Source organism: Pseudoxanthomonas sp. X-1 (assembly GCF_020042665.1).
Taxonomy (GTDB): domain Bacteria; phylum Pseudomonadota; class Gammaproteobacteria; order Xanthomonadales; family Xanthomonadaceae; genus Pseudoxanthomonas_A; species Pseudoxanthomonas_A spadix_A.
Map to the genome: position 1 here is coordinate 4,091,406 of NZ_CP083376.1, position 206,095 is coordinate 4,297,500.

The 206,095-nt window shown below is 70.5% G+C and carries 160 protein-coding genes, 2 rRNA genes, 2 pseudogenes and 2 riboswitches (2 of these 166 only partly in view); of the genes and pseudogenes, 59 read left to right on the plus strand and 105 right to left on the minus strand.

The window, feature by feature from the left end; translation table 11 throughout:
- Window positions 1-1,193, minus strand: partial view of an outer membrane protein transport protein gene (locus tag LAJ50_RS18395; protein ID WP_165424186.1) — the 5' portion only. 160 nt of this gene lie to the left of the window's left edge; only the first 1,193 of its 1,353 coding nucleotides appear in the window; its start codon is at window positions 1,191-1,193; its stop codon lies off the left edge, out of view.
- A 227-nt stretch (window positions 1,194-1,420) separates the two neighbouring features.
- Here LAJ50_RS18395 and LAJ50_RS18400 point away from each other — a divergent pair, with 227 nt between their 5' ends.
- The 3 genes from LAJ50_RS18400 (at window position 1,421) to LAJ50_RS18410 (ending at window position 3,496) form a co-directional block, all read left to right on the plus strand.
- Window positions 1,421-2,113, plus strand: coding sequence for a rhomboid family intramembrane serine protease (locus LAJ50_RS18400; protein ID WP_130552375.1), 693 nt, complete (start codon window positions 1,421-1,423; stop codon window positions 2,111-2,113).
- Between the two features lie 64 nt (window positions 2,114-2,177).
- Window positions 2,178-2,501: a DUF1820 family protein gene (locus LAJ50_RS18405; RefSeq protein ID WP_130552376.1), complete on the plus strand. Its 324-nt coding sequence runs from the start codon at window positions 2,178-2,180 to the stop codon at window positions 2,499-2,501.
- 5 nt (window positions 2,502-2,506) lie between these two features.
- Window positions 2,507-3,496, plus strand: a complete 990-nt coding sequence (locus LAJ50_RS18410) for a D-2-hydroxyacid dehydrogenase family protein (protein WP_138655386.1) — start codon at window positions 2,507-2,509, stop codon at window positions 3,494-3,496.
- Between the two features lie 87 nt (window positions 3,497-3,583).
- On the opposite strand, the pseudogene LAJ50_RS18415 reads toward LAJ50_RS18410, so the two are convergent.
- Both LAJ50_RS18415 and LAJ50_RS18420 read right to left on the minus strand, forming a co-directional pair.
- Window positions 3,584-4,951 (minus strand): annotated as a pseudogene (locus LAJ50_RS18415) (S41 family peptidase); the annotation flags it as partial.
- A gap of 342 nt (window positions 4,952-5,293) precedes the next feature.
- Entirely contained in the window at window positions 5,294-6,568 is a 1,275-nt protein-coding gene (locus LAJ50_RS18420) for a peptidoglycan DD-metalloendopeptidase family protein (protein ID WP_255613097.1), read from the minus strand.
- Between the two features lie 178 nt (window positions 6,569-6,746).
- On the opposite strand from LAJ50_RS18420, the gene LAJ50_RS18425 reads away from it, so the two are divergent.
- Both LAJ50_RS18425 and LAJ50_RS18430 read left to right on the plus strand, forming a co-directional pair.
- Window positions 6,747-7,427 carry a hypothetical protein gene (locus LAJ50_RS18425; protein ID WP_075077230.1) on the plus strand — a complete coding sequence of 227 codons (681 nt, stop codon included), beginning with the start codon at window positions 6,747-6,749 and terminating at the stop codon, window positions 7,425-7,427.
- 218 nt (window positions 7,428-7,645) lie between these two features.
- On the plus strand, window positions 7,646-9,376 hold the full coding sequence (locus tag LAJ50_RS18430; RefSeq protein WP_138654752.1) for a M28 family metallopeptidase: 1,731 nt from the start codon (window positions 7,646-7,648) through the stop codon (window positions 9,374-9,376).
- Between the two features lie 72 nt (window positions 9,377-9,448).
- Here LAJ50_RS18430 and LAJ50_RS18435 read toward each other — a convergent pair whose 3' ends face one another.
- The gene (locus tag LAJ50_RS18435; protein ID WP_138654750.1) at window positions 9,449-10,174 is read right to left on the minus strand and encodes a pseudouridine synthase; all 726 of its coding nucleotides are present in this window, start codon (window positions 10,172-10,174) and stop codon (window positions 9,449-9,451) included.
- 374 nt (window positions 10,175-10,548) lie between these two features.
- Window positions 10,549-11,922 carry an outer membrane protein transport protein gene (locus tag LAJ50_RS18440; protein ID WP_138654748.1) on the minus strand — a complete coding sequence of 458 codons (1,374 nt, stop codon included), beginning with the start codon at window positions 11,920-11,922 and terminating at the stop codon, window positions 10,549-10,551.
- 333 nt (window positions 11,923-12,255) lie between these two features.
- On the opposite strand from LAJ50_RS18440, the gene LAJ50_RS18445 reads away from it, so the two are divergent.
- Entirely contained in the window at window positions 12,256-12,699 is a 444-nt protein-coding gene (locus LAJ50_RS18445) for a thioredoxin family protein (RefSeq protein ID WP_224096383.1), read from the plus strand.
- Window positions 12,700-12,704: 5 nt separating this feature from the next.
- Here LAJ50_RS18445 and LAJ50_RS18450 read toward each other — a convergent pair whose 3' ends face one another.
- Genes LAJ50_RS18450 through LAJ50_RS18460 form a run of 3 tightly spaced genes read right to left on the minus strand, consistent with a single transcriptional unit; the run spans window position 12,705 to window position 15,632 of the window.
- Entirely contained in the window at window positions 12,705-13,301 is a 597-nt protein-coding gene (locus LAJ50_RS18450) for a class I SAM-dependent methyltransferase (protein ID WP_130552384.1), read from the minus strand.
- Between the two features lie 16 nt (window positions 13,302-13,317).
- Entirely contained in the window at window positions 13,318-14,976 is a 1,659-nt protein-coding gene (gene ubiB / locus LAJ50_RS18455) for a ubiquinone biosynthesis regulatory protein kinase UbiB (protein ID WP_138654758.1), read from the minus strand.
- Between the two features lie 26 nt (window positions 14,977-15,002).
- Window positions 15,003-15,632 (minus strand): SCP2 sterol-binding domain-containing protein, encoded by a 630-nt coding sequence (locus LAJ50_RS18460; protein WP_138654744.1) that lies wholly within the window; start codon window positions 15,630-15,632, stop codon window positions 15,003-15,005.
- A 377-nt stretch (window positions 15,633-16,009) separates the two neighbouring features.
- Here LAJ50_RS18460 and LAJ50_RS18465 point away from each other — a divergent pair, with 377 nt between their 5' ends.
- The gene (locus LAJ50_RS18465; protein WP_224096384.1) at window positions 16,010-16,495 is read left to right on the plus strand and encodes a GNAT family N-acetyltransferase; all 486 of its coding nucleotides are present in this window, start codon (window positions 16,010-16,012) and stop codon (window positions 16,493-16,495) included.
- An 11-nt stretch (window positions 16,496-16,506) separates the two neighbouring features.
- On the opposite strand, the gene LAJ50_RS18470 is transcribed toward LAJ50_RS18465, so the two are convergent.
- The 3 genes from LAJ50_RS18470 to oleC all read right to left on the minus strand — a co-directional run bounded on the left by LAJ50_RS18470 (window position 16,507) and on the right by oleC (window position 19,381).
- Window positions 16,507-16,662, minus strand: a complete 156-nt coding sequence (locus tag LAJ50_RS18470) for a DUF1328 domain-containing protein (protein WP_130552387.1) — start codon at window positions 16,660-16,662, stop codon at window positions 16,507-16,509.
- Window positions 16,663-16,739: 77 nt separating this feature from the next.
- Window positions 16,740-17,738 (minus strand): 2-alkyl-3-oxoalkanoate reductase, encoded by a 999-nt coding sequence (oleD, locus tag LAJ50_RS18475; protein WP_138654740.1) that lies wholly within the window; start codon window positions 17,736-17,738, stop codon window positions 16,740-16,742.
- Window positions 17,735-19,381 (minus strand): olefin beta-lactone synthetase, encoded by a 1,647-nt coding sequence (gene oleC / locus LAJ50_RS18480; protein WP_138654738.1) that lies wholly within the window; start codon window positions 19,379-19,381, stop codon window positions 17,735-17,737. The genes oleD and oleC overlap by 4 nt, the downstream gene beginning before the upstream one ends.
- Before the next feature lie 161 nt (window positions 19,382-19,542).
- Between oleC and LAJ50_RS18485 the strand changes: the two genes are divergently transcribed.
- A complete protein-coding gene (locus LAJ50_RS18485; RefSeq protein ID WP_138654736.1) occupies window positions 19,543-19,923 on the plus strand; it encodes a YkgJ family cysteine cluster protein in 381 nt (126 codons plus the stop codon).
- A gap of 98 nt (window positions 19,924-20,021) precedes the next feature.
- Here the strand turns inward: LAJ50_RS18485 and LAJ50_RS18490 are convergent, their stop codons facing one another.
- Window positions 20,022-20,978, minus strand: coding sequence for an alpha/beta fold hydrolase (locus tag LAJ50_RS18490; protein WP_138654756.1), 957 nt, complete (start codon window positions 20,976-20,978; stop codon window positions 20,022-20,024).
- Window positions 20,979-21,094: 116 nt separating this feature from the next.
- On the opposite strand from LAJ50_RS18490, the gene LAJ50_RS18495 reads away from it, so the two are divergent.
- The gene (locus LAJ50_RS18495) at window positions 21,095-21,835 is read left to right on the plus strand and encodes a UPF0149 family protein (protein ID WP_138654734.1); all 741 of its coding nucleotides are present in this window, start codon (window positions 21,095-21,097) and stop codon (window positions 21,833-21,835) included.
- 167 nt (window positions 21,836-22,002) lie between these two features.
- Here LAJ50_RS18495 and LAJ50_RS18500 read toward each other — a convergent pair whose 3' ends face one another.
- From LAJ50_RS18500 to LAJ50_RS18510, 3 genes are all read right to left on the minus strand, one after another.
- Complete coding sequence (locus LAJ50_RS18500; protein ID WP_130552392.1) at window positions 22,003-23,019, minus strand: 3-oxoacyl-ACP synthase III; 1,017 nt, start codon at window positions 23,017-23,019, stop codon at window positions 22,003-22,005.
- Between the two features lie 148 nt (window positions 23,020-23,167).
- A complete protein-coding gene (locus LAJ50_RS18505; RefSeq protein WP_130552393.1) occupies window positions 23,168-23,479 on the minus strand; it encodes a DUF4156 domain-containing protein in 312 nt (103 codons plus the stop codon).
- Window positions 23,480-23,748: 269 nt separating this feature from the next.
- A complete protein-coding gene (locus tag LAJ50_RS18510) occupies window positions 23,749-26,622 on the minus strand; it encodes a pitrilysin family protein (RefSeq protein WP_138654732.1) in 2,874 nt (957 codons plus the stop codon).
- Window positions 26,623-27,165: 543 nt separating this feature from the next.
- On the opposite strand from LAJ50_RS18510, the gene LAJ50_RS18515 reads away from it, so the two are divergent.
- From LAJ50_RS18515 to LAJ50_RS18530, 4 genes are all read left to right on the plus strand, one after another.
- Window positions 27,166-27,615 (plus strand): hypothetical protein, encoded by a 450-nt coding sequence (locus LAJ50_RS18515; RefSeq protein WP_130552835.1) that lies wholly within the window; start codon window positions 27,166-27,168, stop codon window positions 27,613-27,615.
- Window positions 27,616-28,119: 504 nt separating this feature from the next.
- Window positions 28,120-28,599 (plus strand): tRNA (uridine(34)/cytosine(34)/5-carboxymethylaminomethyluridine(34)-2'-O)-methyltransferase TrmL, encoded by a 480-nt coding sequence (gene trmL / locus LAJ50_RS18520; protein WP_138654730.1) that lies wholly within the window; start codon window positions 28,120-28,122, stop codon window positions 28,597-28,599.
- A gap of 56 nt (window positions 28,600-28,655) precedes the next feature.
- Window positions 28,656-29,117, plus strand: coding sequence for a MarR family transcriptional regulator (locus LAJ50_RS18525; protein WP_130552833.1), 462 nt, complete (start codon window positions 28,656-28,658; stop codon window positions 29,115-29,117).
- Window positions 29,118-29,191: 74 nt separating this feature from the next.
- The gene (locus LAJ50_RS18530) at window positions 29,192-29,617 is read left to right on the plus strand and encodes an organic hydroperoxide resistance protein (RefSeq protein WP_130552832.1); all 426 of its coding nucleotides are present in this window, start codon (window positions 29,192-29,194) and stop codon (window positions 29,615-29,617) included.
- A 262-nt stretch (window positions 29,618-29,879) separates the two neighbouring features.
- Here the strand turns inward: LAJ50_RS18530 and LAJ50_RS18535 are convergent, their stop codons facing one another.
- Window positions 29,880-30,359 (minus strand): Lrp/AsnC ligand binding domain-containing protein, encoded by a 480-nt coding sequence (locus LAJ50_RS18535; protein ID WP_130552831.1) that lies wholly within the window; start codon window positions 30,357-30,359, stop codon window positions 29,880-29,882.
- Window positions 30,360-30,452: 93 nt separating this feature from the next.
- On the opposite strand from LAJ50_RS18535, the gene LAJ50_RS18540 reads away from it, so the two are divergent.
- Both LAJ50_RS18540 and LAJ50_RS18545 read left to right on the plus strand, forming a co-directional pair.
- On the plus strand, window positions 30,453-33,401 hold the full coding sequence (locus tag LAJ50_RS18540) for an L-glutamate gamma-semialdehyde dehydrogenase (protein ID WP_138654728.1): 2,949 nt from the start codon (window positions 30,453-30,455) through the stop codon (window positions 33,399-33,401).
- A gap of 623 nt (window positions 33,402-34,024) precedes the next feature.
- Window positions 34,025-34,390 carry a helix-turn-helix domain-containing protein gene (locus LAJ50_RS18545; protein ID WP_224096385.1) on the plus strand — a complete coding sequence of 122 codons (366 nt, stop codon included), beginning with the start codon at window positions 34,025-34,027 and terminating at the stop codon, window positions 34,388-34,390.
- Window positions 34,391-34,481: 91 nt separating this feature from the next.
- On the opposite strand, the gene LAJ50_RS18550 is transcribed toward LAJ50_RS18545, so the two are convergent.
- From LAJ50_RS18550 to LAJ50_RS18570, 5 genes are all read right to left on the minus strand, one after another.
- Window positions 34,482-35,501, minus strand: a complete 1,020-nt coding sequence (locus LAJ50_RS18550; RefSeq protein ID WP_130552828.1) for an NAD(P)H-dependent glycerol-3-phosphate dehydrogenase — start codon at window positions 35,499-35,501, stop codon at window positions 34,482-34,484.
- Window positions 35,502-35,556: 55 nt separating this feature from the next.
- Window positions 35,557-36,075, minus strand: coding sequence for a protein-export chaperone SecB (gene secB, locus LAJ50_RS18555; RefSeq protein WP_130552827.1), 519 nt, complete (start codon window positions 36,073-36,075; stop codon window positions 35,557-35,559).
- 115 nt (window positions 36,076-36,190) lie between these two features.
- Entirely contained in the window at window positions 36,191-36,625 is a 435-nt protein-coding gene (locus tag LAJ50_RS18560) for a rhodanese-like domain-containing protein (protein ID WP_130552826.1), read from the minus strand.
- Between the two features lie 57 nt (window positions 36,626-36,682).
- Complete coding sequence (locus LAJ50_RS18565; RefSeq protein WP_138654754.1) at window positions 36,683-37,093, minus strand: hypothetical protein; 411 nt, start codon at window positions 37,091-37,093, stop codon at window positions 36,683-36,685.
- A gap of 51 nt (window positions 37,094-37,144) precedes the next feature.
- Window positions 37,145-37,603, minus strand: coding sequence for a YiiD C-terminal domain-containing protein (locus LAJ50_RS18570; RefSeq protein WP_138654724.1), 459 nt, complete (start codon window positions 37,601-37,603; stop codon window positions 37,145-37,147).
- A 16-nt stretch (window positions 37,604-37,619) separates the two neighbouring features.
- Here LAJ50_RS18570 and LAJ50_RS18575 point away from each other — a divergent pair, with 16 nt between their 5' ends.
- The 3 genes from LAJ50_RS18575 (at window position 37,620) to LAJ50_RS18585 (ending at window position 40,761) form a co-directional block, all read left to right on the plus strand.
- Window positions 37,620-38,387 carry a uroporphyrinogen-III synthase gene (locus LAJ50_RS18575; RefSeq protein ID WP_224096387.1) on the plus strand — a complete coding sequence of 256 codons (768 nt, stop codon included), beginning with the start codon at window positions 37,620-37,622 and terminating at the stop codon, window positions 38,385-38,387.
- A gap of 62 nt (window positions 38,388-38,449) precedes the next feature.
- Complete coding sequence (locus LAJ50_RS18580; RefSeq protein WP_224096388.1) at window positions 38,450-39,502, plus strand: uroporphyrinogen-III C-methyltransferase; 1,053 nt, start codon at window positions 38,450-38,452, stop codon at window positions 39,500-39,502.
- Complete coding sequence (locus tag LAJ50_RS18585; protein WP_343227914.1) at window positions 39,499-40,761, plus strand: heme biosynthesis HemY N-terminal domain-containing protein; 1,263 nt, start codon at window positions 39,499-39,501, stop codon at window positions 40,759-40,761. Before LAJ50_RS18580 ends, LAJ50_RS18585 begins: the two co-directional genes overlap by 4 nt.
- Before the next feature lie 3 nt (window positions 40,762-40,764).
- Here LAJ50_RS18585 and LAJ50_RS18590 read toward each other — a convergent pair whose 3' ends face one another.
- The 3 genes from LAJ50_RS18590 to LAJ50_RS18600 form a co-directional block, all read right to left on the minus strand.
- Complete coding sequence (locus LAJ50_RS18590) at window positions 40,765-41,628, minus strand: DUF4349 domain-containing protein (protein WP_171044709.1); 864 nt, start codon at window positions 41,626-41,628, stop codon at window positions 40,765-40,767.
- A gap of 210 nt (window positions 41,629-41,838) precedes the next feature.
- Window positions 41,839-43,056 (minus strand): MFS transporter, encoded by a 1,218-nt coding sequence (locus tag LAJ50_RS18595; protein WP_224096389.1) that lies wholly within the window; start codon window positions 43,054-43,056, stop codon window positions 41,839-41,841.
- A gap of 371 nt (window positions 43,057-43,427) precedes the next feature.
- Window positions 43,428-44,708, minus strand: a complete 1,281-nt coding sequence (locus LAJ50_RS18600; protein ID WP_138654688.1) for an acetyl-CoA C-acetyltransferase — start codon at window positions 44,706-44,708, stop codon at window positions 43,428-43,430.
- Window positions 44,709-44,919: 211 nt separating this feature from the next.
- Here LAJ50_RS18600 and LAJ50_RS18605 point away from each other — a divergent pair, with 211 nt between their 5' ends.
- Window positions 44,920-45,804 carry a hypothetical protein gene (locus LAJ50_RS18605; RefSeq protein ID WP_138654686.1) on the plus strand — a complete coding sequence of 295 codons (885 nt, stop codon included), beginning with the start codon at window positions 44,920-44,922 and terminating at the stop codon, window positions 45,802-45,804.
- Window positions 45,805-45,909: 105 nt separating this feature from the next.
- On the opposite strand, the gene LAJ50_RS18610 is transcribed toward LAJ50_RS18605, so the two are convergent.
- The 7 genes from LAJ50_RS18610 to glnA form a co-directional block, all read right to left on the minus strand.
- Window positions 45,910-46,539 carry a superoxide dismutase family protein gene (locus LAJ50_RS18610; protein WP_138654685.1) on the minus strand — a complete coding sequence of 210 codons (630 nt, stop codon included), beginning with the start codon at window positions 46,537-46,539 and terminating at the stop codon, window positions 45,910-45,912.
- 51 nt (window positions 46,540-46,590) lie between these two features.
- Window positions 46,591-47,178: a superoxide dismutase family protein gene (locus LAJ50_RS18615; protein ID WP_138654683.1), complete on the minus strand. Its 588-nt coding sequence runs from the start codon at window positions 47,176-47,178 to the stop codon at window positions 46,591-46,593.
- A gap of 112 nt (window positions 47,179-47,290) precedes the next feature.
- Complete coding sequence (ntrC, locus tag LAJ50_RS18620; protein WP_138654681.1) at window positions 47,291-48,715, minus strand: nitrogen regulation protein NR(I); 1,425 nt, start codon at window positions 48,713-48,715, stop codon at window positions 47,291-47,293.
- On the minus strand, window positions 48,705-49,808 hold the full coding sequence (locus LAJ50_RS18625) for an ATP-binding protein (protein ID WP_130552817.1): 1,104 nt from the start codon (window positions 49,806-49,808) through the stop codon (window positions 48,705-48,707). Before LAJ50_RS18625 ends, ntrC begins: the two co-directional genes overlap by 11 nt.
- 38 nt (window positions 49,809-49,846) lie before the next feature.
- Entirely contained in the window at window positions 49,847-51,304 is a 1,458-nt protein-coding gene (amt, locus tag LAJ50_RS18630) for an ammonium transporter (RefSeq protein ID WP_138654679.1), read from the minus strand.
- 21 nt (window positions 51,305-51,325) lie between these two features.
- A complete protein-coding gene (locus LAJ50_RS18635) occupies window positions 51,326-51,664 on the minus strand; it encodes a P-II family nitrogen regulator (protein WP_130552815.1) in 339 nt (112 codons plus the stop codon).
- Between the two features lie 335 nt (window positions 51,665-51,999).
- On the minus strand, window positions 52,000-53,409 hold the full coding sequence (glnA, locus tag LAJ50_RS18640; RefSeq protein ID WP_130552814.1) for a type I glutamate--ammonia ligase: 1,410 nt from the start codon (window positions 53,407-53,409) through the stop codon (window positions 52,000-52,002).
- Window positions 53,410-53,632: 223 nt separating this feature from the next.
- Here glnA and LAJ50_RS18645 point away from each other — a divergent pair, with 223 nt between their 5' ends.
- A complete protein-coding gene (locus LAJ50_RS18645; RefSeq protein WP_138654677.1) occupies window positions 53,633-54,427 on the plus strand; it encodes an undecaprenyl-diphosphate phosphatase in 795 nt (264 codons plus the stop codon).
- 416 nt (window positions 54,428-54,843) lie between these two features.
- Here LAJ50_RS18645 and LAJ50_RS18650 read toward each other — a convergent pair whose 3' ends face one another.
- From LAJ50_RS18650 to LAJ50_RS18685, 8 genes are all read right to left on the minus strand, one after another.
- Entirely contained in the window at window positions 54,844-55,458 is a 615-nt protein-coding gene (locus LAJ50_RS18650; protein WP_138654675.1) for a YbhB/YbcL family Raf kinase inhibitor-like protein, read from the minus strand.
- Between the two features lie 58 nt (window positions 55,459-55,516).
- Window positions 55,517-56,545, minus strand: coding sequence for an alpha/beta fold hydrolase (locus tag LAJ50_RS18655; protein WP_138654692.1), 1,029 nt, complete (start codon window positions 56,543-56,545; stop codon window positions 55,517-55,519).
- Between the two features lie 32 nt (window positions 56,546-56,577).
- Entirely contained in the window at window positions 56,578-57,372 is a 795-nt protein-coding gene (locus LAJ50_RS18660; RefSeq protein WP_138654673.1) for a lysophospholipid acyltransferase family protein, read from the minus strand.
- A gap of 77 nt (window positions 57,373-57,449) precedes the next feature.
- A complete protein-coding gene (locus tag LAJ50_RS18665; RefSeq protein ID WP_138654671.1) occupies window positions 57,450-57,881 on the minus strand; it encodes a hotdog fold thioesterase in 432 nt (143 codons plus the stop codon).
- Window positions 57,882-57,909: 28 nt separating this feature from the next.
- Window positions 57,910-59,919, minus strand: coding sequence for a phospholipase D family protein (locus LAJ50_RS18670; RefSeq protein ID WP_224096390.1), 2,010 nt, complete (start codon window positions 59,917-59,919; stop codon window positions 57,910-57,912).
- Complete coding sequence (locus LAJ50_RS18675) at window positions 59,916-60,509, minus strand: YceI family protein (protein WP_224096391.1); 594 nt, start codon at window positions 60,507-60,509, stop codon at window positions 59,916-59,918. Before LAJ50_RS18675 ends, LAJ50_RS18670 begins: the two co-directional genes overlap by 4 nt.
- Window positions 60,500-60,976, minus strand: a complete 477-nt coding sequence (locus LAJ50_RS18680; protein ID WP_138654669.1) for a histidine phosphatase family protein — start codon at window positions 60,974-60,976, stop codon at window positions 60,500-60,502. The genes LAJ50_RS18675 and LAJ50_RS18680 overlap by 10 nt, the downstream gene beginning before the upstream one ends.
- A gap of 27 nt (window positions 60,977-61,003) precedes the next feature.
- A complete protein-coding gene (locus tag LAJ50_RS18685) occupies window positions 61,004-61,633 on the minus strand; it encodes a ParA family protein (protein ID WP_130552808.1) in 630 nt (209 codons plus the stop codon).
- Between the two features lie 128 nt (window positions 61,634-61,761).
- Here LAJ50_RS18685 and LAJ50_RS18690 point away from each other — a divergent pair, with 128 nt between their 5' ends.
- Complete coding sequence (locus tag LAJ50_RS18690; RefSeq protein ID WP_138654666.1) at window positions 61,762-63,249, plus strand: AAA family ATPase; 1,488 nt, start codon at window positions 61,762-61,764, stop codon at window positions 63,247-63,249.
- Between the two features lie 159 nt (window positions 63,250-63,408).
- Window positions 63,409-64,155: a hypothetical protein gene (locus tag LAJ50_RS18695; protein WP_138654664.1), complete on the plus strand. Its 747-nt coding sequence runs from the start codon at window positions 63,409-63,411 to the stop codon at window positions 64,153-64,155.
- Between the two features lie 37 nt (window positions 64,156-64,192).
- On the opposite strand, the gene LAJ50_RS18700 is transcribed toward LAJ50_RS18695, so the two are convergent.
- Together LAJ50_RS18700 and LAJ50_RS18705 are read right to left on the minus strand one after the other, a co-directional pair.
- Window positions 64,193-65,290, minus strand: coding sequence for a hypothetical protein (locus LAJ50_RS18700; protein ID WP_138654662.1), 1,098 nt, complete (start codon window positions 65,288-65,290; stop codon window positions 64,193-64,195).
- Between the two features lie 42 nt (window positions 65,291-65,332).
- Complete coding sequence (locus LAJ50_RS18705; protein ID WP_138654660.1) at window positions 65,333-66,250, minus strand: AEC family transporter; 918 nt, start codon at window positions 66,248-66,250, stop codon at window positions 65,333-65,335.
- A gap of 167 nt (window positions 66,251-66,417) precedes the next feature.
- Between LAJ50_RS18705 and LAJ50_RS18710 the strand changes: the two genes are divergently transcribed.
- Together LAJ50_RS18710 and ilvA are read left to right on the plus strand one after the other, a co-directional pair.
- On the plus strand, window positions 66,418-70,131 hold the full coding sequence (locus LAJ50_RS18710; RefSeq protein ID WP_138654658.1) for an indolepyruvate ferredoxin oxidoreductase family protein: 3,714 nt from the start codon (window positions 66,418-66,420) through the stop codon (window positions 70,129-70,131).
- Between the two features lie 104 nt (window positions 70,132-70,235).
- A complete protein-coding gene (ilvA, locus tag LAJ50_RS18715; RefSeq protein WP_130552802.1) occupies window positions 70,236-71,780 on the plus strand; it encodes a threonine ammonia-lyase, biosynthetic in 1,545 nt (514 codons plus the stop codon).
- Window positions 71,781-72,223: 443 nt separating this feature from the next.
- On the opposite strand, the gene LAJ50_RS18720 is transcribed toward ilvA, so the two are convergent.
- Genes LAJ50_RS18720 through egtB form a run of 3 tightly spaced genes read right to left on the minus strand, consistent with a single transcriptional unit; the run spans window position 72,224 to window position 74,774 of the window.
- A complete protein-coding gene (locus tag LAJ50_RS18720) occupies window positions 72,224-72,502 on the minus strand; it encodes a DUF3253 domain-containing protein (protein ID WP_138654656.1) in 279 nt (92 codons plus the stop codon).
- Entirely contained in the window at window positions 72,499-73,485 is a 987-nt protein-coding gene (egtD, locus tag LAJ50_RS18725; RefSeq protein ID WP_138654654.1) for an L-histidine N(alpha)-methyltransferase, read from the minus strand. The genes LAJ50_RS18720 and egtD overlap by 4 nt, the downstream gene beginning before the upstream one ends.
- On the minus strand, window positions 73,482-74,774 hold the full coding sequence (gene egtB, locus LAJ50_RS18730) for an ergothioneine biosynthesis protein EgtB (protein ID WP_138654652.1): 1,293 nt from the start codon (window positions 74,772-74,774) through the stop codon (window positions 73,482-73,484). The genes egtD and egtB overlap by 4 nt, the downstream gene beginning before the upstream one ends.
- A gap of 71 nt (window positions 74,775-74,845) precedes the next feature.
- Here egtB and LAJ50_RS18735 point away from each other — a divergent pair, with 71 nt between their 5' ends.
- A complete protein-coding gene (locus LAJ50_RS18735; protein WP_138654650.1) occupies window positions 74,846-76,021 on the plus strand; it encodes an aminotransferase class V-fold PLP-dependent enzyme in 1,176 nt (391 codons plus the stop codon).
- A 728-nt stretch (window positions 76,022-76,749) separates the two neighbouring features.
- Here LAJ50_RS18735 and LAJ50_RS18740 read toward each other — a convergent pair.
- The 8 genes and pseudogenes from LAJ50_RS18740 to LAJ50_RS18775 all read right to left on the minus strand — a co-directional run bounded on the left by LAJ50_RS18740 (window position 76,750) and on the right by LAJ50_RS18775 (window position 86,182).
- The gene (locus tag LAJ50_RS18740; RefSeq protein WP_138653857.1) at window positions 76,750-78,213 is read right to left on the minus strand and encodes a glycine betaine ABC transporter substrate-binding protein; all 1,464 of its coding nucleotides are present in this window, start codon (window positions 78,211-78,213) and stop codon (window positions 76,750-76,752) included.
- Between the two features lie 11 nt (window positions 78,214-78,224).
- Window positions 78,225-78,968 (minus strand): ATP-binding cassette domain-containing protein, encoded by a 744-nt coding sequence (locus tag LAJ50_RS18745; protein WP_171044623.1) that lies wholly within the window; start codon window positions 78,966-78,968, stop codon window positions 78,225-78,227.
- A 60-nt stretch (window positions 78,969-79,028) separates the two neighbouring features.
- Entirely contained in the window at window positions 79,029-80,174 is a 1,146-nt protein-coding gene (locus tag LAJ50_RS18750; protein ID WP_138653803.1) for an acyltransferase, read from the minus strand.
- Window positions 80,175-80,206: 32 nt separating this feature from the next.
- A pseudogene (locus tag LAJ50_RS18755) lies at window positions 80,207-81,400 on the minus strand (lytic murein transglycosylase); the annotation flags it as partial.
- Window positions 81,401-81,795: 395 nt separating this feature from the next.
- Window positions 81,796-82,392, minus strand: coding sequence for a DUF938 domain-containing protein (locus tag LAJ50_RS18760; RefSeq protein WP_138653805.1), 597 nt, complete (start codon window positions 82,390-82,392; stop codon window positions 81,796-81,798).
- A 12-nt stretch (window positions 82,393-82,404) separates the two neighbouring features.
- Window positions 82,405-83,904 (minus strand): ATP-binding protein, encoded by a 1,500-nt coding sequence (locus tag LAJ50_RS18765; RefSeq protein WP_138653807.1) that lies wholly within the window; start codon window positions 83,902-83,904, stop codon window positions 82,405-82,407.
- 5 nt (window positions 83,905-83,909) lie between these two features.
- A complete protein-coding gene (locus LAJ50_RS18770; protein WP_138653809.1) occupies window positions 83,910-84,353 on the minus strand; it encodes a response regulator in 444 nt (147 codons plus the stop codon).
- A complete protein-coding gene (locus LAJ50_RS18775; protein ID WP_138653811.1) occupies window positions 84,350-86,182 on the minus strand; it encodes an ATP-binding protein in 1,833 nt (610 codons plus the stop codon). Before LAJ50_RS18775 ends, LAJ50_RS18770 begins: the two co-directional genes overlap by 4 nt.
- A gap of 303 nt (window positions 86,183-86,485) precedes the next feature.
- On the opposite strand from LAJ50_RS18775, the gene LAJ50_RS18780 reads away from it, so the two are divergent.
- Window positions 86,486-88,093 carry a glucan biosynthesis protein D gene (locus LAJ50_RS18780; RefSeq protein ID WP_138653813.1) on the plus strand — a complete coding sequence of 536 codons (1,608 nt, stop codon included), beginning with the start codon at window positions 86,486-86,488 and terminating at the stop codon, window positions 88,091-88,093.
- A gap of 334 nt (window positions 88,094-88,427) precedes the next feature.
- Here the strand turns inward: LAJ50_RS18780 and LAJ50_RS18785 are convergent, their stop codons facing one another.
- From LAJ50_RS18785 to LAJ50_RS18820, 8 genes are all read right to left on the minus strand, one after another.
- The gene (locus tag LAJ50_RS18785) at window positions 88,428-88,874 is read right to left on the minus strand and encodes a universal stress protein (RefSeq protein WP_130552789.1); all 447 of its coding nucleotides are present in this window, start codon (window positions 88,872-88,874) and stop codon (window positions 88,428-88,430) included.
- Window positions 88,875-89,570: 696 nt separating this feature from the next.
- Window positions 89,571-91,781 carry a DNA helicase II gene (gene uvrD / locus LAJ50_RS18790; RefSeq protein ID WP_130552788.1) on the minus strand — a complete coding sequence of 737 codons (2,211 nt, stop codon included), beginning with the start codon at window positions 91,779-91,781 and terminating at the stop codon, window positions 89,571-89,573.
- 256 nt (window positions 91,782-92,037) lie between these two features.
- Window positions 92,038-93,543: a tryptophan halogenase family protein gene (locus tag LAJ50_RS18795; RefSeq protein ID WP_138653815.1), complete on the minus strand. Its 1,506-nt coding sequence runs from the start codon at window positions 93,541-93,543 to the stop codon at window positions 92,038-92,040.
- A 22-nt stretch (window positions 93,544-93,565) separates the two neighbouring features.
- Entirely contained in the window at window positions 93,566-94,582 is a 1,017-nt protein-coding gene (locus LAJ50_RS18800; protein WP_138653864.1) for a cupin-like domain-containing protein, read from the minus strand.
- Complete coding sequence (locus tag LAJ50_RS18805; protein ID WP_130552785.1) at window positions 94,582-95,277, minus strand: SapC family protein; 696 nt, start codon at window positions 95,275-95,277, stop codon at window positions 94,582-94,584. Before LAJ50_RS18805 ends, LAJ50_RS18800 begins: the two co-directional genes overlap by 1 nt.
- Before the next feature lie 15 nt (window positions 95,278-95,292).
- Window positions 95,293-96,843, minus strand: coding sequence for a tryptophan halogenase family protein (locus LAJ50_RS18810; RefSeq protein WP_138653817.1), 1,551 nt, complete (start codon window positions 96,841-96,843; stop codon window positions 95,293-95,295).
- A gap of 213 nt (window positions 96,844-97,056) precedes the next feature.
- Window positions 97,057-100,143 (minus strand): TonB-dependent receptor, encoded by a 3,087-nt coding sequence (locus LAJ50_RS18815; RefSeq protein ID WP_138653819.1) that lies wholly within the window; start codon window positions 100,141-100,143, stop codon window positions 97,057-97,059.
- 285 nt (window positions 100,144-100,428) lie between these two features.
- The gene (locus LAJ50_RS18820; protein WP_130552782.1) at window positions 100,429-101,049 is read right to left on the minus strand and encodes a TIGR00645 family protein; all 621 of its coding nucleotides are present in this window, start codon (window positions 101,047-101,049) and stop codon (window positions 100,429-100,431) included.
- A 112-nt stretch (window positions 101,050-101,161) separates the two neighbouring features.
- Between LAJ50_RS18820 and LAJ50_RS18825 the strand changes: the two genes are divergently transcribed.
- The 4 genes from LAJ50_RS18825 to LAJ50_RS18840 all read left to right on the plus strand — a co-directional run bounded on the left by LAJ50_RS18825 (window position 101,162) and on the right by LAJ50_RS18840 (window position 106,628).
- Entirely contained in the window at window positions 101,162-101,854 is a 693-nt protein-coding gene (locus LAJ50_RS18825; RefSeq protein WP_138653821.1) for a glutathione binding-like protein, read from the plus strand.
- Between the two features lie 131 nt (window positions 101,855-101,985).
- Complete coding sequence (locus LAJ50_RS18830; RefSeq protein WP_138653823.1) at window positions 101,986-104,214, plus strand: S9 family peptidase; 2,229 nt, start codon at window positions 101,986-101,988, stop codon at window positions 104,212-104,214.
- A 261-nt stretch (window positions 104,215-104,475) separates the two neighbouring features.
- Window positions 104,476-106,263 carry a DUF885 domain-containing protein gene (locus LAJ50_RS18835; protein WP_171044629.1) on the plus strand — a complete coding sequence of 596 codons (1,788 nt, stop codon included), beginning with the start codon at window positions 104,476-104,478 and terminating at the stop codon, window positions 106,261-106,263.
- Complete coding sequence (locus tag LAJ50_RS18840) at window positions 106,260-106,628, plus strand: VOC family protein (RefSeq protein ID WP_224096392.1); 369 nt, start codon at window positions 106,260-106,262, stop codon at window positions 106,626-106,628. Before LAJ50_RS18835 ends, LAJ50_RS18840 begins: the two co-directional genes overlap by 4 nt.
- A 9-nt stretch (window positions 106,629-106,637) precedes the next feature.
- Here LAJ50_RS18840 and LAJ50_RS18845 read toward each other — a convergent pair whose 3' ends face one another.
- Window positions 106,638-107,090 carry a hypothetical protein gene (locus LAJ50_RS18845; RefSeq protein WP_138653827.1) on the minus strand — a complete coding sequence of 151 codons (453 nt, stop codon included), beginning with the start codon at window positions 107,088-107,090 and terminating at the stop codon, window positions 106,638-106,640.
- Between the two features lie 147 nt (window positions 107,091-107,237).
- Between LAJ50_RS18845 and LAJ50_RS18850 the strand changes: the two genes are divergently transcribed.
- From LAJ50_RS18850 to aroE, 5 genes are all read left to right on the plus strand, one after another.
- Window positions 107,238-108,206 (plus strand): bestrophin family protein, encoded by a 969-nt coding sequence (locus LAJ50_RS18850; protein WP_138653829.1) that lies wholly within the window; start codon window positions 107,238-107,240, stop codon window positions 108,204-108,206.
- A gap of 23 nt (window positions 108,207-108,229) precedes the next feature.
- Entirely contained in the window at window positions 108,230-108,418 is a 189-nt protein-coding gene (locus tag LAJ50_RS18855; RefSeq protein WP_130520872.1) for a bestrophin family ion channel, read from the plus strand.
- A gap of 74 nt (window positions 108,419-108,492) precedes the next feature.
- Window positions 108,493-109,485, plus strand: a complete 993-nt coding sequence (hemB, locus tag LAJ50_RS18860; protein ID WP_138653831.1) for a porphobilinogen synthase — start codon at window positions 108,493-108,495, stop codon at window positions 109,483-109,485.
- A gap of 4 nt (window positions 109,486-109,489) precedes the next feature.
- Window positions 109,490-109,837, plus strand: coding sequence for a hypothetical protein (locus tag LAJ50_RS18865; protein ID WP_138653833.1), 348 nt, complete (start codon window positions 109,490-109,492; stop codon window positions 109,835-109,837).
- A 48-nt stretch (window positions 109,838-109,885) separates the two neighbouring features.
- Window positions 109,886-110,725, plus strand: a complete 840-nt coding sequence (gene aroE / locus LAJ50_RS18870) for a shikimate dehydrogenase (protein WP_138653835.1) — start codon at window positions 109,886-109,888, stop codon at window positions 110,723-110,725.
- 5 nt (window positions 110,726-110,730) lie between these two features.
- Here the strand turns inward: aroE and LAJ50_RS20240 are convergent, their stop codons facing one another.
- Entirely contained in the window at window positions 110,731-110,865 is a 135-nt protein-coding gene (locus tag LAJ50_RS20240) for a hypothetical protein (protein WP_255469393.1), read from the minus strand.
- A 374-nt stretch (window positions 110,866-111,239) separates the two neighbouring features.
- Window positions 111,240-112,418, minus strand: a complete 1,179-nt coding sequence (locus tag LAJ50_RS18875; protein WP_138653837.1) for an OsmC family protein — start codon at window positions 112,416-112,418, stop codon at window positions 111,240-111,242.
- Between the two features lie 238 nt (window positions 112,419-112,656).
- On the opposite strand from LAJ50_RS18875, the gene LAJ50_RS18880 reads away from it, so the two are divergent.
- Together LAJ50_RS18880 and LAJ50_RS18885 are read left to right on the plus strand one after the other, a co-directional pair.
- Window positions 112,657-115,719, plus strand: coding sequence for a TonB-dependent receptor (locus tag LAJ50_RS18880; protein WP_171044625.1), 3,063 nt, complete (start codon window positions 112,657-112,659; stop codon window positions 115,717-115,719).
- A gap of 32 nt (window positions 115,720-115,751) precedes the next feature.
- Window positions 115,752-116,738, plus strand: a complete 987-nt coding sequence (locus LAJ50_RS18885) for a DUF1684 domain-containing protein (RefSeq protein ID WP_171044626.1) — start codon at window positions 115,752-115,754, stop codon at window positions 116,736-116,738.
- 6 nt (window positions 116,739-116,744) lie between these two features.
- Here LAJ50_RS18885 and LAJ50_RS18890 read toward each other — a convergent pair whose 3' ends face one another.
- The 4 genes from LAJ50_RS18890 to LAJ50_RS18905 form a co-directional block, all read right to left on the minus strand.
- The gene (locus LAJ50_RS18890; RefSeq protein ID WP_138653843.1) at window positions 116,745-117,386 is read right to left on the minus strand and encodes an exopolysaccharide biosynthesis protein; all 642 of its coding nucleotides are present in this window, start codon (window positions 117,384-117,386) and stop codon (window positions 116,745-116,747) included.
- Window positions 117,387-117,474: 88 nt separating this feature from the next.
- Window positions 117,475-120,921, minus strand: a complete 3,447-nt coding sequence (locus LAJ50_RS18895; RefSeq protein ID WP_130552771.1) for a PAS domain-containing hybrid sensor histidine kinase/response regulator — start codon at window positions 120,919-120,921, stop codon at window positions 117,475-117,477.
- 431 nt (window positions 120,922-121,352) lie between these two features.
- Window positions 121,353-122,627 carry a HAMP domain-containing sensor histidine kinase gene (locus LAJ50_RS18900; RefSeq protein ID WP_138653845.1) on the minus strand — a complete coding sequence of 425 codons (1,275 nt, stop codon included), beginning with the start codon at window positions 122,625-122,627 and terminating at the stop codon, window positions 121,353-121,355.
- Complete coding sequence (locus LAJ50_RS18905) at window positions 122,617-123,312, minus strand: response regulator transcription factor (RefSeq protein WP_130552769.1); 696 nt, start codon at window positions 123,310-123,312, stop codon at window positions 122,617-122,619. Before LAJ50_RS18905 ends, LAJ50_RS18900 begins: the two co-directional genes overlap by 11 nt.
- Window positions 123,313-123,528: 216 nt before the next feature.
- Between LAJ50_RS18905 and LAJ50_RS18910 the strand changes: the two genes are divergently transcribed.
- Both LAJ50_RS18910 and LAJ50_RS18915 read left to right on the plus strand, forming a co-directional pair.
- The gene (locus tag LAJ50_RS18910) at window positions 123,529-124,254 is read left to right on the plus strand and encodes a phosphatase PAP2 family protein (RefSeq protein WP_224096393.1); all 726 of its coding nucleotides are present in this window, start codon (window positions 123,529-123,531) and stop codon (window positions 124,252-124,254) included.
- A gap of 2 nt (window positions 124,255-124,256) precedes the next feature.
- Window positions 124,257-125,930: a phosphoethanolamine--lipid A transferase gene (locus LAJ50_RS18915; RefSeq protein ID WP_138653868.1), complete on the plus strand. Its 1,674-nt coding sequence runs from the start codon at window positions 124,257-124,259 to the stop codon at window positions 125,928-125,930.
- 710 nt (window positions 125,931-126,640) lie between these two features.
- Here the strand turns inward: LAJ50_RS18915 and zapE are convergent.
- The 14 genes from zapE to LAJ50_RS18980 all read right to left on the minus strand — a co-directional run bounded on the left by zapE (window position 126,641) and on the right by LAJ50_RS18980 (window position 148,307).
- Window positions 126,641-127,729: a cell division protein ZapE gene (gene zapE / locus LAJ50_RS18920; protein ID WP_343228054.1), complete on the minus strand. Its 1,089-nt coding sequence runs from the start codon at window positions 127,727-127,729 to the stop codon at window positions 126,641-126,643.
- An 11-nt stretch (window positions 127,730-127,740) separates the two neighbouring features.
- A complete protein-coding gene (locus tag LAJ50_RS18925) occupies window positions 127,741-128,412 on the minus strand; it encodes an alpha/beta fold hydrolase (RefSeq protein WP_138653847.1) in 672 nt (223 codons plus the stop codon).
- 50 nt (window positions 128,413-128,462) lie between these two features.
- Window positions 128,463-132,152 (minus strand): ABC transporter permease, encoded by a 3,690-nt coding sequence (locus tag LAJ50_RS18930; protein ID WP_138653849.1) that lies wholly within the window; start codon window positions 132,150-132,152, stop codon window positions 128,463-128,465.
- A 17-nt stretch (window positions 132,153-132,169) separates the two neighbouring features.
- Window positions 132,170-133,048 carry an ABC transporter ATP-binding protein gene (locus tag LAJ50_RS18935; protein WP_130552764.1) on the minus strand — a complete coding sequence of 293 codons (879 nt, stop codon included), beginning with the start codon at window positions 133,046-133,048 and terminating at the stop codon, window positions 132,170-132,172.
- A gap of 204 nt (window positions 133,049-133,252) precedes the next feature.
- A complete protein-coding gene (locus LAJ50_RS18940) occupies window positions 133,253-133,765 on the minus strand; it encodes an SgcJ/EcaC family oxidoreductase (protein WP_171044627.1) in 513 nt (170 codons plus the stop codon).
- A gap of 112 nt (window positions 133,766-133,877) precedes the next feature.
- Window positions 133,878-134,663, minus strand: coding sequence for a hypothetical protein (locus tag LAJ50_RS18945; RefSeq protein ID WP_138653853.1), 786 nt, complete (start codon window positions 134,661-134,663; stop codon window positions 133,878-133,880).
- A gap of 8 nt (window positions 134,664-134,671) precedes the next feature.
- Complete coding sequence (locus LAJ50_RS20245; RefSeq protein ID WP_255469396.1) at window positions 134,672-134,803, minus strand: hypothetical protein; 132 nt, start codon at window positions 134,801-134,803, stop codon at window positions 134,672-134,674.
- Window positions 134,804-134,869: 66 nt separating this feature from the next.
- Window positions 134,870-135,346 carry a nuclear transport factor 2 family protein gene (locus LAJ50_RS18950; protein WP_138653855.1) on the minus strand — a complete coding sequence of 159 codons (477 nt, stop codon included), beginning with the start codon at window positions 135,344-135,346 and terminating at the stop codon, window positions 134,870-134,872.
- Between the two features lie 154 nt (window positions 135,347-135,500).
- A complete protein-coding gene (locus tag LAJ50_RS18955) occupies window positions 135,501-137,027 on the minus strand; it encodes a DUF6065 family protein (RefSeq protein ID WP_224096394.1) in 1,527 nt (508 codons plus the stop codon).
- Between the two features lie 18 nt (window positions 137,028-137,045).
- A complete protein-coding gene (locus LAJ50_RS18960) occupies window positions 137,046-140,780 on the minus strand; it encodes an autotransporter outer membrane beta-barrel domain-containing protein (protein ID WP_138655409.1) in 3,735 nt (1,244 codons plus the stop codon).
- A 636-nt stretch (window positions 140,781-141,416) separates the two neighbouring features.
- Window positions 141,417-141,944, minus strand: a complete 528-nt coding sequence (locus tag LAJ50_RS18965) for an ECF-type sigma factor (protein WP_130552760.1) — start codon at window positions 141,942-141,944, stop codon at window positions 141,417-141,419.
- A 41-nt stretch (window positions 141,945-141,985) separates the two neighbouring features.
- Window positions 141,986-144,931, minus strand: a complete 2,946-nt coding sequence (locus LAJ50_RS18970; RefSeq protein ID WP_224096395.1) for a serine/threonine-protein kinase — start codon at window positions 144,929-144,931, stop codon at window positions 141,986-141,988.
- 166 nt (window positions 144,932-145,097) lie between these two features.
- A complete protein-coding gene (locus tag LAJ50_RS18975) occupies window positions 145,098-146,759 on the minus strand; it encodes an MFS transporter (RefSeq protein WP_138653716.1) in 1,662 nt (553 codons plus the stop codon).
- 123 nt (window positions 146,760-146,882) lie between these two features.
- Window positions 146,883-148,307, minus strand: a complete 1,425-nt coding sequence (locus tag LAJ50_RS18980) for a hypothetical protein (protein WP_224096396.1) — start codon at window positions 148,305-148,307, stop codon at window positions 146,883-146,885.
- A 272-nt stretch (window positions 148,308-148,579) separates the two neighbouring features.
- On the opposite strand from LAJ50_RS18980, the gene acs reads away from it, so the two are divergent.
- The 6 genes from acs (at window position 148,580) to LAJ50_RS19010 (ending at window position 158,761) form a co-directional block, all read left to right on the plus strand.
- The gene (gene acs, locus LAJ50_RS18985; RefSeq protein WP_138653714.1) at window positions 148,580-150,523 is read left to right on the plus strand and encodes an acetate--CoA ligase; all 1,944 of its coding nucleotides are present in this window, start codon (window positions 148,580-148,582) and stop codon (window positions 150,521-150,523) included.
- A 117-nt stretch (window positions 150,524-150,640) separates the two neighbouring features.
- The gene (locus LAJ50_RS18990; RefSeq protein ID WP_130552756.1) at window positions 150,641-151,309 is read left to right on the plus strand and encodes a response regulator transcription factor; all 669 of its coding nucleotides are present in this window, start codon (window positions 150,641-150,643) and stop codon (window positions 151,307-151,309) included.
- Window positions 151,310-151,430: 121 nt separating this feature from the next.
- Window positions 151,431-153,137, plus strand: a complete 1,707-nt coding sequence (gene aceK, locus LAJ50_RS18995; RefSeq protein ID WP_138653712.1) for a bifunctional isocitrate dehydrogenase kinase/phosphatase — start codon at window positions 151,431-151,433, stop codon at window positions 153,135-153,137.
- A 239-nt stretch (window positions 153,138-153,376) separates the two neighbouring features.
- Window positions 153,377-154,759: a magnesium transporter gene (gene mgtE, locus LAJ50_RS19000; RefSeq protein WP_138653710.1), complete on the plus strand. Its 1,383-nt coding sequence runs from the start codon at window positions 153,377-153,379 to the stop codon at window positions 154,757-154,759.
- A gap of 213 nt (window positions 154,760-154,972) precedes the next feature.
- A complete protein-coding gene (locus tag LAJ50_RS19005; protein ID WP_138653708.1) occupies window positions 154,973-157,678 on the plus strand; it encodes a bifunctional acetate--CoA ligase family protein/GNAT family N-acetyltransferase in 2,706 nt (901 codons plus the stop codon).
- 135 nt (window positions 157,679-157,813) lie between these two features.
- A complete protein-coding gene (locus LAJ50_RS19010; RefSeq protein WP_138653706.1) occupies window positions 157,814-158,761 on the plus strand; it encodes a hypothetical protein in 948 nt (315 codons plus the stop codon).
- Window positions 158,762-158,913: 152 nt separating this feature from the next.
- On the opposite strand, the gene LAJ50_RS19015 is transcribed toward LAJ50_RS19010, so the two are convergent.
- Window positions 158,914-160,332, minus strand: coding sequence for an alpha/beta hydrolase (locus tag LAJ50_RS19015; protein WP_138653704.1), 1,419 nt, complete (start codon window positions 160,330-160,332; stop codon window positions 158,914-158,916).
- A gap of 206 nt (window positions 160,333-160,538) precedes the next feature.
- Between LAJ50_RS19015 and LAJ50_RS19020 the strand changes: the two genes are divergently transcribed.
- The 6 genes from LAJ50_RS19020 to LAJ50_RS19045 all read left to right on the plus strand — a co-directional run bounded on the left by LAJ50_RS19020 (window position 160,539) and on the right by LAJ50_RS19045 (window position 167,331).
- Complete coding sequence (locus LAJ50_RS19020) at window positions 160,539-161,615, plus strand: alpha/beta hydrolase (RefSeq protein ID WP_224096397.1); 1,077 nt, start codon at window positions 160,539-160,541, stop codon at window positions 161,613-161,615.
- Between the two features lie 2 nt (window positions 161,616-161,617).
- The gene (locus LAJ50_RS19025) at window positions 161,618-163,270 is read left to right on the plus strand and encodes a long-chain-fatty-acid--CoA ligase (RefSeq protein ID WP_138653702.1); all 1,653 of its coding nucleotides are present in this window, start codon (window positions 161,618-161,620) and stop codon (window positions 163,268-163,270) included.
- A gap of 209 nt (window positions 163,271-163,479) precedes the next feature.
- On the plus strand, window positions 163,480-163,956 hold the full coding sequence (locus LAJ50_RS19030) for a hypothetical protein (RefSeq protein ID WP_138653700.1): 477 nt from the start codon (window positions 163,480-163,482) through the stop codon (window positions 163,954-163,956).
- 300 nt (window positions 163,957-164,256) lie between these two features.
- Window positions 164,257-165,222 (plus strand): TerC family protein, encoded by a 966-nt coding sequence (locus tag LAJ50_RS19035; RefSeq protein WP_138653698.1) that lies wholly within the window; start codon window positions 164,257-164,259, stop codon window positions 165,220-165,222.
- Window positions 165,223-165,317: 95 nt separating this feature from the next.
- Window positions 165,318-166,118, plus strand: coding sequence for a rhomboid family intramembrane serine protease (locus LAJ50_RS19040; protein ID WP_138653696.1), 801 nt, complete (start codon window positions 165,318-165,320; stop codon window positions 166,116-166,118).
- A gap of 25 nt (window positions 166,119-166,143) precedes the next feature.
- A complete protein-coding gene (locus LAJ50_RS19045) occupies window positions 166,144-167,331 on the plus strand; it encodes a glycoside hydrolase family 18 protein (protein WP_138653694.1) in 1,188 nt (395 codons plus the stop codon).
- On the opposite strand, the gene LAJ50_RS19050 is transcribed toward LAJ50_RS19045, so the two are convergent.
- From LAJ50_RS19050 to LAJ50_RS19065, 4 genes are all read right to left on the minus strand, one after another.
- On the minus strand, window positions 167,315-167,731 hold the full coding sequence (locus tag LAJ50_RS19050) for an acyl-CoA thioesterase (protein ID WP_138653692.1): 417 nt from the start codon (window positions 167,729-167,731) through the stop codon (window positions 167,315-167,317). The genes LAJ50_RS19045 and LAJ50_RS19050 overlap by 17 nt on opposite strands.
- An 84-nt stretch (window positions 167,732-167,815) precedes the next feature.
- Window positions 167,816-170,788, minus strand: coding sequence for a diguanylate cyclase (locus LAJ50_RS19055; protein WP_138653690.1), 2,973 nt, complete (start codon window positions 170,786-170,788; stop codon window positions 167,816-167,818).
- Between the two features lie 156 nt (window positions 170,789-170,944).
- Complete coding sequence (locus tag LAJ50_RS19060) at window positions 170,945-171,964, minus strand: ribonucleotide-diphosphate reductase subunit beta (RefSeq protein ID WP_138653688.1); 1,020 nt, start codon at window positions 171,962-171,964, stop codon at window positions 170,945-170,947.
- 172 nt (window positions 171,965-172,136) lie between these two features.
- A complete protein-coding gene (locus tag LAJ50_RS19065) occupies window positions 172,137-174,554 on the minus strand; it encodes a ribonucleoside-diphosphate reductase subunit alpha (protein ID WP_138653686.1) in 2,418 nt (805 codons plus the stop codon).
- 186 nt (window positions 174,555-174,740) lie between these two features.
- Window positions 174,741-175,040, minus strand: a riboswitch (cobalamin riboswitch).
- 229 nt (window positions 175,041-175,269) lie between these two features.
- On the opposite strand from LAJ50_RS19065, the gene LAJ50_RS19070 reads away from it, so the two are divergent.
- The gene (locus LAJ50_RS19070) at window positions 175,270-176,178 is read left to right on the plus strand and encodes a ZIP family metal transporter (protein WP_205957709.1); all 909 of its coding nucleotides are present in this window, start codon (window positions 175,270-175,272) and stop codon (window positions 176,176-176,178) included.
- Here LAJ50_RS19070 and LAJ50_RS19075 read toward each other — a convergent pair whose 3' ends face one another.
- The 3 genes from LAJ50_RS19075 to LAJ50_RS19085 are packed head-to-tail and all read right to left on the minus strand — an operon-like array spanning window position 176,179 to window position 177,928.
- Window positions 176,179-177,033 carry a sterol desaturase family protein gene (locus LAJ50_RS19075; RefSeq protein ID WP_138653684.1) on the minus strand — a complete coding sequence of 285 codons (855 nt, stop codon included), beginning with the start codon at window positions 177,031-177,033 and terminating at the stop codon, window positions 176,179-176,181.
- Window positions 177,034-177,045: 12 nt separating this feature from the next.
- Window positions 177,046-177,342, minus strand: coding sequence for a hypothetical protein (locus LAJ50_RS19080; protein WP_171044615.1), 297 nt, complete (start codon window positions 177,340-177,342; stop codon window positions 177,046-177,048).
- Window positions 177,343-177,394: 52 nt separating this feature from the next.
- The gene (locus LAJ50_RS19085) at window positions 177,395-177,928 is read right to left on the minus strand and encodes a hypothetical protein (RefSeq protein ID WP_171044614.1); all 534 of its coding nucleotides are present in this window, start codon (window positions 177,926-177,928) and stop codon (window positions 177,395-177,397) included.
- 175 nt (window positions 177,929-178,103) lie between these two features.
- On the opposite strand from LAJ50_RS19085, the gene ompR reads away from it, so the two are divergent.
- The 4 genes from ompR to LAJ50_RS19105 all read left to right on the plus strand — a co-directional run bounded on the left by ompR (window position 178,104) and on the right by LAJ50_RS19105 (window position 183,506).
- Window positions 178,104-178,823, plus strand: a complete 720-nt coding sequence (gene ompR / locus LAJ50_RS19090) for a two-component system response regulator OmpR (protein ID WP_138653682.1) — start codon at window positions 178,104-178,106, stop codon at window positions 178,821-178,823.
- Window positions 178,820-180,076, plus strand: a complete 1,257-nt coding sequence (locus tag LAJ50_RS19095) for an ATP-binding protein (RefSeq protein WP_130552737.1) — start codon at window positions 178,820-178,822, stop codon at window positions 180,074-180,076. Before ompR ends, LAJ50_RS19095 begins: the two co-directional genes overlap by 4 nt.
- Window positions 180,077-180,097: 21 nt before the next feature.
- On the plus strand, window positions 180,098-180,994 hold the full coding sequence (locus LAJ50_RS19100) for an alpha/beta hydrolase (protein ID WP_138653680.1): 897 nt from the start codon (window positions 180,098-180,100) through the stop codon (window positions 180,992-180,994).
- A 274-nt stretch (window positions 180,995-181,268) separates the two neighbouring features.
- Complete coding sequence (locus LAJ50_RS19105; RefSeq protein ID WP_138653678.1) at window positions 181,269-183,506, plus strand: TonB-dependent siderophore receptor; 2,238 nt, start codon at window positions 181,269-181,271, stop codon at window positions 183,504-183,506.
- A 343-nt stretch (window positions 183,507-183,849) separates the two neighbouring features.
- Here LAJ50_RS19105 and LAJ50_RS19110 read toward each other — a convergent pair whose 3' ends face one another.
- The 7 genes from LAJ50_RS19110 to LAJ50_RS19140 form a co-directional block, all read right to left on the minus strand.
- Window positions 183,850-184,863: a patatin-like phospholipase family protein gene (locus LAJ50_RS19110; protein WP_138653676.1), complete on the minus strand. Its 1,014-nt coding sequence runs from the start codon at window positions 184,861-184,863 to the stop codon at window positions 183,850-183,852.
- 123 nt (window positions 184,864-184,986) lie between these two features.
- Window positions 184,987-186,297, minus strand: coding sequence for an arsenic transporter (locus tag LAJ50_RS19115; protein WP_130552733.1), 1,311 nt, complete (start codon window positions 186,295-186,297; stop codon window positions 184,987-184,989).
- Between the two features lie 189 nt (window positions 186,298-186,486).
- Entirely contained in the window at window positions 186,487-186,900 is a 414-nt protein-coding gene (arsC, locus tag LAJ50_RS19120; RefSeq protein ID WP_130552732.1) for an arsenate reductase (glutaredoxin), read from the minus strand.
- Window positions 186,901-186,947: 47 nt separating this feature from the next.
- On the minus strand, window positions 186,948-187,295 hold the full coding sequence (locus tag LAJ50_RS19125; protein WP_130552731.1) for a helix-turn-helix domain-containing protein: 348 nt from the start codon (window positions 187,293-187,295) through the stop codon (window positions 186,948-186,950).
- Between the two features lie 160 nt (window positions 187,296-187,455).
- Complete coding sequence (locus tag LAJ50_RS19130) at window positions 187,456-188,466, minus strand: TIGR00266 family protein (RefSeq protein WP_138653674.1); 1,011 nt, start codon at window positions 188,464-188,466, stop codon at window positions 187,456-187,458.
- Between the two features lie 189 nt (window positions 188,467-188,655).
- Window positions 188,656-190,875 (minus strand): TonB-dependent receptor, encoded by a 2,220-nt coding sequence (locus LAJ50_RS19135; protein ID WP_130552729.1) that lies wholly within the window; start codon window positions 190,873-190,875, stop codon window positions 188,656-188,658.
- Window positions 190,876-191,007: 132 nt separating this feature from the next.
- Window positions 191,008-191,634: a nicotinamidase gene (locus tag LAJ50_RS19140; RefSeq protein WP_130552838.1), complete on the minus strand. Its 627-nt coding sequence runs from the start codon at window positions 191,632-191,634 to the stop codon at window positions 191,008-191,010.
- 157 nt (window positions 191,635-191,791) lie between these two features.
- On the opposite strand from LAJ50_RS19140, the gene LAJ50_RS19145 reads away from it, so the two are divergent.
- Window positions 191,792-192,487, plus strand: coding sequence for an MgtC/SapB family protein (locus LAJ50_RS19145; RefSeq protein ID WP_130552728.1), 696 nt, complete (start codon window positions 191,792-191,794; stop codon window positions 192,485-192,487).
- Window positions 192,488-192,514: 27 nt separating this feature from the next.
- Here the strand turns inward: LAJ50_RS19145 and LAJ50_RS19150 are convergent, their stop codons facing one another.
- Window positions 192,515-193,258: a sulfite exporter TauE/SafE family protein gene (locus LAJ50_RS19150; RefSeq protein WP_130552727.1), complete on the minus strand. Its 744-nt coding sequence runs from the start codon at window positions 193,256-193,258 to the stop codon at window positions 192,515-192,517.
- Window positions 193,259-193,342: 84 nt separating this feature from the next.
- Between LAJ50_RS19150 and LAJ50_RS19155 the strand changes: the two genes are divergently transcribed.
- Window positions 193,343-194,242 (plus strand): LysR family transcriptional regulator, encoded by a 900-nt coding sequence (locus LAJ50_RS19155; protein WP_138653672.1) that lies wholly within the window; start codon window positions 193,343-193,345, stop codon window positions 194,240-194,242.
- Between the two features lie 78 nt (window positions 194,243-194,320).
- Here LAJ50_RS19155 and LAJ50_RS19160 read toward each other — a convergent pair whose 3' ends face one another.
- The 6 genes from LAJ50_RS19160 to LAJ50_RS19185 form a co-directional block, all read right to left on the minus strand.
- Window positions 194,321-195,208 (minus strand): fructose bisphosphate aldolase, encoded by an 888-nt coding sequence (locus LAJ50_RS19160; RefSeq protein ID WP_165424204.1) that lies wholly within the window; start codon window positions 195,206-195,208, stop codon window positions 194,321-194,323.
- 155 nt (window positions 195,209-195,363) lie between these two features.
- Entirely contained in the window at window positions 195,364-197,655 is a 2,292-nt protein-coding gene (metE, locus tag LAJ50_RS19165) for a 5-methyltetrahydropteroyltriglutamate--homocysteine S-methyltransferase (RefSeq protein WP_138653670.1), read from the minus strand.
- Between the two features lie 233 nt (window positions 197,656-197,888).
- Window positions 197,889-198,202, minus strand: a riboswitch (cobalamin riboswitch).
- Between the two features lie 112 nt (window positions 198,203-198,314).
- Complete coding sequence (locus tag LAJ50_RS19170) at window positions 198,315-199,829, minus strand: histidine kinase famiy protein (RefSeq protein WP_235872686.1); 1,515 nt, start codon at window positions 199,827-199,829, stop codon at window positions 198,315-198,317.
- Between the two features lie 142 nt (window positions 199,830-199,971).
- Window positions 199,972-200,721, minus strand: a complete 750-nt coding sequence (locus LAJ50_RS19175; RefSeq protein ID WP_130552723.1) for a response regulator transcription factor — start codon at window positions 200,719-200,721, stop codon at window positions 199,972-199,974.
- A 298-nt stretch (window positions 200,722-201,019) separates the two neighbouring features.
- Window positions 201,020-201,574: a hypothetical protein gene (locus LAJ50_RS19180; RefSeq protein WP_138653668.1), complete on the minus strand. Its 555-nt coding sequence runs from the start codon at window positions 201,572-201,574 to the stop codon at window positions 201,020-201,022.
- Window positions 201,575-201,742: 168 nt separating this feature from the next.
- Window positions 201,743-203,836 carry a catalase gene (locus LAJ50_RS19185; protein ID WP_138653666.1) on the minus strand — a complete coding sequence of 698 codons (2,094 nt, stop codon included), beginning with the start codon at window positions 203,834-203,836 and terminating at the stop codon, window positions 201,743-201,745.
- A gap of 159 nt (window positions 203,837-203,995) precedes the next feature.
- Between LAJ50_RS19185 and LAJ50_RS19190 the strand changes: the two genes are divergently transcribed.
- Complete coding sequence (locus LAJ50_RS19190; RefSeq protein ID WP_171044613.1) at window positions 203,996-204,814, plus strand: YdcF family protein; 819 nt, start codon at window positions 203,996-203,998, stop codon at window positions 204,812-204,814.
- A 510-nt stretch (window positions 204,815-205,324) separates the two neighbouring features.
- Here the strand turns inward: LAJ50_RS19190 and rrf are convergent.
- Both rrf and LAJ50_RS19200 read right to left on the minus strand, forming a co-directional pair.
- Window positions 205,325-205,439, minus strand: a 5S ribosomal RNA gene (gene rrf, locus LAJ50_RS19195).
- 192 nt (window positions 205,440-205,631) lie between these two features.
- Window positions 205,632-206,095, minus strand: a 23S ribosomal RNA gene (locus tag LAJ50_RS19200); it runs 2,403 nt beyond the window's last position.

Below are 206,095 nucleotides of genomic sequence, written 5' to 3' on the forward strand. Positions count from 1 at the left end.
GTCAGGCCCAGCGACAGCCACTTGCGGGTGTTGTCCGGCACGCGCACGTCGCGGTACCGCGCCTGGGTCGGCGTCTGGTCGTAGGCCAGGCCGCCGCGGAAGGTCAGCGTGTCGCTGTACTTGTAGTCCGCGCCGATCGAGCCGAAGGTGGTATCGCGGTAGTTGAACACCAGCGTGTTGTCGGCCTGGGCCGAGTCGAAGTCGACGGTGATCTTGTCGAACTTGCTCCACGCCGTGCGGCTCACATCGGCCATGACCGTCCAGCGGTCGTTGATGATGTGGGTGAAGCTGGCCGTGGCGCTGGCCGGCATGATGATCTTGGCGCTGCCGCCGGTGTTGACGTACTGGCCCGGCGCGGCCACGCCCAGCACCGCCTTGGCGAACGGCGGCACATCGAAGGTGGCCTTGCCGTTATCGATCTTGTGGTCCACGCGCGAGCGGTAGGTGAAGCCGATGTGAGTGTTCTCATCGACGCTGAACAGGCCGCCCAGGGTGAAGCCGACCTCGGTGCTGTCGCCCTTGACACGGGCGAAGCCGTCCTGGCTGCCGGGCGTGACGCCCGGCACGCGCTGGGCATAGAGCGCAGTGCCGAAGTCGATGGCGTTGGTCAGATCCACGTCCAGGCGCTCGGCGAACACCGAGGCGCCGAAGGACACCCACGGATTGACGTCGTAGGAGAACGCCAGGCCGGCGTCGATGGTCTGCAGCTCGGTCTTAATGCCCTGGTAGCGGCCGACCCAGTCGCGGTCGTATTCGGTCTTGAAGCCGAACGGCACGGTCAGCGAGGCGCCGAAGTGCATGTTGTCGCCGACCGGCATGGCGAAGTACACCGCCGGCAGCGCGGCGATCGTGCCGGCATCGCCGCCGTCGCCGCCGCTCACCGGGGCGCCGGTGCCCGGGCCGGTCGCACCGACGTAGCGGCCGGAGCCCTTGAAGTCGGCGCTGAAGCTGATCGCGCTGGCGCCGATGGACAGCTGGCGACCATCCAGCAGGCGCATGGCGGCAGGATTGTTGGCCACCACGGCGATGTCGCCGGGGGCGCTGGCCGAACCGGCGAACGCGCGGCCCTGGCCCTTGGCGCTGTTTTCCTTCAGCTGGAAGGCGGCGGCGTGGGCGTGGCCACTGGCCAGGGCGCCGGCGACGCCGGCGGCCAGGAGCGAGACTCTGAGCAGATTCGAGGACAGCATGTGCATGGACTCCGGAAGACGAAAAAAGAAACGCCTGCGCCGCGACACGGGCCGGAGGCCGCCTGGCGGCCTCCGACATCCATGCGCCGGAAACTCCCTCCCGACATACGACGCCGTATGCAAGTATATCTCCGCAATCTGACCGGGCCGTCAGGTGGCCGATTAGATTTTAGTCGCGTGCGCGCCGACGATGGCGCCCTGCCTTCCCCGCCTACCGAAGACCCTTCCTGATCGTGTTCGTCGCCACGCCTTCCCGCCGCAAGCCCTCCGTGCGCTGGGCCACGCCCGTGCTGTTCGCCCTGCTGTGGCTGGCCTTCCTGTGGGCCATCACCCGCCCGGTCGGCATGTACCGTGGCCTGCTGCTGCAGTGGGGCGCGCTGACCGGCGGCCTGGACAGCCTGCAGGAATGGCGCACGGGTCTGACCGACGGCTCGCTCCTGCGCCTGTTCACCGCGCTGTTCCTGCACGCGGACTGGGCGCACCTGCTCGGCAACCTGGTGTTCCTGCTGATCTTCGGCCTGCCGGCCGAGCGGGCGATGGGGCCGTGGCGCTTCCTGGCGCTGTTCCTGCTGGGCGGGGCGGTGTCCAACCTGGCGGCGGTGCTGGCCATCGGCGCGCCGGACCGGGTGATCATCGGCGCCAGCGGCGCGGTGTCGGCCGTGATCGGCGCCTATCTGGCGCTGTTTCCCGGCGCCAAGCTGGGCGTGGTGGTGCCGCTGGGCCTGTTCCTGCAGTTCGTGCGCGCCCCGGCCGCCGTGCTGATCGGGGTGTGGGCGGTGCTGCAGGTGGTGTTCGCCTACATCGGCCCGGCGTTCGGCGCGGTGGCGTGGTCGGCGCACGTGGCCGGGTTCCTGTTCGGGATCGTGTTCGCGCTGTTCGTGCGCGCCGCCATCGCCCGGCGCCTGCGCCGGCGCTACGGCTTCTAGGTTGCAAAGCCCGGCCCGCGCCCAGATCTTGCCGCACTCCTTCCGTCGCCTCCCGCACGCCGCAATGTCCAAGCCGCTCTACAAGGTCACCTTCCTCAACCACGGCAAGGTCTACGAACTCTACGCCCGCCGCGTGGCCAGCTCCGACGCACTGTGGGGCTTCACCGAGGTGGGCGAGCTGGTGTTCGACGTGCACGACGGGCTGGTGGTGGACCCGACCGAGGAACGCCTGCGCGAGGAGTTCGGCAACACCCGCGTGCTGCACCTGCCGATGCAGAGCATCGTGCGGGTGGAGGAAGTGGAGAAGAAGGGCGCCAGCGCGATCCGCGACGCGGCCAGCGGCGAGAAGGTTGTGACGCCCTTCCCGCTGCCCGGCAAGCCGCGCTGATCGTGATGCGCGTGCTCATCGCCGACGATTACCAGCGCGCCACCGCGGCGCTGCCGGCGCTGGCCGCGCATGCGCAGGGGTTGGACGTGCAGGTGCTCGGCGCGCTGCCCGAGGCGCTGGAGGCGCGTGCGGCGCTGCTGCAGCCGGCGCAGGCGCTGGTGCTGATCCGCGAACGCACGCGCATCGACACGGCCCTGCTGGCGCGCCTGCCGCAGCTGCGCCTGATCAGCCAGACCGGCAAGGTCGGCGCGCACGTGGACCTCGCCGCATGCACCGCCCACGGCGTGGCGGTGGTCGAAGGGGCCGGCTCGCCGATCGCGCCGGCCGAGCTGACCTGGGCGCTGGTCATGGCCGCGATGCGGCGCCTGCCCGCCTATGGCACGGCGCTGAAGGCCGGCCGCTGGCAGGACACCGGCGATGCGGTGCTCGGCCGCGCGCTGCACGGCCGCACGCTGGGCGTGTGGAGCTACGGCAGGATCGGCCGCCTCGTCGCCGGCTACGGCCGCGCGTTCGGCATGCGGGTGCTGGTGTGGGGCGGCGAGGCCGCGCGCACCGCCGCCCAGGCCGATGGATTCGACGTGGCGGCCTCGGTGGAAGCGCTGTTCGAACACAGCGACGTGCTCAGCCTGCATCGGCGCCTGGCGCCCGCGACGCGCCACCAGGTCGATGCCGCGCTGCTGGCGCGCATGAAGCCCGACGCCCTGCTGGTCAACACCAGCCGCGCCGAGCTGATCGCCCCCGGCGCGCTGCTGGCCGCGCTCGAGGCCGGCCGCCCGGGCATGGCGGCGCTGGATGTGTTCGAGCATGAGCCCGCGGTGCCCGAGCGCGAGCCGCTGCTGACCCATCCGCGCGTGCTGGCGATGCCGCACCTGGGCTACGTCGAACAGGACAGCTACGCGCTGTACCTGGGCACGGCGCTGGACAACGTGCGGGCCTTCGCGGACGGGACACCGCGCAATCTGGTCAATCCCGAAGCGCTGACGCGCAACCGCTGATCCCGGCCCGCCCTGTGGGAGCCGGCATGCCGGCGGTGGGGCCGGACCGGGAAAGCCTCATCGCCGGCATGCCGGCTCCCACCAGGCCTAGGGCGTCGCCGGGACTTCGGCGGGCTTGGCCGGCGTGGGGGCGACAGGCTTGGCAGGCGCAGCGGCGGCCGGCTTGTCGGCGGCTTCCGGCGCCGGCGCCTTCGGTGCGGGCTTGGGCTTGGCGGCGGCGGCCTTGGCGTCGGCCGCCTTCTGCGCGGCCGCGATCGAACCCGGATGCTTCAGTTCGGCCAGCGCCTGATCGATCGGCTTGTCGCCGTTGAGCACATCGCCGGCGGCATAGCCCTCGGCGCCCTCCTGGTCGCCGCGCAGGTGACCGGGCAGCGTGGCCTCGCTGTAGTCGGCCAGCGAAGGCGGGATGTCGCGGTCGGCCGGCTCGTCGGGCTTGAGCACCACGTCGGGCACGATGCCGGTGGCCTGGATCGACTTGCCGCTGGGCGTGTAATAGCGCGCCGTGGTCAGCTTGACCGAATCGCCGTTGTCCAGCGGCAGTACGGTCTGCACCGAGCCCTTGCCGAAGGTGCGGCTGCCGATGATGCGCACGCGGTCGTTGTCGCGCAGCGCGCCGGCCAGCACTTCGGCCGCGCTGGCCGACCCGGCGTCGACCAGCACCACCACCGGCACGCCCTTGAGACGATCGCCCGGGGTGGCGTCGAACTTGGCGTCGCTGATGGCGATGCGGCCGCGCGTGGTGACGATGGTGCCCTTGTCCAGCAGATCGTCGGCCACCTGCACCGCGCTGGTCAGCAGGCCGCCCGGGTTGCTGCGCAGGTCCAGCACCACGCCCTTGAGCGGGCCCTTGGCCTTGAGCCCGTCGACCGCCTTCTGGAAGTCCGCGCCGGTGTCGGCCTGGAAGGCGCTGATGCGGATGTAGCCATAGCCCGGCTCGAGCAGGCGCGAGCGCACGCTGGCCACGCGGATGGTCTCGCGGGTCAGGGTCTTGTCGAACGGCTTGGCGACCTTGTCGCGCACGATGGTCAGGGTGACCTGGGTGCCGACCTTGCCGCGCAGCGGCTCCATCGGATCGTTCAGGCCGCCCAGCGGCTTGCCGTCGATGGCCACGATGATGTCGCCGGACTGCAGCCCGGCGCGCGCGGCCGGGGTGCCGTCGATGGGCGAGATCACCTTGAGCGTGCCGTCGGGCTGGGCCAGCAGTTCCACGCCGACGCCGTCATAGGCACCGTTGGCCTGCTCGTCGAAGTCCTTGGCGTCTTCCTTGTCCAGATAGGCGCTGTGCGGATCCAGGTCCAGCAGCAGGCCGCGGATGGCCGAGTGCATCAGTTTCTCGTCGTCCACCGGTTCGACATAGGCCTGCTTGACCGCGTTGAACACCGAGACGAAGCGCCGGATCTCGTCCAGCGGCACCTCGGAGGTCTTGGCCTCGGTGCCGTCGGGATCGTCGCTGGACGGCACGGCCGGCGCGTCGTCGTCTCCGTCCTGCGCCGGTTTGGCGGGCTTGGACGGCTGTGGCGCAGGCTGCGGGGCGGCCGGCGCGGGTGCGGACTGCGGCGCGTCCTGGGCGGCGGGCGCGGCCTGCTGGGCCAGGGCCGGCGCGATCGCCAGCAGCAGGGACGACAGCAACAGGGACACACGCATGCGGCGACTCCGGGTGGATCGTAGGGATCAGACGCCCGGATTATGCGGGAAGCCGGAGTGAGCGGAGGGCGTGAGGCGTGAGCGAGGGCCGGCGCGCGCAGTGGGCGCGGCTTCGACTCACGCCTCGAGCCTCTTCGCTCGCTCCTCGCCCCCTTACCGCCGCTGCAGCCACGTCCCCGGATCCACCGGCGACCCGCCCTTGCGCAGTTCGAAGTACAGCGCCGGCGTGCCCCAGCCGCCGGAGCTGCCGACCTTGGCGATGGCATCGCCCTTCTTCACCGTGGCGCCGACGTCGCGCAGCAGCGCCTCGTTGTGCGCGTACAGGCTCATGTAGCCGTTGCCGTGATCGATGATCAGGATCAGGCCGTAGCCGGTCATCCACTCGGAGAACACCACCGTGCCATCGGCCACCGCCGAGACGGTCGAACCCACCGGCGCGCCGATCAGCACGCCCTGGCTGGTGCGGCCATCGGGCAGCTGCCCGCCGAAGCGCGCCAGCAGGTTGCCCGAGGTCGGCCAGCCCAGCCCGCCCACCTTCAGCGCCGGCGCGCTGGCCACCACCGGCGGCGGCGGGGCGGCCTTGCGCGGCGGCGGCGGCGCGCGGCCTTCGGCCTTCGCTTCGGCACGGTCCCTGGCCGACTGCTCGCGGGCGGCGGCCTCGCGCGCGGCCTGCTCACGGCGTGCGCGCTCCGCGGCGGCGCGACGTTCGGCCTCGGCCCGCGCGGCGGCCGCGCGCAGGTTGGCCAGCAGGGTCTCCAGGGCCTTGGCGTCGCGCCCGAGCGCCTCGGCGCGGTCGCTGCGGTCCTCGTAACGCTCGTCCAGCTGGGCGACCAGCGCGGCCTGGGTTCCACGGTCGCGCTGCAGCTGCGCCACCTGCACCTGCTGGCGCTTGTGGGCGTCCTGCAGCGCCGCACGACGCGCCTGGATCTCGCGTTCGACGGCCTGCAGTTCCTGCAGCTGGCCGGTGAGCGCGGCGATCTTGCCGGCCACGTCGCCCTGCACGTAGCGGTGGTAGACCAGGGCGCGGTTCGCATCGGCCACGCTGTCCTGCGACAGCAGGACCTTCAGCGGCGCGTTGCTGCCGGCCATGTAGGCCGCGCGCAGCAGCTGTTCCAGTTCGGCGCGCTGGCCGGCCAGGCGCTTCTGCATGCCCGCACGCCTGGTCTGCAGCCCGGCCAGCGCGTCTTCCTCCTTGCGCAGCGCGGCCTGGGTCTGGGTGAGCTGGCGACTGGACTTGCCGACCTGTTCATCGGCCGCGCGCAGCCTGCGCGAGGCCTCGCCGCGCTGGCCCTCCAGGTCACGGCGCTCGGCGGCGATGGACTTGAGCTCCTTGCGGACCTTCTCCAGCTTCTTCTGCGCCTCGTTCTGGCTTTGGGCCCACGCCGGGGCCCAGGCGCCCGTGGCCAGGACCAGCAGCGCCGCCAGCACGATGCCGCGGGCAGGCTTGGAACGAAGCGACTGGGGCACGGATGCATCTTCGGCAACGGATCAGGCCCCGATTGTAGCCAGCCCCGGCGCGGCATCCTGTCCAGGCCCGGCTTGCGTTTAAACCCTGGCGGACCTCGCGGCATCCAAGCCCGTACATCACCCGCACAGGAACCGCACCATGACCGTCTCCTTCTCCCGCCCCGCCCTGACCGCGCTGGGCCTCGCCCTGGCCCTGGCCGCCGGCGGCGCCAGCGCCCAGCAGTCCATCGACAAGGTCCTCGGCAGCATCACCGCGCAGGCCGGCCAGGCCTACGGCGATCTGGAAACGGTCAACGGCAGCATCACCATCGAGGCCGGCGCCACGGTCAAGGAAGCCGGCACCGTCAACGGTTCGATCAAGGTCGACGACAAGGCCGTCACCGGCGACCTGGAGACGGTCAACGGCAGCCTCAAGCTGGGCCGCCAGGTTACCGTCAACGGCAGCCTGGAGACGGTCAACGGCAGCGTCTTCGTCGACCAGGGCGGCAAGATCGCCAAGGGCATCGAGAACGTCAACGGTGCCATCGGCATCGTCGGCACCGAGGTCGGCGGCGGCATTGAGACGGTCAACGGCGATCTCACCGTCGGCGCCGGTTCGCATGTGCGCGGCGGCATCAAGATCGAGCGCAACCAGGGCTGGTCGAGCCGCAAGCAGGAGGGCAACCCGCCGCGCGTGATCATCGGCCCCAATGCCGTGGTCGACGGCGCGCTGGTGTTCGAACGCCCGGTCAAGCTGTACGTGCACAGCAGCGCCAAGATCGGCCCAGTGACCGGCGCCACGCCGATCGCCTACAGCGGCAACACCGCCCCGGCCGAGTAACAAGCGCGCCCTCGTCGTTCCCAACGGCGGGAACCCAGCGCCCAGCTCCTCTCTCGGCGAAAGCGCTGGGTTCCCACCTTCATTCCGACGACCGCGCCATCGCCATTGCCGGCCGACCTCCCGCGCCGCCTGTCCGCATCGACAGGCGAAGCGCGCGGTGGGCCGGCCGCGTCTGGCTAGAATCCCGGGTTCCCGTACGTCACCCGCAAGGAACCCGCATGTCCCGCATGCTGCTGCTGGGCCTGGCCACGCTGACCGCGCTGGCCGCCTGCAAGAAGCCGGAAGCGCCGCCGGCGCCGGCCGCGTCCGCCCCCGCCACCACGCCCGAGCCCACCCAGGCCGCGGCCGCGCCGCACGCCTTCTCGCCGAAGATCGAGGCCGGCGACTTCGGTGAACTGGTCAAGACGCTGTCCTCCGATGCCTTCGAGGGCCGTGGCCCCGGCACGCCGGGTGAGGACAGGACGGTGGCCTACATCACCGAGCAGATGCAGCGCATCGGCCTGAAGCCCGGCAACGGCGACAGCTGGACGCAGGACGTGCCGATGGTGGAAACCACCGCCGACCCGTCAACCGCGCTGACCATCACCGAGGCCGACGGCAGCACGCAGACGCTGGCCTTCGGCGACCAGATGGTGATCGGCACGCGCACCGGCAAGCCCGAGATCGACGTCAAGGACAGCGAGCTGGTGTTCGTCGGCTACGGCGTGGACGCGCCCGAGCGCAAGTGGAACGACTACGCCGGGACCAAGAGCTGGAAAGGCAAGACCGTGGTGATGTTCGTCAATGACCCCGGGTTCCACACGCACGACGAAAAGCTGTTCGACGGCAACCGCATGACCTACTACGGCCGCTGGACGTACAAGTTCGAGGAAGCCGCGCGCAAGGGCGCGGACGCGGCGATCATCGTCCACGACAGCGAGGGCGCCAGCTACGGCTGGGACGTGGTCAAGAATTCCTGGTCGGGCACGCAGTACGACCTGCCGGCCGCGGACGATCCGCAGCCGCGCATCCCGGCGCAGGGCTGGATCACCGGCGAGGTGGCGCGCGCGCTGTTCGCCAAGGCCGGGCTGGACCTGGACCAGGCCTACAAGGACGCCTCCAGGCCCGGGTTCAAGCCGGTGCCGCTGAAGGCCAAGGTGTCCTTCAACCTCAAGAGCACCATCGGCCAGGCCAAGTCGCGCAACGTCATCGGCGTGCTGCCCGGCAGCGAGCGCCCGGACGAGGCCGTGCTGTACATGGCCCACTGGGACCACCTGGGCAAGCACGACAACGAGGACGGCGACAACATCTACAACGGCGCGGTGGACAACGCCACCGGCGTGGCCGGCATCCTGGAGGTGGCCGATGCCTTCGCGCACCAGGAGCCGAAACCGAAGCGCTCGGTCGTGTTCCTGGCGGTGACGCTGGAGGAGTCGGGCCTGCTGGGCTCGAAGTACTACGTCGCCCATCCGACCTTCCCGCTGAACAAGATCGCCGGGGTGATCAACATCGATGCGATGTCGGTGGCGGGCAAGGCGCGCGATGTCACCGTGACCGGCATGGGCGCCTCGCAGCTGGAGGACCTCCTCAAGCCGCTGGCCGAGGCCCAGGGACGCACGCTGCACGCCGAAGCCTCGCCGCAGAACGGTTCGTACTTCCGCTCGGATCACTTCAACTTCGCCAAGGCTGGCGTGCCGGCGCTGTACGTGGACGGCGGCGAGGACCTGCTCGAGGGCGGGCAGGCCGCCGGCAAGGCCGCCGCCAAGGAATACGGCGAGCAGCGCTACCACTCGCCGGCCGACGAGTACGACCCGGCGACCTGGAAGCTGGACGGCACCGTGCAGGACCTGGAACTGGTCTATGGCGTGGGCCGTGAACTGGCCGGCGGCGACCAGTGGCCGAACTGGTACGACGGCAATCCGTTCAAGGCGGCGCGCGATGCGATGATGAAGGCGCCGGCCAAGCGATAGGCCAACGCTTCGAGCCAGGAAGAAGGCGCCGCACGGCGCCTTTTTCTTTTCCGCCGCCGAAGGCGCCCGCGCTCAGCGCGCGTCGCGGTCCCAGCCGAACAGGTCCAGCGCGCGGAGGAACTGCGCGTCCAGCGGCGCCAGCGCCTCGATGCGCGCGCCGCTGTGCGGATGCAGGAACGCCAGCCGGCGCGCGTGCAGCAGCATGCGGTGCACGCCGCGCATGCGGAAGGCGCGGTTGTGCCGGCCCTCGCCATGGCTGGTGTCGCCGATCAGCGGATGGAAGGCATGCTTGAGGTGCCGGCGGATCTGGCGGAAGCGCCCGGTGTGCGGGCGCGCGCGCAGCAGCGCGTAGCGCGAGGTGTCGAAACCGCCGGACGGGACATCCAGTTCGCCCGTGGCCAGGCGCACGAAGCCGGTGCTGGCCGGCTTCTTCTCCGGCTTGCCCGGGCCACCGTCGAGCGCATGGTCGATGGTGAACGCATCCCCGGGCCAGCCGCGACAGACGGCCAGGTAGTCCTTCTCCACCTCGCGCGACATGAAGCCCTGGCCCAGCAGCGAGGCGGTGTCGCGGTCGAAGGCCACCAGCAGGCAGCCGCTGGTGCCGCGGTCCAGGCGATGGATCAGGAAGATCGGCCGATCCAGCTGCGCGCGCAGCAGGTCGGCCAGGAAGACCTCCTCGCCGCGGGCCAGGCCGCTGTCGTGGACCATCAGCCCGGCCGGCTTGTCGACCACGGCCAGGTGAGCGTCCTCGTAAAGCAGCGCGAGAGGCGGCAAGGGCGAATCGGAAGCGAAGCTCATCACGCCATTGTCCTCGGCCGACTGGCATGGCGCGAGTCGGGTTGCCCGGCCATCAAGGAGTCCTTGCAGAATGCCGCCCCGATCCCGTGAGAGCCGCGATGGCGGCGATGGGGCGTTCCCGGTAGAGCCTCATCGCCGCCACGGCGGCTCCCACCGAAGCGCGGGCGCGGCCAATCCTCTCCCATCAAAAGGTCGGCCATCAATGCCTGACCGCGCCGAGGAAGCGCGCCATGTCGGGGCAATGCCGGCCACTGCGGTGGTGTACCAGCCTCGTACTCCAGTGAAGAACCAGAAACCAACAAAAAGGGCGATGCCGGATGGCATCGCCCTTGTCGTCGCCAGGCATATGACGCCCCGGCGCGTGCGGCCTGCGCTTAGAAGTGCAGGCCCATCTTCACGCCGACGGCCATGGCGCTGTTGTCCTTGAAATCGCCGGCGTAGCTGTGCGCGCCGGTTTCGGCGGTGGCATCGCCCAGCCAGAAGTACTTCACGCCGGCGCTCAGGTCGATCTTGGGCGTGGGGCTGTAGCGCAGGCCGAGGCCGACGTTCCAGTAGCCATCGGTCGGGCCCAGGGTGGTCACCGGATTGCCGGCGCCGCCGTCCCAACCCACCGAGAACGAACCGGACACCGTGTCGGTCAGCTTGCGGCCCAGGCCCAGGTTGGCCGACCACTGGTCCTTGGAGTAGTCCACCAGGTTGAAGCCATCGGGCTTGCCGATCAGCGGGCCGACGGCCTCGGCGAGCTGGCCGAACTGGGCCGGACGCACCGCGAACTTGGACCACTGCACCCAGCGCACGTTACCGAACAGCACGGTGTCGGCCATGATGCCGGTCTGGAAATCCAGGTTGACCGACTGCGGCGTGGTGATCGAGGTGGTACCGCCGCCCAGGCCGCCCAGCGAGCCCAGCGTCCCGGCCAGCGCCTGGCCGGTGGCCGGCGGGATGCGACCGGCCAGCACCAGCTGCTGGATCAGGCCCGCCAGCTGCGCGCGGTTGGCGCCCAGCGCGGTGACCAGCGGCATGGACTCGTTGGCGTTGATGTCGTAGTCGATCTCCGAGCGGTAGGTCAGCGAGACCTGCAGGGCGATCTCCGGCTTCTGGTAGGCCACGCCGGCCAGCCAGCCCCAGTCGCGCTTGGACGGGATCGACAGGTCGTAGCCGTTGAAGGCCGAGTAGGTCGAACCGCGCAGCGACACCTGGCCCTTGATCTCCTGGTACACGCCGCCGGCGTAGAGGTTCCAGTTCTCGGTCGGCTGGAAGCCCAGCAGCGCCGACAGGCTCTTGGTGCGCACTTCCACGTCGGTGTCGCCGGTGATGCCGGCATTGAGGCCATAGGCGGCCAGCTGGCCGTTGCTGATGACGCTGGGGCCGGTCACGATCGGCAGGCCGCTCAGCACCACGTCGCGCGGGTTGGCGGTGAAGGCGTTGGCGCCGTGGTACTCGGCCGACGCGCCGAAGGGCTCGTCGTAGATGAAGCCGAAGGAAAACTTGTCGGTGGCCTGGAACTTGATCGCGCCGCCGACGAAGTTGTAGCTGTTGGCCACGTTGCCGGTGTCGGTGCCGTTCTTGTCCTTGCCGTCCACCTTGGGATTGAGGAAGCTGCCGCCGTACTCGGCGTAGTTGCCCGGCTTCAGGAACGGCGCGATGGACTGGCCGGAGCGGTCAAGCGCCGAGGCGAAACCCGCCCCGCTGGCGGCGGCGCAGATCGCGCCCACGGTGATGGCCAGCGCATTCTTCTTGTTCAACATGTATCCCCTCCGGATCCACGAGTTTGTCGGTGACTTGCATGCAGGTACGGCATGCGTCCTTGATTGATTTCAACTGCAACTTTGCGACCGCCGCGTGCCTAGCCCTCGCCGTACGCCACGGTACGGCGCATTCTGGCCCAGCCAGCGGGCCCAGGCTACTTACAAGAACAAAAGATTTACATTTTGACGTTCGACTTTAGTCGTAGCCGGCGGACACCCACGACTGCCACGCCGCGTTCCACGCATGCGCGCGCCGGGCCATTGACGGCGGGGACCCGTGCCGCCAACCATCGCCCTTCCCTTCCCCACGGTCCACGCCCCATGAAGCGCTTGATGTCGACCCTGCTGTTGCTCGCCGCCACCGGCGCCGCCCTGGCCGCCGACCTGCCTTACAACCCGCAAGCCGATGCCAAGGCCGAGGTCGCCCAGGCGCTGGCCGCCGGCAAACAAGCGCGCAAGCCGACCCTGCTGATCTTCGGCGCCAACTGGTGCGGCGACTGCCGCGCGCTGGACACCTCGCTGCACAGCGAGAAGAACGCCGCGCTGGTCAAGCAGCACTTCGAGGTGGTCAAGGTCGACGTCGGCAACTGGGATCACAACCTGGACATCGCCAACACCTATGGCAATCCCATCGAGAAGGGCATCCCCGCCGCGGTCGTGGTCTCGCCCGCGGGTAAGGTCGTCTATGCGACCAAGGCCGGCGAACTGGCCAACGCGCGCAAGATGAGCGACGAGGGCATCTACGACTTCTTCAGCAAGGTCGCCAAGGGCGGCTGACGCGCTCAGCCGGCGGCGCGCACGGCGACCAGTTCGCCCTTGCCCACCGGCAACAAGGCGCAGGTGAACGCCGCATCGGCGCGCAGCCCGGCCTCGAACGCCGCCAGCTCGGCGGCGTGCGAGACCGCGTTGTCCACCACCAGCGTGCCGCCGGGCCGCAGCACCCGGCGCAGGTCCGGCCACCAGGCCAGGTAGCGGTCGCGGTCGGCGTCCAGAAACATCAGGTCGACCGAGGCTTCGCCGGCCGAGGCCAGCCAGACGCCGGCGTCGGCCTGCAACGCGTCGATCGTCCCGGCCAGGCCGCTGCGCGCGAAAGTGAGCTGCGCCAACCGCCACTTGTCGGGCGCGAACTCCAGCGTGGTCACCCGCCCGCCGATGGCGGCGGCCGCTTCGGCCAGCCACAGCGTGGAATAGCCGTTGGACGTGCCGATCTCCAGCACCCGGCGCGCCTGGGTGGCCCGCACCAGGACCGCCAGGAACTCGCCGGTGTCCGGAGTGATGTTGAGCATGCGCGCGCCGCGCGCCTGCTGGACCGCGTCGTTGCGTTCGCCGTGGGCGAACAGCTCGGCCTTCAGCGCCTGCAGGGCGTCGCTGTCGTGCATAGTCATGCGCGCGGTGTCAGCGCCGCAGCCATGCCGAAAGCAGCGCCAGGGTGCCGGCCGCGCCGGTGAACCAGGTCCACAGCGGCACGCCCCACAGGCTCGGGCCGCCGACGCCGAAGGCGTGCAGCACCGCGGCCACCACCAGCAGGCCCGCGCCGCCGATGGCGGTGACCACCCGCCGCTGCAGACGCTGCAGGGTCAGGTTGAGCGCGGCCAGGTCCTTCGAGCGCATCGACAGCTCGTGCTGGCCGTCGACCTGCTGCTTGAGCCAGGCATGCACCAGCCGCGGCATGTCCGGGGCGTGGGTCATGATCTCCGGGAGGCGCTTGCGCAGTTCGTTGACCGCGTGCAGCGGGCTGTAGCGCTTGACCAGGATGCGCTGCAGCACCGGCTTGGCTACCGCCCAGATGTCCAGCTGCGGGTCGAGCTGGCGGCCGACGCCTTCGATGTTGAGCAGGGTCTTCTGCAGCAGGATCAGCTGCGGCTGCAGGGTCAGCTCGTACTTCTGCGCGGTGCGGAAGAGCTTGATCAGCACCTGCGCCAGCGAGATCTCCGACAGCGGCCGGGTGAAGTACGGCTCGCACACCCCGCGCGCGGCCGCCTCCAGCTCGTCGATGCGCACGGTGGCCGGCATCCAGCCGGCCTCGACGTGCAGCTCGGCGATGCGCCGGTAGTCCTTGTTGAAGATGGCCATGAAGTTCTCGGCCAGGTAGTACTGGTCCTGCTTCGAGAGCTGGCCGACGATGCCGAAATCCAGCGCGATGAAGCGCGGGTCGTCCTTGCGCAGCGGATCGGGATCGACCCAGATGTTGCCGGCGTGCGCATCGGCGTGGAAGAAGTTGTCGCGGAACACCTGCGTGTAGAACACGCGCACGCCCTTGGCCGCCAGCGCCTTGCGGTCGATGCCCGCCGCGTCCAGCGCGACGATGTCGTCGGAAGGAATGCCGACCACGCGCTCCATCGTCAGCGCGCGCTCGGCGGTGTGGGTCCAGATGATCTCCGGCACGTACAGGTCGGGCGAGTCCTGCCAGAAGCGACGCATCACGCTGGCGTTGGCGCCTTCGCGCTGCAGGTCCAGCTCGGCGGCGAGGGTGGCCTCGATCTCGGCGACGATCTCCTTGGGCCGGATCTTGTCGGCGGACGGATGCGCGTAGTCCACCAGCGCCGCGCCGGACTTGAGCAGCGCGATGTCGCCGGCGATCTGCGCCTCGATGTCCGGGCGCAGCACCTTGACCACGACCTCGCGGCCGTCGTGCAGCGTGGCCGCATGCACCTGCGCGATCGAAGCCGAGGCCAGCGGCGTGGTGTCGAAGTGGGCGAAGGCCACGTCGATCGGCACGCCCAGCGCCTGCTCGACGATGGCCTGGGCGCGCTGGCCGTCGAAGGGCTTGACCCGGTCCTGCAGCAGGGTCAGTTCCTGGGCCACGTCCGGCGGGATCAGGTCGCGGCGGGTGGAGAGGATCTGGCCGAACTTGACGAAGATCGGCCCCAGTTCCTGCAGCACCAGGCGCAGGCGCGCGCCGCGGCTGAGCGCGGCCACGTCGTCGCGCGCGCGCGGCACGAACGGCCGCGCCAGCCTGAGCCAGGGGCCGGCCGGCGTGTCCTCCAGCAGTGCGTCCAGGCGGTAGCGGATCAGCACGCGGCCGATCTTGTTGGCGCGCAGGGCCGCGCGCACGCTCTTCATCCCGGGCCACGCCAGGCTCATGCGCGCGCCGCCAGGCGGGACAGGCGCGCGGCCAGGCGCTCGACGTCGTCGCGCAGGCCGTCGACCTCGTCGTGGAAGGCCTCCAGCTCGGCCTTGGCGACCACGTCGCGCGACTCCTCGGTGACGAACTCGGCGACGCTGCCGGCCAGTTCGCTGCCGGTCTCGCGCAGGCGCAGCAGGGCGCCGCGCACCGCGCCGGCAATCTGCACCCCCAGCACCGGGCCGAACACGCTCACCAGCGGCTGCGCCCAGTCCGGGTCGAAGCGCTTGGCCAGCGTCTGCAGGCGCCGCGCCAGGTCCGCATCGCCGGACACGCGCAGCTTGCCCACCGGCGCGGCATCGTCGCGGCGCAGGAACGGCAGCTGGCCCAGCAGCCCGCCCAGCGTGCTGCGCACGGCCAGGTCCGGCTCGCTGGCCGGATCGACCGGCCCCACGTGGAGACGCTGGGCCTCCACCGCGATCTCCAGCGCCAGCGGCGGCGACTCCAGCGCGATGGCGATGCGCCGGCCGGCCAGTGGCGCCAGCGCGTCACGCGTGTCCGGGTCGAGCGCGACGGCACGGTTGAGCGCGGCTTCCAGCGCGCGGCCGGCCAGCGGTTTGAGGGCATCGAAGGGGGTGGGCGACATGGCGGGCATTCTAACCGGGGGATGCGCACGGCCCGTGCGAGGACGAGGGCGCGCGATGCGTCCGAAGCGAAAAGCGAGCGATGCGAGGCCGGGCACGGCCGCCGCACCTGCCCGAGCGCAACCTGGGGACGAGCCATCCACGCCGAGCCTGACCCTCGGCACGGCCGCTCGGCTGAGTGACTTCAGCTTCCCAGGCGCAGGGCTGGGCAGCGGCAAGCGGCCCGGGCCATGCTGTGCGCCCTCCAAGCAGCTGTGAAGCGAGCGATGGTCAAGGCGCGTATGGAAAATCTCTTGGGAGACCGCTCGGTCCAGCACCCTTGGGTATTCCAAGACCTTGCATGTTCAAACGGCCAGCTTCGCCTTCAGGAGGTTTACAGGTGAGCGAGTCCACGCCGCTGCGCGATGTCGCCCCGGCCGATCTGCCGGCCCTGCTGGCGCTCAACAATGCCCACGCCGCGGCGCTGTCCTGGCAGACGCCTGCGCAGTTCGCGCAGCTGATTGGGATGGCGTGCTTCGCCCGCACCTGCGGCGAGGCGGATGCCCTGCTGATCGCGCTGGACCAGGACGCGGCCTACGACAATCAGAACTTCGCCTGGCTGTCGGCGCGCTTCGAACGCTTCGTCTACATCGACCGGATCGTGGTGGCCGAACACGCGCAGGGCCGCGGGCTGGCCGGTACGCTATATGACGCGCTGAAACACCAGGCGCGCCTGCAGGGACAGACGCGCCTGGTGTGCGAGATCAATCTGGAGCCGCCCAATCCCGGCTCGGTCGCCTTCCACCAGCGATTGGGCTTCGAGCGGGTCGGCCAGGCCGATCTGCCCAGCGGCAAGCGGGTCGGCTACTTCGCCTGCCCGCTCTGAGCAGCGGCGGTCTACGCTTTCTTGCGGAAGAACGAGACCACGGCCAGGATCAGGAACACCACGAACAGGATCCAGGCGATGCTGGACGCGGTACCGGCGATGCCGCTGAAACCGAGCACGCCGGCGATCAGCGCAATGACCAGAAAGACGATGGCGTAATGAAGCACGGCGGTGATTCCTCTGCGGCGCGCCGGATCGGCGTGTGGCCAGCCTGTGGCCTGGCGCATCGCGGCCGCGTGAGGATTCAGCCGGATTTACTCCACGCGTTCTTCAGGCGGGCCAGGCCTTCGGTCATCGACACGCGCGGCACGTAGCCGAAGTCGCGGCGCGCCGGCTCCATGCTGTACCAGTGCGGCGTGCACAGCTGCTCGGCCAGGAAGCGGGTCAGCGGCGGCTCGCCCTTCAGCGGCAGCGCCTTCCACAGCACTTCGCAGGTCGCGCCGATGCGGTAGGCGGTCTTGAACGAGAGCGACTTGCGTACCGGCGGGGTGCCGGTGGCGGCCAGCAGCGCGTTCAGGACCTCGCGCATCGGCAAGGGCTCGCCGTTGGAGATGAAGTAGGCCTTGCCGGCGCAGACCGCGCCCGGCGCCAGATGGTCGAACGCGTCCAGATGCGCCTGCGCGGCGTTGTCGATGTACGTGGTGTCGACCTTGTTCATGCCGTCGCCGACCAGGCGCAGGCGGCCGCTGCGCGCGCGTTCGACCAGACGCGGCAGGATCTGGTGATCGCCCGGCCCCCAGATCAGGCGCGGACGCAGGGCGATGGTGGCCAGCGAGGCGTCGTTGGCCGCCAGCACGCGCTGCTCGGCGATGGCCTTGGTGGCCGCGTATGGCGCCTGGAAATCCTCACCGTAGGGCACCTGGTCGGCGCTCAGCCCCTCGACCGGATGGGTCGCGCGATGGGTGACGCTGGGCGTGGAGGTGTAGACCAGCCTGGGCGTGCCGTGCGCGCGGCAGGCGGCGATGACGTTGTCGGTGCCGACCACGTTGGCCTGGTGATAGCTGTCGTAGCTGCCCCAGGCGCCGGCCTTGGCCGCGTTGTGGAACACTGCCTCGACGCCGGCCACCGCATGGCGGACCGCATGCGCATCGGCCAGGTCGCCCTGGATCTGGCCCACGCCCATCGCCGCCAGCGCCGGGTAATGCCCGCGCTGGAAGCTGATGACCTCGTGCCCGCGCTCGACCAGGCCGCGGCACAGCGCCTGGCCGAGAAATCCACCACCTCCGGTGACCAGCAGCTTCATGCGGGCGCGACTCCTTGTTCGGTCGCCCAGATCGCCAGCTTCTCGCGGCCGATCTTGGCGTTGTGGCGGATGTCCACCGGGAATCCCGGATGGCGCAGGAAGGCGGCGATGCCGCGCAGATGCGCGTGGCGCTGGGCGATGGAGCGCAGGTCGGCGGCGATCGCGTCGGCGCGCTGCGGCGAGACGCCCGGCAGCAGTTCGAAGCACAGCACCGGCACCTGCGCGCCGGGCGCACCGACACCGACCAGCGCGGTGCGGCGCACCTCGCCGTGCACGTTGAACACTGGCTCGGCCTGTTCGGTGTAGAGCGGCCCGGCGGCGGTCTCCACGCGTTGGGTCTTGCGGCCGCAGAACCACAGCCGGCCCTCGGCGTCGAAGTAACCGACATCGCCCATGCGATGCACCACGCGCGTGCCGCCGTCGGCCAGCGTCTCGCGGATCTTGGCGGCGCGCGTGGCGGCGTCGCGGTTGAAGTAGCTGTCGGTCGCGGTGGGGCCGGCGACCGTGATCTCGCCGACGTGGCCGGGCGGGAGTTCTCGCACGCCGCGCCACTCGGGAATGGCCGCATCGTCGATGGCGATGATGCGTACCAGATTGGGCTCGACCGGGCGGCCGACGCAGGTGCCGGCGCCGGCCTCGGTGGCCTGCCGGGTGGCGTCCAGCTCACGGCCTTCGATCACCGCGACCGGCAGGCATTCGGTGGCGCCGTACGGCGTCCAGAACTGGCCATCGTCCGGCAGCAGCGCGCGGATCTTCTCCACGATGTCCGGCGGCACCGGCGCGCCGGCGGAGGTCACCCGCTTCACCGTCGGCAGCGGATGGCCGTACTCGGCCAGCACCCGCATCAGCGCCGGCGAGCCGAACAGCTGGGTCACGCCGAAGCGGCGGATGGCCGCATGCAGCTTGGCCGGCTCTGCCTTGGCCGGGCGCGTGGGATCCATGTCGGGGATGACGCTGGTCAGGCCCAGCGCCGGATCGAACAGCGCGAACGGCGGAAAGGTCGGCAGGTCCACGCCGCCCGGCACCATGCCGAACGCCTTGCCCAGCAGTTCGATCTGGCCGACGAAATGCCGGTGCCGGTACACCACGCCCTTGGGCACGCCGGTCGAGCCGCTGGTGAACAGGATGCCGGCCACGTCCTCGCCGTCGGTGGTGGCCAGCTGCGGGCCGGCGCCGGCGCCGTCACGTTCGACCTGGGCCAGGGTCACGCCGCCCCAGCCCAGCCTGGGACCGACGGTGACGATCCTGGTCGCGCTGCGCGCCCAGCCCAGCAGCAGGCGCGCGGCCTGCGCCAGCGGGATGCCGATGAAGCCTTGCGGCTGGGCCTCGTCCAGGCACTGCTTCAGCGCGCGCCGGTCGATGCCCGGATCGACCAGCACCGGCACCGCGCCGGCCTTGAACAGCGCGAACATCAGCAGGAAGAACGCCGGCGAGGGCCGCACCATCACCACCGTGCGCGTGCCGCGGCCGATGCCGTGCCGGGCCAGGCCCGCGGCGATGGCGTCGCTGCGCGCGTCCAGCTGCGCATAGGTCAGCGCGATGTCGTAGCGCCCGCCGCGGCCCGGGCAGCGCAGCGCGATCTGGTCGGGGCGCTCGCGCGCCAGTTCGGGCAGCCGCGCGGCGATGTTGCAGACGGTGGTCATCGCGCCATTGTCGCCGATGGCGGTGCCGCGGACGCGCAGGCCCGGGCCGTGAAGCGCCGGGTGCCGCCCGCCCGAGCCAGGCCGGCGCTTGCGCGCGGCGGCGGTTCGGGCAGAATCCGCGCCCTTGCCCGACCTCGCCGCGCGCCGCCCGGCAGTCCCCCATGCATCCCTGCCTCAGCTGCGGCGCCTGCTGCGCCTACTTCCGCGTGAGCTTCCACTGGAGCGAGGCCGAGCCGACCCTGGGCGGACACGTCCCCATCGAACTGACCGACTCCCTGCGCACCCACGAGCGCGTCATGCGCGGCACCTCGCAAAGCCATCCGCGCTGCATCGCCCTGGACGCGGACATCGGCCGCTACAGCCGCTGCACCATCCACGACCGGCGCCCCTCGGTGTGCGCGGCGGTGCCGGCGTCGCTGGAGTTCGGCCAGCGCAGCGCGCAGTGCGACAAGTCGCGGCTGGCGCACGGCCTGCACGCGCTGACCGAGGCCGACTGGATCGGCGTCAGCGACATCGAGCGCAATCCGCTGCCCGCGGACTGAGGAACCCTCAGCTTTCTGGGTGGGAGCCGCCACGGCGGCGATGGGGCCTTGCCGGTAGAGCCCCATCGCCGCCGTGGCGGCTCCCACCGAGCGCACCGCTAGGCGAGTCCCGTCACCGGATGCGCATCGAGGAAGGCACGGATCTGCGGCACCAGCACCGCGTGCTTGTCTTCCAGCACGTAGTGGCCGGCATCCTCGAAGGCGACCAGCTGCGCCTCCGGCAGCGCCTTGCGGAAGCCGTCGAGGAAATGCCGGTCGAACACGAAGTCCCGCAGCCCCCAGCCGATGAACGCAGGGCGATCGGCGAAGGACGGCAATGCGCGCCCGGCGGCCTCCAGCAAGGGCCAGGCGCGGTCGGCGGGCGAGAGCGGAATGTCCTGCATGAAGCGCACGGTCGAGATGCGGTGCGCCCAGCTGTCGTACGGCGCCACATACGCCCGACGCACGTCGGAAGGCATCTTCTTCTCCACGCCCACGCGCGAGGCGCCGCCGGAGAAGGCGTTGAACGCGCGGATGAGGAATGCGCCGAACAGCGCATCACGCCCCAGCGCGATCTGCCACGGCATCGCCTTGGCCGCCGGCAGCGGGAACGCGGCGGTGTTGGTGATCACCAGCCGCCTGACCTGCGCCGCATGCGCCAGCGCCCAGCCGAAGCCGATCATGCCGCCCCAGTCGTGCACCGCCAGCGTCACCGGCGTCGCATCGTCGATGCCGGCGTGCCGCAGCAGCGCCTGCAGGTCGTCCACGCGCGATTGCAGGGTGTAGTCGTAGGCCGGCGCGCGGCCGTGCGCGTCGGGCCGGCCGTGCGGATGACGCAGCCCGCCGCCATCGTCGGGCTTGTCGCTCAGGCCCATGCCCACGTGGTCGGGCACGATGCAGCGATAGCGATCGCGCAGGCCCGCCACCAGATGACGCCAGTAATAGCTCCACGACGGATTGCCGTGCAGCATGACCACGACCTCGCCCTCGCGCGGGCCTTCGTCCAGGTAGTGCAGGCCGATGCCGGGGCGTACCTCGAAGCGGTGGCTGCTGAAGTCGTAGTCGGGGAAGCGCACGCAGGTCCTTGAGGGCCGTTCGCGGGTGCGCATTGTAGCGGCCGGCCATCGCGTCACGACACGCGCGCGCCCGATGCGCTCTACCATGCGGGTCCTGTCCCTCGCCCACCTCCGCCATGTCCACGCCAACCGCCGCACCCGCCTACCTCGACGACGCCCAGATCGAGCAGCTGTCCGATCTGCTCGACCAGCGCGCGGTCCCGTTCAAGGGCTTCAACCTGGAGGCGCTGGACGGGTTCCTGTCGGCGCTGGCCGTCTCGCCGTCCCCGGTGCCCGAGGACGAATGGCAGCCCGTGGTCTGGGGCGGCAAGGCACCGCGCTGGGACGACACGCAGGCCGCGACGCAGGTCCAGCACCTGCTGATGGGCCACTGGAACATGGCCCAGGCGCGCACGCGCCATGACGAGGACACCCTGCCCGACCATCTCGCGCCGCTGCTGTGGCTGCCCGAGGACCCGGAGCTGACCGGCGAGGAGGCCCTGCACGAGGACGAGCTGGATGTCGGCCGCGACTGGGCGCTGGGCTTCTTCACCGCGGTGGAGCTGCGCGAGGCCGAATGGGACCAGTGGCTGGACGACAACGAATGGATCGAGGAGATCTTCGACCAACTCGATCGCCTGGCCAGCGGCGAGGCGATCAATCCGGACGATCCGAGCGCGCCGGGCACGCCGATCGGCTATCAGGAGCGGCTGGCGATCGTGGCCAGCCTGCCGGGCATGCTGGCCGACCTCAACCACCACCGCATCGACACCCTGACCCCGCGCACCCCGATCCGCCGCGACACCGCCCCCGGCCGCAACGATCCGTGCACCTGCGGCAGCGGGAAGAAATACAAGAAGTGCTGCGGCGCGCAGTAAGCGCGGCAACGGCTCGGTGCGCCTGCCAGCCAGGCGCCAGCGCGCGGCATCGCCACAGCGACGCAGGGCACGCGCAAGTCGATCAGCCTTTCGTGCGACCGCGCCGCTCGGCGCGGATCGCCTGGTCTTGCGGAAGCTAGCGCGGACGCAGCGGTCCGCGCCTCACCTCACCACACCACTTCGGCCATCGTGCAGTTCAGGCCCGAGCCGATGCCGAGCAGGGCGATGCGGTCGCCCTTCTTCAGGCGGCCCAGCTCCTTGAGCTTGCTCAGCACGATCGGCACCGAGGCCGGGCCGATGTTGCCGTGCTCGCCGAAGATGGTCATGACCTTCTTCGGGTCGATGCCGAAGGTCTTGATGAAGGCCTGGGTATGCGGCTGGCTGACCTGGTGGATGATGAACTGGTCGATCTCGTCCACCGCCCAGCCCAACACCTGGCGCGCGGCGACGAAGGTCTTCTGCGCCAGCTTCATGCCCTCGATCAGCAGCATCTTGGTATCGGTGACCATGCGGTCCAGGTTGCCGCGGCACAGCTTGTTCCACTCGGTCGCCGAGCGGGTCACGCCGCCCTTGTAGACCGGCGCGTCGGGCACCAACTCGCGGCGCGCCATGACCATGGCCACCGAGCCGCAGCCCAGGGTCAGGGCGGCCAGCTCGTCGCGGAACTCGGCCTCGGTGACGGTGGGCGAGGTCATGCGCTCGAGCGTCTTTTCGTAGACCAGGTTGGCGGTCTCGCCGTCCACGACCAGGGCGTACTCGATCTCGCCGCGCTCGATCATGCGCGCGGCGATGTCCATGCCGTTGATGAAGGCCAGACAGGCGTTGGCCACGTCGAAGGCCATGCAGTGGTCGCCCACGCCCAGGTTGCCCGACACGATCGAGGCCGTGGACGGCTCCAGGAAGTCGCGGCTGACCGAGGTATTGACCAGCAGGCCCAGGCGCTCGGCGCCGATGCCGGCGTCGGCCAGCGCCTTCTTCGCCGCCAGGGTGGCCGCGTCGGAAGACTGCACCTCGTCGTCCCACAGGCGGCGCGCATGCACGCCGGCCACGTCGTTGAGCACGTCGGTGCGGATGCCCAGCCGGTCGAAGGTCGGCTGTAGGCGCGCGTTGATTTCCTTGGAGGTCAGCACATGCGGCGCATCGACATGCGCCAGTCCCGCGATGGAGACGTTCTGGAAAAGCATTGGACGAGTGCCCAGGCTTGAGGCGAAGGGGCGCCAAGGGTAGCGGGTTCCTGCCCTTAACGCATCTTTGACGCACCGCGCAATGACGCGTGCGCGCCCCTTACGTCGCCGTACGGGCGCGGATCGTGACCCTATTCAGTCGGAACTGTCAGCGACAGCGCAGGCCGGCGAAGCGCTGCTCGCCGTCGGCGGGCGCGCTGAGGGGCTGGATGGTGTCGGCCTGCAGGCTCAGGGCCTCGTTGCGGGCCAGGGTTTCCAGCTCGTCGCGGACCTTGAGCTCGTTGCGCTCGTAGAAGGCCACCTTGTCCTTCACCGAGACCGAGATCTCGCCCAGCTTCTGGCAACTGCTCGGCGCGCCGGCCGGCAGCACCTTGATCGCGCTGGCCTGCGGAGTCAGTTCCACCCAGGTGCAGGCGGTCAGCACGGGCAGCAGGGCAGCGGACAGGACGAGCAGGCGCATGGAGGCTCCGGTCGAAGGCAAGGACGGAAGGAAGGCCTGCATGGTGCCGCAGCCTTGATGAATGGGGAAGGCGAAGCCCGGAGTGGGAAGGGGGGAGCCGCCATGGCGGCGATGGGGCTTTCCCGGGAAGGCCCCTCGCCGCCATGGCGGCTCCCACATAGAGGTGCCGCAGAAAGCCCCACAGGAGCTCCTGCGGAACGCTCCGGCAACAAGACAAAGCCCCGGCCCGCGCGGGGCGGGCCGGGGCTGGGGTCATGCCGACCGGCGGCTTACTTGGACGGCTTGGCGCTGACCGGCTTGCCGTCGGCGTCGACCACGCTGACCTCGCCCAGCTTCAGCGCGCGCACCGGGGCCTCGATCTTGGACAGATCGCCCACGATCACCCACGTCAGGGCATTCGGATCGATGCCCTTGGCCGCGGCGTTGGCCTGGTCGGGCGTGAACGCGGCGACCTGCGCGTTGCGCACCTGCACCCAGTTGTCCGGGCGCCCGTAGCGCACGATGCTGCCGATGGTGCCCATCACCGCCGAGGCGGTCTCGTAGGCACCGGGCTGGCTGCGCAGCTCGTTGGCCACGACCTTGTCGACCTCGGCCGCGGTCGCCGGCGCCTTGCCGTCGGCGTAGTCGGCGATCTCGCGCTGCATCTCGGCCACCGACTCGGCGGTCTTGTCGATCTGCACCGGGGCGATGGACAGGAACGGGCGCTGGCCCAGCGCGCCGGCCAGCACGGTGCGGGCACCGTAGGACCAGTGCTTGTCCTCGCGCAGGTTCATGTTCAGGCGCGAGGTGAACGAGCCACCCAGGATCTCGTTGCTCATCTCCAACTTGACCGCGCCGGGATCCTTGCTCGAAGGCAGCAGCTCGCCGGCGTAGATGTTGGCCTGCACCGCGCCAGGCTGGTCGATCAGGTACACGCGCGGCTTGGCCGGACGCTTGGCCTGCGGGATGTCCACCCCAGCCTTGGCCACGCCTTCGCCCTTCCAGTCGCCGAAGTACTTGTCCAGCACCGGCACGATCTGCGCCAGCGTGGTGTCGCCGACCACGATCACCGTGGCCTTCTCCGGGCGCAGCCACTGCTGCTGGTAGTTCAGCAGGTCCTGGCGGGTGAGCGAGGTGATCGCCGCTTCCGTGCCCGAGCCGGTGAACGGGATGCCATAGGGATGCGTGTCGCCGTACAGCAGCGGCGGCAGCACGCGCAGCGCGGCGGTCTGCGGACGCGCCTTCTCCTGGGCGATGCCGGCGATCCACTGCGCCTTGACGCGGTCAATCTCGGACTGCTCGAAACGCGGTGCGCGCAGCATGCTGGCGAACAGACCCACCGAGGCGTCCAGGTTCTCCTTCAGCGCCGACAGCGAGGCGGTGGCGCCGTCGAGCGAGGCGCCGGATTCCAGCGACGCGCCCAGCTCCTCGGCGCGCGACTTGAACGCCAGCGCGCCCAGGTCGCCCGCGCCTTCGCCCAGCATCTTGTTGGTGAAGCCGGCCGTGCCCAGCTTGCCGCCGTGGTCGCTGGCGTAGCCGCCGTCGAAGTCGTAGGCGATGTCCACCACCGGAATCTCGTGGCGCTCGGCCAGCACCACGGTGCTGCCGTTCTTGAGCGTGGCCCGCTGCAGGGCCGGGAACTTCAGCGCCGGGAAGCTCTCCACCTTGGGTACGCCGGCCTTGCGGTCCACGGTGCTGGCCAGGGTGGTGTACTTGGGATCGGGCTTGGGCGCGTTGAACGGCGTCGGCTTGGCGGAAGGCTCTTCCACCAGCGGCGTGCGCGTGCCGGGCTTGACCACGAAGGTGTGGCTCGGGTTGCCCAGCCACTTGGCGGCCGCGGCGCGCACGTCGGCTACGCTGGCCGCTTCGATGTTGGCCAGCGACTCGCGGAAGCAGCCCGGATCGCCGGTGAAGGTGGCGCACGAGGCCAATGCGTCGGCCTTGCCGCCGAAGCCACCGATGCGCTCGATGCCGCGGATGAAGCCGGCGCGGTAATTGGTCTTGGCGCGGGCCAGCTCCTCGGGCGTGGGGCCTTGCTTGATCAGGCGCTGCAGTTCCTCGTCGATCACCGCCTCGACCTTGGCCGGATCCACGCCCTGCTTGACCAGCGCGTTGACGTAGAAGTTGCCGCCCAGCTGCGAGCCGTAGTTGGCCGTGCCGATGTTGTCCACCAGCTTGTCCTGGTGGGTCAGACGCGCGTCGAGCCGCGAACTGGCGCTGCCGCCCAGCACGTCGGAGACCAGGTCGAGCAGGTCGGCATCCTTGGTGCCGAACTGCGGCACGTTCCACATGCGCCGCACCATCACCTGCGGCACCTTGTCCTCCAGTTCGGTGCGGCCGGACTGCTTGAGCACGGCCACGTCGACCTTGGGCTGGGCCATGGTCGGCGTGGCGGGGATATCGCCGAAGTACTTGGCCGCCTTCTCCTTGGCCGTGGCCAGGTCGATGTCGCCGGCCAGCACCAGCACGGTGTTGTTGGGGCCGTACCAGGTCTTGAACCAGGTCTTGACGTCGTCCAGCGAGGCGGCGTTGAGATCGTTCATCGAGCCGATCGTGGTGTGGTGGTACGGGTGGCCCACCGGATACATCGTGCGCGCGATGACCTCGCGCAGCTGGCCGTAGGGCTGGTTCTCGCCTTGGCGCTTCTCGTTCTGGACCACGCCGCGCTGCTCGTCCAGGGTCTTCTGGTCGATCGCGCCGACCAGGTGGCCCATGCGGTCGGACTCCATCCACAGCGCCATGTCCAGCGCGGTGGTCGGCACGTTCTCGAAATAGTTGGTGCGGTCGGTGTTGGTGGTGCCGTTCATGTCGGTGGCACCGGCCTGCTCGAACGGGGCGAAGAACTCGCCCGGCGCGTTCTCGCTGCCGTTGAACATCAGGTGTTCGAACAGATGCGCGAAGCCGCTGCGTCCGGCCGGCTCGTCCTTGCTGCCCACGTGGTACCACAGGTTCACCGCCACGATCGGCGCCTTGCGGTCGGTGTGCACGATCACGCGCAGGCCATTGGGCAGGGTGAACTGCTCATAGGGAATGTCGACCTTGGCCGGCGCGGCGGCGGCGGCAACCGGCGCCTGGGCGAGCGCACCCGTGGCCACGCCGCCAAGCAGTGCGGTGGAAAGGGCCAGGGACAGCAGGCGGATCTGGGGACGCGTCGAAATGCGCATGGAACTCCTTGTGGATGCAGGTCCCGCGGCGGCGTGATGCCGGGCGGGTGGACGAGGAACAGCCCCGCGATGCTAGGCGCGGGCGCCGGGGTTTTCACTAGGCCACAAGCCATGCGGGCGCTGACGATGGCGACAGCTACAGGCGTACGGCCTGCTACCGCATGCGTTCCGGCCGGAATCGCGGGGTGTGCGCCCGCTCCCCCCGTCGCAGGTTTGACGCTCGATCTGGGCCCGGCCGGGGAGGCCATCGGCGGTTCAAGCCTGTCCGATCCAAACCTTCGGACAGTTTTGCGCATCGGAGCAGGTGTTCGCGGACACCGCCGCGGACACCGGACACTCAGCCAGCCGCGTAGGTCCCTTTAAAAACAAGGATTTGGAGTTGGCACGCGTCCTGCGTTGCTACTCGCCGCGGAACACCGCCCACCCTTAACTTGAACAGTTACTGAATAGAAGCGAAGTCCGATCACTTCGCGCTTGACCGAACTGATTAGGTGTTTTACTTTACTACCACACCACCTGACGACATCACTACGGAGACCCACCATGAACACCAACACCCTGCTCCCGCTAGCCGCCGCCTCCCTGTTCGCCCTGTGCGCCGGCTCCATGCTCCTGTCCCGCCCTGGCGCACTGGAATCCGCGCCGGTCGCCCAGGCCAGCCAGTCCGCCCACGTCGTCGACCTGCCGACCGTCAGCGTCCGCCCGGACCCGGCCGACCTGGCCTATTTCAATGCCACCCGCAGCGCCCGCGTGGTCGACCTGCCGGCGGTGAAGGTCACCCCGGACCTGGGCGACCTGGCGTACTACCAGGCCTCGCGCGGCGCCGAGCGCGTGGTCACCCTGGCCGCGGTCACCGTGCGCCCGGCCGCCGAGGACGTGGCCTACTACGTCTCGCATCAGGCCGGTCAGGTCGCCGCCGTGCAGGCCCAGCAGGTCAACACCCAGCTGGCCACCCAGGCCGCCAGCCTGGTGAGCGGCGCGGCCGCCCGCTGAGCCCAGTCGCACCGTCCTTCTGCAGTACGTAACACCCGGGCATTCGCCAAGGGCTGGAAGCTCCCAAGGCTGGTTGACGATGGCAGCGCTCGCGCGGGTTGTCGCACGCCGTACGCAACACCCCTCGACGCGGGCGCTCGGCAGGCCCCTCGATGCTGAGCAAGTCTCGCAAGGCGCCATGCACCTGGCCGATCCATTGAGCCAGCGCAGGGTTTTTGGATTTAACGCTTCATCCTGTCGACTGCACGGCTCGTCCGGCGCCTCGTCTGGGCGTTGCGGCGAAGTCGCGCAAGCGCCGCACGCAACCCCGACCGCTTGCCGAATCGCGTGATGCGAGCCTCGCTCGCAAGACCTTCCGCGTGATGCGAGCTTCAGCGCGCGCGCCTCGAGGTCGGCAGGCAGCCTAGACTTGGCGGCCCCGTCGCCCCTCGGCTCACGCAGCATGGTTCCTTCGCTTTTCGGCGTTTTCCGCCACACGGTGGCCCCCTGTCGCCCGGGCGCCGCATGAGCGCGCCATTCCAGCTCGATGTGCTGCTCTACCAGCCGGAGATCCCGCCCAACACCGGCAACGTGATCCGGCTGTGCGCCAACACCGGCGCGCGCCTGCACCTGATCCGCCCGCTCGGGTTCGCCCTGGAGGATCGCCAGCTCAAGCGCGCCGGGCTGGACTATCACGAATACGCCGCGCTCCAGGTCCACGACGACCTGCCGGCCGCGCTGGCCACGATCGCGCCGCGCCGCCTGTTCGCCCTCAGCACCCGCGGCCGCCAGCGCTACGACACGATCGAGTACGCCCCGGGCGACGCCTTCCTGTTCGGCCCGGAGACCCGCGGCCTGCCGGCCGACGTGCTGGACGCGCTGCCGGCCGAACAGCGCCTGCGCCTGCCGATGCGGCCGGACAACCGCAGCCTCAACCTGTCCAACACCGTGGCGATCATGGTGTTCGAAGCCTGGCGCCAGCAGGGGTTCGTCGGCGGTGCCTGAACCCCGCCAAAACTTATCACTTGCAATTCAATCGCGCACGATGTAATTTACGTCCCATGGACTCCCCGAACACATCCCGCGACCTGCTGCAGCTGGACAACCAGCTGTGCTTCGCGCTGTATTCGACCAACCTGGCGCTCAGCCGCACCTACCGTGGCCTGCTGGCCGCCCTAGAACTGACCTACCCGCAATACCTGGTGATGCTGGTGCTGTGGGAGCGCGACGGGCAGACCGTCTCGGCCATCGGCGAGAAGCTGTTCCTGGATTCGGCCACGCTGACGCCGCTGCTCAAGCGCCTGCAGTCGGCCGGCCTGGTGACCCGCACCCGCGCCGCGCAGGACGAGCGCCAGGTCGAGATCCACCTCACCGACGCCGGCCGCGCCCTGCGCAGCCGTGCGCAGTCCGTGCCCGAAGGCCTGTTCTGTGCCATGGACTGCTCCCCCGACCAGCTGCGCGCGCTCAAGGCGCAGCTGGAAGACCTGCGCGACAAGCTCGCGCGTGCCACCCCCACCGCTTGAACCGCTCCACCCTCCCCGACGTCGTCCCCATGAAATCGCACGCGATTCAATCGCAAACAACCCAGGAGTTCACCATGAAACCCGACAAGATCCTCTACACCGCCACCGCCATCGCCAAGGGCGGCCGCGAAGGCCGCGGCATCACTCCGGACGGTCCGCTGGACCTGCAGCTGTCCACGCCGAAGGAGCTCGGCGGCGGCGGCGGCCCCGGCACCAATCCCGAGCAGCTGTTCGCCATCGGCTACGCGGCCTGCTTCATCGGCGCGATGAAGGCCGTGGGCGCGCGCGAGAAGATCAAGGTGCCCGATGACGTGGCCATCGAGAGCAAGGTCGGCATCGGCCCGGCCGGCAGCGCGTTCGCCATCGCTGTCGAGCTGAAGATCGAGCTGCCGGGCCTGGATCGCGAGACCGCGCAGAAGCTGGTCGAGACCGCGCACCAGGTCTGCCCGTACTCCAACGCGACCCGCGGCAACGTGGACGTGGTGCTGACCCTGGTCTGATCGACCCGCACCGCTCCGCAACCGGACACGGCGCCCAAGGGCGCCGTGTCCTTAACTGTTTTTGTGTTTTTTGGGAGCCGCTATGGCGGCAATGGGCTTTACAGGGAAGGCCTCATCGCCGCCATGGCAGCTCCCACCAGGCGGGAGAACTGCGGCGCCTCACCGCTGTCGTCCCCGCGAAAGCGGGAACCCAGCGACTTTCGCAATCAGCGCACAAGGCACGGATTCCCGCCTGCGCGAAATAACGGCTCGTCCTGCCGTCTTAAATGTCCAGATACAGGTCCGCGCTGTTCTTGACCTCTTCCATCACCGCATAGGTGCGGGTCTCGCGCACGCCGGGCAGCTTCCACAGCACGCGGCCGGCGATGTCGCGGTAGTCGGCCATGTCGGCCGCGCGCAGCTTGATCAGGTAGTCGAAGCCGCCGGCGACCAGGTGGCATTCCATGACCTCGGGCTGGTCGCGGATGGCGGCCTGGAACTCCTCCAGGATGTGCGGCGTGGTGCGGTCCAGCAGCACCTCGACGAAGACCAGCATGCCGGCGCCGAGCTTGTGCGGGTTGAGCCGCGCGCGGTAGCCGATGATGTAGCCCTCTGTCGTCAGCCGCTTGACCCGCTCCAGGGTCGCGGTGGGCGACAGATGCACGCTGTCGGCCAGCTTGAGGTTGGTGATCCGGCCGTCCTGCTGGAGCAGGGCGAGAATTCTGCGGTCGGTCCGGTCCAGCGCGGCAGGAAGTTGGCTCATCCGCGGATCATAGCCCGCCTAACGGAGATTCATCCGGCGCAGCGGCGCTCAGAATGCACATCCTCAAGTCCATTCTGCGCCAGGCGGTCATTTATGCGGTTGCCCATCCCCTACCGGCCCGAGGCCGATGTGCTCGCCCCGCTGCTGCAGCGCCTGCAGGACCTGGACTGGGCCCTGGCCAGCGGCGATGCGATCGGCTGGATCGGCCAGGTCCGCGCGTCCAAACCGTCGGCCTTCGCCATGGAAACGCTGCTGCGCGAGTTCCCGCTGTCCAGCGCCGAGGGCCTGGCCCTGATGCGCCTGGCCGAGGCCTTGCTGCGCGTGCCCGATGCCGACACCGCCATGACCCTCACCGCCGACCAGCTGGGCCGCGCCGATTTCTCCGGCGCCTCGCAGTCGTGGCTGGCCACCCTGTCCAACCAGGCCATCAGCCTGTCCAAGAAGATGCTGGGCGAGGACGGCCAGAAGGCCGGGTTCCTGGCCCGGATGGGCGCCAAGGCCGTGGTCGCCGCGACCGTGCGCGCGGTGCAGCTGATGGGCAAGCAGTTCGTCATGGGCGAGACCCTGGACGAGGCGCTGGACGATGCCCGCAAGCAGCGCAAGGCGCGCAAGGGCCTGCGCTTCTCCTACGACATGCTGGGCGAGGGCGCGCGTACCGACGCCGACGCGCAGGCCTACATGCGCAAGTACCACGCCGCCATCGCCGCGCTGGCCAAGTCGCGCGATCGCAGCGTGCCGGTGGAACAGGCCGACGGCATCTCGATCAAGCTCTCGGCCATCGACGCGCGCTACGAGGCCGTGCAGCACGACCACGTCATGGCGCTGCTGGTGCCGCGCGTGTGCGAGCTGGCCGAGGCCGCGGCCCAGGCCGACCTCAACCTGACCATCGACGCGGAGGAGAGCGAGCGCCTGGAGCTGTCGCTGGAGGTGTTCGAGGCGGTGGCCACGCGCACTGCCGCCAGGTATCCGCAGTGGAACGGCTTCGGCCTGGCCGTGCAGGCCTACCAGACCCGCGCGCTGGAGACGATCGAGGAGGTCGCCCGCATCGCCCGCGCGCTGAAGGTGCGCTTCATGGTGCGCCTGGTGAAGGGCGCCTACTGGGATTACGAGATCAAGCGCGCGCAGGAGCTGGGCCTGGCCGCGTTCCCGGTGTTCACCCACAAGCACCACACCGACCTGTCCTACCTGGCCTGCGCCCGGGCGATGCTGGCCATGCCCGACGCGATCTATCCGCAGATCGCCGGTCACAACGCCGGCACCATCGCCGCGGTGCTGCACCTGGCGCGTGCGGCCGGCGTGCCGTTCGAGCTGCAGCGCCTGCACGGCATGGGCGATGCGGTGCACGAGGCCGCGCATCGGCAGTACCCGGACGTGGGCCTGCGCGTGTACGCGCCGGTCGGCCCGCACAAGGACCTGCTGGCCTATCTGGTGCGCCGCCTGCTGGAGAACGGCGCCAATTCCTCCTTCGTCCACCAGCTGGCGGATGAGACACTGCCGGCCAGCGCGCTGGTGAGCTCGCCGCTGCACATCGCGCCGCAGAGCGCGGTGACGCTGCCGGCCGACATCCTGGGCGTGCGCCGCAACACTGCCGGCACGGACGTGAGCTGCGAGCCGATGGCCAGGTCGCTGCTGGCCGCCTATCCCGCCGCCGCGCTGCCGACGCCGGCGCTGACCCCGGTCGCGCAGATCGATGCCCTGGTGCAGACGCTGGCCAAGGGCCAGAAGCGCTGGAACGCCACGCCGGTCGAGACCCGCGCCGCCGCGCTGGAACAGGCCGCCGACGCGCTCGAACGCGACCTGGCGCAGTGGTGCGCGCTGATCGTGCGCGAAGGCCATCGCACCTGGGGCGATGCGGTCTCCGAAGTCCGCGAAGCCGCCGACTTCTGCCGCTACTACGCGCTGCAGGCACGCAGCCTGATGGCCCCGCAGCTGCTGCCGGGCGTCACCGGCGAGCGCAACACCTATGCCCTGGCCGGGCGCGGGGTGTGGGCGTGCATCTCGCCCTGGAACTTCCCGCTGGCGATCTTCACCGGCCAGGTGGTCGCCGCGCTGGTCACCGGCAACGCGGTGGCGGCCAAGCCGGCCGAGCAGACGCCGGGCGTGGGCGCGGCGATGATCGCCCTGCTGCACCGCTGCGGCGTGCCCGAGGACGCGCTGATCGGCGTGTACGGCGCAGGCGAGACCGGCGCGGCGCTGGTGGCGCATCCGAAGATCGCCGGCGTGGCCTTTACCGGCTCCACGCCGGTGGCCAAGGCCATCGCCCGCACCCTGGCCGGCAAGGACGGCCCGATCGTGCCGCTGATCGCCGAGACCGGCGGCCTCAACGCGATGATCGTCGACTCCACGGCGCTGCCCGAGCAGGTGGTCGACGCGGTGGTGCAGAGCACCTTCCGCAGCGCCGGCCAGCGCTGCTCGGCGCTGCGCGTGCTGTGCGTGCAGGACGACATCGCCGACGGCGTGATCGAGATGCTGGCCGGCGCCGTGGCGCTGCTGAAGGTCGGCGACCCCGCGCAGCTGTCCAGCGACCTGGGCCCGGTGATCGACCAGGACGCGTTCGACAAGCTCCAGGGCCAGATCGCCGCGCTTGAAGGCCGCGCGCGGCTGATCGCGCGCGCGCCGCTGCCGGCCGACGCGCCGGTCAACAGCATCGCGCCGGTGGCCTTCGAGATCGGCGCGCTGGAGCAGGTGCGCGAGGAAGTCTTCGGCCCGGTGCTGCAGGTGCTGCGCTGGAAGGGCGAGGTGGAAACGCTGGTCGAGCAGATCAATGCGCTCGGCTACGGCCTGACCCTGGGCGTGCAGACCCGCATCGACACCCGCGCCCAGGCCATCGCCGCGCGGGCCGAGGTCGGCAACGTCTACGTCAACCGCAACATGATCGGCGCGGTGGTGGGCGTGCAGCCGTTCGGTGGCGAGGGCCTGTCCGGCACCGGCCCCAAGGCCGGCGGTCCGAACTACCTGCCGCGCTTCTGTTCCGAGTCGGTGGTGACCATCAACACCACCGCGGCGGGCGGCGACGTGGACCTGCTGATGGCCTCGCACTAGCCACCGGACATGGCGCGCGTGGACACAGGGCGTCACGCGGATGACACCGGGCCTAGAGTTCCCAAACTGTCGCCTGAATTAATAAACGGTTAAGTACAATATTCACGTGGAATTGCGGTTACCGGAGCGATAGTGGCCACGTGGTCGCCGGGGTGGCTCTGGCGATCACGGCGAGGCGGTGCGACCTCTCTCCCGCATCCGACCTCCGCGAAGCCCGGCCCCTCAAGGCCGGGCTTTTTTTCTGGGCTCTTCCGGCAGGCGCTGCCGCGACCATGCCGGCCCGGACACGCGCCCTTCGCGCGCATCGACTTCACGCTGGCGGCCCTGCGCCCGCCGCGCGCGTCGTGACGAGGGCGTCATCCCGTTCGCGCGATGTTTCCGGCGTGGGGTTGCAGGTCCCGGGAGGCTTTGCGATACGTCGGCATGGCGATGCCGTCGCGGCGTGCCTTCCCAAGGCCTGCTGCATGACGGCGCGAGGTGCGCGGCTGCCTCAGGGGGAGGCGTGCCGGAGACTTCCAGCACCGGGATGCACCAGGGCTCCACGCATGACCCACGCGCCGGCGCCGAGGGAGGCCGCCGGCCATCCAGTCACAACCAACAGGAGATGGAAGAAGATGCATGTCATGGCAGATCGCATTCGTCAGGCCCGCCGGTTGAAGGCCCTGTCGCAGACCCAGCTGGCCGAGCACGTCGGCGTGCAGCGCAGCGCCGTGGCGCAGTGGGAACGCGCGGGCGGAACGCACCCCAGCGTGGAGCACCTGGCGCAGATCGCGGTGATCACGCAGGTGCTGTTCGAATGGCTGGCCACCGGGCGCGGCCCGATGATCAGCGCGGCCACGCAGGCCGAAGCCGCCTCCGGCACGCCGGCGCCCGCGGCCGAGTGTCTGGCCCGCGATGAGGTGGAAACCCGGGTCCTGCAGCTGATCCGCAAGCTCTCGCCGCACCGGCGTTCGGACGCCTGCGACATGCTGCGCGCGATGGTGGGCTGAGGGTCGCGCCGATGCGCAGGCGCGACGCTGCCTGCGCCGAAACAAGACTCCCACCCGCGGGGTGGGAGATCTCCGGCCCGGGGCGAGCGGGCTACTGGAACAGCGTTTCCGGATACTCCGGCTTCTGCTCGCGCGCCAGCAGGCGTTCCAGGCCTTCGGCCGGGGTGATGTCGCCGTGCAGGACATCGCGCACGGCCTCGCTGATCGACAGGTCGATGCCGTAGCGGCGCGCCTGGCGCATCACCTCGTCGGCGGTCTGCACCGACTCGACCACCTGCCCGATCTCGCGCACGGCCTCGTCGATGGACTGGCCGCGGCCCAGGGCCAGGCCCAGGCGGCGGTTGCGCGACAGGTCGCCCGTGCAGGTCAGCACCAGGTCGCCCAGGCCGGCCAGACCCATCAGCGTCTCCGGGCGCGCGCCGATCGCCGCGGCCAGGCGCAGCATCTCGTTGAGGCCGCGGGTGATCAGTCCAGCGCGCGCGTTGAGCCCCAGGCCCATGCCGTCGGCCACGCCGGTGGCCACGGCCAGCACGTTCTTCATCGCCCCGCCCAGCTCGGCCCCGACCATGTCGTTGCCGGTATAGGCGCGAAACGCCGGGCCGTGCAGCACGTCGGCGACCTGCTTGCAGAACGCGTCGTCGGCGCCGTGGATGGTCAGCGCGGTGGGCAGGCCCTGGGCGACTTCCTTGGCGAAGGAGGGCCCGGTCACCACCGCCAGCGGCACCTCCGGACCCAGCACGTCCTCGGCCACCTCGTGCAGGAAGCGACTGGAACCGGGCTCGAACCCCTTGGTCGCCCAGCTCACGCCCGCATGGCGGGGGCGCAGCGGCGCCAGCGCGCGCAGCGTCTCGGTGAAGGCATGCGAGGGCACGACCACCAGCACCAGGTCGGCGTCCGCCATGGCGGTGGCCAGGTCGGTGGTGGCGCGCAGGGTGTCGGGCAGTTCGATGCCCGGCAGGTAACGCGGATTCTCGTGGCGACCTTCGATGGCCTCGGCCACGACCGCATCGCGTCCCCACAGCACGGCCTGGTGGCCGTGCCGGGCGATCAGGGCCGCCAGCGCGGTTCCCCAGGAACCGGCGCCGAGCACTGCGACGTTCAACGCCTTCATTGCATCCCCCCGACTGTGTGCAGGGGGCCAAGCTTTATCACACACGCCATCGAAATCAGGCGTTGCCCACCGGCGGATCGTTCTCGATCACGCCCTGCTGGCCCTGGGCGGCGCGCTGGCGCAGCGTTTCGGCGTACAGGCCGTCGAAGTTGATCGGCTGCAGGAAGAACGGCGGGAAGCCGCCGGCCTGGATCAGGTCGCTCAGCAGCTGGCGCACGTACGGGAACAGGATGCTCGGGCACTGGGTGCCCAGCAGCGCGTCGATGGTCTGCGGGTCGAAGCCGGCCAGACCGAACACGCCGGCCTGCTGCACCTCGGCCACGTAGGCGGTCTTGTCGCCGGCCTTGCAGGTCAGGGTCACGCCCAGGATCACCTCGAAGGCGTTCTCGGCCAGGCGCTGCACGCGCTGGTTGAGGTTGAGGTTGAGCTCCGGAGCGATGTTCTCCGAGTAGATCGCCGGCGCGCCGGGGACCTCGAAGGACACGTCCTTGACGTAGATCTTTTCGACGGTGAAGTTCGGGCCGTTGGCCTGGGTGGCGGCTTCGTTGGCGCCGTTGAGGGTCTCGTCGGACATCATGTACTCCGGAATAGCGTTGCGGTGAATGGGCCAAAGCCCGGGATTATCGCATGGGGTGGCGGCGCGCCCGGACCGCTTCAAGGTCCGCGGGCGACGCGACGCGTGTTCAGTGTCAGGCGCGGCCCTTGACCAGCGGCAGGTCGGCGGCCTGCCAGGCGCCCACGCCGCCCTCGAGCACATAGACCTTGGCAAACCCGGCCTTCTTCAGCTGGGCCGCGGCGCCCGGCGCGGTCTGGCCGCTGCGGCACACCAGCACCACCGGCCGATCGGTCGCGCCGGCGAGCAGCTTGTGTTTGGGATCGAACTTGCCGGCCAGGTTCCTGCTGCCGGGGATGTGGCCCTTCTCGAAATCGCCGCTGGCCGACAGGTCCAGCACCAGCGCGTTGTCGTTGTTGATCAGCGCGGTCAGTTCGCCCGGGCGCACGCCCTTGTAGCCGCGGAACAGGCGCATGACCTCGGTGACGAGGATCGCCAGGGTCAGGCCCACCAGGGCCATGGACAGCATCGCGTTGTCGGCGGCGAAAGCCTTGAGTTGGTCGAAATTCACGGCAGGAAAGCGTCGGCTGGGCGCGAAAAGGCCGGCGATTGTCGCACAGCCCGGCGACTATTGACCCTGCCAGAGGTCCGGCAGGCCGTCCTGCAGCCACCACTGCTCGGCCGTCGGGTCCCAGCGCCAGCGTTCGCGCACCCGCACGGTGCGTTCGGCCATGGTGTGGCGGTTGACCACGCGCGCATCGACCACGCGCACCACGCTGCCGTCGGGTTCGGCGCCGCCGCCGATCTCGCTGTAGCCGGTGATCTCCACCTGCTGGTAGCGCGAGAGCTCCAGCGCGCTCAGGCCGGCGCCCTGGCGCGCCTCGGGGTCGACCACGCTCCAGGCCTGTTCGAACTCGCCCCAGCGCATCGCCTTGGTGAACAGGGTCTGGGTGTCGGTGAGCTTGCGCTGCTTGGCGCGGTTGCCGATGGCCTCGGCCGGTCCGGCGCTGGCCAGCACCAGCAGCGCGGCCAGCAGCATCCACAGTAGTCGTCCCACGTGCGTGTTTCTCCCCAGGCGTGAGCCAGGATGCTACCGCTTTGCCAGGGCCACGTAGCGGCCGCTCAGTTCGGCCGCGACCCCGCCGTCGGGCAGCAGCACCTGCGCCAGCAGGGTGGCGCGCGCCTTGCCGCGGCGCACGAAGGTGTCGATGAAGCCCGCCCAGTCGGCTTCCGGCGCCAGCCAGGCCTGGGCGACCAGCTCGTCCAGCAGCGGGGCGCGGTAGCGCACCTGGCTGTCGGCCACGTAGACCTCGGCGTCCAGCCCGGCCTTGCGCAGCTGCAGCGTGGTCAGCGCCCAGCCGGCCAGGGTCATCAGCGCGACCAGGCTGCCGCCGAAGGCGGTGCCCTTGTCGTTGACGTTGGCGGCCAGCGGCGCGGTCGTGTGCAGGCGCGTGCCATCGAAGCGGCGCAGCGCCATGCGCATCGCCACCACCGGCGGCATCTGCGCGCAGGTCGCGCGCAGCGCGTCGAGCAGGGCGTCGTCGTTCATCGCGTACTCTTGATTCATGGGCCAGGGCAAAGCGCGCGCATGGTACGTCATCTCCCTGCGGCCTCAGGGCGGGCACGCCGCGCTGCGCCGCGCTGCCGCGCGCGTGGGCGCCGGGGTGATCGCGCTCTCGCCCTGGTCGCTGGTGGCGCGCGAGGACGACGAAGCGCGGCAGGCCTGGGAGGCGGCGCGGGCCTGTGAGGTGGTGGTGTTCACCAGCCCGGCGGCGGTGCGCTTCGCCCATGCCCTGGTGCCCATCGGCGCGGGTCCGGGCCAGGTCCTGATCGGTACCGGCAGCGGCACGCGCGCGGCGCTGGCGCGGCTGGGGCTGGCGGCGCTCGCCCCGTCCCGCATGGACAGCGAGGGTCTGCTGGACCTGCCGGCGCTGGCCACGCTCGCGCGGCGCCCGGTCGGGCTGGTCACCGCGCCGCAGGGGCGCGGCACACTGGCGCCGGCGCTGCAGGCGCGCGGTGCGCAGCTGCACCTGGCCGAGGTGTATCAGCGCCAGCCGGTGCCGCTGTCGGCACGGGCCATCGCCCGGCTCGACGCGCTGCAGGCGCCGGCCTGCGTGCTGGTGACCAGCGGCGGCGCGCTGCGCGAGGTGCTCGAACGCCTGCCCGCGCGCTCGGCGGCGGCGCTGCGCGCGCAGCCGGCGATCGTGGCCAGCGCGCGGCTGGCGGGCCTGGCGCTGCAGGCCGGATTCGAGCGGGTGCTGCAGGCCGAAGGCCCGCGTGCGGCGCAGCTGCTGGCGACCGCGCAGGCCATGTACTCACATCGCTTGAGCTAGCATGCGGCCGATCCCGCCGCGCCACACGCGCCTGTTCCACGCTGCTTTGTTGGAGTGCCCCCTTGAACGATGCCATCGCCAGCGCCGAGTCCGAGCCGCGCCCGCGCCGCCGCATCTGGCCAGCCCTGATCGCGCTGCTGCTGATCGCCGCACTGGCGGCGGGCGGCTGGTACGGCTGGCAGCAATGGCAGGGCCGGCGCAGCGCACAGGAGGATCAGCTCCAGCGCCAGCTGGCCGCACTGGACCAGCGCATCGACGCCCTGCGCGGCGATGCCCGCGCCCAGAGCGAACGCATCCAGGACGCGGCCGCCACCAACCGCGTGCTGCGCGATGAAATGCTCGGCCTGAGCCAGCGCGGCGCGCTGCTGGAAGACACCGTGGCCAAGCTCGCCGATTCCACCCGCCAGGGCGCCGCCGCGCTGCGCCTGGACCAGACCGAGCTGGAACTGCACCTGGCCGCCCAGCGCCTGACCATCGCCGGCGACCTGCCCGGCGCGCAGCAGGCCTATGCCCTGGCCGCCGACACCCTGGCCGGCCTGGACGACCCGCGCGTGCTCAACCTCAAGCAGTCGCTGGAACAGGAGCGCGCCGCGGTCCTGCGCCTGGGCGCAGGACCGAAGGCCCAGGCCCTGCAGCGGCTCGATGCCGCCAGCGCCGCGCTGGCCCAGCTGCCGCGTCAGGTGCCCGTGGATCCGGCCACGCGCCCGGCCTGGCAGCGCGTGCTCGCCCCACTGGTGGATGTGCGGCCCAGCGGCGCGCGCGTGGCGGTGGTCCCGGCCCAGCGCGCCGCCTTCGACAACGCTCTGCAGCTGGAACTCACCCTGGCCCGCGCCGCCGCCGAGCGTCACGATGCCGCCGGGTTCCGCGCCGCGGTGCTGCGCGCCGCCGGCTGGGTGCCACGGCTGTGGCCGGCCACCCCGCAGGCCAGCGCGCTGGAGCGCCAGCTGCGCCAGATCGCGGCCCTGCCGCTGCAGCCGCAGATCCCCGAACTGGGCAGCACCCTGGCCCAGCTGCAGGCCCAGCGCGGCAAGGCGACCGGCGCCACGCCATGGCCGGCAACGCCTCCGTCCCCGTCCGCGCCCGCCGCGCAGGCCCCCACGGAGGGCACGCCATGAAGACCCTGCGCATCGTCGTGGTCCTGCTGGTCCTGGTCGCCCTGGGCGTGATCGGCGCGCAGTGGCTGGCGCGCGAGGACATCCGCGACTGGGGCGAAGTGTTCGTGCGCGTGGGCGGCTACGACGTCACCGCCACGGTGCCGGGCGCGATCCTGGCGCTGATCGTCGCCGCGCTGGTGCTGTGGATCGTCTGGACCCTGCTGGCCCTGCCCTTCCGCGCCTGGGGCCGGCATCGCCGCAAGCGCGCCCGCGCGCAGCTGATCGAGGGCCTGGAAGCCGTCCAGCACGGCCACTGGCTGCGCGCCGAGAAGCTGCTGGACCGCGCCGCGCAGGACCCCGAGGTCGGCACCGCCGCGCGCATCGCCGCCGTGCGCGCCGCCCGGGCCCGCGGCGACGCCGCTGCCCTGGAGCGCCACCTGCAGGCCCTGGCCCAGCGCGATGCCACCGCCCACGCCCTGCTGCTGGCCGAGGACGCGCTGGCCGCCGACATGCCGGCCCAGGCGCTGGTCGCCCTGGACGCGCCCGGCGCCCAGCCGCTGCCGCCGCGCGGCCTGGCCCTGCGCGCGCAGGCCCTGGCCGAGGTGGGCCGCGCCGGCGACGCCTGGGGCCTGCTCGGCCCGCTGCGCCAGCACAAGGCGCTGTCGCCCCCCGACTACGCCCTGCTCGAAACGCGCCTGGCCGCGCGTGCGCTGGAGCAGGCCGGCGACGCCAACGCCCTGGCCGAGCGCTGGGAGCTGGTTCCCAAGCCGCTGCGCACCGAACGCGCGGTGGTCGCCGCCTACGCCACCCGCGCCGCCGCCCTGCGCTGGGACGACGCGGCCACCCATGCCCTGGAGCACGCGCTGGACAGCCGCTGGGACGAGGATCTGATCGCCCTCTACGGCCGCCTGCCGGTCGGCAAGCTCGATTCGCGCCGGGCCAGCGCCCAGCGCTGGCTGCAGGCTCATTCCGACAGCCCGGCGCTGCTGCTGACCCTGGCGCGGCTGGCGCGCCAGCAAGGGCAGTGGCCGCAGGCGCAGGAGTTCCTGCACCGCGCCCTGGCCCAGGGCGGCGGCGCCGAAGCCTGGGAGGAGCTGGGCCACGGCTACGCCGCCGCCGGCGAGGACCTGCTTGCCCGCCGCAGCTACGCCAATGCCCTGGCTGCCCAGCGCGGCGAACTGCCCGCCACCGAACCCGATCGCGACCTGCGCCAGCAGATCCACGACCAGGCCGTCACCGAGACCCGCGACGAACACGGCCTGCCGCGCCTGCGCGAGTGACGCTTAGCGGGCGTCGCGCCGACCGCGGCGCAGCAGGAACGCGCCCAGTGCCAAGCAGATCAGCGCGAACCACAAGGGCCACAGCGTGGCCAATCGCAGTGCCAGCACCTGCAGGCCTTCCCAGCCGCCCCTGAGCGACTGCGCCAGGCGCCAGCCGAAGGAAGGCGTGTGCTCGCGCAGCGCCGCCTGCAGGTCGGGCAGTTCGGTCCGGCGCAGCAGGGCGGGCTGATACAGCGAAAGGGTCAGCGTGCTGAAGGCGATGCGGTCCTCGATCCGACGCTGCTCGACCAGCGCCTCGTCGCGCGATGCCCGCGCCTGGTTTCGCGCCGCGATCACCTCGGCGATGTGGTCCGCGCGACCCGTGCGCGCGCTGGCCGCACCGAGTTCCTGCTGCGCCTGTTCCTCGCGCTGCCGGGCCAGCGCCTGGGCGAGCAGGTCGAACTGCACATCGTTTGCCTCGACGCTGCGCGCATCGAGGAACTCGATCTGGCTGGCCAGGGCGCGCAGCAGCGCCTGGGTCCGTTCGCTGGGCACACGCACGGTCAAGCGGCCCTCCACGATGTACTCGGTCAGTTCCAGCCTGCGTGCGTGCGCGATCGAACGCGTCCGCGTGTCGAGCACGCGCGCTTGGATCTGGTTGCCGGTCACGAAGCCCTGCTGTTGCGCCACGAGGTCTTCGATCGCCAGCGCGGCGGCATAGGTGTCGCGCACACAGAAGCGCGCGTTCGCCGTCCTGACGAACCTGCGCTGCCCATCCGAGTAGGTCAGCGCCGCGGAAACGAGCTGCGCGGCGGGGGCCATCGTCGGCTTGGCGGCTTCCATCTGCACCGCCTCCGTGCCGTTGCCGTCCGCATACGCGTCGCGCATCACCGCCGGTGCCGCGGGCGCGGCTCCTGAAGGGGACTCGGCGGATTGGGCTTCAGCCGTGCCCGGCGCGGGTCCGGGTTGCGGTGAGCGCGCGCATCCGGCCAGGACCGCGCCGAGCGCCAGGGTCGTCATGGTCAGTGTCCACCTGCACGTCATCGCCACGTCTCCGCTCAAGGTGCGATGGCAAACGCACCGAGGGAGCGGACGGGGTTAGCGCGGCACAGGGCGCGGCCTGCGCGCCAGCAGCGCGCTGGTCGCAGCGGCAGTCAGCGCGGCGCAACCGGCCAGCAGGTAGATCGCGCCGAAGCGCCAGGCCAGCGCGAGCGCGCCCGCCAGCGGGCCGGTGATCGCCAGCGCCAGGTCCAGGAACAGCGAGTACAAGCCCAGCGCGGTGCCACGGTTGCTGTCGCTGACCCGGCGCACCGCTTCCAGGCCCAGCGACGGGAACACCAGGGCGAAGCCCGCGCCGGTGATCGCCGCGCCCACCGCGGCCAGGGCCGGCAGCGGCGCCAGCCAGATGCACAGCAGGCCGGCGGCCTCCACGCAGAGCGACACCATCGCCACGCGGTAGCCACCATGCCGGTCGATCGCCCGCGGAAAGACCAGCCGCACCGACACGAAGGTCGCCCCCAGCAGCGTCATCGCCAGCGCCGCGTGCGGCCAGCCGCGCTGGGCGTAGTACAGCGCGATGAAGGCGGTGATCGCGCCGAACCCCACCGACGCCAGCCCCAGGCATAGCCCGAACGGCAGGACCCGCGCCAGCACGCGGCGGGCCGGGATGCGCTCGCCCGGCACCGGCCGCACGCCGCGGCGCGGCACCACGCAGGCCAGCGCGGCCAGCGCCAGCACGACGGTCAGCCCGCCCAGCGCGGCCAGGCCGAAGCGCTGCCCCAGGGCGACGCCGACCGGGGCCGCCAGGGCCAGCGCGCCGTAGGTGGTGACGCCGTTCCACGAGATCACCCGGCCGGTATGGACCGCACCGACCGCGCCGATCCCCCAGATGATCGTGGCGGTGGTGATCAGGCTTTCGCCGCAGCCCAGCAGCAGGCGCCCGGCGAACAGCACCGCCAGGCTGGCCGCCGGCCAGGCCACCATCAGCGCGGCGGCCGCAGTGCAGGCGCCCGCCAGCGCGCACGCGCCCAGGCCCAGCAGCACCGAGACCTTGGGCCCGCGCCGATCGCACAGGCGTCCGGCGACGGTGCGGCTGAGCAGGGTGGCCGCGTACTGCAGGCTCACCGCCAGGCCGGCCATCACCGTGCCGTAGCCCAGCGTGGTGTGGACGAAGCCCGGCACCACGGCCAGCGGCAGGCCGACGCAGAAATAGCCGACGAAGTTGAACACCACGACGCTCAGCACGCGGCGGGTGAGGCGCGAGGGCGCCGCGGCAGCGGCGCTTGCAGGCGTGAGGGCAGCGGATGAATCGTCCAAGGCGATACGCGACGGTCCGCGCAAGGTCATGCGCGCGCCGGCAAACGGGGGAGGCCTGGACATGATGCGCTTTGCAGCGGGTCCACGCCGCACCGGCCTTGCCGAATTCCAGTCAGCGGCGCGTGGCCTGCCCTGCGGGCACTGTCACGCGCCGCGCGGCAATAGTCAGAGGCCTGGTTGCGCTTCAGCCTGGTTGCGCTTCAGCCTGGTTGCGCTTCAGCTTGAGGCTTCTTCTGCTCGGTGGGAGACGCCATGGCGGCGCGGGGGCTCTCCCGGGAAAGCCGCATCGCCGCCATGGCGGCTACCGCGACAGCGGCAACGAGCACCCGCGATTTTCTTAGTGCTGGGTCGGTTGAGCCGACCGCGGCCGCTCAGCGCTCGACGATCGCGACCACACCCATGCCGCCGGCAGTGCAGATGGACACCAGCGCGCGGCCGCCGCCGCGCTGGGCCAGCTCCTTGGCCACCGTGCCGATGATGCGCGCGCCGGTGGCGGCGAAGGGATGACCCGCGGCCAGCGAGGAACCATTGGGGTTGATCTTCTCCGGATCGATGCGACCCATCGGACCGGGCAGGCCAAGGCGATGGGTGCAGTACTCCTCGCTCTCCCACGCGCGCAGCGTGCACAGCACCTGCGCGGCGAAGGCCTCGTGGATCTCGTAGATGTCGAAGTCCTGCAGGCTCAGGCCATGGCGCGCCAGCATCTGCGGCACGGCCACGGTCGGCGCCATCAGCAGGCCCTCGCCGTGGACGAAATCCACCGCCGCGGTCTGCACGTCCTTCAGATAGGCCAGCGGCGTGTGGCCATGCGCGGCCGCCCATTCGTCGCTGGACAGCAGCACCGCCGCGGCGCCGTCGGTCAGCGGCGTGGAGTTGGCGGCGGTCAGCGTGCCGCGGCCGGAGGTCTTGTCGAAGGCGGGTTTCAGCGTGGCCAGCTTCTCCAGCGAGGTGTCCGGACGCAGGATGTTGTCGCGGCTCACCCCGCGGAAGGGCACGATCAGATCGTCGAAGAAGCCGCGCTCGTACGCGGCGGCCAGCTTCTTGTGCGAGGACACCGCCCAGGCGTCCTGCGAGTCGCGCGAGATGTTCCACTCCTTGGCCATGTCCTCGCAGTGCTCGCCCATCGACTTGCCGGTGCGCGGCTCGCCCACGCCCGGGAACTCGGGCTTGAGCTCGGAAAAGCGGAAGCCCCTGAGCAGGGCGCGGGCCTTGTCCTTGGGCGTCTTGGCGCGGTTGACCTCGAGCAGGCGCGCGCGCAGCTTCTTGCCGTAGACGATCGGCACGTCCGAGGTCGTATCCGAGCCGCCGCCGATGCCCGCGTCGATCTGCCCCAGTGCGATCTTGTTGCCGATGTGGGCGATGCTGTCCAGGCTGGTGCCGCAGGCGCGCTGCAGGGTGATGCCCGGCGTCAGCGGCGACAGGCCCGAGGACAGCGCGGCCTCGCGGCCCAGGTTCCAGTCGCTGGAGTGCTTGATCACCGCCCCCATGGCCACCTCGCCCAGAGTCTGCCCATGCAGGCCGAAGCGCTCGACCAGCGCGCCCAGCGTACGCACCGACATGCCCAGGTTGCCGACATCCGCGTAGGCGGTGTTCTGGCGGCAGAAGGGGATGCGGACGCCGCCGAGGATGGCGACGGGACGAGCGACTGGCATGGGAAGACCTCGGTGGACGGCCATGTTCAAGGGGGACCCGCACATGCGCAGGCGTATGGAGGAAGTGTAGCGGCGTCGTTCGACGCCTGTCATCGATCGTCCACGACCTTCCCTGCTGCGCCGTGAATGACGCGTGCGCGTGCATCGTGTCGCGGCGGTCACCCGGCCGGTGGCTAGAATGCCGGCAGATCGTCCTGACTCGCCGTTCTTCATGACCCACCCCAACGAAACCGCGCAGGTGATGGGCCTGATCGCACTGGAACTGGCCGGCGGCGCACCGCCGCGGCAGGCGGCGCTGCCGCAGGCCGAGGCCGGCGCGCTGGCCGAGAAGATCGCCCGCGATCTGGCCGGCCTGGTGCCGCAGGTCACCACGCTGGAGCTGACCCTGGCCGCGGCGCACTTCGACCCCGCCGAGGCGCTGCGCCCGGGCTGGCCGCTGCATCGGCGCCTGGACGAGCTGCGCCAGCGCGCCCCGGGGCGCGACCAGGGCCCGCGCGTGATCGCCTTCGGCGCCGCCAGCGACGGCCAGGTGCCGATGCCGTTCCAGGCCGACCCGGACCTGACCGGCGGCGCGCTGCGGGTCCTGCCGTTCCTGCTCAGCGGCACTCCGGAGGACGTCGATGCCGTCGGCGAGGCGCTGGAGGAGGTGCTGATCGAGCGCGGCATGGCCGGCGCCGATACCGCCCTGCAGCTGCAGGACGGGCTTGGCGCGAAGGTGGAGCACGTGCGCTTCATGACCCTGCACGACCTCGCCGCGATGATGGCGCTGCAGTACCAGCACCAGCACCTGGAAGGCCTGTGGCCGCTGATCGAGACCGCGCTGCTGGCCCCGGACGAGGAGCAGTGGCTCGACGCCCCGCCCGAGCCGCTGCTGCGCTACGCCGATGGGCAGGTGCAGATGGCCCTGCTCGACGCGGCCACGTGGAAGGCGCGCAACACGCCGGGGACCGACGAGCCCGAGCGCCTGGCCCGCGCCTACGAGCACTACCTGATGCGCAAGCGCCAGCTCGCCGCGGTGCTCGAGGCGCACGGCATCCCCGTCACCTACGTGCACTGTCCGGGCGAAGGCGACCTCTGCGCGCATCTGCGTAGCTGACGGCGACCACGTCGCACCCTCGGACAAGAAGAAGGCGCCCATCGGGCGCCTTCTTCTTGGCAGGCATCGCGGGCGCACGCATGGCGCGGCCCGCGATGGGCTTCCTCACATCGCGGCCGGGGCCGCTTCGATCACGCCGCAGGCCAGGCGGCCGCCGGCGTCGCCCGTCGGCTGGGTTTTGTAGTCGTCCGGCTTCTCGTGGACGATCACGCCCTTGCCGACGATGTCGTACTTGTCGCCCTTGCCGATGTCGGTATTGGCCGAGAGCATCTGGTCGATGGTCACGTTGCCCTGCGCATCGGCGGTGATGTTGTTGCTGTCGCCGGCGTGATGGGTCGGCGCGGTCACCTGGCCGTGGTCCACGCCGTCGGGATTGAAGTGGCCGCCGGCGCTGCTGCCGTCCGGCGCGCTGCAGTCGCCCTTCTCATGGATGTGGAAGCCGTGTTCGCCCGGGGTCAGCCCGGTCAGCGTGCCGGTGACGTGGACGCCGCCTTCCATCGCCATGAAGGTCAGCTCGCCGGCGACCTTGTTGCCCGCGGTCGGCTTGAGCGTGGCCTTGGCCGAGGCCGTCGCGGTGGTGGCCGGCGTGCTGGGCGGCGGCGTGTTTTCGGCCGGGGCCGCGCTGGCCGCCGGATCGCTCACCGGGGCGGGCGCGCCTTCGGGTTCGGGCTTGTTGCACGCGGCCAGGGCCAGCACGGTGGCAGCGCACAGCAGGGTCTGGGTCAGTCGCTTCATCGGAACGCTCCTCGTCTTGCTTCTAGGAAATGCGCGCCGGGAGGCACGCGATCAGCGGATCGCCTGGATCACGCCACAGGCCACCCGCGCACCGGACTTGCCCGCCGGCTGGGTGGCGTAGTCGTCGGGGTCTGCATGCACCACCAGCGCGCGGCCAAGGATGTCGTTCGGCGCGCCGCCGCCCAGCGTGACCTCGCCCAGGCGCGTATCGACGCGGGCCACGCCCTCCAGGTCGGAGGTGAGGTTATCCATGTCGCCGGCATGGTGGGCGCCGATCTTGGCGTTGCCGTGCGGCTGGTGGGTGGGATTGAAATGGCCGCCGGCGCTGCTGGCATCCACCGCGCTGCAGTCGCCGAACTCGTGCACGTGGAAGCCGAAGCGCCCCGACGGCGGCAGGCCGCCGATGGTGCCGGCGATGCGCACGCCGCCGGCCACCGGGCTCAGCATCAGCTTGCCGCTGACGAGGCTGGCCGAGGCCGAACGCATGATCGCCTGCGCCTCGCGCACCGTGGCCGGGGGAGGCACCACGACCGGCGGCGCCGGCTTGGGCGCGGGCGCGGTGCTGCAGGCCGTGAGGACCAGCAGCCCGCCCGAGGCGAGCGCCGGCAGGAGCAGGCGATGGAAGCGGCGGTGGTGCATCGGTCGGGCACGCTATCGACGACGGCGTTCAGTTGCAATGAAGTTTGCAGTCACGGCGCGTTGCGACGCGCTGACCATCGCGTCATCGCGCGCGCATGCGCCACCGCGCTCGTCAGCCGCGGCGGCGCCCGGAGCCCAGCTTGCGCGTGATCGTGTTGCGGCCCACGCCCAGGCGCGCGGCGGCATCGGCGCGGCGGCCGTTGGTGAACTGCAGCGCCGCCTCCAGCAGCGCGCGGTCCAGCCGCGTGCGCGCCTCGGCATGCAGCCCGTCGGCACCCTCGGCCAGGCGCGCGCGCGCCCATTGCCCGAGCAGCGCGTCCCAGTCGGCGGCGTCGCGCGTGGGCGCGCGCGCGGTGTGCGGCAGGGCCTGTTCGACATCGCCTACGGTGATGGTGTCCGAGGGTGCCAGTGCAGCCAGGCGCCAGCAGACGTTTTCCAGTTCGCGCACGTTGCCGGGCCAGTCGTGTGCGCGCAGCGCCTCGCGCGCCGACGGCGCCACGCGCTTGGCCGGCATGCCCAGCTTGGCGCAGGCCTGGGCCAGGAAGTTCTCGGCCAGGCGCGAGACGTCGCCGCGGCGCTCGCGCAGCGGCGGCAGCTGCAGGCGGACCACGTCCAGGCGATGCAGCAGGTCGGCGCGGAAGCGGCCGGCCTGCACCAGGCCTTCCAGGTCCTGGTGGGTGGCGGCGATCACGCGCACGTCCACGCGGATCAGCTCGCGCCCGCCGACACGGAAGAACTCGCCCTCGGCCAGCACGCGCAGCAGGCGCGTCTGCAGCGGCAGCGGCATGTCGCCGATCTCGTCCAGGAACAGCGTGCCGCCATCGGCCTGCTCGAAGCGGCCGATATGCCGCCGCTGCGCACCGGTGAACGCGCCGGCCTCGTGGCCGAACAGTTCGCTCTCCAGCAGCTCGGCCGGAATGGCCGCGGTGTTGAGCGCCACGAACGGCTTGCGCGTGCGCGGGGACTCGTTGTGCAGGGCACGCGCGACCAGTTCCTTGCCGGTGCCGGTCTCGCCGGTGACCAGCACCGACAGCGGTGCCTGCGCCAGGCGGCCGATCGCACGGAACAGCGCGCGCATGGCGGGGGTGTCGCCGATCAGTTCGGGCGTGCCATTGGCCGCCTCCGCCGCCGGCTCGGCGACGGCGTCCTCGCTGGGCTCCAGGCTGGGCAGCGCGCGCGCGGCCAGGGCCACCGCGTCGTCCAGGTCGAAGGGTTTGGACAGGAACTCCTGCGCGCCGCCGCGGAAGGCGCCAGCGGTGCTGGCCACGTCGGTGTAGGCCGACATCACGATCACCGGCAGACTCGGATGCGCGTGCTTGAGGCGGTCCAGCAGCTTGAGGCCATCGTCGCCGGGCATGCGCACGTCGGTGAACAGCAGGTCCGGCACGCCGCGCGTGCCCAGGGCCTGCAGGGCCGAGGCCGCGCTGTCGAAGCCATCGACGTCGTAACCGGCATCGCGCAGCGCGGTCGCCAGGACGAAGCGGACCGAACGGTCGTCGTCGACGACCCAGATACGCTGGCTTTCCTCAGTGGGCATGACGGCCCTCCTCGCCGGCATCGCGCGATTGCGGCAGCAACAGGGTGAAGACGGTGTGGCCCGGGCGCGAGCGGAAGCCCAGTGAGCCGCGGTGCTCGCGCGCCACCTGCTGGGCCAGCGCCAGGCCCAGGCCGCTGCCTTCGGCGCGGCCGGAGACCAGCGGCAGGAACAGGTGCTCGGCCAGCTCTTCGGGCACGCCGCGGCCATCGTCGATGATCTCCAGCCGCAGCGCGCGCGCATGCAGCTGGTCGTGGATGCGCAGGCCATGCTCGACCCGGGTGCGCAGGGTGATCAGGCCGGCGCCGGCCTGCATCGCATTGCCGACCAGGTTCCAGACCGCCTGGGTCAGGCGGTCGGCGTCGCCGTGCAGTTCCGGCAGGCTGGGGTCGTAATCGCGCTGCAGGCGGCCGCTCCAGGCGCCTTCGGCCTCGGCCAGGCGCAGCACGCGCTCGAGCACGGCATGGATGTTGAGCGCGGCGTGCGGGCGCTGCGAGGCCGGCGACAGCAGCCGGTCCAGCAGGGCATTGAGCCGCTCGGCCTCCGACTCGATCAGGCCGATGAGGGCGCGCTCGTCCTCGTTGTCCGCACGGTTCTGTGCGCGACGCGACAGCAGCTGGGCGGCGCCTTTCAGGCCGGCCAGCGGGTTGCGCAGTTCATGGGCCAGGCCGCGCAGGGCGGCGGCCAGCGCGCTGGGCATGGCCTGGGCCGGGTCCAGCGCGGGGAAGTCGTCGACCGGATGGGCCTCCAGCAGCCAGCCCCCGCGCTCGGCACGGGACAGCCAGCCCTCGGCGAAGCGCGCGGTCTCGCCGGGGAAGCCCAGCGCGACCCGGTGCAGTCGCAGCAGGTCGCGGTCGGTATTGTCGAGAAAGCGGGCCATGGCATCGCCGTCCATTTCCAGTGCGGCCAGGGGGCGCCCCACGAAGCGACGCTGGCTGACGCCCAGCCAGCGCGCAAAGGCGGAATTGACGCCAAGGACGGTGCCGGCGGCGTCGGCCCAGGCCACCGGAGTGCTCAGCGCATCCGGGGCGGGAACATCGGTCACAGGTCTTTCCGGGAGTTCGGGAACGGGATCTGTGGCGTCCGACGGCGGCATTGCACCATCTTAGTGCAATGCCGCCCCCGGTGTTTCGATCAGGTCTCGTAGGCCGATTCGCCGTGCGAGGTGATGTCCAGACCCTCGCGCTCGGCCTCTTCGCTCACGCGCAGGCCGAAGACCAGCTTGGCGATCAGGAAGGCGACCACGGACACCACGCCGATCCACACCACGGTGATGGCCACGCCGGTGGCCTGCACGGCGACCTGGTGGCCCATGGTCACGCCCTCGGCATAGCCCGCGCCGCCCAGGGCCTTGTCGGTGAACACGCCGGTGAGGATCGCGCCGACGATGCCGCCCACGCCGTGCACGCCGAACACGTCCAGCGTGTCGTCGGCGCCCAGCAGCTTCTTCAGCCCGGTCACGCCCCACACGCAGATCACGCCGGCAGCCGCGCCGATGGCGATCGCGCCGAACGGACCGACAGTGCCCGCGGCCGGGGTGATGCCGACCAAGCCGGCGACCATGCCCGAGGCCACGCCCAGCGCCGAGGACTTGCCCTTGAACAGCTTCTCCACCAGCGACCACGCCAGCACGGCCGCGGCGGTGGCCAGCAGGGTGTTGAGGAAGGCCAGCGCGGCGGTGGCATTGGCTTCCAGCGCCGAGCCGGCGTTGAACCCGAACCAGCCCACCCACAGCAGCGAGGCGCCGGTGAAGGTCAGGGTCACGTTATGCGGCTTGAGCGCCTGCTGGCCGAAACCCAGGCGCTTGCCGACGAAGTACGAACCCACAAGGCCGGCGATACCCGCGTTGATGTGGACCACGGTGCCACCGGCAAAGTCCAGCGCGCCCTTGCCGAACAGGTAGCCCGGCGCGGACCACACCATGTGCGCCAGCGGCAGGTAGCCGAAGGTGAACCACAGGACGACGAACAGCAGCACCGCGGCGAACTTCACGCGCTCGGCGAAGGCGCCGACGATCAGCGCGCCGGTGATGCCGGCGAAGGTCAGCTGGAAGGCGACGAAGACGTATTCGGGCAGCTTGAAGCCCTTGGAGAAGGTGTCGGCCAGGGTCGTGGTGTCCACGCCGCCCAGCAGCGCCTTGCCCAGCGTGCCGATGAACGGGCCGCCGTCCGCGAAGGCCAGGCTGTAGCCGTAGAGCACCCACAGGATCGCGATCAGCGAGAACACCACGCCGACCTGGATCAGCACCGAGAGCACGTTCTTGGCGCGCACCATGCCGCCGTAGAACAGCGCCAGGCCCGGGACCACCATCATCAGCACCAGCAGCGTGGAGGTCAGCATCCACGCCACGTCGCCCTTGTCCACGACGGGGGCGGCGGCCTCGGGCGCCGCTTCCGCGGCGGCGGGCGCGGCGGCCGGTTCCGGCGCGGCTTCGGCCGGGACGGAGGCGGCGGGGGTTTCGGTGGCGGCAGGCGGGGTGGCCTCCTGCGCGGCCAGATCGAACACGGTGCCCGCGGTCAGCATGCCCAGGGCCGCGACCACGCACAGCAGCTGCAGACGGGTCTTCAACCCGGAGAGCAGACGAGTCTTCATGGGGGTTCTCTCCGAGTTGGGTTAGAGCGCGTCAGCGCCGACTTCGCCGGTGCGGATGCGGATGACCTGGTCGATCGTGGTCACGAAGATCTTGCCGTCGCCGATCTTGCCGGTGCCGGCGGCCTGCTGGATGGCCTCGATGACCGCCTCCAGGCGCTCGTCGGTGACGACCGTTTCGATCTTGATCTTCGGCAGGAAATCGACGACGTACTCGGCGCCGCGATACAGCTCGGTGTGGCCCTTCTGGCGGCCGAAGCCCTTCACTTCCGTGACGGTGATGCCCGAGACACCTGTCTGCGACAGCGCCTCCCGGACCTCGTCCAGCTTGAACGGGCGGATGATGGCGGTGATCAGTTTCATGCACATTCCCCGATGGTGGATGGAACGCCCGGCGCGAGGCCGGACGAGGTTGCTGCGCGATAAGTCGAACCAGAGGTGGCGCCGGCATCGGGCCGGCGCCACGGCAAGGCACCCAAGGGCCGCGTCGGGCGCGCGGGGCAAGGACCCGTGCGTACGACGTGGGAGGGAGGGCGTGCGGCCCATGGGCGCCTTCGATGACGCGTCCCCGGCACTGCAAGGTCACGGCCGCCCCGGTGTGGCATCGCCGCTTCCGTCGGCCGTGGACCGGAAGCGCGGGTGAGGTGCAGCGATGGCGGCGGGTGGGAGGGGGGACCCACCGCCATCGCCGCGTTTGCTCAGTTGGCGTAGTACAGCTGGTACTCGAGCGGATGGGTCGCCGCGCGGAACTTGGTGACTTCCTGCATCTTCAGGTCGATGTAGCCATCGATCAGGTCGTCGGAGAACACGTCGCCGGCCTTGAGGAACTCGCGGTCGGCGTCCAGCGCGGCCAGCGCCTGGTCCAGCGAGGAGCAGACCTGCGGGATCAGCTTCTCCTCTTCCGGCGGCAGGTCGTAGAGGTCCTTGTCCGAGGCCGCGCCCGGGTCGATCTGGTTCTTGATGCCGTCCAGGCCGGCCATCATCAGCGCGGTGAAGGTCAGGTAGCCGGACTGCAGCGGATCGGGGAAGCGCATCTCGATACGGCGCGCCTTCGGGCTGTTGACCCACGGAATGCGGCACGAGGCCGAGCGGTTGCGCGCCGAGTAGGCCAGCATCACCGGCGCCTCGAAGCCCGGAACCAGGCGCTTGTAGCTGTTGGTGCCCGAGTTGGAGAAGGCGTTGATCGCCTTGGCGTGCTTGAAGATGCCGCCGATGTACCACAGCGCCAGCTGCGACAGGCCGCCGTAGCCGTCGCCGGCGAACAGGTTGGTGCCGCCCTTGGCCAGCGACTGGTGCACGTGCATGCCGCTGCCGTTGTCGCCGACGATCGGCTTGGGCATGAAGGTGGCGGTCTTGCCGTTGCGGAAGGCGACGTTCTTGACGATGTACTTGAGCATCAGCAGCTCGTCGGCCTTCTTGACCAGCGTGTTGAACTTGGTGCCGATCTCGCACTGACCCGCGGTGGCCACCTCATGGTGGTGGACTTCGGTCTCGATGCCGACCTGCTCGAGGGTCTTGACCATCTCGGCGCGGATGTCGTGCAGCGAGTCGGTCGGCGGGACGGGGAAATAGCCGCCCTTCACGCCCGGACGGTAGCCGCTGTTGCCGCCTTCGTACTTGGCCGCGCTGTTCCAGGCCGCCTCTTCCGAATCGATCTTGAAGAAGGTGTTGCCCATCTCGTTGGCGAAGCGCACCGAGTCGAAGATGAAGAACTCGGGCTCGGGACCGAAGAACGCCAGATCGGCGATGCCCGAGGACTGCAGATAGGCCTCGGCGCGCTTGGCCACGCCGCGCGGGCAGCGCGCGTACGAGGTCATGGTCGCCGGGTCCAGCACGTCGCAGGTCAGATTGATGGTCGGATCGGCGTAGAACGGATCCAGGTACGCCGTGTCGGCGTCCGGCATCAGGACCATGTCCGACTCGTTGATGCCCTTCCAGCCGGCGATGGAGCTGCCGTCGAACATCTTGCCTTCCTCGAACAGGCTGGGCTCGACGATGCTCGCCGGGAAGGTCACGTGCTGCTGCACCCCGCGCAGGTCAACGAAACGCAGGTCGACGAACTCCGCCTTGGAGTCCTTGATCAGCTTTTCGACTTTGTCGACGGACATCTTTGCTCCTCGAAATCGGTGTTGAGGTGGAATGTGTGACCGTCTTATCGCAAACGCTGTGCCAACCGGGACGCCCCGCTAAGTGGCTGTTTTCTCTACATTCCCTTCACGCGGAGCACCATGCGGATGCACTTTAAAGGTGCAAAAGCACGTATTTGCACCATGAACGTGCAAACGTGAATGGTCGTATGCTTCCGCGTCCCCCGTCGCACCGCCCTGTCCCATGTCCGAACTCCTGGCCGCGCTGCTGCTCGGCATCCTCGAAGGCCTGACTGAATTCCTGCCCATCTCCAGCACCGGGCACCTGCTGATCGCCCAGCACTGGCTGCCGCGGCAGACCGACTTCTTCAACATCATCATCCAGGCCGGCGCGATCATCGCGGTGGTGCTGGTGTTCCGGCAGCGGCTGGTGAGCCTGGCGCTGGGCTGGCGCGATCCGGTGCAGCGCGATTACCTGTTCAAGCTCGGCACGGCCTTCCTGGTCACCGCGGTGGTCGGCCTGGTGGTGCGCAAGCTGGGCTGGGCGCTGCCCGAGACAGTGACGCCGGTGGCCTGGGCGCTGATCATCGGCGGCATCTGGATGATCGTGGCCGAACGCCTGGCCGAACGCCAGGGCGACAATCCCAACGTGACCTGGACGGTGGCGTTGCTGGTCGGCCTGGCGCAGGTGGTGGCCGGCGTGTTCCCCGGCACCTCGCGCTCGGCCGCGGCGATCTTCATCGCCATGCTGGCCGGCACCAGCCGGCGCGCGTCGGCGACCGAATTCGCCTTCCTAGTCGGCATCCCGACCATGTTCGCCGCCAGCGGCTACACCTTCCTGGAGCTGGCCAAGGACGGACAGCTGGGCCAGGTCGACTGGACAGCGGTGGCCGTGGCCTTCCTGGCCGCGGCCGTCACCGGCTTCATCGTGGTGCGCTGGCTGCTGGGCTTCATCAAGTCGCACCGCTACACCGGCTTTGCGGTGTATCGCATCGTGCTGGGCGTGGCCCTGCTGCTGTTCCTGCCCGGCGGCGCCTGAGCCGCGGCAACCACTGAAACGAAGAGCCCGCGCGATGCGCGGGCTTTTTTTCTTGCCGGAACGCATCACCCAGATCGGTCGATGACATGCGCGCTGAAGCTTGAGCTCGCTTCGCCGACCAGCCTCGACCCCTCCCCATCCCTCCCCTGCGCTGCGCGCAAGGGAGGGGGCCTCAAGTCGATGCCCTCCTGTCACCGATCGCGCTGCGCGCATCGACGAGGGTCCCGAACGATTGGGCAAACCGAAGTCCCTGTGAGCTGACGCGCGAGGCAGCGGGCCGGCGGGCGGTGGCCGCGCCGAGCGAGGCAGGAAGCCGAGCGCCCGAGTCAGGGCAGGATGCCCTGATCGAGGGGAAAGCGGCCGCCGCCCGCCGGACCGCTGCCCATCCGAAGCCGCAACGCGCCGACGCCGGGAACTCAGCCAGCCAGCTTGGGGTTAAGCGTGTAAGTACCGACCCACTCGGCCTGCCCCAGCACATGGCCCTCGATCGCCTTCAGCACGTCCTGTCCGGTGAACGCGCCCTCCACCGGCACGCGTTCGAGGTCCAGCGCGTACAACTGGAAATGGTAGTGATGCAGGCGCGCATCGTTGTACGGCGGATAAGGCCCGTCGTAGCCGAAATACTGCCCGGCCAGCTGCGCATTGCCCTCGAAATAGCCCGTGTAGTCGTTCAACCCCTGGCGCGCGCCGGACGGACCTTCTGGCGCGCGCTTGCCGCCGGCCACGAAGCCATCGGCGCAGCTGCCCGCCGCCAGCGCCTGCACCTGGGCCGGGATGTCGACCATCACCCAGTGATAGAAATCCTGGCGCGGCTGGTCGGCCGGCACCTCCATGTCGTCGCGGTTGGTGGTCTCCGGCACCGTCGGCACATCCGGATCGACCACGAGCAGCGCGAAACTGCGGGTGCCGGCCGGCGCCTGCTCCCAGGCCAGGTGCGGATTGCGGTCGGGCGCGAAGCCCTTGGCATCGCCGCCGGCGAACTCGGCCGGGATCGGGGCGCCGTTGGCGAAACTGTCGCTATGGATGCGCATGGCAAGTCTCCGTATCGAAGGGAAGCAGGAAGACGGCGCGCCGGGCGCGGCGCGGACGCTAGTCGCGGGTGAGCCGATCGGTCACCCAGCGCTCGCCGAACCCGTCGCAGTGCGCGTTCTCGATGAAGCCGCAGTGCCCACCCCAGCGCGCCACCTCCAGCGCCACGCTGGCCGGCAGCTGCCAGCGGGCGAAGTCGGCGAAGGGAATCACCGGATCGTCCTGGGCCATGAGGATGTGCGCCGGGATGGTCATCTCGGCCAGCCGGTCGCCGGCGATGGAATAGCCGTCCAGGTAGTTCTCCAGCGTGCCGAAGTCGGTCTCGTGCTCGACCATCCAGCGGGTCAGCTCGCGCACGTTCAACGACAGCACCGCGTCGTCGTAGACGTGCCGCTCGGGGAACAGCTGGCGCTTGATCTCCAGCGAATGGCGCCACTTGCGCTGGAAATACCAGTGGTACAGCGGCAGGCCCTGCTCCATCCCGGTCAGCGTGGACTGCGGATCCAGCACCGGGCACACCGCGGCCACGGCCTTGAGCGGCAACCCGAAGGCCGGCGCGCGCAGCGCCAGGCGCAGCGCGAAGTTCCCGCCCAGCGAATAGCCGGCCGCGACCATCGGCCGCGACGGGAACCGCTGCGCCACGTCGCAGGCCGCATGCAGCACCTCGGGCAGCAGGCAGGAGTGGAAGATGTCCTCGTTGAGGTGGTGGGTCTGGCCGTGGTCGCGGAAGTTCAGCCGCACCACCTCGTAGCCGGCCTCCAGCAGGCTGGCGGCGGTCATGCGCATGTAGCTGGATTCCGAACTGCCTTCCCAGCCGTGCAGCAGCAGCGCCAGACCGCGCACCTCCATGCCCGGCACGATGCTGTGCCAGCCCTGCAGGCGCACGCCGGCGCCGCCGTCGAAGATGTGCTCGGTGCTGACCGCGCCCATGGCCTGCAGCCGGCGCAGGCCGCGCCGGCGACGCAGGTCGCTCGAACTCAGGATCGACTGCAGGTGCGCGTTGCGCAGCCAGCGCGGCGGCGCATAGCTGCTGGCGCTGACCGGCGCCTGGCCCACGTCGGACTGCGCCGGCGCCAGCGAGGCGCCCATCAGTCCCGCGCGTGCGCCGAAGCCCAGCATGCTCAGGCCTCCATGGCCGCGACGATGCGCGCCCGGGCGGTCTCGGCGATCTGGCGACGTCCCTGCACCTGGTCGGGGAAGATGGGTTCGAGGAAGCAGATATCGGCCACGCGCGAAGGCTCGCCCAACAGGCGTAGAAAATTCGCGAAGAAGCTCTCTTTGGCGCCGAATGCCACGATTTGCTGCGCATCGCCACGGACCCCGTAGCGCAGCGCGACCGGCTGCACCGGCACCCCTGCCTCGACCGCCGGCTGGAAGATGCGCGCGTGGAACGGACCGATCTCGCTGCCGTCGCGGGTGCGGCCTTCCGGGAACACCGCCACGGGGCGGCCCTGCTGCAGCCGTTCCAGCATCGCCTCCATCACCCCGCCCAGCGACTCGGTGCTGCCGCGCTGGTGGAAGATGGTTTCCCCCCGCTGCGCCAGCCAGCCCACCACCGGCCAGCCGCGGATCTCCTGCTTGGCCACGAAGCCGACCATGCGCTGGCTGTGCACCATCTCGATGTCCACCCAGCTGACGTGGTTGGAGACGAACATCACCGCCCCGTCCAGCGGCGTGCCGCTGCGGCGCAGGCGGAACCCGAAGATGCGCATCAGCCCGGCCGACCAGTGCTCGACGAAGAACTGCTTGACCGTGCGCCCGCGCAGGGGCAGGCCCGCCCACAGCGGCACCATGGTCAACAGCAGCAGCGGCAGCATGACCAGCACGTGGACCAGCAGCAGCGGCGTGCGGAGCAGATAGCGGAAGGCGCGGCCGGCACCGGGTGCTGCGGGCGCCAGAGAGGGGGACTGACTCATCCGGGCAAGATACCGGATGGGTCCGGGGCCGGCTACAACAGCGCGCCGGAAGCAGCGTTGCGCCTGGCTGGCGCGGCTTAGATGCCCGGCTTGGGCACCACCGCCAGGGTCAGGCGCGAGACACAGACCGGCTTGCCACGTTCGTTCTCGATACGGATGTCCCAGACCTGGGTGCTGCGGCCGATGTGGATCGCGCGCGCTGTGCCCGTGACCGTGCCGGCGCGCTCGCCGCGGATGTGGTTGGCGTTGATCTCCAGGCCGACCACGGCGTGCCGCTCGGGATCGAGCACGCTCAGGCCGCCGGCCAGGCTGCCCAGCGTCTCGGCCAGCACGACCGACGCGCCACCGTGCAGCAGGCCGAACGGCTGATGGGTATGCGCGGCGACCGGCATGGTGCCGCGCAGCCAGTCCGGCCCGGCCTCGGTGATGACGATGCCCAGGTGGCCGACCAGGTTGCCGGCCGACATGGCGTTGAGCGCGTCGATGTCGACGGGGACGCGAAAGGTCATGAACGGTGTCCTTCGAAGTACGGAAGTCTCAGAGGATCGGCACCAGGCCGGCGCCGAAGGCGATCAGGATGCGCGCATACAGCCGCTTGGGCCCGATGCTGACCTCGGGGAAGTCGCCCACCGACTTGTAGCAGGCATGGAACATCGGGTCCTTGACCGACAGCGGGCCGGTGCACTGCTCGCTGGGCACGAACTCGTAGCTGGTGGCGTACCGCCAGGGCCAGATGTCGAACACCGGCAGCGCCGAGGACACCTTGTCCAGGCTGTAGTTGATCCCCGAGAACACGCCGGGCTTGGGCCGTGGCGCGATCACCCAGGAATTCTCCGGCTCGATGTCGCGGCGGATGCTCTGCTCCAGCTGCTGGGCGAAGGCGCGGTTGGGGATCACCACCACCGCCTCGGTGTTGTAGTCGAGCGAACGTGGGTCGAAGTTGTGCGTGCCGATCACCGCGATGCCGCCGTCGATCACCATCGACTTGGCGTGCAGGCCCATGCGCACACCGGCGCGCTTGAGCGGCAGCGGGTCGCTGTGCGGACCCTTGCTCAGGAAGGACGGCCGGCTCTCGGCGCGCTGCAGGCGCCGGTCCACGCGGTTGCGTTCGCGCGCGCGGCGCGCGGCGCGGTCCTCCTGCTCGTCGCGGTCCACCATGCCGAAGGGCCGGCTGCCGGGCATCGAGGTGCGGATGGCGGTGCTGCGCGGCGCGTCCTGCTCGGGCATGGGCGCCGGCTGCTGCCCGGGCAGGGCCACCGGGGGCACCGGCAGCAGCGTGGCCACGTCCACCGGCGCATCGGCCGGGAACGGCTTGTACTCGTAGAGCTGGAAGCCCAGCTCGCGCAGGTACATGCGCTTGTACTTGGCCGACACCGAATACACGATCGGGTTGTCGGTGGCCGCCAGGCTGTTGGTGGACACCACCACCGCCGGCGGCACCGGCCGCTTGCGCAGGTCCTTGAAGAACCGCTTGGCCTGCTTGGACATGATCAGGTACGGGGTCTGCATCAGGATCTCGTCCTGTGCACGGGTCAGCAGCGTGCCCAGTTCCCAGTCCGAGGGCGCGGCGGTCTCCGGGTCGTCGGCGCGATGCTTGCGCGGGGTATCGGCCACGTAGGCGACCGTGCCCACCTCCAGCGCGCGGTCGACCAGGCGCTGCTGGATCACTTCCGGATCGCTGGCGTCGGCGTCCATGTCGGCGACCCGGTCTGGCCGCTTGAACGCCACCGGCGGCATCGCCGGCACGCCCTTGTCCAGCAGCGTGCGGCCGACATCGTTGAGCCGCTCGGCCGGGATGCTGCGCGGCGCTTCCCAGAACTGGTCGAAGCTGCGCGCCATGTCCGCACCCTCCGGGCCCGCGATCAGCACGTCGCGGTCGCGGAAGTTGTATTCCGAATCCCAGTCGTAATAGTCGTCCTGGTAGTTGCGCCCGCCGGTGATGCCGACCGCGTCGTCCACCAGCAGCAGCTTGGTGTGCATGCGCTGGTTGAAGCGGCGGAAGCAGCACAGCACGCTGGCGGCGTAGTCCAGGTAGCCCGGCACGGCCTGGTTGAAGGTCGGGTTGTAGATGCGCAGGGCGAAGTTGCGGTGCGCGCCGGACAGCGCCGCCAGCATGTCCAGGTCGGGGATGGCGGTGAGCTGGTCGATCAGCACCCGCACCCGCACGCCGCGGCGCGCGGCGGCCAGCAGTTCGTCCAGCACCAGCCGCGCGCTGTCGTCGGTATCGAAGATGTAGGTCTGCACGTCGATGCTGCGGCGCGCGGCGCGGATCAGGTTGAGCCGCGCCAGCAGCGAATCCTCGCCGCGGTCCAGCAGCAGCGCGTAATGGCGCGGCACCTGGGCGGTGGAGTCGGCGCGCGCCCTGTCGGCCAGATCGCGCAGCGGCGAAGGCTCGGCGCAGGCGTTGGCGGCCTGGCAATCGATCACCTGCGAGCGCGCGTCCTGTGCGATCTGCACCGCGCGCGCGTGCTGGGCCTGGGACAGGCTGGCGCAACCGCTGCCCAGCAGGGACAGCAGCAGGGCGAAGGCCCCCAACAGCTTCCTCAAGGTTTGAGCTCCCGCTCGGGTGCCTGCACGCGCGCGCGCAGCAGGAACTGCACCTTGTCGCTCAGCGCCAGCCGGAAGCCATCCATGTCGTAGTCGCTGCGGCGCACCTCGCCGGACAGCACCACGTCGCAGTCCACGCCAGGGCGCGCGCAGGACTCGGGCGTGACCGTCAGGGTCTCCGGGCGGCGGATGCCGCGGATCACCAGCTCACCCTCGAGCTGGCCGCCGCCTTTGAGCACCGTACTGTCGTAGGGATAGGACACGAACACCACTTCCGGCCATTTCTCCGCATCGAAGAACGCGCTGCCGCGCGCCCACTGCGCATAGCGCGTATGGTCGCCGATCTGCACGTCGGCGGTGTACATGTGCAGGGTCACCTGGTGGCGCCCGTCGGGCAGCACGTGCACCACCCCGTCATAGCGCGGGAAGTTGCCTTCCAGGGTCTGGCCCCAGCGCGTGGACAGGGCGAAGCCCAGCCGGGTGTGCTGCTTGTCCAGCGGCATGGTGCGCGACTGGGCGACGGCGGCGGTGCAGAGGGTCAGCCCGGCGCCGAGGCAGAACCGGATCCAGGCCTTCGCCTTCACGGCCACCAGAACGCCGACAGGGTCGCCGCGCCCGGTTCGATCGGGCCATCCTCGGCGAAGCCCAGGACCACCACCGAGCCGGTGGGCATGCCGCGGTAATCGCTGGTGCTGCCGCTGTGCAGCAGCGCGGCCAGCTGCTCCAGGCCGGGGTTGTGGCCCAGCAGCAGCAGGCGATCGACGTCGCGATGGGCGTCGGCCAGACCGATCAGGGTGCCGGCGGTGGCCTCGTAGATGGCCTGTTCCAGCCGCTGTTCGACATAGCCGGTAGCGGCCAGGACCGCCTCGAGCGTCTCGCGGGTGCGCCGCGCCGGCGAACACAGCACGCGGTCGGGGATCAGGCGCTGGTCCTTGATCCAGCGGCCGGCCGCCTCGGCCTCGGCCTGGCCGTGCGGGGCCAGCGGGCGGTCGAAATCGGACTGGCCAGGCAGGGCCGGCTCGGCATGGGCATGGCGCAGGAGGATGAGTTCACGCATGGGACGACCTTAAGAGGAGCCGCGTGATCAGACCGCATCCAGCCAGGCCAGCAGCGGCTGCCAGTCCTGCTGATGGTCGCGTACCTGCAGCGAGTGGTAGTCGAACAGGCTGCGGCCCAGGCCGGCCATGACCACGTAGGCCTGGGTGTCGCGCAGGGTGGCGACCACCGGATAGGGCCACTCCCCCATCATCTCCAGCGCCTGCTGGGCGGTGTGCGTCCAGGGCTTGGCGCGGTTGAGGACCAGGCCCACCGGCAGCTTGCGCTTATGCACGCGCGGGACCTTGGAGAGCGAGTTGAGGAAGCCAACGGTGGCCTCGATGTCCAGGCCCGAGGGCAGCACCGGCACCACCACCGCGTCGGCGGCGTCCAGCAGCGGCTCCAGTTCGTCGGCCATCGCCCCGGCGCGGCCGTCGGCGATCACGGTCTGGGTGTCGGCCGGCAGCCTGGAGGCCCATTTCCTGCCGGTGCCGCTGAGCGGCAGCACGGCGCTGGCCAGTTCCGCGCGGCGCTGCGCCCAGCGCGTGGAGGATTCCTGGGGATCGGCGTCGACCAGGACGGTGCGCTGGCCCTGCAGGGCGTAATAGGCCGCCAGGTTGGTGGCGATCGTGGTCTTGCCCGCACCGCCCTTGGAACTGGCGACCAGGATGGTCTTCATGCGCTCACGCCTTCGCACTCGTCCGGGAAGCCGGAGCGTACACCGTTGGCCGTGAAAGCCACCAGCCGGATCGCGGCCTGTCACGGCGGCGGGCTCTGCTATGTTCGCTCGCCCCCGCAGGAGTCCCCATGAGCGAGCTGAAGGACCTGACCGCCCTGATCCGCGCCGGAACGCCGCTGATCGTCATCGAGACCCAGGACGAGGCGCGGGTGGTCGACCTGTTCCGCCAATGCCTGGCGCAGGTCTGGCGCGCGCTGTATCGCTGGTCGGCCACCGAGGGCCTGCGCCGGCTGGACATGGACCGCGAGGACGTGCCCGAAGGCGCGCCCGAGGCCGGCGCGGCGCTGCAGGCGATCAAGGCGGCCGAGCAGCGTGGCGTGTACCTGCTGCTGGATTTCGTGCCCTACCTCGAATACGCCGGCCACCAGCGGCAGCTGCGCGACATCGTCCAGCGCCGCCATTGCCAGCCGCACGTGGTGGTGCTGGTCGGCGCCCGGGTCGAGCTGCCGGAAGCGCTCGAGCCACTGGCGGTGCGCTTCAGCCCGCGCCTGCCCGATGCGGCCGCGCTGTTGAAGATGCTGCGCGAGGAAGTGGCCGCCTACCCGGCCGAGAACGGCGGGCGGCGGGTCGAGGTGGACACCGCCGCGGCCCAGCAGATCATCCGCAACCTGGCCGGGCTGGACCTGGTCGATGCGCGGCGCATCGCGCGCCACCTGATCTACGACGACGGCGTGCTCGGCCCCGGCGATCTGCCGCAGCTGGCCAGGCTGAAGTTCGAGCTGCTCGGCCGCGGCGGCCAGCTGCAGTACGAATACGACGGCACGCGGCTGGACGAAGTGGCCGGCGCCGACCGGCTCAAGCGCTGGATCGCCCAGCGCCGCAGCGTGTTCGCCTCCACCACGCCGCCGCCGGGCCTGGACCCGCCGCGCGGCATGCTGCTGCTGGGCGTGCAGGGCTGCGGCAAGTCGATGCTGGCCAAGGCCACCGCGGCCGGGTTCGGCGTGCCGCTGCTGCGCCTGGACATGGGCGCGCTGTACGACAAGTACCACGGCGAGACCGAGAAGAACCTGCGCAAGGCGCTGACCGCGGCCGAGCAGCTGGCGCCGTGCGTGCTGTGGATCGACGAGATCGAGAAGGGCCTGGCCAGCAGCGGAAGCGGCGAGGACGGCGGCGTGTCCCGGCGCGTGCTCGGTGGCCTGCTGACCTGGATGGCCGAGCGCGGCGCGCAGGTGTTCGTCGTGGCCACCGCCAACCAGGTGCATGAACTGCCGGCGGAGCTGCTGCGCAAGGGACGCTTCGACGAGATCTTCTTCATCGACCTGCCCGATCCCGATACCCGGGTGGAACTGCTGCGGCTGCATCTGGGCCGGCGCGGGCTGGTGGCCGAGGACTTTGCCCTGCCTGCGCTGGCCGCGGCCAGCGACGGCTTCTCCGGGGCGGAGATCGAGCAGGCCATCGTCTCGGGCCTGTACGCCGCCCACGCCGAGAGCCGCGCGCTGGACACCGACGGCCTGATGCGCGAAATCCGCACCACCCGCCCGCTCTCGGTGCTGATGGCCGAACAGGTCCAGGCGTTGCGCGACTGGGCCCGGGGCCGCACGGTGCCGGCGCACTGACGGCGGCGCACCCGCGGCCGCGGACGGGTGAATCACAGGGAAGGCGCTACCGATCTTCACTATTCTCCTGTAATTTCAACTACTTGCCGCTTGTGGCGCGGGCTAGGCTGCCGTAGGCTCGACGGTCTCACGGATCCCGACGGAACGGCCCCGTAGTCCATGGAACGCCCCCTTTCCCACGCCCGGCCCAGGCACGCCGACACGCCCTCGCAGGTGGCCGACGGCCTGATCGCGCGGCACCAGCAGGCCGATGGCCGCGTCGCCGTGCGTGAGCTGGCCCGGCAGGTGCCGGCCATGGCGCGCGCCAGTCGCATCGAAACGCAGGTCCTGGCACAGGAAGTCGCCGAGCGCCTGCCCGTCCCTAGCGCGCGCAAGCTGCTCGCGCGCTTCCCGCCCTTCAGCCTGGTGCCGCGCGCGCCGTGGCGGCGCAAGAGCCTGCTGTATCGCGCGCTGGACGTCGTGCCGCCGCTGCGCTGGGTGCGCTATCGCCTGGGCCGTTCGCGCTATGCCTGGGTGCGCCAGCGCGCCGCGCATCGCCAGGGACTGGAGGCGTTCACCGTCATCGAGCGCGCCACCGATGCGGCCGTGGCGCGCTTCGCGCGCGTGGTCGACCTGCACGGTTTCGCCGACCTGTTCGGACGCGACACCGATTTCCGCGAGACCGTGGTCGCGGTGGTGCGCGAGCACGCCGCGCCCGAACTGCGCGATCCCTCAGGGGCCGAGCAGCGCCTGAACATGGCCGCCCTGCTCGACCTGACCGCCTGGCACGCGGCGCAACGCGGGGGCGCGTCGACGCAACTGGGCGCCGAGCTGGTGATGCTGGCCATCCCGGCGCCGGTGTTCGAGCGGGTCACGGCCGCGATCCGCCAGTGCATGGCCCAGCGCACGGCGGTCGCTGCGGCATAGGCGGGGACAGCGGCGGTCCGAACGCGGCCCCATCGCGCTACTGTTCGCGCGATGTGGCGGGCGTCCAGCCCGCGGGCGCAGTGAGCGGCTGGTGGTTGGCTTCCAGCAGACGCCGCAGGGTGACGATCTCGCCGTCGCGCAGATGCCAGTCCAGATAGGTGTCCAGCGCAACCTGGCCCGTCGAGGGCGGCAGGAAGCGGGACGCTGCGGTCTGCAGCCACTGCAGTTGCCGCCGCTCTTCGCGCCAGCGCAGCTCCTGCGGGGTACCGGCCGTCAGGCGCGTCATCATGCCAATGCCGATCATGCGGCCGATCAGGTCGTTGCCATCGCGCGCCATCAGCGCGAACACCGATTTGCAGTCGTCCCAGCGTTCGCGATCGTCGTGCGTCTGCGTTGGACCGCAATAGCGCGTGACCACCAAGAAATTGGGAAGCGAACGCATCGCCAGCGCGGCCAGCGCGGTGACCCTGGGCCAGTCCGCACCTTCGGCGCCCTCGTGCATGCCGTCCGGCGTCATGAAGGCCTGGCGCAGCGCTGCGTCCATCGGCGGCACCGGCAAGCCGGAGACCGCGTCGGCCAGCACGCCGCCGAACTCGATCTGCATCGCGTCGTAGCGCGCCGCCTGCGTGGCCGCGCGCCAGGCCCTGGCCGATGCCTTGGCATCGCCGCGCTGCTGGGCATCGATGAAGGCGAGCAGCTGCACGAACAGGTTGTCGCCTTCCTCGCGCAGCAGGAACGTCAGCGCGCCGGCCGCGTCGCATTGCACGTTGCTGCCAGGACACCCCATCGCCTCGAAGCGCGCGACCAGGGGATCGCGCGGACGCGCATCCAGGGCGGCCTGCATCCACACGCTGCGCTCGTCGATCCCGGCGGCCGGCGGCCGTGCCGCCCCCTGCGCCGCGCCGTGCCCATCGTCCGGCCACAGCAGCGCGGCGGCGTAGAGATCGCGTGCCTGGCCGCTGGAGGCCACGCCGCGCAGGTGCAGCTGCAGGGCCTGGTCGTACTGCGCCCGCCAGCCGTTGAAGCGCTGTTCGAAGGCGGCCTGGTCGGCCGCGGCCTGCGCCTGCGCCGGCGGACAGGCCGGCAGCACGAGCGCGGCCAGCAACACGGCGGCGGCGAATGGAAAGCGGCGCATGTCGGTTCGTCCCTGGAAACCCGGCCGCGAGGATGACACGTCTCAGGGCGCCAGCGCTGGCAGCAGCCACGCCAGCAGGGGCAGCGTGGCCAGCGACAGCACGATGGAGTAACCGGTCAACGCCGCGCACAGGCGCGGGGCGAGGTTGTGCGAGATCGCCAGCGCGGCGGCGGTGATCATGGTCGGCATGGCCGACTCGAGCACGTTGACCTGGAACAGCTGCCCGCGCAGCCCGAAGGCGTAGGACAGGGGAATGGCCAGCGCCGGGATCACCAGCAGGCGCAGCGCCAGGCCGACCGCCAGCGGCTTGAGCTCATGGCGCGGCAGCCGCAACTGGATCGACAGGCCGACCGAGAGCATCACCAGCGGCAGCATCGCATCGGCCAGGCGCTGCAGGCCGCTGGCGATCCAGGCCGGCGGCGCGGCGGGCATCAGCGTGACCGCGAACGCCAGCGCCCACAGCGGCGGGAACTTGAGCACGCGCAGGGCCAGCTGCCCCGGTCCCGGCGGCGTTTCCCCCGAGTAGCGCGCCATGATCACGATGCCGAGCGTGGACAGCATCAGGAAGGTGCCGAACTGGTCGTAGACCACCGCGTAAGGCAGCGCGTGGTCGCCCAGCAGCGCCCGCACCATCGGGTAACCGATGAAGCTGGAGTTGGAAAAGCCCACGCAGATGAGCAGCGCGGCCCGTTCCCCGCGCGCCAGCTTCAGGGCGCGGCCAGCCAGGGCGACCAGCCAGTACACCGCGCCCATCAGGAGCCACGGCGTCAGCATCAGGCCCAGCAGCGAGCCGTCCAGGTGCAGGCGCGGCACGAAGGTCAGCACCGCCGCCGGCAGGCAGACGTACAGCACCACCAGGTTGAGCACCTGCGCCGCGCCTTCGGGAAACAGGCGCAGCCGCGCGAACAGCATGCCCAGCGCCAGCATGGCCAGGATCAGGGCGAAGGCATCGAAAGCCATGCGTTTCCTTGCGGTGGAGCCGTCGCGTGGACGTGGGTGGTGCAATTGTGGCCATGGCCCTGCGGCAACGCCAAATCGGGGCCGGCGGGGCGCGGTTGCTAGACTGCCGCCGCGCCAGGGCCGGTCGGCCGGCGCGCACGCCACGCCGCTTTCCACCGGGCCAGCCCATGACCAGCACCGCAGAACTCACCTCGCCCTCGTCCGCCGACACGCCGGCGCTGGTCACGCTGGACGCCGATTACACGCTGGAGCACAAGTACACGCGCACCGACGGGCGCATCTATCTGTCCGGCGTGCAGGCGCTGGTGCGGCTGCCGCTGATGCAGCGCCTGCGCGACGATGCGGCCGGCCTGGACACCGCCGGCTTCGTCAGCGGCTATCGCGGAAGCCCGCTGGGCGGCTTCGACCTGGAGCTGTGGCGCGCGCGCCGGCACCTGGACGCGGCGAAGGTCAAGTTCCAGCCCGGTCTCAACGAGGACCTGGCCGCAACCATGCTGTGGGGCACCCAGCAGACCGGGCTGTTCCCCGGCGCGCGCGTGCAGGGCGTGTACGGCATGTGGTACGGCAAGGGCCCGGGCGTGGACCGCAGCGGCGACGTGTTCAAGCACGCCAACGCGGCCGGCACCTCGCCGCTGGGCGGGGTGCTGGCGCTGGCCGCCGACGACCACGCCTGCCGCAGCTCGACCCTGCCGCACGGCAGCGAGGAGGAATTCGTCAGCGCGATGATGCCGGTGCTCAACCCGGCCGGCGTGCAGGACATCCTCGACCTGGGCCTGGTCGGCTGGGCCATGAGCCGCTACACCGGGCGCTGGATCGGCTTCAAGACCATCGCCGAGACGGTCGAGTCTTCGGCCTCGGTGGACGTGGATCCGTTCGCGCGGCGGATCGTGCTGCCAGAGGACTTCACCATGCCGGCCGGCGGCCTGAGCATCCGCTGGCCCGACCCGCCGCTGGAGCAGGAGATGCGCCTGCATCGCTACGCCGTGGCGGCCGCGCAGGCCTTCGCCCGCGCCAACCAGGTCGACCGGGTGGTGCTGGACTCGCCACGCGCGCGGCTGGGCATCGTCACCACCGGCAAGAGTTACCTGGACGTGCTGCAGGCGCTGGAGTACCTGGGCCTGGACGAGGCGGCCTGCCGCGACCTCGGCATCCGCGTCTACAAGGTCGGCATGAGCTGGCCGCTGGAGCCGGTGGGCATCACCGCCTTCGCGCGCGGGCTGGAGGACATCGTCGTGGTGGAGGAGAAGAAGGCCTTCATCGAGCGGCAGATGAAGGAGCTGTTCTACAACTGGCCGGCCAGCGCGGGCGCGCGGCCCAGCATCGTGGGCAAGTACGACGAGGCCGGCGCCTGGATCCTGCCCTCCACCGGCGAGCTGACCCCGGCCACCATCGCCGGCGTGATCGGCGCGCGCATCCTGCGCTTCGCCAGGACCGAATCGATCGAGCAGCGCCTGCGCTGGATGGAGGCCAAGGAAGCGGAGATGGCCCTGCCGCGCGCCAGCTTCCCGCGCGTGCCGCACTACTGCAGCGGCTGCCCGCACAACACCTCCACCGTCGTGCCCGAGGGCGCGCGCGCGATGGGCGGCATCGGCTGCCACTACATGGTCACCTGGATGGACCGCAGCACCGACACCTTTACCCACATGGGCGGCGAAGGCGTGACTTGGTCGGGGCAGGCGCCGTTCACCGCGACCGAGCATGTGTTCCAGAACTTGGGCGACGGCACCTACTTCCACAGCGGCTCGCTGGCCATCCGCCAGTCGATCGCCACCGGCGTCAACATCACCTACAAGATCCTCTACAACGACGCGGTCGCCATGACCGGCGGCCAGCCCGTCGACGGCCAGCTGAGCGTGCCGGACATCGCCGCGCAGATGCGCGCCGAGGGCGTGCAGACCCTCGTGCTGGTGTCCGATGAGATCGCCAAATGGTCGCGGCGACGCGACCTGTTCCCGCCCGACACCGAGTTCCACGACCGCGCCGAGCTGGACGCCGTGCAGGAGCGCCTGCGCCAGGTGCGCGGCGTGTCGGTGCTGATCTACGAGCAGACCTGCGCCACCGAGAAGCGCCGCCGTCGCAAGCGCGGCAAGCTGGTCGATCCGCCCAAGCGGGTGATGATCAACTCGCTGGTGTGCGAGGGCTGCGGCGACTGCGGGCAGAAGAGCTTCTGCGTGTCGGTGCTGCCTAAGGAGACCGAGTTCGGCCGCAAGCGCGCCATCGACCAGTCCAACTGCAACAAGGACTACTCCTGCGTGTCCGGCTTCTGCCCCAGCTTCGTCACCGTGCACGGCGGCCGGCCGCGCAAGGGCCAGCGCAGCGAGGCCTCCGCGCTGCTCGAGGCGCTGCCGGCGCCGACGTTCCAGTCCGCGCTGGCCCAGCCCTGGAACATCCTGATCACCGGCGTCGGCGGCACCGGCGTGGTGACCATCGGCGCGCTGCTGGGCATGGCCGGGCATCTGGAAGGCAAGGGCGCCAGCGTGCTCGACCAGACCGGGCTGGCGCAGAAGGGCGGCGCGGTCACCACCCACGTGCGCCTGGCGCGCACGCCGCAGGACCTGCACGCCGTGCGCATCGCCGCCGGCGAGGCCGACCTGGTACTGGGCTGCGACATGGTGGTGGTCAACGACTACTGGGTGCTGTCCAAGGTCCGCGGCGAGCGCGCGCAGGTGGTGCTCAACACCTACGAGGCCATGCCCGGCACCTTCACCACGCATCCGGACATGCAGTTCCCCGCGGCCGAGATCATCGCCGGGGTCAACGTCGCGCTGGGGGGACGCGACCCGCTGCTGCTCGATGCCACCCAGTTGGCCACCGCGCTGCTGGGCGATGCCATCGCCACCAACCTCTTCATGCTCGGCTACGCGTGGCAGCAGGGGCTGGTGCCGATCTCGTTGGACGCGTTGATGCGCGCGATCGAACTCAACGGCGCGGCCATCGAGATGAACAAGACCGCCTTCGCCTGGGGCCGCCTGGCTGCGGTCGATCTGCCCGCCGTGCAGCAGGCCGCCGGCATCGTGCGCAACACCGAGACCCGTGAGGAGCACCTGCCGCGCAACCTGCGCGTGCTGCCGCCCGGCGAGTGGGAAGGCACCGAATGGGGCGCGACCAGCGCGCCGCGCAATCCGGACAACGCGCGCAGCGTGCGCGGCCTGCCCGATGCCGCCGCGGCCACGGCCGAAGGCGTGGTGCTGCTGCCGCTGGACGATGCGCGCCTGTCGCGCACCCTGGACGAGGCCATCGCGCGCCGCAGCGCCTTCCTCGTCGACTATCAGGACGCCGCCTACGCGGCGCGCTATACCGGCTTCGTCGCGCAGGTGCGCGAGGCCGAGAACATCCGCGCGCCCGGCTCCACCGCGCTGACCGAGGCCGTGGCGCGTTACCTGTTCAAGCTGATGGCCTACAAGGACGAGTACGAGGTCGCGCGGCTGTACACCAGCGGCGAGTTCCGGCGCCAGCTGGAGCAGCAGTTCGAAGGCGACTACACCCTGCAGTTCCATCTGGCCCCGCCGCTGCTGGCCAAGCGCAACGCCCGGGGCGAGCTGGTCAAGCGCGCCTACGGGCCGTGGATGCTGCGCGCGTTCGGCGTGCTGGCGAAGCTGAAGTTCCTGCGCGGCGGCGTGTTCGATGCGTTCGGCCGCACCGCCGAGCGGCGCATGGAGCGCCAGCTGATCGAGGACTACCGCGCCACCGTGACCGGCCTGCTCGACACGCTGGACCCCGACCGCCTGCCGCTGGCGGTGCGCATCGCCAGCCTGCCCGAGCAGATCCGCGGCTACGGCCACGTCAAGGAGCGTCACCTGCATGCCGCCAAAGCGCAGGAAGCGCAGCTGCTGGCCCAGTGGCGCAATCCGAAGACCATCCCGATCGTGCAGGCGGCCTGAGGATCGCCTCGCTCCTGTGGGAGCAAAAGATGCAGCGGCGGCGAATACTTCCAACCGCAACCAAGCCACAGGAAACCCAAGGCGCGCGGTAGCATGGCGGCCCTATGACCGCACCGCTCAAGCCTGCCGATTACCTCAGGAAAATCCTCACCGCGCGCGTCTACGACGTGGCCGTCGAGACGCCGCTGGAGCCGGCGCGAATTCTCAGCCAGCGGCTGCACAACAAGGTGCTGCTCAAGCGCGAGGACCAGCAGCCGGTCTTCAGCTTCAAGCTGCGCGGCGCCTACAACAAGATGGCGCACCTGAGCCCCGAACAGCTGCAGCGCGGGGTGATCTGCGCCTCGGCCGGCAACCATGCCCAGGGCGTGGCGCTGGGCGCGCACCGGCTGGGCACGCGCGCGGTGATCGTGATGCCGGTGACGACCCCGCGGCTGAAGATCGACGCGGTCAAGGCGCTGGGTGGCGAGGTGGTGCTGCATGGCGACAGCTACTCGGACGCCTATACCCATGCGGTGACGCTGGAACAGCAGCAGGGCCTGACCTTCGTCCATCCCTTCGACGATCCGGACGTGATCGCCGGCCAGGGCACCATCGCCATGGAACTGCTGCGCCAGCATCCCGGTCCGCTGGACGCGGTGTTCGTGGCGGTCGGCGGCGGCGGGCTGATTTCCGGCGTGGCCAACTACATCAAGGCGCTGCGCCCGGAGATCAAGGTGATCGGCGTGCAGATGGCCGACTCCGATGCGATGGTCCGCTCGGTCAAGGCGCGCAAGCGCGTGGCGCTGAGCGAGGTCGGCCTGTTCGCCGACGGCACGGCGGTCAAGCAGGTCGGTCGGGAGACCTTCCGCATCGCCCGCGGGCTGGTGGACGCGTTCGTCGTGGTCGACACCGACGCGGTCTGCGCGGCGATCAAGGATGTCTTCGTCGACACCCGCGGCATCGTCGAGCCCTCCGGCGCGATGGCGGTGGCGGCGATCAAGCAGTACGTGGCCACGCACAAGACCAAGGGCGCCACCTATGCGGCGATCCTGTGCGGGGCCAACATGAACTTCGACCGCCTGCGCTTCGTCGCCGAGCGCGCCGAGGTCGGCGAGGAGCGCGAGGCCTTGTTCGCGGTCACCATCCCAGAGGAGCGCGGCAGCTTCCTGCGCTTCTGCGAGCTGGTCGACCAATTGCCCGGCGGGCCGCGCAACGTCACCGAATTCAACTACCGCATCAGCGATGCGGCGCAGGCGCACGTGTTCGTCGGCCTGACCACGCACGGCAAGGGCGAGTCGTCGAAGATCGCGGCCAACTTCCAGCGCCACGGCTTCGCCACGCTGGACCTGACCTTCGACGAGCTGGCCAAGGAACACGTGCGGCACATGGTGGGCGGGCATTCGGCGCTGGCCCAGGATGAACGGCTGCTGCGCTTCGTGTTCCCCGAGCGGCCTGGCGCGCTGCTCAAGTTCCTGACCCTGCTCAAGCCGAGCTGGAACATCAGCCTGTTCCACTACCGCAACCAGGGCGCCGACTACGCGCGCACGCTGGTCGGCCTGCAGGTGCCGGCCAGGGACGACGCCGCCTTCGCCCGCTTCCTGGACACGCTGGGCTACCCCTGCGTGGAAGAGACCGATAATCCGGTGTACCGGCTGTTCCTGCGCAAGTAGCGCCCCTGCCTCTCCCCGTCGCGCGCAGCGCGGGTGGAGGTTGGGAGGGGTGCTGTTGCCGTTGGCACAGGCACGAGCAACGGCAACGGCAACGGCTAACCCCACCCCAGCCCTCCCCTTCGCTTCGCGAAAGGGAGGGGGCAGAGGCCCGCGAGCTTGCTGCAATCAGCGGCTGCCGGGGCAGCGCGGTATGCGCTGCTGCGAACACCGCTTTTGCCCCTCCCCTTTGCGCGCAGCGCAAGGGGGAGGTTGGGAGGGGGTGCTTTTGCGGTTGCTGTTGGCACAAGCACGAGCAACTGCAACAGCAACAGCCAACCCCTCCCCCTCAATCGCTAGCCGCGATTTCGAGCTCCCCTTCGCTTCGCGAAAGGGAGGGAGCAGGAGCAGATCGAGGCCGTGGCTTCATGATCGGCCAGCAGGCGTATGCCGCCCGAAACGCGCGGCTAGGGCGCGTCGAAACGTTCGCCGCGGCGCAGGCGCACCGGGCCCTTGGCGTCCTCGATCCGCACGGTGCGCTGACGCTGGGTGACCTCGATCCGCCGAGCCTGCACCAGGCGTGCGGCCGCATCGCGCACCGCCGGCATCAGCGCGCGCCAGGCGGCCTCGTCATCGCCCAGGGCGCGCGCCACGTCGGACGGGCAGATCGAGGCCTGCGCGTCGCGCTCGGCCAGCAGTCGCAGGATCGTCGCTTCGACGCACGCCGGTGCGTCGGGCGCGGTCACAGCGGCTGCAGCAGGCGCAGGCCGAACCAGTCGCGGGCGTCGTTCCAGCCGTGGGTCACCTTCAGGCCCGCGCGCGCGGCCAGCTGCGCGAAGCGGGCGTCGGTGTACTTGTGGCTGTACTCGACCTGCATGGCCTCGCCTTGCGCGAAGTCGAACGTTCGGCCGCCCACGTGCACGGTCTGCGCGCGCTGGCTGACTAGGAAGGTCTCGATGCGCAGCCGCTCGCGCACGTAGACGGCGCGATGGGCGAACGCATCCAGGTCGAAATCGCTGCCGATCTCGCGGTTGAGCCGCGCCAGCAGGTTGAGGGTGAAGGCGGCCGTGATCCCGGCGGCATCGTTGTAGGCGGCCTCGATCAGCGCCGGGTCCTTGTCCAGGTCGATGCCGACCAGCGCGCAGCCGCCCGGTCCCATCGTCTGCCGCATGCCGTCCAGCAGGGCCTGCGCGGCCTCGTCGGTGAAGTTGCCCAGGGTCGAGCCGGGGAAGAACATCACCGTGCGCTGCGCCGGCCGCGCGCTCTCGGGCAACGCGAGCGGCTTGGTGAAGTCCGCGCACACCGGCAGCATCTCGATCGCGGGGAAATGCTCGGACAGGCGGGCGGTGGCCTGCACCACCGCCGTGCGCGAGATCTCCACCGGCGTGTAGGCCACCGGGGCGTGCAGGTGTTCGAGCAGCAGCTCGGTCTTGCGGCCGCTGCCGCTGCCGTACTCGACCACGTGCGCGCCCGGGCCGATGGCCTGGGCGATGGAGGGCAGGCGCTGCTCCAGCAGGGCCAGCTCGGTACGCGTCAGGTAGTACTCGGGCAGATGCGTGATCGCCTCGAACAGGCGCGAGCCTTCGGCATCGTAGAAGTACTTGGACGGCAGCGTCTTCGGATCGCGCGACAGGCCGTCCAGCGCGTCGGCGGTGATGTCGTCGGGTTTGGGGCGCAGGTCGGTCAGCGCGTCACGGGCGCGGGTCATGGCGCAGGCGGCAGCGTTCAAGGCAGGTCCTTGGCAAGGCGCATGCCGGCGTACTGCCAGCGCGCGTCGGAGGGGAAGAAGTTGCGGTAACTGGCGCGGATATGCGTGCGCGAGGTGGCGCAGCTACCGCCGCGCAGCACCCACTGGGCATTCATGAACTTGCCGTTGTACTCGCCCAGCGAGCCGGGCCAGGGCGTGAAGCCGGGATACGGCAGATAGGCACTGCCGGTCCATTCCCACACATCGCCGAACAGCTGCGAGAGGCCGGTGTCGGTGCCGGGCTGCGAGCGCGGATGCAGCAGGCCGTCCTCGACGAAATGACCTTCGGCCGGCACGCCGGTGGCGGCCAGTTCCCACTCAGCCTCGGTCGGCAGGCGCGCGCCGGCCCAGCGGGCGAAGGCGTCGGCCTCGAACAGACTCAGGCCACTGACCGGCGCATCGGGATCGCGCTCGCGCCAACCGCCCAGGGTGAACTCGCGCGCGCCATCCTCATGCCAGTACAGCGGGCGCTGCCAGTCGCGGGCGCGTACCGTCGCCCAGCCGTCGCTGAGCCAGTGCGCCGGCGTGCGATAGCCGCCGTCGTCGACGAAGGCGGCGAACTCGGCATTGCTCACCGGCCGGCTGGCCAGCGCGTGCGCCGCCACCAGCGTGCGATGGCGCGGCGACTCGTTGTCGTAGGCGAAGTCCTCCGCCTGCGGCCATGGCGCCGCGCCGATCTGGGCGATCTGCTCCTCGCGCGGGCACCAGCGCAGCGGCCCGCCCTGCGCACGCGGCGCGGGCAGATCCTCGCGATAGGCCGGCTGCAACGGGTTGCTCCACAGCGCGTGGCGGATGTCGGTCAGCAGCAGCTCCTGGTGCTGCTGTTCGTGCTGGATGCCCAGCTGCACGGTGTCCAGCGCCTGATCGTCCAGCGCCCTGGCCTGCAGCCGCGCGCACAGCGCGTCTTCGACCGCCGCGCGATAGGCGCGCACCTGCGCCAGCGTCGGCCGCGACAGCATCCCGCGGCGCGGGCGCGCGTGCATCGGCCCGACGCTGTTGTAGTAGCTGTTGAACAGATAGTCCCAGGCGGGATCGAAGGGGCGATAGCCCGCGTCGGCGCCCAGCACGAAGCGTTCGAAGAACCAGGTCGTATGCGCCAGGTGCCATTTGGCCGGACTGGCGTCATCCATGCTCTGCACCATCGCATCCTCGGCGCTGAGCGGCGCGGCCAGCGTTGCGGTCAGGGCACGCATGGCCTGGAAGGCGGCGAGCAGGGTCTGCGACCGCGCGTCGCGGTCGCGATGCGCCTGGCGGGGTGGGATGGCATGCATGGGCCCATGCTAGGCGGCGGCGGTGAACGCCCTGTTATGCCTGCCCTGGCCGGGACAGCTAGGCTGCACACATGACCGACGCGCCGCCGTTTCCCGACCCCGTCGCCTGGCCGCAGCGCCGGCTCGCCTTCGCCACGCCCCCGGAGGCCGTCTACCTGGACGCGGCCTCCAAGGGCGCGCGGCTGCGCCACGTGTTGGACGGCGCGCACGCGATGCTGGAGGCCGAGGCTGCGCCGTGGTGGCTGCCGCACGCCGACTGGATGCGACGCATCGAAGACGCGCGCGCGCTGGCCGCGCAGGTGCTGTTCGAGGGCGATGTCGAGGGCCTGGCGATGGTGCCCTCGGCCGCGCACGGCCTGGCCACCGCCGCCGCCAACCTGCCGCTGCAGCACGGCCAGGTGGTGCTGGTGCTGGAGGGCCAGTTCCCGTCCAACCTGCTCGCCTGGCAGCAGCGCTGCGCGCAGGCCGGTGCGCACGTGGTCGGCGCCGCACCGCGCGCCGGCGAGACGCTCACCGACGCGGTGCTGCGCACCATCGACCAGACGCCCGAGCTGGCCATCGCCACCCTGCCCCATTGCTACTGGCACGACGGCCGCCTGCTCGATCTCGACGCCATCGCCGACGCCGTGCACGCGCGAGGTGCGGCCCTGGTGCTGGACCTGAGCCAGAGCCTGGGCGTGCTGCCCCTGCAGCTGGCGCGCTGGCGGCCGGACTTCGTGGTGGCGGTGGGCTACAAGTGGCTGCTGGGCACGATGGGCCTGGCCTGGCTGTGGGCCAGCCCGCGCTGGCGCAGCGAAGGTGTGCCGCTGGAGCAGCACTGGGTGGCGCGCGACGCCGGCGCGGATTGGGTATTCCCGCTCGACACGCCACCGCCCTACCTGCCGGGCGCGCGCCGCTTCGATGCCGGTGGCATCGCCGATCCGCTGCGGCTGCTCATGACCCACGGCGGCCTGGCCCAGCTGCAGGCCTGGCAGCCGGCGCGCATCGCCGCGGCGCTGGGCGAGGTTACCGCCGCGCTGGATGCGGCGCTGGACGCCCGCGGGCTGTCGGCGTGGAAGACGCCGGGGCATGCGCCGCATATCGCGGGGTTGCGGGTGCCGGCCGAGCGCTTTGATGCCGTGGCGGGGGCGTTCGCGCGGCGGGGGGTGATCTGTTCGCGGCGGCACGGGTGTTTGCGGTTGGCGCCGTATCTGATGGTGGCTGCGGAGCAGATGGAGGAAGTGGTCGAGATTGCGGCGAGCGCCTAGCGCCGTTGCCGTTGCCGTTGCCGTTGCTGTTGCTGTTGCTGTTGCTGTTGCTCAAGAGCTTTTGCTTTTGCTGTTGCTTTACCTGTCTGAGCCGTAAAGCGAGCCGAGCATCGCAGGAAGACGGGGCCGAAGAGGCGCCCTGTTTGAGCGAAGCGAGTTTGGGCGCCGTCCCTAAAAGGGGATAAATGCCCCGTCTTCCGAGAAGCGCAGGGGACCGCCGCGTAGCGGCGGCTCGCGTCCCGGCGAGAAGCGGTTTTGGCTACTTTTGACAAGACAAAAGTAGCTCGCGCGGCGAAGCCGTGCGAAAGCTTTGCTTTAGCTTTGCTTTTAAGAAGCGCCTGCATGGCGGTCAAGTTTTGCTTGCAAATTAAATGCAAGTTTGGCCGGCGAACCTGCGCCGGCTCTGGTAGGGCTAAGGCAACGCGCCTGCGGCGCGCCAAGTGCAAAGCTTTCGCGCCTGCGGCGCGACTTCCTTTTGTCTTGTCAAAAGGAAGCAAAACCGCTTCTCGCCGGGACGCACGCCGACGCTACGCGTCGGTCCCCTGCGCTCCTCGCAAAGCAGGGCACGGCGCCCAAACTCGCTTCGCTCAAACAGGGCGCCTCTTCGGCCCTGCTTTGCTGCGGTGCTCGGCGTGCTTTACGGCTCAGACAGGTAAAGCAACCGCAACAGCAACGGCAACGGCAACGGCAACGGCAACGGCAACGGCAACGGCGACAGTAGCGACCCGCTATGCCCGCGCTGCGAGCCTCAGGCCCTTGGGCGTCATAGCCCGCTCGAAGAGCTCAAACACCCCCTGCACCAGCAAGGCCAGCACCGCCGCCGGCACCGCCCCTTCCAGAATCATCCCCAGATTGTCGAGCCGGATCCCGGTCAGGATCGGCTGGCCATAGCCGCCGGCACCGATCAAGGCGCCCAGCGTCGCCGTGCCGACATTGATCACCGCGGCGGTCTTGACCCCCGCCAGGATCGTGCGCAGCGCCAGCGGCAGCTCCACCCGCCACAGGCGCGTGCGCGGCGGCAGACCCAGGGCCGCGGCGGTCTCGCGCAGGTCGCGCGGGATGCCGGTCAGGCCGGCGTGCGTATTGCGCACGATCGGCAGCAGCGAGTACAGGAACAGCGCCGCGATCGCCGGCTTGGCGCCGATGCCGAACAGCGGAATCATGAAGACGAACACCGCCAGCGAGGGCAGCGTCTGCAGCACGCCGGTCAGCGACAGCACGACCTGGCCCAGGCGCGGGCGGCGCGCGGCCAGCACGCCCAGCGGCAGCGCGACCAGCAGCGCGCAGCCCAGCGAGAGACCGACCAGGGCCAGGTGTTCGCCGGTGCGCTGGGCGATGCGTGCGGCGCGGCCGCTGCCCCGCGGCGCATCGACACCGACGAAGGTCGCCGCCACCTGCGCCTCGCCGCGATGCTCCAGCTTGACCTGCGCGTTGAGCCGGCGCATGTCCGCCACGTCGATGCGTCCCTCCAGCGAGCGCAGCACCTGCACGAAGGCCGGCGCACTGCGCTCCAGCGCCAGCCGGTACAGGAACACCGCCTGGTAATCGGGGAAGTAATGGCGGTCGTCGTCCAGCACCACCAGGTCGTAGTACGGAATCTCCGCGTCGGTGCTGTACAGGTCGGTCACATCGATCGCCCCGCTCTGGAGCGCGCGATAGGCCAGGTCGTGGTCCAGGCCATTGGCCTGCTGCGGCAGCCCGTAGGCGGTGCGCACGCCCGGCCAGCCGTCGGCGCGCTGCAGGAACTCGTTGCTCAGGCCCAGTTTGAGTTCGGGATGGCGTGCCAGATCGCCCAGCGTGCGGATGCCCAGCGCCTGCGCGCGCGCCCTGCGCATGCCCAGGGCATAGGTGTTCTGGAAGCCGAGCGAGCGCGTCATGCCCAGCCCCTGCTGCGCCAGCGCGGCGACGAGCTGCGCCTCGGTGGCGTCGGGCTGTTGCAGCAGTTCCTGGCGCAGCGTGCCGGTGTACTCGGCATAGGCATCGATGTCGCCCTCCTGCAGCGCGCGCCAGAGGATGCGCGTGCCGCCGAGCTGGCGCTTGTGCGCCACCTCCACGCCGTCCTTGCGCGCCTGCGCCACGGCGATCTCGGCCAGGATCACACCTTCGGTGAAGTTCTTCGAGCCGACGGTGACCTGCCTAGCCATCGCCGGCGACAGCAGACACAGCAGCACGCAGACCAGCCAGGCGCGCATCGACGCGCGCCTCATGCGGCATCCTCCAGCGTGCGCTGGGCGGTCATGAAGCGGGTGACGAAGTCCTCGGCCGGGCGGTCCAGCAAGGTCCGGGCGCTGCCCTGCTGGACGATGCGCCCCGCCCGCATCAGCACCAGGGTGTCGGCCAGGTAGGCCGCCTCGGCCACATCGTGGGTCACCAGCACCACGGTCTTGCCCAGTTGGGCGATCAACGCGCGTATCTGGGTCTGCAGTTCGTGGCGCACGATGGGATCGAGCGCGCCCAGCGGCTCGTCCAGCAGCAGCACCGGCGGATCCAGCATCAGCGCGCGCACCAGCCCCATGCGCTGGCGCTGGCCGCCGGAGAGTTCGGCCGGATAGCGCGCCAGCAGCGCGGGCGGCAGCTGGCAGACCTCGGCCAGCTCGGCCAGGCGCGCCTCGATGCGCGCGCGCGGCCAGCCGAGCGCGCGTGCCAGCAGCGCGGCGTTGTCGCGTGCGCTCAGGTGCGGGAACAGGCCGCCTTCCTGGATCACGTAGCCGATGCGCCGGCGCTGCGCCAGCAGGGTCTTGCGCTGCAGCGGCGCGCCCTCGAACCGCACCTGCCCGCTGTCGGGCCACTCCAGCCCGATCAGCATGCGCAGCACGCTGGACTTGCCCGCGCCGCTGGGCCCGATCAGGGCGGTGGTGCGGCCCTGTTCGATCTCGAGGTCGACGCCGTCGAGCGCAAGGGCCTGGCCATAGCGGCGGGTGACCTGTTGCAGGGAAAAGATCGCCATCCTTGGATGCTGGCATACACCGCCGCGGCCCGTCGCGAAGGGCGCAGGGCTCGCGCCAGCTCAGGCCACCGCGGCCGCCTCCCCCTCGCGATCCGGCGCGCGCCGCAGCCAGCGCCGCTTGAGCCAGCGCTCGGCCGGCAGCGTCCACAGTCGCGCGAAGGCCCAGGCCAGCAGCCAGCACAGCGGCAGCAGCGCCAGGTACCACCAGGCCCCGCCGCGCACCTGCCCACCCTGGGCCTGGTACAGCCCGACCAGTGCGAAGACGACGAACATGTGCGTCAGGTAGAGCTCGTAGCTGAGCCGGCCCCAGGCGCGCAGCCATGCCAGCGCGCGCAGCGGCGCATGGGCGGGCATCGCGTGCAGGCCGAGCACCAGCGCACCGGCCCCGCCGACCAGCACCAGCATGGAGCCGTTGCCGAACGAGCGCCACAGCTCGCCGCCGTACAGCATCACCGCCGCCAGCGCGACCACGCCGAGCACGCGCAGCCCGCGGGCGGTGGAGGCCGGCACCTGCCAACGCATCGCCGCCAGGGCCGCCAGCACGCCGACGGCGATGGCGGAAAAGCCGGGCAGGTAGGCCTTCTCCTGCCAGATCTCGTTGCCGGCGATCGCCGCGCGGGTCAGCGGCAGCGACAGCGCCAGCAGCAGCAGGGCCGGCACCAGCAGCGCGCGCCGGCGCAGCAGCAGGCAGACCAGCGGAAAGGCCAGGTAGAACGCCTCTTCGATCGACAGCGACCACAGCACGTCCCAGCCGCCGGGCAACCAGCCGGTGCGGCCTTCGTACCAGTTCAGCTGCAGCGTCAGCGCCGACCACAGCGCGCCACCCAGCGACTGCCCGGGCTTGTCGATCACGAAGTTCGGCACGCCCAGGCCATGCATCAGGGAGAGCACCGCCAGCAGGAGCAGCAGCGCCGGCAGGATGCGGGCCGCGCGCCGGGCATAGAACGCGCGCAGGTCGATGCGCGCCAGCGACGACCAGCGCTGCACCGCATGCAGCGTGATCAGGAAGCCGGAAATGACGAAGAACACGAACACCGCCTCATAGCCGTTGTAGCTCAGCGCGCGCAGCAGGCGCAGCGGCAGCCAGTCGGCCAGCGCGGTGTCGCGCAGCGGGATGCGCAGCGCCAGGTGGTGCAGGACCACCAGCAGGATCGACACCCCGCGCAGCGCGTCGATGCCGGGATTGCGCTGCGCCGGCGCGGTCATGGCGCCGCGCCCTGCGCCGACGCCGGCAGCAGCACCGGCGGCCCGGCCGCGCGCAGGGCCTGCAGGATCTTCCGGCCGGCGCGGCCATCGACCGGCGCCAGGCCCAGCGCCTGCTGCTCACTGGCGATGGCGCGGCGGGTCTGCGCGCCGACCAGGCCGTCCGGCGTGCCGATGTCGTGGCCGCGCGCCAGCAGCAGGAGCTGCAGGTCCCTGCGCTGCGCGCGGTCCAGCGCCGGATCGTCGGTCGGCCAGGACGCGGCCAGCGGGCCGCCGCCGCGCAGGCGGTCGGACAGCAGCGCGATGGCCAGGGCATAGCTCTCGGCCGCGTTGTAGCTGTAGATCGCATCGAAGTTGCGGAACACCAGGAACGCCGGCCCGGCCACGCCGGCCGGCAGCAGCAGCGCGGCCGGCGTGTCGTCGGCCGCGATCGGGCTGCCGTCCGCGCGGGTGATGCCCGCGGCGACCCACTCGCGCAGCGGGCGCTTGTTCTTGCGCCCGGCGCGCGCGGCGTCCCAGCCCGCTGGCACACGCACCTCGAAGCCCCACGGCTGGCCCGGCTGCCAGCCGGCGCGGTCGAGATAGTTGGCCGTGGACGCCAGCGCGTCGGGCACGCTGTGGACCAGGTCGCGGCGGCCGTCGCCGTCGCCATCCACCGCGATGCGCTGGTAGGTGCTGGGCATGAACTGGGTCTGCCCGAACGCGCCGGCCCATGAGCCGGTCAGCCCATCGGGCGTCAGGTCGCCCGACTGCAGCAGCCCCAGCGTGGCCAGCAGTTCGCCGCGGAAGAACGCCTGGCGGCGGCCGAAGCACGACAGCGTGGACAGCGACACCAGCAGCGGCCGCTTGCCCTGCACGCGGCCATAGTCGCTTTCCACGCCCCAGACGGCGACCACCGTGGCGGCGTCCACGCCGCTGGCCTGGGCCACGCGCGCCAGCACGTCCGCGTGCTGGACCAGCAGCGCCTGGCCATCGGCGATGCGCTGGGCGTCGACCAGGGGCGCCAGGTAGTCCCAGATCGGCGTGGAGAACTCGGGCTGGCTGTCCAGCAGCGGCAGCACGCTCATGTCCGGCACCACGCCGGCCATGAAGCGATCGAACGCGGCAGGCTCGATCCCCGCGGCGCCCGCTCGCGTGCGCGCCATGCAGCTGGCGTAGGTGGCGCGATCGGCGTCGCTGGGCGCGCCCGCATCGACGGTCGGCTGCTGCGCCTGCGCCACCCAAGTCATCGAGGCCATCAGGAATCCCGCCAGCTTGCGTCGCATGCGTTTCTCCGTCGCTGCCATTGCCGGCGTCGATTGTAAGCAGCGGGCCGCCGTGGGAGCCCGGGATGCGATGTCGCACCGGGCGCCGTGCCGTCGGAGGCCTGCGCGCGACACGCCGCGTCAAGCGCAAAAGCGCTGGATTCCCGCCTTCGCGGGAATGACGGCCTGAAGCATTCGCGTTGCAGTTGCTGTTGCTCTGGCTCTAGCTTCAAGGCCCCTCCCCTTTCGCGCAGCGAAGGGGGAGGCTGGGAGGGGGTGCTTTTGCTTTTGACGTTCCCGCGAAGAGCGCGCCTCCCTCAGTCGCTGGCCGCGACTTCGAGCTCCCCTCGGCCTACGGCCCAAGGGAGGGGGCAAACGCCCTACCCCCGTCGCCACACCAGCAGCCGATTGTTCGCCGGCAGCGCGTGATCGGCCTCCAGTCGCAGCCCGATGCCGCGCGCCAGCGCATCGACCGCCTCGAAATCGCGGATCCCGCTCGCCGGATCGCGCGCCTTCAGCCACTGGTCGAACTGCGCGTTGCTGTCGCTGGTGAACGCCCCGCCTGCGTTGAACGGCCCGTACACCGCCAGCACCCCGGCCGCGTCCAGCACCTCCGACAGCCCGGCCATGCACGCCTCCACCTGCGGCCAGCCCATGATGTGCAGCGTGTTGGCGGTGAACACCGCATCGAAGGTACGCCGCGGCCACGGTCCGCGCGCCACGTCCAGTTCCAGCGGCGGCGGGGTGTTGGGCAGCGCCGCCTCGTCCAGCCATGCGCGGATGCCCGGCAGGTGTTCGGCGCGCTCGCTGGTCTGCCAGGACAGGTGCGGCAGCGCGGCGGCGAAATGCACCGCGTGCTGGCCGGTGCCGCTGCCGATCTCCAGCACGCTGCGCGCGTGGGCCAGCAGCGGCCCCAGCACGGCCAGGATCGGATCGCGGTTGCGCGCGCAGGACGGCGCGAACGGCTTGTCGGTCATGCCCGCCCCGGCTCAGCCGTCGGCGGGCTGCAGCGCCTCGGCGACCGCGTGGAAGAACCGGCCCATCTCCAGCGGCTTGTCGAGGAACTGCGCGCGCAGCCCGGGCGGCAGTTCGGCGCGGTCGAACGGACGCGCGGGATCCTGCAGCAGCAGCACCGGTCCGCGGTAGCCGCGCTGGACCAGCGCCTGCACCAGCGCGGTGGCCGGCAGCAGGACGAAGTCGCTGTCGATGATGAACAGCTCGGGCATGCCATCCACCACCGCCGCGCGCAGCGCATAGGCGCCATCCGGCGCGGTGGCCGGCGCGTAGCCCTGGCTCTCCAGCGCATTGCGCAGCAGCGACTGGCGCGTGCTGTCGCCATCGACCAGCAGGATGCGCTGGCCCTGACCCGGGGCCGGCACGCTGGGCTGCGGCGCGGCGCCGCCGGTGACCGGCAGCACCACCGAGAACGTCGTGCCCTCGCCCGGCGTGCTGTCCACCTCGATGCGGCCCTGGTACTGCTCGACGATGCGCAGGCAGGACATCAGGCCCAGGCCGGTGCCTTCGGTCTTGGTGGTGAAGAACGGGGTGAACAGCTGGCTGCGCGTCTTGGCATCCATGCCGATGCCCTGGTCGGCCACGACGATGCACACGCCTTCCTCGACCGGGCGCGCCGACAGGGTCAGCGTGCCGCCGGTCGGCATGGCCTGGATCGCATTGAGGCACAGGTTGATCAGCACCTGCTGCAGCTCGACGTAGTTGGCGTCGATCTGCAACTGGGTGGCCGGCGGCTGCAGGTCCAGGCGCACGTTGTCCGGCAGCGTGCCCTGCAGCAGGACCTGCACGGCCTGGAACAGTTCGCCCACCGCGACGTGCTCGCGCGCCTTGCGCGCGCCGCGCACGAAGGACAGCATCGACTCGGCCATCTCGTGGCCGCGGCGGCCGGACTCGGCGATCACCTCGCCCAGCTTGTGGACCTTGGGGTTGTCGCTGTGGATGGCCAGCAGGTCGGGCACGATCAGCAGCGGCTGCAGGATGTTGCGCAAGTCATGGCTCAGGCCGGCGGCCAGCATCGCCATCGAATCCAGCCGCTGCGAGCGCAGCAGCTCCTTCTCCACCCGCGCGCGCTCCTGTTCGCTGCGCGCCTCGCGGATGGCGCGCGCGGCGGCCGACGGCAGCCGCGCGGTCTTGTCCTTGAGGATGTAGTCGGCCGCGCCTTCGCGCAGCGCCTGCACCGCGGTCTCCTCGCCCATCGTGCCGGAGACGAAGATGAAGGGGATCGGCGGCCGGTGCGCGCGCACCAGCTGCAGCGCCTGGTGGCCGGAGAAGCCCGGCATGCTCAGATCCGACAGCACCAGGTCCGGCTTGAACACGGCCAGCGCGCGCACCAGCCCGTCCTCGGTGTCGACCCGCTCGAACTCGGCCTCCAGCCCCGCGTCCACCAGCTGCATGGACGTCAGCTCCGCGTCCTCCGGGGAGTCCTCCACCAGCAGGACACGGACCGGACCGATCGGGGCGGCGCTCAGCGGCATGCCGTTCAGGCCTGGCCCGGCGCTTCGTTGAACACGGCCCAGAACGTGCCCAGGGCCTTGACCGCGGTGAAGAACTGGTCGATGTCCACCGGCTTGACCACATAGGCGTTGGCGCCCAGATCCCAGCTGCGCACCAGATCGCTCTCCTCGCGCGAGGACGACAGGATCACCACCGGCAGCGCCTTGAGCGTCTCGTCGGACCGGATCGCGCGCAGCACTTCCAGCCCGTCCATGCGCGGCATCTTGATGTCCAGCAGCAGCACGGCCGGCAGGCCCTCCGGGCGCTCGGCGTGGGCGCCGCGGCGCAGCAGGTAGTCCAGCGCCTCCACGCCGTCCTCCACGTGCACGATGGGGTTGGCCAGGTTGGCCTCGCGCAGCGCGTCGATGGCCATTTCGGCGTCGGCGATGCTGTCTTCGGCCAGCAGGATGGTGCGGATCGGGGTACTCATGACAGGAACTCGGCAGGGGTGGGCCCGCGCGGGACGAAGGCATCGTCCGGCGAGCTGGGGATGACGAAATGGAACGTGGCGCCCTGGTCGGGCTCGGCTTCGGCCCAGACGCGGCCGCCATGGCGCGTCACGACGCGGCGCACGCTGGCCAGGCCGATGCCCGTGCCGGCGTACTCGCTGGATTTGTGCAGCCGCTGGAACACGCCGAACAGCTTGCCGGCGTAGGCCATGTCGAAACCGGCGCCATTATCGCGCACCCAGAAGTGATGCTCGCCTTCGCCTTCCAGGCGGTAGCCGATCTGGATGTGGGCGACCTCGCGCTTGCCGCTGTACTTGACCGCGTTGCCCAGCAGGTTCTGCCAGACCTGGCGCAGCATGTTCTCGTCGCCCACCAGGATCGGCAGCGGGTCGATGTCCCAGTCCACGCGCAGCGGCAGCGCGTGCTTGTCCGCGCTGACCTGCGCATCGAGCATCGAGCGCGTCTCGGCCACCAGCGACTGCATGTCCACCGCCTGCAGGCGCAGCGCGCTGCGGCCCAGGCGCGAGTACACCAGCAGGTCGTCGATCAGCGCCGACATGCGCCGCGCCGAGTCGCCGATCACCTGCAGGTAGTGGCGGCTGCGCTCGTCGGCCTCCTCGCCCAGGTGCCGGGACAGCTTGTCGGCGAAGCCGGACACGTGGCGCAGCGGCGCGCGCAGGTCGTGGGAGACCGAGTAGCTGAAGGCTTCCAGCTCGCGGTTGACGTCCGAGACCTGCTCGATCTTGCCTTCCAGCTGGCGGTTGAGGTCGATGATGCGCTGCTGGCTGGTCTTCTGCGTGGTGATGTCGCTGAGCGTCATCAGCACCGCATCGTCGCCGCCGTCGGGCAGGGCCATGCGCCGGGCGTTGAGCAGCAGGGTGCGCTGCACGCTGCCGCGGGTCAGCTGCTGGACCTCGTAGTCCCACAGCTCGCGCCCGCGCGCCAGCACGTCGGCCAGGCGCTGGCGCACCACCTCGTCGTCCCAGGCCTCGCTGAGCTCGTCCAGGCGCGGATGGCGCTGCGCCAGGACGTCCTCGTCGATGGCGTACAGCTCGGCGAAGGCGGCGTTGTGCAGCAGCACGCGCTGCTCACGGTCGAGCACCACGATCGGCTCGCGCACGGTCTGCAGCACCGAGGCGGCGCGCGCGTCGGCGCGCGAGCTGGCCTGTTCGGCCGACAGCCGCTGGCCCATCTGCCGCGCCAGCAGCCAGATGATCAGCACCAGCAGCAGCAGCTGCAGCACCATCGCGCCCAGGCTCAGCCAGCGCACCTGTTCGCGCCGGTCCTGGAAGTCGCGTTCGCGCTGGGCCTTCATCCGCTGTTCGTCGTGCAGCAGCTCCTGCAGCACCGGGTGGGCGGGCAGGTCGTTGGCGAGCAGCTTGAGGATCTGGGCCCGACGCGGGCCGGTGCTGTCCGGGAGTTCGGTCGCCAGCGTGACGCGCCGGGTCGCGATCTCGCGCAGGCGGCCCACCCGGACCTGGGTGTCGGGATTGTCCTGGGTCAGGGCCTGGAGCTGATCGAGCATGCGGCCCAGGACGGCCGGGGCGGCCTTCAGCCGCTCGCGCGCGACCGTGGCCTCCGCCCCCATCGCCAGCAGCAGGCTGCACTCCTCGGCCTCGCGCAGCTCCACCGTCAGCGCGTTGACCTGCGACTCGACCTGATGGGTGTGGGTGACCCACGCCGCCGCGTTGAGCGTGGACGCGAACAGCTGCTGCAGGAGCAGCGTCGGGAGGATGACGATGAGCAGGACGACCAGCGTCAGCAACGGCAGACGCCAATCCAGCCACTGCGACCGAAAGGACACGGACATGGGGGTATGGTGAAGGTGACGGGAAACCCGGGTCTTCACCCGGACTCTACATAAATTAATGCGACAGCATCCGCCTGCTTCCCGTCCGTCGCGCGCCGCCCCATCCCACCTGGACTGCGACCCGACACGCGAAACGCGTGCTCTGGAGCACGCCGCAAGTGGACCGTTAAAGATGTAAATTTTCCGTGAACCGATGTGAAGATGAATGGGCGGGGGCGCGTTTGGCGCCTTTGTCAGCAGACCGCCGACGCCACAACGCTTAGCATCTGTGCGACTCCCCTTGGTTGCCGCCCCGAAGCCTGCATGATCCGACGTCAATTCCTCACCCGCGCCGCCGGGACCCTGGCCGCCCTGGGCCTGCCCCCCTCGCTGCTGGCCTCGCAGGCGGCCCTGGCCGCGCCGGGCAGGTCCAACCTGGTGTTCGGCCCGGCCCAGCCCTTCGACTACGCCAGCCTGAAGGGCCAGGCGCGGGCGCTGGCCAGCGCGCCGTACAAGCCGCATGGCGGGCCGCTGCCGGCGGCCCTGGACGGGATCAGCTGGGACCACTACCAGGCCATCCGCTACCGCAAGGACCACGCGCTGTGGACCGGTCAGGACGATGCCTTCCTGGCCCAGTTCTTCCACATGGGCCTGTACTTCAAGCGGCCGGTGACCATGCACGAGGTCGCCGATGGCCAGGCGCGCGAGATCAAGTACAACGCCGGCATGTTCGACTACGGCGACAGCGGTCTGGCCAAGGCGCGGCTGCCGGACACGCTCGGCTTCGCCGGCTTCCGCCTCAACACCAAGGACGACCCGAACCGCGACTTCGCCGCGTTCCTGGGCGCCAGCTACTTCCGCGCGGTCGGCAAGGAGGGCCAGTACGGCCAGTCCGCGCGCGGCCTGGCCATCGACACGGGCATGGGCAAGCCGGAGGAGTTCCCGGATTTCGTCGCCTATTACCTGGAGCGCCCGGCCAAGGGCTCCAACACGCTGGTGGTCTATGGCCTGCTGGATTCGCCCAGCGTGGCCGGCGCCTACCGCTTCGCGCTGACGCCGGGCGAGCCGCTGCTGATGGACATCGATTGCGCGCTCTATCCGCGCACCAGCATCGAGCGCCTGGGCCTGGCGCCGTGCACCAGCATGTACCAGACCGGCGAGAACGACCGCCGCATGGCCTGGGACTGGCGCCCGGAGATCCACGACACCGATGGCCTGGCCCTGCACACCGGCAGCGGCGAGTGGATCTGGCGCCCGCTGACCAACCCGCCGCAGCTGCGCTTCAACGCCTTCGCTGACAACGATCCCAAGGGCTTCGGCCTGCTCCAGCGCGACCGCGACTTCGACCACTACCAGGACGATGGCGTGTTCTACGAGAAGCGCCCGTGCCTGTGGATCGAGCCCAAGGCCGGCTGGGGCGCCGGCTCGGTGCAGCTGGTCGAGATCCCGACGGTCGATGAGACCTTCGACAACATCGTGGCGTTCTGGAATCCCAAGGAAAAGCCGCAGGCCGGCCAGGAGCTGCTGTACGGCTACAAGCTGTTCTGGGGCTCGGCCGCGCCCTCGCAGCCGCCGCAGGCGCACTGCGTGGCCACCCGCACCGGCCTGGGCGGCGTGGTGGGGCAGAAGCGCAGCAAGTGGTCGCAGCGCTTCGCGGTGGACTTCGTCGGCGGCAAGCTGGCCGCGCTGGAAGCGGCCAACGCCAAGGTCGATCCGGCGCTGGAGATCCGCGGCGGAACGCTGGAGACGGTGTCGTGCCGCCCGCTGCGCGAGTTGCACGGCTACCGGGTGATGTTCGACGTGGTGCCGGACAAGGACGACAGCAGCCAGATCGACCTGCGCCTGTACCTCAAGGACACCAACGGATCGTTGAGCGAGACCTGGCTGTATCAGTTCAGTCCGCCGCCGGCGGCCGAACGCAAGGTTTACTGAGCCGCGCGGAACCGTTCGGCGCGCCCGCGGGCTCGTCAGCACGCGTCCCTGGGTTGCGCGCGTGAGCCCGAGGATGTCGGCAAAGCGGCCTCGGCGCGAACCGCGGCACGTGCGGCAGGCGGCCCGGGCCGCGGGCCCTGGACGGGATGCAAAGCGTTGCGGCGCCGGCCCTTTTGACCGTGCCGCCGCCAGGACTGCCGCGATCTGGACCAACGTCAGTGGATCCCCGCCTCCGCGAGGATGACGAGGACTGCTTCCCATCCACCCCGGCTGGGCGCGCCGCGCCCGAAGCGGGAGTCCCTGCACGTCGGCCGCCACGGCGCGGCGTGCCCGGTCAGCGCACCACCAGCACCGGCACCGTGCTGCGGGTCAGGACCTCGGCGGTCTGGCTGCCCAGCAGCACCCGGGTCATCCCGCGACGGCCATGCGAGGCCATCACCACCAGGTCGCTGCCGCGCGCGGCCATGGTTTCGAGGATGCCGTCGGCGGCGTAGCGGTCCAGCACGTGGATCGGCTCGGCCTCCACGTCCATCAGCTCGGCCCGGTCCAGCGCCGGCTGCAGGATGGCATTGGCGGCCTGCTCGCGCTCGGCGCGGTACTCGGGGCCGGATTCATAACCCACCACCCAGCCCTGCGCGTCGACCATGCCGCCGGCCCACGGCTCGGAGACGGTCAGGATGTCCACCTTGGCCCCCAGGCGCGCGGCCAGTCCCAGTCCCTGGTCCAGGCCGCGCAGGGACAGCGCGGAACCATCGATGGCAATCAGAATGCGTTGGTACATGGGACCCTCCACGCGTTGCGGTGAAGTCCCATTCAAGCGCGCACACGCCTCCTCCGCCTTGATCGCGATCAAAGGCACACAAAGAAGTCGCCCCTTCCAGCCCCCCCCGGCGGCACCACAAAGCAAGACGGCCGCTTCGGTTGAAGGCCACTCCGTCGAGCGCTGGCTCACAACGCCCGCCGAGGCCCACCCCCCGAAACCGTCCGGCGCTTGCTCCAGCTCTGCTCTAGCTCTGCTCTAGCTCTGCTTTAGCTCTGCTTTAGCTCTGCTTTAGCTCTGCTTTAGCTTTGCTCTAGCTCTAGCTCTAGCTCTGGCTCTGGCTCTGGCTCTGGCTCTGGCTCTGGCTCTGGCTTTGGCTTTGGCTCTCACCTCCCCGTGAGGCACGGCGGAGGGCCGAGGACAAGACCCGCAGGGCGCCGCACATGGATGTGCGGCGTTTTTCGAGGGGACAGGATGTCCCTTCGAAAAATCCCTCGGCCCGCAGCGGACCTGCGCATAGCGCAGGCGTGCCGCCCGGGTGTGCTTTCTTTGGCCTACCTTTCTTTGCACAAGCAAAGAAAGGTAGGTCGGGCCGCGAAGCGGCACGAAAGCCTTTGCTTCAAAAATTGACGCGAAAGCCACTGGGTTCCCGCTTTCGCGGGAACGACGATAGGGAATTTCTCAACGACTCCAAACCGCCAAGCAGGGCCCAACGCCTCAAGCCGGCGACAGATTCGCGTAGGCCAGCACCAGCCACTTGGCGCCTTCGTCGAACTGCACCTGGACGCGCGCGTGCGCGCCCGCGCCTTCGTAGTCGATGACCACTCCGGCCCCGAACTTCGGGTGCGACACGTTGGCGCCCAGCTTGAGCGCCGGCACCTCCAGCGGCGCATGGCCGGCACCGCCCCGGACCGCGCCCAGCGACGCGGCGCGCGACACCTGCACCTTGGGCCGCACCTCGTTGAGCAGCTCGCGCGGGATCTCGCGCAGGAAGCGCGAGGGCACGTTGTAGTTGTCCATGCCGTGGATGCGGCGCGACTCGGCGTAGGCCAGCACCAGCTTCTGCCGCGCGCGGGTGATGCCTACATAGGCCAGGCGACGCTCCTCCTCCAGCTTGCCCGGCTCCTCGACCGAACGCGCGCTGGGGAACAGCCCATCCTCCAGCCCGACCAGGAACACCAGCGGGAACTCCAGCCCCTTGGCCGAGTGCAGCGTCATCAGCTGCACGCCGTCCTCACCGGCCTGGGCCTGGCCTTCGCCGGCCTCCAGCGCCGCATAGGACAGGAACGCCACCAGCTCGTCCATGCTCTGCGCCGCATCGGGCGTGTCGTCCAGCTCCAGCGGATTGACCTCGGCGCGGGCGAAGCGCGAGGCCACCGAGACCAGTTCGTCCAGGTTCTCGGTGCGCGACTCGGCGTCCAGCCCGCCCTTGTTCTCGCGGGCCCAGTGCTCGCGCAGCGCCGAGCGTGCCAGCACGTGGTCGATCTTGTCCTTCAGGTCCAGCGCGGCGGTCTCCTCGCCCAACGCCTGGATCAGCTGCACGAACGCGGCCAGCGCGTTGCGCGCGCGCCCGGCCAGGTCGCCGCCCTGCGCGGCCTGGCGCGCGGCGTCCCACAGCGACAGCGACGCGCCGCGGGCCACGCGCCGCACCTCGTCCAGAGTGCGCTCGCCGATGCCGCGTGGCGGCGTGTTGACCGCGCGCTCGAACGCAGCGTCGTCGGCGCGGTTGGCGACCAGGCGCAGGTAGGCCAGCGCATCCTTGACCTCGGCGCGCTCGAAGAAGCGCATGCCGCCATAGACGCGATACGGCACCTGTTCGGCCAGCAGGGCCTCTTCCAGCGCGCGCGACTGGGCGTTGCTGCGATAGAGCACGGCGACCTCGCCGTAGCTGCCGCCCTCGCGCACCCACTGGCGCGCGCGCTCGACCACGTAGCGCGCCTCGTCGACCTCGTTGTAGGCCGCGTAGAGGTCGATCGGGTCGCCCTGGCCGGCATCGGTCCACAGCTGCTTGCCGATGCGGTCGGGGTTGTGCGCGATCACCGCGTTGGCCGCGCCCAGGATGTTGGCGGTGGAGCGGTAGTTCTGCTCCAGGCGGATGGTCTGGGCGCCAGGGAAGTCGGTGAGGAAGCGCTGCACGTTCTCCACCTTGGCCCCGCGCCAGCCGTAGATGGCCTGGTCGTCGTCGCCGACCACGAACACCTGCCCGCTGTCGCCGGCCAGCAGGCGGATGAAGCCGTACTGGATGGCGTTGGTGTCCTGGAACTCGTCCACCAGCAGCTGGCCGAAGCGGCGCCGGTAATGCGCCAGCAGCGCCGGGGTGTCGCGCAGCAGTTCGTGCGCGCGCAGCAGCAGCTCGGCGAAATCCACCAGGCCGGCGCGGTCGCAGCGCGCCTGGTATTCGGTGTAGGCGGCGACCATGGCGCTGAGCCATTCGTCGCGGCCCTCGGGCTGGATGTGCTGGGGGCGGCGGCCTTCGTCCTTCTGCTGGTTGATCCACCAGGCGATCTGGCGCGGCGGGTACTTGCCCTCGTCCAGTTCCAGCGCCTGGGCCACGCGCTTGACCAGGCGCTGCTGGTCGTCGGAGTCCAGCACCTGGAAGCCTTCGGGCAGGCGCGCTTCGTTGAAATGCAGGCGCAGCAGGCGGTGGGCCAGGCCATGGAAGGTGCCGATCCACATGCCGCGGCTGCCGTTGCGCAGCTGCGCATCGGTGCGCTGGCGCATCTCGGCGGCGGCCTTGTTGGTGAAGGTCACCGCCAGGATGCCGTGGGTGGGCACGCCCAGGACCTCGTTCAGCCAGGCAATGCGGTGGGTGAGCACCCGCGTCTTGCCCGAGCCGGCACCGGCCAGCACCAGGTAATGCCCGGAAGGGGCGGACACGGCCTCGCGCTGGGCCGGATTGAGATCGTCGAGCAGGTGGGAGACATCCATTGCCCGCCCATTCTACCGGGGCCGTCCTCAGGCCTTGAGAAAGGCGCGGAGAAGGTGGGAGGTCTACCGGGAAAGCCCTATCGCCGGCATGCCGGCTCCCACCACAGCAGGCGCTGCCGGCCGCTTCCGGAAGGCGCAAGTTGCCCCGTGGGAGCCGCCATGGCGGCGAGGGGCTTTGCCGGGAACGCCTCATCGCCGGCAGGCCGGCTCCCACCGAGCGCGCCGTCGCGCTGGCAGGGGCGTTGAGGGCCGCGGCTCAGGCCACCGCGGGGCGCGCCTGGGCGCAGTAGCTGCGCAGGTAGTCGGCGTGCGTCGGCAGGCGGGCCACGGTCTGTTCGACCTGCTGGTGGATGCCGTCCAGGAAGCGCGCCAGCTCGGCGTCGTCCATCAGGTCGGCGACCGGGTGGTACTGCGCGGGTGCGATGCCCTGGCCCAGCATCACCTGGATCCAGGAGTTCTCGGCGAACAGCTCGTTGGGCACATGGAACACGCGCCCGGTCTGCGCGAACAGGTCGATCCGGTGCCGCAGCGTGGCGGGGATGTCCATCTGCGCGCAGGCCTGCCAGAACGGCGTGTCGCGGCGGCGGGTGACGTGGTAATGCAGGATCACGAAGTCGCGGATGTGGATCATCTCGGCCTCGGTCTGCGCGTTGTACTCGTCGATGTCCACCTGCCGGATCACGTGTGGGAAGCACTGCAGCAGCCGGGTGAGGTTGCGCGAGACCAGATGGATGTTGGTCGACTCCAGCGGCTCCAGGAAGCCGCTGGCCAGGCCCAGCGCCACGCAGTTGCGCTGCCAGGTGACCCGACGCTGGCCGGGGGTGAAGCGCAGCAGGCGCGGCTCGAACAGCGGCGGCGCTTCCAGGTTGCCCAGCAGCGCCGCGCGCGCGGCCTCCTGGTCCATGAAGCGGCTGGAATAGACGATGCCGTTGCCGACGCGGTGCTGCAGCGGGATGCGCCACTGCCAGCCGGCCGCGCCGGCCATCGAGCGCGTGTACGGCACCGGCGGGCCCACCGATTCGGTCTGTACGGCCAGCGCGCTATCGGCGAACAGCCAGTGCGACCAGTCCTCGAAGGCGACCCCCAGCGTCTGCCCCAGCAGCAGCGAGCGGAAGCCGGTGCAGTCGATGAACAGATCACCCTCCACGCGCGTGCCGTCCTCCATCACCAGCGCGGCGATGTCGCCCTGCGCGCTGGTCTGCACGGCGGCGATCTTCCCTTCGATGCGGCGGGCGCCGAAGCCCTCGCTGAAACGGCGCAGGAAGCGCGCGTACAGCCCGGCATCGAGGTGGAAGGCGTAGTTCATGCCGTTGCGCGCCAAGTGGGCGAAGCGCTGCTCCTGCGCGGCGCGCAGCTCCAGGCAGTAGTCGCCGTAGTCGCGCGCCAGCCCGCGCTGGCGGCCCTTCATCCAGAAGTGCTGGAAGCCCGCGCTCCAGTGGTCCTTGCCGGTGGTACCGAAGGAGTGGATGTAGTCCTGGCCCGGCTCGCGCCAGCCCTCGAACTGGATGCCGAGCTTGATCGTGGCGCCGGTGGCAGCCATGAACGCCTGCTCGTCGATGTCCAGCAGGCGATGGAAGGTGACCAGCGTGGGGATGGTGGCCTCGCCCACGCCGACCGTGCCGATCTCCTCGGACTCGACCAGGGTGATGTCCAGCACCTTGCCCAGGGTGCGCGAGAGGGCCGCGGCGGCCATCCAGCCGGCGGTGCCGCCGCCGGCGATGACCACGCGCTTGACCGGGCGGGGCTGGGAACTGTCCGTCATGCGGTTCGATCCTTTGCGGCGCTCAGCGGTTGAGCCGCTGCAGCAGGCGCGCGCGCAGCTCGCGCGCGCGGGTGTCGTCCATCGGCGCCAGCGCGCCGCGCGCCTCGGGCGCGATATGCGCCACCGTCTCGGCGTCGGCGTCGAACACGTAGTGGCGGAACACCTCGCGCCAGTGCTCGCGCTCGTGCGCCGGCAGGTCGCGCACGCTCAGCAGCGCCAGCATCAGCGCGTTCATCGGCGAATCCATGTAGGCCGGGCTGCGCCGCCACCAGTAGTTCACCAGGATGTTGAACGGGGCCAGGCCTTCCATGTGGTGCCACCACAGCGAAGGGATCAGCACCGCGTCGCCCGGCTCCAGCACCGCGACCTGCGCATGGCGCAGCGCCTCGGCGAAGCGCGGATGGGCCTGGTAGTCGGGATCGGCGAAGTCCACCAGGCTGATCGCCTGCCCCGCCGGCGTGCGATCCAGCGGGCCGATGTACAGATTGGCCAGCTGCTCCGGCGGGAACAGCGTGACCCGGCGGCGACCCGCCACCACGCACGCGATGTTGTCGGGCACGTCCTGGTGGGCGGCGATGCTGGTGCGGTTGCCGATCCAGATGCTGGCCAGCGGCACATGCGCGCCCAGGTCCAGATCGTTCTCGGCGCGGAAGCCCGGCAGCCAGGTATCGATCGTCGTCGAGCCGACGTAGATCGCCGGCGGCGCGGGGTCCTGCAGGTAGCCCAGCAGCGTGTCCAGCACCACCGGCAGCGGCACGCGCTCCTGGCGGAAATTGAAGCCCTGCTGCCCGTCGGTATAGAAGAACCGGCCGCCGGTCTCGGGCGCGGCCACGGTGGCGACCACCGGGTCGGGGCGCGCGAAGCGGCGCAGATAGGCCACCGCCTCCTGCGCCGACGCCGCACCGGCCCGGGCCATGGGCCAGTCGGCCACCACGCCGCGCAGCACCAGCGGCCGGTCGGAGGCCAGCAGCTCGGGGCCGAGCGTGTCGGCGCGCAGGCCGTGGCGCTCCTCGATCGGGCGCGGCGTGGCGGGCTGCATCACGCGCCCTGCTCGAGGCGGCCGATCAGGTCGCGCAGGTGCGTCATCGAGGCCAGCGCCATGTAGATCGGCTCCAGATGGCCCGCATGCGCCAGCGCCTGCAGCGCCGCGCCGTCCAGCGCGCGCAGGCGCTCCTCGTGGATGGTGTAGAAGCCGCGCAGCTGAAGCGGCTGGCCGCCCGTCAGCTTCACGTCCAGCACGAAGGACTCCAGCAGTTCATGCGACAGCAGGGCCTGGATGAAGGCGTCGTTGCCGGCCAGCCCGTCGTGCAGGGTGCGCAGCAGCGCGACCATGTGCTGCAGCAGCGGCGCGTGGCCGCCGTGTTCGAGGAACAGCGGCTCGCCCTGCGGATCGATGCGCGGATGCTCCAGGTCGACATGCAGCATCGGTTCGCCCTGCGCGTCGTGCCCGATCGCGAACGGCTGGCGCTCGACCGCCATCGGCACATAGTGGGCATCCCAGCGATCGCCGCGCAGGAACAGGTTCTGCCCCGGCTGCAGGCCCAGCAGCGCCAGCGGATGGAAGCGGCCCTGCGCGTCCTTCTGGAACACGATCGGGTAATAGGCCTGCAGCGCGCGAAACTCGCCCGGGAAGGTCACCACGGACATCGCCGCATCGTCCACCCCCGCGCCGTGGCGGGTGGACACGCGCAGGTCGCGATGATCGATGTTGTTGAGCAGGGCGTGGCGCGGCATCGGCATTCCTGAGGATCAAAGGCGGGGCAGGCCGTGGGCCTTGATGTGCTCGACCAGCGCACGGTGGCTGGGCAGCGCCGGCAGCATGCGCTGCACCAGCGCCGCGCTCTCGGCGAAACAGGCCTGCGCGGCCTGCAGGTCTTCCGAGCGCCGCGCGGGGCGGGGTTCCGGACGCACGCCCATGCCGTAGAGGATGTACTGCCAGCTGGCCGAAGGAAAGATCTCCTCGCTGCGCGGAAAATCGCTGCGCGAGGGCGACTGGTGGCGCCACAGCTGCAGCAGCTCCCGCAGGCGCGGCGGCACGCTGGCGTCCTCGCGATGCGCCCGCCAGTAGGGCATCGTCCGGCGGCTGAGCACGTAGTGCAGCTTGAGGAACTCGATCACGCGCTGCCAGCGGTAGGCGAAGGTCTCGTTGAAACGCGCGGCCAGCAGGTCCATGTCGGCGCGCGTGGCCGGCATCTCGTCGGCCAGGCGCGCGGCCGCCAGTTCGACCAGCACCAGCGAGGAGGCCTCCAGCGGCTCGACGAAGCCGCTGGCCAGGCCGACCGCCACGCAATTGCGATGCCAGGGCGTGGGCCGATAGCCCGGCTGGAGATCGATGCGCCGCGCCGGCGGCAGCGTCGCCGCGGCGGGGCCGCCGGTGGCTTCGACATAGGCCCGCAGATCCGCCTCGGCCTCCTCGTCGGAGGTGAACGCGCTGCTGTACACATGGCCCACGCCGCGCCGCGCCGACAGGCCGATGTCCCAGATCCAGCCGGCGCGCTGCGCCGTGGACAGTGTCTGGCACGCGATCGGCGCGTCCGGATCGGCGTAGGGCACCTGCAGGGCCAAGGCGCGGTCGTTGAACAGCGTGTCCGAGACGCCGACCGGTGCGATGCCGTAGTGCGCGCCCAGCAGCAGCGCGCGCAGGCCGGTGCAGTCCACGAACAGGTCGCCCTCGAGCGCGGGCTGGTCGCGCACCGCCAGCGCGGCGATATCGCCGTTCTCGTGGCTGAGCACCGCGTCCATGTGGCCGACGATGTGCCGCACGCCGAGGCGTTCGACGCAGTGCTGGCGCAGGAAGGCGCCGAGCCGGGTCGCGTCCAGGTGATAGGCGTAGTTGGCGACCGCGGCGAACTCGGGGGTCGCGAACTGCTTGGGCCCGCGCCCGGCGTCGCACAGATGCGGCTGGAAGCAGGCCAGGTGCGCGAAGGGCACAGCGCCCTGCGCCGCCCAGGCCACGGCCAGCTGCGTCTCGCCGTAGCCCTTGGGCAGGGTGAAGGGATGGGTGTAGCGATCGTGCGCGCCGCCGTCGACCCAGCCGACGAACTGCGAGCCCTGCTTGAAGGTCGCATCGCAGGCGCGGACGAAGTCCGCCTCGCCCACGCCGATCCGGCGCAGCGTGTCGCGCATGGTCGGCCAGGTGCCCTCGCCGACGCCGATCGCCGGCACGTCGGGCGACTCGAGCACGCTCACCCGCAGCGTGGGGCCGTGGCGATCGCGATGCTCGGCGGCGATCAGTCCGGCCGTCAGCCAGCCGGCCGAGCCGCCGCCCACGATCACCACATGCCGGATTGCCTCGTCCATCGCGCTTCCCGAACCTTCAGCCTGCCTATCAAACGCGACGGGCCACTGGTTTGCCAGTGGCCCGTGCGCCGCGTCCACCCGCCACGCGGCGTTTCCCGCAACGCCTCGGCCCCCACCTCGTCGTTCCCGCGAAGGCGGGACCCCAACGACTCGATGCGGCGGGCCGAAGGCGCCGGATTCCCGCTTTCGCGGGAATCACGGCCCTGCGTGCGCTCAGAACTTGTAGCGCGCGCCGAACATGTAGCGCGGCCCGAACTGCTCCAGCGAGTAGATCTGGTGCTTGTTGCGGCCGTGCACGCGGGTGGACTCGTCGGTCACGTTGATGCCTTCCAGCGACACGCTGAAGTGGTCGTTGAACTCATAGCTGAAGCTGAGATCCAGCTGGCCATAGGCTTCGACGTAGAGCGGGTTGTCGCCCTTGCCATCGCCCAGGGCGCTGAGGAACTCGTCGCGCCAGTTGTACGCCGCGCGCGCCTGCCACGGGCCCTTGTCGTAGAACACCACGAAGTTGGCCGTGTCGCTCAGGCCGGTCAGCGCGAACTGGGTGCCCAGCACGCCGTTGTTGTAGGTCAGGCCCGAATCGACCTTGGTGTAGTTGGCCGCCACACCGAAGCCGGTCTCGCCGAACACGTGCTGGATGTTGAATTCCCAGCCATCGAGCTTGTCCGAGCGGTTGTTGACCGGCTTGGAGATGTTGAACTCCAGCACCGGGTCGCCCGGCTGGCCGACGATGCTGCCATTGGCCGCGTTCACGCCCGGGTCGCCGTCGTGGTTGGCGAAGATGTAGTCGCGGATGCAGGGACGGTCGGTCTGCGCGCAGCCGGCGGCCACGGCCTCGTTCCAGTACGCGCCACCGGCGGGGGTGTACAGGTCCGGGATCGGGGTCTCGCGCTGGGTCTGGCGGGCAATGAAGTTGTCGATCTTCTTGTAGAAGTAGCCGACCGAGACATAGCTGCCCTCGGCGTAGTACCACTCCCAGGACAGGTCCAGGTTCCTGGACACCAGCGGCTTGAGCGCCGGGTTGCCCGAACCGCCGCCGCCGCCGTCGTAGCGCGCGGGGCTGCCGAGCGTCTGCGCGGCATTCAGGTCACCCCAGTTGGGACGGCCGATGGTCTTGCCGGCGCTGAAGCGCAGCTTCATGTCCGAGGTCAGGTCCAGACCCAGGTCCAGGTTCGGCAGCCAGTACTTGTAGTCGCCGCCGAGGGTGTAGAACTCGTTGCCCTGGTAGACCAGGTTGAACTCGTTGGCGCTGGCCCAGTTGACCGCCACCGGCGCCGGCTGCAGCGCCGAGGCGGTGACCTTGGTGTCCTCGTAGCGCACGCCGACGGCCACGCTCAGCGGCATGGACAGGTCGTAGGTGTTGCTCCACTCCAGGTAGGCGCTGTGCGACTTCTCCTGCACGCGGCTGTCGCCCACCGTGCGGCTGGCCGAGCTGCCCGGCACCGCGGCGCCGGAATAGTCGGTCGAGGCCAGGTAGTCCTCCGGCACGCCCAGGCCGGCGTTGGTGCGGGCATTGGCCGCGGCCTGGCGCATGGCCTCGAAGTCGAACAGGAAGAACGCATCGGAGAAGGCCGGGCTGTTGGCGCCGCCGCCGTCGAAGTAGTCGCCCATGTGCGCCAGCTTGAACAGCGAATCGTCATAGGCGCCCGGGCCGGCGGGCACGTTGCCGCCCCAGGTGTCCAGCTGCACGTTGGTGAAGGCCGAGCGGTTCTTGTACTCGGTGCTGGACACGCCGAAGTTCAGCTTCGAGTAGTCCTCGAACTGGAACTGGCCGGACAGCTGGCCCTGCTTGATCTTGGCCTTCTGGTAGTCGTTGCGGAACACCGAACCGGTGGCCTGCATCATCGACGGGTCGATCTCGCTCATGCCCGGCGGCAGGTTGAGCATCAGGATCGGGAAGTCGCCGCTCATGTCGAAGCCGGCGCCCTGGCGGAAGAAGCCGGCGGTGGACATGGTGTTGCTGGAGCCGTACGGGCTGTCCGGGCGCGACTCGGCGCTGGAGTCGTGGTAGTCGAAGTTCAGGCTGAAGCTGTCGGTCACGCGCCAGTCGACGTTGAAGCCCAGCGACTTGTTCTCATGCACCACGGCGGTCTTGGACGCGCCCATGGCCAGGTCCGAGCAGCCCGGGTCGGTCGCGCCGCCCGGATAGACGCGCGGCGTGCAGCCGTAGGTCTCGTGATAGGTCAGCGGCGAGGAACCGGAGCCATCGGTCCACGAACTCTGGTCCGGCGTGAAGTTGAACCACACCGACATGTCGTTGCGCGCCGACTGGATCTTGTTTTCCGAGTAGGTGTAGTCGAGCGTGGCGGTCAGGTTGTCGGTGGGCGCGAACTGGAAGGCCAGCTGGCCGTTGGTGCGCTGGCGATGCACCGAATTGACCGAGTAGCCCAGGCTCTGCGGCATCGAATACACATCGTTCGGGCCCGGACGGTTGGTGACGTTGGGCGAGGCGGCCAGCGCGCCGTTCGGGCCGCCCACGCCGTTGGCCTGCGGGGTATCGATGTAGGTCTGCCAGCCGTTGCCCGGCGCGACCTGGGCCAGGGCCGACCCGGACTCGCGGTCCTGGCGGCTGGCGCTCAGCGAGACGCCGAAGCGGTTGTCGGCCCAGGTGTTGCTGAAGATGCCGGAGATTTCCGGCGTGACGCTTTTGCCCTCGTAATGGCCCGGCAGATCGTCGTCGGAGGTGTCCACCACGCCCTTGACGCCGGCGCTGGCGTGGAAGCCCGGGTTCTCCAGCGGACGGGCGGTCTTGATGTTGATCGTGGCGCCGATGCCGCCGGCCGGGGTGCTGGCGCGGCTGGTCTTATAGACCTCCACCGCCGAGATCGCCTCGGAGGCCAGGTCGGAGAACTCGAACGCGCGGCCGCCGGTGGCGGTCGGCATCTGGCGGCCGTTGAGCAGCACCAGGTTGAAGTCCGGCCCGACGCCGCGCACGGTGACCTTGGAGCCTTCGCCGTTGCTGCGGTCGATGGACACGCCGGTGATGCGCTGCAGGGACTCGGCCAGGTTGGTGTCCGGGAACTTGCCCATGTCCTCGGCGACGATGCCGTCGACCACGCCCTGCGAATCGCGCTTGAGGTTGGCCGAGGACATCATGCTCTGGCGGATGCCCTTGACCTGCACCGCATCCAGGTTGGTGGCATCGGTACTGGATTGCGCGCTGGCATTGCCCGGCGTGGCCTGTGCGGCCGAACCGCCGGACGGTTCCGGCGCCGTCTGCGCGGCGGCCGTCGTGGACAACGCGACCAGCATCGCCGACACCAGCAACTGCCGACGCGGCATGGCAACCATGTGCTTCATAAGACCCTCCCCAGGCACGAAATGACAAACGCCGCGCTAGCCCCCGATGGAGGCCCCCTCACGGCAGTGGTGCGCCGTTTTGTCAGAGGGTGACAGCGCTGTCACGCCGCATCGCAGCACCGTGCCCGCAGGCCACGCGCCGCCACCGCAGGTGTCGGCCGATGCGGCTTGCGCCATAAGGCCCTGCGGCGGGGCTGGAAGCGATTACGCATCGCCGCGCTCCGATGACAACGTTGGTCACGCGAGTGACCGAGGAGACATCGGCGCCCCTCCGCCCCGCCGCCGTCAGTGCGCGGGTTTTTGCGCGGCCTGCACGCCCTGCATCAGGCGGTCGGTCCAGGCGATGCCGATGGCCGAGAGGATGAAGACGCAGTGGATGATGGTCTGCCACAGCACGCCCTGCGGGGTCAGCGTGGAGCAGCCGGTGGTGCCGATGGCGCTGGCCGTGGCGGCGCTGGCCAGCAGCTCGGGCGAGCAGAACGGCAACCCGCCCAGCGCGCCGGCGGCGATGAAGGTCTTCAGCAGGTGGATCGAGGAGATGCCGATGATCGCCATCGCCAGCTTGACCTTGAGCACGCTGGCGTTGACGTGGCTGAGCCACTCGGGCTGGTCGGGGTGGCCTTCCAGGCGCAGGCGCGAGACGAAGGTCTCGTAGCCGCCGACGATCACCATCACCAGCAGGTTGGAGATCATCACCACGTCGATCAGCCCCAGCACGATCAGCATGATCTGCTGTTCGCCCAGGCTGGGCGCCTCGTGGATCAGGTGCCACAGCTCCTTGCCGAACAGGAACACGTACACGCACTGCGCCAGGATCAGGCCCAGGTACAGCGGCAGCTGCAGCCAGCGCGAGGCGAAGATCAGGCCGGCGATGGGGTGGAGGCGGGCGGGCGGCTGGGGCGACATGGCGGAACGGTTCGTCTCGTGGGCGCGGCAGCGTAGCCATGCCGCCATGACACTGCCAAGCGAAGCCGCGCCGTAGACTCGCCTTCTTTCAGCACTGTAAGGAACCGGCGCGATGATCGACCTCTATTACTGGCCCACGCCCAACGGACACAAGATCACCCTGTTCCTGGAAGAGGCCGGGCTGGACTACACGATCAAGCCGGTGAACATCGGCGCCGGGGATCAGTTCGTCGCCGACTTCCTGGCCATCTCGCCCAACAACAAGATGCCGGCCATCGTCGACCACACCCCGGCCGACGGCGGCGCGCCGCAGAGCGTGTTCGAATCCGGCGCGATCCTGCTGTACCTGGCCGAGAAGACCGGCGCCTTCCTGCCGGCGCAGGCGCGCGCGCGGATCGAGGCGCTGGAATGGCTGTTCTGGCAGGTGGGCGGGCTGGGGCCGATGCTCGGCCAGAACCACCACTTCAACCAGTACGCGCCGGAGAAGATCCCCTACGCCATGGACCGCTACACCAACGAGACCCGGCGCCTGTACGGCGTGCTGGACAAGCGCCTGGACGGCCGCGATTTCCTTGCCGGGGACTATTCCATCGCCGACATGGCGGCCTATCCGTGGATCGTGCCGCACGCCAAGCAGAAGATGGATCTGGTGGACTTCCCCAACATGGCGCGCTGGTTCGACGCCATCAGCCAGCGTCCGGCGACCGCGCGCGCCTACGCCCTGGGCCCGCAGGTCAATCCCGCCCTGGGCGAACCGCTGACCGAAGAACAGCGCCGGCACATGTTCGGCCAGCCGCCGCGGTAAGCGCCTGCCGGGTGGAGGCTGCCTGCTCGGTGGGAGCCGCCATGGCGGCGATGGCGCCTTCCCGGTAAAGCCCATCGCCGCCGTGGCGGCTCCCACCCCCAGCCGCAGGTGGCATCGACGATCATGTCCGCATGAAGCCTGCTCCTGCCCTCGCCCTCCAGCCCCTCACCCTAGAAGCCATCACCGGCGATGCGCCGCTGAGCGGGCCGAGCCTGCTCAAGCCCACCCTGTCGCCCGACGGCGCGCGCGTGGCCTATCTGCGCGGCCGCGACGGCGCGCGGCACCGACTGGACCTGTGGTGCTACGACGTCGCGGCCGGCCAGCACCGTCTGCTGGTCGATGCCGACCACGTGCTGCCGGCAGGCGACGAGCGGCTCAGCGCCGAGGAAGCCGCGCGCCGCGAGCGCCAGCGCATCGCCGCCTACAGCGGCATCGTCGAGTACCAGTTCTCGCACGACGGCGCACGGCTGCTGTTCCCGCTGGGCGGCGCGCTCTACCTGTACGACCTGCGCGCCGCGCCGGCGCAGGCGGTGCGGACGCTGACGCATGCCGAGGAGGGCTTCGCCACCGATGCGCGCTTCTCGCCGCGCGATGGCTTCGTCGGCTTCATCCGCGGGCGCGACCTGTGGGTGGTGGACCTGGCCGACGGCGTGCAGCACCGGCTGACCCACGACGGCGATGCGGTCATCGGCAACGGCGTGGCCGAGTTCGTCGCCGACGAGGAGATGGGACGCCACACCGGCTACTGGTGGGCTCCGGACGACAGCGCCCTGGCGTTCGCGCGCATCGACGAATCGCCGGTGCCACTCAAGCAGCGCAGCGAGCTCCACGCCGACCGCACCGTGGTGGTCGAACAGCGCTATCCGGCCGCCGGCGAGCCCAACGTGGAGGTGCGGCTGGGCGTGATCGCGCCACGCGCGGGCGCGGCCCCACGCTGGATCGACCTGGGCACCGACCCGGACATCTATCTGGCCCGGGTGACCTGGCGCGATGCGCAGCGCCTGGCCTTCCAGCGCCAGTCGCGCGACCAGCAGCGCCTGGACCTGATCGAACACGACCTGCGCACCGATGCGCAGCGCACCCTCGTCACGGAGACCTCGCCGACCTGGGTCCCGCTGCACGATGCGCTGCGCTTCCTGGACGACGGGCGCTTCGTGTGGGCGTCCGAACGCAGCGGCTTCCTGCATCTATCCCTGCACGAAGAGGATGGCACGCTGGGCACGCCGCTGACGGAAGGCGCGTGGCCGGTCGATGCGCTGCTCGGCGTCGATGCGGTACGCAGTCTGGTGTACTTCAGCGCCGGCATGCGCGAGGGCATGGCGGCGCCGACCCAGGCGCATGCGTTCGCCGTGCCCTTCGATGGCGGCCCGCCGCAGGCGCTGACACGGGAGGCGGGCCTGCATGCGGTGAGCTTCGCGCGCGATGCCAGCGTGTTCGTCGATCACTGGTCCAGCCCGTCGGTGCCGCCGCAGCTGGTGCTGCATCGCGCCGACGGCACGCCGCTGGCCACGCTGCTGGCCAACGACCTCGACGATCCCCGCCATCCGTATGCGCCCTACCGCGCCGCGCATCGCCCGCCGCGGTTCGGCACCTGCCTGGCCGCCGATGGCGTCACGCCGCTGCACACCAGCCTGCTCCTGCCGCCCGGCTTCGACCCGTCGCGGCGCCATCCGGTGATCGTGCATGTCTACGGCGGCCCGGCCGCGCAGACGGTGACCGAGAGCTGGCCCACGCGCGGCGATGCCTGGCTGGACCAGTCCCTGGCCCAGCGCGGCTACGTGGTCTTCAGCGTGGACAACCGCGGCACGCCGCGGCGCGGGCGTGCCTTCGGCGGCGCGCTGTACGGGCGGCAGGGCACGGTCGAAGTGGACGACCAGTGCGCGGCGGTGGACTGGCTGCGCGCGCAGCCCTGGGTCGACCCGGCGCGCATCGGCGTGTACGGCTGGTCCAACGGCGGCTATCTGACGCTGATGCTGCTGGCGCGCGCGCCGCAGCGATTCGCCTGCGGCGTGGCCGGCGCCCCGGTTGTCGACTGGGCGCTGTACGACACCCATTACACCGAACGCTACATGGGCCATCCGCGCGCCAACGCCGACGGCTACGCCCAGGCCAGCGTGCTGAGCCATGTGGCGGGCATCGCGCCGGGGGCGCTGCTGCTGATGCACGGCATGGCCGACGATAACGTGCTGTTCTCCAACGCCACCGCCCTGATGAGCGCCCTGCAGGCGCGCGGCACCGCCTTCGAACTGATGGCCTTCCCCGGCGCCCGGCACGGGCTGCTGGGACGCGACGCGCTGTTCCGCTACCGGATGATGGAAGACTTCTTTGCGCGCAAGCTGAAGGGCGGCAGCGCAGGCTGAAGGCTTCGAGCCACTGCTCCGCCCTCTCCCTCTCGCCGCAGGCGAAGGGGAGCTGCAAGTCGCGACTGGCGACTGAGGGGATGGAGTGCTGTTGCTCTTCGCTTCGGCGCCTTCCCGGGGAAAGCCCCAACCCTCCCCTCAATCGCTAGCCGCGATTTCGAGTCCCCTGCGTGATGCGCGAGGGAGAGGGCCTATGGTTGCCTCCCTGCGCTGCAATGCGTAGCGTCGCCGCACCCTCCCTGCTGCCAGGTGTCGTCCATGATCAAGCCGCTGGTGTTCGCCCTTGCCCTGGCGCTGTGCGCGCCGCTGCCCGGCGTGGCGGCCGAGGCGACCTCGCCGGCCGCGCCGGCCTGGGTCGCGCGCAGCAACACCTATGCCGAGGCGCTGCTGGAGGCGCAGGCAGCCTTCATGCCCGAGATGGCCAGCCAGGTGGGCCTGTCGGCCTACGACGCCCAGGTGGCCGACTTGGGGCCCAACCAGCCGGCGCGCTACCGCGCGGCGATGACCGCCGCGCGCGGCAAGCTGGAGGCCGCGCTGCAGACCGAACGCGATGCCAACGTGCGCCAGGACCTGCAGATCCTGCTGCATGCGGTGGACATGGAGCTCCAGGGCAGCCAGCTCAACGAGGACCTGCTGCTGCCTTGGGTCGACGCGCCGCAGTCGGTGTTCAACGGCATCAACAACCTGCTCTCCGACCAGGTGCCGCCCGCGCGCCGGGCCAAGGCGCTGGACCGGCTGAAGGCCTACGTGGGCCTGACCCCGGGCAGCACGCCGTTCACCACGCTCGCGCGCCAGCGCTACGAGGAGAAGCTGGCCAACCCGGCGCTGCTGCCGCCGACCAGGCTCGAGGTCGAGCGCGCCCTGTCCAACGTGGACACCTACATCGACGGCATCCGCGAGCTGTTCGTCGAGTACAAGATCGCCGGCGCCGAGCCGGCGCTGGCGCGCATGGCCGCCGAGCTCAAGGCCTACGCCGACTGGACCCGTAGCACCGTGCTGCCCAAGGCGCGCACCGACACGCGCCTGCCGCCGCAGCTGTACGCCTTCCAGCTCAAGCAGGTCGGCATCGACATCGATCCGCAGCAGCTGATGCAGCGCGCGCAGGTGGAGTTCATGGAGACCCGCGCGGCCATGCAGCAGCTGGCGCCGCAGGTGGCCAAGGCGCAGGGGCTGCGCGACACCGACTACCGCGCGGTGGTCAAGGCGCTCAAGCGCGGCACCATCGCCAACGACCAACTGGAGGCGCACTACCGCGATGTGATCGACCGGATCGACCCGATCATGAAGCGCGAGCGCATCGTCACCGTGCCCAAGCGGCCGCTGCAGATGCGGCTGGGCTCGGCCGCCGAGAGCGCCGCCTCGCCCGCGCCGCACTACCTGCCGCCGCCGCTGGTGGGCAACACCGGCCAGCAGGGCCAGTTCGTGCTGCCCATCGGTAACCCGTCGGCCGATGGCCAGGACGCCGGCAGCCGCTACGACGATTTCAACTTCGCCGCCGCGGCCTGGACGCTGAGCGCGCACGAGGGCCGCCCGGGCCACGACCTGCAGTTCGCCGCGATGGTCGAACGCGGCCTGTCGCTGGCGCGCACGCTGTTCGCGTTCAACTCGGTCAACGTCGAGGGCTGGGCGCTGTACGCCGAGGCCGAGATGGTGCCTTACGAGCCGGCCGAGGGGCAGATGATCGCGCTGCAGTTCCGCCTGCTGCGCGCGGCGCGCGCGATGCTGGACCCGATGCTCAACCTGGGCCTTATCGACCGCGAGCGCGCGCGCCTGGTGCTGGAGAACGACGTGGGCCTGTCGCCGGCGATGGCGCGCCAGGAGCTGGACCGCTACACCTTCAACGCACCCGGCCAGGCCGGCAGCTACTTCTACGGCTACAGCCGGATCCTGGAGCTGCGCATGCAGACCGAACTGGCGCTGGGGCCAAAGTTCGACCGGCAGGCGTTCAACGACTTCCTGCTCGACCAGGGCCTGCTGCCGCCCGATCAGCTGGCCGAGGCGGTGCGCACGCAGTTCGTTCCGCGGTACGCGGACAAGGCCGCGCCGTGAAGCCGCCGGTCGTGCGCCGCGTGGTCGCCAACCTGGTCACCTCCGACCCGGCCGGGCTGGCGGCGTTCTATCGGACGGTGTTCGATCTGGAGATCGCGATGGACCATGGCTGGATCGTCACCCTGGCCAGCGACGCGGCGACCATGACGCCCCAGGTCTCGCTGGCCAGCGAAGGCGGCAGCGGCGCGCCGGTGCCGCAGCTGTCGATCGAGGTGGACGATGTGGCCGGCGCCTATGCGCGGGTGCAGGCCCTGGGTGCGCCGGTCGCGTATCCGCTGACCGACGAGCCCTGGGGCGTGCGGCGCTTCTTCGTGCGCGATCCGGCCGGACACCTGCTCAACGTGCTGGCGCACCTTCCGCGCTAGGGCCTTGGGTCAGGGCGTGGCGGGCGCCATCTCGGCCGCGTGCTCGGCGCCCGGCGGGACGTAGATCGCCACGCCGTTGGCCTGCTTCTGCTGGGTGGGAATGCCGATGCCGATCCCGCCGCCGACGTGGCCGCCATAGCTGCCGCCGCCGACCGACAGGCCCACCGGCGAGCGCCCGCCGGCGCCGGCGCCGATCAGCACCACGCCATTGGCGCCGAGCTTGGCGGCCTCGTTCTTGAGCCGGCGCATGGCCGCGTCGGTCTGGCCCTGGGTGCCGAAGCCGACCGCGCTCTGCGCCTCGAGCTGGGCGATCTGCACCGCGCCGGGCGGCACGGCGGTGTAGACGCGCACGGTGGCCGGGTCCACCGGCGGGCGGGGCGAGGACAGCATCACCTTGGTGGTGCCGGCGCAGGCGGCCAGGCTGAGCAGCAGCGGGGCGAGGAACAGGGCGCGCTTGGACATGGTCGAAACTCCGGCAATGGGCGAGGACGGCCCTCCAGGCCGGCATGATCCACGGCGCGCGCTGAACCGCAACGTCCCAGGCGGCGCGTGGCGCCGCGCGGGCGTCGGGGCGATCATGGCCTGTCCGGTTTTCCTGTCCCCCTTCGCATGATCCTGCGTCCACGCCCCACCACTTGGCAGCTGCTGTACCTGACGCGCGGCTCGATCCTGCCGCTGGTGGCGCCGCGGCTGCTGTTCGTCGGCGCGGTGGCGTGCCTGGCGTCGTGGTTCGCCCAGCGGCATCCGCCGGCGTTCGCGCAGATCACCGTCGCGCCCTTCACCCTGATCGGCATCGCGCTGTCGCTGTTCCTGGGCTTCCGCAACAGCGCCTGCCACGAGCGCTGGTGGGAAGGCCGCAAGCAGTGGGGCGCGCTGCTAGTCCACACCCGCGCGCTGGCGCGGCAGACCGACGCCCTGCTGGCGCAGGCGCCGGAGCTGCGCATCGAATTGCTGCGCGCGGCCATCGGCTTCACGCATGCCCTCAACGCCCGCCTGCGCGGCGGCCAGGTATCGGCCGCGGCCGCGCCCTGGCTGCCGGCCGAGCCGGCCGCCGCCATCGCCGCCGCGCCCAACCCGACCGACGCGGTGCTGGGCTGGATGAGCCGCCGGCTGGGCCAGGCCCTTCACGATCAGCAGGTCCATCCGCTGCTGTATCCGAGCCTGGCCGCGCCCGTCGCCGGCCTGGGCGAGGTGCAGGCCGCGTGCGAGCGCATCCACGGCACGCCGCTGCCGTTCGCCTACACGCTGCTGCTGCATCGCACCGCGCTGCTGTTCTGCACGCTGCTGCCGTTCGGCCTGGCCGGCGATAGGGCCTGCCCTCCACTCCCGAGTAGGCCGCGTTGGCGCTGCAAGGCCGTCAGGTTTGCGCCGCGTGGCGCAGGCTTGACTGGCCGTCAGGCCAAGCCGCGCGGCGCGAAGATGGCGGCCTTGCAGCGCCAACCCGAAGGGCCGCCCTTGCGCGCACCCGGGACAGCGTCATTGCTCGGTCGTGGACGGACGTCCACTCCCTCCCGCTTCCTTGCCCCGGGCACGCGCAAGGGCGGCGCGGCCTACTCGGGAGTGGAGGGCAGGCCCTAGGCTGGGCCACGCCGCTGCTGTCGATGCTGATGGCCTATGCGATGTTCGGCCTGGACGCGCTGGGCGACCAGCTGGAAGACCCTTTCGGCCGCGCCGACAACGACCTGCCGCTGGACGCGCTGACCCGGACCGTGGAGATCGAGCTGCGGGCGGCGCTGGGCGAGACCGCGCTGCCGGCGCCGCTGCAGCCGCAACGCTTCGTCCTGACCTGATCGCCCCCACGCCGCGCCGGTCCGCGCGGCGCGGGGGCGTATCCTTGTCGGGTTGACGCTGGAGTTCTTCCCGTATGGCCTACCCCGCCCACCGTCCGCGCCGCATGCGCCGCGACGATTTCTCGCGCCGCCTGATGCGCGAGCACACCCTGACCACCAACGACCTGATCCTGCCGGTGTTCGTCCACGAGGGCGAAGGCCGCATCCCGGTGCCGTCCATGCCCGGCGTGGAGCGGCTGTCGATCGACGAACTGCTGCGTGTGGGCGAGCAGGCCCTGGAGCTGGGCGTGCCGGTGCTGGACCTGTTCGGCGTGCCCGACCCGGCCGCCAAGACCGACGACGGCCGCGTGGCCTGGGACGAGCAAGGCATCATCCAGCGCGCGATCCGCGCGCTCAAAAGCCGGTTCCCCGAGCTGGGCGTGATGACCGACCAGGCGCTGGACCCGTACACCACGCATGGCCAGGACGGGCTGATCGACGAGACCGGCTACATCCTCAACGAGGCGACCATCGAGGCGCTGGTCAAGCAGTCGCTCTCGCACGCGGCCGCCGGCGTGGACATCCTCTCGCCCAGCGACATGATGGACGGACGCATCGGCGCCATCCGCGGCGCGCTGGAAGCCGAAGGCTTCATCCACACCAAGATCATGGCCTACTCGGCCAAGTACGCCAGCGCCTTCTACGGCCCGTTCCGCAACGCGGTCGGCAGCGCCGGCAACCTGGGCAAGGGCAACAAGTTCACCTACCAGATGGACCCGGCCAACCTGGACGAGGCGCTGCACGAGATCGCGCTGGACCTGGAGGAAGGCGCGGACATGGTCATGGTCAAGCCGGGCATGCCGTATCTGGACGTGCTGCGCCGGGTGAAGGACACCTTCCGCCGCCCGACCTTCGTCTATCAGGTCAGCGGCGAGTACGCGATGCTCAAGGCCGCCGCGGCCAATGGCTGGCTGGATGGCGAGGCGGTGATGATGGAATCGCTGGTCGGCTTCAAGCGCGCCGGCGCCGATGGTGTGCTGACCTACTTCGCCCTGGACGCGGCCCGCGTGCTGCGCCAGCGCGGCTGACGCCATGAGCGCCGGCATGGCCCTGCAGGCGCTGCTCGGCCTGCCCCTGGTCTGCGCCACCGCGTTCGCACTGCTGGTGGCGCTGATCGCCCCGCGCGTGCCTGGCCGTGCGCTGGTGCGCTGGGGCGCGGCGCTGATGCTGCTCGGTCAGGTGGGCGCGCTGGGCGTGAGCGTGGGCCAGACCCTGCTGCTGCAGCGCACCCTGGCCGGCGGCGGCAGCCTGCAGCACGCCGGCGTGGTGATCGGCGTGATCCACATGGGCCTGGGCGTGATCGCGGTGGTGGGCCTGTGCCTGCTGGCGGTCGGCTTCCTGCGCACGGCCCGCGCGGCGGCCGGCGCCATGCCGCGTTGAAGCCCGGCATGGGACACTAGGCGTTCGTCGTCCCATCCGAGTGCCCGCATGAGTCGTTACGCGCTGTTTGGCCGGTCCGTGGCCAAGTCGCCCTCCCCGCAGATCCACGCCGCCTTCGCCCGCCAGACCGGCATCGCGATGGAGTACGTCGGCCTGGACGTCGAGCCGGGTGCGCTGCCCGCCGCCCTGGACCTCTTCGCCGCCAGCGGCGGCCGCGGCGCCAACGTCACCGTGCCGCACAAGCAGGCCGCCTTCGCCGCCTGCACGCGCCTGAGCGAGCGCGCCCGCATCGCCGGCGCGGTCAACACCCTGCGCCTGGAAGAGGGCCAGTGGTACGGCGACAACACCGACGGCGCCGGCCTGGTGCGCGACCTCACCGGCCGCCACAGCCTGGACCTGCGCGGCCGCCGCGCCCTGCTGCTGGGCGCCGGCGGCGCCGCGCGCGGCGTGGCCCCGGCGCTGCTGGAAGCCGGCGTGCGCGAGCTGGTCATCGTCAACCGCAGCCCCGAGCGTGCCGACGCCCTGGCCGACGCGCTGGGCGAACCCGGCCGCGCCCATACCCGCTACTGGGAAGACCTGGCCGGCATCGGCGACTTCGAACTGGTCATCAACGCCACCTCGGCCGGCCGCGACGCCGGCGCCCCGCTGTCGCTGCCCTTCGCCCTGTGCAACGACATGACCGGCGCGGTGGACCTCAACTATGGCGAGGTGGCCATCCCCTTCCTGGCCTGGGCCCGCGCCGCCGGCCTGCGCACCATCGTCGACGGGCTAGGCATGCTGGTCGAACAGGCCGCCGAGAGCTTCGAGGTCTGGCACGGCGTGCGCCCCGACACCGACCCGGTCTACGCCCTGCTGCGCGAGGGCGCCCCGGAACCGGCAACAGCCTGAGCCGCCTAGCGTTCGCTTTTGCTGTTGCGGCTGCCTTTGCGGTTGCGGTTGCGGTTGCGGTTGCTGTTGCGGTTGCGGTTGCTGTTGCTGTTGCTGTTGCTGTTGCTGTTGCTGTTGCTGTTGCTGTTGCTGTTGCTCAAGAGCTTTTGCTTTACCTGTCTGAGCCGTAAAGCGAGCCGAGCATCGCAGGAAGTCAGGGCCGAAGAGTCGCCCTGTTTGAGCGAAGCGAGTTTGGGCGACGTGCCCTGACTTCCGAGAAGCGCAGGGGACCGCCGCGCAGCGGCGGCTCGCGTCCCGGCGAGAAGCGGTTTTGGCTACTTTTGACAAGACAAAAGTAGCTCGCGCGGCGAAGCCGTGCGAAAGCTTTGCTTTTAGGCTCGACGTTCAACGCCGACGCGTACTTGCTCGCCAGAGCAGCGAGAGCAGCGAGAGCAGCGAGAGCAGCGAGAGCAACAGCGATCGTGCCGCTAACGCAAGGGGACTTGGGTCCCCTCACGATGACGCCCCAACTGCCTTATCCCCTGGCCCCAGCCACATAAGGCCCATGCACGATCCGGCCTTCCAGCTTCTGAGAATCCTTGACCAGGTTGTACAGCGGGCAGGTGTCCTCCACCGCCTTGGCCAACGCATCGATGTCCGCCCGCGAATTCGGCGAAGCGACGTCGACCTGATAGGTGATGTAGCCATAGCGCGCCGGTGACTTCGCGTTCCTGCCGAAGCGCGGACTGAGCTCGGCATCGGCGGTGAGTTCGAGCTTGTCCAGCAGCACGCCGCGGGCGGCCGCCTGGATCTCGAAGATGTGCGTCGGGCAGGTGGTCACCACGCCCAGCAGATTCTCTTCCACGGTCGGCGCCAGGCCGCGACCCAGCAGGCCGGGCGCACTGTCGTGGAGCGCGCTGAAGTAGCCGTCGTCGCCCAGCCAGGTCTGCCGCAGGCCGGTATGCGGCTCCACCCGCGTGTGCGCGATCAGGGTGCGCGGCGCCTGCGCCTCGCCGCGCGGCTTGCTGGACGTCAGCGTGCCCTTGGTCACCGGCACCTGGTCTTCGAGGATGAACTCGCGCAGGCCCGGCTGCGTATTGGGCGCGCGCTGGGCCGGGGTCTGCTGGTAGTGGATCGTCAGCGGACTGACCTGGTGCGGCTGCGTCACCAGGTCGATGACCGAGGAGTTGGCGTGGACGGCGGCCTTCAACGCCTGAAGCTCCGCATCCGATGCCGGCGACTGGATGTAGGCCACGTAGGACAGGTTGTTGGGATAGCTGAGGTTGGCGTTCTTGCGCTCGGGGATACTGGTGAACACGATGTCCAACGCATCCAGCGGCACGCCACGCACGGCGGCCTGGACGATGTATTCGTCGGCCACCGCGCTGGACAGCATCGCCACCAGCGATTCCCACGAGCCGGGCGCCAGGTTGAAGCCGGCGCCCTGGCGCGGGCTGTCGCTCAGCCACTGGAACTGTTCCCTGTCGCCAACGCGCAACCGGCGCACGCCCGAGCGGCCTTCGGCGATCACATGCGCATGCAGGCGCGTGGGTGCGGCGTCCTGCTGCTGCAGGGCCGAAATGGCCTGCGCCTTGTCCTTCAGATAATCGCGCAGGGGCTGGTCGCTCTCCGCCGAGCGGGCCGGCGATACGGACAGCAACGATGACAGCGCCAGGACGGCGCCGATAAGGAGCTTGGACGAAACAGTGGGCATGGGCTGACGCTTCGGATGGACAAAGAGCGTGCATCTTCACTGACAACGCCCGTCTCCCCTCATGCCGATCGGCCATGTGGAAACGCCTCACCCTTTCATCGGCAACCGCTCCTTGCGCCGGCATAAGCAGCGAATAAATCCGCATTTCGCAAACCGATGAACGCTGTTCAGGCTGCTGCTCCCCTTCACCGACACAGGGCGCCGCGTGCAGCCGCATCGTCATTCTCCAAACCCGCTCGTGCTGGAGACGCGCGCTCGATCCCGGTTGTCGCTGGCGCTGTGCGCACTGCTTTGCAGCGGCACGCTGCATGCGCAGGACACCACCGAGCGCGACACCAAGCCGCAGGACGCGACGGCGCAAACGACCGACGTGCCGCAGCACGGCGACAGCAAGACGCTGGACAAGGTGTCCGTGGTGGGCTCGCAGATCGCCGGCGGTGGCGCGCAGGCGGCGCTGCCGGTGGTCAGCGTGAGCAAGGAGCAGATCGACTCGACCGGCGCGACCAAGGGCGATGAGCTGTTCCGCAACCTGCCGCAGTTCGGCGATGTGGCCTTCACCCAGAAGACCGTCAATGCCGGCCGCAACCAGAACTATGCGCGCGGCGACGTGGCCTCGATCAACCTGCGCAACATCGGCTCGCAGTACACGCTGCTGCTGGTCGATGGTCGCCGCACGGTTCAGTACCCGCTCAGCGGCAACACGCCTTCCTACAACGCCAACGCGATCCCCACCTTCGGCCTCGACCGCCTGGACGTGCTGCTCGATGGCGCCGCGGCCGTGTACGGCTCCGATGCGGTGGCCGGCGTGGTCAACCTGGTCCTGCCCAGCAACCTCAACGGCGGCGGGGTCGAACTGGGCTATGGCCACGCCGAGGGCACCAGCCGTTCGACCCGGTCGCTCGACGGCTACTGGGGCAGCGACTTCGCCGAGGGGCGCGGCAACGTCAGCCTGCTCTACGGCGCCTCGCACCAGAGCAAGCTGCTCAACAGCGACCAGGCCTATACCGCGACGGCCCGGCGCAGCATCGCCGAGGACGGCCGCGCGGTGCCCGATCCCAACGGCACCGCCGGTGGACTGAGCACCTACACGCCCTGGGGTCAGTTCACGCTGGTCAGGAAGAACGCCGACGGCTCGGTCGCGACGCTGGGCCAGCCGTACTACGTCGACACCACCGGCACCCTGCGCCGCGCCAGTTCGGTTCCGACCTCGCTGCGCTACGACACCTCGGCCGCGCCAGGCATCACCCAGGAGCCCTCGGTCGACAAGGCCAACGTCTACGCGAGCGCGCACTTCGATCTGAGCCAGACGACCCAGCTTTTCGGCGAACTGGGCTACTACCGTGCGAAGTCCGAATCGCGCTTCTCCGGCGGCCCGAACTCGGTGCTGAGCTCCACGGTGCCCAACTACGTGTACGTCGACACCAACGCGTACTGGGTTCCCGCGTCCCTGCGCGCCGCCGCCGCCGCGGCCGGCGCCAGCGCGATCCGCCTGACCAACTACCAGCTGGTCGACGAGCCCGTGCAGCGCCTGAAGGACGACAACTCGGAAGTGCGGGTGCTGACCGGCGTGCGCGGCAGCACCGAGGGCGGCTGGAACTGGGAGAGCGCCGTCCTGTACGCGCGTGCCCGCGTGGTCGACAGCCAGCAGAACGGCCTGTTCAATCAGTTCGTCGCGGCGTTGAACAAGACCACCGCCGACGCCTACAACCCCTTCAATGGCGGCGACCCGTCGCATCCGAGCTGGGGCGACGCCACGCCCTCCGACCTGGCCGGCATCCTGGGCTGGACCACGCGCATCGGCACCACCACGCTGGCCTCGTGGGACTTCAAGGTCGATCGGCCCGATGCGCTGCGCTGGTACGCGGGCGAGATCGGCGTGGCCGCGGGTGTGGAGCTTCGCCGCGAGACCGCCAAGGACGACCGCGACGCGAACGTCGACGGCACCGTCCAGTACCTCGACTGGTATACGGGTAACGTCAACTCGAGCAACGTGTTCCTGACCAGCTATTCCGACGACATCAGCGCCAGCCGCACGGTGAAGTCCGTCTTCGCCGAGCTCGCCGTGCCGCTGGTCTCGCCCGAGCTGGGCATTCCGCTGGTCAAGGCCATCGATCTGCAGGTCGCCGGCCGTTACGAGGACTACAACGACGCCGGCTCGGTGGCCAAGCCGAAGCTGGCGCTGGCCTGGAACGTGGTGGACGGCCTGCTGCTGCGCGGCTCGGTGAGCGGCGGCTTCCACGCGCCCGCGCTGGAGCTGGCCAACTCCGGGACCATCTGGCGCGGCGGCAGTACGACCGACCTGATCCGCTGCGATGCGCTGGTCAAGCGCGGCGCCTACGCCAGCTACAGCGCCTGCACCAGCGCCACGAGCGGCGCGGTGCTGCTGGCGCCGCTGTCCACGAACATCGACACCGGCACGGTGTTCGACAAGGGCAGCATCAAGCCGGAGACCAGCAAGCAGTACTCGTACGGGTTCGTGTTCGAGCCGGCGTTCCTGCCCGACGCGGCCGGCCGGCTGAACTTGGGCGTGAACGCCTGGCAGATCCGGATCGACAACCCGATCAGCGCGCTCGGCGGGACCAACGAACTGCTCTACGACGCCTATCTGCGCACCAGCGGTCAGGGCGGCAGTCCCAACGTCGTCCGGCTCGACCCCACTGCCGAGGACGCGGCCCAGTTCGCCGGCTCCGGCATCGCCCCGGTCGGCGCGCTGCAGTACGTCAAGACCTACTACGCCAACGGCAACCCGCTCACCGCCCGCGGCATCGACTACGACCTGAGCTGGCGCAAGCGCGGCACGGCCTGGGGCGACTGGACGTTCACCGTCAACGTCAGCCAGCTCAAGCGCTACTCGCAGGAGCCGCTGCCGCAGGTCAAGGCCATCGCCGGCGCGATCGCCAGCGGCGTGCTGGTGAACATCGTCGACCCCGCCACGCTGGCCGCCTACAACCAGGTCGGCCTGGAGGGCGCCAAGCCGGAGTGGCGCGGCAGCGCGGCGCTGATCTGGCATCGGGACGACTGGACGGTGCGCCTGCGCGACAACTACATCGGCAGCGTCACCAGCGCGGCCTACAGCTTCGTGGCCAGCACCGCGCCGCAAAAGGTCGATGCCACCCAGTTGTGGACGCTGTCGCTGAAGAAGGGCTTCAGCCTGGGCGCGCTGGCGGGCAGCTACGTCGAGGTCGGCGCGCGCAACCTGTTCGACAAGGATCCGCCGCTGGACGCCGGCGGCAACTATCTGGCCGCGCTGTACGAAGACTACGGCCGCTATCTCTACCTCAACGTGGGCGCCACCTGGTGAGCGCCCGCCTCTTCCCTCAACGGAGCACCCTCGTGAAGACTTCGCATCCCGCGCCCAGGCGACTCGCCGCCGGCCTGCTCATCGCGCTGCTGTCCGGCACCGGCGCCTGGGCGGCCGACCTTCCCAAGCCGGGCGCCGCGTCCGGCCAGCCCAACGCAAGCGCCTTCGCCCAGGCGCAGGCCAAATTCGAGCAGGACTATGCCACCGGGCTGCGCAAGCCCGACGGCTGGCCCAGCGTGATCGGGCTGCACTGGATCGAGCCGGGCAAACAGTCGGTGGGCGGCGCGGACGGCAACCGCATCAAGCTGGCGATCGCGCCGGCCACGCTGGGCGTGATCGAGGAGCGCGGACAGACCGTCTACTTCACCCCGGCCAAGGCGGCCGCGATCACCGTGGACGGCAAGCCGCTGGACCATGAGATCGCGCTCGCGCCCGAGGGCCACGATGGCGGCACCCAGCTGGTGTACGACGGCGGAAAGGGCAAGATCAGCCTGATCAAGCGCGCCGACCGGCTGGCGCTGCGCGTGCGTCATGCCGACGCGCCGACACGGCTGAACTTCGCGGGGGTGGATTTCTATCCGGCCAACCCGGCCTGGGCGATCAAGGCCAGGTTCCATCCCAATCCGCCGGGCACCACGCTGCCGATCGCCAACATCATCGGCAACGTCACCGACACGCCGAATCCGGGCTATGTGGAGTTCGAGAAGAACGGCAAGACCTGGCGCCTGCAGGCCCTCGGCGACCCGAGCAAGAGCCTGAACTTCATCTTCCGCGACGGCACCAGCGGCAAGACGACGTATCCGAACGCGCGCTTCCTGCGCACCGGACCGGTGGCGGCCGACGGCACGGTGCTCATCGACTTCAATCGCGCCTACAACCCGCCCTGCGCCTACACCGCGTATGCGACCTGCCCGCTCCCTCCGAGGGAGAACCTGCTCGGCAAGACCGCCGACGGTCAGGTCGCGCAGCTGGCAGTGGAGGCCGGGGAGAAGAAATACCGCGGCCAGGTCGACCACTAGGCCCGGCTAGCCCGCCAGCCGCTGCAACGCCTCACGTAGCGCCAGCCCGCCGCCGCCGATCAGCACGCCGAAGTAGACGATGCTGGCCAGATTCATCAGATGGCCCAACAGCGCCGCGACACCGTCGCGCTGCATCAGGCCGATGGCCAGCAGCAGGATCGCCAGCGCCGGCAGGGTGTTGGAGAACGGCACGAAGCCGAACGGCGCCATCAGCAGCAGCGCGCCCAGCACCAGGCCGGCGTCGTTGACCGTCTCGGCCGGGCGCGAATCGACCAGCGCGGGCAGCCGGTGCGGACGGCTGATCTTCTGCAGCCGCCCCACCCAGACCATGCCGCGGCCCAGCGCGCTGCGCAGCCGGTCGGCCGGCAGCTGGCGCGCGCGCAGCTTCGCCGGCAGCCACAGCGGGCGGCGCAGCAGGCGGCACACGCCCACCAGCAGGATGCCGGCGCCGAACACCGTGCTCACCCCGGGAATCGACACCGGGATCAGGAACACCAGCGTCAGCAGCGCGGTGAGCAGCAGCAGTCCCTGCGGCCCGAACTGGTCGAGCAGCGCGTCCAGGCTGAGCTGGTCCGGCGGCAGCTGGTCGATGGCCTGTTGCAGCTGGTCGCCCAGCGCGGTGGTGGACGGGTCGGGCGCGGCGCGCATGCGGGATCCGAAGCGACGTGGGACCGCGAGCCTAGCCCGGCCGCGCATGTCGGCGCTGTCAGTCGGCGCCGACATGCGAAGGCGCGATTCAGCGCGCCGCGGCGCCGTGCGCGGCCAGGAAGGCGCGCAGCGAGGCCGGCTTGACCGGCTTGGTCAGCAGGCGATAGCCGCGCTCGCGCGCCTCGGCCTTGAGTTCGTCGCGGCCATCGGCGGTCAGCAGCGCGCCGGCGATCGGGCCCGGGCTGGCGGCGCGCAGCGCGTCCAGGGTGTCCAGGCCTTCCAGGCGGTCGTGCAGGTGGTAGTCGACCAGCATCACCGCCGGCGCCTCGGCCACCACGCGCTCCAGCGCCGCATCGACGGTGGCGGCGGTGACCACGTTCACGCCCCAGCGGCCCAGCAGCACGCGCATGCCGTCCAGGATCTCCTGGTCGTTGTCCACGCACAGCACCTTGAGGCCGGTCAGCGAGTCGCTGGCCGGCATGCGTCGCGGCACCGCCGGACGGGCGCTGATGCTGGCCGCGCGCGGCACGGTGATGGAGAACATGCTGCCCTTGCCGACGTTGCTGCGCGCGTCCAGCGGCGCGTCCAGCACGCGCGAGATGCGCTGGCAGATCGACAGGCCCAGCCCCAGGCCCTGCTCGCCCCAGTCGAAGGGCTGCTGGTAGCGCTGGAACTCGTCGAAGATCTGCCGCATGTGCTGCGGCGGGATGCCCGGGCCGGTGTCCCACACCTGCAGCTCCAGCTGCGCGCCGCGGCCGCGCATGCCCAGCACGATCCGGCCCGAGCGGGTGTAGCGCAGCGCATTGGCGATGAAGTTCTGCAGCACCCGGCGCAGCAGGCGGCGATCGCTGCGCACCGGGGCGCGGTCGCGCACGTGCACGCGCAGCTGCAGGCCGCGGCCGGCGGCCACCGGCGCGTACTGCGCGGCCAGCTCGCGCATGACCTCGGCCGCGTCGAAGTCGGTCAGTTCCGCGCGCAGGCGGTTGTGGTCCATGCGCGAGACGTCCAGCAGGCCGTCGAGCAGCTCCTCGGCCGCGCGCAGCGAGGCGTCCACGCGTTCGGCCAGGCGCACCTGCTCGGCCGCGTCGCCACCGCTCTCGCGCAGGGCCGAGGTGAACAGCCGCGCCGCGTTGAGCGGCTGCAGCACGTCGTGGCTGATCGCCGCCAGGAAGCGGGACTTGGACTGCTGCGCCGACTCGGCCTCCTCGCTGCGCTGGGCCACGCGCTGTTCGAGGTTCTCGTTGGCCTCCAGCAGCGCCAGCTCGACGCGCTTGAACTCGGTCACGTCGTTGTAGCTGGTGACATAGCCGCCGCCGGGCAGCGGCTGGCCGCGCATCTCGATCACCTGGCCGTCGCTGCGCGTGCGCTCGAACACGTGCGGGCTGCCGGCGCGCATGTAGCCGATGCGCTTGGCGATCTGCTCCTCGACATCGCCCTCGCCCAGCTCGCCGCGCTCGGCGTTGTAGCGGATCAGGTCGGCGACCGGGCGGCCGACGTAGAGCATGCCCTCGGGATAGCCGAACATGGTCTGGTAGCGGCGGTTCCAGGCGACCAGGCGCATCTCCGGATCGACCACGCTCACGCCCGAGCTGATGTTCTCCAGCGTGGAGGAGAGGATCTCGCGGTTGAAGCGCAGCTCCTGACCGGCCTCGTCCAGCACCGCCACCACCTCGCCCAGCTCCATGCCCGAGCCGCGCAGCACGCTGGTCAGCACCAGCCGCGCCGACGCCGCGCCGATGGCCGAGGCCAGCAGGCGCTCGGTGAACTGCACCCAGGCACGGTCGGCGTTGGCGTCGAGCTTGAGCTCGCGGCCCAACTCGCGCGCCTGCTCGGCGAAGGCGCGCGAGGCGTGGCGTTCGCCGACCACGCGCTGGGCCAGCGACATCAGGTCGGCCACGCGCACGTTGCCCGGCCACTCGCTGGCGATCAGCGCGCGCCGCTGCGCGTACGGGTCCAGGAACGGCACGATGCGCAGGCGCTCGTCCAGCGAGGGCCGCCAGCGCGCCGAGACCAGCATCATCGTGCCGGTGTTGAGCAGCAGCGACCAGAACGTGCCGTGGGTGAGCGGGTCCCAGCCGCTGAGGTTGAACAGTTGCTGCGGCTTGAGCCAGGAAATGCCGAACGGCCCGGTCTCCAGCCACTCCGGCCCCAGCCAGCCCGAAGCCGACAGCGTCGGCAGCAGCAGCGTGTAGCCCCATACCGCGAAGCCCGCCGCCATGCCCAGCTCGACGCCGCGCTTGCTGGCGCCGCGCCAGTACAGCCCGCCGATCAGCGCCGGGGCGAACTGCGCGACCGCGGCGAAGGCGATCAGGCCGTAGCTGGCCAGCGTGCTGTCGCCGTTGCTGCCGCGGTGGTAGGCGTAGGCGCACAGCGCCAGCACCAGGATGGTGACCCGGCGCACCCACAGCACGCGCGTGGCCACGTCGGCCGCGTCGTGGCGCTCGCCCCAGCCGCGGCGCAGCAGGATCGGCATGACCAGGTCGTTGCTGATCATGGTCGCCAGCGCGATGCTGGCCACGATCACCATGCCGGTAGCGGCCGAGAAGCCGCCGATGTAGGCGGCCATGGCCAGCTTGTCCTGGCCGATGGCCAGCGGCAGGGCCAGCACGAAGGTGTCGCCGGCCTGCGCGCCGTGCCCGCCGAACAGCTCCACCCCGGCGGTGGCGATGGGCACCACCATCAGCGAGATGATCACCAGGTAGGCGCCGAACATCCAGCGCGCGCGGCGCACGTCGCCCACGTCGCCGCATTCGACCACCGCCACCTGGAACTGGCGCGGCAGGCACAGGATGGCCAGGAAGCCCAACAGCGTCTGGGTGAGGAAGCCGGCCGGCGGCTGGCTTTCGAACAGCGTGCGCGCCGCCTCGCCCAGCGGCTGGTCGCGCGCGCTCAACCACTGCCAGGACACCAGGCCCACGGCCACCAGCGCCACCAGCTTGACCACCGACTCCAGCGCCAGGGCGGCCATCATGCCGTGGTGGTGCTCGGTGGCATCGACCTGGCGGGTGCCGAACAGCGCGGCGAACAGCGCCATCAGCAGCGCCACGTACAGCGCCGGATCGTGGAAGAAGCCGGTCGTCTCCGGGTTGTGCCCGGTCAGCACGCCCAGGCTCATCGCCACGGCCTTGTACTGCAGGGCCAGATAGGGGATGACGCCGAACAGCGCGATCAGCGTTACCAGCGCGGCCAGCCGGCGCGAGCGCCCGTAGCGCGAGGAGATGAAGTCGGAAATGGACACGATGTTGTGGCTGCGCGCCAACAGCGCCAGCCGCTCGATCATGCGCCAGGCGAACAGCATCAGCAGCAGCGGGCCCAGGTAGATCGGCAGGTAGCTCAGCCCGTGGCGCACCGCCGTTCCCACCGCGCCATAGAAGGTCCACGACGAGCAGTACACCGCCAGCGCCGCCGAGTAGATCATCGGGCGCAGCCAGCGCAGGTTGGGATACAGCCGATAGCGGTCCCCCAGCCACGCCACGCCGAACAGCACCGCGGCATAGGCGACGGAAATCCCCAACAGGACCCAGCCTGAAATCATCGTGTTCCTTAGGATGTGCTGCGCGCGGACGGCGCGCCCGGCGGCCAGTGTACTGAGCGGCGTCGGGAAAGCCCCAGCGCCGCCGTGGCGGCTCCCACGAAGGCGCCGGCTGACAGCGCCGCGCTCGTGGTGGGAGCCGGCATGCCGGCGATGGGCTCTCCCGGGGAAGCCCAGCGCAGCCACTGGCCCTGAAAGCCACGAGGGCCGCTTCCACAGGGGCGCTGGCTGACAGCCGCCAGCCACTTCCTGCCGTCATTCCCGCGGAGGCGGGAATCCAGGGACTTCGCGCGAGGGCTCAAGGCGCTGGGTTCCCGCGTCGGCGGGAACGACTGTGTTGAGGCTTTGCCACGCTCGTGCTTTGTGGGGAGCCGCCATGGCGGCCCCCACCACGCAGGTTGGCTTCCTGCCGCAGCGCCGGTGGCGCCGCCAAACTAATCTTCCGCGCAGAACCGCAGCCGGGCCACCGTGCCGCGCCCGAGGTCCGACTCGATCCGCAGCTGCCAGCCCAGGTGTTCGCACAGGCGGGCGATCAGGTCCAGGCCGATGCCGCCGCCGTCGCGGCCGCCGCCGCGCGCCATGCGGCTGTAGACGGCGCTGATCTCCTCGGGCGACATGCCGTGCCCGGGGTCGCGGATGACCACGGTGGCGCCGGGTTCCAGGCCCACCTCGATGCGGCCGCGGTCGCTGTTCTCCACCGCGTTGCGCAGCAGGTTGCCGATGGCGGCCTGGACGATGGCCAGCGGTGCGTGGATCACGCACTCGGTCATGGGCGCGACCACCAGCTCCAGGTCGCGGCCCTCGGTCAGGTGCTGGTGATCGGCCACCACCTCGGGGATCAGGTCCTGCAGCGCGACCAGGTCGGCGTTGCGCGTCAGCCGCGACGGGTCCTTGGCCAGCACCAGCAGCAGCGAGATCAGCTGCTCGACCTTGCGCGCGGTGCGGCGCACGCGCAGCAGCGGCGCGCGCACGGCCGGCGGCAGTTCCGGGTGTTCCAGCGCCAGGTCGTTGGCGCCGGCGATCACCGCCACCGGGGTGCGCAGCTCGTGGCTGGCGCTGTCGATGAAGGCGCGCTCGCGCTCGACGAAGCGCGCATTGCGCTCCAGGTAACCGTTGAACGCCTCGCCGATCACGCGCAGCTCCTCGCTGGCGTCGGCCGGCACGTCGATGCGCGCCTGGGTCGCGTCCGGGCGCAGCCCGGCGATCTGTCGCGCCATCGCGCTCAGCGGCTGCACCGCCCGGCCCAGGCCGAGGGCCATCAGCAGGCCGAAGATGATGATCGCCACCGCCGCGGTCATCACCGTGGAGAAGGTGACCCAACCCTCGACGCCCTCGAAGCGGGTCAGGTCCAGGGCCAGGGCCAGCCGCCCGAACTGGGTGTCCTCCACCAGCACCACGTGCTTGATGCCGCCGATGAGGAAGTCGTCGTGCAGCCCGGGCTTGAGCCTGGCCAGCGCCGGCGGCACGTTGGCGTCGCGCTGCAGGAAGTACATGTGCTCGGCCGGATCGTCGATCCAGTTGTAGCCCGGATCGGCGCGGCGCCGCTCGACGAAGTGCTGCAGGTCCGAGCGCATCAGCGAGCGCCAGACCTGGCGCTCGGCATGCTCGTTGACGATCTCCCCGCCGATGACCACCGCGGCGGTGACCACCACCAGGTACACCAGCGCCCAGCGCAGCAGGCGCGCGCGCAGCGAGGATCTACGCGCCATCGCGCGCCGCGGGCTGGGCGTGCAGGCGGTAGCCCACGCGCGGCAGGGTGTGGATCAGCTTGGTCTCGAACGGCCCGTCCACGCTGCGGCGCAGTTCGTAGATATGCGAGCGCAGCATGTCGCCGTCCGGCGGCTCGTCGCCCCACAGCGCCTGCTCCAGGCGCTGGCGCGCCACCGCGGCGGGGCTGGCCTGCATCAGCACCTCCAGCAGCTTGCGGCAGGCCGGGTACAGGTGCAGCGGGCGGCCGGCGCGCTGCACCTCCAGCGTCGCCAGGTCCAGGGTCAGGTCGGCGACCTGCAGCAGGCGGCGCCGGTTGCGGCCCTCGGCGCGGGCCAGCAGCGCCTCCAGGCGCACCTCCAGCTCCTGCATGGCGAAGGGCTTGGTCAGGTAATCGTCGGCGCCGGCGCGGAAGCCGTCGACCTTGTCCGGCAGCTCGTCGCGCGCGGTCAGCATGATCACCGGTACGGCGCTGGCGTGCTCCTCGCGCAGCTGGCGCAGCACCTCGCGCCCGTCCATGCGCGGCAGCATCCAGTCCAGCAGGACGGCGTCGAAGGCCTGGGTGGTGGCCAGGTGCAGGCCGGTGATGCCATCGGGCGCGGCATCCAGCGCATGGCCGCGCGGTTCGAAATAGTCGAACAGGTTGGCCACCAGGTTGCGATTGTCTTCGATCACCAGCAGCCGCATGGCGAGAATCCTTGCACGGGGGCCGCCGGCAGGAATGCGGGCGGCAGGGGGCGCATGATGCATGGCCCGGCGTCGGAAAGCCGTCCGGGCGCGCCGGCCGATTGTCCCATATGCTCCGCCCGCTGAACGCCATTGCCAGGGATGCCAGGTTCCGACATGTCTCCGACACCACCCGGCACAGCATCGTCCGCGCTTCCCTTGCACCGCGCGCCCTCCATGCAGATGCCCGCCGTTTCCCGCCCGCGCGCGTCGTTGGCCGCCCGCTTCCATCCCGATCTGCTGCTGTGGGGCCCGCTGTGTGCGGCGGCCGTGGCCATCGCGCTCTTGCAGGGCGCCGGCGGCGATCTGTGGCTGGCCGACCATGTCTACGCCTGGGAAGGCGGGCGCTGGGCGCTGCAGCACGCCTGGGCGACCGAGACGCTGGTGCACCAGTGGGGCAAGCGCGCCGACGTGGTGGCCTGGCTGACCCTGGCGGCGCTGCGCATCGTGCTGTCGCGCGAGCCCTCGACCCGCGCCTGGTGGCGGCCGCTGGACTATCTGCTGGTCGCCTCGCTGGCCGGGCCGCTGCTGGTGTCGTGGATGAAGTCTTGGACCGACGTGGACTGCCCCTGGGACCTGGCCCGTTACGGCGGCACGCACGCGTACGTGGAGCTGTTGCAGTCGCGTCCGGCGGGCTATGGCCCGGGCCAGTGCTTTCCGGCCGGGCATGCCAGCGCCGCCTATGGCTGGGTGGCGCTGTTCTTCGGCCTGGGCGCGGTGCGGCCGCGCTGGGGCCGGATCGGCCTGGCGGCGGCGCTGGGCGCGGGCCTGCTGTTCGGGCTGAGCCAGCAGCTGCGCGGGGCGCACTTCGCCTCGCACGACATCGCCGCGGTGGCGGTGTGCTGGACGGTGGCCTGGGTGCTGGCGCGGCTGATGCTGCCCCGCATGGACGCCACGGCTTGAACGTGCAGCTGAGCGCGCCACACGCCCGCCTGCGGCTGCCGGCCTGGCTCGGCCGCCGCCCGCTGCTGTCCAGCGATGCGCTGGTGGTGCTGGCCAGCCTGTACTTCGCCTGCTTCAGCAATGCGCGCTTCTGGTCGGCGGCGATCACCTCGCCCAGGCAGCAGTGGCCGATGGCGCTGGCGCTCCTGGTGCTGCTGGTCGGCCTGCACGTGCTGCTGCTGGGCCTGCTGGTGACCCGCCGCAGCGCGCGGCCGCTGCTGACGGTGATCGTGCTGGTCACCGCGGCGGCCTCGCACTTCATGGTGAAGTTCGGCCTGTACCTGGACGCGGACATGGTCCGCAACGTGCTGGCGACCGACCGGCGCGAATCCTCGGAACTGCTCACGCCTTCGCTGCTGCTGCCGCTGCTGCTGGCCCTGATTCCGGTGACGCTGCTGTGGCGCGTGCAGCTGGTCCAGCGCCCGCTGAAGGTCGCCCTGCTGCGCCGCGGCGCACTGCTGGGCGGCGCGGCGCTGGCGTGCGCACTGGCGGCCATGGCCGCCTACCAGCCGCTGGCGGCGCTGATGCGCAACCAGCACGACCTGCGCTACCTGGCCGCGCCCGGCAACTGGATGATCTCGCTGGCGCGCGTGACCCTGGCCGGCCCACCCGGCGACAAGCAGCCCAAGCAGCCCATCGGCCTGGACGCGGTGCAGCTGCCGCTGCGCCCGGCGGGCGCCAAGCCGCGCCTGCTGGTGCTGGTGGTCGGCGAGACCGCCCGCGCGCAGAACTGGGGACTGAACGGCTACGCGCGCGACACCACCCCGGAGCTGCGCCAGGCCGGGGTGATCAACTTCCCCAATACCAGCTCCTGCGGGACGGCCACCGAGGTCTCGGTGCCGTGCATGTTCTCGCCCTGGGGCCGGGCCAACTACGACGAGGCCAGGATCCGCAGCCACCAGTCGCTGCTGCACGTGCTGGACCACGCCGGCGTCGGCGTGGTGTGGCGCGACAACCAGGCCGGCTGCAAGGGCGTGTGCGAAGGCCTGCCGTTCCAGTCGGTGACCGAGTCGACCGATCCGGCGTTCTGCAACGGCACGCGCTGCTTCGACGGCATCCTGCTCAAGGACCTGGACGGCGCGCTCAGGCTGGCCAAGACCAAGGGCGGCGACCGCGTGCTGGTGCTGCACATGCTGGGCAACCACGGCCCGAGCTACTACGACCGCTATCCGCCAGCGTTCGCCCGCTTCGCCCCGGCCTGCCAGCAGGCCGACCTGGGCCTCTGCACGCGCGAGCAGATCGTCAACGCCTACGACAACGCGCTGACCTACACCGACCACGTGCTGGCCAGCGCCATCGCCCAGCTGGCCGCGCGCACCGATGTGGACAGCGCGCTGCTGTACGTCTCCGACCACGGCGAGTCGCTGGGCGAGAAGGGCCTGTACCTGCATGGCGTGCCCTACGCCATCGCCCCGCGCGAGCAGACCCACGTGCCGATGGTGATGTGGTTCGGCGACGGCTTCGCCCGCGACGAGGGGCTGGACGTGCAGTGCCTGCGCCAGCAGGCCGATGCGCCGGCCAGCCACGACAACCTGTTCTCGTCGGTGCTGGGGCTGATGGACGTCAAGACGTCGGTGTACGACCGGTCGCGGGATCTGTTTGCGCCGTGCAGGAGCAAGGTCGTGGCGAGCAAGTAACGCACAGCTGTTGCTGTTGCTTCGGCTGTTGCTGTTGCTTCGGCTGTTGCCTTGCTTCGGCCGTTGCCTTGCTTCGGCTGTTGCTGTTGCTTCCCTGTCTGAGCCGTAAAGCGAGCCGAGCATCGCAGGAAGACGGGGCCGAAGAGGGGCCCTGTTTGAGCGAAGCGAGTTTGGGCCCCGTGCCCCGTCTTCCGAGAAGCGCAGGGGACCGCCGCGCAGCGGCGGCTCGCGTCCCGGCGAGAAGCGGTTTTGGCTACTTTTGACAAGACAAAAGTAGCTCGCGCGGCGAAGCCGTGCGAAAGCTTTGCTTTTAAAAGCGCCTGCATGGCAGTCAAGTTTTGCTTGCAAATTAAATGCAAGTTTGGTCAGCGAACTGGCATTGGCTCTGGTAGGAATAAGGCAACGCGCCTGCGGCGCGCCAAGTGCAAAGCTTTCGCGCCTGCGGCGCGACTTCCTTTTGTCTTGTCAAAAGGAAGCAAAACCGCTTCTCGCCGGGCCCCGAAGAGGGGGTAAAACGCACGCCGACGCTACGCGTCGGTCCCCTGCGCTTCTCGCAAAGCAGGGCACGGCGCCCAAACTCGCTTCGCTCAAACAGGGCGCCTCTTCGGCCCTGCTTTGCTGCGGTGCTCGGCGTGCTTTACGGCTCAGACAGGGAGGCAACGGCAACAGCCGAAGCAACAGCAACAGCCCAGCCGCACGGCACCCAACCCCTACCCGCGATGCGCGGTCGCCAGATACTCGGCGCTCTGCATTTCGATCAGCCGCGAGGCGGTGCGCTCGAACGCCCCCGCCAGGCGCGTGCCCGCATACAGCGCGACTGGCAAGGCCGCCGCGGTGCAGACCAGCTTGACGTGGCGGTCGTAGACCTCGTCGATCAGGTTGACGAAGCGGCGCGCCGCGTCCTCGTTCATGCGGTCGAAGGTCGGGATGCCGCCCACCAGCAGGGTCTGGAACTCGGTCGCCAGCGCGATGTAGTCGCTGGCCGCGCGCGGGCCCTCGCACAGTTCGGCGAAGTCGAACCAGGCCAGGTCCTTGCTGCGACCCCGCATGGCGATGGAGCGGCCGTCGATCTGGATCTCGTCGCGCTGCGCCGCGGCGCCGGCCAGCTCCTGCCAGCGCCCGGCCAGCCAGGCCTCGCTGTCGGCATCCAGCGGCGCGCGATACACCGGCGAGCGGGTCAGCGCGCGCAGGCGATAGTCCTGCTCGCCTTCGGCGTACAGCACCACGCAGTGCCGCACCAGCAGGTCGATCGCCGGCAGGAAGCGCTCGCGCTGTAGCCCGTCCTTGTAGAGGTTCTCGGGCGCGGTGTTGGAGGTGGTCACCAGGGTCACGCCCTGGGCGAACAGGCGCTCGAGCAGGCGACCCAGCAGCATCGCATCGCCGATGTCGGTGACGAAGAACTCGTCCAGCACCAGCACGCGCAAGGAATCCTTCCAGTCCTGGGCGATGCGCGCCAGCGGATCGGCCTGGCCGGCGTGCTCGCGCAGCTTGTCGTGGATGTCGCGCATGAAGCGGTGGAAGTGGATGCGCCGCTTCTGCCGGATCGGCAGGCCTTCGTAGAACAGGTCCACCAGGAAGGTCTTGCCGCGCCCCACGCCGCCCCAGAAGTACAGGCCGCGCACGGCCTGGGGCTTCTTCCAGAACGCCGAGAGCCGGTCCAGGAAGCCGTCCTGCGCCTCGTCGCACAGCTCGGTGTGGATGCGGTCCAGCTCGGCCAGGGCCGCGTGCTGGGCCGGATCGTCGCTCCACTGCCCGGCCCGGGCGCCCTGCGCGTACCGCCGCGAGGGCAACAGGTCCACCTGCGGGGCGCTCACGCGCCGGCCGCCGGCAGCCAGCCCTTGACCGCGTGCTGGAGGGCGCCGCGCAGGTCGATCAGCTTGCGGTGGAAGAAGTGGCTGGTGTCGGGCATGCGCACCAGCGTGTGCGGGGCGCGCTCGCCGATCTCGGCGAGCCAGCCGTACACCGCCTGCGGGTCGACGATCTCATCGGCCTCGCCCTGGATCACCAGCCAGTGCGCCGGCGGATGGATCTCCGAGAAGTCCCAGCGCCCGGCCGGCGGGGCGATGGAGATCAGCACCTTGGGCCGCAGCGCGCCGGCGGCCTTCAGCGAAACGTAGGCGCCGAAGCTGAAGCCCACCAGCCACAGCGCCGCGCGTGGGCGCATCACCCGCACCCACTCGACCACCGCGGCCAGGTCGTCCTGCTCGCCCTGGCCGTCGTCGAAGCTGCCTTCCGAGGCGCCGACGCCGCGGAAGTTGAAGCGCACCGTCGGCACGCCCAGCTCGCGCAGGGCGCGCGCGGCCATGGTCACGACCTTGTTGTGCAGGCTGCCGCCCTCGGTGGACAGCGGATGGCAGACCACGGCCACGACCGGCAGCTGGGCCGCGTCGGGCGCGGGGAAGTCGACGGCCACCTCCAGCGCGCCGGCCGGGCCGGCCAGCTGCAGGACGGCGTCCTGGGTGGGGAATTCGGGCAGGGACATGCGCCCATGATACCGCCGCGCCGCAGCATGGCCGCGACACGGCGCTCGCCCTACTGCAGCGAGACGTCCACCAGGTTGTCCTCGGCGATGCGGTCGACCAGCTTGTTGTACGGGTCGATGCCGGCGCGCGTGGGCAGGCGGTCCACGGTGAAGGTGAAGTCGCGCTGGCCCGCGCCCAGCCGCACGCGCTGCACGGCCAGCGGCTTCTCCTTGCCGGCCGCGCCCTCGAACACGCCAACCTCGACCAGGTCGTCCATCGGCGCCGGCGTCTCGTTGCCGTCACCGTCGGCCTGAGCCTTGCCGGCCTGCACCTGCAGGGTCACCTGGTAGCGACCGTCGGCCAGCTTGCGCGCCGTGGCCGAGCGCGCGCGGTTGTCGTAGAGCACGATCCGCTCGAAGCTGTCGTCGATGAAGGCCTGCAGGTCCGCCGGTGCCTGCGCGCGCAGCGCGGCCACGAACTCGCGGGTATCGGGGTAGCTGCCGTCGCGCCCGTCGGCCGGATCGGCGTTGGCGTAGCGGCGACGCAGCAACAGGTCGCGCAGCGCCGCGTTGACCTTGTCCTCGCCCATGTAGTCGGCCAGGGTGTACATCAGCAGGCCGCCCTTGTTGTACCAGACGTAGGGCTCGTTCTGGACCAGCACCAGCGGCCGCTCGCGACGCAGCTCGCGGGTCCGCCCGCGCAGGTAGCTGTCCAGCTCGGTGCGCAGCACCTTGCGCATGTAGTCCTGCCCGTACTGGTGCTTGAGCGCCATCAGCGCCGAGTACTCGGCCAGGGTCTCGGACATCATGTTCGAGCCCTCCACGTTGCCGCCGATCAGCTGGTGGCCCCACCACTGATGGCCCAGCTCGTGGGTGGTGATGAAGTACGCGAAGTCCACATCGTCGTCCTTGCGCCGGCGCTGGATGAAGCCCAGCGCTTCGGAGAACGGCACGGTGTTGGGGAAGGACTGGGCGAAGCTGCGGTAGCGCGGATACTCCAGGATGCGGTACTGGCGGAACTGGAACGGGCTGAAATGCGCCTCGTTGTAGGCCAGGCCCGCGCGCGAGGACGCCAGCAGGGTGCCGATGTTCCAGGCGTGGCCCGGGTGGTAGTAGACCTCCAGGTTGATCGGCCCCTCCTTGCCGGGATAGACCTCCTTGTGCACCGCGTAGCGCCCGGAGACGAAGGCGAAGAAGTTCTGCATGGGCTGCTGGCCCATGCTGTACTCGAAGTAGCGGCGGCCGTCCTTGCGCCATTCCTTCTGCAGGTAGCCCGGCGCCAGCGCGGTCTGGTCGCCGCTGGTGCCGACCACCGCGCGGAAGCTGATCCAGTCGGCGTTGGGACTGAACAGGTTGATCCTGGACTGCACCGGGTCGCCGCGCCTGGCCATCTCCTGCTGCGGCCCCAGGCCCTGTTCGCGGCGGCGGCGCGGATCGTCCAGCTCGTGGCCCGGCTGATAGCCCAGGACCGGGAAGAACTCCAGGTCGAAGAACGTGCCGTTGTAGGCGAACTTGCCGCCGGCATCGCCGCCGGAGAAGTCGGTGACCCGGCCGTCGGTGAAGCCGCGGCTGTCGTGGCCCACCTTGAAGTGCAGGGTCATCGTCTGCCCCGGCTGCAGCGGCGTGTCCAGTGCGTAGATCACGTACAGCCCGCGCGGCGCGCGGCTCACCAGATGGGCGGGGCGGTCGAAGGACAGTTCGCGCAGCGACTGGTTGATGTCGGTGAAGTGCAGCTGGGTCACCGGCACGCTGCCGCGGTTCTGCAGGGTGTAGGTGCCGGTGGCCTCGAACGAACGGCGCTCCGGATAGATCTCCACCGCCGTATCCACCGCCGTGACCTTGGGCAGCGGCACGTTCTGGTAGCGCTTGAACCGGCGCTCGTAGTCGGCCTGGATCGCGCGCCGGTCCTTGCTGCTCAGGAACTCGTTGAGCACATGGGTGTTGTAGTAGTACCAGCCGCCGGCCGCGGCGGCCACGCACAGGCAGGCCAGGGTCGCCGGCAGCCAGCCGGACGGCCGCCGCAGCGCCGCGCCGATGCGCCGGCGCAGGCCGGTCTCGGCGCCGCGCCGGGCCAGGGCCATGGACAGCACGCCCAGCGCGGCGAAGATCGCCAGCCAGTACAGGATCGACCAGAACAGCGCCGGCACGTAGTGCCCGTAGCCGTTCATGTCCGAATAGGTGAAGCCCGGCGTCGCGCCCGGCAGGTACAGCGTGTTCTCCAGCCCGAAGTTGTACAGGATCGGCACGATCACCCACAGGCCGATCACGATGGCGTGGCCCAGGAACTTGTTGGGCACCACCGTCTGCACGAACAGCGCCAGCATCGAGAAGCCCACCAGCTGCGGCAGGATCAGCACGAACAGTTCCTTGAAGTACAGCAGCGGCTCGTAGTGGTGGTAGCCCAGCACGGTCTGCATCAGCACGCCGCCGAGCATCGACAGCAGCAGCATCACCGCCTGCGCGGCGGTGAGGGCCGCCAGCTTGGAGGCGGCATCGGGCAGCGGCCGCAGCGGCAGCGCGTCGAAGATGCCGTCGAAGCGCACGTCGCGCTCGCGCCAGACCAGCTCGCCGGCGTACAGCGCGGTGACGATGACCAGGAACAGGTAGGCGTTGCCCTCCACCGATTCGAGCATCAGATAGGTCACCGGCCACACGTCGGTGCCGCTCATGCGTCCGGCGTAGTAGCCGTTGTTGACGATGAAGGCGAACAGCACGCCGCACAGCGCCCAGAACGGCACCGCCTTGAGGATCGCGCGCGTGCGCAGCCCGGCCAGCGCCAGGAACTGGCGCCAGCGCGTGCCCAGGTCGTCGCGCGGATGCACCACCGGCAGCCGGGTGGCGATCTGCGTGCGCGCCGGCGCACCCTGCACCTGTTCCAGGGTGCGCAGCTTGGCCGCGCGGCGCCCCTGCGAGCGCGCGCCCAGCGCCTCCACCGACATCGGGAACAGCACCGCCAGCACCGCCAGCACGACCGCGCCGAAGCCGAGCCACAGCAGCCGGTTGTAGAGGAACACGCCCGGCGCGTAGCCGCTGGTGGTGTCCAGCGGGAACAGCCAGCTGTTGCGCTCCACCACCGACCAGTAGCCGCTGACCACGCGCGTCAGCTGCAGGCCGATGGGGTCCAGGATGCCCGACCAGAAATGCTCGGTGGAGCGCGTGGCCGAGAACGCGGTGATGCCGATCAGGTACAGCACGAACAGCGCCACGCCCTGCACGTAGACCACGAACAGGCTGCGGGTCAGCGCCGCCACGGCGAAGAACAGCGCGCCGATGAAGAACACCTGCACCACCACGATGGCGAGGAAGGGCTGCAGGTACCAGAGCAGATGGTTCGGCCCGATGCGCGCCTGGTCGGCCCACGGCGCGTGGGTGCCCAGCCAGGCCCCGACCAGCAGGCCGGAGAAGGCGAACAGGGTGACCAGCATCGAGCCCGACCAGCGCCCGCCCAGGTACGACAGCCGCGACACCGGCTTGGTGAACAGCAGCTGGAAGGTGTCGCGCTGGAAGTCGCGCAGGATCGAGGTGCCGAAGATCGCGGCCATCACGATCATGCCGAACATGCACGCGCCGAACATGTTGTAGCCCATCGCCCAGGGCCCGTTGAGCATCACCTTGCCGCTCTGGCTGGACACCGGCCCGAAGTTCTCCGAGGCCACGCACAGGAACGCGAACGCCGCCCACATGAAGAAGTAGACGTAGGTGGACGGACTCTTGAAGCGCAGCTTCAGCTCGAAGCGCAGGAACTCGAGGAACTGGTGCATGGCGCGCCCTCCCCGGCTCAGGCGCGCCCGGCGGCGAGCCGGGTGAAGTAGACGTCCTCCAGGCCGGCGCCGGCGGGCACGAAGCCCTCGCCCGGCGCCTGCGGGGCCAGCACGCGCACCTCGTGGCGGCCACCGACCAGATGGGTGCTGATGAGCGTCATGTCGGCCTCGATGGCGCGCAGTTCCGCATCACTGTCCACCAGCTTGGACCACACCTGCCCGTCCAGCGCGCCGATGGCCTCGTTGGGCGCGCCCTCCAGCAGCACCTGGCCGCCGGCGATGATGGCCATGCGCGGGCACAGCTCGCGCACGTCATCGACGATGTGGGTGGACAGGATCACCGTCACGTCGCGGCCGATGCCGGCCAGCAGGTTGAGGAAGCGGTTGCGCTCGGCCGGGTCCAGGCCGGCGGTGGGCTCGTCCACGATCACCAGCCGCGGGTTGGCCAGCAGCGCCTGGGCGATGCCGAAGCGCTGCTTCATGCCGCCGGAGTAGGTGGCGATGGCCTTCTTGCGCGCGTTCCACAGGTTGGTCTGGTTGAGCAGCGCCTCGATCATCTCGCGCCGCTCGCCCTTGTGGGTCACGCCCTTGAGCACCGCCAGGTGCTCGAGCATGTCTAGCGCCGATACCTTGGGATAGACGCCGAACTCCTGCGGCAGATAGCCCAGCACGCGGCGCACGCGGTCCTTCTCGCGGACCACGTCGATGCCGTCCAGGGTGATGCTGCCGGCGTCCGGGTCCTGCAGGGTCGCGATGGTGCGCATCAGCGAACTCTTGCCCGCGCCGTTGGGCCCCAGCAGCCCGAACATGTGGTTGCCGATGGTCAGCGACAGGTCTTTCAGAGCCTGCACGCCGTTGGGATAGGTCTTGGACAGTCCTTCGATGACGAGGGCCATGCATGGATCCTTGGGAAGGTACTGGGGAGAGAGGGAGGTGCCGACCACCTCGATACTGGGCGCACGGCAGCCCGATGCGAATGCCCGGACGTCATCATGACGAAAGATCTAGGCGGCGCCGGCCAGCCGCCGTGCGCTGCTCTGCCGGGCTCGGACCCCCAGGCCGGGTTCGGCGGGCGGCACGTCGGGCCGGACCGCCTGGCGTCACTTCGGCGGCGGGCTCTCCTTGGTGAGCTGGCCGGCGGCGATGCGCCAGCCTTCGGCGGTCTCGACGGCCACAAGCAGCAGCGCCCGCTCGACCCCGGCGATCGGCTGACCCTTCGCATCGAGGAACCTGACCCGGAAGAACAGCGTGGCCACGCCGGGTTTGGGGAGGCGCACGGTGCTGGGGCCGAACGGCGCGATCGTCGTCTTGCCCGCCCAGGACGCATGCGCGGCCGCCAGGTCCCGGACGATGGCCGCGCGACCCTCGTCGCGCACTTCGGCGATCGGCACCCAGACCGCCTGCTCGGTGAAGAGCTGTTCGAAGCCTTGCGGCTGGTGGGCATTCCAGGCGTCGACGAAGGCCGCGATGAGCGTCTCCGGTCCGGTCGCCGCGGCTACGCCGTCCGGACTCGCGCCGGCGGGCGGTGCCGCGTCGGCACCCAGTGGGGCGCAGCAGGCGATCAGCAGCAGCGCCAGGAAGCGGGCGGTGCGCGAGGAGGGCGACAGCGTCATGTGCGTGTTTCCTTTGGTGTCGTCGGTGGAGGCAGCTTGTGGTCCGGCATGTCCTGTGCCTGGATGGGTGCGGAGCATGCGTCGGAGGACGCGCACACCTGGCATGTCGAGCTCAGGAAGGCGACTGGGCCCAGGTCGCGAGCCGCTGCGCGAGCGTGGTCGCGGTGACGGCATCGGAGAGCGGCCCCATCGCGAACAGGAGCGTGCCGCCGATGACGGTCACGGCCACGACCCGCCTGTGGGTGGCCAGGTCGAAGACGAACAGCGCGGCGATCGCGCCCAGCGGCACCAGGCCGATGAGCGCCGGATGGTGGACCATCACCGGAAACGTCAGCGCCGGCGGGTCCACTACGGGGAAGGCCATCCGGAACAGCGCCGGCGGCAGGAGTGCGGCATTGGCGATGAGCATCGCGCGCTTGTGCACGATGCAGTCGTTGCGCCTGTGGACGGCGAATGCGACGAAGGCGCCGAAGAACAGCATCTCGATGAGGTTGCCGATCAGGAAGGACGCCGGGCTGCCCAGCGCCGGAGGCAGCGCCAGCCCGCGCGCCAGCGTCCCGAACGTGGTGAGGATCCCGAGCACCACCATCGTGGCGGCGATCAGCGCGCCGGCCATGCCGAGCGCGCGGTGGAGCCGCAGGCGCCCGGTCGCGACCAGCGCGCACTGCACGACCATCAGCACCATCCAGGACGAGAACACGAGCCCATGTGCGTGGACCAGCGCACTGGGCTGATGCGAGAACGCCCCACCGCGCAGGAAGTAGCTGGAAGCGAACCCCATGAACACGATCGCCAGCATGACGAGCGACATGGCGGTGAAGAACGCATCGTCCGCGCGTCCGCGCAGGGCGGGAGCCGGGTGCGGCCTCGCGCCCATGACGGCCGGCGGCGGCGGCAAGGGCTTGCTCATCCCCGCTCCGGGGTGCCTTCGACAGCGCTGCGCGCCGGCCCACCCTCTGGATGGCGCGTCGCCGCGCCGCGCCCGCGCTTGTCCGCACCACAGCCCGCGATCAGCAGCAACACCAGCAGCAGGGTCATCGTCGATCTCCGGTCAGGACGTTGGGTCTTGCGGACGTCAGGCGCCTCGGCGCGTGGCGCCAGGGCTCAGTAGTGCTTGACCGCCGGGTCGTAGATCGTGGCCTGGCGCGCGATCAGCACCCAGGCGCCGTCGCTGTACTGCCAGATGTTGGTCGCGCGCCGGTGCAGCAGCTTGCCCTTCTCCGGTCCGAAGGTCGGGGTATAGGTGTCCTCGCCCATGGTCACGGCGACGTTGCCGTAGAACTCGGCGCGCTCGAGCCTGAAGGCGTAGCCCTGCTCGTAGTCGAGCATGCCGGCCTTGATCGCGCCGAACACCTGGTCGCGGGTCAGCACCGAGTTGTCGGGCGAGTTGACCAGCAGCTTGGGCGACCAGAGCTTGCTCAGCGCGTCCAGGTCACGGGCGACGATGGCCCGGCCCACCGCCTCGGCCGCCTGCGGCAGCTGCTGCCTGGCGCGGGCGTCGAGTTCCTGCGCCTGCGCCGATGCGATGCCGCACGAGGCGAAGAGCGCCAGCAGCAGGGTGAGCCTCAAGGTCCTGGACATGGGAATTCCTTCATGGATGGATGCGCGGCCTGCGCGCGGGAAGACGGATCGCGGCGGACGCCGCAGCCGGCCGTATCCGGGCCGGTCTGCAGGCTGTTACGCCGAAAGCCGCGCCAACCTGCCATCGACGCGGCGAAGAGGAACGCGGCGCGGCTCACGGCGGGTTGGGCCAGCGGAAGTCCTCGCGCGCCACCGACACGCTGAAGCGCTCGGCCGCGCTCTGGCGCCACCAGCCGAAGGGGACGAACAGCGCGTCGCCCGGCTGCAGCAGCACCGCGTGCAGCTCCAGCCCGCGCAGCTGCGGCAGGCGTTCGGTCAGGTCCGGCGCGGTCAGGTCGCCCAGCGTGCCGGCGCGGGCCAGCGGCTCCAGGCGCGCGGCCTCGCCCGGCGGCGCCAGCCAGATGCGGCGCTGGCCGTGCAGCTGCAGCAGCAGGCGGTTGCACGGCTCGGGCGCGGCCAGGGTGCCGCTGCCGGCCGCCTCCAGCCACAGCCGGCCCGGATCGCGGCCGCTCAGCAGGCGGGTGAGATGGCCCAGGCGCGGGGCCAGGTCCGGCAGCGCCTCCAGCGCCCCGGTCAGGCGCGGCTGCCACCCCGGCGTATCGGCAGGCTGCAGCGCCAGGCGGACGAAACGCTCCAACGTGCCGGGCCGACCCTGCGCATCGACCAGCGGCGCGCCGCCGTGGGTCGAGGCCAGCGCGTGCGGCGTCCATCGGCCCTGCCCTTCCTCGATCTCCCCGGCCAGCAGCACCGGCCAGTTGGCGGCGTAGTGCTCGTCCAGGAACACGCCGGTCGCCAGGCCGCCGCGCCGCGGCACCTGGCGGTTGCGCGCCGACAGCGCGCGCAGCCGCTGCAGACGGGACAGCACCTGCGCCGGGTCGTGCTGCGGCAGGGCCGGCGCCGCCGCGCGCGCATGCGGGCACGCCGGCGCGGCCGTCGGCCACGACGCCGCGCCCTCGAAGCCCGGCAGGCGCAGCTTGCTGCGGTGATCCGCCGCCCCGGGCGTGCCGTCGACATCGGTGCCGCGGAAGTAGAACTTCTGCCATTTCGCGCCCGGCGCGGCATGCGGCGTCGCCGCGACCTGCGCCTGGAACGCGTCGCGCGCCTGGCTCCACTGCTCGAAGCGGCGCTTGAGCTCGGGCGCCTCGTCGATCGGCGCGATGCGCGGCACCACGCCGTCGAGCAGAGCGCGCGGCAGCGGGAACAGGAACGCCACCGGCTCGTTCTCCTCGAAGCGCACCACGTGCCCGGCACGGGTGAAGCGCCAGTTCATGGTGAAGGTATAGGGCGCCCAGTCGGTCTCGATGACGCCGCCCAGCGGGGCGACGCCGTCCTTGGCCTGGTTGGGCGAACCGCCGACCCACAGGTTGTGTCCGGGCGAGGTGCGGAACAGCCCGGGGACATGGAAGGTGAAGGTGCCCTGCCCGAACAGCGCCACCGGCGCCTCGTGCGCCGCCGTGCCCGGGTCGGCCTGGATGCGCACGTCCTGCGGCAGCGGCCCGCCGTTCCAGTGCGCCTCGAACCCGCACGGGCTGAGCAGTTCCCAGCCATGCGCGTTGGCGATGCCCAGCGGCAGGCAGCGGTAGGCGAAGCCTTCGGGGCTGGCGTCCATCCAGGCGCGCCGCGGACTGGCCGCGCGCAGCCGCGGCCTCCAGCCCGGATAGACGTAGCAGGTCAGGTCCATCGCCGCGCCTCGCTCGCCTCAGAACGTGGCGCGCAGACTCAGCGTGCCCTGCTGGTCGCTCCAGCCGTCGGCCCACTGCCCGCGCCAGGCCAGCGACAGCGTCCATGGCCCGCGATGCGCGGTCAGCGCCGCGCCGGCCTCGCCGACATCGCGCGAGAGCGTGTCGCGATTGCCGTCGAACAGCGTGCCGTCGGCGGCGGTGAGCGCGTAGCGCTGGCCCTGCCCGGCCTGCGCGCGGCGATAGCCCACGTGCAGCTCCGGCGTCCAGCGCACCCCGCTTGCCTGCTCGAAGCTGCGCGACAGCCCCAGCGCCGCGTACGGCGACACCAGCGTCTCGCGCCGGGCCTGGCCGCTGACCTTGAACGCCTCGGGCACATCGCCGGTCTCGGCGAACGCGTCGCCGGTCAGACGCGTGACCACCACGCCGGCGATGGGGGTCAGCTGCGCCTGGCCGACGTCGAGCGGCAACGCCAGCTGCAGCGCCGCGGTGGCCGCATCCGTGCCGCGGCTGGAGAAGGCCAGCCCGATGCCGGTCTGACGCCAGGCGTGCTCGCGCGCATGGGCATAGCCCAGCATCGCCGACACGCCCAGCGGCCCGATCAGCTGCGAGCCGTACAGGGCCACGCGCGTGACATCACTGCGGCCGCGGCTGCCCAGGCCGTCGTGCAGCCAGGCGTTGTCCGTGCCGACCGCCAGGCCAAGCCGCGTGCCCTGGCCGAGCGTCCAGTCCGTGCCCACCTGCGTGGCCGTAGAGCGCGCGCCGAAGCCGACCTGGTCGCTGGCGCGTTCGACATCCAGGTCCTGGTAGCGCAGCTGCACCCAGCCGCGCGCGGCCGGGTCGAGCGCGACATCGCGGTTGAACAGGGTGTTGCCATCGCCCTCGGCGCGCAGGCGCGCCAGCAGCCCCATCGCGTCGGCCTGGCTGGACAGCGCCAGCGCGGTGGCCTGGCGACTGAACAACTCGCCGTCGTTGGGCGCGATCCGCACGGGCGCGGTGGGCGTCGGGGTTGGCGTCGGCGTCGGCGTCGGAGTCGGAGTCGGAGTCGGAGTCGGAGTCGGGGTTGGGGTCGGCGTTTGCGTTGGTGTTGGCGTGGGTGTTGGCGTTGGTGTTGGCGTGGGCGTCGGAGTTGGCGTCGGAGTTGGCGTTGGCGTTGGCGTCGGCGTTGGCGTCGGCGTCCCCAGGGTCAGGTAGGCATTGTTGGCGTCGTAGGTGACCGCGATCGGGAAGCCCGCCGGTGGCGTGGTGCCGGCCGCGCTGGTGACGCTGGCGAAGCTGCCGCTGACACCGCCCGTGGCGTTGACGAAACTGCGCGAGCCGCTGCCGTAGGTGCCCGGCGCCCAGGCGAAGGCCGCCGTGCCGCCCAGCGTGGCCGCACCGCCGGTGACCTTGAGCTGGTCGATCGCATCCGGTGTGACTCCCACGACCAGCGTGCCGCTGCCGGCCTGTGCGTAACGGCCCAGCACTTCCAGACTGTTGCCCGGCGCGCCGGACTGGCTCAGGTCCAGGGTGCCGGCGTTGTTGAATACGAACTGCCAGCTGCTCGCTCCCAGCGTCTGGCCCGCGCCCACGATCAGGCGTGAGGTGGCGTCGACGTTGACGCTGGCATCGGACTGGCCGTAGGAGGACGAGAGGGCGAGCCTGTCGCCGGTCAGGACCGCGACGCTTCCGTTGGTCAGATTGATCGTGCGCCAGTTGGATCCGAGGTTGATGCCCCTGGACGGATCGTTGCTGCTGAAGCTGCCGCCGCTGAACTGCAGTCCGTCCAGGCTGAGCGTGCTTTCGCCGAAGTCGTTGCTCAACCTGGTCAGCCCGGCGTAGTCGGCGGCGCTCAACCCGCTCACGCGGATGGTGCCCGAGCCGATCGCGATGCCGCCGGTCAGCGCACCTCCGGTCCAGTTCACCGTCGTGTCCGAACCCATGCCGTAGCCGGAGATGACGTCGCCGCGCACGCTGCCGCCACGCAGGTTCAGCACGTTGCTGTTGCTGAGCGCGATCGCGGCACCGCCGGCGCCGTCGATCGTGCCCGTGTTGTCGAGCACCAGCGCGCGCCCGCTGCCCGCGCTGACGCCGCCGACCAGGCTGCCGGCATTGGTGAGCGTCAGGGTGCTGGGCAGCGCCGTGCCGCGATCTGAGATCGACAAGGTCCCGACGTTGGGGACGCCGGTGGCGGTAACCGTGCCGCCCTGGGCCACGTCGATGACGGCATTGCCGCCGTAGCTCAGATTGATGCCACCCCCGCCCTGGATACTGCCGGCCACGGCGATGCGCAGGCCCGGATCCACGCTGGCCGTGGCGGTGCCGTACCCGTATGCGCTGCTGAAGTCGATGCCATAGTTGCGACCGGTCAGGCTGCCGTTGACCTGCACGACCGCGGTGCGGTCGGCGGCGCTGGTGCCGCTGCTTGGCAGCGCCTGTTCCAGGGTGACGGCGCTGCCGCTGGTCGAGCTCAGCGAGCCGTCCAGTTGCAGGATGGCCGCGCCATTGAAGTTGCGGACCGACAGCGCATTGCCCTGGCCACTGATGCTGGCCGCGCCCGTCACCGCGACATCGGTGCCGCCGACGCCGGAGTTCCACACCGCCACCGTGTCGGTCACGCCGGTGGGATTGCTGGTGCCGCGGGTGACCGCGCCGGTGAGCCTGACCGCCGTCCTGCCGGTGGTGCCCTGGTTCCAGGCGTAGACCGCGGTGGCGCCCGGCGTGCTGACATCGCCCAGCTGCAGCGTCAGGTCACGTCCGCTGGCGGCGTTGTGCGCGTTGACCGCGGCGTCGGTGCCGAAGGTGGCGGTGCTGCCCGAGCGGCTGACCGGGCCGGTGGAGATCACGCTCAGCGAGCCGGTCCCGCTGTTGTCGGCGTTGATGGCGCGCGCGCCTGCATCGACCCCGGCGGTGCGGATGGTCAGATCGCCGGTGCTCGCGCTGCCCAGCGACGCGCTGACGCCGACGCTGGCGGCGCCGCTGCCGGTCACCTGGCCGTCGGCCGTGATCGAGATCCCGCCGCGCGCCGCGTAGGCCTCGATGCCGGTGTAGCCGCTCACGGTCGAGGCGGCGGCGATCACGATGTCGCCATTGGTCGTGGCGGCGTTGATGCCCCGGCCCCCGCCGACGCCGCTCACGGCGCCCTGGGTCGTCACACTGACCGGGCCGCCGGCGTTGATGGCGAGGGCTTCGCCGCCGTTGCTGGGCGCCATCGCTACCGCGCCGCGGGTGATGACCGAGACCGGGGCGTTGGGGGCCGACACCACGACGCCGTAAGCGTAGCTGTAGCCCTGTCCATCGCCGCCGGTCACGCTGCCCAGATCCAGGCTCACCTGTCCGGCGTGGCTGGTTTCCAGCGAGAGGCCGAAGCCATGCACCGCGGTGACGCTGCCGTTGCTGACAAACGAGAGCGGCAGGTCGCCCTGATCCGGGTCGTAGCCGTTGTAGCGGAAGTAGATGCCCGCGCCGCCGCGGATGGAGGCCTGGTTGGCATCCGTGAAGCTGCCGGGGCCGTTGATCGTCAGTGCGGTGCCGCTGTTGCCGGTGTCCACGCCGAAGCCGGCGGCCGTGCTGGCGGTGTTCACGGTGGGGCTGAAGACGATGGTCTGCCCGCTGGTGTTGGGGCTGGCGGCGCCGTCGCAGATCCAGGTCTGCGGCGTCAGGTCGGTGCGCAGGACGCAGGCGGCCTGGGCGGCCTGCTGGGTGGCCAGCACGGCCAGGATGGAAACGCTCAGTGCGGCATAGCGCGGCACGGCCTTGCGCCGGATCGGGTTCATGTCTGCTCCATGGCGGGACGAGGAAGCCGCCGTCCCGGTACCGGGACGGCGGCGCGGGCCCGCCTCGCACGGACTCGCAGTCCTCTGTTACGCCGCATGGGGGCGGGGGCCGCCATGGCGTGGGAGTTTTTCTTTTCCTGATCGAAGATGGTGGCGTGTGAACGCCCAGATGCTGGGCAAATGCGACTTCGAAGGGGCAGCGGTCCGGCGGGCGGTGTCCGCTTTTCCCTCGGTCACGGCATCCTGCCCTGATTCGGACGCTCGGCTTCCTGCCTGGCTCGTCGTGGCCACCGCCCGCCGGACCGCTGCTGCGCGCGTCAGGTCACAGGGCGTCGGTTTGTGCGGTCGTTCGAGGCGCGTTCCCTTGCGCAGAACGCGATCAGCGACGGAAGGGCATCGACTCGAGGCTCCTTCCATCCTTGCGCGCAGCGCAGGGGAGCTCGAAATCGCGGTGGCGATTGAGAGGCAGGGGTTGGGGCTTTCCCGGGCAAGCCACCGAAGCAAAAGCACCCCTCCCCGGCACTCCCCTTCGCCTGTGGCGAAAGGGAGGGGGCGGAGCGCTTGTTCAATGCCTTCGAGTCGAAGAAGTCCTGATCTTTCCGATCGCGGCGCTTTGGCTCGCGCAGGCGAAGCGGCTCAGGTGCCCAGGGCCTCGTACAGCAGGGCCTTGGCGATGGCCCAGTCACGCTGCACGGTGCGCTCGGAGACGCCCAGGGCCAGGGCGGTCTCGGCATCGGAATAGCCGGCGAAGTAGCGGCACTCGACGATGCGCGCCAGGCGGGGCTGCTGGCGCTCCAGTTCGGCCAGGGCCTCGTCCAGGGCGACGATGCGCTCGTCGCTCTCGGCCAGCACCTCGACCGTGTCGATGTCCAGCAGCGCCCGGCCCGGGTCGCGCTTGTGACGCAGGCGCGCGCGGGCGTGGCTCACCAGCACCTGGCGCATGGCCAGGGCGGCGGTGTTGAGGAAATGGGCCTGGCCTTCAAAGACGCCGTGGCGGCTCAGCTTGAGATAGGCCTCGTGCACCAGCGCGGTCGTTTCCAGCGTGGCCGCGCGCGGAAAGGCCCGGCCGCGCTCGCGCCGGGCCAGGCGCTTGAGGTCGGCATAGAGGACCTGCACCAGCAGATCGACCGCGGGGTCCTGACGGCTGGACGGTGAGGAGGTCATGGCAGGCGTTGTGCGATCAACCGATGCATGCGCGGCCTGCCTCAGGCCCGCGCCAGCGGGCGCTTGGCCAAGCGGTCGCGCAGCGACGCGAGGGGCCGCAGGTAGCCCGCGGCCAGCGAACTGTGCTGAGCCTGGATCGCCTCGGCCTTGGCCAGCAGCGTGGCCGCTCCGCCCGGCCGGCCCAGTGCCAGGTCGCATTCGGCCAACGCCAGCTGCGCCTGGGCGATGCGCGGACTCTGCGGCAGGTAAAGCGCACTGCGCAGGGTCAGCGCCTGTTGCAGCAGCCCTCGCGCCTGCGCCGCCTGGCCAGTGCGCAGGCGGGCCTGTCCCGCGATCAGTGTGGCGTCCGCGCGCGCCACGTTGAGCACCGGCGCCAGGTCGGACGATTGCGCCCGCGCCAGGACCGCATCGGCCAACCGCGCGGCCTGCTCCGGTTGCCCGTCGGCCAGATCGATGGCGGCCAGCAGCAGATCGCGCCGCGTCTGGATGAGACCCACGGTCCGCGCGTCCCCCTGGATCGGTGCCAGCGCCGCCAGCAGGGCCCGGGCCCGCGCCGGCTGCGCCTGGTCCAGCGCCAGGCGGATGCGCCAGGTCGTCAGGAACTCGTCCAGGCGGGGATTCTTCATCCGCTGGCCGAATCCGGCCAGTTCCTGCAGCGCCGCCTCGGCGCGGGCGGTGCGACCCAGCTCGACCAGGGCCTGGGCCTGCTTGCCCACCGCCGTGGCCAGGTGTGCGCCGCTGGTGTCGTACTTGCGATAGATCCGCACCGCCGCTTCGGCGTCGGACAGGCCCGCATCCAGGTTGCCCGACTGCACCTCCGCATCGCCGATGGTGCTCCTCGCGTAGGCCATCGCGGGCCCCTCGGCCTGCGGGCCAAATCGTTCAAGCTCCTGCTTCAGCGCCGCGGCCGACGCCGCGGCCTGGAGCAGGCGCTCGGCGCGGAGCTGGATCTCGATGCCCAAGGTCTGCGCCCTGACCCGGTCGGCATCGGCCGACTGCTCGCCGTTGCCCGCCTCCGCCAGGGCCCGTCGCGCATCGGCCTCGGCCTCGTCGAAACGCATGGCCGCGCTCTCGGCCTGGGCCAGCTGGAAATAGTAGATCGACAGGCGCGAGCCGCGCGCTCCCTGGGTCTTGACCGACAGCTCGGCCGCGCGCCGCAGGGGCTCCACAGCGCCCGGAGCATCGCCGGTATACAGGCGGCCCATCCCCAGCAGGCGCTGGGCGTCGGCCAGTTCCGCCGAGTCCGGATAGCGCTCCAGGATCGCCACCGCCTGGCCTGCCTCTGCCAGCGCCCTGGGCGGTTCGCTGGAATTGTGCAGGGCCGCGGCCGTGGCCAGCAGCCGGCCACGCAGGAACGAGGCGGTATCGCCACGCGCATCGAGCACCTTCAGCCCGTGCTCCAGCATCCGGTCGAACTCGTCGCGCGCCGACACCGCGTTGTTGACCCGTGCCAAGGTGATCTGGTCGTTGATCAGCTCCGGCGAGTCCTGCCCGTACAGCTGCAGACTGAGCGTCACCACCTGGCGTCGCAGGCGATCGGACTCGTCGGTCAGCCCCAGGTCGTAGTAGAGATCGCCGAACAGACGCAGCAGCGCCAGCTTGTTCTCCGGCGCCTGCGTCAGACCGGTCTCGATCCGCGCCGCGCCGATGTCCAGCAACTCGCGGGCGGTGGTCTGGCGGGCCTTGACGGGATCGGGCTGGTTGCTGGAATTGCTGCGGAACATGTCGACCATGAACGCCTGCACCGCCGCGGCACGCTGCGCCTCGCGTTCCGCGCGCCGCTCCTGCCAGGCCAGCGTCACCAGGCCGGTGCCCAGCGCCAGGAAGGCCACGCCCACCAGCGCCAGTCCGCGCCAGTGCCGACGCACGTAGCGGCGCGCCTGGTAGCTGCGCGCGCCCGCGCGCGCCAGCACCGGGCGGTGTTCCAGATGGCGGCGGATGTCCTCGGCCAGGGCGCGCGCGTCGGGATAGCGCTGCTCGGCCGCGGGCCGCATCGCGCGGGCGACGATGGCATCCAGGTCGCCGCGCAGCGCGCGTGCCGGGATCGGGCCGTCGGCGGCCACGGCGCGGCTGGGCGGCGGCGGTTCGGCCGCGGCCAGGCGTCGCACCGCGGTGGCCAGCGCGCCGCCCTGCATGTCCCACGGCAGGCGGCCGGCCAGCAGTTCGTACAGGGTCACGCCCAGGGCGTAGACGTCGGTGGCAGTGCCGACCAGGCCGCCTTCCAGCTGTTCGGGCGCGGCATAGGACGGAGACAGCTGCAGCGAGCGGGTGGTGCTGGCCGCCGCGCCGCCCGGTCCATCCTCGAGCAACCGCGCCAGGCCGAAATCCAGCAGTCGCGCCTGGCCGTCCTCGGTGACCAGGATGTTGGCCGGCTTGATGTCGCGGTGGACGACCAGCCGGGTGTGGGCGTAGGCGACCGCGTCGCAGACCTGCAGGAACAGGCCCAGGCGCTCGGCCACGCCGCTGTGGTGCGCCTGGCACCAGCTGACCAGGTCCTGGCCCTGCACGTACTCCATGGCCATCCAGGCCAGGCCCTCGTCGGTCACGCCGCCGTCGTAGAGCCGGGCGATGCCCGGATGCACCAGCGAGGCCAAGATGTCGCGTTCGGCCGACAGCCGGCCCTGCAGCGGGTCGGGCAGCTGGGCGATGAGCTTGATCGCCACCTGCTGGCGGAAGCCGCCGGCGATGCGCTCGGCCAGCCACACCTGGGCCATGCCGCCGGCGCCGAGCCAGCGCAGCAACCGGTAGGGCCCGACCACGCGGCCGGGCGTGCGCGGTTCGTCCTCCTGCGCCTCGGTTTCGCCGAAAGGGGACCGGTCCAGGAAGCCGCCATCGCCCTCGGCCAGAACGAGCAGCCGCTGCAGGCGCTCACGCAGTTCCGGCCGGTCTTGGCACGCACGCGCCAGCGCCGCCTGGCGCTGCGCCGGTGGCAAGGCCAGCAGCTGCTCCAGCAGGGCGTGCAAGCCGTGCTCGTCGGTCTGCGTCATCGAAAGGTTCCAGGCCAGTCCCCCTGCCCTGCGCCGGAGCATAGCGCGACGCGGGCGCGATCCGGTGTCCGGAAAACAGCGACGCCGGCCCCCCACGGACCGGCGTCGGTGCGGGCCGGCGATCTTCGCCCGCCCTAGGGCCCGTGGGCCCTGCCCCTCCCGGGGACTACTTGGTGATATCCACGTCCTTGGTCTCGCGCAGGAAGATCGCGCCGATCACCAGGGTCATCAGCGCGATGCCGATCGGATACCACAGGCCGTAGTACATGTTGCCGGTCGCCGCGACCAGGCCGAAGGAAATGGTCGGCAGGAAGCCGCCGAACCAGCCGTTGCCGATGTGGTACGGCAGCGACATGGAGGTGTAGCGGATGCGGGTCGGGAACAGCTCGACCAGCCAGGCCGCGATCGGCGCATAGACCATGGTCACGAACAGCGCCAGGACGAACAGCACCGCGATCACCATCGGCTTGTTGATGCGCGCCGGGTCGGCCTTCTCCGGATAGCCGGCGCCGGTCAGCGCGCCCTTGAGCTGCTTGCCGAAGGCATCGGCCTTGGCCTTGCCTTCTTCCTTGGACAGCCCGCCGCCCTCGTAGGAATTGATCTGGTTGCTGCCCACGTTGACCGTGGCGATGGTGCCCGGCGGCGCGGCCTTGACGGTGTAGGGCACGCCGGCCTTGGTCAGCGCGGTGGCGACGATGTCGCAGGAGCTGGTGAAGGTCTTCTTGCCGACCGGGTCGAACTGGAAGCTGCAGGTGTCCGGATCGGCGGTGATCACCACCGGCGAGCTGGTGCGGGCCTCCTCGATGGCCGGGTTGGCGTAGTGGGTCAGCGCCTTGAACATCGGGATGTACAGCAGCGCGGCCAGCAGGCAGCCGCCCAGCACGATGACCTTGCGGCCGGTGCGGTCGGACAGCCAGCCGAAGAACAGGAAGAACGGCGTGGCCAGCGCCAGCGCGCCGGCGATCAGCAGCGCGCCGGTGGTGGCATCCACCTTGAGCGCCTGGGTCAGGAAGAACAGCGCGTAGAACTGGCCGCCGTACCACACCACGGCCTGGCCAGCGGTGGCGCCCAGCAGCACCAGCAGCATCAGCTTGAAGTTGCCGCCCTTGAGGCTGTCGCGGAACGGGGTCTTGGAGCCCTTGCCCTCGGCCTTCATCTGCTGGAACAGCGGCGACTCGCTCAGCTGCAGGCGGATCCACACCGACACGCCCAGCAGGATGATCGAGACCAGGAACGGGATGCGCCAGCCCCAGGCCTCGAAGGCCTCGTTGCCCAGCGCGCTGCGGCAGGCCAGGATGATCAGCAGCGACAGGAACAGGCCGATGGTCGCAGTGCACTGGATGAAGCTGGTGTAGAAGCCGCGCTTGTTGGCCGGCGCGTGCTCGGCCACGTAGGTCGCCGCACCGCCGTACTCGCCGCCCATCGCCAGGCCCTGGGCCAGGCGCAGGCAGATCAGGATCACCGGCGCAGCCACGCCGATGGTGGCGTACGAGGGCAGCACGCCCACCAGGAAGGTGGACAGGCCCATGATCAGGATCGTCACCAGGAAGGTGTACTTGCGGCCGATGCGATCGCCCAGGCTGCCGAAGAAGGCCGCGCCGAAGGGCCGCACGAAGAAGCCGGCGGCGAAGGCCAGCAGCGCGAAGATAAAGGCCGTGGTCTCGTTGACGCCGCTGAAGAACTGCTTGGCGATGATCGCCGCCAGCGAGCCGTACAGGAAGAAGTCGTACCACTCGAACACGGTGCCCAGGGACGAAGCGAGGATGACCCGCTTGTGGCCCTGGGTGAGTCCGGCCGGCTGGCCGGCGGTGACGTTGACGCTGGACATGGGAGCTTTCCCTCGAAGCTGGATGCCGTGGTGCTGGCGTGGATGTCAGTTGGCCATGGAGCAGCCGTGGGTCTCGCGCCGGAAGGCGAGCCCCTCCGGCGCGTGGCAGGCAGGTGCAGCGCCCTAGAAGGTGTACTGGGCGCTGACGCTGACCTGGTTGCCGCTTTCGGTGGTGGTGTTGGCGGTGTTGCCGACGGTGTGTTCGAGCTTGTCGTGCATCGCCTCCAGGCCCAGCTTGTACGGCCCGTTGGCGTAGATCAGATTGAGCGCGGCCTGGCGGTTGCCCAGCAGGCCGACGGCGGTGCCGCGCCAGCGCAGCACGTCGTCCTTGTCCGGGTTGTCCACCGCGTAGAACGCGTTGACGCTCCAGTTCTTGTTGAAGCTGTAGCCCACCTGGGCGTAGCCGCCGGTTTCGGAAATGTCGCCGAACTGCGAGAGCGCGCCGAAGTTCTGGCCCATGCCGTTGCCGGTGAAGGCGAACGCCTTGATGTTCCAGTTGCCCGGCTTGACCATGCCGCCCACTTCGAAGGCGGTGCTGTCGATCTTCGAACGGATCGGCGTGGGCGTGGCGCCGTCGACGCCGCTCAGGTCGATCTTGGAGTAGTGCCCCGCGGCGTAGGCCACCCAGTTGCTGCCGGCCACGCGCACGCGGGCCTCCAGCTGCGGGTTGAAGCCGGCGTTGCCGCCGGTGAGGTAGTTGGTGGTGCTGCCCGGGCCGGACCAGTTGCCGCTGAAGGCGCCCACGTCCAGGCGCCACTTCGGGCCATCCGAACCGTGGTTGAGGTCCTGCATGACCACCACGCCCGGATAGCGCCAGCCGATCATGCCGGCGCCGAAGCCGAGCGGGAAGGCCACGTGGGCGACCGAGTCGGGCACGTTGTCCAGCGGGAACATCAGCGTCCACTGCTGGCCCACGCGCACCTTGGTGCCGGTGGCGGCGTTGTCCATGTCCAGGTAGGCCTGGCGCAGGCGCGGGACCGGCTGCTGGCCGCTGTAGGCGCCGGTGCCGTTGTTGCCGCCGAAGAAGTCCATCTCCAGGCGCGCGCCGCCGGTCCAGTGCTCGCCCATCTTCGCGCCGGTGATGTCCACCCAGAAGCGGGTGTTGCGGATGTCCACGCCGCTCAGGTCGCCCTCGCCGCCGGGCGTGGGCCATTCGGCGTTCTGGCCGTTGCCGAAGTTGAACGGCCGCGACTGCTGGAAGGCGGTGGCGTTGATGAAGCCATGGAACGCGACCGACATGCCCGGCGCGGTGGTGAACTGCGGCGCGGCGGCCGGCTTGGCCGTGGCCTTGACCTGGTCCAGCTCGGTCCTGGCGTCGGCGACCTGGGTCTGGGTCTGACTCACCTGGCTCTGGGTCTGCACCACCTGCGCCTGGGTCTGCTGCTGCGCCGACAGCAGCTGCTGCACCTGCGCCTCCAGCTGGGCGACGCGCGCCTCGAGCGCCTTCTCCTTCTTCGACTGCGCCAAGGCCATGCCGGGCGCCATCAAGGCGACCATCATGGCGAGCGCCAACGGGCGACGCGCCATCGTTGCGATGCGTGTGGTCATGCTCCCCTCTCCCAAGAGTCCGGTGGTTCACGCGGGTGCGCGCCCTCCCCTTCCGAAGGCGCGATGTGGGCCGCAGATTGCGCACGCATGACAGCGCCCACCATTCGCCTTTGGTCTCAAAACAAGGGCTTTAAGACCATGGTCTAAGCCAGCTGCTGCACTGCGCAAACGGTGGATCGGTCAAACTTCAAGGCCTCGACAAGTCACTGGCCGCACCCCGCACCGGTTGGTCCATCCGCCACGTTCTACGCAAGATGAGGTAAGGAGATTCCATGTCTGATCTGTATCCCGTCGATCCCGCGTTCGCCAGCCAGGCCCTGGTCGATGCGCAGGCCTATGCGCGCGACTACAAGGCGTCGGTGGAAACACCGGACGCGTTCTGGGCCAAGGCGGCGCAGCGACTGGACTGGATGAAGGCGCCGACGCAGATCAAGGACGTCAGCTTCGATGTCGAAGACTTCCGCATCAGGTGGTTCGCCGATGGCGAGCTCAATGCCAGCGTCAACTGCCTGGACCGTCAGCTCGAGGCGCGCGGCGACAAGATCGCGCTGCTGTTCGAACCCGACAGCCCCGACGGCGAAAGCTATGGGGTGACCTACCGCGAACTGCATGCGCGCGTGTGCAGGCTGGCCAACGCCCTGCGCAAGCTGGGCGTGGCCAAGGGCGACCGGGTCACCATCTACCTGCCGATGATCCCCGACGCGGCCGTGGCGATGCTGGCCTGCGCGCGCATCGGCGCGGTGCACTCGGTGGTGTTCGGCGGCTTCGCGCCCAACTCCATCGCCGACCGCGTGTCCGACTGCGGCAGCAAGCTGATCATCACCGCCGACGAGGGCCTGCGCGGCAGCAAGAAGGTCCCGCTCAAGGCCAACGTCGATGCCGCGCTCAAGCTGCCCGGCACCAACAGCGTGGAGACCGTGCTGGTCGTGCGCCACACCGGCGGCACGGTGCAGATGCAGGCGCCGCGCGACCGCTGGTTCCACGACGTGGTCGAGGGCCAGCCGGACACCTGCGAGCCCGAGCGCATGAACGCCGAGGACCCGCTGTTCATCCTCTATACCTCCGGCAGCACCGGCAAGCCCAAGGGCGTGCTGCACACCACCGGCGGCTATCTGCTGTGGGCCGCCTACACGCACGAGGTGGTGTTCGACCTGAAGGAGGACGACATCTACTGGTGCACGGCCGACGTGGGCTGGGTCACCGGCCACAGCTACATCGTCTACGGGCCGCTGGCCAATGGCGCCACCTCGCTGATCTTCGAGGGCGTGCCCAACTATCCGAGCAACTCGCGCTTCTGGGAGGTCGTGGACAAGCACCAGGTCACGCTGTTCTATACCGCCCCGACCGCGATCCGCGCGCTGATGCGCGACGGCGAGGCGCCGGTGAAGAAGACCTCGCGCAAGAGCCTGCGCCTGCTCGGCACGGTCGGCGAGCCGATCAATCCCGAGGCCTGGCGCTGGTACTACGAGGTGGTCGGCGATTCCCGCTGCCCGATCGTGGACACCTGGTGGCAGACCGAGACCGGCGGCCACATGATCACGCCGATCCCCGGCGCCACTGCGCTCAAGCCCGGCTCGGCCACGGTGCCCTTCTTCGGCGTGCAGCCGGCGCTGGTCGATGCCAACGGCGCCGAGCTGGACGGCGCGGCCGAGGGCAACCTGGTGATCAAGGACTCCTGGCCGGGCCAGATGCGCACGGTCTATGGCGACCACCAGCGCTTCATCGACACCTACTTCCGCACCTATCCGGGCACCTACTTCACCGGCGACGGCTGCCGTCGCGACGCCGATGGCTATTACTGGATCACCGGCCGCGTGGACGATGTCATCAACGTCTCCGGCCACCGCATCGGCACCGCCGAGGTGGAGAGCGCGCTGGTCTCGCATCCCAAGGTGGCCGAGGCCGCGGTGGTGGGCTTCCCGCACGACATCAAGGGCCAGGGCATCTACGCCTACGTCACCCTGGTGGCCGGCGAGCAGCCCAGCGAGGAACTGCACAAGGAGCTGATCGCCCACGTGCGCAAGGAGATCGGCCCGATCGCCTCGCCCGACCACCTGCAGTGGGCGCCGGGCCTGCCCAAGACGCGCTCGGGCAAGATCATGCGCCGCATCCTGCGCAAGATCGCCGAGAACGCGCCCGACCAGCTCGGCGACACCTCGACCCTGGCCGACCCCTCGGTGGTCGATTCGCTGGTGTCCGAGCGCAAGGTCAAGTAGGACGCGGTGGCGGCCGTGGGCAACGAAGCGTCGAAAGCCGATCGCCTGGTCTGGCACTATGCCGGTCGTCAGGCGCACGACGCGTCCGACGCCTCCGTCCCCACGCGCCCCGCCTCCATGACCACACTGCTCATCGCCGACGACCATCCGCTGTTCCGGGAGGCCCTGCGCGGCGCCGTGCAGCGCGTGCTGCCCGGCGTGTCCCTGCACGAGGCCGACAGCGTCGATGCGCTGTACGCGCTGGTCGAGGCCAATCCCGACGCCGACCTGCTGCTGCTGGACCTCAACATGCCCGGCGCGCACGGCTTCAACGCGCTGGTCCACCTGCGCGCGCTGCACCCACAGCTGCCGGTGGTGGTGGTGTCGGCGCGCGAGGAGCCGGCGGTGATGCGGCGCGCGCTGGACCACGGCGCCCTGGGCTTCATCCCCAAGTCGGCCGATTCGGACACCATCGGCGAGGCCATCGGCCTGGTGCTGGACGGCGAGCGCTGGGCGCCGGAGGAGGCGCACAACGCGCCGGCCATCGGCCGCGACGAGCAGGAGGTCGCCCAGCGCCTGCGCGACCTGACCCCGCAGCAGTTCCGCGTGCTGCAGATGCTCGGCGCCGGCCGGCTCAACAAGCAGATCGCCTACGATCTGGGCGTGTCCGAGGCCACCATCAAGGCGCACGTCACCGCGATCCTGCGCAAGCTCGGCGTCACCAACCGCACCCAGGCGGTGCTGATGGCCGGGCGCCTGTCGGTGGACCCCGATGGCCTGACGCCGCCGCCGGAAGACCAGGAGTGAGGCGCGGGGGCGAGTGAAGGGGAACGGGCAACGGGTGCAAGTCGGAGCGGCGCCGCCGCGATACAGGCGCGCTCCTACCCGCTCCTCGTTGCGCTCGACCCGCTCCTAGCGCCCAGGCTGCATGGACGACGCCGCCGCCTACGCCAGCCTGATCGACGAGGCCTTCGCCGACTACCACGCGCGCTTCGCGCAGATCACCCGGCGGGCCAAGACGCGCTTCGAGCAGCGCGACTGGAACGGCGCGCGCGACGACGCGGTCGAGCGCATCGCGCTCTACGACGCCTGCGTGGACGAATGCCGGCTGCGCCTGCAGGCGGTGATGGGCCAGCGCGCGTTCGACCGCACCCTGTGGCACGCCATCCGCGCGCGCTACGCCGCGCTGATCGACACCCAGATCGACCGCGAGCTGTACAAGACCTTCTACAACACCCTGACCCGGCGCTTCTTCCGCACCCAGGGCGTGGATGCGCAGGTCGAGTTCGTCGCGCTGGACATCGCGCCGACCGAGGCCATCACCCACCCGGTCGCTCGGCACAACTATCTGGTCTCCCAGACCCGGCCGATGGACACCTTCGCCCGGCTGCTGGGCGACTACGTGTTCGCCGTGCCGTATGCGCACCAGGCGCGCTGCGCGGCCGCCATCGCCGTGCGCCTGCACGACGACCTGGCCGGCTGGGGCGAGCCGGTGCGCGCGGTGGAGCTGCTGGACACCGTGTTCTACCGCGAACGCCGCGCCTACCTGGTCGGCCGCGTGCTGGGCGAGACGCGCTTCGCCCCGTGCATGATCGCGCTGATCCACGACGAGGCCGGCCTGCGCGTGGACGCGGTGCTGACCCGGCGCGCGGACGTGGCCCAGCTGTTCGGCATCTCGCGCAGCTACTTCCACGCCGACCTGCCCACGGTGGGCGATGCGGTGGTGTTCCTGCGCACGCTGCTGCCGCACAAGCCCATCGACGAGCTGTACACCGTGCTGGGCCGCGCCAAGCAGGGCAAGACCGAGCGCTTCCGCACCTTCTACCACCACTTCAACGACCATCCCGGCGAGCAGCTGATCCAGGCCGAGGGCACGCGCGGCCTGGTGATGGCGGTGTTCACCCTGCCCAGCTATCCGCTGGTGTTCAAGCTGATCCGCGACCGCTTCGCCGAGACCAAGCAGGTCACGCGCCAGGACGTGGAGGACCGCTACGCGCTGGTGTTCAACCGCGATCGCGTCGGCCGCCTGCTCGATGCACAGCCGTACCGCTCGCTGCGCTTCCCGCTGGCGCGCTTCGCCCCGGCGCTGCTGGAGGAGCTGCAGCAGACCTGCGCCGGCAGCCTGAGCTTCGAGGGCGAGGACGTGATCATCGCCCTGTGCTACGTGCAGCGCCGGCTGCGCCCGCTCAACCTGTACCTGCGCGAGCAGCCGGCCGAGGCCGCGCGGGCGGCGGCGCTGGACTATGGCCAGGCCATCGTCGACATGGCGCGCAACAACATCTTCCCCGGCGACATGCTGCTGAAGAATTTCGGCGTCTCGCGCCATGGGCGGGTGGTGTTCTACGACTACGACGAGGTGCGGCTGATCACCGACTGCCGCTTCCGCGACTGGCCCAAGGCGCAGAGCTACGAGGAACAGATGGCCGACGAGCCCTGGTTCCATGTCGCGCCGGGCGATGTCTTCCCCGAGCGCTTCGCGCAGTTCATGGGCCTGCCCGCCGCGCTGACCGAGGCCGTGCGCGCGGTGCATGGCCAGCTGTTCGACCCGGCCTGGTGGCGCGAACTGCAGGCCGCGCTGGCGCAGGACCGCTATCCCGACACGCCGCCCTATCCGCCGTCGCTGCGGGTGGCCTGAACGCCGCACACACCGGCCGTGCCTGGTCGCGAGAAAGTGGTTGACGCTTCCAGGACACAGGCACAGACTTCCGCCCGCCCGGCGCAGGCCACAGCGCGCCGGTCCCTTTCGTGAAGCTTTCCTCCTCATGCCCAGCGACCCTTCCAGTCGATCTTGTCTGCCGTCAACGGTGGCTGCGCGCTGAGTCCTGATCGGGTTCGGCCAGGCGGCCGTTGCGGCTGCCCAACCAGGCCGTCCCGATGAACCTGAAGCACTTCTCCTTCAAGACCACCGACCCGGTGGCCGCCCAGCTGGACGCGCTGCGTCCGCTCAACACCGCCGACGTGGTCGAGCGGCTCAACAAGCTCAAGCCCGCCCTGGCCGATGCGACCTTCGCCGGGCTGTCCGACGAGCGCGCGATCAACGTGCTCGAAGCGCCCGAACTGCTGCGCGCCCCGCAGCTGCTGCAGGCGCTGCCGCGGCCGCGCCGGGCGCGCGTGCTCGAAGGCATGGCCGACGACCGCGCCGCCGACGTGGTGCAGGCGCTGGAGCTGACCGACCAGGCCGCGGTCCTGGCCGACCTGGCCGCGTGCGCCCCGGCCAGCGCGCACGCGGTGCAGAAGCTGATGCGCTACCGCCCGCGCACCGCCGGCGCGCTGATGACCACCGAATACGTCGGCGTGCCCGCCGACTGGACCGTGGCCCAGACCCTGGACCACGTGCGCGAGGTCGAGCGCAAGCGCGAGACCGTCTACGCCATCTACGTGCTCGCCCCCGGCAGCGACGTGCTGCAGCAGGTGGTGACCCTGCGCCGGCTGATCACCGGCGCGCCGGCCGACAACATCCTCACCGTCGCCCAGGTCAATCCGCCGGTCACCGTCTCGCCGCTGACCGACCAGCAGGAGGTCGCGCGCCTGATCCGCCGCCACGACCTGCTCTCGCTGGCCGTGGTCGACGAGCAGCGCCGCATGCTGGGCATCGTCACCGTGGACGACATCATCGATACGATGATGGAGGAGAGCACCGAGGACGCGCACAAGTTCGGCGGCATGGAGGCGCTGGACGCGCCGTACATGCAGATCGGCTTCTGGCGGATGATCCGCAAGCGCGCCGGCTGGCTGTGCGCGCTGTTCCTGGGCGAGATGCTCACCGCCAGCGCGATGCAGCACTTCGAGGGCGAACTGGACAAGGCGCTGGTGCTGACCTTGTTCATCCCGCTGATCATGAGCTCGGGCGGCAACTCCGGCTCGCAGGCGACCTCGCTGCTGATCCGCGCCCTGGCCCTGGGCGAGCTGCGCCTGCGCGACTGGTGGAAGGTGGCCGTGCGCGAACTACCCACCGGCATGCTGCTCGGCGCGATCCTGGGCGTGATCGCCATCGTGCGCGTGGTGGCCTGGCAGAAGCTCGGCATCTACGACTACGGTCCGCACTGGCCGCTGGTGGCGCTGACCGTGGGCGCGGCACTGGTGGGCATCGTGACCTTCGGTTCGCTGGCCGGCTCGATGCTGCCGTTCGTGCTGCAGCGGCTGCGCTTCGACCCGGCCAGCGCCTCGGCGCCGTTCGTGGCCACCCTGGTGGACGTCACCGGCCTGGTCATCTACTTCAGCATCGCCTTGCTGATCCTGCGCGGGACACTGCTTTAAGCGACCGCGGTCGCGGAGCGGGGCCCGCTTTGGTGGGAGCCGCGATGGCGGCGAGGGGCTTTTACCGGGAAAGCCTCATCGCCGCCGTGGCTCCCACCGGAGGGCTCGCTGGGGACCACGGGATTCGGGCCCGCGCGGCGCGTCATGCGGGGGCGGCGCCGGGGCGTGTAACGTGTGGCCGATGTCCCGCCCCCAGGCCACCGCCGCCCGCGCATGAGCACCTACCGCCTCAAGTCCGTGTTCTCGCCGAGCTCGATCGCCATCATCGGTGGCAGCCCGCGCGATCGCTCGGCCGGGCGCGCGGTGGTGCGCAACCTGCGCGCGGCCGGCTTTCCCGGGCGGATCGCCTGGATCAATGCCCGCTACAAGCGCATCGACGAGGTCGACACCGTGCCGCGGCTGTCCGACCTGGACTACGTGCCGGACCTGGTGATCGTCACCACCCCGGCCCAGACCGTGCCCAAGGTCGTGGCCAACGCCGCCCAGCGCGGCGTGGCCGCGGCCATCATCCTCACCGCCGGGCTCGGCCACGGCAGCGGTTCGCTGGCCGAGGCGACCGAGCGCGCCGCGCGCGCCCACGGCCTGCGCCTGCTCGGCCCGCACTGCCTGGGCGTGATCGCCCCGCATGCGCGGCTCAACGCCAGCATCGCCGCGCACACGCCGATGGCCGGCGACCTGGCGCTGATCTCCGAGTCCTCGGCCATCGCCGCGGCGCTGGTCGAATGGGGCGTGCAGCACCAGGTCGGGTTCTCGGCGGTGGTGTCGCTGGGCGATGCGATCGACGTGGACTTCAGCGACCTGCTGGACCACTTCGCCATCGACCACCGCACCCGCGCGATCCTGCTCTACGTCGAATCGGTCCGCGACGCGCGCAAGTTCATGTCCGCCGCACGCGCGGCCGCGCGCGCCAAGCCGGTGGTGGTGGTCAAGTCGGGCGTGGCCCGCGCCGGTGGCGGCGAGGACACCCACAGCCAGTCGCTGGCCCGGCCCGACGCGATCTACGACGCGGCCTTCCGCCGCGCGGGGCTGCTGCGCGTGGGCGCGCTGGACGAGCTGTTCGCCGCCGCGCAGACGCTGGGCCGGCTGGGCACCTTCCCCGGACGGCGCCTGGCGATCCTGTCCAACGGCGGCGGCGTCGGCGCACTGGCGCGCGACCAGCTGGCCCTGCTCGGCGGCAGCCTGGCCACGCTGTCGCCGGCCACGGTGCAGCGCCTGGACGGCGTGCTGCCGCACGGGTGGACGCGCGAGAACCCGGTGGACATCGTGGTCGACGCCGACGGCGAGCGCTATGCGACCGCGGTCGAGGCGCTGCTGGCCGACCCCGACAACGACGCCCTGCTGGTGGTCAACGTGCCGACGGCGTTCACCTCCTCGGCCGATGCCGCCAGCGCGCTGGTGCGCAGCGCCGGCACGCGCCCGCGCCACAGCCACGCCAAGCCGGTGTTCGCGGTGTGGCTGGGCGGCGGTGAGGCGGCGCTGTCCACGCTCAATGCGGCGCAGATTCCCAGCTACGCCACCGAGGCCGACGCGGTCGCCGGCTTCATGCACCTGGTGCGCTACCGCCAGGCGCAGACCGCCCTGATGGAGACCCCGCCCAGCCTGCCCGAGGACTTCGTGGTCGACGCGGCGGCCGCGCGCGCGCGGGTCGAACAGGCCCTGCGCGAGGGCCGCCGTTACCTGGACCCGGTGGCGGCCAACGAGGTGCTGCGCGCCTACGGCATCCCGACCGCGCAGCTGTGGGTGGCGGCCGACGCCGAGGCCGCGGTGCGCTTCGCCCAGCCGCTGCTGGAGCAGGGCCTGCCGGTGGCGCTGAAGGTGCTCTCGCCGGACATCCCCAACAAGTCCGATGTCGACGGCGTGCGCCTGAACCTGGTCTCCGCCGAGGCGGTGCACATGGCCGCGCAGACGCTGCTCGAGCGCGCCGCGCGGCTGCGTCCGGACGCGCGCCTCGACGGGGTGGTGGTACAGGCGACGGTGCTGCGGCCGAAGGCGCGCGAGCTGATCGCCGGCATCGCCGACGACGCGGTGTTCGGCCCGGTGATCGTGTTCGGCCGCGGCGGCACCGCGGCCGAGGTGATCGACGATGTGGCCCTGGCGCTGCCGCCGCTGGACCTGCGCCTGGCCCACGAGCTGATCGGCCGCACCCGCGTCTCGCGCATCCTCAAGGCCTACCGCGACGTGCCCGCCGCCGACGAACGCGCCGTGGCCCTGGTGCTGGTCAAGCTGGCGCAGCTGGCCGCCGACCTGCCCGAGATCCGCAGCCTGGACATCAACCCGCTGCTGGCCGACGCCACCGGCGTGGTGGCGGTGGACGCGCGCATCGCCGTGGCGCCCTCGCGCGCGCTGCACAAGGGCCGCGGGCATCCGCGCTTCGCCGTGTTCCCCTATCCGAAGGAATGGGAGCGCACCCTGGCCCTGAGCGACGGCGGCAGCGTATTCGTGCGGCCGGTGCGGCCGGAGGACGATGCGCTGTTCCGCGCGTTCTTCGCCCGGGTCACCGACGAGGACCTGCGCCTGCGCTTCTTCCAGTCGGTCAAGCATTTCAGCCACGAGTTCATCGCCCGCCTGACCCAGCTGGACTACGCGCGCTCGATCGCGCTGGTGGCCATCGACCCGCCCACCGGCGAGATGCTCGGCGCGGTGCGGCTGCTGGCCGACGCCGATTACGATCGCGGCGAGTACGGCATCCTGGTGCGTTCGGACCAGAAGGGCGCCGGCCTGGGCTGGCAGCTGATGCGGATCATGATCGAGTACGCGCACTGGCTGGGCCTGCGCCAGGTCGAGGGTCAGGTGCTGCGCGAGAACCGCACCATGCTGGCCATGTGCCAGCAGCTGGGCTTCAACCTCAGGCCCGATCCGGACGATCCGTCCATCGTCAATGTCACCCTGCCGATCCAGAGCGCCCGCGCGCAGACCTGAGCGGCAAAACGCGCCCGGTGTCACCTTCCACGCGCCGGCCCCTGTCGCGATGGCGCGGCCACGCGTTAGGCTCGACCCATGCGCCGGCGGCGCGGATGAAGCAACAGGGGGCGTGACGTGGTGCGGGTGGCGATCGTGGGTTCGGATGTCCAGACCGAAGTGGCGCTGATGCGTCGCCTGCAGCGCATTGCCGCCCTGCCCGCCGACGGCCTGACGCTGGTCCAGGACCCGGGCGCCTGCGACCTGCTGGTGCTGCACGAGGTACGGACCACGCGCCAGGCGGGAACGCGCCTGGCCCAGCAACGGCCGGAGAGACCGCTGTGGCTGATCGATGCCGGCGGACGCCTGTCCGATCCCCGCCAGGGCGCCGCGCCGCTGCACGAGCAGGCGATCCGGGAGGTGCTGCAGGCCCTGCACGCCCCGCATGCCGACGCCGATGGCGCTCCGGCCGGTCCCGCGCTCCCCTTTGTCGAGCAGGTCCGCGAACTGCTCCAGGCCCGGCGCGGGCAGGCGGTGCTGTCGCTGGACGGCGTGGACGTGCTGCACCTGGACTTCGCCGCGGGCCAGGCCGTGCCGCTGCACAGCGCGCGCCAGGCGGTGGAGAACGTGCCGGGGCTGCTGGGCCCGGGCTTCGACCGGCTGGTGCTGCGCCAGGTCCCGACGGTGCCGGCCAGCCAGGCGCCGCGCCTGCCGCTGACCCCGCTGCTGTGGCAGACGGCGCTGCGCATGCGCATGGTGCCGCGGCTGATCGCGCCGCTGACCGAGGCCACCGCCCTGCGCATGCGCCAGTGGCCGGACTTCCGCGTGCTGGCCCACCGCCATGACGACTTCCGCCTGTGCTCGCTGCTGCTCAAGCAGGCCATGACCGCCACCGAGGCGGCCGCGCAGCTGGACATGGACCCGGGCGCGGCGCGCGCCTTCTTCAACGCCGCCTACCTCAGCGGCCACGCCGTGCTGGAAGGCGAAGCGGACGCGCTGGGCGCCGCCTCCGCCGACGCGCCGCCTCCGCCGCCCGGCACCTCGCCCCTGGCGCGGCTGTGGCAGCGCCTGCGCGGCAACGCCCGCCGCCGCGCAGGCGACTGAGCCGCCGCACAGGCCGACCCGGGCGCGCTGCGATCGCCACGCGCCCGGGGCCACGCTCCATCCCGCGACACCCTCTACCGTCTTCCGCGTTCGCGGGAATGACGAATTCGGCAAGCCGTCCCGGCGACGCGCAACGCGCGTCAGCATCCCGATCAGTGCACCAGATCCCCAGCCGGACGCTCGCCGCGCTCCACCCACGTGTGCAGCGCATTCCATGCCGCCACCGTCTGCGCCGGATCGAAGCCGCAGTGCGTATAGCCCACCACCCCGCCGATCGGCAGCGCCATCTTCACCCCCGGCACGGTGAACTGCACCAGGCGCGCGTCGTTGCCGGCCTGGTGCACGATGCGACCCAGCCCCTGCGACTGCGCATAGGGCACCAGCGAATCGATCCGGTTGTGCAGCGTCACCAGCGGCACCTGGAAGCGGCCGGTGGCCTGGTGCCAGCGTCGCGCGTAGGCGATGGCCGCCGGGTCGGCGCCGAAGCGCTGCACCTGCCGGTTGAACACGGCCTGCTCCTTCGCGCTCATGCCCGGCACGCGATAGACCTTGCCCTGGGTGCCGTACAGCTGGCCGCCCATGGTCTGGCGCAGGTCGTCCGCGCCCAGGGCGAGGGTGAGCAGCGGGTAGGCGACCGAGGCCGGCTCGTTCTCGAAGCCGCCGATCGCCGCCACCTGCCGCGCGATGCGCGCCTCGGGCCCGTCGGGATGTTCCTGCGCCGCCTTGAACAGCGCCAGCACCGGCGTGGCGAGGCGGGTCATCTGCACCCCGCGGAACTGCTCCGGATCGGTCGCATCGCCCGGCGGCGGCAGCGGGGGCAGCGCGGTGCGCAGCGCGTCCTGTTCGCCAGGCAGGGCGTAGGGCGTGCCACGGGTCAGCTGGTTCCAGGCCACGCGCATGTCGAACAGCTGCGCGAACAGCGGCTCCCAGCCCTCGGTCACCCCGCACATCGCCAGTCCGCCGGCGAAGGCCTGCGGGTGCTGCTCCAGCAGCGAGAGCACGATGTTGCCGCCCATCGAGCTGCCGCTGACATAGACCTTGTCCGCGCCCAGGCGCACCAGGAAATCGCGCAGCCGCAGCGTGTTGACCGTCGCGGTCTCCACGCCCATGCCGGCCTTGGCATAGGCGCTGTGACCGGCCGCCAGGCCCGCGTCGTAGGCGGCCTTCAGCACCCCGGTCGCGCCGGTGCCCGGGGCGGTGGGGTCATCGAGCACGTTCACGGGGCTGCCCGGCGTGGAGTACCCATGCGCGTAGAGCAGCGCGTCGCGGTTCCATTGCGCCGGAATGGCGACGGCGAACTGGTCGCCGCCGAGCTTGCCGCCCAGCAGCAGGCCGCCGTCCGGGCCAGGCACGGCGCTGACTTCGGTCGCGCCAAGCGCGGTGGCATGCGCGGCCAGGGCTCGCTGCGCGCTGGTCAGCCCGGTTGGCGCCTTGGGCGAGGCGGTTGCGGAGGTATCCACCGCGGGGGGCGCGGCCGTGACGGCCTGGTGCGTGACACCGCAGGCGGATATCAGTGTCATGGTCAGCAGCGTCATGGTCATGCCGCGCGCACGCCGTGTGATCGCATTCATGCGGAACCTCCCTCGAATGACCGGCCGAGTGTATGGCCTTGCAGAGGACTCCCTCCATGGACATGCCGCGACCCGCTTCCGGCGAGAGGCCATGGGCAGGACCGGTCTGGACAAGGGCCCTGTGCGGCGCAGCATGACCCGGCGCAGGCGATCAGGCAGCGTGGCGGGGACAGGAATGCGTCCCTTCCATCCGCTGGAGCACCGCGTTGAGAACCGCCATCCTTTCTTGTGGAACCCTGCTCGCGCTGTTCGCCTCGATATGGACCGTGCAGGCGGGCGAGACGCCCGATCCGCGCGTGCCGCTCAACGGCGTGCAGGTGCCGCTGTCGGCCTTCGCCTCGCCCGAGGCGCGCGTACGCCTCCAGGAGATGCTCGATGCGCAGGCGCGCGGCGAGGGGCCGGGCCAGGACATCGCCGCGGCGCGCGCGTTCTACGACGCGCAGAACAGCGACCGCGTGGCGCGCATGCGCAAACTGTGGCCGGTGCGCACCAGCGAGCAGCGCTTCGACGGCGTGCTGGCCGACGTGGCGGAACCGGCCGACGGCATCGCGCCGGCCAACAAGGGGCGCGTGCTGATCAACCTGCACGGCGGCGCCTTCCTGTGGGGCGCGCGCAGCGGCGCGCTGGCCGAGGCCATCCCGATCGCGGGCGTGGGCAGGATCAAGGTGGTCTCGGTGGATTACCGGCAAGGGCCCGAGTACGCCTTCCCCGCCGCCAGCGAGGACGTGGAGACCGTCTACCGCGCGCTGCTGCGCGACCATCGCCCGCAGGACATCGGCATCTACGGCTGCTCGGCCGGCGGCTATCTCACCGCGCAGGCGGTGGCGCGCCTGATCTCGAAGAAGCTGCCGCTGCCCGGTGCGATCGGCACCTTCTGCGGCGCGCTGGCCGCGCCCGATGGCGACTCCATCTACACCTCGCCCGCGCTGGAAGGGCAGAAGGTGCCCGCCGGCCCGCCCAGATTGTCGGACTATCCCTACTTCCGCGGCGCCGACCTGTCCGATCCGCTGGTGTTCCCGGCCAATTCACCGGCCCTCCTCGCCCGCTTCCCGCCGACGCTGCTGATCAGCGGCAGCCGCGACTTCGCCCTGAGCTCGGTGCTGCGCAGCCATGCGCTGCTCGACGCGGCCGGCGTCGACGCCGAGCTGCATGTGTGGGACGGCATGTGGCATGCATTCTTCGTCGACCCCGAACTGCCCGAGTCGCGCCAGGCGTATGCGGTGATCTGGCGCTTCTTCGATCGCCATCTCGGCCAGGCGCCGATCGCGGGCAAAGGGCGCTAGCCGTGGCCCTGCGCTACGCCACCCCGGCCGAAGGCCATTACGACTACCCGCTGCACGTGGGCCAACTGCTGCGCAGCGCGCTGGAGACGCGCAGCGGCCAGTCCATCCTCGGCAGCGACGGGCGCCGCCACGACTATCCCGAGTTCGGCCGGCGCGTGCATCGCCTGGCCAACGTCCTGACCGCGCTGGGGGTGTCGCCAGGCGATGTGGTCGCGGTGATGGACTGGGACAGCCACCGCTACCAGGAGTGCTACTTCGCCATCCCGATGCTGGGCGCGGTGCTGCAGACGGTCAATGTGCGTCTGTCGCCCGAGCAGATCGCCTACACGCTGCGCGATACCGGCGCGCGCGTGGTGCTCTTCCACGCCGACTTCGCCGCGCTGGTGGCGCAGCTGGCCGCGCAGCTGCCGCAGCTGGAGCGCTTCGTGCTGACCCATGACGGCCAGCCGCCGGCCTCGCTGCCGCTGGCCGTCGCAGGCGAGTACGAGGCGCTGCTGGCCGCGGCCGAGGATCGGCACGCCTTCGTCGACATCGACGAGCGCGCGCTGGCCACCACCTTCCACACCACCGGCACCACCGGCGAGCCGAAGGCGGTGGCCTTCTCGCACCGCCAGCTGGTGCTGCACACCCTGGCCGTCGGCACCACGCTGGGCACCCAGCCCGAGGGCCAGGGGCTGCGTCACGGCGATGTCTACATGCCGGTGACGCCGATGTTCCACGTGCATGCCTGGGGCCTGCCGTACCTGGCCACGCTGCTGGGCCTCAAGCAGGTCTATCCGGGCCGCTACGTGCCGGCGCAGCTGCTGCGGCTGCGGCGCGAGGAGGGCGTGACCTTCTCCCACTGCGTGCCGACCATCCTGCAGATGCTGCTGGACGCCTTCGGCCCCGAGGACCCGGTCGACCGGCGCTGGACCATCATCGTCGGCGGCTCGGTCCAGCCGCGCGCGCTGCACCGCGCCGCGGCCGCCAAGGGGATCACGGCACTGTCCGGCTACGGCATGTCCGAGACCGCGCCGGTGCTGAGCATCGCGCGCTCGTTCGCGGCGCCGGGCGCGCAGCGCGAGACCGAGCTGTGCAGCGCCGGGCACCCGGTCCCGCTGGCGCAGCTGCGCGTGGTCGACCCGGCCGGGCAGGCGCTGCCGGCCGATGGCCAGCACCAGGGCGAGCTGGTCGCGCGCACGCCGTGGCTGACGGCCAGCTACGGCAGCAACGTCCAGGCCGGCGAGGCCCTGTGGCGGGGCGGCTGGCTGCACACCCAGGACGTGGCCACCATCGCCGCCGATGGCCGGGTGGTGATCCGCGACCGGCTCAAGGACGTGATCAAGACCGGCGGCGAGTGGGTGTCCTCGGCCGAGATGGAGGACCTGACCGTGGCCGGCCCCGGCATCTGCGCGGCCTCGTACGTGGGCGTGGCCGATCCGCGCTGGGGCGAGCGGCCGGTGGCCTTCGTGGTGCCCGCCGAGGGCGCGCAGGTCTCGCTGGAGGGCGTGCGCGCGCACCTGCAGCAGCACGTGGACAGCGGCGCGATCAGCCGCTATGCCCTGCCCGACGAGCTGATCGTGGTCGAGGAGCTGCCGCGCACCAGCGTGGGCAAGATCGACAAGAAGGCCCTGCGCGCGCGCCTGGCGCAGCGCGACGCCTTCCAGCGCGATTGACCCGGCAACGCGGGATGCGCCGGCGCTGCCGGCTCGGCCTTGGGCACCCCGGCGGCGTGCAGACGCCGGCACGCACCGTCGCGGACCGGCAGCGCCCCGGCCAGCCTGGGTTTAACGCGCGGCTGCTAGCGTGCGCGGGTGATCCTTGCCGGCCCACTGGCCAGACGGCCTCCACCGGGCAACGGACACGCACCGCAAGGTCCGCCGCCATGAAATCCATCGCCGTTGTCTCCCTGCTGCTGCTCTGCGCCCCGCTGGCCGCGCTGGCCCAGACCCAGCCGCTGAACCTCAAGCTCAAGGACGACACCAGCTTCTCCGGCGCGGGCGATCCGCCCGGCACCTATTACGGCGACCACGGCGGGCCGGTCGTGGACACCGATCCGGCGCGGCCGGTGTCCGAGCTGGACGACGGCAAGGCCCACGTGCATGGCGCCTTCACCACCGGGATCGGCTATTCCAAGGGCTACGGCAGCAGCACCTACAACGCGGCCGACCTGAGCGTGGCCAAGGCCTTCACCAGCGACGAAGGCCGCACCAGCGTGATGCGCATGGACATCCACGTCAGCAAGAGCGACGGCCCGTTCGGCGGCGGCCCCTACGGCGGCTATTACGGTCGGGCGTATCCAGGCCCGCGCTCGGCCTCGGGCGCGGCGATGCGCTGGTCGGCCGCCGATGACTCGCCGTGACAATGCGGACAGAACCCGCCTGATCTGAACGCCCGCTCAGCTTGAGCGTTGACCCGGTGCGTTCGGCACCGCGACAATCCCTGCCAGAAGGGGAGTAGCTCCCACGCGCTGCGATCGTCATGACGGGCTTCACGCCCCGGTCCAGCGGCAACCGGCCCACTGCCAGGGCCGGCTGTGAGCGAGACCTTCGCCGCAACGGCGAAGGTGTATGTGTCCCGGATCTCCTTCTTTCCCGGATTCCGTGCGCTTCACTGGACTCGTCGCAGCCTTCGTCCCTTGGCTTACGCGTGGAGCATTCGCATGCAGACAATTGCAAACCCCTGGCTGTGGGGTGGATTCGTGGTGGTGGTGATCGCCGCCCTGCTGGCCGACCTGGTGCTGATGCGCCACGGCGGCCCGCACAAGGTCACTTTCAAGGAAGCGCTGTGGTGGTCGATCGGCTGGGTCGCCCTGGCCCTGGCCTTCAACGCCGGCCTGTGGTGGTACCTGCACCAGACCATCGACGCGGCCAACGCCAACCGCATCAGCCTGGAATTCCTGACCGGCTACCTGGTCGAGAAGTCGCTGGCGGTGGACAACATCTTCGTGTTCCTGATGGTGATGTCCTACTTCGCCGTGCCCGAGGAGCAGCGCCAGCGCGTGCTGGTGATCGGCGTGCTGGGCGCGATCTTCCTGCGCGCGATCATGATCTTCGCCGGCGCCGCGCTGCTGACCAAGTTCCACTGGCTGCTGTACGTGTTCGGCGCGTTCCTGCTGTTCACCGGCATCAAGATGTGGTTCTCGGCCGGCGCCGAGCCCGACCTGGAGGCCAATCCGGCGCTGAAGTTCATGCGCAGGCACCTGCGCCTGACCGACGGCTACGTCGGCCACGACCTGTCGGTGAAGCGCGATGGCAAACGCTGGTTCACGCCGCTGTTCGTGGTGCTGATCCTGATCGCGGTGACCGACGTGATCTTCGCGGTCGACTCGATCCCGGCGATCTTCGCCATCACCACCGACCCGTTCATCGTGCTGACCTCCAACGTGTTCGCGGTGCTGGGCCTGCGCGCGATGTTCTTCCTGCTGGCCGGCATGGCCGACCGCTTCCACCTGCTGCCCTACGGCCTGGCGGTGGTGCTGGTCTACATCGGCGCCAAGATGCTGCTGATCGACGTGGTCAAGATCCCGGTGCTGGTGTCGCTGGGTGTGGTGTTCGGCATCCTGGCGGTCACGGTGTGGCTGAGCCTGGTGCGCCCGGCCAAGCCGGCGTCAGACCCGAAGACCTGACCCTGGCTCATCGGTAACACCCACGCCGCGGCGTTCCATGCATGGGACGTCGCGGCGCGCTTGTTTTCGCACCCTGGCGGCGCCATCGAAGCGGGATGGACGCCTACCACCCCGACGATCCGCGCTACGACGCGCAGGCCCAGGCCCGCGCCGACCGGCGCCGTCTGCTGCGCGCCTTCAACGCGTCGCTGGCCTTCGTGCTGCTGCTGGTGCTGTGCTACTGGATGCAGTCCAGCTTCGACTGGCGGGCGCTGGCGATCGCGCCGCACCGCGCGGCCGGGCTGATCGGCGTGCTGACCGCGCCGCTGCTGCACGGCTCGGTCGAACACATCGCCTCCAACGCCATCGCCCTGCTGATGCTGGGCACGCTGGCCGGCAGCGTGTACCCGAAGGCCACGCTGCGCGCGTGGCCGCTGCTGTGGCTGGGCTCGGGCCTGGGGGCGTGGTGGCTGGGCGATGTCGGCACGCGCCACCTGGGCGCCAGCGGGCTGGGCCACGGGCTGATGTTCCTGGTGATCGGGCTGGGCCTGCTGCGCCGCGACCGCGCGGCGATCGCCGCCGGCCTGATCGCCTTCCTGTTCTACGGCGGCATGCTGCTGACCGTGCTGCCGCGCGAGCCCGGCGTGTCCTGGCAGGCGCATCTGGGCGGCGCGGTGGCCGGGCTGCTGGCGGCGTGGTGGCTGCGCCGCGCCGATCCGCCATTGCCGCGCAAGCGCTACAGCTGGGAAGACGAGGAGCTGGCCGCGCAGGGGCTGGACGAGGACGCCAGCACGTTTGAACCTCCTTCGCCGCGCGAGGTGCCGGTGCTCTGGCAACCGGCCCCGCCGCGCAATGGCACGGTGCTGGCCTTCCCGCCCCGGCCGCCCCGGGACGCACCGGACCAGCGGATAGACTAGCCGGCCGTCCGCTGCCGGCCCCGCCATGCGCTCAATCGCCCTCTCCGGCCTGCCGGCCATGCTGGCCTGCCTGCTGGCCATCGCCGGCTGCGCCAGCACCCCGACGCCGGCACCCGCGCCTGATCCACGCCCGCCGCTGACGCTGGTCGGCTACGTCACCGCCGGCGAGCCGGTCCGCGCCAGCGCCGCCGCTGAACTGGACGTGGCCAACTTCGCCTTCGCCGCACCCGATGCCGCGCACCGGGTCAGCCTGGGCACGGCGCAGAACGCCGCCGCGCTGTCGGAGCTGGTGCGCCTGCGCCAGCAGGCGCCCGGCCTGCGCGTGGTGCTGTCCATCGGCGGCTGGGGCGCCGGACATTTCTCCGAGGCGGCGGCCACGCCGCAGGCGCGCGCGGTCTTCGTCGACAGCGCCATGGCGCTGCTGCGCCAGTACGACCTGGACGGGCTGGACATCGACTGGGAATACCCGACGCTGGCCGATGCCGGCATCAGCGCCAGCGCCGACGACAAGGCGCACTTCACCGCGCTGCTGTCCGACCTGCGCGCGGCGCTGGATGCGCAGGGCGCGCGCGACGGGCGCCGCTACCTGTTGACCATCGCCGCGGCCGAGGGCCGCCTGGCCTCGGGCCTGGACCTGCCGGCGATCGCGCCGCTGCTGGACTGGATCAACCTGATGACCTACGACTTCTACGGCAGCCTGACCCCGACCACCGGGCACGCTGCCGCGCTGGGGCGTTCGCGGCTGGCGCCGGCCGAGGCGCGCACCACCGAAACGGCGGTGGACAGCTTCCTGTGCGCCGGCGTACCGGCGGCCAAGCTGCATGTGGGCATGGCGTTCTACGGGCGCCGCTTCGGCGAGGTCGCGCCGCGGCAGGCGGGGCTGCTGCAGCCCTACCGCAGCGATGGCGGCTTCATTTCCTATCGCCAGATCGTGGAAGGCGACCTGACCGGCAGCGGCGGCTTCGAGTCCCACTGGGATCCGCAGGCGCGCGCGGCCTGGCTGTGGAATCCGCGCAGCGCGCAGATGGTCAGCTACGAGGATCCGCGCGCCCTGCGCGAGAAGGTGGCCTACGCCCGCGCCCAGGGCCTGGGCGGGGTGATGTTCTGGGAGCTGCACCAGGACCACGGCCAGGACCTGCTGGACGTGGTGCGCCAGGCGATCGACGCGCCGGCGCCGGCCGCTGCCACTTCCGCCCTCACCCCTGCGCGCTAGCCGCCGGCAGCGGCGGCGCCGCGGTCGGCCGTCCCAGCGGATCAAGGGCGATCATCACGAAGCGCCCGCGCGTGCACAGCTTGCGTTCGCCGCTGAGCAGGTCCTCGGTGACCACTTCCACGTCGACGTTCATCGAGCTGCGCCCGACCTTGACGATGGTGGCGATGACCTCGACCAAGTCGCCCTTGCGGATCGGCTGGTTGAAGTCCACCTGCTCCGAGCGCGCGGTGACGACCGTGGTGCGCGCATAGCGCGAGGCGACGATGAAGGCGGCCATGTCCATCCAGGCCAGCGCCTGGCCGCCGAACAGCGTGCCCAGATGGTTGGTGTGGTCGGGAAAGACCATCTGCAGCAGGCGCGCCTCGGTGGGGCGGGCTTCGGCGACGGGGGCCTCGGACATGCGGACAAACTCCTGGTGGGGGGACCGGGCACACCTGGGTGGGGCCGGGCCGCCATTGTCGCGCGGCGGGCGGGCGCGCGGCGATCAGGCCAGGGCCGGGGCCGAGCCGGAAGCCGGGCCGCTGCTGGTGGCGCCTTCGCCTGCGGCCACCACCACGCGGTTGCGACCCTCGCGCTTGGCCTGGTAGAGCGCGCGGTCGGCGCGCCGCAGCAGCTCGTTGGGCGTCTCGCCCGGCTGCAGCCACGCCACGCCGATGGAGCAGGTCACGTGCAGCGACAGGCCATCGATGATCAGCGGCCGCGCGCCCACCGCGTCGTGCAGGGCCTGCAGCCGCTCGCTGGCGGGCGGCTGCAGGCCGGGCATCAGGCCGAGCAGTTCCTCGCCGCCGTAGCGGCCGATGGTGTCCGAGCCGCGCATGTTGTTGGCCAGGCGATCGGCCACGCCGGAGAGCACCACGTCGCCGACCTGATGCCCGTGGGTGTCGTTGACCTGCTTGAAGTGGTCCAGGTCCAGCAGCGCCACCGCCAGCTGCAGGTCGGCGGCGCGGGCGCGCAGGGTCTCGCGCTCGAGCTGCTCCATGATGCTGGTGCGGTTGTGCAGGCCGGTCAGCCCATCGTGGGTCGCCTGCACCTGCAGCGCGGTGCGGGCCAGTTCCAGCGCGCGCTTGTCGGCTTCCAGCTCGGCGGTGCGCGCGGCGACCAGGCGCTCGAGCTGCTGCTTGTGCTTGACGATGGCGTGCACGCGCCAGCGCCAGAGGCTGCCGACCAGCGCGACCGCCGCCACGCCCCACAGCAGCAGCATCAGCGGCGAGCGCCACCACGGCGGGCGTACCTCGAAGCTGAAGGTCACCACGTCCGACTGCGCGCGCCGGCCGACGTCCAGCGCCTGCACCTCGATCACCTGGCTGCCAGAACCCAGCAGCGGGAAGTCCAGCGTGCGCGAGTTGGTCTCGATCCACGCGTCCTGGCGATCGCGCAGGCGGTAGCGGAACTTCAGCATGTCGGTCCCGGCCAGGCTGCCGGGCGTGGACAGGGTGATGCGCACCGGCAGCTGTTCCCACGGCAGCACCGCGCCGGACTCGATGCGCTGGCCGCCGCGTTCGACCCGGGCGATGCGCAGCGTCACCGGCGCGCGCGCCAGCAGCTGGTCCGGATGCAGCAGGTGGCTGACGCCGCGCGAGGTGCCGATCCAGACCGAGCCGTCGGCGTCCTCGAAGAACGCGCCTTCGGAGATGTCCTCGCTGATCAGGCCGTTGGCCTCGTGCAGCCGCGTCCACTTGCCGTCCTGCAGGACGTCCAGGCCCATGCTGCCACCGACCCACAGCCGGCCGGCGCGGTCGTGGCGGATGAAATACGGGATCGCGTCGCGCAGCAGCGGGTCTTCGACTTCCTTGATGGTCAGCGTGTCGCCCTGGCCGATCGGCCCGCGGAACAGGCCGGCGTCGTCCACGCTGAGCCACAGGGTGCCATCGCGCCCGATCGAGAGCTTGTCGAACAGCTGGTTGGGCATGTCCCCGCGCACGCGGATCGGCGTGACCCGGTCGTCGCGCTCCAGCCGCATCACCCCGGCCTTGCCGGCGAACCACAGCCGCCCCTGCGCATCCTGCTCGACATCGCCGAAGCTCACCGCCGGCAGCGCCTCGAAGCGCCTGGCGACCGGATGGGCGAGGTCGTCGATCAGGTACACGCCTTCGGTCGTGCAGAGCCACAGGCGGTGGCGATCGTCGAAGAAGATGCGGCGCAGCTTGGCCGGCAGGGTCGCGGCGACCTTGAGTTCGTCGCCCTGCAGGCGCAGCAGCTGGCCGCGATACAGCGCCACCCACACCGCCTTGTCCGGGCCGAGGGTCAGCGCGAACACATCGCGCACCGGCTCGCCCAGGGGATTGTGCAGGGTCTCGATGCGGCCGCCGCCCGCCGGCAGGCGGTGCAGGTCGCGCTCGTTGCCGAACAGCATCGCGCCCTGCGCATCGCGCGCCAGCGACCAGTTGGGCATGCCCGCCAGGCCGTTGGCCGGGCCCCAGTTCTCCACCCCGGCATAGCCGCGCCAGCGCAGCACGCCCAGGCCACCGTAGGACATCCACAGTTCGCCGTTGCGGCTGGCCAGCAACGCGTTGGGTGGCACGTCGGGCAGCCCGTTGTGGGCATCGAAGCGCTGCCAGCGGCCGTCCCAGCGCAGCGTGCCGCCATCGCTGCGGGTCAGCACGCGGCCCTGGCTGTCTTCGGTCAGGTCGAGGTGGCGCGTGGTGGTGGCCAGCATCGACGGCGGCGGCACCGGGCGCTCGTCGAAGCGCGTCGCGCCCGGCGTCAGCACCAGGATGTGGCGCGGGCTGCGCGCCCACAGCGTGCCGTGGCGGTCGCGCAGGAACGCGGTCCAGGCATCGCGCGGCACGCCGTCGCCGGTGCCGTACACGCGCACCTGGCCATCGTCGGCGCGGCGACAGATGGTCTGGCCGCAGCCGAACCACAGCGCCTGGCCATCCCGATAGACCGCGCCCAGCTCGGCCAGCTCGGGATGGGCCTGTTCGGCGGCACGGTCGAACAGCGCGCGCGTGCGCCAGGCGCCGCCGGCGTCGCGGGTCGCGCGCAGGGCGCGGCTGTGGCTCAGCGCCACCGCGCCATCGGCCAGCGCCGCGACGTTGTGGCCGACCTCGAAGGGCACCGGCGCCCCGCTCGGGTCCAGCACGCGGACGGCCTTGTCGCCGTCCCAGAAGTACAGGTTGGCCGCGGTGGCCACCCACAGCCCGCGCCCGTCCGGCGCCGGGGAGGCGTTCATCACATAGGCGTCGTCCAGGCCGGCATTGGCCCCGACGCGTTCGAAGCGCTCGCCCTCATAGCGGTACAGGCCGCCGTAGGTGCAGGCGTAGACGTTGGCCTGCGGATCCTCGACCAGGCAGTCGGCGCCCAGGCTGCGCAGGCCATCGGCCGTGCCGTAGACCCGCAGCGAGGCCACCTGCGCCGCCGCCGGCCCGACCAGGCACAGCACCGCCAGCGCCGCGCCGAAGGCGCGGGCGGACCGGAGCTTGGCGATGGCTCGCGCCGGGGCGCGACGGGCGTGCATGGCGAAGGGGCGCGGTCTGCGGGGACGGATGTCCCCCGGACTAACGGCCGCTCCGCCGGCAACTTAAGCCGGCGGTCGCCTGAAACGCCCCAATGGCGCCGGTTTCCGCCCGGAAACGCTTCCAACCCAGACACGGCCCGGGTGTGGATGCTGCCTTCAGAAGGCGTGGTCGAACCCGACCTCGCCCTGCACGCCGACCTGGTAGGACGACACCCGCCGCTCGAAGAAGTTGGTCAGCTCCTGCACGTCCTGCAGCTCCATGAAGGGCAGCGGATTGCGCACGTTGTACCTGCGCGCCATGCCCAGCTTGGCGAAATGGTTGTCCGCGCAGTGCTGCAGGTACTGGCGCATGTCGCGGGTGGAGATGCCCGCCACGCCGCCGGACAGCACGTCCTCGGCGAACTGCAGTTCGCACTCGATCGCCTCCTCCAGCATGTCGTAGACCTGCTGCTGCATCTCCGCGTCGAACAGGTCCGGCTCCTCCTCGCGCACCACGCGCACGCCCTCGAAGGCGAAGGCCATGTGGCAGCTCTCGTCGCGGAACACCCAGTTGGTGCCCGAGGCCAGGCCCGGCAGCAGACCGCGCGAGCGGAAGTAGTACACGTAGGCGAAGGCGGCGAAGAAGAACAGGCCCTCGATGCAGGCGGCGAAGCAGATCTGGTTGAGCAGGAACTGGCGGCGGTGCGCGCGCGTCTCCAGGCGCTTGAGGTCCTGGATGGTGTCCATCCACTTGAAGCAGAACTCGGCCTTCTTCCTGATCGAGGGGATGTTCTCCACCGCGGCGAAGGCCTTGGCGCGCTCGCCCGGATCCGGCAGGTAGTTGTCCAGCAGCGTCAGGTAGAACTGCACGTGCAGCGCTTCCTCGTACAGCTGGCGCGACAGGTACATGCGCGCTTCCGGCGCGTTGATGTGCTGGTAGAGGTTCAGCACCAGGTTGTTGGACACGATCGAATCGCCGGTGGCGAAGAAGGCGACCAGGCGGTGGATCAGGTGGCGATCGGCCGGGGTCATCTTCGCATGCAGATCGGTGATGTCGATCTGGAAGTTGATCTCGTCCACCGTCCAGGTGTTCTTGATGGCGTCGCGATACATGTCATAGAACTGCGGATAGCGCATCGGGCGCAGGGTCAGTTCGAAACCGGGATCGAGCAGCATCTGACGGGGTTGAGCGGACATGGTGTGTTGCCTTTTTCTTGATCCCTTCTCCCACCGGGACCGGGGCCCCTGGGGTCGAAGGTGGCGCGAAGCGCCGGATGAGGGTTCGGCGAGCGCACGGGCACGGAGCGTTTGACGGCTCCGCCGTACGCTCACCCCAACCCCTCTCCCGTCGGGAGAGGGGCTCGCGACATTACTGGCAGGCCTCGCAGGCTTCCGGGTTTTCCAGCGAGCAGCTGACCGCCTCGACCGGGGTGTAGGCCGGCTTGGGGGCCTCGCTGGCGCCGTGGCTGATGGTGGCCTTGGCGATGCGGGTGGCCGGGCGCGAACGCAGGTAGTAGGTGGTCTTGATGCCCTGCTTCCACGCGTACATGTACATGGAGGACAGCGCGCCGATGTTCGGGCTCTCCATGAACAGGTTGAGCGAGGCGGACTGGTCGATGAAGGCGCCGCGGTCGGCGGCCATGTCGATCAGCGAGCGCATCGGCAGCTCCCAGGCGGTGCGGTAGACCAGGCGCAGGGCCTCGGGGATCTCCGCCACGCCCTGGATCGAGCCTTCGGCCAGCTTGATGGCATCGCGCATCTCCGGCGTCCACAGGCCGAGCTTCTTCAGCTCGTCCACCAGGTAGCGGTTGACCTGCAGGAAGTCGCCGGACAGCGTTTCGCGCTTGAACAGGTTGGACACCTGCGGCTCGATGCACTCGTAGCAGCCGGCGATCGAGGCGATGGTCGCGGTCGGGGCGATGGCGATCAGCAGCGAGTTGCGCAGGCCGTGCTGCTGGATGCGCTCGCGCAGCGCGTCCCAGCGCGCGGTGTCCTCGGGCACCACGCCCCAGGCGTCGAACTGCAGCTCGCCCTGGGCGGCGCGCGTATCGGCGAAGGACGGATGCCTGCCGCGCTCCTGCGCCAGCTCGCACGAGGTCTCCAGCGCGTGGAAGTAGATCGTCTCGGCGATCTTCCTGCTGATCGCGCGCGCCTCGGCGCTGTCGAAGGCCAGGCGCTTGCGGAAGAACACGTCCTGCAGGCCCATGCAGCCCAGGCCGACCGGGCGCCAGCGCAGGTTGCCGCGGCGCGCGGTCTCGATCGGGTAGAAGTTCAGGTCGATCACGCGGTCCAGCTGGCGCACGGCCAGGCGCACGGTCTCGGCCAGCTTGTCGTAATCGAAGTCGCCGTACTCGTCGAAGTGGCGGCCCAGGTTGATCGAGCCCAGGTTGCACACCGCGGTCTCCTCGTTGGAGGTGACCTCCAGGATCTCGGTGCACAGGTTGGACAGGTGGATCACGTTGCCCGGGCGCAGGGTCTGGTTGGACGCCTTGTTGCACTTGTCCTTGAAGGTCATCCAGCCGTTGCCGGTCTCGGCCAGGGTGCGCATCATCCGCGCGTACAGCTTGCGCGCCGGCACGGTCTTGCTGGCCTTGCCCTGGGCCTCGGCCTGCTCGTAGGCGCGCTCGAAGGCCTCGCCGTACAGGTCGGTCAGTTCCGGCACCGCCTTGGGATCGAACAGCGACCACGGCTTGTCCGCTTCCACGCGCGCCATGAACAGGTCCGGCACCCAGTTGGCCAGGTTGAGGTTGTGGGTGCGGCGCGCGTCGTCGCCGGCGTTGTCGCGCAGCTCGAGGAAGTCGTCGATGTCCGCGTGCCAGGTCTCCAGGTAGACGCAGGCCGCGCCCTTGCGCTTGCCGCCCTGGTTGACCGCCGCCACCGAGGAATCCAGCGTCTTCAGCCACGGCACGATGCCGTTGGAATGGCCGTTGGTGGACTTGATCAGCGAGCCGCGCGCACGCACGCGCGAGTAGCTCACGCCGATGCCGCCGGAGAACTTGGACAGCTGGGCGATGTCGCCGTACTTGGCGTAGATCGACTCCAGCGAATCCTGCGGCGAGTCCAGCAGGAAGCAGCTGGAGAGCTGCTCGTGCGTGGTGCCGGAATTGAACAGCGTCGGGCTGGACGGCAGGTAGTCCAGGTGCGCCATGCGCTGGTACAGCGCCAGGGCCTCGGGCACGTCCTCGCTCAGCGCGCTGGCGATGCGCAGGAAGAACTGCTGCGGGGTCTCGATCACCTTGCGGCTGTGCGGGTGGCGCAACAGGTAGCGGTCGTACAGGGTGCGCAGGCCGAAGTACTCGAACTCGCGGTCCAGGCCGGCGTCGACGGCGTCGTTGAGCTTGCGCGCGTTGACCTGCACGAAGTTCAGCAGGCGGTCGTTGATCAGCCCGACCTCATGGCCGCGGGCGACCGACTGGGAGAAGGCGTGGATCTCCTGGCCGGAGACCTCCTTGGCGATGAAGTTGGCCAGCAGGCGCGCGGCCAGGCGGCCGTACTCGGGCTCCTCGCCGATCAGCAGCGCGGCGGTGCGGATGGACAGCTCGTCCAGCTCCTGCGTGGTGGCGCCGTCGTACAGGCCGGAGATGGTGCGCGTGGCCACGCGCATCGGATCGACCGCATGCAGGCCTTCGGCGCAGCGCTGCACGGCGCGCACGATCTTGTTCAGGTCCACAGCCTCGCTGCCGCCGTTGCGCTTGGTCACGCGCATGGCCGTGGCGGTGGGCGGCGGGGTCAGCGAGAAGGCGGCGTCGGCCGGGCGCTGGGCCACGGCGGAATCGGTCTGGGTCACGGTCGGAACTCTCCATGCGTGGATGCACGCGTCGCGCCCTCCCACGAGGGAGCGACAGGGGCCGGGCGACCGAGGGTGGAAGGGCGGCGTCGCAGAAACCGCGACCGCACGGACGTGTCCGTGGTCGGGCCTTGCGTCAACAGCCATCTCTCCCTCGAAAGACACCGCGGCCGGTGCCGCGCGGTGTGCGTGCGCGCGGCTGTCGGCAGGTCTTCGGACTGAAGGGCGTGAAGCGCGCAACGCGTGGTGAGGAACAAGGGACGAGTGAATGCGCGACGCGCCACTCCCGTTTCTCGTTTCTCCCAACGCGCTCCTGCTTCTCCTAACCCACCGCTTCCCAAGGCCACGGGGGCCTCAGTGCAGATGGCGGGGTCGTTCCCAATCACCGCTGCGGGGCAGTGCCGGACTGGGCCGCGAGGCCGCACCGGCTTCCCTTTTGATCCTCGCGGCTTGGGGCCGCAAGGAACCGACGACCCCAAGATAGTGGGGTCATCCGCGCCCGTCAACGCCAAATGTAGTGACAAAAGGGAAGGTGCTGATGCCATGCGGGTTTCACGGATTTCGCCCCGTGGAGCATCGCCGGACGGTGTGCGCTGCGGCACGGTTGACGCGCCCTTGCCCACCGGTGTCCGATGTTGGGCAGGCACCTTCGGTCCCGTTGCGGACAACGGCACCCGAGCGCACGCGCGCCCCTACCGTCCACGAAGCCCCTGCCATGCACGATCACACCCTGTCCCCCCCGTCCGCGCTGCGACGCCTGCTGCCGTGGCTGCTGGCGCTGGCCGCCCTGCTGCTGGGCGCCTGGCTGCTGCAGGCGGTCCTGGCCCAATGGCCGCATCGGCCGGGCCTGCGCCAGGCGCTGCGCGACGGCCTGGTCTGCGCCGCGGCCACCGCCGCCGGCGCGCTGCCGGTGCTGGCGGTGCGGCGCCTGCCGCAGACGCTGGCCGACGGCCTGATGGGCTTCGGCGCCGGCGTGATGCTGGCGGCCACCGCCTTCTCATTGATCGTGCCCAGCCTGCAGGCGGCCAAGGACCAGGGCTACGGCGGGCTGGGCGCCGGCGGGCTGGTCAGCGTCGGCATCTGCCTGGGCGTGGCGATGATGCTGACGATGGACCGGGTGATCCCGCACGCGCATCTGGACCAGCAGGGCCAGACCACGCGCGTGGGCGGCCTGCACCAGTGGCTGCCGCCGCAGGTGACCCTGTTCGTGCTGGCCATCACCCTGCACAACATTCCCGAAGGCATGGCGGTGGGCGTGGCCTCCGGCTCGGGCATGGCCAACGCCGAGCCCTTCAGCCTGGCCATCGCGCTGCAGGACATCCCCGAAGGCCTGGTGATCGCGCTCTCGCTGGCCACGGCCGGCGTGCGCCGCGGGCGCGCGGTGCTGATCGGCGCGGCCTCGGGGCTGGTGGAGCCGCTGGGCGCGCTCGTGGCGGCGGTGGCGGTGGGCGCGTTCTCCACCCTGCTGCCGTGGGGGCTGGCGTTCGCGGCCGGGGCGATGCTGTTCGCGGTCAGCCACGAGGTCATCCCCGAGTCGCACCGCAACGGCCACGAGACCCTGGCGACCATCGGCCTGACCCTGGGCTTCTGCCTGATGATGGTGATGGACACCGGGCTGGGCTGATCAGCCGCCCGGCCCGAGCCCCGGCGGGCCGAACAGCGTCCGCAGCGCCTGCCGGGGCGAGCGCACCCGGCGCAGGTCGGCCCACAGCCCCAGCCAGCCGTGCAGGGCGATCCGCACCGGATGGTGGCTGTGCAGCGGTTCGACCAGGCCGTAGCGCGGCGGCACGCCCGGCAACTGCGCGCGGAAGCTGCCGAACAGCCGGTCGAACACGATCAGCACCCCGCCGTAGTTGCAGTCCAGATACTCCGGGTTGCTGGCGTGGTGCACGCGGTGGTGCGCCGGGGTGTTGAAGACGTATTCGATCCAGCGCGGCAGCACGCCGATCAGTTCGGTATGCAGCCAGAACTGGTAGAGCAGGTTCAGCGCCAGCGCGCCGAGCACCGCCGGCACCGGGAAGCCCAGCCATACCAGCGGGGCGAAGAACAGCGCCTGCCCGGTGAGCTGCGCGGTCCAGCCCAGCCGGTACGCCGAGGCCAGGGTGTACTGCCCGGGCGAGTGGTGCACGCAGTGGTTGACCCAGAACCAGCGGATCCGGTGGTCGGCGCGATGCATGGCGTAGTAGCAGGCCTCCTGGCCGACGAACAGCAGCGCCCAGTGCCAGGGCGCGTCCATCGTCAGGCTCGTCAGGCGCACCTGGTGCACCGCCAGCAGCACCGCGCCGGCCACGCCGGTGCCGAGCAGGCGCCCGACCAGCCCGCGACCGACCGCATCCCCCAGCGACGCCCAGTAGCTCTTCCAGTCGTAGGCCAGGCCGCGGCGCAGGCGCAGCCAGGCTTCGAGCGCCGCCAGCAGCGGCAGCGCCAGCGGGACCCACCTCAGCCAGGGCAGGTGCGGGGCCAGCGCGGACAGGACCATGGCCTTGGCCGCTTAGCGGCCCGAGCCGCTTCGGGCGGCGGACAGCGCCCGCCCGGCCGCGCGCAGTTCCTCGCGGGACAGCGCGCCGTCGTGGTCGGCGTCCAGCGCGTCGAAGTGCGCGTAGAGACGCGGTAAGCTGGCCTGGGCTTCGCCGCGCTGGATCAGGCCATCGCCGTTGGCGTCGGTGGCCTTGAGCTTCTGTGCCATCTGCTGACGGCCAGACGACGCGCCGCCGCCGGTGGCCTGCTGCGCGGACAGGGAGACGGGCGCCAGCGCGAGCAGCGCCAGCGCGGGGAGAAGGTGCTTCATGGGCGGGCCTCGATCGAAAGGGCGCGCCGCCGACACGGCGACGCGCGGGGGGTCACTTGCGACAGGCCACGACCTGGCCGCTGCTGTCCGTGCAGGTGCCGGTGTGGCTGACATTGCCGTCCTGCACCGTGGTCGAACCGGTATAGGACGCGCCACCGGCGGTGGTCGCGCTGGTGCTGCGCGCGCCGTTGACGCTGCCGTCGGCATCGCGACTGATGCCGCCGCTGGTGGTGAGGCTGCCGCCGGCGGCGCTGGTCGCGCTGGCGGTGCCCTGGCGCCCGGCGCTGTCGTCGGCGTTGCGGTACCAGCTGCCGCTGCGACGCGCGCTGCCGCCATCGGTGCCCTGCACGGCCGCGCCGCTGCGGCCGGTGGTATTGCCGTCGGCATCGGTGCGGCTGCCGTGGCCGCGCACATAGGCGCCGTTGGCGTTGCGTCCGGCGGCGGCCGTGCCGCGGACCTGGGCGCCATCGGCGGTGTGGCCGGCGCCGTGGACGCGCACTCGGCCGGCCCAGGCGTCGGACGGAACGGTGGACAGCGCGCCGCCGACGGCGAGCGCGGACAGGAGCAGCAGGGAAGTCGTACGCATGATCGGTTCCTCGCGATGGGATGGAACGGCGTCGAGCGCCGTACCGCCATGGTGGAAGGGCCGGGCGCGCGAGGTGTTTCGTCTCTGCCAGCGGATGTGTCCGCCGGGCGCCCCTGAAACACCTGCTTACAAACCGCGTTGTCGGCACCCGGCGCCGGACGCCATAGTGCGCCGCATGAGCGAGATCACCGCCAAGCTGCTGCTGGTCGACGACGACGTGCGCCTGCGCGAGCTGCTGCAGCGCTATCTGGAAGGCGAGGGCTTCGCCGTCAAGGCGGTGGGCGACGGGGGGCAGATGCGCCAGGCGCTGGACCGCGGCCATTTCGATCTGATCGTGCTGGACCTGATGCTGCCGGGCGAGAGCGGGCTGGAGCTGTGCCGGCGCCTGCGCGGCCAGGGCGACGACACGCCGGTGGTGATGCTCACCGCCAAGGGCGATGAGATCGACCGCATCGTCGGGCTGGAGATCGGCGCCGACGACTACCTGCCCAAGCCGGTCAATCCGCGCGAGCTGCTGGCCCGCATCCGCTCGGTGCTGCGCCGCACGCAGGCCATGCCGGGCGCGCCGCAGGCCGAGGGCGGGGTCGTCGCCTTCGGCCCATGGCGGCTGGACCTGGGCAGCCGTCAACTGAGCCGCCAGGGACGCGCGGTGAAGCTGACCAGCGGCGAGTTCGCGGTGCTGGCGGTGCTGGTGCGGCATCCACGCCAGCCGCTGTCGCGCGACCGGCTGATGAGCCTGGCGCGCGGCCGCGAGCACGAGGCCTTCGAGCGCAGCATGGACGTGACCATCGCCCGGCTGCGCAAGCTGCTGGAGGACGACGCGCGCAATCCGACCATCGTGCAGACGGTCTGGGGCGTGGGCTATGTGTTCGTGCCGCCGGAGGAGGCCGCGTGAGGCGCGCGCCGGGGATGTTCGCCCAGCTGGCGCTGGTCATCGCCCTGGTGCTGGCCGGCGCCGGCGTGCTGGCCGTGGTGCTGGGGCGCGAACTGGCCGTCGCCCCGGCCGCCGACCAGCTGGTGCGGGCCATGCGCGGCTTCGCCGGCCTGGCCGAGGAACTGGATCGCACCAGCGGCCATGCCGCGACCCTGGGCTACCTGCGGCAGGCCGGGATGGACGTGCGCGACACCGCGCCGGCGACCGATGCGCGGGGGTTCGCGCCGTTCCTGCGCGGCCTGCGCCAGCGCGCGGCGCGCGCGCTGGGGAGCGACCGTGCCGTCGTGCTGTCGCGCGACGGCGAAGGCGACCGGCTGTGGATGCAGCTGCGCACCAGCCCAAGGCTGTGGATCTCCTTCGGCGCCAAGCCGGCGCGCGGCAGCCGGCGGTTCACCATGGCCCTGCTGCTGGGCTGCGTCGGCCTGACCTGGCTGGCGGCGGCGTACTGCGCCCAGCGCCTGGTCGGCCCGCTGCGCCAGCTGGCCCAGGCCGCGCCCGGGCTGGTGCGCGGCGAGGCGCCGCGGCTGGACGTGCGCGGCCCGCGCGAGGTGCGCGAACTGGCCGACGCGCTGGAGCAGGCCAGCGAGGACGTGCGCAGCGCCGCCGACGAGCGCGCGCTGATGCTGGCCGGCATCTCGCACGATCTGCGCACGCCGCTGACCCGGGTGCAGTTCGCCACCGCGCTGCTGCCCGAGACCGATCCGACGCTGCGGGCCGGCATCGACCGCGACATCGCCGAGATCGACGCGATCCTGTCGCAGTTCATCGCCTACGCCCGCGACGGCCGCGACGAGGCGGCCGAGCCGATGGACCTGGCCCAGGTCTGCCGCGAGGTGCTCGATGCCGCGGGCGGGCCATGGGAGGTGCAGTGCCCGGAGGCCGCGCCGCTGCGCGGGCGGCCCATCGCCCTGCGCCGCGCGCTGGAAAACCTGGTGGCCAACGCGCAGCGGCATGGCGCCGCGCCGTTCGCACTGCGCCTGGTCGGCACCGGCGATGGCGCCTGGCAGGTCACCGTGTGCGACCACGGCCCGGGCATGGACGCGGCGCAGGCGCAGCGCGCGCTGCAGCCGTTCGTGCACGACCCGGCCGGTGGCGGCAGCGGGCTGGGCCTGGCCATCGTCGACCGCGTGGCGCGCCAGCACGGTGGCGCGCTGCAGCTGCTGCCCAATCCGCCGCGCGGCCTGCGCGCGGTCCTGCGCCTGCGCGGCGCCTGACGTTCAACCGGAACCTTCGCCATGCGTGTCCGCTCCGCCTGCTGTGCCCTGCTGCTGTGCCTCCCGCTGCTGGCCTGCGCACAGTCGCGCGGCGAACGCCTGCGCCACCTGCTCGGCCAGCGCCAGGCCGATGCCAGCCAAAGCCAATCGCTGCCGCCCGGCGCGCGCGTGCTGCGCGAGGTCGCCTACGGCCACGATCCGGCGCAGCGCTACGACGTGTATGCGCCGCCCGGCGCGCACGGCCTGCCGATCATCGCGATGGTCCACGGCGGCGGCTGGAGCAACGGCGACAAGGACAACCCGGGCCTGGCCACGCCGAAGGCGGCGTACTGGCTGCCGCGCGGCTACGTGCTGGTGTCGATCAACTACCGCATGCTGCCCGATGCCGATCCGGCGCTGCAGGCGCGCGACGTGGCCGCGGCCGTCGCCCATCTGCAGCAGCACGCGCGGGACTGGGGCGGCGATCCGACGCGCACGGTGCTGATGGGGCATTCGGCCGGCGCGCACCTGGTCGCGCTGCTCGGCGCCGATGTGGCGGCGCTGGCCCAGGCCGGCGCGCAGCGCCCGCGGGCGGTGATCGCCCTGGACAGCGCGGCCATGAATGTCGTGCAGATCATGCAGGCGCGCCACTTCCCGCTGTACGACCGTGCCTTCGGCGACGATCCCCGGAGCTGGAGCGCGGTTTCGCCCTGGCATCACCTCTCGCGCGATTCGCTGCCGATGCTGGCGGTGTGCTCGTCGCGGCGCGAGGACAGCTGCGCGCAGGCCCGCGGCCTGGCGCAGCGCGCGCGGACCTTCGGTGTCGCCGTCCAGGTGCTGCCCGAGGACCTGTCGCACATGCAGATCAACCGGTCGCTGGGCGAGCCTTCCGACTACACCCGCGCGGTCGATGCGTATCTGGCCGGCGCGGTGAAGTAAGCGGCGCACCGCGCGCCTTCTCTCTGACGACTTTGTCATCGCGCGCAGCGGTGTGCGCTGCGTCCTGATGCGCCCGCGTGCCCGTGTGTGGCTTGTCCGATATTTGAGAATCATTTACATTTGCGCGCCGCAGGCACCCGCGCCAACGCCCGCCTGCCTGGTCATCGGACGACCCTCGCCAGCCCGCCGCCTGGGCAAGCCTCCCACCTGATCCCCCGCCGTGCGTTCGCCTTCGCAGCGCGCGGCGTGCCCGCCTGCGCCTTCGAGGAACCCCATGTCCGCTGCCGTTCTCCGCGCTTCCACCGCGCCGACCCACTCCCCGCTCGCCGCGGCCCTGCTGCTGGGGCTGGGCCTGTGCGCCTCGCCCGCGCACGCCGCTGGCGGGGAGAGCGCCGAGGAGCAGGCGCGCCGCCACACGCCCAAGACGCTGGACAACGTGCGGGTCACCGGCGCGCGCGCCGAGCCGTCCACCACCACGCGCCTGCCCATCAGCATCCAGGACACGCCGCAGTCGGTGAGCGTGATCGGCCTGCAGCGGCTGGAAGACGAGTCGATGTTCAGCATCAACGATGTGATGCGCAACATCACCGGCGTCAACGTGTCCTTCTGGGACACCCAGCGTCCGCTGTACTTCGCGCGCGGCTTCCAGATCACCGACTTCCAGGTCGACAGCCTGCCGACCTACAGCGGCTCGACCAACCAGGAATACGACACCGCCTTCTACGACCGCATCGAGGTCATCCGCGGCGCCAACGGCCTGCTCAGCGGCGCCGGCATCCCCTCGGCCACGGTCAACCTGCTGCGCAAGCGCCCGGGCCGCGACTTCGATGCGGCGGTCACCGCCAGCGTGGGCAGCTGGGACTTCCGCCGCGCGCAGGCCGACGTCAACCTGCCGCTGACCAAAGACGGGCGCTTCCGCAGCCGCTGGGTCGGCGCCTGGACCGACCGCGACTATTACTACGACCGCTACGAAGAGAACAAGAAGGCCGGCATGGCCGTGCTGGAAGGCGACCTGACCGACAGCACGACGGTCACGGTCGGCTACCAGATCCAGGACAACAACCCGACCGGTTCGACCTGGGGCACGGTGCCGTTCTTCACCGCCGATGGCGCCAGCGCCCACCTCTCGCGCTCGACCAACTTCTCGCCGGCCTGGACGCGCTGGCAGCGCCAGACCCGCACCGCCTTCGCCAATCTGGAGCAGCGCTTCGGCGAGGACTGGCTGCTGAGGGTGAACTCGGCGCACACCAAGGGCCAGGTGCAGAGCCTGCGCGTCTACGGCAGCGGCTACCCGGACCCGGTCACCGGCGCCGGCACCTATCTGCAGGCCAGCGCCGGCGAAACGAACGACACCCGCGATGCGCTGGACGTGTATCTGTCGGGCAAGTTCGCGCTGTTCGGCCGGACCCACGATGTGGTGGTCGGCGGCAGCTGGCAGGATCTGCAGTCCACCACGCCCGGCGTCGCTTTGGTGTATCCGAGCGACTGGCAGATGATCGCCACGCCGTATGGCGATGCGATGGGCTTCAACGTGCCCGATCTGTACGACTGGGACGGCAGCGCCGGCGCACTGACCTATCGCCGCACCGGCGCCTGGCGCCAGGCCCGCACCACCCAGCGCGGCGTCTACGCCTCGGCGCGACTGCGCCTGGCAGAGCCGCTGTCGCTGATCGCCGGCGCGCGCCTGAGCTCGTGGGAAACGCGCACCCGCGCCTACAACGCCGCCGGCGCTTACGCCGGCACCAGCGGCCGCTACAAGGTCAGCGACGAGGTCACGCCCTACGTGGGCCTGGTGTACGACCTGGCGCCGGACGTGTCGCTCTACGCCAGCTACACCGAGATCTTCAATCCGCAGAACTACAAGGACAGGAACGACAACCTGCTGGCGCCGGTGCAGGGCTCCAACCTGGAAGCCGGCCTCAAGGCGCAGCTGTTCGACGGCCGCGCCATGGCGACCGCCGCGGTGTTCGAGGCCAAGCAGGACAACTACGCGGTTTTGGACACCACCCAGCCGCCGAACTCGCTGCCCGACGGCAGTTCGGCCTACATCGGCGTCAACGGCACCAAGAGCCGCGGCTGGGAAGTGGACTTCAACGGCGAGCTGCTGCCCGGCTGGACGCTCAACGCCGGCTACACCCACGTCAAGGTGACCCGCGCGCCGACCGACGCCATCTACGCCAACCTGCCCGAGGACTATCTGCAGCTGTCCACGCAGTGGCGCCTGCCGGGCCGCTGGGATCGCCTGAGCCTGGGCGGCGGCGTGAGCTGGCAGAGCAAGGTGCAGGGCTTCAACATCGAGCGTCCCAACGGCGACGGCAGCACCACGCCGGTGACGGTCACCCAGGGCGCCTACACGCTGGTCCACCTCAACGCCAACCTGCGCATCAACGCGCAGTGGACCGCGACACTGTCGGTGCGCAACGCGCTGGACAAGACCTACTGGGCCAACCTGGACTACAACAACTACGGCGAGCCGCGCTTCGTCTCGGCGAGCCTGCGGTGGCGGTTCTGAGATGTGGTGATGTGGGTTGAGGAGGGGCGGTAAGCGACGCTCGTCGCTCCTGCGAACGCGGCCTCGCGTGCCCTTGGCTTTCCCTCGCGAAAGTCCCTGGGTTCCCGCGTTCGCGGGAACGACGATAGAAATAGCGTCTCCATAGGCAACCAAGCCTTGCTTCTGCCCCACCCTTTCGCGCAGCGAAGGGGAGCTCGAAGTCGCGCACGAGCGACTGAGGGGCAGGGGTCGCGCTTGCTTCTGCCTCTCGCTGGCGCGCAGTCTCGCTCAGGGAACTACTCGCAGTACCGAGTTCGACCGGATGAAAGCCCTATCCGGCCTCAGTAACGACACGCGCCATCACTCACTTCGCCGGGCAAGGCGTCCCGCGGAACGTCAGTCGCTGCAGTCGCGTAGGCTCCACGCACGGCGCCGGCTTCGGCGCCGCGGCCGCCGCCGCGGCAGCCGCGCGTTCGTGCTGCAGCTGGGCCAGGCGCGCCTTGATCTGCGGCATCACCGCCAGCGCGGCCTTCTCGCCTTCCAGGATGGCCGCGTTGCGCTGGCTGAAATCGGCCGCGCCGATCTCGTTGACCTTGGGCCGCACCACCACGTCGGCGCGCGCAAGTTCCTGCTGGCCGGCGCGCTGGCCCATGATGGTGATCGACTGGTTGAGCGTGCCCAGCAGGTCGCCCGGATTCTTGCCGCTGGCCTTGCTGGAGATGTCCACGGCGATGACGAAGTCCGCGCCCAGTTGCCTGGCCGCATCCACCGGCACCGGGCTGACCACGCCGCCATCGACGTAGTGCCACTTGCCGATCTCCACCGGCTCGAACACGCCCGGCACACTGCTCGACGCACGCACCGCCTGGCCGGTGTCGCCGCGGTTGAACATCGTGCGCTCGCCGTCCTCCAGGCGCGTGGCGACCGCGACGAAAGGCTTCTTCAGCTTCTGGATCGGCGCCTTGCCCACCTGCGCATTGACGTAGTCCTGCAGCGCGCGCCCCTGCACCAGGCCGCCGGAGAACAGGCGCACATCGCGGATGGTCGATTCGTCCAGCGCCACCGCCTTGCTCTGCATCTGGAACACGTCCATGCCGCTTGCGTACAGCGCGCCGACCACGCTGCCGGCGCTGGTGCCGGCGACCACGTCGGGGCGGATGCCGTTGGCCTCCAGCATCTTGATCACGCCGATGTGCGCGAAGCCCTTGGCCGCCCCGCCGCCCAGCGCGATGCCGATCACCACCGGCCTGGCGGTGACCGCCGGCGGCGGCACCACGGTGGTGGCCGGCGGCGGCGTCTTGACCGCCTCGCCGCCGCAGGCCGAAAGCAGGGTGACGCAGACGGTCAGCAGCAGGCAGGTCAGGCGCGAAGCAGGCATGGCACGCAGGGCGTTGGGGAAAGTGCGCAGCTTAGTCAGCCGATGCCAAACGGCGGGCAACTTGTGGCGAGCCGGCCACATCGAGCGGCGGCCCCGAGGCGCGTCGGCCCCGGGCGCCACCGCTCAGTGCCCGCGCACGACCGGGAGCCAGAGCCACAGGGCCAAGAGGGTGGCCAGCAGCACGGGAGGCGTCAGGACAAGCCCGACCTTCATGTACTGCGCCCACGTGATCCGCTGGCCCTTGCCGGCCAGCACGTGCAGCCACAGCAGGGTCGCCAGCGAGCCGATCGGCGTGAGCTTGGGCCCCAGATCGTTGCCGACCACGCTGGCGTAGATCATCAGCTCGCGCGTCTGCGCGGGGACATTGGCCGCGTCGATGGCCAGCGCGCTGACCAGCGTCGCCGGCATGTTGTTCATGAGCGAGGCGAGCCCGGCCACGGCGAAGCCCGTGCCGACCGTGGCCACGAACGTGCCTTGCGCCGCCAGCCACACCAGGAGCGCGCGCGCCGCCTCCGTGAGCCAGGCACGGCCCAGGCCGTAGACGATCAGATACATACCGAGCGAGAACAGCACGATCTGCCACGGCGCACCGCGCAGCACCTTGCCCAGCGCGACCGTCGCGCCGCGACCGCCGGACGCCCAGCGGCCAGCGATCGCCAGGAGCAGCAGTGCCGCGGCGCCGGTGACCAGCGCGACCGGCACGCCCAGCGGGCCGGTGACGAAATAGGCCAGAAGCAGCAGGGCCAGCAGCGGGAAGGCGGCGCGGAACACCACTTCGTCGCGGATCGCCTGGCGCGGCGGCTCCAGACGATCGATGCCGTACGTGGCGGGCATGTCGCGTCGGCACCACAGCCACAGCACCCCCAGCGTGGCACCGACCGAGACCAGGTTCACCGGCACCATCACGGCGGCGTAGCGACCGAACGCGATCTCGAAGTAGGTGGCCGTGACGATGTTGACCAGGTTGGACACCACCAGCGGCAGGCTTGCCGTGTCGGCGATGAAGCCGCAGGCCACGGTGAAGGCCAGCGCGCCGGCTGGCGGGAAGTCCAGCCGCAGTAGGATCGCCAGCACGATTGGCGTCAGCAGCAGCGCCGCACCATCGTTGGCGAACACCGCGGCGATTGCCGCCCCGAGCAGCACGACCAGCGGAAACAGCCTGCGGCCAGCGCCGCCGCCCCAGCGGGCGACATGCAGCGCCGCCCAGGCGAAGAACCCGGCCTCGTCCATGAGCAGCGAGATCACGATCAGAGCGACGAAGGTGAAGGTCGCGTCCCACACGATGCCCCAGACCGTGCCGACGTCGTGCCAGCCGACCACGCCGGTGGCCAACGCGACGGTGGCGCCGGCGAGCGCGGACCAGCCGATCCCCAGCCCGCGCGGCTGCCAGATCACAAGGACGAGGGTGACGACGAAGATCGCGAGGGCAAGCATGGGGCGCTCCGGCGCGCGTCAGAGGGAGCGCCGATCCGGCGCCGGTGCGAGCGCCTGGGCGCGCTTCAGGCGCTCGGGAAGATTGCTCGATGGAAGGGGTCGCACCATGACGCGCGGTGCGGTCAGCGCGCGGGCCCGGACGGGATGGCGCGCGCGGCGCCGATGTCCGGCGGACACCGCGCATGCGCCTCATGCCGGCGTCGTGGGCACGGTCACGACCTCTCCGTCTTCCTTGGTGAAGCGAGCGACGGGATTGGCCAGCAGCGCCAGCACGCGCTCGGAAGGCCGACACAGCGCCACGCCCTTCTCGCTGACCACGATGGGCCGATTGATCAGGATGGGATGCGCCATCATCGCGTCCAGGAGCTGGTCGTCGGTCAGCGACGGTTCGTCTAGGCCGAGCTCGGCGTAGGGCGTGCCCTTCTCGCGCAGCAGCGCACGCGGGCTGATGTCCATGGCCGCGATCAGCGCAACCAGCGCCTCGCGCGTGGGCGGTGTCCGCAGGTACTCGATGACCTCGGGCGTCTCGCCCGACTCCCGGATCATGGCCAGCGTGTTGCGCGAAGTGCCGCAGGCCGGGTTGTGGTAGATGGTGATGCGCATGGGCTTATGAGGTCCGGAAGAAGGTTCGGGGCACATGCTCCGCTCGCTCACGCGCGGCGCTGCGGGGTGCAGGCAGACGCAAGCCCGAGCAGGTCGCCGCAGATGGCCGGGTTGCCGGAGCAGCAGTCGTCGGTGAGAAAGGCCAGCAGCTGGCGCATGTCCTCGTAGCTGGCCGCGTAGCGCACGCGCCGACCGTCGCGCCACGCGCGCACCAGGCCGGCCCGCTCCAGCGTCGCCAGGTGGAAACTCATGCGCGTGGGCGGGATGGACAGCGCTTCGGCGATGTCTCCGGACGCCACGCCTTCCGGACCGGCTTTCACCAGTAGGCGGAAGGCGGTCAATCGATCGGCATGCGCTAGGGCAGCCAGGGCGGAAACGGCGGAATCATCGTTCATGCCACAACTCTACAAGGATATTTGCAGAGTGCAAGGGAAAGCGGTCCTCACGGCGCATGAGCTTGCGCTCGACGCACCCGCCGACGGCGCTCAATGCCTGCCGATGCCGGCGGCAGCCTCCGCTTCTTGATCGCCTCCCTCGGCGGGAGGCGACACGGAATCAGAAGTTGTTGTCCCCATCCAGGATGCGACCCAGCCCGCCCAGCACCGAGCCTTCGCCGCGGGCCTGGCCGCCGCCCTGCGGGGCCGCCTGCAGCATGCGGCCGGCCATGCGCGAGAACGGCAGCGACTGCAGCCAGACCTTGCCCGGGCCGGTCAGCGTGGCCAGGAACACGCCCTCGCCACCGAAGAACATGCTCTTGATGCCCGCGACGCGGCGGATGTCCATGTCCACGCCACCGTGGTAGGCGACCACGCAGCCGGTGTCCACGTCTATGCGCTCGCCGGCGGCCAGTTCGCGTTCGACCACCGTGCCGCCGGCGTGGACGAACACCCAGCCGTCGCCCTCGAGCTTCTGCATGATGAAGCCCTCGCCGCCGAACAGGCCGGTGAGGATCTTGCGCTGGAAGGCGATGCCCAGCGACACCCCGCGCGCGCCGGCCAGGAAGCTGTCCTTCTGGCAGATCAGGCGACCGCCGTGTTCAGACAGCTTCAGCGGCACCACGGTGCCGGGATACGGCGCGGCGAAGGCGACCTTGGCCTTGCCGCTGCCGGTGTGCGTGTAGACGGTGGTGAACAGGCTTTCGCCGGTGACCACGCGCTTGCCCGCGGCCAGCAGCTTGTCCATGAAGCCGCCGCCGGCGCCGCTGGTGCGGCCATCGCCGAAGACCGTGTCCATCTGCACCGACGCGTCCTTGAACATCAGCGCGCCGGCCTCGGCCACCGCGCTCTCGCCCGGGTCCAGCTCCACTTCGACGAACTGCATGTCGTGGCCGACGATGCGGAAATCGATGTCGTCCGAACGCCCTGCCCCGGTCGGCGGCGGCGGCATGTTCGACGGCGAGGCGCTGCCGCCCAGTTCGGCCAGGGTCCCGACCGGCTGCCAACCCGACAGGCCCTCGCGCCAGGCCAGCGCGGACGGGTTGCCGCGGGCGAAGGCCTGCGCGGCCGCATCGTCGAACGGGCCCGAGCGGGTCTGCTCGGTGCCGGTGAGGAAGTACCAGCTGCTCATGGCGCACACCTGTCTGCGAAAGAGTGTGCCGAGTCTAGCGTCAGCCCCTGACGGCCGCGCCCGTGCCCAAGGTCATGCGCGGCGTGGGGTGGGAGCCGCCACGGCGGCGATGAGGCTTTCCCGGGAAAGCGCCATCGCCGCCATTGGCCAAAAAGGCCACAAGGCCGGCTCCCGCAGGTGCCTCGCGCGTCAGAAGCCCGCGCGGAACTGCGCGCCGATGATACGCGGGTCGTTGATGAAACCGGTCAGGTTGTCGAAGTCGATCGCGCCGGTGGCCCGGATCTGGTTGGTGCAGTTGCGGCAGAACACCGAGGCCTCGTACTTGCCGTCGGCCCAGGTGTAGCCGATCTTCAGGCCGCCCTCGGTCAGCGGCTGGCCGATGAACTCGCGCGACTGGTACAGGAAGAAGTTCACCTCGCTGCGGTACGACCAGTCGGTGTAGAAGAACAGCTCGCCGTCGGCGCCCATCGGCACGCCGTAGCGCAGGTTGACGTTGCCGATCCACTTGGCCGCCTGCGGCAGCGGGTTGCCGTCGATGCGGGCGAAGCCGTTGGCGTCGACCGGGTCGGTCACCGTGCACACCCACGACGAGCAGGTCGAGGTGGCCAGATCCTTGTCCTTGATCTCGGTGTGGTTGTAGCTGCCGTTGAGGCCGAAGCGCAGGTTCTCGGTCAGCAGCAGGTCGAAGTCCAGCTCGGCGCCGTAGGCCTGGCTCTTCTTGGCGTTGATCAGCTGCACCGCGTTGGAGGTGCCGCCGACCGCGGTCAGCTGCTGGTCCTTGATGTCCATGCTGTAGATGTCGAAGGCCAGCCGGCCGCGGCGCTCCCACAGGTCGGCCTTGATGCCCAGCTCGTAGGAATCCACCGTCTCGGGGCGGGCCACGGTCACCGGCACGCCGGTGGACGGCGGGCCGAAGCTGGCGCCGCGATAGCCGCGCGCGGCACGCGCGTACAGGTTGACCGCATCGCTCAGCGCCCAGGTCGCGGCGACGTCGCCGGTGACCTTGGAGCCGCTGGTGTCACCGCCGATCGGCGGCGGCGAGCTGCGGTCCCACTCCAGGATGTCGAAGGTCTTGTGGTCGTGCGTGTAGCGGATGCCGGCGCGCAGGTTGAGCACGTCGGTGGCCTGGTAATTGAGCGAGGCGAACGCCGCCCACGAGCTGGTCTTCTGCTTGGTCAGGTCGTAGCCCGTCAGCGCGCCACCGCCGATGGTGTCGTAGTCGTAAGCCTCGCCCTGCACGTTGTCGTAGAAGTAGTACAGGCCACCCTGCCAGTTGAGCGGGCCAGCGTAGTTCGACTCGGCGCGCAGCTCCTGGGTGAACTGGTCCAGCGACTTGATGCCGCCAGCGGTCTCCACCGAGAACGGGATGAAGCCCGGGCCGGACGGCGCGGCCGGGTCCACGAACGCGCCCGGGCCGTAGCCGCCGTCGATGTCGCCGCGGCTGTAGTACTTGGAGATGCCCTCGTAGCCGGTGATCGAGTGGAAGGTCACATCGCCCGAGCTGAAGGTCAGGTTGGCGCTGCCGCCGTAGGTGGTCAGTTCCTGCGCGTTGTGGCCGTCGATGTAGGCCTTGTCCTCGTCGAAGCCGTCGACCAGGTTGTTGTTGCCCGACTGGATGATGTTGGCGCGGAACAGGCGCGCGGTGCCGTTGAGCTTGCGCGCGTGGGCGTTGAACAGCGCGTTGAAGTCCTCCGAGGGCTGGAACAGCGCCTGCAGCCGCAGGGCCGTGTCGTCGTAGCCTTCCAGCTTCTGCCCGCTGATCTGGCTGGTCACCCAGTCGTCGCGGTGCTGCTGCAGCAGCGAGATGCGCGCGGCCCAGTCGCTGCCCATCGGCAGGTTGAGCGCGCCTTCGACCGAACTGGTGGCGTGGGTGCCGTAGGACACGCTGGCATAGCCGGAGGTCTCGCCCAGCACCGGGCGCACCGAGTTGAACTTGACCACGCCGCCGGGGGTGTTGCGGCCGAACTGGGTGCCCTGCGGGCCGCGCAGCACTTCGACGCTGGCCAGGTCGAACATCGGGAAGCCCTTGATGAAGGCGTTCTCGTAGACCACGTCGTCGTACACCAGCGACACCGGCTGCGAGGCGTAGGTGGTGAAGTCGGTGTTGCCGTAGCCGCGGATGTAGAAGCGCGGGAACACGCGGCCGTTGGAGGACTCCACGTTGAGGCTGGGCGACTTGCCGGCCAGCACGCGCACGTCCGAGGCGCTGGTGGAGATCGCGTCCAGGTACTCCGGGCGCAGCACGGTGGCCGAGACCGGCACGTCCTTGGCGTTCTCGGCGCGGCGGTCGGCGGTGACGGTGACCGCATCCAGCGCCACCGGCGTCTGCTGCGCCAAGGCGACGGTCGCGACGGCGGCATTGATGGCGATGGCGAGCGTGGCGTGACGCAGCGACCTGCTGGCGGACATGGGGCGACTCCGGGCGTGGGAAAGGGGCTTGGCGTGCTGTGGCGCAGCAAATTTAACGCAAAATACACGCTTTGGACCCGGAGTTGTCAAACCCGCGAGCGCCGCCTCGATCCCGAGGCATCGATCACGCTTTCAGCGGATCGCGATCCCCGCCTCCTGCAGCGCGGCGCGGGTGGGCGCGTCGCCGTCGGGCGTGACCGGACGCGTCAGCTCCCAGAGGAACGTCACGCCGAACCCCTCGGCACGCGCGTCCTGCGCCGTCCACAGCACGCAGACATCGCGCGCCAGCCCGCACACGTGCACCTGCGCGATGCCGCGTTCGCGCAGCCAGCCGGCCAGGCCGGTACTGGGACGCCGGCCGTCCGGGCCGTGGTTCTCGCGGAACGCGCTGTAGGAATCGACCTGCGGATGGGTGCCTTTGCGCAGGATGAGGTCGGCCGGCGTCCAGTCCACGCGCGGGTCCAGCGCCGCCCCCGGCGTGCCCTGCACGCAGTGCGCCGGCCACAGCGTCTGCGGCTGGCCGTGCAGGTCGATCACCTCGAATGGCCCATGCCCCGGATGCTGCGCGGCGAAGGAAGCATGCGTCCCTGGATGCCAGTCCTGCGTGGCCACGACCGTGCCGTAGACGCGCGAGGCCAGCAGCTGCGCGATGCCCGGCACGATCGCATCGCCCTCGAAGCAGGCCAGCGCGCCGCCCGGCATGAAGTCCGGCTGCAGGTCGACCACGATCAGCGCGGTATCGGAGGGCATCTCGGTCATCGAAGCGGCCAGCGGCGTGGGGAAGCGCAGCCTAGCCACGCGCGCCATCGGCCTCAAGCCAGCGCGGCCTTGAGCCCACCTTGATCGCCATGGGGCTAGGCTCACCGGCGTTGCCAGTGCGCGCATCGCACCGGCCACCTGCAAGGAGACCGCAGACATGCTCGACACCTGGGAGATCGCCCTGCGCCTGCTGCTGGCCGCGCTGCTGGGCGGCATCATCGGCGCCGACCGTGGCCGGCTGGAGTGGGCCGCCGGCCTGCGCACGCACATGCTGGTCTGCGTCGGCGCGGCCCTGGCGATCATCGTCTCGGCGTTCGGCTTCAGCGAGGCGCTGACCCAGCCGCACGTGGTGCTCGATCCCTCGCGCATCGCCGCCCAGGTGATCAGCGGCGTGGGCTTCCTCGGCGCGGGCACCATCCTGTTCCTGCAGCGCGAGCAGGTGATCCGCGGCCTCACCACCGCGGCCGGGCTGTGGGCGGTGGCCTCGATCGGGCTGGCCGTCGGCAGCGGCCTGTACGCGGCCGCGGTGCTGGCCACCGCGCTGCTGTGGATCATCCTGGCCCTGCTCAAGCCGCTGGAGCGCCGCTATCTGCGCCGCCGCCGCGCCTCGATGCCGGGCCTGAAGCTGGTGCTGTCGCGGCACGCGCCGCTGGGCCAGATCCAGCAGCAGCTGGAGCGCAGCGGCCTGCCGGTGCAGCGCATGATCCTCAAGCCGCGAACGCCGCAGACCGACCTGCTCGATGTGCGCTGCGAAGCGAGCGTGCCGCAGGCGGCCTTGCTGCAAGCCCTCGAGGATTTGCGCGGGGTCGCCGGCGTCGAACAGGTCGACCTGCGCGGCAGCGTCGGCCGGTAGCACCACCGACGCGGCGCACGCGCCTGCTCAGCCGCGCCACGCCAGCTCCACCCCCAGCAGCAGCAGGCAAATCAGGAAGCCGGCGCGGAACGCGGCGGGACTGATGCGCCGGCGCAGGCGTTGGCCCAGCCACATGCCCGCCAGCGCCGGCAGCACGGCGATCAGCGACGGCAGCACGTGGCTGGCCGGCAGCGCGCCGTGCAGCGCCAGGCCCGCGGCAAGCGCGAGCGTCGACACGGTGAAGGACAGGCCCAGCGCCTGCACCAGCGCATCGCGCTGCAGGCCCAGCGCCTGCAGGAACGGCACGGCCGGAATCACGAACACGCCGGTCATGCCCGTCACCACGCCGGTGACGCCGCCGACCAGCGGCGCGAGCACCCGCTCCAGCGCCGGCGGCACGCGGAACGGCCGCGACAGCAGGGTCACCAGCGCGTACAGCGCCAGCGCGACGCCGAGCAGGCGCGCCGTGCCGTGCGCCGCTTCGCCGGCCAGCCAGGCCGAGGCCAGCACGGTGCCCGCAACCACCGCCAGCTGCATCGGCCACAGCCGTCGCAGCAGCGGCCGCAGCTGTCCGCCGCTGAGGAGCTGCAGGACATTGGTCACCAGCGATGGCAGCAACAGCAGGGCAGCCGCCAGGGCGGGCTGCATCAGCGCGCCCAGCACGCCCATGGCCACGGTCGGCAGGCCCATGCCGGTGATGCCTTTCACGCCGCCGGCCACGAAGAACGTGCCGAGCACGAGGAGCCACCACAGTTCGTTGGAGATCTGCATGCGGCCATCAGACCGGGCGGCGCGCGCATGCACAATGCGGGATCGCCGATGCCGGCCTTCGGGCCAGCCGAAGAAGGAGTCGCCGTGCGCTTCGATCTGCCCGACCTGCGCCTGTTCCTTGCCGTCCTGGAGGCCGGCAGCATCACCGCGGGCGCCGGGCGCGCGCACCTGTCGCTGGCCGCCGCCAGCGAGCGCCTGCGCGCGATGGAAGACCACGCCGGCGTCGCGCTGCTCGAGCGCCTGCCCAAGGGGATACGGCCCACGACGGCGGGTGAGGCGCTGGCCCATCACGCGCGGTCGATCCTGCGGCAGTCGACGCTGCTGCGCAACGAACTGGCCGAACACGCCCGCGGCACGCGCGGGCGCGTGCGCCTGATGGTCAATACCGCCGCCATGAGCGAGGCGCTGCCGGACGCGCTGGCGCCGTGGCTGGCGGCCCATCCGCGGATCGATGTGGACCTGCTGGAGCGCAGCAGCGAGGAGATCGCCAGGGCGGTGGAGGCCGGCGTGGTGGAACTGGGCCTGCTGTCCGAGGCCGCGGTCACGCAAGGCCTGCAACGCCAGTTCTTCGCGCACGACACCCTGGTGGCGCTGCTGCCGCGCGATCAGGCGCAGGACGATGCACGGGCGCTGCGCCTGGCCGACCTGGCGGCACGGCCGCTGATCGGCCTGCCCGCGGACAGCGCCCTGCAGCAGCACCTGGAGGCGCAGGCCGCGGCGCTGGGCCTGCGCCTGTCCTATCGCGTGCGGTTGCGCACGTTCGAGGCCATCGGGGCGATGGTCGCCGCTGGTGCCGGCGTGGCGGTGGTGCCGGCCGCCGCGCTGGCGCGGCTTGGGGCGTGCGTTCGCGGCGTTGCGCTGCACGAGCCGTGGGCGCAGCGACGCCTGTGCCTGTGCTGGGACGGCGCGCGCCCGCTGTCGCCGACCGCGCAGGCCTTGCGCAGTCACCTGGCCGACTGGGCCGGCCGCGCCGCCGATCGTTGAGGCCGCCCTGCCTGGGCCCTTGAAACGCAACAGGCCCCGCCGAAGCGGGGCCTGCATGGATCGCCCTGCCTGCGTCGATCAGGCGATCGAGGCGCGGTAGATCGACTCGATGGTGGCATCGAGCGTCTTGTTGAACTCCTCGTCGCTCTGCTGCGCGCTCAGGCCCTCGGTCAGCGCGCGGCTGAAGCTGGCGATGATGCCGGGGTTCCGCGCCAGCTTGGCGTTGGCCTCGTCGCGGCTGTAGCCGCCGGACAGCGCCACCACCTTGAGCACGCTGGGGTGGTCGACCAGTTCCTTGAAGAAGCCATCGACGCTGGGCAGGGTCAGCTTGAGCACGACCGGCGTGGCCGCATCGATCTTGTCCAGGCGCTCGAGCAGGCCCTGCTTCAGCGTGGTCTCGATCGCGGCCTTGTCGGCGGCCTTGATGTCCACCTCCGGCTCGATGATCGGCACCAGGCCGGCGTCCAGCACCTGCTGGCCCAGTTCGAACTGCTGGTCCAGCACCGCGGCGATGCCGCCGGCGTTGTTGGCCTTGATGACCGAGCGCTCCTTGGTACCGAACACGCCCTTGGCCTTGGCCTTGGCCAGCAGCTCGGCCAGGCCGGGAATGGGCTTGAGCAGCTGCACGCCGTTGGCCTCGTCCTCCAGGCCCTTGTCGATCTTCAGGAACGGCACGACCTGCTTGACGTTCCACAGGTAGTGCGCGGCTTCTTCGCCTGCGAAGCGATCGTCCAGCGTGCGCTCGAACAGGATCGCGCCGACCACGCGCTCGCCGGTGAACGCCGGGCTGGTGACGATGCGCTCGCGCATCTGGTGGACCAGCGCGAACATCTCCGCATCGTTGGAATAGGCCGATTCCTCGACGCCGTAGAGCTTGAGCGCCTTGGGCGTGCTGCCGCCGCTCTGGTCGAGTGCGGCGATGAAGCCCTGGCCGGAGGCAATCTTGTCCCGCTGTTCCTGGTTGATCGACACGGTCGGCAAGTCCTGTGAAAGATGGGGGAGCCAGAGTGTACGCAAGCCCCGCGTCGCTGGCAGCCGTGAAAACGTTATCCGCTGCAGACGGTTTCAGCGGGGTACACGCCGAAGTGCCGCGCCCGCAGCGCAGGCGCGGCACGCGCGGATCAGGCCGCCTGGGCCAGATCCGCACGCAGGCGGCGTGCGGCCTCCACCATCTGCTCCAGCGCATGGCGCGTTTCCTCCCAGCCACGGGTCTTCAGGCCGCAGTCCGGGTTGACCCACAGCTGCTGCGGGCTGAGCACCGCCCGCGCCTTGCGCAGCAGTTCCACCATTTCCTCCACCGAGGGCACGCGCGGGGAGTGGATGTCGTACACGCCCGGGCCGATGCCGTTGGGATAGCGGAACCGCACGAACGCATCGAGCAGCTCCATGCGCGAGCGCGAGGTCTCGATCGAGATCACATCCGCATCCATCGCCGCCACCGCATCGATGATGTCGTTGAACTCCGAGTAGCACATGTGGGTGTGGATCTGGGTCGTATCGCCCACGCCGCTGGCGCAGATGCGGAAGGCCTCGATCGCCCAGTTCAGGTAATCCGACCACGCATCGCGGCGCAGCGGCAGACCCTCTCGGATGGCGGGCTCGTCGATCTGGATGATGCCGATGCCGGCGGCCTCCAGGTCGTTGACCTCATCGCGCAGGGCCAGCGCGATCTGGCGGCAGGTCTCGCTGCGGGCCTGGTCGTCGCGCACGAACGACCACTGCAGCACCGTGACCGGGCCGGTCAGCATGCCCTTCATCGGCCGCCGGGTCAGCGACTGGGCGTAGCGCGACCAGCGCACCGTCATCGGCTTCGGGCGCACCACGTCGCCGAAGATGATCGGCGGTTTGACGCAGCGGCTGCCGTAGCTCTGCACCCAGCCCAGCTTGGTGAAGGCGAAGCCGTCCAGCTGCTCGCCGAAGTACTCGACCATGTCGTTGCGCTCATACTCGCCATGCACCAGCACGTCCAGGCCGATGCGTTCCTGGAAGCGCACGCAGCGCTCGGTCTCGGCTTCCAGGAAGGTCTCGTAGTCGGCATCTGACAGCTTGCCCGCCTTGTGCTGGGCGCGTGCCTGGCGCACCTGCCGGGTCTGCGGGAACGAGCCGATGGTGGTGGTCGGGTACACGGGCAGCGCGAACGCCTGCTCCTGCAGCACGCGGCGCTGGGCGTAGGGCGAGGCGCGCCGGCTGTCGGCCTCGCTCAGCGTGGCCAGGCGCCGGGCCACCTCGGGCCGATGCACGCGCGCCGACTGACGGCGCGATTCCAGGCGGGCGCGCTGCTGCGCCAGCCGGCCTTCCGCGCCTTCGCGTCCGTCCAGCGCGTCGGCCAGCACGCGCAGCTCGCCCAGCTTCTGCCGGGCGAAGGACAGCCAGGATTTGAGTTCGGCGTCGAGCGCCTTCTCCTGCTCCAGGTCCACCGGCACGTGCAGCAGCGCGCACGACGGCGCCAGCCACAGGTTGTCCGCGCCGACGTGCCCTTGCGCATAGCGCGCCAGCGTCAGCGCGTTGTCCAGGTTGGTGCGCCAGACATTGCGCCCGTTGACCAGGCCAGCCGAGAGCACGCGGCCCTTGGGCCAGGCCTGCAGCACCGCGTCGAGCTGTTCCGGCGCACGCACCAGGTCCACGTGCAGGCCCTCGACCTGCAGCCGCGCGACCAGGTCCAGGTTGTCGCCCAGCGCGCCGAAGTAGGTGGTCAGCAGCAGCCTGGAGCGCGGCGCCTGGGCCAGAAACGCATAGGCCCGGGCGAAGGCCGCCCTGGCCGCCTCGTCCAGGTCCAGCACCAGCGTGGGTTCGTCGATCTGCACCCAGGCCGCGCCCGCGGCATGCAGGCGTTCGAGCAGCTGCGCGTACACCGGCAGCAGGCGCTCGAGCAGCGCCAGCCGGTCGCTGCCATCGGTGGTCTTGGACAGCAGCAGGAAGCTCACCGGCCCCAGCAGCACCGGCCGCGTGTCGAAGCTGGCGGCTTTGGCTTCGAGGAACTGCGCCACGGGCTTGTCGCCGCGCAGGGCGAAGTCCTGGCCGGCGTGCAGTTCCGGGACGATGTAGTGGTAGTTGGTGTCGAACCACTTGGTCATCTCCAGCGCGCGCAGGTCGATGCCGCCGGTCTGCACGCCGCGCGCCATGGCGAAGTAGCCGGCCAGCGGGTCGGCATCGGCCAGGGCGCGATAGCGCTGCGGGAGGGCGTCGAACAGGAACGCCGTGTCCAGCACATGGTCGTAGAGCGAGAAGTCGTTGCTGGGCAGCACGTCGGCGCCGGCCCGCCGCTGCAGCTGCCAGTGCTGCGCGCGCAGGGCCGCGGCGGTGGCCTGCAGCGTGTCGGCGCTGTCCTCGCCCTTCCAGTAGCGCTCCAGGGCGTGCTTGAGTTCGCGGCGTGGTCCGATGCGCGGAAAGCCGAGGTTGGTGACGCTGGTCATTGATGGATCCTCATTGCGTGTGGGCATTGAGGAACGAAGGAACCGCACGCCACGCCTCACGGCCCTGCGGCTGCGACGTGCCATGCCAGCGACCTTCGCCCCCCGCGGGCGAACCGGCCCCGTGCGCGGAAACCTCCACACGCGCACGCACGCGGCACCGGGCCTTGCGCCCGCCGCATCACGCGCCCGTGCCGCTCCCGCGAGCGGTGCCAGGTCGAAGCGGAAGACCCGTTGGCGGGTCCTCCGGCCGGGGCCGGTCTTCGGGCTCATGGACTTGGGGCGGGAAACGAGGGGAGAGAACGGGGACGAGTCAAGCCGGAACCATCCGCTTGTCACGCATCCCTGTTCCTCCCCACGCGTTCCCGGGCCCTGGACCTAGCCGTCGCTTCCCAGGGACAGGCCCCAGTGCAGATGACGGGTTCGTTTCCAGTTACCGCTGCGGGGCAGCTCCGGAATGGACGCGCACACGGCGCGCCTTCACCGGATTCCCGTTTAATCCATCGCTTCATGTGGATGAAGCGATGGAACCACGACGAGCGCACCTTACGCGCCGGTAGCCGGGCGCGTCAAGGCGACACGGCTCGGGCCAGCAGGAACGACAAAGGCCCCTCGCGGGGCCTTGTCGTCGTGCCTGCAGGCGGACCGTTCGTTGCCGCGGCTCAGCCCACGCCGGTCGGGCCGTCCAGCACCTGACGGACCAGCTTGAGCAGGTCGCGCTGGGTGTAGGGCTTGTTGATCACGTCGAACTGCGCGCCCTCCGCGTCGCTGCGCGCCAGCGTGTTCTCGGCGTAGCCGGTGGTGAGGATGACCTTGGTCGCGGGGCTGCGTCGCTGCACTTCGTGGGCCAGGACCACGCCATTCATGTCGCCGGGCATGATCAGGTCGGTGAACAGCAGGTCGTACGATCCGCCGGCCCTGATCAGTTCCAGCGCCTGGGTCGCGTTGCTGGCCACGTCGGTCTGGTAGCCGACGGCTTCCAGGAACATCTGCGCCACCGCGGCCACGTCCTCGCGGTCCTCCACGATCAGGATCCGCTCGCTGCCGCCACGACCGCTGGCGCGCGGTTCGGGCAGCTGCGGCTTGCCGCCCTCGCCCGCCTGGGCCGGGAAGTACAGCCGGATGGTGGTGCCCCGGTCCACCTCGGAATAGATGCGCACCGCGCCGCCGGACTGCTTGACGAAGCCGTACACCATGCTCATGCCCAGCCCCGTGCCCTTGCCCTCCTCCTTGGTGGTGAAGAAGGGTTCGAGCACGCGCTGCTGGATCTCCGGGGACATGCCGCAGCCGGTATCGGTCACGGCCACGCTGACGTACTTTCCGACCGCCAGGTGGTGGAAGTCGGGACTGCTCAGGTCGCTCTGGTCCACCTCGACATTGGCGGTCTCGATGGTGACCTGCCGCTGCGCCCGCCCCTCCATCGCATCGCGCGCATTGAGCAGGATGTTCAGCAGCGCCACCTCGGCCTGGGTGCTGTCCAGCTTGGCGTTCCACAGCGAGGCGTCGAGCTGGGTCACCAGTTCGACATCGTCGCCCAGCGAGCGATGCGCCAGATCGACCATGCCCGACACCAGCGTGTTGAGGTTGGTGGTGCGACCCTCCAGCCGCTGGCGGCGTGCGAAGGCCAGCAGCTGCTGGGTCAGCGTGGCGGCCTTCTTCGCCGCGGCCTGGGCGCGCTGGATGCCGGCCTCGATGCGCGCCCGGTCCGGCTTCTCGGCGCTGTTGAGCATCCCGAGCAGTTCCAGATGGCCGCTCATGACCTGCAGCAGGTTGTTGAAGTCGTGCGCGATGCCGCCGGTCAGCTGGCCGACCGCCTCCATCTTCTGCGCCTGGCGCAACGCGTCCTCCGCATCGCGACGGCGGCTGACGTCCAGCTGCGAGCCGAAGAAGAAGATCAGCTTGCCGTTCTCGTCGAACACCGGCGAGGTGAACAGCGCATTCCAGAACGAGGTGCCGTCCTTGCGGTAGTTCAGGATCTCGGCGGCGAACTCGCGGTTCTGCGCGATCGACTCGCGTACCGCCGCGACCGTGGCGCGGTCGGTGTCCTTGCCCTGCAGGAAGCGGCAGTTGCGCCCGATCAGCTCTTCCGAGCTGTAACCGGTCATCTCGATGAAGGCGCGATTGGCGAAGACGATCGGGTTGTCGGGCTGATGCGGGTCGGTCACGATCATCGGCATGCGCGTGGTTTCCACCGCCGCGAAGAAGATGTCGGACTTGTGGCTCTTCAAGCGCAGATCGTCGATGGCCGGAGACTTGAAGCCGGGTGCGGGTTCCTGGGGCAAGCGCAATCCTTGGAAGAGTGGAGGGACTCGCCGTGCCTCAAGCCGCCACGGCCGCCGGATCGGCCGCCGCACGCTCCACCGGCTGCGGCTGCTCCACGGGCGCCAGGCGGAAGCCGAAGCTCAGGTGGGTATGCAGCAGCGGCCTGTCGAAGGGCTTGTCGATGATCTTGCGCAGATTGTAGATGTGACTGCGCAGCGTGTCCGAATCGGGCAGGTCGTTGCCCCAGATCTCCCGCTCCAGCTGCGCGCGGGTGACGATCGCGGGTGAATGCCGCATCAGCACCGCCAGCAGCTGGAACTGGATCGGCGAGAGGGACAGACGCTGGCCGGCGCGCCTGACGGTGTAGTTCCCGGTTTCCAGCGTCAGGTCGCCGACCACCAGCTGCGTGCCGGCCAGCTGGCGGCGCTGGCGCTTGATCAGCGCGGTCAGGCGCGCCTGCAGTTCCGGCAGCGCATAGGGTTTGACCAGATAGTCATCGGCGCCGGCCTCGATGCCGGTCACGCGGTCCTCCACCCGCTCGCGGCCGGACAGGAAGATGATCGGCGTGCTGCGCTTGACCTCGCGGCGGAAGGCGCGGCACACGTCCAGCCCGTCCATGCGCGGCATCTTGCCGTCCAGCAGGATCACGTCGTAATGCTGCTCGCTGGCCAGACGCAGTCCCTCGACGCCGTCATGGGCGTAGTCGACGTCGTAGCCGATGGATTCGAGATATTCGCCGGTGGCCGAAGCGATCGCATAGTCGTCATCGACCAGCAGCAGGGTATGCCGTTGTTGGAAGGCGCGCATGTGGGCAGGTCCTGGAAGTGTGCCGCTACCATCGCTTCGCCGATGCCCATGCCGAGTGAAGGCGGCGCGGCAAGCCATCACGCGCGATGCACGCGTTTTCCCTTCGCTCAGTGTTGTCGTGCATGAGTCAGCGGGAGATGCACGCATCAGGCCGTGCGAGGGATCATGCAGCCGAGGCATGTTGTCTGCTTTCGCTCAGCAGCGCCCCGGCCTTTCGTGCAAGGCGCGGAAGATGCAACGCGCGATCGAACGGGAATCCGGTCATCGCGATCACGGGGTGCAAGTGCACCGCCCGGCCTCATCCCACCTGCTGGGCGAAGGAACCAACGCGCGTGTCGGAATCCAGCCCGGCACGCGCGCGGGCTGCGGCATCGGCCAACACCAGCAGCGCGTTGGCGTAGTCCGACGCCGAATAGGTCACGGTGGCCCGCGTGGCCGCCGCGCTCCCCTGCAGCATCGGCGTGCGCTCCACCATCACCGCGATCTGCGCCAGTTCGTCCGCAAGGCCGATCACCCGGAACAGGTTCAGCGCTTCGCCACGCTGGCCGCCGATCGACTCCCAGTCCAGTGCATCCAGCAGCGACGCCGGTGGGTCGAGCGTGCGCCATTGCAGCGCGTAACGCACATCGCCCCAATGCCCCAGGCGCAGCGATGTGGCCAGGACGCGCAGGTCGGCCGTCCACTGGGCCAGGTCCCCAGCCAGCTGCTGGCGCTCCAGCTCCCAGTCTTCACTACCGGCCGCCGGCTTGGCACCGCCGAAGAAGGGATACACCAGCAGGACGAGGACGGCGGCCAGAAGCGCCGCCAGCAGGACGGCGACAAGAACGTCGGATGGCGCGGCAAAAGCGAGCATGGGTCGAGGCGGCAGGGATGCGTGCCTCACATGTAAGGGTCGGCCTGTGATGGCCGCGCAGTGAATCGCTGAACAGGCGTGGACGCCGACTTGCAGTGCTCACCGTCTCGATGGAACCAGGGCACGCCGGCAGCGGCCGGCGTGCCCATCCGCCCGCTTGGCAGGACTTCAGGCCAGCATGCGCAGCTTCGGCTCGCGCGCCCATTGGCGCGTCTTGGCGGCGGCGATGAAGGCCTTGGTGTCGGCCGCATCCACGATGCCCGCGTCCTTGCCGACGTTGCCGGCCTTCAGCAGGGGCGCTGCGCCCGCGTCGCTGGCGATGGCCTTCAGATGCGCCCACGCATTGCTGACGAAGTCGATGGCGGCCGATTCCTTCGCCAGCGCCTTGCCGGCCTCGGCCGTCAGCACCACCGCGACCGCATCGAACACGAACGACGGCGTACCCGCCAGCTGGCCGTCGGCGCTGACCTTCTTGCCGTCGGACAGCGTGACGCCCAGCTTCGGCGCCACCAGCTTGACCGTCGCGCCCGCGTCCCTGGCCGCCTTCTGCAGCGCCTTGACCGTGCCCACGTCCGACCCGTCGTGCACCAGGATGCCGACCGTGCGGCCCTTGAGCGTGTCCTTCATCCTGCCGATCAGCTGCAGCGCCGGCGAAAGCGGCATGTCGATCGGTTCGACCCTGGCCTGCGCCGGCGGCGGCAGCACATCCAGGCCCAGGCCGTTGGCCACGCGCTGGGCAAGTTCGGGATCGACGTGGCGCAGGTGACCCACGACCGCTTCACGCACATGCGCGGTCTCGACCTTGGACAGTTCGAACACCAGCGCCGAGGCCAGGTGCGCCTGCTCGGGCTTGGTCTGGCTGCGGTAGAACAGCCGCGCCTGGCTGTAATGGTCGGCGAAACTTTCCGGCCGCACCCGGCCCTTGGCGCCATCGTCGACCGTGGCGTGGCTGCGGAAGCCGGCCGGCGTTTCGCGCGGGCTGTCGCCTTGCAGCGAAGAGGGCTCGTAGGCCACGCGCCCCTTCGGCACGCCCATCTGCATGTGTCCGTCGCGCTGGTTGTTGTGGAACGGACACTTGGGCGCGTTGATCGGCAGCTGGTGGAAGTTGGGCGAGCCCAGCCGCGAGAGCTGGGTGTCCAGGTAGGAGAACAAGCGCCCCTGCAGCAGCGGATCATTGGAGAAATCGATGCCCGGCACGATGTTGGCCGGGCAGTAGGCCACCTGCTCGGTCTCGGCGAAGAAGTTGTCCGGCCAGCGGTCCAGCACCATGCGCCCGATGATCTGCAGCGGAATGGTCTCCTCCGGGATCAGCTTGGTCGGGTCCAGGTGGTCGAACGGGAACTGCGCGGCCTGTTCCTCGGTGAACAGCTGTACGCCCAGCTCCCACTCGGGGAAGTCGCCGGCGGTGATGGCCTCGAACATGTCGCGGCGCTGGAAGTCCGGATCGGCGCCGGCCACCTTCACCGCCTCGTCCCAGACGTGGGACTGCAGGCCCAGCTTGGGGCGCCAGTGGAACTTCACGAAGGTGCTGTTGCCCTGCGCATCGAGCAGGCGGAAGCTGTGGATGCCGAAGCCTTCGATCATGCGCAGCGAACGCGGGATGGCGCGGTCGCTCATCGCCCACATGATCATGTGCATCGACTCGGGCGTGAGCGAGATGAAGTCCCAGAACGTGTCGTGCGCGCTGGCCGCCTGCGGGAAGCCGCGGTCCGGCTCCATCTTCACCGAGTGGATCAGGTCGGGGAACTTGATCGCATCCTGGATGAAGAACACCGGGATGTTGTTGCCCACCAGGTCCCAGTTGCCCTCCTTGGTGTAGAACTTGACCGCGAAGCCGCGCACGTCGCGCGGCGTGTCCACCGAACCCGCGCCGCCGGCGACGGTCGAGAAGCGCGTGAACACCGGCGTCTTCACCCCGGTCTCGGTCAGCAGCTTGGCGGTGGTGTACTTGGCCAGCGACTTGGTCAGCTCGAAATAGCCGTGCGCCGCGGTGCCGCGCGCATGCACGATGCGCTCGGGAATGCGCTCGTGATCAAAGTGGGTGATCTTCTCGCGCAGGATGAAGTCTTCCAGCAGCGTCGGGCCGCGCGGTCCGGCCTTGAGCGAGTTCTGGTTGTCGCTGACCGGGATGCCCTGGTTGGTGGTCAGCACCGGATGGGTGCCGCCGGCCTGCTGATGCAGCTCATCGCCCTGCCCGCGCGCGGCGCTGTCTTCGGAAGTGGGAGGAGTGGCGGATTTGGCGGAAGCTTTGCGAGCGGCCATGGCGTGATGCTCCAGGTGGCGGGCGAGGGAGTCGGGGATGCTGGTCGCCGTCGCGTCAACCGATTGTGGAGTAACGCTCGCACCGCCTTCACGCGACGTTCCCGGTATGCCACCGCGATCTGCGACCATGGGCGGGTTCATCCAAGGACAACGTGCCCGATGTCGCTGCTGCTGCTCGCCGTTGGCGTCCTGCTGACGGCCCTGTTGTTCCGCCTGCGTCGCCCGCGTGCCGCACGCTGCGTAGGCGTGGTCTGGTTCGTCCTCTTCTGGCTGCTGGGCAACGGCCTCCTGGCCGGCCGGATCGTCGATGCCACGCAGGCCGGCCAACGCGCGCCCGCGCGCGTGGTCTGGCAGCCGGGCGCGGTGATCATCGTGCTGGGCATGGGCATGCAACGGCTGCCGCACGAAGGCGGGATCGAACCGCAATCGCTGGCCTACAGCCGCATCCTGCGCGCGGTGCAGCTGTTCGACGCATGCAAGGCCGCCACGCAGGGCTGCAAGGTGCTGGTCTCCGGCGGCGACCCGGCCGGCCTGGGCAACAGCGAAGCCGAGCTCTATGCCTCGCTCATCGAAGAGGCCGGCGTCCCGGCCGCCGACGTGTGGAAGGAGGAGGCTTCGCGCAACACCTGGGAGAACGCCAAGTTCACCGCGCGCCTGCTGTCGAGCAGGCCTCACGGGCCGCTGGTGCTGGTCACCTCGGGCCTGCATATGCGCCGCAGCCTGCTGTACTTCCGCCATTTCGGCCTGCAGCCCACCCCCGAACGCAGCGACTACACCACGCCCTTCGCCTCGTGGCTGCCCAACAGCTACAACCTGCTGATCAGCGACTTGGCGGCCGTCGAGTGGCTCGGCATCGCCCGCTACCACTGGTACAACTGGCTGGGCCGCAACGATCCGCCGATCGAGCCCGCGCCCGAGGGCTCCTCCGCCCATCCGCTCCTGCGCGACCGGCCGGTGACGCTTCCTCCCGCGCAGTAAGGGAGCCGAAAGCCTCACGGAATGGGTCGCACGGCCGGGGCGTGGCGTTGTTCGATGAGATGGGTGTCGCAGCGCCGCGACTTCGCATCCAATGACGCCGCGTGTCGACGCCGCGTGGGTGGAAGCTCCACGGAATCCGGCTTCGCACGCCGACGTCGACCAGTGGGGTACGCGCAACTCCGGTCACTGCACCCGTGCCATTGAAGCCGCGGACTTTCAGTGCACCGCGCTCGTAAGCGAGCAGGCAGCGCTCAGGCTGCCGGCCTTGCAGCGGCCTAATTCTTCATTCTGACCGCGACGGCCGTCCACGTCCTGCGTGGCGCGTCCTTCAACCGAGCAGGCTTGGTGTCTCGCACGCCACCAGATGCCAATGCCTCGCTTCCCGATCACCGCGCGCCGCCAGGTGCTGCGCCCCGATTAGGGCGGGGCCTTGCCGAGGCTCTGGTGCATTTATTTCCCGCAAAAGAAGACCCCCTCGGATCGCGAGATCCGAGGGGGTCTGGGGTAAGACCCTGGCGATGACCTACTCTTGCATGGCTTAAGCCACACTACCATCGGCGCAGCTGCGTTTCACTTCCGAGTTCGGGATGGGATCGGGTGGGACCACAGCGCTAATTTCACCAGGGAGACGGTTGGAGCGTCGCCAGTGTTTGCTTTCCTTGAGGAGTCCGCACATGGAAGTGCGGGCTTCTGCGAAGGGAAGCGCATACGGCGCTCAGTCTCGCGTAGTTACTTGTGATGTAGAGAGTGTTTAGTGAGCACCGACGTGCGTCGAGGCTAAGTTGGTCTTCGCTTGGGCGAAGCCACTTGAGGTTATATGGTCAAGCCACACGGATCATTAGTATCAGTTAGCTCAACGCCTTACAGCGCTTACACACCTGACCTATCAACCACCTAGTCTTGATGGTTCCTTTAGGGGACTTGTGTCCCGGGAGATCTCATCTTGAGGCGCGCTTCCCGCTTAGATGCTTTCAGCGGTTATCGCTTCCGAACATAGCTACCCGGCAGTGCCACTGGCGTGACAACCGGAACACCAGAGGTTCGTCCACTCCGGTCCTCTCGTACTAGGAGCAGCCCCTCTCAAATCTCCAACGCCCATGGCAGATAGGGACCGAACTGTCTCACGACGTTCTGAACCCAGCTCGCGTACCACTTTAAATGGCGAACAGCCATACCCTTGGGACCGACTACAGCCCCAGGATGTGATGAGCCGACATCGAGGTGCCAAACACCGCCGTCGATATGAACTCTTGGGCGGTATCAGCCTGTTATCCCCGGAGT

Coding starts and splice junctions, on each gene's coding strand:
- LAJ50_RS18405 (WP_130552376.1), top strand. CDS start 2,178: ATGTCCAAGCCGCTCTACAAGGTCACCTTCCTCAACCACGGCAAGGTC.
- LAJ50_RS18410 (WP_138655386.1), top strand. CDS start 2,507: ATGCGCGTGCTCATCGCCGACGATTACCAGCGCGCCACCGCGGCGCTG.
- LAJ50_RS18425 (WP_075077230.1), top strand. CDS start 6,747: ATGACCGTCTCCTTCTCCCGCCCCGCCCTGACCGCGCTGGGCCTCGCC.
- LAJ50_RS18430 (WP_138654752.1), top strand. CDS start 7,646: ATGTCCCGCATGCTGCTGCTGGGCCTGGCCACGCTGACCGCGCTGGCC.
- LAJ50_RS18435 (WP_138654750.1), bottom strand. CDS start 10,174: ATGAGCTTCGCTTCCGATTCGCCCTTGCCGCCTCTCGCGCTGCTTTAC.
- LAJ50_RS18440 (WP_138654748.1), bottom strand. CDS start 11,922: ATGTTGAACAAGAAGAATGCGCTGGCCATCACCGTGGGCGCGATCTGC.
- LAJ50_RS18445 (WP_224096383.1), top strand. CDS start 12,256: ATGTCGACCCTGCTGTTGCTCGCCGCCACCGGCGCCGCCCTGGCCGCC.
- LAJ50_RS18450 (WP_130552384.1), bottom strand. CDS start 13,301: ATGCACGACAGCGACGCCCTGCAGGCGCTGAAGGCCGAGCTGTTCGCC.
- LAJ50_RS18460 (WP_138654744.1), bottom strand. CDS start 15,632: ATGTCGCCCACCCCCTTCGATGCCCTCAAACCGCTGGCCGGCCGCGCG.
- oleD (WP_138654740.1), bottom strand. CDS start 17,738: ATGAAGCTGCTGGTCACCGGAGGTGGTGGATTTCTCGGCCAGGCGCTG.
- oleC (WP_138654738.1), bottom strand. CDS start 19,381: ATGACCACCGTCTGCAACATCGCCGCGCGGCTGCCCGAACTGGCGCGC.
- LAJ50_RS18485 (WP_138654736.1), top strand. CDS start 19,543: ATGCATCCCTGCCTCAGCTGCGGCGCCTGCTGCGCCTACTTCCGCGTG.
- LAJ50_RS18495 (WP_138654734.1), top strand. CDS start 21,095: ATGTCCACGCCAACCGCCGCACCCGCCTACCTCGACGACGCCCAGATC.
- LAJ50_RS18500 (WP_130552392.1), bottom strand. CDS start 23,019: ATGCTTTTCCAGAACGTCTCCATCGCGGGACTGGCGCATGTCGATGCG.
- LAJ50_RS18505 (WP_130552393.1), bottom strand. CDS start 23,479: ATGCGCCTGCTCGTCCTGTCCGCTGCCCTGCTGCCCGTGCTGACCGCC.
- LAJ50_RS18510 (WP_138654732.1), bottom strand. CDS start 26,622: ATGCGCATTTCGACGCGTCCCCAGATCCGCCTGCTGTCCCTGGCCCTT.
- LAJ50_RS18515 (WP_130552835.1), top strand. CDS start 27,166: ATGAACACCAACACCCTGCTCCCGCTAGCCGCCGCCTCCCTGTTCGCC.
- trmL (WP_138654730.1), top strand. CDS start 28,120: ATGAGCGCGCCATTCCAGCTCGATGTGCTGCTCTACCAGCCGGAGATC.
- LAJ50_RS18525 (WP_130552833.1), top strand. CDS start 28,656: ATGGACTCCCCGAACACATCCCGCGACCTGCTGCAGCTGGACAACCAG.
- LAJ50_RS18530 (WP_130552832.1), top strand. CDS start 29,192: ATGAAACCCGACAAGATCCTCTACACCGCCACCGCCATCGCCAAGGGC.
- LAJ50_RS18535 (WP_130552831.1), bottom strand. CDS start 30,359: ATGAGCCAACTTCCTGCCGCGCTGGACCGGACCGACCGCAGAATTCTC.
- LAJ50_RS18540 (WP_138654728.1), top strand. CDS start 30,453: ATGCGGTTGCCCATCCCCTACCGGCCCGAGGCCGATGTGCTCGCCCCG.
- LAJ50_RS18545 (WP_224096385.1), top strand. CDS start 34,025: ATGGCAGATCGCATTCGTCAGGCCCGCCGGTTGAAGGCCCTGTCGCAG.
- LAJ50_RS18550 (WP_130552828.1), bottom strand. CDS start 35,501: ATGAAGGCGTTGAACGTCGCAGTGCTCGGCGCCGGTTCCTGGGGAACC.
- secB (WP_130552827.1), bottom strand. CDS start 36,075: ATGTCCGACGAGACCCTCAACGGCGCCAACGAAGCCGCCACCCAGGCC.
- LAJ50_RS18565 (WP_138654754.1), bottom strand. CDS start 37,093: ATGCTGCTGGCCGCGCTGCTGGTGCTGGCCAGCGCCGGACCGGCCGAG.
- LAJ50_RS18570 (WP_138654724.1), bottom strand. CDS start 37,603: ATGAACGACGACGCCCTGCTCGACGCGCTGCGCGCGACCTGCGCGCAG.
- LAJ50_RS18575 (WP_224096387.1), top strand. CDS start 37,620: ATGGGCCAGGGCAAAGCGCGCGCATGGTACGTCATCTCCCTGCGGCCT.
- LAJ50_RS18585 (WP_343227914.1), top strand. CDS start 39,499: ATGAAGACCCTGCGCATCGTCGTGGTCCTGCTGGTCCTGGTCGCCCTG.
- LAJ50_RS18590 (WP_171044709.1), bottom strand. CDS start 41,628: ATGCGCGACGCGTATGCGGACGGCAACGGCACGGAGGCGGTGCAGATG.
- LAJ50_RS18600 (WP_138654688.1), bottom strand. CDS start 44,708: ATGCCAGTCGCTCGTCCCGTCGCCATCCTCGGCGGCGTCCGCATCCCC.
- LAJ50_RS18605 (WP_138654686.1), top strand. CDS start 44,920: ATGACCCACCCCAACGAAACCGCGCAGGTGATGGGCCTGATCGCACTG.
- LAJ50_RS18610 (WP_138654685.1), bottom strand. CDS start 46,539: ATGAAGCGACTGACCCAGACCCTGCTGTGCGCTGCCACCGTGCTGGCC.
- LAJ50_RS18615 (WP_138654683.1), bottom strand. CDS start 47,178: ATGCACCACCGCCGCTTCCATCGCCTGCTCCTGCCGGCGCTCGCCTCG.
- ntrC (WP_138654681.1), bottom strand. CDS start 48,715: ATGCCCACTGAGGAAAGCCAGCGTATCTGGGTCGTCGACGACGACCGT.
- LAJ50_RS18625 (WP_130552817.1), bottom strand. CDS start 49,808: ATGCCGCCGTCGGACGCCACAGATCCCGTTCCCGAACTCCCGGAAAGA.
- amt (WP_138654679.1), bottom strand. CDS start 51,304: ATGAAGACTCGTCTGCTCTCCGGGTTGAAGACCCGTCTGCAGCTGCTG.
- LAJ50_RS18635 (WP_130552815.1), bottom strand. CDS start 51,664: ATGAAACTGATCACCGCCATCATCCGCCCGTTCAAGCTGGACGAGGTC.
- glnA (WP_130552814.1), bottom strand. CDS start 53,409: ATGTCCGTCGACAAAGTCGAAAAGCTGATCAAGGACTCCAAGGCGGAG.
- LAJ50_RS18645 (WP_138654677.1), top strand. CDS start 53,633: ATGTCCGAACTCCTGGCCGCGCTGCTGCTCGGCATCCTCGAAGGCCTG.
- LAJ50_RS18650 (WP_138654675.1), bottom strand. CDS start 55,458: ATGCGCATCCATAGCGACAGTTTCGCCAACGGCGCCCCGATCCCGGCC.
- LAJ50_RS18655 (WP_138654692.1), bottom strand. CDS start 56,545: ATGGGCGCCTCGCTGGCGCCGGCGCAGTCCGACGTGGGCCAGGCGCCG.
- LAJ50_RS18660 (WP_138654673.1), bottom strand. CDS start 57,372: ATGAGTCAGTCCCCCTCTCTGGCGCCCGCAGCACCCGGTGCCGGCCGC.
- LAJ50_RS18665 (WP_138654671.1), bottom strand. CDS start 57,881: ATGACCTTTCGCGTCCCCGTCGACATCGACGCGCTCAACGCCATGTCG.
- LAJ50_RS18680 (WP_138654669.1), bottom strand. CDS start 60,976: ATGCGTGAACTCATCCTCCTGCGCCATGCCCATGCCGAGCCGGCCCTG.
- LAJ50_RS18685 (WP_130552808.1), bottom strand. CDS start 61,633: ATGAAGACCATCCTGGTCGCCAGTTCCAAGGGCGGTGCGGGCAAGACC.
- LAJ50_RS18690 (WP_138654666.1), top strand. CDS start 61,762: ATGAGCGAGCTGAAGGACCTGACCGCCCTGATCCGCGCCGGAACGCCG.
- LAJ50_RS18695 (WP_138654664.1), top strand. CDS start 63,409: ATGGAACGCCCCCTTTCCCACGCCCGGCCCAGGCACGCCGACACGCCC.
- LAJ50_RS18700 (WP_138654662.1), bottom strand. CDS start 65,290: ATGCGCCGCTTTCCATTCGCCGCCGCCGTGTTGCTGGCCGCGCTCGTG.
- LAJ50_RS18705 (WP_138654660.1), bottom strand. CDS start 66,250: ATGGCTTTCGATGCCTTCGCCCTGATCCTGGCCATGCTGGCGCTGGGC.
- LAJ50_RS18710 (WP_138654658.1), top strand. CDS start 66,418: ATGACCAGCACCGCAGAACTCACCTCGCCCTCGTCCGCCGACACGCCG.
- ilvA (WP_130552802.1), top strand. CDS start 70,236: ATGACCGCACCGCTCAAGCCTGCCGATTACCTCAGGAAAATCCTCACC.
- egtB (WP_138654652.1), bottom strand. CDS start 74,774: ATGCATGCCATCCCACCCCGCCAGGCGCATCGCGACCGCGACGCGCGG.
- LAJ50_RS18735 (WP_138654650.1), top strand. CDS start 74,846: ATGACCGACGCGCCGCCGTTTCCCGACCCCGTCGCCTGGCCGCAGCGC.
- LAJ50_RS18740 (WP_138653857.1), bottom strand. CDS start 78,213: ATGCGCGCCTGGCTGGTCTGCGTGCTGCTGTGTCTGCTGTCGCCGGCG.
- LAJ50_RS18745 (WP_171044623.1), bottom strand. CDS start 78,968: ATGGCGATCTTTTCCCTGCAACAGGTCACCCGCCGCTATGGCCAGGCC.
- LAJ50_RS18750 (WP_138653803.1), bottom strand. CDS start 80,174: ATGACCGCGCCGGCGCAGCGCAATCCCGGCATCGACGCGCTGCGCGGG.
- LAJ50_RS18760 (WP_138653805.1), bottom strand. CDS start 82,392: ATGACCGACAAGCCGTTCGCGCCGTCCTGCGCGCGCAACCGCGATCCG.
- LAJ50_RS18765 (WP_138653807.1), bottom strand. CDS start 83,904: ATGCCGCTGAGCGCCGCCCCGATCGGTCCGGTCCGTGTCCTGCTGGTG.
- LAJ50_RS18770 (WP_138653809.1), bottom strand. CDS start 84,353: ATGAGTACCCCGATCCGCACCATCCTGCTGGCCGAAGACAGCATCGCC.
- LAJ50_RS18775 (WP_138653811.1), bottom strand. CDS start 86,182: ATGTCCGTGTCCTTTCGGTCGCAGTGGCTGGATTGGCGTCTGCCGTTG.
- LAJ50_RS18780 (WP_138653813.1), top strand. CDS start 86,486: ATGATCCGACGTCAATTCCTCACCCGCGCCGCCGGGACCCTGGCCGCC.
- LAJ50_RS18785 (WP_130552789.1), bottom strand. CDS start 88,874: ATGTACCAACGCATTCTGATTGCCATCGATGGTTCCGCGCTGTCCCTG.
- uvrD (WP_130552788.1), bottom strand. CDS start 91,781: ATGGATGTCTCCCACCTGCTCGACGATCTCAATCCGGCCCAGCGCGAG.
- LAJ50_RS18795 (WP_138653815.1), bottom strand. CDS start 93,543: ATGACGGACAGTTCCCAGCCCCGCCCGGTCAAGCGCGTGGTCATCGCC.
- LAJ50_RS18800 (WP_138653864.1), bottom strand. CDS start 94,582: ATGCAGCCCGCCACGCCGCGCCCGATCGAGGAGCGCCACGGCCTGCGC.
- LAJ50_RS18805 (WP_130552785.1), bottom strand. CDS start 95,277: ATGCCGCGCCACGCCCTGCTCAACAACATCGATCATCGCGACCTGCGC.
- LAJ50_RS18810 (WP_138653817.1), bottom strand. CDS start 96,843: ATGGACGAGGCAATCCGGCATGTGGTGATCGTGGGCGGCGGCTCGGCC.
- LAJ50_RS18815 (WP_138653819.1), bottom strand. CDS start 100,143: ATGAAGCACATGGTTGCCATGCCGCGTCGGCAGTTGCTGGTGTCGGCG.
- LAJ50_RS18820 (WP_130552782.1), bottom strand. CDS start 101,049: ATGTCGCCCCAGCCGCCCGCCCGCCTCCACCCCATCGCCGGCCTGATC.
- LAJ50_RS18825 (WP_138653821.1), top strand. CDS start 101,162: ATGATCGACCTCTATTACTGGCCCACGCCCAACGGACACAAGATCACC.
- LAJ50_RS18830 (WP_138653823.1), top strand. CDS start 101,986: ATGAAGCCTGCTCCTGCCCTCGCCCTCCAGCCCCTCACCCTAGAAGCC.
- LAJ50_RS18845 (WP_138653827.1), bottom strand. CDS start 107,090: ATGTCCAAGCGCGCCCTGTTCCTCGCCCCGCTGCTGCTCAGCCTGGCC.
- LAJ50_RS18850 (WP_138653829.1), top strand. CDS start 107,238: ATGATCCTGCGTCCACGCCCCACCACTTGGCAGCTGCTGTACCTGACG.
- LAJ50_RS18855 (WP_130520872.1), top strand. CDS start 108,230: ATGCTGATGGCCTATGCGATGTTCGGCCTGGACGCGCTGGGCGACCAG.
- hemB (WP_138653831.1), top strand. CDS start 108,493: ATGGCCTACCCCGCCCACCGTCCGCGCCGCATGCGCCGCGACGATTTC.
- LAJ50_RS18865 (WP_138653833.1), top strand. CDS start 109,490: ATGAGCGCCGGCATGGCCCTGCAGGCGCTGCTCGGCCTGCCCCTGGTC.
- aroE (WP_138653835.1), top strand. CDS start 109,886: ATGAGTCGTTACGCGCTGTTTGGCCGGTCCGTGGCCAAGTCGCCCTCC.
- LAJ50_RS18875 (WP_138653837.1), bottom strand. CDS start 112,418: ATGCCCACTGTTTCGTCCAAGCTCCTTATCGGCGCCGTCCTGGCGCTG.
- LAJ50_RS18890 (WP_138653843.1), bottom strand. CDS start 117,386: ATGCGCGCCGCGCCCGACCCGTCCACCACCGCGCTGGGCGACCAGCTG.
- LAJ50_RS18895 (WP_130552771.1), bottom strand. CDS start 120,921: ATGATTTCAGGCTGGGTCCTGTTGGGGATTTCCGTCGCCTATGCCGCG.
- LAJ50_RS18900 (WP_138653845.1), bottom strand. CDS start 122,627: ATGGCGCGTAGATCCTCGCTGCGCGCGCGCCTGCTGCGCTGGGCGCTG.
- LAJ50_RS18905 (WP_130552769.1), bottom strand. CDS start 123,312: ATGCGGCTGCTGGTGATCGAAGACAATCGCAACCTGGTGGCCAACCTG.
- LAJ50_RS18910 (WP_224096393.1), top strand. CDS start 123,529: ATGCAGATGCCCGCCGTTTCCCGCCCGCGCGCGTCGTTGGCCGCCCGC.
- LAJ50_RS18925 (WP_138653847.1), bottom strand. CDS start 128,412: ATGTCCCTGCCCGAATTCCCCACCCAGGACGCCGTCCTGCAGCTGGCC.
- LAJ50_RS18930 (WP_138653849.1), bottom strand. CDS start 132,152: ATGCACCAGTTCCTCGAGTTCCTGCGCTTCGAGCTGAAGCTGCGCTTC.
- LAJ50_RS18935 (WP_130552764.1), bottom strand. CDS start 133,048: ATGGCCCTCGTCATCGAAGGACTGTCCAAGACCTATCCCAACGGCGTG.
- LAJ50_RS18940 (WP_171044627.1), bottom strand. CDS start 133,765: ATGACGCTGTCGCCCTCCTCGCGCACCGCCCGCTTCCTGGCGCTGCTG.
- LAJ50_RS20245 (WP_255469396.1), bottom strand. CDS start 134,803: ATGACCCTGCTGCTGGTGTTGCTGCTGATCGCGGGCTGTGGTGCGGAC.
- LAJ50_RS18950 (WP_138653855.1), bottom strand. CDS start 135,346: ATGTCCAGGACCTTGAGGCTCACCCTGCTGCTGGCGCTCTTCGCCTCG.
- LAJ50_RS18955 (WP_224096394.1), bottom strand. CDS start 137,027: ATGGACCTGACCTGCTACGTCTATCCGGGCTGGAGGCCGCGGCTGCGC.
- LAJ50_RS18960 (WP_138655409.1), bottom strand. CDS start 140,780: ATGAACCCGATCCGGCGCAAGGCCGTGCCGCGCTATGCCGCACTGAGC.
- LAJ50_RS18965 (WP_130552760.1), bottom strand. CDS start 141,944: ATGACCTCCTCACCGTCCAGCCGTCAGGACCCCGCGGTCGATCTGCTG.
- LAJ50_RS18970 (WP_224096395.1), bottom strand. CDS start 144,931: ATGACGCAGACCGACGAGCACGGCTTGCACGCCCTGCTGGAGCAGCTG.
- LAJ50_RS18975 (WP_138653716.1), bottom strand. CDS start 146,759: ATGTCCAGCGTCAACGTCACCGCCGGCCAGCCGGCCGGACTCACCCAG.
- LAJ50_RS18980 (WP_224096396.1), bottom strand. CDS start 148,307: ATGACCACACGCATCGCAACGATGGCGCGTCGCCCGTTGGCGCTCGCC.
- acs (WP_138653714.1), top strand. CDS start 148,580: ATGTCTGATCTGTATCCCGTCGATCCCGCGTTCGCCAGCCAGGCCCTG.
- LAJ50_RS18990 (WP_130552756.1), top strand. CDS start 150,641: ATGACCACACTGCTCATCGCCGACGACCATCCGCTGTTCCGGGAGGCC.
- aceK (WP_138653712.1), top strand. CDS start 151,431: ATGGACGACGCCGCCGCCTACGCCAGCCTGATCGACGAGGCCTTCGCC.
- mgtE (WP_138653710.1), top strand. CDS start 153,377: ATGAACCTGAAGCACTTCTCCTTCAAGACCACCGACCCGGTGGCCGCC.
- LAJ50_RS19005 (WP_138653708.1), top strand. CDS start 154,973: ATGAGCACCTACCGCCTCAAGTCCGTGTTCTCGCCGAGCTCGATCGCC.
- LAJ50_RS19015 (WP_138653704.1), bottom strand. CDS start 160,332: ATGAATGCGATCACACGGCGTGCGCGCGGCATGACCATGACGCTGCTG.
- LAJ50_RS19030 (WP_138653700.1), top strand. CDS start 163,480: ATGAAATCCATCGCCGTTGTCTCCCTGCTGCTGCTCTGCGCCCCGCTG.
- LAJ50_RS19035 (WP_138653698.1), top strand. CDS start 164,257: ATGCAGACAATTGCAAACCCCTGGCTGTGGGGTGGATTCGTGGTGGTG.
- LAJ50_RS19040 (WP_138653696.1), top strand. CDS start 165,318: ATGGACGCCTACCACCCCGACGATCCGCGCTACGACGCGCAGGCCCAG.
- LAJ50_RS19045 (WP_138653694.1), top strand. CDS start 166,144: ATGCGCTCAATCGCCCTCTCCGGCCTGCCGGCCATGCTGGCCTGCCTG.
- LAJ50_RS19050 (WP_138653692.1), bottom strand. CDS start 167,731: ATGTCCGAGGCCCCCGTCGCCGAAGCCCGCCCCACCGAGGCGCGCCTG.
- LAJ50_RS19055 (WP_138653690.1), bottom strand. CDS start 170,788: ATGCACGCCCGTCGCGCCCCGGCGCGAGCCATCGCCAAGCTCCGGTCC.
- LAJ50_RS19060 (WP_138653688.1), bottom strand. CDS start 171,964: ATGTCCGCTCAACCCCGTCAGATGCTGCTCGATCCCGGTTTCGAACTG.
- LAJ50_RS19070 (WP_205957709.1), top strand. CDS start 175,270: ATGCACGATCACACCCTGTCCCCCCCGTCCGCGCTGCGACGCCTGCTG.
- LAJ50_RS19075 (WP_138653684.1), bottom strand. CDS start 177,033: ATGGTCCTGTCCGCGCTGGCCCCGCACCTGCCCTGGCTGAGGTGGGTC.
- LAJ50_RS19080 (WP_171044615.1), bottom strand. CDS start 177,342: ATGAAGCACCTTCTCCCCGCGCTGGCGCTGCTCGCGCTGGCGCCCGTC.
- LAJ50_RS19085 (WP_171044614.1), bottom strand. CDS start 177,928: ATGCGTACGACTTCCCTGCTGCTCCTGTCCGCGCTCGCCGTCGGCGGC.
- ompR (WP_138653682.1), top strand. CDS start 178,104: ATGAGCGAGATCACCGCCAAGCTGCTGCTGGTCGACGACGACGTGCGC.
- LAJ50_RS19100 (WP_138653680.1), top strand. CDS start 180,098: ATGCGTGTCCGCTCCGCCTGCTGTGCCCTGCTGCTGTGCCTCCCGCTG.
- LAJ50_RS19105 (WP_138653678.1), top strand. CDS start 181,269: ATGTCCGCTGCCGTTCTCCGCGCTTCCACCGCGCCGACCCACTCCCCG.
- LAJ50_RS19110 (WP_138653676.1), bottom strand. CDS start 184,863: ATGCCTGCTTCGCGCCTGACCTGCCTGCTGCTGACCGTCTGCGTCACC.
- LAJ50_RS19115 (WP_130552733.1), bottom strand. CDS start 186,297: ATGCTTGCCCTCGCGATCTTCGTCGTCACCCTCGTCCTTGTGATCTGG.
- arsC (WP_130552732.1), bottom strand. CDS start 186,900: ATGCGCATCACCATCTACCACAACCCGGCCTGCGGCACTTCGCGCAAC.
- LAJ50_RS19125 (WP_130552731.1), bottom strand. CDS start 187,295: ATGAACGATGATTCCGCCGTTTCCGCCCTGGCTGCCCTAGCGCATGCC.
- LAJ50_RS19130 (WP_138653674.1), bottom strand. CDS start 188,466: ATGAGCAGCTGGTACTTCCTCACCGGCACCGAGCAGACCCGCTCGGGC.
- LAJ50_RS19135 (WP_130552729.1), bottom strand. CDS start 190,875: ATGTCCGCCAGCAGGTCGCTGCGTCACGCCACGCTCGCCATCGCCATC.
- LAJ50_RS19140 (WP_130552838.1), bottom strand. CDS start 191,634: ATGACCGAGATGCCCTCCGATACCGCGCTGATCGTGGTCGACCTGCAG.
- LAJ50_RS19145 (WP_130552728.1), top strand. CDS start 191,792: ATGCTCGACACCTGGGAGATCGCCCTGCGCCTGCTGCTGGCCGCGCTG.
- LAJ50_RS19150 (WP_130552727.1), bottom strand. CDS start 193,258: ATGCAGATCTCCAACGAACTGTGGTGGCTCCTCGTGCTCGGCACGTTC.
- metE (WP_138653670.1), bottom strand. CDS start 197,655: ATGACCAGCGTCACCAACCTCGGCTTTCCGCGCATCGGACCACGCCGC.
- LAJ50_RS19170 (WP_235872686.1), bottom strand. CDS start 199,829: ATGCCGATGATCGTGACCGACCCGCATCAGCCCGACAACCCGATCGTC.
- LAJ50_RS19175 (WP_130552723.1), bottom strand. CDS start 200,721: ATGCGCGCCTTCCAACAACGGCATACCCTGCTGCTGGTCGATGACGAC.
- LAJ50_RS19180 (WP_138653668.1), bottom strand. CDS start 201,574: ATGCTCGCTTTTGCCGCGCCATCCGACGTTCTTGTCGCCGTCCTGCTG.
- LAJ50_RS19185 (WP_138653666.1), bottom strand. CDS start 203,836: ATGGCCGCTCGCAAAGCTTCCGCCAAATCCGCCACTCCTCCCACTTCC.
- LAJ50_RS19190 (WP_171044613.1), top strand. CDS start 203,996: ATGTCGCTGCTGCTGCTCGCCGTTGGCGTCCTGCTGACGGCCCTGTTG.